The following is a 167,678-nucleotide window of genomic DNA, read 5'->3' as shown; positions in this document are numbered from 1 at the left end:
GAAGCGGCGGGTTTGTGCATTGAAGCGGTTCATTTTTCAGTCCTCTTGGGTTGATGAATTTCCATCGGATCGAATGGCCTGTATGAGGGACCGGAAGGCCCATCCCACAGCCCACACCAGCAGGATGGCGCTGCTGATTTGTGCCGCTTCAGCCGGGCTCAGGTCGAGCACGGGAAGCGTGATTTCGTGCACCACGGTGACCGTGCAGGCCGAGGCGCATTGAATGGTTTGTTCAGGCATGGCCGGAAGCGCGGGCACGTGCCTGGGCGATGCGTTGACGGCGCATGGCGCGGGCGTGCAGGCGTGCGGCCAGGACACCGAGGGAGCCCGTGACGAGGGTCCACAGGGCAGCGCCTACGAAGCCACTGCAGATGCCCAGGATGGCGAGTTGCCGGGCCACGTGAGGGAGGTCGATTTCAGGCATGAAGGGACTTTCCATAGAGGTCGTCAAGGTCCACGACAGCGGGCCGGTGAAACGGCTCGGCGTGGTCTTCGATCAGCTGGACGCAGGTCTCGACGTCATCCAGCGTTGCAGCCTCGGACAGCAACATGACCCATTCGGGCTGTCCGTCCTCAACGTTGGGCGCGAGAAAGCAGCCCGTGGTGCGCGACTGGATGACGAGGCGCATGGTCAGGCTGCGGCTTTGGCCGTGGCTGCGGGGCGGATGCCCAGGAGCGTGAGCTTGGTGGAGTTGTCAGCACCGGCCACAACGTCGAATTCGCAATCGCACATCACGCCGGTGATGGGCCATTTGGCCTTGAGGTGGGCCCACTTCTGGAACTCCGACGAGTCGCCGAACTTGAACGGGCGGGTGACCACGCCGATGCTCTCGCCGCTGGAACTTTGACCCATGTCCACCGAGAGGTGGAACGTGGTGGAGTCGAAAGCGCGGCCTTCGTAGTCGCCCTTGCTGGACTTGATACCGTGCAACACGGCTTGGCTTTGCATACGCATTTGGGTTTCCTTTTTTTGGCCTGGGTTATGCAGCGAACGCAGCGGGGCCAACGCTGGTGCCAGAGACTTTTTTGAACATCGCTTGATAGACGCGCTCGACCTCCTGACGCTTGAACTTCGACAGGCGGCCAGGAAGCTCGGCACAGTTCTCGATAAAGCCCGCCAGGGTTTCTCGGTCCATGTAGAGGAAGGCCAGGGCGGCGGATTTGCCAGCGGTGGAGAAGAACCAACGTGCGTTGCGCGTGCACTCGGCCATCAGCGTTTCGAGCGGTAGGCGCGGCTCTGTTTTGATGGGTTCTGCCTGGGCCACTTCGCCGTGCTCGGCCAGCAGCAGCGCGTGCCATTCGCTGGTGCCTGCAAAGAAGTTGGCGGGCCTGCGCAGCAGATCGACAGGGAGCAAGCGCTTTTGGTTGCCGTAGCGCACTTCGATGCGTTGCCAGCCGGTGGCATCCTGCTCGCCGTACAGCTGCACACCCTTGTCATAGACGTTGGTCTGCTTGCCTGCGGCCTTGCTGCCGAAGTAGAAGGAGCGGCCGACGCCACCAGCGCGCCATGCACCCACGCAGCTGTGTTTAGGCCGGTGGCCGAGGTGATCCATCAAACCCGCGTCATAGTCGGCGCCGATGCGGTCCATGCCGCCTGAGATGCCCTCGAAGAAATCAAGCGCCAGATCGCAGCGCGTGACCACTGCGCGGTGCTCTTCCAGATAGTCGGCCATCTGGTAGTGCCAGCCAGGGCGGGCGAAAGTGCAGGCCGCGCCGTAGAGGTTGCAGTGCAGGGTTTTGGCCTGGGCGGACTGCCGCGGGCTGTCGCCGCTGGACAGGCATCCGACCCAGCCGCATTCGGAACCAGCGCGCATGATCGACCAGCGGTAGCGGTAGAAGTCGTGGCCCTTCTTCAGCTCAGGGTCCACGGTGAAGCCATCGCCCAGCAGTTCGCACACGTTCTCTGCAAGCTCCAGGGCCTGGGTGGTGGCTGCGAAGTCGGGATCATCCAGGCCACGAAGGATGCGGGCCAAGTCGTGGCGTCGGCGGTCTTCTTCGCTGATGGTGTGGGCGGATTTTTCCCAATCGGCGGTGTCGTCACGTGGGGGAAACAGGGTGTCCACCGTGGGGATGGGAGCGAACCGGAGATTCAACGTGAAGCGCAGCCAGTCGATATGGACTGGCGAACCCGTCACGGTGCGCTCTTCGTGCAAACGAAGCAGGACTTCGTTCCCATCGAGGACGAGGGGGGTGGCGATGGTCACGCTCTGCCCCCTTCGAAGTTGTCCCCGTGATTACCATCGGGGACAGCTGTTGCTGACGCTACGCACCCCCCAAAATTGATAGCAGAAGAATCAGCAACAACAGCCGGCGCGGCCGCGCCCGCGCTTCGCTTGCCGGTCGCGGCCGCGTCGTCTTGCTTGGGCAGTGCATCGAGGAAGGCGAGGACGTGCTGCCATTGGTGGGGGGCGCGGCCAATGAACATGGGCACCATACCTGCGCCGGATTGACGGTTGAAGATGCGCCTATCGGTCATGCGAAACTTCCTCCTGCAACGGAGGGAGTACCAATGAAAAATTTATTCGTTTTGCTGGCAGTGCTGGCCCTGCTGCTGGTCGTCGTGGCAGTGATGACAGGGGCGAACAAGAAGCGCGGAGGCAAAGGCGAAAAGCCCAAACAAAAAGCACTGATGACCGACCGTGAGCAAGCCATGTACAACCGGCTTGTGCAGGCTTTACCTGAGCTTGTCGTGCTGGCGCAAGTGAGCTTCAGTGCGCTACTTACAGCACGGTCATATGCGGCGCGCAACACGTTCGATCGCAAGGTTGCGGACTTCGTGGTTTGCGACAAGGCATTCCGCGTTTTGGCTGTGGTGGAGCTGGATGACAGCAGCCATCGAGGGCGGGAGAAGGAAGACGGAGCCCGCGATGTGCTGCTAGTGAATGCGGGGTATCGGGTGCTGCGATATCCGCGAGTGCCGGACATTGACCGCGTCAGAGGCGACTTCGAATCACCAGCGGTTCCAACCATGCCCGCCGAATTGATGGACATGCGCGCCGAGCGATAGTCCTGCGCCAAGATGCGCACCCCCTGCCCGGCATCGGCTGGAGCCGCCAAGCTGCCGCCGGGCCGTTTGGTGGCAGGGGGTGTGCAAACGGAGGGTGTTGAGGTCATGGCGGCTCCAGATTCAGTGCTCAGTATTGAGACCGTCTGAATGTTGAGACCCTGTTAATCTTCTGGCAATCTGAATCTGTTAAAACCCTCTCAATGTTGAGGGGTTATTAATATGAATCAGACCATGGAATTGTTTGAAAAAGCGCTTGAACGTCAGAACGCAGCAGCGTGGGCAAGAACGTTCAACATCACGCCCAGCGCGTTCTCGCAGGCAAAGAAACAGGGCCGCCTAAGTCCCGTCCTTGCGGGAAACTTTGCTATCGAATTGGGAGAAGAGCCCGAACACTGGATGGCCATTGCGGCCATGGAGGCGGAGAAGGAAAGCGAGCTACTTGCACGGCTGAAAAGCCGCGTCAAGGCATGGCGGAGACTGTGAGATTCGAACTCACGGACGGTTGCCCGTCGGCAGTTTTCAAGACTGCTGGTTTAAACCGCTCACCCAAGTCTCCGGGAGGGAAGGCGCGAATTCTAGCCCACGGCGGGCGCGGGTTTTTGCAGCATGCCGCGGGTCTCGATGAACTTCACCACGTCGGCCACGCCTGCCAATGTCTTGAGGTTGGTCATCACGAAGGGCTTGAGGCCCTGGGCGTTGGTGCGCATGCGGGTGGTGTCGGCGTGCATGACGTCCAGGTTGGCGCCCACGTGGGGGGCCAGGTCGGTCTTGTTGATGATGAACAGGTCGCTCTTGGTGATGCCGGGGCCGCCCTTGCGGGGGATTTTTTCGCCGGCGGCGACGTCGATGACGTAGATGGTGAGGTCGCTCAGCTCGGGGCTGAAGGTGGCGGCGAGGTTGTCGCCGCCGCTTTCCACGAACACGATGTCGGCATTGGGGAATTCGCCCAGCATGCGGTCGATGGCTTCGAGGTTGATGGAGCAGTCTTCGCGGATGGCGGTGTGGGGGCAGCCTCCGGTCTCCACGCCCAGGATGCGCTCGGGTGGCAGCGCGCCGCTCACCGTGAGCAGGCGCTGGTCTTCCTTGGTGTAGATGTCGTTGGTGATGGCGATAAGGTCGTAGTCGTCGCGCATGGCCTTGCACAGCATTTCCAGCAGCGTGGTCTTGCCGGAGCCTACCGGGCCGCCGATGCCCACGCGCAGGGGGGGCAGTTGCTTGGTACGGTTCGGGATGTGGTGCAGGGTGCTGCTGGTCATGATCGGAAGAGGCGGGAGTATTGGGTTTCGTGCTGGGAACTCAGGATGGCCAGCATGGGAGAAAAGGCCTGGCGCTCGCTGTCCATCAGGCCGATGGCGTGGTCGGCGGCGGGGGGGATGGCATCGGCCAGGCGCGCCAGGATGCGCTGGCCGGCGCTTTGGCCCAGTTGCATGGACTTGAGTGCGGCCTGGACCATGTTTTCGGCCCAGCCAAAGGCGTAGGCCAGCAGCACGTCGCGCACGGGCGCCTGGGTGGTGGAGGCGGCCAGCGCGAATGCCACGGGGTAGGTCGGGGGCAGTGCGGCCAGGTGGCGGATGCTGGGCAGGGTCTCTTCATCGTCCTGGTGCTGGTTGCGCAGCCAGTCGGCCATCGACCGGCCCATCTGCTCGGTCTGCAGCCTCAGTTCGCTGGTTTCGCGGGTGTGCAGCACCCAGTCGTTGAGTTCACGCACATGCGCCCAGTCGGCGCGGCGCCAGGCGCCCACGGCCTTGGCGATCAGGGCCATGTCGCCGCGTGCCTGGGTGATGTGCAACTGGTCCAGCAGCCACTCGGCCACGGCGGCTTCGCTGGCGATGCCTGCGTTTTCAATCGCGCTTTCCAGCCCCTCGGAATACGAAAAACCGCCCACGGGCAGCGCGGGCGAGGCGAGCCAGATGAGCTGCAGCAGGCTGGCTGCCGGCAGGGAGGCGGGGCGTTCGAGGCGCATGGCGGGGAAGGGATGTACTCAGCCCGTCAGTGGCTGTGTCCGTGGCTTTCATGGTCATGGCCGTGGTTGCAGCCGGGGCCGTGCACATGGCCCTGGGCGACGACCGGGATGGCCACGGGGCGGACGCGGGCCGGGGCGGCGCCTTGTTCGTGTCCGTGCGCATGGCCGTGACCCTGGCCGGCATCGTGGGAATGCCCATGATCGTGCCCGTGGTCATGGTCATGGCCGCCGTGCCCTGCGGCATAGGCGCCGCCCTCGGGTTCAAACGGCAGGTCCTGCGCTTTGACGATCAAGTGCATGGCGCGCAGCATGTCGGCCAGCACGTGGTCAGGTTCGATCTTGAGGTGATCGGGCTGCAGCTCGATGGGCACATGGCGGTTGCCCAGGTGGTAGGCGGCGCGGGTCAGGTCGAACGGGCTGCCATGGTTGGCGCAGTGTGTGATGACCAGCACGGGCTGCGGCGCCGCGATCACGCGGACCATGGAGCCGTCTTCGGCCACGAGCACATCGCCACCGCGCACCAGCGTGCCGCGCGGCAGGAAGATGCCCAGCTCGCGCCCGGCGGAGTCGGTGGCCGCGAAACGGCTTTTCTGGCGCACGTCCCAGTCCAGTTCGATGGTGGTGGCGCGCTTGACCAGAACGGGAGCAAGGCCTTTGCCTTGGGGGATGAGCTTGGAGGCTTGGATCATGGCGTTTCTTTTCTTTGTTCCAGCGGGTAGACCGTGCATTGTCGGCCAGGGGCGCAACCCTGTTGGGCGCCCCCGGTTTACAGCCGACGGGTCATGAAGAAGCTGTAAGGGTCGGGGCCGTAGTCGGCAAAGGGGCCGCACTCGGCAAAGCCGTTCTGGAAATACAGCTGGCGCGCGGGCTCGAAGAAGGGCTGCGGGCCCGTCTCCAGGCTCATGCGGGCAAAGCCGCGCGAGCGGGCCTCGTGGAGCAGGTGGTTCAGCAACTGGCGGGCGATGCCCTGGCCCCGGTGGCGGGCGCTGGTGCGCATGGACTTGAGTTCGGCGTGGGTGGCGTCGAGCTGCTTGAGCGCGCCGGTGCCCACCAGCACGTCGCCCTCCGCGTCAGGCAGCCAGGCGGACCAGAAGGCAATGCCGGGCTGGCGCAGCTGGTCCATCTCCAGGGCATGCACGCTTTCCGGCGGCGACACCGCGTACATGTCCTGCAGGTGTTCCTGCATGAAGGCTTCGATGCGTGGATCGCTCAGGTCGTCCAGGCGGATGTGCAGGTCTTGCAGCACAGCATTCACGGAGCGCGACCTCAGAACAGGAAGTACCGCTGCGCCATGGGCAGCACCGTGGCGGGCTCGCAGGTGAGCAACTGGCCGTCGGCGCGCACGGTGTAGGTCTGGGCGTCCACTTCCATCTTCGGGGTGTAGCTGTTGTGCACCATGTCGCGCTTGCGGATGCCGCGGATGTTGTTCACGGCGGACAGCGTCTTGCGCAGGCCGAAGCGCTCGCCGATGCCAGCATGCAAGCCTGCCTGCGACACGAAGGTGAGCGACGTCTTGGCAATGGCCCCGCCGAACGCGCCGAACATCGGCCGGTAGTGCACGGGCTGCGGCGTGGGGATGGACGCGTTGGGGTCGCCCATCGCAGCCATGGCGATCATGCCGCCCTTCAGGATGAGCGCGGGCTTCACGCCGAAGAAGGCGGGCTTCCAGATCACGATGTCGGCCCACTTGCCCACCTCCAGCGAGCCCACCTCGTGGCTGATGCCGTGGGCGATGGCCGGGTTGATGGTGTACTTGGCCACGTAGCGCTTGATGCGCGTGTTGTCGCTCCGGGCGGTGTCGCCGGCCAGGCTGCCGCGCTGCACCTTCATCTTGTGCGCGGTCTGCCAGGTGCGCAGGATGACTTCGCCCACGCGGCCCATGGCCTGGCTGTCGCTGGACATCATGCTGATGGCGCCCAGGTCGTGCAGGATGTCCTCGGCGGCGATGGTCTCCTTGCGGATGCGGCTTTCGGCAAAGGCCAGGTCCTCGGCAATGCTGGCATCGAGGTGGTGGCACACCATGAGCATGTCCACATGCTCGTCCAGCGTGTTCTGGGTGTAGGGCATGGTGGGGTTGGTGGACGATGGCAGGAAGTTCTCCTCGCCCACCACGCGCAGGATGTCGGGGGCGTGGCCACCGCCAGCGCCTTCGGTGTGGAAGGCGCAGATGCCGCGCCCGCCCACGGCCCCGATGGTGTCCTCCACAAAGCCTGATTCGTTGAGCGTGTCGCTGTGGATGGCCACCTGCGTGTCGGTGGCTTCGGCCACGTCCAGGCAGTTGCTGATGGCCGAGGGGGTGGTGCCCCAGTCCTCGTGCAGCTTGAGGCCGATGGCGCCCGCGTTGATCTGCTCATGCAGCGCCTCGGGCAGGCTGGCGTTGCCCTTGCCCAGAAAGCCCAGGTTCATGGGGAAGGCGTCTGCCGCCTGCAGCATGCGCTCCAGGTTGAAGGGGCCGGAGGTGCAGGTGGTGGCCAGCGTGCCCGTGGCGGGGCCGGTGCCGCCGCCCAGCATGGTGGTCACGCCGCTGGCCAGGGCTTCCTCGATCTGCTGCGGGCAGATGAAGTGGATGTGGCTGTCGATGCCGCCCGCGGTGACGATGTTGCCCTCGCAGCTGATGACCTCGGTGCCGGGGCCGATGATGATGTCCACGCCCGGCTGGGTGTCGGGGTTGCCCGCCTTGCCGATGGCGGCAATGCGGCCTGCCCTGAGTCCGATATCGGCCTTGAAGATGCCGGTGTGGTCCACCACCAGGGCGTTGGTCAGCACCGTGTCCACCGCGCCTTGTGCATTGCTGCGCTGGCTTTGCGCCATGCCGTCGCGGATGGTCTTGCCGCCGCCGAACTTCACCTCTTCGCCGTAGCTGCCGGCGCGCAGCGTGTGGTCGGCCTCGACTTCGAGGATGAGTTCGGTATCGGCCAGGCGCACGCGGTCGCCCACGGTGGGGCCGAACATTTCGGCGTAGGCGCGTCGTCCAATGGTTGCCATGGGGTGTGCTCCGCGAGAACTGATGACTATATTTTTGATAGCTGCCAGCGCTTGTTCAACAGGCGCTGGAGGCCGTTTTGGCTTGGTATTTCTACAGGGCGCCGTGCGTCAGTCCCTGAAAGCCATACACCCGGCGCTGGCCCGCGTAGTCCACCAGTTCCACGGTGCGCTCCTGGCCGGGCTCGAAGCGCACGGCCGTGCCCGATGCGATGTTCAGCCGCATGCCGCGTGCGGCGGCGCGGTCAAAGCCCAGTGCGTTGTTGGTCTCGGCAAAGTGGTAGTGCGAGCCCACCTGGATGGGGCGGTCGCCGGTGTTGCGCACCACCAGCGTGAGGGTGCGGCGGCCCGTGTTGAGCGGGTGTTCGCCGGGTTCGGTGAAGAGTTCGCCTGGGATCATGGGATGCTCCTGTGGGGCGGATTGGCTCAGGCCATCTGCGCCAGCAGCGCACCACCGAACACTGCCACGCCCGCACCCGCAGCGCGCGCCAGCCACACGTGGCGGTGGCGCAGCGCCCAGCCCGCCGCCAGGCCCGCGCCATGCAGCAGCACGGTGGCGGCCAGCATGCCCGCCAGGGTTTGCCAGGCGCTGTCGCTGCCCGCCAGCTCGTGGCCGTGGGCCACGCCATGGAACACGGCAAACACCCCCACGCCCAGCGCGGCCACCAGGCCGGGAACGCGCAGGCGCGACACGACGAGCAGGCCGGTGGCCAGCAGCGAGGCCGCAATCATCGGTTCCACCGCGGGCAGTGCCACACCCTGCAGGCCCAGCACGGCGCCCGCCAGCAGCATGGCGGCAAAGCCCACGGGGCCCCACAGCAGTTCGCGGCCGGCGCCGCGCGCGGCCAGGGCGCTCCACAGGCCCACGGCCACCATGGCGGCCAGGTGGTCCAGGCCAAAAAATGGGTGGGCAAAGCCGCTCAGAAAACTGCTGTGGATGTGGGTTTCAGCGCCGGTATGGGCGACGGCACTGGTACTGATGGCACTGGCAGCCATGAAGAGAAGAGCGGCTGTGTGGCGGTGTGAGAGTGCGATGCGCATGGGGGCTCCACAGAGAGAAAGAGGGAGAAAAGGGGTCAGACGATCGGCTGGTGCACGGTGACGAGCTTGGTGCCGTCGGGGAAGGTGGCCTCGACCTGGATGTCCGGAATCATCTCGGCGATGCCGTCCATCACGTCCGCGCGGGTCAGCACCGTGCGGCCCTCGCTCATCAGCTGCGCCACGGTCTTGCCGTCGCGGGCACCTTCCATCACGGCGGCGCTGATCAGGGCCATGGCCTCGGGGTAGTTGAGCTTGAGGCCCCGGGCCTTGCGGCGCTCGGCCAGCAGGGCGGCGGTAAAGATCAGCAGCTTGTCTTTTTCGCGAGGCGTCAGTTCCATGTCGTTGTACTCAATGCTGGTGTTGTTGGCTCGCGCGTCAGCCGATGCGGGGTGACCACGAGGGGCGTGCTATGGCGCACGGGGGTGATCTGGCGAGAGCTGTTCCATCATAGGCAGCAAGCCCCGTGCCCGCCATACGTCATCTGGCGCACGTCCCCAGGTGCAGTGGCATGGAAACTGCACCTGAAGGGGTGACCGCCGCCATTGCCCATGCCTTCCCACACCGCCTCCATCGCCCCTGCTGACGCCACCCCGCTGCAGCCGACAGAGCCCGGCATGGCTGCACACGAGCCCCAGCAGGCCCCGCAGCAGGTCGTCAAGGTCCGGCGCGACTACAACAGCTGGGTGGCCACCGAGACCATGGAGGACTACGCGCTGCGCTACACGCCCCAGCGCTTTCGCAAGTGGTCCGAATGGCGCGTGGCCAACACGGCTTTCGGTGCGGCGTCGTTCCTGATCCTGGAGGCCGTGGGCGCCACGCTGCTGGTGCAGTACGGCTTCATCAACGCCTTCTGGGCCATCGTGGCCACGGGGCTCATCATCTTCCTGGCGGGGCTGCCCATCAGCGTGTATGCGGCGCGCTATGGGGTGGACATGGACCTGCTCACGCGCGGCGCGGGCTTTGGCTACATCGGCTCCACGCTCACCTCGCTGATCTACGCCAGCTTCACCTTCATCTTCTTCGCGCTCGAAGCCGCCGTGATGGCCTATGCGCTGGAGCTGGCGCTCGACATCCCGCCCACCTGGGGCTACCTCATCTGCGCCATCGTGGTGATTCCGCTCGTCACCCACGGTGTGTCGGCCATCAGCCGCCTGCAGGTGTGGACGCAGCCGCTGTGGCTGGTGATGCTGGTGGTGCCGTTCGCCTATGTGCTGGTGCGCGATCCTGGTGCATTTTCCGGGGTCGTGCACTACGGTGGTGAATCGATGCGCGGTGCCACGTTCCAGTTGCCCTTGTTTGGTGCGGCGCTCACGGTGGGCATTGCGCTCATCACCCAGATGGGGGAGCAGGCCGACTACCTGCGCTTCATGCCCGCCAGCACGCCCGCCACGCGCGGGCGCTGGTGGCTGGGCGTGCTGGTGGGCGGACCGGGCTGGGTGGTGCTGGGGGTGCTCAAGATGCTGGGCGGTGCGCTGCTCGCCTACCTGGCGCTCACCCACATGGTGCCGGCCGACCGGGCGGTGGACCCGAACCAGATGTACCTGGCCGCGTACGAATATGTGTTCCCCCACTACGGCTGGGCGGTGGCGGCCACGGCGTTGTTCGTGGTGGTCTCGCAGCTCAAGATCAATGTGACCAATGCCTACGCGGGCTCGCTGGCGTGGTCCAACTTCTTCTCGCGCCTCACGCACAGCCACCCGGGGCGCGTGGTGTGGGTGGTGTTCAACACGCTGATCGCCTTCATGCTGATGGAGATGAACGTGTTCCGCGCCATGGGCGAGGTGCTGGGGCTGTACTCCAACATCGCCATCGCCTGGATCATGTCCGTGGTGGCCGATCTCGTCATCAACAAGCCGCTGGGGCTGTCGCCCAAGGGCATCGAGTTCAAGCGCGCGCACCTGTACGACATCAACCCGGTGGGCGTGGGCTCGATGGCGCTCGCGTCCATCCTGTCCATCAGCGCGCACCTGGGGTTGTTCGGCCCGCTGCCGCAGGCGTTCTCGGCCGTGATCGCGATGGCTGTCGCGTTTGTCACGGCACCGCTCATTGCCTGGGCCACCGGGGGGCGCTATTACATCGCGCGCCAGTCCGAGCCCGCTGCGCTGGCCGACGTGGTGGCGGTACCCCTGCACGGCCCGGTGGGCCGCAAGGCCGGCGGCGGAATGGATGCGGCCCTGGGCAGCTACGTGCGCTACACCGTGCAGCGCTGCGTGATCTGCGAGCGCGAATACGAAGCGCCCGACATGGCCCAGTGCCCCGCCTACCGGGGCGCGATCTGCTCGCTGTGCTGCACGCTGGACGCGCGCTGCGGCGACCTGTGCAAGCCCGACGCCAGCATGGCGGTGCAATGGTCTGCCGCCCTGCGCTGGGTGCTGCCGCGCGCCATGTGGCGCTACCTGGACACGGGCCTGGGCCACTTCCTGCTGCTGATGCTGGTGATCGCGCCGCTGCTGGCCTCCGTCATGGGGCTGCTGTACCACCAGGAGCTCAACACCATCGCCAATGCGATGACCGACACGGAAGTCCTGGCCGCCCCGGAGGTCGCGTTGCGCTCCGGCCTGCTCAAGGCCTACCTGGCGCTGCTGGTCATCTCGGGCATCGTGGCCTGGTGGCTGGTGCTGGCGCACAAGAGCCGCCAAGTGGCGCAGGAGGAGTCCAACCGCCAGACGGGCCTCTTGGTGCGCGAGATCGAGCTGCACCGCCAGACCGACGAGGCCCTGCAGACCGCGCGCAGCGTGGCCGAGCAGGCGCGCCAGGTGGCCGAGGCCGCCCAGCGCGCGGCCGACCAGGCCAACCAGGCCAAGAGCCGCTACATCAGCGCCATCAGCCACGAGATCCGCACGCCGCTCAACTCCATCCTGGGCTACGCGCAGCTCATGGGCGAGGACGCGGGCGTGCCCCCGCACCGCAAGCAGGCGGTGCACGTGATCCGGCGGGGGGGCGAACACCTGCTCTCGCTCATCGAGGGCACGCTCGACATCGCGCGCATCGAATCCGGCAAGCTCACGCTGGATGTCACGCCCATGCGCTTTGCCGATGGCCTGCACGAAATGGCCAGCCTGTTCGAGCTGCAGGCCGCTGCCAAGGGCCTGGCCTTCCAGTTCGATGTGCTGGGCGTGATTCCCGAGGTGGTTCGTGCCGACGAAAAGCGCCTGCGCCAGATCCTCATCAACCTGCTGGGCAACGCGGTCAAGTTCACGGCGCACGGCACCGTCACGCTGCGCGTGCGCTATGCGCGCGAGATGGCGCGCATCGAGGTGCAGGACACGGGGCCGGGCCTCGCGGCCGAGGAGATCGAGCGCATCTTCGAGCCCTTTGCGCGGGGCGGCTCGGGCGGTGGCAACACCGCGGCCGCGCCGGGCGCGGGCCTGGGCCTGACCATTGCCAAGATGCTCACCGCGCTCATGGGCGGCGAGCTGACGGTGAGCAGCACCCCCGGCGTAGGCTCGGTGTTCCACGTCAAGCTGTTCCTGCCCGAGGTGCATGGGGACGCGCTGGGCAAGACCGCGCCAGCGCCCGCCGCATTGGCCACTCGCACCCAGCGTGCGCGCAGGGGTTACGCGGGGGACCGCCGCCGCATCCTGGTGGTGGACAACGAAGAGCCCGACCGCGAGCTGCTGGTGCAACTGCTCGAACCCCTGGGCTTCGAGCTGCGCCAGGCCGCCAGCGGGCACGACGCGCTGGACCTGCTGGCCACGGGCTACCGGCCGCACGCGATCTTCATGGACCTGGCCATGCCGGGCATCGACGGGTGGGAGACCCTGCGGCGCGTGCGGCAGATGCACCTCGCGAACGTCCACTGCGCCATTGTGTCGGCCAATGCGTTCGACAAGGCGCTGGACAACGACGTGGACATCCGCCCCGAGGACTTCATCGTCAAGCCCGTGCGCCACACCGAGCTGCTGGACTGGCTGGAGCGCCGCCTGGGCCTGCAGTGGCAGCACGGCGAGGCCGACGCCGCCCCCGCCCCCGCCTTGCCCGCGGCAGCGGATGCGCCCCTCACGTACCCCGATGCCACCGCCTTGGCGGCCTTGGCCCAGGTGGTCGCGCTGGGCTACTACCGGGGCATCCTCAACACCCTGGACGACATCGAACGCGGCCAGCCCGCGCACGGCGCTTTTGTCGGCACCATGCGGCAGCTGGCCAGGCAGTTCCAGTTCGATGCCATGGGCCACATCCTGGAGCAGGCGCCACCGTGACGACCACCGCGACCCCACCCTCCCTGCCGGTGCATGCCGCGGCCCTAGATCGCGGCGACAGCGACGTGGTCCTGATCGTGGACGACGTGCCCGACAACCTGGCCGTGCTGCACGACGCGCTCGATGAATCGGGCTACACGGTGCTCGTGGCCACGCACGGCGAGGCCGCGTTGCAGCGCGCCGCGCAGGCATTGCCCGACATCGTGCTGCTCGACGCCATGATGCCCGGCATGGACGGCTTCGAGGTGGCGCGGCGCCTGAAGGCGTCGCCCGCCACCGCGCACATCCCCATCATCTTCATGACGGGCCTCACCGAGACCGAGCACCTGGTGGCCGCGCTGGAGGCGGGTGGCGTGGACTACGTGACCAAGCCCATCAAGCCGCGCGAGGTGATGGCCCGCATGGGCGTGCACCTGGGCGCGGCGCGCAGGGCGCGCCAGGACGCGAGCCAGGCCCGCGAGGCGCGCAATGCGCTCGATGCCTTCGGCTATGCCAGCATCACGGTGCGCGCGGTGGACGGCCGCATCGTGTGGCAGACCCCGCTCGCTCGCGAACTGCTGCAGGGCTACTTTGGCGAAGCCAGCCCCTGGGCGCCCGGGATCGTGCAGGCCTGGCTGCGCCGCCATGTGCTCGCCGAAAACGCGGCGGAGCTGCTGGCCCATGCGCTGGCCGAGCCGCCGCGCCTGGCCATCGAGCAGGGCGCGCGCCGCCTGACCTTCCGCCTGCACCAGCAGGCGGGCGACAGCGAAGGCGGGGGCGACTGGCTGATCGTCATGCGCGAGGTGTCGGACGCCAAGATCATCGAATCCATGAGCCTGTCCTTCAAGCTCACCGCGCGCGAGGCGGAGGTGCTGTACTGGGTGGTCAAGGGCAAGATCAACCGCGACATCGGCGACATCCTGGGCGCCAGCCCCGCCACGGTGAAGAAGCACCTCGAACGCGTGTTCGCCAAGCTGGGGGTGGAAACGCGCACGGCGGCAGCCGCCATGGCGATGAACCGCATCCGGCAGCTGCACCCGCAGTTTGAGGGCTGATTCTTCAGTATCTTGGGCTCCTGGCGCTTGTGGAATAAGCGCGGAAAGCTATCAATTTAATAGCTTTGGTGAGGCCTGGGCCTGCGGTGCGCAAGGCCGGCCGGGTGCCGCTCAGCGGCCCACCGCGCGTTCCAGCTCCTGCTTGTTCATCCTGGAGCGGCCCTCGATCCCCTTGCGCCGGGCCTCTTCGTAGAGCTGGTCGCGCGTTCGGCCCTGCGCGCCCTGGTGGGACCGCTGGCCGCCGCGCACCGGGGCCGGGGTGTCGCGCAAGGTCTTGGGGTTGGCGGTCTTGCTTTCGCCGTGCTGGGCGCGTTCCTTGTTCACGGTGCGCGCCGCAATCTCTTCGGCCGTGTCCGTGCTCTTGCCGCGCTGTTTCAGGCTGGTCTTGATGTGTTCGTACTGGCGTTCGCGCTTGGCGCTCCACTGGGCTTGGGGCATGGCGGGCTCCTTCGATGGGTTGGCGGGCGGGGCAGCCAGGCTGGCCCCGCATCTGAGCCCAATCTATCCGGCGCGCGGCCCGCGTGCGTCAGCAGGCCCGGCATGCAGCTGTAGGACAGCGGACCTCCTCGCTGACAACGGCCGGGGCCGCCATGCCCCATGGTGGCGGTATGAAAAATGGCCGTGGCGCTGGATCGGCAAGCGCCGGGAGCTACATTTTTGATAGCGAATGGCCCGCAGGCCACGGGGCGGCCGCAGGGGCCGCGCTACATCCCCAGCGACTTGAGCAGCGCGTCCGTGTCGTCCTGCCCGGCGGGGGGAGGCGCGGGCACGGGGGGCGCGGCCTGCGACTGGGCCATCAGCGCATCCGGGTCCGGGGCCTCCTGCGCCTCGAAGTCGTAGAGCTTGATGAATTCGGTGCGGTCGATCGCCAGCTCCAGGTAGAAGATGTTGTTGTTGCTGGTGTAGAAGGTCACGCGCCGCGCCTCGGGCTTGTCCAGGTTGGCGTCCACGCTCAGCATCACCTGCTTGTTCAGCACCAGCATCTTGGGCTGGTTCTGGGTGATGTGGGTCTGCAGCTCGCGCCGCACCTTGCCGGTGAAGTCGCCCACCACCTGGTTCATGAGCTCGCCCATCACGTTGCTGACCTCGTCCGAGGTGTAGGAGGTGACCAGGTCGTCCTTGGACATGCCCATGTTCAGCAGGTAGTTGGCGTACAGCTCCATGGCCGCCGTGGCCGAGAAGTTGATGATCACCAGGCCCGAGAAGCCGCCATCGAACAGCACGAAGCAGCCGATGTCCGGCTTCAGGCAGGTCTTGCTGATGCGCTGCACCATGCCGGAGTAGTGGATCTGGCTGTGGGTGGCCACGTTCAGCACGCGGGTGACGGAGTTGCACAGGCTGATCAGCAGGTCTTCGGTGCCGTAGACGGAGTTTTTTTCAGGGTGGCTCATGGTGTGTGTGGATGGCGGACAGTCGAATTTCTGGCGCGGTGCGCTGGGCAGAGCATAGGCGAAGCCGCCGCGCGAAACCAGAGTGCTTTCCGCGCCACGGGCCGCGGCGCGGTCCGCTGCCTACCACGCTTTGGCCTTTGTTCCGCGCGGGATGGCGCGGGTTGACAACCGACCGGGCTGGCGTATCGTGCCAGCCATCCATGAGAGGGGCGAGAGATGGGTGTTTATTCCTACGGGCTGAACGAGTTCCAGTCGGTGGCGGACGGCGCGGCGGTGCTGGCCAGCGGCGGCGGTGGCAGTTACCACGACGCGTGCTCCATCCTGGAGGAGCTGGCCCGCCAGGGCTTCACGGGCACCGTCCAGGTGCAGGACTATGACGGGGCGACCAACGCCTGCGTGCTGGCCATCATGGGCTCGCCCGACGCGGCCGACAGCCTGACGCTGGCCGCCATCCAGAACTCCATCCGCAACACGGTGCAGGTGCTGGCGGACGCCACCGGGGCGTCGCCGGGGGCCTACATCCCGGTGGAGATCGGGCCCATCAACTCGCTGGTGCCGCTGATCGGCGCGGCCATGGGCGGGGGGGCGGTCTGGGTGGTCAACGGCGACGGCGCCGGGCGCGCGGTGCCCGAGCTGCCGCAGACCACGTTCACCGGCAATCCGCCGCTGGCTCCGTGCCCCGCGGCGCTGGCCAGCGACGCGGCCAGCCCCGCCGACATCGAATCCGCCGTGCTGGGCGCGAGCACGGCCGCGCGGGTGGAAACGCTGGCCGGCGGCGTGGTTGGCGGCTTTGGCGGGTATTCCGGCATCGCGATGTGGCCGTCCAACGCGGGCAACGGCTTTGCGCTGTCGGGCAGCTACATCGCGGGCACGCTGGAGCAGGCGCGCGCGCTGGGGCAGTTCCTGCGGGACAGCGGCACGCCGCAGGCCACGGGCGCGGTGGCCGATGCCATCGCCCTCATCACGGGCCGGCCCGCCGCCGCCGTGGCGACCAACTTCTTCATCACCTCGGTCTCGCAGTCCACGTCCAGCGCATCGCTGGATTCGGGCATCATCCGCCTGGACAACACGCAGGATCCGCGCCAGAGCACGCAGACGCACTACCTCTACAACCTCAACGAGAACCTCATCATGTACTCGTCGTCGAGCGCGGTGCCCGACATCATTGCCCCGGACTCGATCTGCTACTACTCCGAAAGCACCGGGCGCGGGTTCTCCAATGCCAGCGACGATCTGGCGCTGTACTTCGACGCCGCCACCGGCCAGAGCACGGGCCGGATGGTGAGCGTGATCGCGGTGCAGGCAGCGCCGCAGCTGTACGGCACGCCGGGCGTGGTGGCCTCGTTTGCGTCGCTGCTGCGCAACATCGGCTACGCGGGCGCCATGCCCCCGGCCTGACCATGCGCAGACAGACAGACAACCAGCCCACCAGCCAGCAACCGGCCCGGACACGGACAGCGCGATGAAGGCAAGCCGCCATGGGTGAAGCAGATCTGAACCGGGAGCGGCTGGAGCTGGCGCTGGAGGCCGCCGGGCTGGACCTGTGGGAGAACGACCTGGTGACCGGCAACGTCACCCGCAAGGCGACCAAGACCTTCCTCGAACTGGGCTTCACCGAGGAGGAGATCGTCTCGGGCGTGCAGGACATCTACGGCCTGTTCCATCCGGAGGACGTGGACAGTGTCCGGCAAGCCGTGGCCGACCACCTCTGCGGCGTCACGCCGCAGTACCGCTGCGAATTCCGCCTGCGCGCCAAGGGCGGCGACTGGGTCTGGTACGCGAACTATGGCCGCATCATGGACGGCCACAGCGACACGCCGGGCAAGCGGCTCATCGGGGTCACCTTCAACATCGACGACCGCAAGCGCAAGGAAGACGAGATCGCCCAGATCAACCGCCAGCTCGTGGAGCAGAACCGCCTGCTGCAGCAGCTCAATGCCGCGCTGGAGCTGCTGGCGGCCAACGATGCGCTCACGGGGCTGTCCAACCGCCGCACGCTGATGGAACTGGGTGCCAACGAATGCCAGCGGACCCAACGGTTTGGCCACCCGCTGTCGCTGCTGGTGGTGGACATCGACCTGTTCAAGCCCGTCAACGACGTGTGGGGGCACCTGGCGGGCGACCGCGTGATCTGCGCCGTGGCCCAGGCCTGTGCGTCACGCAAGCGCAGTGGCGTGGACATCGTGGCGCGTTTCGGGGGCGAGGAATTCGTCATCGTGCTGCCCGAGACCGATGGGGCCAGTGCCCAGCGCATGGCCGAATCGCTGCGCCACGACGTGTCGGCGATGAGCGTGCCCGTGAACGACGAAGGCGCCAGCATCTCGGTCACCGTGAGCATTGGCGTGGCCACGCTGCACCAGGGCTCGGGGCTGGATTTCGAGGAGCTGGTCAACCGCGCCGACAAGGCGCTGTACCGCGCCAAGGAGTCGGGGCGCAACACCGTGCACTGCGCGGATGCGCACCCCGCGCACGCCCGGGTGCATGTGCTGCCCAACCCGGGCGAGGCACCGGGCGGCGTGGTCGCAGCCTGAGGCCCGCGGGCCGCCGCTCACTCCTCGCTGGTCCACTCCACCTGCACGCCCAGGCTGCGCAGGTTCTCCACGAAGCGCGGGTGGGCGCGGCGGATGGGCGTGGCGTTGCGGATCTCGGAGCGCCCGGGCGTGCTCGCCGCCACCATGAACAGCGCGATCGCCACGCGGATGATGTAGGGGCTCTCGACCACGGCCGGGCTCAGGGGGTTGCCCCCGAAGGTGACCAGGCGGTGCGGGTCGGACTGGAACACGTGCGCGCCGAACTTCGACAGCTCGCCCGCCCAGCCCAGGGCCCCGTCGTACACCTTGTTCCAGAACAGCGCGTTGCCCTCGGCGCGCACGCCCAGGGCAATGAAGATGGGCAGCAGGTCCACCGGAAAATACGGCCAGGGCGCGGCCTCCACCTTGGTCAGCACATTGCTCGTGAAGGGCGTCTGCACCTTGAGCGGCCCGTCGCACGCCGCGCGCGACCAGCCGTCCTCGTGCGTGACGGTGACGCCGAACTTGGCGAAGGTGCGGTCGATGAGCGGAAAGTTCCCGGGCGCGCTGTTCTTCACCACCACGTCCCCGCCGGTGATCGCGCCCAGGGCGAGGAAGGTCGTGATCTCGTGGAAATCCTCGTCGAAACGGAACTCCCCGCCGCGCAGGGCCGTGCCGCCGTGCACGGTGATGCGCGAGGTGCCCATGCCCTCGATGCGCACGCCGATCATGGCCATGAAGCGGCAGAACTCCTGCACGTGCGGCTCCGACGCCGCGTTGGTCAGCACCGAGGTGCCCTCGGCCGTGGCGGCGCACAGCACGAAGTTCTCGGTGGTGGTCACCGATGCGTAGTCCAGCCAGTGGTGGTTGGCCTGCAGCCGGCCCGCGCTGCGGATCAGCAGCGAGCCCTCGGCCCGTTCGACGGCGCCCCCGAAGCGGCGGAACACCTCCACGTGCGGGTCGATCTCGCGCACGCCCAGCGTGCAGCCCTTGACGTTGTCCTCCAGCCGCGCCACGCCAAAGCGCGCGAGCAGCGGGGGCACCAGCATGATGGACGAGCGCATCTCCTCGGGCAGCCGGTGCTGCGCGGCATCGAACACCGTGGCGTGGTGGTGCAGGTCGAGCGTGCCGGTGGCGTGGTCCATGCGGACATCGCTGCCCAGGGTGCGGAAGATCTCCAGGATCTTGCGCACATCGGTGATGTCGGGCACGCCCAGGAGCTTGAGCGGCTCGTTGGTGAGCAGCGTGGCGCACAGCACGGGGAGCACCGCGTTCTTGTTGGCGGAAGGCGTGATGCGGCCCCGGAGCGGGGTACCGCCGTGGACGACGAGGTTGGACATGGGTGGGGCAGGGGCTGAAGAAGGGGCCGGGCAGGCCGGGGGGGCTGCGCGAGGTCGATACTCTAACTGGGTCTGGTTTCCCGTGGTGGGGGAGGGGCTGGATGCTATGCAATTAATAGCATTCCGCGCTTGACAGGCGTGCGCGGGGGCCATTCCAGAGGGGTGGCATCCTGGCGCCCGCCTGGCGTCTGGTCCCCGGAGCTTGCCGCCATCCCCCGGGGCACGGGGCGGGCGTCACGCCTTTTCCGTGGCCGCCGCCTGGTGGATCGCCGCGCGAATCCTCTGGTAGGTGCCGCAGCGGCACGCGTTGCCCGACATCGCCGCGTCAATGTCCGCATCGCTGGGCCGTGGCGTCTTCTTCAGGAGCGCGCAGGCCGACATGAGCTGCCCGCTCTGGCAGTAGCCGCACTGCGCCACATCCAGCACCGTCCACGCGGTGCGCAGGGCGGTGGCCTCGGGGCCGTGCAGGCCTTCGATGGTGGTGATGTCGGCATCGCCCACGGCCGACAGGGGCGTGATGCAGGCGCGCACGGGCTCGCCGTTCAGGTGCACGGTGCAGGCGCCGCACAGCGCCATGCCGCAGCCGAACTTGGTGCCGTTCAGATGCAGCTCGCCGCGCAGCACCCACAGCAGCGGGGTGTCGGGTTCGGCGTTGACGGAGATGGCTTTGCCGTTGATGCGCAGGGTGGTGGGCATGGAGGGTTCCTTCAAGCCGGTCAGGCCAGTTTCAGGGGCAGGGCGCGCAGGCGCTGCCCGGTCAGGGCAAACAGCGCATTCGCCACAGCGGGCGCGATCGGCGGCACGCCGGGTTCGCCCACGCCTTCGGGCGGCTCGGCGCTGTCGATGATGTGGGTCTCCACGCGCGGGCAGTCGGCCATGCGCAGCAGCGGGTAGTCATGGAAGTTGCCCTGCTGCACCTGCCCGTCCTTGACCGTGACCTCGCCGTGCAGCGCCGCCGTGAGGCCGAACACCACGGCGCTTTCCATCTGCTGCGCGATCAGGTTGGGATTGATGGCGGCGCCGCAGTCGATCACGCACACCACGCGGTGCACGCGGATGGCCTTGTCGGCGCCCACCGACACCTCGGCCACCTGGGCCACGATGGAGCCGAACGACTGGTGCAGCGCCACGCCCCGCGCGCGCTGCCCGCCCGCCGCGCCTGGCGCCAGCGGCTTGCCCCAGTCCGCCAGCTCGGCCGCCTTGTGCAGCACCTTCAGGTGGCGCGGGTGTTTTTGCAGCAGCGCGGCGCGGAAGGCCACCGGGTCCTGCCTGGCCGCTGCGGCGGCCTCGTCCACAAAACTCTCCTTGAAGAACGCCTGGTGCGAATGCCCCACCGAGCGCCAGAAGCCCACGGGCAGGGGCACGTCGACCACCTCATGCGCGATGCGCGCATGGGGCCATTCGTAGGGCTGGTCGAAGGCACCTTCGGACGTGGTCTTGTCGGGGCCCGCGCCCGCCAGGCCAAAGGTGCGCACCAGCACCTGCGGCACGATGGCCTGGCCCACGGAGATGTTGTGCCACGCCACCAGGTGTCCCTGCGCATCAAACCCTGCCTTGAAGCGGGCCATGCAGGCGGGGCGGTAGAAGTCGTGCTGCGTGTCCTGCTCGCGCGACCACAGCGTCTGCACCGGCGCGCCCCCGGCGGCCTGGGCGATGGCGGCGGCCTGGCCCACGTAGTCCACCTCCAGCCGCCGCCCAAAGCCGCCCCCCAGCAACAGCTGGTGCACGGTCACTTTCTCTTCGTCGATGCCCAGCGCCTTGGCGGCTGCCCTGCGGGCCAGGCCCGGCACCTGGGTGGATGTCCACACGGTGGCGGCCCCGTCCTTGAATTGCACCGTGCAGTTGATGGGCTCCAGCGCCGCGTGGGCCAGGTAGGGCGCGCGGTAGTCCGCGGTGATGGTGCTGGCCGCGCCCTGCAGGGCCGCATCCACGTCGCCCATGCTGTGGTAGCCAAAGCCCTTGGCCTGGTCCAGCGCCTGCGCCATGCGCGCCATCACGGCGTCGCTCGACAGCGTGGCGGCGGGGCCGTGGTCCCATTCCACGGTGACAGCGGCGGCGGCCTTCCTGGCGTGCCAGGGCGTGTCGGCGATCACGGCCACGGCGCCGGTGCCGCCGTGCAGGGGCGCCACGGCCAGCACGTGTTTCACGCCCGGCAGCTTCCGGGCGGCGGCTGCATCAAAGCGCGCCACCTTGCCGCCGCGCGTGGGGCACATCACCACGCTGGCATGCAGCAGGCCGGGCGGGTGGGCGTCGATGCCGTACACGGCCGAGCCATCCAGCTTGGAAGGCGCCTCGATGCGCGTGAGCGGCTTGCCGATGAGCTTGAACTGCGCGGGTTCCTTCAGCGTGACCTTGCCCCGCATGGGCTGCTGCGCGGCCAGGGCGGCCAGTTCGCCAAACGTGGCGCGCTGGCCGGCCACATGTTCCACCACGCCCGCGTTGGCCGTGCACTCCGCCGCCTGCACGTTCCATTGCGCGGCGGCGGCTCGGATCAGCAGGGCGCGCGCGTGGGCGCCGGCCTCGCGCATGGGCAGCCACAGGTCCTTGATGCTGCTCGATCCGCCCGTCATCATCACGCCCACCTCGCGCATGGTCTTGGCCGTGAGCCAGCCCGCCACGGCCTTCATCGAGCCGTCGTTGTCGGGGTGGAAGGGCAGGCCGTCCACCACGGTGGCCAGGTTGTTGTAGATGTCGTCGATAGGCGCCATCTCCAGCCGCACCTGCGCCCAGTCGGCATCCAGCTCTTCCGCCAGGATGGCGGCCAGGCCCGTGTGCGCACCCTGGCCCATTTCGGATTTGGCCATCATCACCGTCACGGTGTTGTCGGCGCCCACCTTGAGCCAGCCGTTCAGCGCCGCCTGCCCGCTGGCGCTGGGCACCGGGTCGGCCGGGTGCAGGCGCTGGCGCGGCGGCATCACGCCCCAGCCAATGACCAGCGCGCCCGCTGTCGCGGCGCCACCGAGGAGCACTGTGCGTCGTTTCACCATGGGGTTGTTTCCTTCGTGGCGTAGGTTGGCTGGATGGGGGCATGCGAGCCCGGCGCATGGGGTGATGGTTCAAATATCGTAAACCTGCGACCGAGATTCCCCCGCCCTTCGGGGACTTGGATTTTGAGTGTTTTTGACCTCCAGCGCTTATCCATCAAGCGCTAAAAGCTATTAAATGCATAGCGTTTCGCCTACCCGACACAAGCTGGGTGGGCAGGCCCCGGCGGCCTGCAGCCGGGCCACCGTGTACGCCACCCGGCGTATTTCCCAAGCCGGCCTCGCTCTCCAGAATCCATTCCATCGCCCGATCCGCCACGGCTCCACCACGGAGCCCGCCGGGCGAAGCGGTTTGATTGATTCACTGATTGAAACCACCACCGGAGAAGCACACATGCAACGTCGTTATTCCCTCAAGGCCCTTGCGGCCGTCGCTGCGCTCGCTGGCCTGTCTGCGCTGCCAGCCCACGCACAGGACACCATCAAGGTCGGCATCCTGCACAGCCTGTCGGGCACCATGGCCATTTCCGAGACCGTGTTGAAAGACACCGTGCTGATGGCCATCGACGAGATCAACGCCAAGGGCGGCGTGCTGGGCAAGAAGCTCGAGCCCGTGGTGGTGGACCCGGCCTCCAACTGGCCCCTGTTCGCCGAAAAGACCAAGCAGCTGCTGGGCCAGGACAAGGTCTCGGTGATCTTCGGCTGCTGGACCTCGGTGTCGCGCAAGTCGGTGTTGCCGGTCGTGGAAGAAATGAACGGCCTGCTGTTCTACCCCGTGCAGTACGAAGGTGAAGAGCTGTCCAAGAACGTGTTCTACACCGGCGCCGCGCCCAACCAGCAGGCCATCCCCGCGGTGGACTACCTGATGAGCAAGGACGGCGGCAGCGCCAAGCGCTGGGTGCTGCTGGGCACCGACTACGTCTACCCCCGCACCACCAACAAGATCCTGCGCGCCTACCTCAAGTCCAAGGGCGTGAAGGACAGCGACATCGACGAGAAGTACACGCCGTTTGGTCACTCTGACTACCAGACCATCGTCGCCGACATCAAGAAGTTCAGCCAGGGCGGCAAGACGGCCGTGGTGTCCACCATCAACGGCGACTCCAACGTGCCCTTCTACAAGGAACTGGGCAACGCGGGCCTGAAGGCCAAGGACGTGCCGGTCGTCGCATTCAGCGTGGGCGAGGAAGAACTGCGCGGCGTGGACACCAAGCCGCTGGTGGGCCACCTGGCCGCCTGGAACTACTTCCAGTCCATCAAGAGCCCGGCCAACACCGAGTTCATCAAGAAGTGGAGCGACTACGCCAAGGCCAAGGGCATTGCCGGCCACAAGGACAAGCCGCTCACCAACGACCCGATGGAAGCCACCTACATCGGCATCAACATGTGGAAGCAGGCTGTCGAGAAGGCCAAGAGCACGGAGGTGGACAAGGTGATCGCCGCCATGGCCGGCCAGACCTTCAAGGCACCGTCGGGCATCGTCAGCAAGATGGACGAGAAGAACCATCACCTGCACAAGAGCGTGTTCATCGGCGAGATCAAGGCCGACGGCCAGTTCAACGTGGTGTGGAAGACGCCGGGCCCCGTGAAGGCCAAGCCATGGAGCCCGTACATCGAAGGCAACGACAAGAAGAAGGACGAGCCGGACGGCAAGTCGAAGCTGTGATCTCCCCCTGAGCGGCTACGCCGCTTCCCCCTCTCTCACGCTGCGCGTGGGAGGGGGACGCCGCCAGCGCGGCGGGGCGGCCCTTGCGCGGCAGCCCTGGTCTGGGCCCTGCGCGCTGCACAGGCCCATCTTGTTCGACGCCACTGGCCCTTCCATGCTTTCTTCATTCTTTTCTCGCTTGATCGCCTGCCTGCTGTTGTGCACAACGGTGCAGGCGCACGCGCTCACGGCCGAGGCGGCGCGGGCCATGGCGGCGGGTGATACCGACGACCGGATCGCCGCGCTGCAGAAAGCCATCGCCACGCCCGACGAGGCCACTTTGGCGTTTATCCGCGCGATGGGTGACGACGCCGTGAAGATCGCGGGCGACAAGGCCATCGTGATCAAGGGCGACAAGGGGCTGGACCCCGTGACCGGCGCCGAGGTGCCGGTGCCTGACGACGCCGAAGACATCGTCAACAACAACCGCATGCGCGGCGAGTTCGACACTGCATTGGCTTCGCTCCAGCTGATGTCCACCGACATTGCACAACGCCGCAGCGCCATCGAAGCGCTGCGCGAAGAGACCGACGAGGCCCGCCTGCCGCTGGTTGAGAAGGCCCTGGCCGCCGAGCAGGACGCAGCTCTCAAGGCACGCCTGGCCAGCATCCGCGCGCGCATCCTGCTAAGCAGCAGCGACGCCGCCAATCGCCTGGAAGCCGCCCAGCACCTGGCCGCCAGTGGCAACCCCGCCACGCGCACGGTGCTGCTGGAGCAGCTGCGCAACGAACAAGATCCCAAGGTCAAGGCCGCCCTGCAGGCGGCACTCAAGACGGTGGAAGACAGCCTGAAATGGGGCGAGCGTCTGGCGGCGATGTTCACGGGCATCAGCCTGGGCTCCATCCTGCTGCTGGTGGCGCTGGGCCTGGCCATCACCTACGGCCTCATGGGCGTGATCAACATGGCCCATGGCGAGCTGATGATGATCGGCGCCTACGCCACCTACGTCATGCAGGGCGTGTTCCAGCGCTACTTTCCGGGCGCGTTCGACTGGTACCTGGTGGCCGCCGTGCCCGCCGCCTTCCTGGCCTCGGCGCTCATGGGCGCGGTGCTCGAGCGCGGCGTGATCCGCTTCCTGTACGGCCGCCCGCTGGAGACCTTGCTGGCCACCTGGGGCATCAGCCTCATGCTGCAGCAACTGGTGCGCACCGTGTTCGGCGCGCAGAACGTGGGCGTGGAAAACCCTTCGTGGATGAGCGGCGGCGTGCAGCTCATGGAGAACCTGCAACTGCCCTGGAACCGCGTGATCATCGTGGCGTTTGCGCTGGCGGTGCTGGGCGGCGTGGCCTTTCTCATCAGCAAGACGCGCCTGGGTTTGTTCGTGCGCGGTGTCACGCAGAACCGCCCTATCGCCTCGTGCATGGGCGTGAACACCGCCCGCGTGGACACCTATGCCTTCGCGCTGGGCTCGGGCATTGCCGGGCTGGCGGGCTGCGCGCTCAGCCAGGTGGGCAACGTGGGCCCGGACCTGGGCCAGGGCTATATCGTCGATTCGTTCATGGTGGTGGTGCTGGGCGGCGTGGGCCAGCTGGCCGGCACCGTGTACGCCGCGCTGGGCCTGGGGGTGCTCAACAAGTTCCTCGAAGGCTGGACGGGCGCCGTGCTGGCCAAGATCGCCGTGCTGGTGTTCATCATCATCTTCATCCAGAAGCGGCCGCAGGGCATCTTCGCGGTGAAGGGCCGTACGGCGGATTGAGACTGTTATGAATACCCCTGCTATCCAACTCCCCGCACCCGCGCCGCTGCTCACGCGCGGCGGCTGGTCGGCCTTCATCGTGGCGCTCATCGTGGTGTGCGCCGTGGCACCCGTGCTCAACCTGTGGGTGCCGGCCGGCAGTGCGCTGCACCTGTCCGACTACGCCGTGGCCCTGCTCGGCAAGATCATGTGCTACGCCATCTGCGCGCTGGCCATGGACCTGATCTGGGGCTACACCGGCATCCTGAGCCTGGGCCATGGCCTGTTCTTCGCGCTCGGCGGCTACGTGATGGGCATGTACCTCATGCGCCAGATCGGCCGCGACGGCAACTACCAGAGCGACCTGCCCGACTTCATGGTGTTCCTCGACTGGAAGGAGCTGCCCTGGCACTGGATGCTGTCGGACAGCTTCGTTGCCACCTTGATCCTCATCGTGGCGGTACCTGGCGTGATCGCGTTCGTGTTCGGCTACTTCGCCTTCCGCTCGCGCATCAAGGGCGTGTATTTCTCGATCATCACGCAGGCCATGACGTATGCGGCCATGCTGCTGTTCTTTCGCAACGAGACGGGCTTTGGCGGCAACAACGGCTTCACGGATTTCAAGCGCATCCTGGGCCAGCCCATCGCCACGCAGAACATGCGCATGCTGCTGTTCGTGATGACGGGCGTCACGCTCTTGGTGTTCTTCCTGCTGGCGCGCTGGCTGGTGCGCAGCAAGTTCGGCCGCGTGCTGCAGGCGGTGCGCGATGCCGAGACGCGCGTCATGTTCTCGGGCTACTCGCCGCTGCCCTACAAGCTCACCATCTGGACCATCAGCGCCATGATGTGCGGCGTGGCGGGCGCGCTGTACGTGCCCCAGGTCGGCATCATCAACCCCGGCGAGATGAGCGCCGCCAACTCCATCGAGATCGCGGTGTGGGCCGCGGTGGGCGGCCGTGCCACGCTGATCGGACCCATCGTGGGCGCCTTCATCGTCAACGGTGCCAAGAGCTGGCTCACCGTGACGGCGCCGGAGTTCTGGCTGTATTTCCTCGGTGCGCTGTTCATCGCCGTGACGCTGTTCCTGCCCGATGGCGTGGTGGGCCTGGTGAAGAAGCTGAAGAAAAACAAGAAGACCGAAGGAGCCGCGCCATGACCCCCGATCTGATGGACGAAGGCGCAAGGCGCCTAGAGGCCAGGCTGGCGCCCGCCGCCCTGGGCCAGACCGAATCCGGTGGCCGGGCTGCAGGCTTCTCGCGCATCGCCACGCCCGGCGAGGTGGACATCACCCACGGCCGCATCCTGTACCTCGAAGACGTGAACGTGAGCTTCGACGGGTTCAAGGCCATCAACAACCTGAGCCTCGATATCGCGCCCGGCGAGCTGCGCTGCATCATCGGGCCCAACGGTGCGGGCAAGACGACGATGATGGACATCATCACCGGCAAGACGCGGCCCGACAGCGGCACGGTGTACTTCGGCTCGACCATCGACCTCTTGCGCCACAACGAGCCGGAGATCGCGAGCCTGGGGATAGGCCGCAAATTCCAGAAGCCCACGGTGTTCGAGCAGCTCAGCGTGTTCGAGAACCTGGAGCTGGCCTTGAAGACGCACAAGGGCGTGACGTCGAGCATGTTCTTCCGGCTGGATTCCGCGCAGTCGGACCGGCTGGCGGAGATCCTGCACACCATCCACCTGGCCGACAGCGTGGCGCGCATGGCAGGGAACCTGAGCCATGGGCAAAAGCAGTGGCTGGAGATCGGGATGCTGCTGATGCAGGACCCCAAGCTGCTGTTGCTCGACGAGCCCGTGGCGGGCATGACGGACGAGGAGACGGCGCGCACGGCAGAGCTGTTCCTCACGCTCAAGGGCAAGCACTCGCTGATGGTGGTGGAGCATGACATGGGGTTCATCCGCACCATTTCGGAGATCGTGACCGTGTTGTGCGACGGGGCGGTGCTGGCGCAGGGCACGCTGGACCAGGTGCAGGCGGATGAGCGGGTGATCGAGGTCTATCTGGGGCGGTGATGGAGGTTGCCTGTTCTCTTTTCCTGGCGGGCGGTGGGCTGTTGCGAAGGCTGGGGCCGGGGCGACTCTCGGAATCTGGACTCGGCACAGGCGCACCGAATGCTTCCAAATTCATAGCTGCTGGCGCTTGATGAACAAGCGCCAGAGGTCCAAAACACTCCAAGTACCATGCTCACCGTCCAGAACATCAACCAGTACTACGGCGGCTCCCACATCCTGCGTGATGTGAGCCTCACGGCGCAGGCCGGCAAGGTCACCGTGCTGCTCGGCCGCAACGGCGTCGGCAAGACCACGCTGCTCAAAAGCCTCATGGGCCTGGTTCCCATCAGGGACGGGGGCATCACGTTCGACGGCAAGCCCATCGACAAGGCCACGCCGTACGACCGTGCCCGCGCAGGCATCGGCTTTGTCCCCCAGGGGCGCGAGATTTTCGGCCGCCTCACGGTGGAAGAAAACCTGCGCATGGGCCTGGCCTACAAGAGCGGCGCCACCCCCGTGCCGCCACACCTGTACGAGCTGTTCCCCGTGCTCAAGCAGATGCTCGGCCGCCGGGGCGGCGACCTTTCGGGCGGGCAGCAGCAGCAGCTGGCCATCGCCCGGGCGCTGGCGCCGGGGCCGCGCCTCTTGATCCTGGACGAGCCCACCGAGGGCATCCAGCCCAGCATCATCAAGGACATCGGCCGCGTGATCCGCATGCTGGCCGACAAGGGCGAGATGGCCATCCTGCTGTGCGAGCAGTACTACGACTTCGCGCAGGAGCTGGCCGACGACTACCTGGTGATGGAGCGTGGTGAGGTCATCGCGCGCGGCCCTGGCAGCGAGATGGAGGCCAAGGGCATCCGCAACCTCGTCGCGATCTGATGGCTCATGGCCGTTGCGCCGCAGCGCCGGGGGCGGGGGCGGGGGCGGGGCCGCGCCAGCGCGACACACTCTCCATGATCAGCACCGTGCACACCATCCAGGTGCCGCCCAGCAGCCAGCCCGCGAGCACATCGCTGGCGTAGTGCACATGCAGCACCACGCGGCTCCAGCCGGTGGTGAAGATGAACGCGCCGGCCAGGAGCGCCGCGGGTGCGTGCCAGGGGCGGGGCAGCAGCCGCGTGGCCAGGTAGGCCAGCATCGCGTACGCCACCATCGACGCGCTGCTGTGGCCGCTGGGAAAGCTGTAGCCCTGGGCCTGGGCCACGCCGTGCACGTGCTCGGGCCGGACACGCTCGAACACCTCCTTGAGGACTTTGGTCAGGGCGCCGTTTCCCGCCATGGCGACGAACCAGCCCGTGGCCAGCAGCCGGTGCCGGCGCAGCCACAGCGCCAGGGCCACCACCAGCGTCAGCCCGGCCAGCACCCCCGAGTCCCCCAGGTGGGTGAGCGCGGCGAACCAGCGCAGCACGGCGGTGTCCGCCTGCGCGCGCAGGCCGTCGGCAAGGGCGTCGTCCAGCACGCCCCAGCGGCCATCGGCGGCGCGCCCGCTGTCGGCCAGCTCCGCCATCGCGGCGCCCGCCAGCACCAGGGTGCAGGCCGACGCGCCCATGGCCGCGATCATCACCCAGCGCGCCCGTGCCGGCAGGAGCCGGCGCAGCGGCGGGGCCGCGCGGCGCAGGCCGCGCAGGCCCGCCAGGCCGCCCAGCCCCAGCAGCGCGAAGGCGAGCGTGCCCGCCCACCACCAGACCATGGGGTGCTGCGCCAGCAGGGCGCCAATGTCGGATGCGGGGAGGGTCATGGATTGCGGGGCGGCGTCAGCTTCTTCTTCGCCAGGCTAGGAGGGAGCCCGCGTTTGTACCGGAGTTCCCAGCGGCCCTGCCGGGCATGGGTGAATCGTCGTGGCGCCGTGGCGCTGCCCCGGCCCTGTCGGCGGGCGCTGACAGGGCAAAGGCGTGGCTACCGGCTGCGCATGGGCTGCCCGCCCGCCATCATCGGACGACCGCACCGCAATCCCCGGCGCGCAGCCAGCACGGTGCCGGCCTGGCGCCCGGGTCCGGTGCCGCAGCCTGTTGCAGACCTTTCTCTTCATGACACCTTCAGAGCGTCCCGTCCCTGCCCGGCCCCACGGCCCCATCCACCTGGTGGTGCCCCGGCGCCCCGGCGCCGACCTGGAGCTGCTGCGCGCCAAGCTCGAGGGCGTCTCGGCCCTGCAGGCGCACAACCTGGTGTGGCACGTGCCGGACCAGCGCGGCGACATCGTGGCGCTGGCGGGCGAGGCGGCGCATGCCGCGCGCGCCGACGGTGGCCTGGTGGTGGCCGCGGGCGGCGACGGCACCATCAACGCGGTGGCCGCCGCGGTCCTGCGCCTGGGGGTGCCCATGGGGGTGGTGCCGATGGGCACCTTCAACTATTTCAGCCGCGAACACGGCCTGGCGCTGGACCCCGAGGTGGCCGTGCAGGATCTGCTGCAGGCCCTGCATGCGGGCGACATGCGCCCCGTGCAGGTGGGCTATGTGAACCGCCAGCTGTTCGTGGTCAACGCCAGTGTCGGCCTGTACCCCAAGCTGCTGGCCGAGCGCGAGAAGGCGTCGCGGCGTTTTGGCCGCTCGCGCCTGGTGGCCGTGGCGTCGGCGGTGTGGAGCATGTTCCGGCCCGCGGCCGGCCGCCGCTGGCGTGTGGTGATGAAGACCCACGAGGGCGCGCGGGACCGCCAGGAGGAGCACCTGGTCACCACGCTGTTCGTGGGCAACAACCCGCTGCAGCTCGACCGCATGGGCCTGCCCCAGGCGCAGATGGTGGCCGATGGCGGCAAGATGGCCGTCGTGCTGCTGCAGCCCCAGGGCCGCTGGGCCGTGGCGCGCACGGTGTGGAACGCGGCCACCGGCCAGCTCGACAGGGACGGCGCGGTGACCAGCGTGGCGTGCACGGAGCTGACGGTGGCCCCGGCCAGCTGGCGCCCGCCGCAGGTCAAGGTGGCTTTCGACGGCGAGCGCGCGTGGATGGCGCCGCCCCTGCATTTCCGGATCAGCGCGCGGCCGCTGTGGCTGGTGGCCTCGTCCACGCTGATCCGTGACGATGCCTCCGCGCCCGCGCCGCCGGCTGCCATGCCCGTGCAGCACGAAGGGGCGCCGGCCGCCCCTCCGGTGGAAGGGATGCTGCCGGCATGACGCAGCAGCCTGGCCGCCCAGCCCCGTTCGGAGAGTGCCCATGGACGTCCTGATGCACCTGTCGGATCTGCATTTCGGGGCGCACGATCCCGATGTGTGCGCCGCGGCCCAGCGGCTGGCGCAGCGGCTGGGGGTGTCGATGGCGGTGGTGTCGGGCGACCTCACGCAGCGCGCCACCGCCAGCCAGTTCGAGCAGGCCGGGCGTTTTGTGCAGGGCCTGCACGCCCGCTCCACCCTGGTGCTCGCGGGCAACCATGACCTGCCGCTGTTTGCCTGGTGGATGCGCTGGGGGCGGTCGTACGAGCGTTTCGCGAGCCAGTTCGGGGTGGACCACGAACCCGTGCGGCAGGCGGGCGCGTTCTATGTGGTGGGCGTCAACACCACGCGTGCCTGGCGGCATGAACGCGGCAGCCTGTCGTCTTCCCAGATCCACCATGTGGCCGACCTCCTGGCCCGCGCCCCCCCCGATGCCTGGCGCATCGTGGCCAGCCACCACCCCCTGGTGGCGCGCGATCCGGCCGACCGCGCGCACCGCCCCCACCGGGCCGACGAGGCCCTGCAGTGCTGGCGCTCCGCCGGTGCGCAGATGCTGCTGTCGGGCCACGCCCACCAGCCTGCGCTGCTCAACCCCCTGCCCGGGCTGTGGGCCAGCCACGCGGGCACCGCCGTGTCGTACCGCCTGCGCCACGGCAGCCCCAACAGCCTGGTGGTGCTGACGGTCGAGGCATCCGGCGCGGCGGAGGGCGGCTGGGCGCGCTATGCCGCCCGCTGGGACTACGACGCGGCGTCGGGTGAATTCCAGCGCGTGCTGCGGCAGACCGTGGGCTAGGGCGGACGGTCCCGGCTCCGTGGCCAGGAAAACTGTTGCTATATTTTTGATAGCTACTGGCGCTTGAAGGGAAAGCGCCAGAGGCTCGAAACATCTGAAGTGGCCGCCGCGCGCAGCGGTGGGCGCGCATGCCCCCGCACGCGGGTGCAGGCGGCGGTGTGGGCGGGCAACGGGGTGTTTTCACCGGTTGACCGGCCGGAGGGCGCCACCTATTCTGGTGGCCTGGCGGGCGGGCCGTGCGGCGGATGCGGGGCCGGGCCGTGCCGCCGTTTTTGCAGCCTCTCGTCACTCATGCACAAAGAATTCAACCACGATGCGGTGCGCCGGCTGCAGGCGCTGATCGAGCGGGAGACCGGTGCGCCGCTGGGCGAAGGGGCGCAGGCCGAGATGGCGGCGATCCTGCGCGGCAGCGAATGCCCCGATGGCGCCGCCGCCGAAGGCCTGGCCGTGGCACCGCGCGAGGTCACCATCCTGCTGGCGGACCTGCGCGGCTTCACCGCGCTGTCGGGATCGCAGCCGGCGGCGGTGGTCATCGCGGCGCTCAACCGCTGTCTGGCGCGGCTGAGCGAGGTGGTGTTCAAGCACCAGGGCAGCATCGACAAGTTCATGGGCGACTCGATCATGGTGCTGTTCGGCGCGCCCATGGGGCGCGACGACGACGTGGACCGCGCGCTGCTGTGCGCGGTGGAGATGCAGATCGCCATGCGTGACCTGAATCTGGAGCACCTGCGCGAACGCCTGCCGCAGGTGTTTCTGGGCATTGGCGTGAACACCGGCAACGTGATGGCGGGGCGCTTCGGGTCGGAGCTGTATTCCGAATACACGGTCATCGGCGAAGAGGTGAACCTTGCCTCGCGCATCGAGGCCTTCAGCCTGCGCGGGCAGGTGCTGATCAGCGAGGCCACCTACCAGCGCTGCTGGGGCCTGGTGTCGGCCACCGCGCCCATGCAGGTGTACGTGAAGGGCCGCGTGCAGCCGGTGAGCCTGCGCGAGCTGGTGGCGATCCCCTCGCACAAGCTCAAGGTGCCGCGCCAGGAGTTCCGCCGCAGCCACCGCGTGGACACGCGCCTGCCCTGCCTGTGCCAGCGCATGCAGGACAAGATCATCGTGCCGCACATCGTGCACGCCGCCATCCGCGACATCGGCTACCACGGCCTGCTGATCGAGGTGGCGGAGCCGGTGGCGCTGCACAGCGAGGTGAAGGTGGAGTTCGACCTCACGCTCGTGGACTACCACGCCACCGACGTGTATGCGCGCGTGGTCACGCTCAAGCCCGAGCGCGAGCAGTGGCTGGCCGGGCTGGAGTTCACCTCGATCAGCCCCGAGTGCAACGCCAAGGTGCAGATGTTCGTGCAGCTGCTGGTGGCGGCGCGGTAGCCGCGGCCTGGGCCGGCAAGGATTCCGCGGGCAGCCTCGCTGGAACCGGCGCGGGGGCGGCGCCTGCGGGGTGGCACGCGCCGCTCTCAGCAGCCCAGCATCCGCGCCAGGTCGTTCAGGTCGGTGGCATGCAGATCGTTGCCGGGCTGGGGCGACCCGTCCTTGGGCCGTGCCTTGCCGAGTTCGTGCGGGCGCTCGATGTAGGCGGTGCGCAGGCCGCAGGCGCGTGCGGCCGCCAGGTCGTCGTGGTGGGTGGCCACCAGCGCCACCTGTCCGGGCCGCAGGTCGAACACGCGCGCCACGCCCAGGTAGGTGTCGGGGCTGGGTTTGTAGGCCTTGAACACTTCCGCGCTCAGCACGCAATCCCACGGCAGCCCCGCGCGCTTGGCCATGTGCGTGAGCAGGCTGATGTTGCCGTTGGACAGCGTCGTGAGGATGAAGCGGGTTTTGAGCCGCGTGAGGCCCGCCACGCTGTCGGGCCACGGGTCCAGCCGCTGCCACACATGGTTCAGGTGCTGGCGCTCGGCCTCGGCCAGGTGGGCGAGGCCGAAGCGCGGCAGGATGCCGTCGAGGATGCCCCGGTGCAGCGCGTCGATGCGCGTCCAGCCCTGCTCGCCGCGCATCACCCGCGCCATGGCCGGCTGGTAGCCGCTGCGCCAGGCGATGGCGAACGCGTCGCCGTCGATGGCCGGGTACAGCGCCTGCATCTCGCGCACGATGCTGCCGTGCCAGTCCACCACGGTGCCGAAGATGTCGAAGGCCAGCACCTTCACGCTGCTGGCGATGGGGTCTGCCGTGCTCTGGGTCGTCGTCATTCGCGGTCCTGGGTGGGGAGGAAGGAAGGGCGGGGTCGGGGCGCCAGCGTAGCAGCCTTGCGTGTTGGGCCGGTGTGCCGGGGTTGCACATGCCCTCGCCCCTGCAGGGCGGCGCGGGGCGTGCTATGGTTACAAAAATCGGGTTTACCCCCGTAACTGCGTTTCTTCTCCATCCCCGTCCATCGCCTGCGCCGCCCGCCGCCTGCCGGTGCAGCGCCCCTTTGTTGCTGTTGTTCCTGCTGCCATGACCGCGCCCCTGACTCCCACGTCGTCCCTCGCCCACGCCCCGACCGACGACCGCACCCTGGTGCGCGCCGTGCTGGCCCTGGGGGTCGGCGGCTTTTCCATCGGCACGGGCGAATTCGTCATCATGGGCCTGCTGCCCGAGGTGGCGCGCGACATCGGCGTCAGCATTCCGCAGGCCGGCCACGTCATCAGCGCCTATGCGCTGGGCGTGGTGGTCGGTGCACCGGTGCTGGCCGTGCTGTGCGCCCACTGGGGGCGGCGCGCGCTGCTCATGGCGCTGATGGTGGTGTATGCGCTGGGCAACTTCGCATCGGCGCTGGCGCCGGGCTACCTGTCGCTCAGCGCCATGCGGTTGTTCACCGGTTTGCCGCACGGCACCTACTTCGGCGTGGCCGCCCTCGTGGCCGCGGCCCTGGCGCCACCGGGGCGCCGCGCGCGCGCCGTGGGCTGGGTCATGCTGGGGCTGACCACGGCCACCCTGGTGGGCGTGCCCATCGCGGCGGCCCTGGGCGAATACTTCGGCTGGCGCGCGGCGTTCGTCTTCGTGGGGCTCATCGCCGTGGCTGCGGTGGTCATGGTGCGCCTGTGGGTGCCCGACATGCCCGCATCGCACGGCGCCAGCCCCCTGCGCGAACTGGGCGCGCTGGCGCGCAAGCAGGTGTGGTTCACCCTTGGCATCGGCGCCATCGGCTTTGGCGGCATGTTCGCGGTGTTCAGCTACATCAAGCCCACGCTGCTGGAGGTGGCCGGCATGCCGCCCGCGCTCATGCCTTTCGTGCTCTCGCTCTTCGGCCTGGGCATGGTGGCGGGCAACATCGTGGGCTCGCGCATGGCCGACAAGGCCCTCATGCCCGCCATCGGCAAGGTGCTGCTGTGGTCCATCGCGGTGCTGGCGCTGTTCGTGCCCGCCGCGCACCACCCCGTCACCGCCGCGCTGGCCACCTTCTTCCTGGGCACGCTGGTCGCCATCGGCCCCGCGCTGCAGATCCGCCTGATGGACGTGGCGGGCGAAGCGCAGACCCTGGCCGCCGCGCTCAACCACTCGGCCTTCAACGCCGCCAACGCGCTCGGTGCCTGGCTCGGCGGCGTGGCGATTTCCGCCGGCATGGGCTGGACATCCACTGGCTGGGTGGGCGTTCTGCTGGGCATCGGCGGCGTGGGCATGTTCGCGTGGTCGATGGGCAGCGAGCGGAACACGCAGCGCGCCACGGCGGGCCTCAAGGCCTGAGCGTAGCGGCGGCGCTACAGCGCCGCCCTCTGCAGACCGGCCACCGCGTTCTGCGTTACAGTGAACCCGGGCCAACCCCATTGTTGGCCACGTCGCTCGGACGGTTTCGGGCGCTTACGTGAAAGTTCACCAGCATGTCTGCTTCTCAGGGCAAGCGCCGCTTTGCGCGCATCGATCGCCTCCCTCCCTACGTCTTCAACATCACGGCCGAGCTGAAACTGGCTGCCCGCCGCCGGGGCGAAGACATCATCGACATGAGCATGGGCAACCCCGATGGCGCGACCCCGCCGCACATCGTGGCCAAGCTCACCGAAGTGGCCCAGCGGCCCGACACGCACGGCTACTCCGCGAGCAAGGGCATCCCCCGCCTGCGCCGCGCCATCAGCCACTGGTACAAGGACCGCTATGCGGTGGACATCAACCCCGACACGGAAGCCATCGTCACCATCGGCTCCAAGGAAGGGCTGGCCCACCTGATGCTGGCCACGCTGGACCGGGGCGACACCGTGCTCGTGCCCGACCCGAGCTATCCCATCCACATCTACGGCGCGGTGATCGCCGGGGCCGACATCCGCAGCGTGCCCGTGGCGCCCGACGTGGACTTCTTCGCCGAGCTGGAGAAAGCCATCCGTGGCAGCTACCCCAAGCCCAAGATGATGATCTTCGGCTTTCCCAGCAACCCCACGGCGCAGTGCGTGGAGCTGTCGTTCTTCGAGCGCGTGATCGCCCTGGCCAAGAAGCACGACATCCTGGTGGTGCACGACCTGGCCTATGCCGACATCGTGTACGACGGCTACCGCGCCCCCAGCATCATGGAAGTGCCCGGCGCCAAGGACGTGGCCGTGGAGTTCTTCACCCTCTCCAAGAGCTACAACATGGCCGGCTGGCGCGTGGGCTTCATGGTCGGCAACCCCGACCTCGTGGCCGCGCTCGCGCGCATCAAGAGCTACCACGACTACGGCACCTTCACCCCCCTGCAGGTGGCCGCCATCGCCGCGCTGGAGGGCGACCAGCAGTGCGTGAAAGACATCGCCGCCCAGTACCAGCGCCGCCGCGACGTGCTCTACAAGGGCCTCACGGAGTCGGGCTGGGCCGTGGACTGCCCCAAGGCCAGCATGTACATCTGGGCCCGCATTCCCGAGCCCTACCGCGCGCTGGGCTCCCTCGAATTCGCGCGCCAGCTGCTCGACAAGGCCAAGGTCTGCGTCTCGCCCGGCATCGGCTTCGGCGACCAGGGCGACGAGTACGTGCGCTTCGCCCTCATCGAGAACGAGGCCCGCATCCGCCAGGCGGTGCGCGGCATCCGCGCGATGTTCAAGGCCGATGGTTTGCTGAAGGTGCCTGCGGCTGCGGCGGCCTGAGGCCTGCCGAAAACGCCCGCCGGGATGGCGGCTGCTTTCGAAGCGGGCCCCGGCGGGACGGGCCGCCGCTGATCGGGCGGGTTCATGGGGGCCCATCGGCGTATAGGTATTGCGGGCGAATGCCTATACGATCCCTCTCCTGTCGTTTCACAAAACGCGGAGGGGGGGTCCATGAAGGAATGTATGAAGAATTGGCTCGCGGCGCTGGTGATGCTGTGCGCCGCAGCCGTGGCCCATGCGCAGCCCACGACCTACGTGGCCACCGCGACCGGCAACTACAACCTGTTCATCGATTTCACCCTGTGTGTGACGGGCCCCTGCCAGAACTTCAATACAAGCATGGGCGCATCAGGCTCGTTCACAACCTCCGCCCCGCTGGCGGCCAATCTCTCTGCCGCGAACGTGGCGCCCCTGGTCACGGCCTTCAGCTTCTCGGATGGCATCAATACCTATTCCAGTGCAGACCCGGCCGTCCGCATCTTCTTTTTCAACGTATCCACCAACGCCTCCGGCGCCATCACCACCACGAACATCCGGATCCAGCGCTGGCTGACCGGAACCTCTCCCCATGTGCCGGGTGACCGGCATTCCTGGGTCTTGTTCCTGGCAACAGGGGAAGTCGACCACAACGCGCAGTGCCTCACCGTCGGCGCCTCGCCCGCGGGTGTGCCGGATTCATGCGTTCTCGTCCTGGGTGCCGACACCAGCCGGTCGCTGGCATTTGGTTCCGCCCGGGCCTGGGCCGTGGCGCCCTCTGCCGTCACCGCTGTTCCCACCCTGGCCGAATGGAGCCTGGCCCTGATGGCCGTGTTCATGGCGATTGCCGCCTTGGTGGCACTGCGCCATCGTTCCCGGGCCAGCGCAGGCTCCGTGCCCTCCTGACGGGGCGTGGCCTGGCCCCGCCGGGCGCAGCACTGCGGCAGGGTTTCGGCCCTGCCGTGTGTGCCGCCCTGGCCAGGCCGGGCCAGCAGGCCTGCTGGCCCTACATGGCCCAGATGCGGGGCGCTTCGCCCTCCAATTCCCACAGCACCTCCCGCCAGGCCATGCGCACGGCCTTGAGCAACTGCATCGCGGGCTCCACCTGTGGCGCCAGCACGCGCAGCACGACCATCTGCGCATTGGGGCTGGTGGCGCCGGCGCTGGCCTGGAGTGCATGGCCGTCCACCACGGCGCGCGCGGCGTCCAGGGCGGCGTCGCGGCGGGGGCGGTCCAGCGGGGTGCCGGCGGCAAAGAACAGGCTGGCCAGGCAGCGGTGCCCCGCCAGGCCCAGGGGACTGTTCAGCAGGCGCTGGTCGGCCGCGTCGATCACGCCGCGCTCCAGCCACAGGCCGGGCACTTCGAGGTGCTGTGCGAAGCGGCCGGTGTCGAACGGCTGGTTGGCGTGGGGCAGGCCCAGGGCCGTGACGTCCCAGCCCATGCATTCGGCGCCGGGGGCGAGGTTCAGCGTGAGGTGGTTCTCGGCATTGCAGGCGCTGTAGCACAGCGCCTCCAGCGGCAGCCATTCGAGCCGCGCACCCTCGGCCAGGGTGAGGTGGCTGCGCTGCAGCGCCAGCGGGCCGGTGGATCGGTAAAAGCGCGTGGCGCCCGGTGTGGTGACGAGGCCGTGCGCGCCCGGGCCCACGGTGGCGGTGATGTCCAGCGTGTCGCCGCCCACCAGTCCGCCGGGCGGATGCACCAGCACGTTGTGGCAAATCGCGTCGCCTTCGGGGTACAGGCTCTGCAGGATGCGCAGCGGTCCGCTGTGCTCATGGCGCGCCACGGTGCGGGCGTTTTCTACCGAGTAGTTCAGCTGCAGGCGCGCGTGCCAGGGCATGGTGCGGGTGTCTTTTGCTATTAAATGAGTAGCTGATTATGCCCCGTGGGCAAGCGGTGGCGGCCCAGGCGCCGGGCCCTGGCGAAGCCTTCTCGCTCAGGACGACCAGAACCCCACGTGTGGCGCGCTGGCTTCGGCCACGAGGGCGGGGCCGATGCATTCGATGAAACGGGGCGACGCCGCCAGCACGTCGCGCCCCGAGAGGGCTGCTGCTGCCGCATAGGCCTGCCGGGAGCGGGGCACCTGCAGGGCGTGCAGGCGCGCCGCGTCGATGCCGAACACCACGCGGCCGATGCCCGACCAGAAGATGGCGCCCGCGCACATCACGCACGGCTCTGCCGAGGTGTAGAGCGTGGCACCCGCCAGCGTGTCGCGGTCTACGCGCGCGCTGATCTGGCGCACGGCATTGGTTTCGGCATGGCCGGTGCAGTCGCCCGTTTCGGCGGTGTTGCAGTACGCCTCGGACAGCAGCTCGCCCTGCGCGCCGATCACCACCGCGCCAAACGGCGGGTTGCCGCGCGCGCGGGCACGGCACGACCACGCGATGGCCTGGCGCAGGTACACGCCGTCGTTGGCGGCAAGGGCGGCTGCTTCGCCGGGCTGGGGGGGCGCTGCGGACATGAGGGCAGGCATGGGCTGTCTCCGGGCATGGTGTGTTGCGCCCAGCGGCATGCATGGGGCATGCCAAGAACATTGTGTGACATGTGTGCATGGCTTTCGCCGTGCTGCCCGAGGCGCGGGGCGGTCCCCGGTGGCGCGGTGGGGGTGTGGTGGGCACGCCGCAGCAAGGAGCCGTTCCCGTGACGTGGGCGATACCGTACCGGGCGCGCATGTCGCGCAGCGGGGCCGGGCCCTCGGGGGCCTGCCGGGCCGGCGGGCTACCTGCCGGGCGCGGGGCAGGGGTCGTCCAGCCCCGCCATGCCCGCCAGCCTTTGCAGGCGCGAGCGGTTGTCCAGGCAGGACTTGTACTCGGCCTCCAGGACCTTTTGCTGGGCTTGCTGCGCCGCGCGGGCGCGCTCGGCCTGCAGCTGCGCGATGCGTTCGCGGATCTGCGGCATGGCGGCCAGGGCGGCCTTCTCGCCTTCCAGGATTGCGCCGGCGCGCTGGCTGAAATCCGCCGGGCCGATGTCCAGCACCTTGGGGCTGATGATGACGTCGGCGCGTGCCAGTTCGGCCTGGCCCAGCTTCTGGCCCATGATGGCGATCGACTGGTTCAGCGCGCCCAGCATGTTGCCTGGCGACTGGCCCCGGGCCTTGTTGGAGATGTCCACGGCGACCACGATGTCCGCGCCCAGCTGGCGCGCCGCATCCACCGGCACGGGGCTCACGATGCCGCCGTCCACGAAGTGGTACTTGCCGATGGTGACCGGCTGGAACACGCCCGGCACGCTGCTTGAGGCGCGCACGGCCTGGCCCGTGTTGCCGCGCGAAAACACGGTGCGCTCGCCGTCCTCGAGCCGGGTGGCCACCACCACGAAAGGCTTGGCCATTTGCTCCAGGGGCTTGCGGCGCACCTGCTCGTTGACGTAGTCCTCGAGCTTCTGGCCCAGCACCAGCCCGCCGGACGACAGCTGCAGGTCGCGGATCTTGGCTTCGTCGAGCGCCACGGCTTTTTCCTGCATCTCGAACGCATTCATGCCGCTGGCGTACAGCGCGCCCACCACGCTGCCCGCGCTGGTGCCGGAGACGACGGCGGGGGCGAAGCCATTGGCTTCCAGCATCTTGATCACGCCGATGTGCGCGAAGCCCTTGGCGGCGCCCCCGCCCAGGGCGATGCCCACCTTGATGGGCGCGCCTGGGGATGGGGTGCCGGTGGCGGCCGCGCCCTGTGCGGGCGTGGCGGGCTGTTGCGGGGGCGTGCCGCCGCACGCCGCGAGGCCCAGGCAACCCACAAGCGCCAGGGGGCGCAAAAAGACTTCCAACCGCATGCCAAGGAATCCTGTTGTCGACGGGGCGGCGAGTATAGCGGCAGGCTGTAAAGAAGAGAGGCGCTGCCGTGGCGCCGGGGCCTTGCACGCCGCTACCGGCGCGGCCGGGCCTTCACTCTCCCTGCGAGCCCCGGTGGGCCCAGCCGGTGGTGCGCTTTTCAACCCAGCTGAACAGTTCGTACATCACCATCGCCATCGCGCCCACCACCATCAGGCCGGCGAACGCCAGGCCCATCTGCATGGAGGAGCCCGCGCTGATCAGCAGGTAGCCGATGCCTTCGTTGGCGGCGGTCATCTCGCTCACCGTGGTGCCCACGAAGGCCAGCGTGATCGCCACCTTGAGAGAGCCGAAGAAGTAGGGCATGGAGCGCGGCAGGCCGACCTTGGTGAGCACGTCCCAGCGCCTGGCGCCCAGCACGCGCAGCACGTCTTCGAGCTCGGGCTCCAGCGTGGCCAGGCCGGTGGCGATGTTCACCATGATCGGGAAGAAGCTGATGAGGAACGCCGTGAGGATGGCCGGCCCCACGCCGATGCCGAACCACACCACCAGGATGGGCACGAACGCCGCCTTGGGCAGCGCGTTGAAGGCGGTCATCAGTGGATAGACCGCCGCGTAGGCGATGCGCGAACTGCCGATCACGAAGCCCAGCAGCACCCCCACCACGATGGCGATGCCAAAGCCGGCCATGGTCACCCAGAAGGTGCGCCATGCGTGGCCCGCGATGACGCCGCCGAACTCGACCAGCTGGGTGGCGATGGCCCAGGGGCTGGGGAAGATGAACTCGGACACGTTGAAGGCCGAGCAGATGATCTGCCAGAGCAGGATGATCGCGACCAGCAGGATCCAGGGAGACCAGCGTTCTACGGTTTTCTTGTGCATGGAAACAGGCTCGGATCAATCTATTGCTGGAGGGGCGCGCCGGCCTTGCGCAGGGCGCCGATGTGGCCGCGCAGCTCGTGCACGATGTCGGTGAATTCCTTGGTGTAGGTGATCTCCAGCTCGCGCGGGCGCGGCAGCTCGATCTCCTTCCTGACGACGAAGCGGCCCGGGCTCTTGCTCATCACGTACACCGTGTCGGCCAGGAAGACCGACTCGCGCAGGTCGTGGGTGACCAGGATCACGTTGAACCGCTGTTCGGTCCACAGGTCGCGCAGGATGCACCAGAGCTCCTCGCGCGTGAACGCGTCGAGCGCGCCGAAGGGCTCGTCGAGCAGCAGCATCTTGGGCTCGTGGATGAGCGCGCGGCAGATGCTGGCGCGCTGCTGCATGCCGCCCGACAGCTGCCAGGGGAACTTGTCCTCGTAGCCGGCCAGGCCCACTTTCTGCAGCAGGCGGCGCGCGCGCTCTTCGTACTCCTTGCGCTTTTGCTTGAAGCTGCTGCGGTACGGCTCCACGATCTCCAGCGGCAGCAGCACGTTGTCCACCGTGGTGCGCCAGGGCAGCAGCGAAGGGGCCTGGAAGGCCATGCCCGAGATCTTGAGCGGGCCGGTCACGGGCTGGCCGTCGATGAGGATCTTGCCCATCGACGGCATCTTCAGGCCCGTGGCCAGCTTCATGAAGGTGGACTTGCCGCAGCCCGAAGGACCGACGATGGCGATGAACTCGCCGCGCCGCACCTGCAGGTCGATGGCCTCGACGGCGAAATGGTTCTGCGCGCGCAGCTCGTCGTTGTAGGCGAGCCAGACGTCACGAAAATCCACGAAATAGGAATCGGCAGCCTGCATCAGGTGTCCGTAAATAAAGGTTGCGCACCGGGCCGGGCGAGCGGCCCATGCATTTCAGTTTTCAATAGCGCCGAGCGCCACCCACCCCGCACGAAACTGGCGAGGCTCAAGCCAGCGCCCCCGTGCAAGGACCGCCCCGCCGCATGGGGGCGGCCCCCTCCGGGATTGCGAAGCCATGTGAGAGAGGGGAAAGGCGCGAAGCGACTCAGGGGGTGTTTCACTTCTTGGGCAGGATGTTCAGCTCGGCCGCGCCGGGCAGGAAGCTGGCGTTCCACACATCGTCGGCGTTCACGCGCGTCTTGGTGTTGAACGCATCCGACACCTGCGAGGCCATCAGCGACAGGCGGCCGGGCTTGGCCTGGCCAAAGCCCTCGGCGCGCGCGTCGGGGCTGTTGATCACGGTGTCGATGGCCAGTTGCAGGCGGCGCGTTTCCAGCGGCACGTTCACGATGCCGTCGCGCGCCTTCACGTGCTCGATGGCCGCCCCGGGGTTGGCGATCACTTCCTTGGCGCCCTTGGCGAAGGCCGAGAGGAAGGCCTTGATGGCCGCGGGGTTCTCCTTGATGAGCTTCGGCGACGCGATGATCACGTTGCCGTAGAGCTTCACACCGAAGTCGGCATAGGGCAGCACCACCACGTCGGCCGCCTTGGCGCCACGCGCCTCCAGGTTCAGGAGCGAGGTGAAGGTGAAGCCGGTGATCGCGTCCACGTCGCCGCGCACCAGCATGGTCTCGCGCAGGGGTGGGTCCATGGCGGTCCATTGCACGCTGCCGATGGCGTTGGCCTTCTGGAAGATGGGGAACGCGCGGCGGCCCGCGTCGAACACGGGTGCGCCCAGCTTCTTGCCCGCCAGGTCGGCCGGCTTGGCGATGCCGCTCTTCTTGAGCGCCATCACGGAGGCGGGCGTGTTGTTGTAGACCATCATCACCGCCACGGGCTTGTTCTGCGCGTCGGGGTTGTTGGCGTGGAACTCCATCACGGCGGCCAGGTCGGCAAAGCCCATGTCGTAGGTGCCCGAGGCCACGCGCTGCACGGCGCCGCCCGAGCCGTTGCCGGCATCCACCGTCACATCCAGGCCCGCCGCCTTGAAGTAGCCCTTGGCCACGGGCTGCAGGAACAGCGCGGCGGGGCCTTCAAAGCGCCAGTCGAGCTGGAACTTGATCGGCGTGGGCGTTTGCGCCTGGGCCAGCGAGAACAGGCCGGTGGCGGCCATCATCAGCACGGTGGTTTGCAAGAACGAGCGTTTTTTCATGGGGGCTCCTGTCAGAAGACGGCAAGGGACGCGGCGAGCGAAGAACAAGGACGAAGAAAGAAGAACAAGAAGGGCAGGCGAGAGGGACGGGCAACACGGCGACCGACCGGTGGGGCCGGGCGCGCGGGGCCCATGCCGTCAGGGTCAGCAAAAACGATGCCCGCTTTGGTGGTTGTAATGTCAGGCAGCGGACCATTGTTCACCGAAGCGGTGCAGGCGCGCATGCAGGGTTTCCCGAAATGGTGCGCCGCAGGCACACCCGCCGGCCGCTCCGGCGCTGAAGGCCCCGCCACGGTGCATGCCAGGGGGGCTGGCAGGCGCCGCGGGCATTGCACCCGCGGCGCGGCGCCCTTACTTGGGGCGTGCCGCCGCGCTGGCCACGGCCAGCGCCGTCATGTTGAACACGCGGCGCACGGTGGCGGCGGGGGTGAGGATGTAGGCCGTGGCCGCACCGCCCATGAGGATGGGGCCCACGGTCACGCCGCCGCTGGTCGTGGTCTTGAGCACGTTGTAGAGGATGTTGGCCGCGTCCAGGTTGGGGCAGATCAGCAGGTTGGCCGAATCGGTGAGCGTGGAGTCCGCCATGTAGGCGTTGCGGATGTTGGGCTCCAGCGCGGCATCGCCATGCAGTTCGCCGTCGCATTCGATCCCGGGGTGGGCGGCCACGAACAGGTCGCGCGCCTCGCGCATCTTGCGGGCCGAGGCGCGCTTGGACGAGCCATAGCTGGAGTGCGACAGGAAGGCGACCTTGGCCGGCAGGCCAAAGCGTTGCACCTCCTGCACCGACATCCAGGCGATGTCCGCCAGCTGCTGGGCCGTGGGGTTCTCGTTCACATAGGTGTCGGCGATGAAGAGCGTGCCCCGGTTGGTCATCAGCGCGTTGAGCGCGGCGTAGTCGTTCACGCCCTCCTCGCGGCCCAGGATGCTGTGGATGCGTTCCAGGTGCGTTTCATAGGTGCCCACCAGGCCGCAGATCATGGCGTCGGCATCGCCCAGCGCGACCATCAGCGAGGCGATGATGGTGTTGGAGCGGCGCACGGCGGCCTTGGCCACCTCGGGCGTGGCGCCGTTGCGCTTCATGAGCTGGTGGTAGTGCTCCCAGTACTGGCGAAACCGGGGGTCGTCCTCGGGGTTGCACACTTCCACGTCCTGTCCCAGGCGCATGCGCAGGCCGGCCTTCTCGATGCGGGCGGCGATGACGGCGGGGCGGCCGATCAGGATGGGCACGGCGATCTTGTCGTCGATGGCCATCTGCGCGGCACGCAGCGCGCGCTCGTCCTCGCCGTCGGCATAGGCCACGCGCTTTTGCGCGTCCGGCAGGGCCTTGGCCGCGTTGATCACGGGGCGCATCAGCATGCCGGTCTGGTAGACGAAGCGCGACAGGGCCTCCTTGTAGGCCTCCATGTCGGTGATGGGGCGCGTGGCCACGCCCGATTCGGCCGCGGCCTTCGCCACCGCGGGCGCGATCTTGAGGATCAGGCGCGAGTCGAACGGCGTGGGGATCAGGTAGTCCGGGCCGAAGGTGAGCTCCTTGCCCGCATAGGCGCTGGCCACCTCTTCGCTGATGTCGGCCTTGGCCAGGTCGGCGATCTGGCGCACGCAGGCAAGCTTCATCGCCTCGGTGATCTTCGTGGCGCCGCAGTCGAGCGCGCCCCGGAAGATGTAGGGGAAGCACAGGACGTTGTTGACCTGGTTGGGATAGTCCGAGCGGCCCGTGGCGATGATGCAGTCGGGGCGGATGGCCTTGGCGAGTTCGGGGCGGATCTCGGGCTCGGGGTTGGCCAGGGCCAGGATGATGGGTCTGTCGGCCATCGTCTTGACCATCTCGGCCGTGAGCACGCCGGGGGCCGAGCAGCCCAGGAAGACATCCGCGCCGTGGACGGCGTCGGCCAGCGTGCGCGCGTCGGTCTTCTGGGCGTAGCGCGCCTTGGATTCGTCGTAGCCGCCGGGGCGGCCTTCATAGATCACGCCCTTGGAGTCGCACATGAAGATGTTTTCCACCTTCACGCCCAGGCCCACCATCACGCCCACGCAGGCAATCGCGGCCGCGCCCGCGCCCGAGACGGCGATCTTCACCGCGCCGATGTCCTTGCCCACCAGCTCCAGGCCGTTGAGCAGCGCGGCGCTGGAGATGATGGCCGTGCCGTGCTGGTCGTCGTGGAAGACGGGAATGTTCAGCCGGTCGGACAGCTGCTTTTCGATGTAGAAGCACTCGGGAGCCTTGATGTCCTCGAGGTTGATGCCGCCCAGCGTGGGTTCCAGCGCGGCGATGATCTCCACCAGCTTGTCCGGGTCGCGCTCGGCCAGTTCGATGTCGAACACGTCGACGCCCGCGAACTTCTTGAACAGGCAGCCCTTGCCCTCCATCACCGGCTTGCCGGCCAGCGGGCCGATGTCGCCCAGGCCCAGCACGGCGGTGCCGTTGGTGATCACGCCCACGAGGTTGCCGCGCGAGGTGTAGTCGAACGCCTTGGACGGGTCGGCCTGGATGTCCAGGCAGGGGTAGGCCACGCCGGGCGAGTACGCCAGCGACAGGTCGCGCTGGTTGGACAGGGGCTTGGTGGGAGTGACCGAAATCTTGCCCCGGCTGGGGTTGCGGTGGTACTCGCGCGCGGCGTCGCGCAGGGCCTCTTCGGCGGCGGAAAGTGTCTGGGTCATACGGAAATCCTGGAGATGCTCAGCAAAATGCCAAATGAGCTTACCCCATGGCAGGAGGCGCCGGAATGGGGGTTAATGCCTTCATTGCATGGAATCCGCCCCTCGCCGGATACCGGCCGCCCGGGCGCGCGCCGGGCCCGTGGAGGGCCCGCGCAGCGGCAGGGGCAGCGCGGGCCGGGCGTGGGCGGGGCTTGCGCGGGCTGCGGGCTTCCACGTCGCCACCGTGCGCGCCGTTGCGGAGGCACTCTGCGTGGCGCGTTCGGCCGCCCATTCCACCGGCCTTGGTCACAGGTGTTTTGCTGCGGCGGGTGCCGGCTGCCCGATGCCGCCGGCCCGCCCCCGCGCCGGGGTGGCGCGCGGCCGCGGGCCCCTCCATCAATGTGCGTCGGCCTGGCGGGCCGCATTCACGGCGGCCGAGGTGTCGCGGCTGGCGCCATTGAAGAACACATTCAGCGCCACGGCCGTGATCGAGGCCAGCAGGATGCCGGATTCGATGAGGGGGTGGATGGCGTGTGGCATCCACTGGCGGAAGTTGGGAGCGATCAGCGGGATCATGCCCACGCCGATCGACACCGCCACGATCATGGCGTTGAAGCGGTTGTTCTTGAAGTCCACGCCGCCCAGGATGCGGATGCCCGTGGCGGCCACCATGCCGAACATCACCAGGCCCGCACCCCCCAGCACCATGGTGGGCAGGGACTCCACCAGCGCCGCCATCTTGGGCAGCACGCCCAGCACGATGAGGATCACGCCGCCCGCCACGCAGACAAAGCGGCTCTTGACGCCCGTGACCGCCACGAGCCCCACGTTCTGCGAGAAGCTGGTGTACGGAAAGGTGTTGAAGATCCCGCCCAGCAGCGTGCCCAGGCCGTCGGTGCGCAGTCCGCGCGTGAGCGCGTTCTGGTCGATCTTGCGGTCGGTCATCTCGCCCAGCGCCAGGAACATGCCCGTGGATTCGATCATCACGACGATCATCACGAGGGTCATCGTCAGGATCAGGATGGGGTCGAACACCGGGCTGGCGATCTCGAACGGCAGGACCAGGTCGAACCACTGGGCCTTGGCCACCTTCTCGAACGACATCAGCCCCATGGCCACGGCCACCACGGCGCCGATGACGATGCCCAGCAGCACCGAGATGTTGGCGACGAACCCCTTGGCGAACTTGGCGATCAGCAGGATGGAGACCAGCACCAGGGCCGAAATGCCGACGCCCGTGAGGTCCGCGTAGCGCGGGTTGGGTACCGTGGGCACCACGGCGAATCCCTTGGGGACGGGGGGCAGCGACGAGCCCGGAGCGCCCGCCGCGGACTGCATCTCGGTGAGCCACTTGAGGTGCTCGGGGTTCACCATGCTGGGGGCCGTGGGGCCCACCGGGTTGCCAAAGATCCAGTTGATCCCCACGCGCATGAGGCTGATGCCGATGGTGGCAATGATGGTGCCGGTGACCACGGGGGGGAAGAACCGCAGCATGCGGCTGACCAGGGGCGCGATCAGGATCGAGATGACCCCCGCGCCGATCACCGAGCCGAAGATCAGCCCGGCGCCGGCCGTGCCGCCCGTGCTCTGCGCCATCGACACCATGGGCGCGACGGAGGCGAAGGTCACGCCCATCATCACCGGCAGCTGGATGCCGAACCAGCGCGACGCGCCCAGGGCCTGGATCAGGGTGACGAGCCCGCAGACGAACAGGTCCGCCGAGATGAGCTTGGCCACCTGGTCGGGAGTGAGGTTGAGGGCCCGGCCCACGATGAGGGGCACGGCCACGGCGCCGGCATACATCACCAGCACGTGTTGCAGGCCCAGGGCCGTGAGCCGGCCCACCGGCAAATGTTCGTCCACGGGATGTACGGGCGGGTGCATGGGAGGTTCCTTTGGGTTGACGGGGGTGTGGGGATTCAGGGGTGGAGACGGCGCATCAGATGGTGCACAGTTGTCCATACAAAAATCGTATACACATTAGCCCGGCCGTTGATCAAGGTAAACCCTAGGGCGTGCCAGGGCCTCGCGCGCCGCACGAAAAAAAAGGAGCGGTCGGCCGGGGCCGCCGCAAGGGAGGGGGCGGGGCGGCCCGGCCGCTAGGGACCGGCCGGCGCGCGCTTGCCCAGCGGTGTGAGCGAGTCGCGCAGGCGGTCCCGCACCAGGGGCTCGGTGGGGTTCAGCGCGCCTTCCACATGGCCGATGTGCGTGAGCATGCGTTCGCGCGCCAGGGCGGTGTCGCCGGCCTCCAGCGCCTGCACGATGGCCGCGTGTTCGGCGCAGGACTGGCTCGCCTCGTGCCGCGACTGGTAGAGCGACGCCGCCAGCGTGGTGCGCGCCGTGAGGTCGCGCAGGATGTCGCTGAGGCTGCGGTGGCCCATCGCCTCGGCCAGGCAGACATGGAAGTCCGCCAGCAGGAAGGCGCGCGTCGCGGCGTCGGCGCCCTCGATGGCCTGCTGTTCCTGCGCGATGTGGGCACGCAGGCGGCGCGTCACGGCCTGCAGCGGCCGGCCCGCGTCCGCCAGGATGCCCGACTCGATGATGCGCCGTGCCGAGAAGGCATCGCGCGCGTCCTCCACCGAGGGCTCCACCACATACCAGCCCCGGCGCGGGCGCACCTCGACGAAGCCGCGCGCCTGCAGCTGCATGAGGGCTTCGCGCACCAGGGTGCGGCTCACGCCGAAGAGATCGGCCAGTTCCTGCTCGCCCAGGCGCTCGCCCGGGGCGAGCTTCTGGGCGAGGATGGATTCCACCACCTGCTGGGTGATCTGGGTCTGGTTGATGCTCATGGCCGGATTGTCGCGTGGTGGGCGGGGGCGGAGCCCTGTCAGGCGCGCGGCAGCGGCGGCTCGCGGCCGTCCAGCACGGCGTGGGCCCGTTCGCGGTCGATGTCGCCTTCCCAGGCCGCCACGGCCACGGTGGCCACGCAGTTGCCGATCAGGTTGCCCAGGGCGCGGGCGATGCCCATGAACCAGTCCACCGACAGCACCAGCACGAGGCCGATGGCCGGGATGGCGGGAATCGCCTGCAGCGTGGCGGCCAGCACCACGATGGCCGAGCCCGGCACGCCGTGCGCGCCCTTGGACGTGACCAGCGAGATCGCCAGGATGGTGAGCAGGTCGGCCATCGAGATCGGCGTGTTCGTGGCCTGGGCGATGAACACGGCGGCCAGCGTGATGTAGATCGAGAAAGCGTCCAGGTTGAACGAATAGCCCGTGGGGATGACCAGGCCCACGGTCGAATCGCGGATGCCCAGGTGCTTGAGCTTTGCCATGATCTGCGGCAGCACGCTGTCCGACGAGGTGGTGGCGAACACCACGGCCAGCTCCTCGCGCAGGTAGCGCAGCAGCTTGAACAGGCTGAAGCCCGAGAAACGCATGATGAGGCCCAGCACCACCACCACGAACAGGAACACCGCCGCATAGAACAGCACCACCAGCATGCCCAGCTGCTTGAGCGAGCCGATGCCGTACTTGCCCACCGTGAAGGCGATGGCGCCCAGCACGCCCAGCGGCGCCAGCTTGATGATCAGGCCCATGGTCTTGAAGAACACGTGCGACAGGTCTTCGATGAGGGTGGTGACCCGCGCGCCACGCTCGCCCATCAGCGCCAGCGCGCAGCCGAAGACGATGGAGAACAGCAGCACCTGCAGCACGTCGCCATTGGCGAAGGCGCTCACGGCCGTGGTGGGGATGAGCTTGAGCAAGAAGTCGCTGAAGCCGCCGCCGGTGAGCTTGCTCGCGTTTTCCGCATAGGCGCCCATGGCCTTGGGGTCGAGCGCCTTGGGGTCGATGTTCATGCCCACGCCGGGTTCGAACCAGAACGCGAGCGCCAGGCCGAGCACCAGCGCGATGGACGTGACGACCTCGAAGTAGATCAGCGACTTGACGCCCACGCGGCCCACGCGCCTGAGGTCGCCTGTGCCGGCGATGCCGTGCACCACCACGCAAAAGACGATGAGCGGAATCAGCATCTTGATGAGCTTGATGAAGCCGTCGCCCAGGGGCTTGAGCTGCACGGCGGTATCGGGCCAGAACAGCCCGACGGCCACGCCGGCAATCAGGGCCAGGATCACCCGGCCAAACAGGGAGTTGAGGAAGCGGAGCATGGGAAACCCTTTGAAAAGGAAGGAACTTGCATGGCGATCAATCTTGCATACAAGAACTGTAGACAAGTGCGGCCGCCCGGAACATGGGGTTATCCCGGGCTGGGGCCTGCCCGGGAAGGGGCCTCAGTGCGCCCGCACGGGTGCGTGGAGCCCTGCCGCCGGCGTGGGCGGTTGAAGTTCTTTTGACTTGCGCGCGGGGTATCGCCGGGCGTGGTGCGCCACAATCGCCCGCGGAGACCACCCATGACCCGCAACGACCCCGTGCCCGATCCCGTCCGCCAGGGCGGAGACTTCCTTGAATACCTGTACCGCGTGGCCGTGCGCCGCGCGCTGCCGCTGCACAACACCGCAGCTTTCCTGCCCGCGCCGCCCAGCCGCGAGAGCGGCGGCCGCACCCTGGTGCTGGGCGCGGGCAAGGCCGGTGGCGCCATGGCGCAGGCCGTGGAGGCGCTGTGGCCCGCCGACGCGCCGCTGTCGGGCCTCGTGGTCACGCGCTACCACCACACGCCGCCGCGCCCCGAGGGGCTGGCGCAGCGCATCGAAGTGGTGGAGGCCGCCCACCCCGTGCCCGACGCGGCGGGCCTGGCCGCCGCGCAGCGCATGCTCGAATGCACCCGGGGGCTGACCGGGAACGACCTCGTGCTGTGCCTGATCTCGGGCGGCGGCTCGGCCCTGCTCACGCTGCCGGCCGAGGGCCTGACGCTCGAGGACAAGCAGTGCATCAACAAGGCGCTGCTGGAGAGCGGCGCCGCCATCGACGAGATGAACTGCGTGCGCAAGCACCTCTCGCGCATCAAGGGTGGGCGCCTTGCGGCGGCCTGCGCGCCAGCGCGCGTGGTCACGCTCACCATCAGCGACGTGCCGGGGGACGACCCCTCGGTCATCGCCAGCGGCCCCACCGTGCCCGACGCCACGACCTGCGCGGACGCGCTGGCCATCCTGGCGCGTTATCGCATCGACATCCCCGACAGCGTGCGTGCCGCGCTGGAGGCGGGTGATCTGGAAACCCCCAAGCCCGGCGACGCCGTGTTCGCAGGCCACGCCGTGCACATGACGGCCACGCCGCAGCAGTCGCTGGAGGCCGCGGCCGAGGCCGCGCGCGCGGCGGGCGTGCCGGCCTACATCCTCTCGGACGAGATCGAGGGCGAATCGCGCGAGGTGGGCAAGGTGCACGCCGCGCTGGCCCGTGCCGTGGCGCGCCACGGCCAGCCGTTCGCGCGGCCCTGCGTGATCCTCTCGGGCGGCGAGACCACCGTCACCGTGCGGCAGCGGCCACCTGGCGCCCCCAGGGGCCGGGGCGGCCGGGCGGGCGAGTTCTGCATGGGGCTGGCGCAGGCGCTGCAAGGGCAGGCGGGCGTGTGGGCGCTGGCGGCGGACACGGACGGCATCGACGGCGTGGAAGACAACGCCGGTGCCCGCGTCGCGCCCGACACCCTGGCGCGCGCTGCCGCGCAGGGCCTCTCCGTCACGGACCACCTGGACCGCAACGACGCCTATGGCTACTTCGAGGCGCTGGGCGACCTCGTCATCACGGGGCCCACGCACACCAATGTCAACGACTTCCGGGCGATCCTGATTTTGTAGCGGCTCGCGCTTGTCTTGCCAGGGTTTCAAGCAATAAATGCCTGAAACCGTTGACTGGCAAGCGCGGGCAGCTCACTTTTTTGACAAGCCTTCGCGCGGCAAGGACGCCACCCAGTCCTTGCCGAAGCGCCCCTGCAAAAACGCGACGAAGGCCTGCACCTTCTGCGGCACCAGGCGCGGCGACGGGTACACCGCATGGATCTCCTGCTCGGGCAGGCGGCAGGTCTTGAGCACCTCCACCACGCGCCCGGCGGCCAGCGATTCGACCGCCACGTAGTGCGGCAGCGCCGCGATGCCCATGTGCGCGCGCGCCGCCGCCAGCAGGGCCGAGAGGTTGTTGGAGCGCAGCCGCCCCGTGACGGGCACCGACACCGCCTCGCCGCTCGCATTGCGCAGCCGCCACAGGTCGTTGCCCTGCACGCTGCTGTAGATCAGCGTGGCGTGGTCCTTCAGGTCCGACGGCCGGCGCGGCGTGCCGTGGCGGCGCAGGTAGGTGGGCGAGGCCACCAGCACCCAGGGGTTCATGCCCAGCGTGCGCGCACCCAGGGCCGAGTCGGCGAGCTTGCCCAGGCGGATCGCCACGTCGATGCCCTGGGCCACCAGGTCGGTATAACGGTCCTCGAAGCTCAGGTCCAGCTGCACCTGCGGGTTCTGCGCCATGAACTCCAGCGCCAGCGGCACCACCACGCGCCGCCCGAACGCGACCGAGCTGCCCACGCGCAGCTGGCCGTGCACCTGTGTCTGGCGCACGCGCACCACGCTCTCGGCCTCGGCCACATCGGTCACGATGGCCTTGCACTTTTCGTAGTACAGCGCGCCGGGCTCGGTCAGGCTCACGCCGCGCGTGTTGCGGTTGAGCAGCCGCACCTTCAGGTGCGCCTCCATGGCGGCGACCTGCTTGGTCACCGTGGGCTGCGTGGTGGCGAACTCCCGCGCCACCTTGGTGAAGCTGCCGGTCTCCACCACGCGCACGAACATCTGCATGGCATCGAGGCGGTCCATGGTCTGTCTCCTGTTGCTGTCCAGATTTATTCCTGGCTGGAATAAATTTTATGGTCCATCGCCACCTTCCGCCCAACGAGGGGCTTGCCTAAAGTTTGACCATCCACAAGGAGGTCAAGCAATGGCAAGAATGAAGGCAATCGAAGCGGCCGTGAAGGTGCTCGAGAAGGAAGGCGTGAGCGTCGCGTTCGGCGTGCCCGGCGCCGCCATCAACCCGCTGTACGCGGCGCTGAAGGCGCATGGCGGCATAGGCCACATCCTGGCGCGCCATGTCGAAGGCGCCAGCCACATGGCCGAGGGCTACACCCGCGCCGTGGCCGGCAACATCGGCGTGTGCATCGGCACCAGCGGCCCGGCCGGCACCGACATGGTCACCGGCCTGTACTCGGCCAGCGCGGATTCCATCCCCATCCTGTGCATCACCGGCCAGGCGCCGCGCGCCCGCCTGCACAAGGAAGACTTCCAGGCCGTGGACATCGCCACCATCGCCAAGAGCGTGACCAAGTGGGCCACCACGGTGCTGGAGCCCGCGCAGGTGCCGCAGGCGTTCCAGCAGGCGTTCCACCTCATGCGCTCCGGCCGGCCCGGGCCGGTGCTCATCGACCTGCCCATCGACGTGCAACTGGCCGAGATCGAGTTCGACCCCGACACCTACGAACCCCTGGTGCCCTACAAGCCCGCCGCCACGCGTGCCCAGATCGAGAAGGCGCTGGCCATGCTGAACGACGCCGAGCGCCCGCTGATCGTCGCGGGCGGCGGCATCATCAACGCCGATGCATCCGGCCTGCTCGTGGAGTTTGCCGAAGTGCTGGGCGTGCCGGTGATTCCCACCCTCATGGGCTGGGGCAGCATCCCCGACGACCACCCGCTCATGGCCGGCATGTGCGGCCTGCAGACCAGCCAGCGCTACGGCAATGCCAGCATGCTCGCCAGCGACTTCGTGCTGGGCATCGGCAACCGCTGGGCCAACCGGCACACGGGCTCGGTCGATGTCTACACCCGGGGCCGGAAGTTCGTGCATGTGGACATCGAGCCCACGCAGATCGGCCGCGTGTTCGCGCCGGACTTCGGCATCGTCTCGGACGCGGGCGCCGCGCTCAGGCTCTTCGTGGACGTGGCGCGCGAATGGCAGGCCGCGGGGCGCCTGAAGGACCGCAGCGGCTGGGCCGCAGAATGCCTGGGCCGCAAGCACAGCGTGGACTACCTGCGCAAGACCCACTTCGACAGCGTGCCCATGAAGCCGCAGCGTGTGTACCAGTGCATGAACCGCGCGCTGGGCAAGGACGTGTGCTACGTCTCCACCATCGGCCTGTCGCAGATCGCGGGCGCGCAGTTCCTGCATGTGTACCAGCCGCGCCACTGGATCAACTGCGGCCAGGCCGGGCCGCTGGGCTGGACGGTGCCCGCCGCCCTGGGCGTGCGCGTGGCCGACCCGGCACGCAAGATCGTGGCGCTGTCGGGCGACTACGACTTCCAGTTCATGATCGAGGAGCTGGCCGTGGGCGCGCAGTTCAAGCTGCCCTACCTCCACGTGCTGGTCAACAACAGCTACCTGGGCCTGATCCGCCAGGCGCAGCGAACCTTCAGCATCGACTACTGCGTGCAGCTCGCGTTCGACAACGTGAACATGCCCCAGGGCGAGGTGGCGCGCGGCTACGGCGTGGACCACGTGAAGGTGGTCGAGGGCCTGGGCTGCAAGGCCATCCGCGTGCACCGCCCCGAGGAGTTCGCGCCCGCCCTCGCCCAGGCCGAGGCCTGGATGACCGAGCACGCAACGCCCGTGGTCATCGAGGTGATCCTGGAGCGCGTGACCAACATCGCCATGGGCACCGAGATCGACAACATCGTCGAGTTCGAGGAACTGGCGACGCAACCGGCCGACGCGCCCAGTGCGCTGGCCATGCTGGATTGATGCAGCGCCCGTCGGGGCAGATCTATCCCGCCAACCGTCCGCCCGGAGTCTGTCGAAGGCCGCCCCTGCGCCCTGGCTCCGACAGGCTTGGCCCGAAAGGTTGCTGGCCAGGAGCCCGCCCCAGCCTCCATTCTCTTTTCACCGATACCGGAGACTTTTTCATGCCCCGTTTTGCTGCCAACCTCAGCATGCTGTTCACCGAGGTGCCTTTTCTCGATCGCTTCGAGCGCGCTGCGCGCACGGGCTTTGAGGCCGTGGAGTTCCTCTTTCCCTACGAGTTTGCGGCGGAGGACATCCGCGCGCGCATCGACACACACCAGCTGCAGATCGTGCTGCACAACCTGCCCGCCGGCGACTGGGCCGCAGGAGAGCGCGGCATCGCCTGCCACCCCGATCGCATCGCCGAGTTCCGAGCGGGTGTGGCCCAGGCCGTCACCTACGCCAAGGCCCTGGGTGTGCCCCAGCTCAACTGCCTGGCGGGCAAGGCGCCTGCCGGTGTGGCGGCCGACGTGCTGCGCCGCACCCTGGTCGAGAACCTGCGCTTTGCGGCCACCGAGCTGAAGGCCGCTGGCCTGCGCCTGCTGATCGAGCCCATCAACCCGTTCGACATCCCGGGTTTCTACCTGACCCGCACGGACCAGGCACTGGACATCTTGGGCGAAGTGGACGCCAGCAACGCCTTCGTGCAGTACGACATCTACCACGCGCAGCGCACCGAAGGCGAAATCGCCGCCACGCTGCAAAAGCACCTGCCGCGCATCGGCCACGTGCAGCTGGCCGACAACCCCGGCCGCAACGAGCCGGGCACGGGCGAGATCAACTACCGCTACCTGTTCGCGCACCTGGACCGCATCGGCTACGACGGCTGGGTGGGCTGCGAATACCGCCCTGCACGCACCACGGAAATCGGCCTGGGTTGGCGTACGGCGCTGACCGCATGAGCCACGACGACGGATTGACGAATTACCACCAAACAAGGAGAACAAGAACGTGACTGACGCCCCCCTCAAACTCGGTTTCATCGGCCTGGGCATCATGGGCGCGCCCATGTGTGGTCACCTCATCGCTGCGGGCCACCAGTTGTACGTGCACACCCGTGGCCGCGTGGCGCCGCAGATCGCGGAGAGCAGCGCCACACAGTGCACCACCGCGCGCGGCGTGGCCGAGCGGGCCGACATCGTCTTTCTGATGCTGCCCGACACGCCGGATGTGGAGAAGGTCCTGTTCGGCGCCGACGGCGTGGCCCAGGGCCTCAAGGGCAATGCCGGCAGCAAGGCCAAGGTGGTGGTGGACATGAGCTCCATCTCGCCCGTGGCCACCAAGGACTTCGCGGCGCGCATCGAGGCCGTGGGCGCGCAGTACCTGGATGCCCCCGTCTCGGGCGGCGAGCTGGGCGCGAAGAACGCCACCCTGTCCATCATGGTCGGCGGCCCCGAAGCGGTGTTCGACCGCATCCGGCCGCTGTTCGAGCGCCTGGGCAAGAACATCACCCTGGTGGGCGGCAACGGCGACGGCCAGACCGCCAAGGTGGCCAATCAGATCATCGTCGCCCTGAACATCGAGGCCGTGGCCGAAGCGCTGCTCTTCGCCGCCCGCGCGGGCGCCGACCCGGCCCGCGTGCGCCAGGCGCTGCTGGGCGGCTTCGCATCGTCAAAGGTCCTGGAGGTGCATGCCGAGCGCATGATCCAGCGCAGGTTTGAGCCCGGCTTTCGCATCGGGCTGCACCAGAAGGATCTGAACCTTGCGCTGTCGAGCGCTCGGGCGCTCGGCGTGCCTCTGCCCAACACGGCTATGGCGCAGGAGCTGTTCAATGCCTGCGTGGCGCATGGCGGCCAGGGGTGGGACCACTCGGCGATGGTGCGGGCGCTGGAGAAGATGGCGAATTTCGAGATCGGGCAGGCAGTGCCGGCCTGACGTGGGCCGCCATGAAAAATCCCGCTGGCCTTTCGGTGAGCGGGATCTTTGAAAAAATGGCTGCCAGCGCTTGTTCATCAAGCGCGGTTAGCTATTGATTCAGGAGCAATCAATACCCCAGCGTCTTCCCATCCGGGTTGCGCGGGTCCGAGTAGCCATACAGCGCGCCGCCCCGGATCTGGATGGTCTGCGTGCGGCCCATCGACGGCTTGACTGCGATGTTGTGGCCGCGCTGCTTGAGCAGGGCCAGGGTGTCGGGCGAGAGGCCCTTTTCCACGCGCAGTTCATCGGGCGTCCACTGGTGGTGTACGCGGGGTGCGGCAGCGGCTTCGGCGGGGTTCATGCCGAAGTCGATGGTGTTGACCACCGTCTGCAGCACCGTGGTGATGATGCGCGCGCCGCCGGGGCTGCCGGTGACCAGCGTGGGCTTGCCGTCCTTCAGCACCAGGGTGGGTGTCATCGACGACAGGGGGCGCTTCTTGGCTGCAACTGCGTTGGCGTCGCCGCCGACCAGGCCGTAGGCGTTGGCCACGCCGGGCTTGGCCGAGAAGTCGTCCATCTCGTTGTTGAGCAGGATGCCCGTACCCTTGGCGACGATGCCGCTGCCGAAGTTGGTGTTCAGCGTGTACGTCACGGCCACGGCGTTGCCGGCCTTGTCCACCACCGAGTAGTGGGTGGTCTGGTCGCTCTCATACGGCTGGGGCTGGCCGGGCTTGATGCTCTTGCCGCTGCGTGCGGTGTTGGCGTCGATGCCCTTGGCCAGGGATTCGGCGTAGCGCTTGGAGGTCAGGCCCTTCAGGGGAATCTTCACGAAATCCGGGTCGCCAAGGTACTCGGCGCGGTCGGCGTAGGCGAGCTTCATGCTCTCGGCCATGTAGTGGATGGTCTGCGCGCTGTTGGGGCCCCACTGGGCCAGGGGCAGGGGCTCCAGCATGTTCAGGATCTGCACCAGGTGCGGGCCGCCGGAGGAGGGTGGCGGCATGGTCACGATTTCGTAGCCCCGGTAGGTGCCGCGCGTGGGCACGCGCTCGGCCACCTTGTATTCGCGCAGGTCCTGCAGGCTGATGGCGCCTGCGTGCGGGGCCATCTCGGCCGCGATCTTCTGGGCGATCTCGCCTTCGTAGAACGCCTTGGCGCCCTGCTGACCGATCAGGCGCATGGACTGGGCCAGGTCTTTTTGCACCAGCGGGTCGCCCACCTTCAGGGGCTCGCCGTTCTTCCAGAAGATGGCCTGGGTGGCGGGCCACTTGCCCATGTTCTTCTTTTCCTGCTGCAGGATCTTGGCCAGGGTTTCGCTCACCGGGAAGCCCTTGTCGGCCAGCTCGATGGCGGGAGCGATCACACGCGACAGGGGCAGGGTGCCCCAGCTTTTGAGCGCATGTTCCATGCCGGCCACGGTGCCGGGCACGCCCACGGCGTAGTGGGTATACAGCGACTTGCCGTCCACCACATTGCCCTTGGCATCCAGGTACATGTCGCGCGTGGCCTTGATGGGCGCCACTTCGCGGAAGTCGAGCGCCACGCTCTTGTCGGTCTTGGCGTCGTGCACCACCATGAACCCGCCGCCGCCCAGGTTGCCCGCATTGGGCAGGGCCACGGCCAGCGCGAAGCCGATGCCCACGGCCGCGTCCACCGCATTGCCGCCAGCTTTCAGGATATCCAGGCCGATCTGCGAGGCCAGCTCCTGCTCGGTGGCGACCATGCCGTTGCGCGCCACCACCGGGTGGAACACGTCCATGTCGAAGTCGTACGCGGCGCTGGCGGCCTGGGCCGAGGCCGTTTGCTGTACGGCGGGCGCGGGCGCCGCTGCCGTGGTGGGTGTGCTGCCGCAGGCCGTGAGGCTGGCCAGCGCCAGCGCCAGGCTGGAGGCCAGCAGCGTGTGTCGGATGTTCATGGGTGATGCTCCTGAGATGGTTTTTTGCTCTGTAGGAAGGGGAGGGCGGGTGGACCCTGCGAAGGACGCCCGCGGCAAGTGTAGGGTGGGCCCGCGCTGCGTGCGGGCGGCGGGTTATGCCGATTGAGTATGCAGCCTGTGCATGCCCGTCATTCCCGCTTTCTGTGCAGAAGAATGCGGCACGGGGCCGCGCTCCTCGATGCCTCAGCGCGGTGGTTGCGAAGCCCCTGGGCCCAGTGATTCGCGCACCTGGGTCAGCGAGCGCCGCTGGCGCCGCTGCGCATCCTGGTTGTCTTCCGACCGCCAGGCCTCGAACGCCTGCCGCAAACCAGGCCATTCGGTGTCGATGATGGAAAACCAGGCGGTGTCGCGGTTGCGGCCCTTGTAGACCAGGGCCTGGCGGAAGATGCCCTCGAACTGGAATCCCAGGCGCGCGGCGGTGCGCCGCGAAGGGGCGTTGAGGCTGTCGCACTTCCACTCGTAGCGGCGGTACCCCAGCGTGTCGAACACGTAGGCCATGAGCAGGAACTGCGCCTCCGTGGAGGCGGGTGTCTGCTGGAGCAGGGGCGAAAACATCACGTTGCCGACCTCGATGGCGCCATGGGTGGGATCGATGCGCATCAGCGCCAGGGTGCCCACGGCCTTGCCCGTGGCCTTGTCCACCACCGCGAAGTGGCGCGGGTCGGTGCTGAGCGCGGCGGTGTGTGCGTAGCGGCCGTAGTCCTCGGGGGTGTCGAACGGGCCGGTGAACATGTAGGTCCAGGCGCGTGGGTCCGGCGCGAGCCGGTAGGCCGCATCCAGGTCGGCCGCGTGGCGCTCGGCCTGCAGCGGCTCCAGCTGGCAGTGGCGGCCCACCAGGGTGACGGCGCCGGGCTGGGGGCGGGGTGTCCAGCCGGGCACGGGGGTACCAATGGGCTGGGCGAGATCATTCATGGAGGTGGACATGGAATTGCGCGGTCGAAGGGTCAAAAAAAGAGAGGTTGAACCGGTGACTCTAGGATTCTTGTGGACCATTCAAAAGATCCACTCATGCACAATCTGATGGTGCCACCGAGGCTGTGAACTGGTGGTTTTTCACCGGCCACCATGACCCAGCGCCTCCCCGCCATCGACCCCGTCCGCCATGTCCTGCTGGAGGCCCCGCTGGTGCGTGACCGGCAGGGCGACTCGCTGCAGCGCCAGCTCCTGACCCGCATCCGCGATGCCATCCTGGATGGGCGCTTCCCTTCGGGCTGCCGCCTGCCGGGGTCGCGGGATCTGGCGGTGGACCTGGGCGTTTCGCGCAATAGCGTGACAGCGGTCTATGAGCAGCTGGGGGCCGAGGGCTACATCGCGCTGAGCCGCCGGGGCACCAAGGTGTCCGCGCTGGACCGCAGCCGGGCCCGGGGCCATGCGGACCCCGCACACGCAGCGCCGCCCCGCCTGTCCGAGCGCGGCACGCGGGTGGTCAGCCGCTTTGCCGATGCGGCCGAGACCCTGGCTTTCAGGCCGGGCGTGCCCGCGCTGGCGCGGTTCCCCCTGAGCGCATGGAAGAGCTGTTTTGACCGCGCCTTCAAGGCATCTGGCGTGTCGGCCCTGGGCTATGGCAATCCGGCGGGCGAGCCCGCCTTGCAGGGCGCCATCATGCGGCACCTGGCGGTGGCACGCGGCGTGCGCTGCGAGGTGGGCCAGGTGGTCATCACCGAAGGCGCGCAGGAGGCGCTGAACCTGTGCGTGCGGCTGGTCACCAACCCGGGCGACACCGCCTGGGTGGAGGACCCGGGCTACCGGGGGGCGCAGACCGCCTTCCAGTGCGGAGACCTGAAGGTCGAAGCCCTGCGGGTCGATGGCGCGGGCCTGGTGGTGCCTGCCGATGCCTGGTCGGCGGCGCCGCCCCGGCTCATCTACACCACGCCGTCGCACCAGTACCCCACGGGCGGGGTGCTGCCCGTGGCCCGCCGGCTCGCGCTGATCCGGCAGGCGCAGGCCTGTGGCGCCTGGATCATCGAGGACGACTACGACAGCGAGTTCCGCCACGCGGGCGAACTCATTGGTGCCATGCAGGGCCTGGTGCCACAGGCGCCGGTGATGTACGTGGGCACATTCAGCAAGACGCTGTTCCCTTCCTTGCGGCTGGGTTTTGTGGTGCTGCCGCAAGCCCTGGCCGCAGCGGCCGCGCCGCTGCTCAAGGAGACCCTGCGCGGCGGGCATCGCCATGAGCAGCTGGCGCTGGCGGAGTTCATCGACAGCGGGCAGTTCAGCCGGCACCTGGGGCGCATGCGGCGCCTGTACCGGGGCCGGCAGGCGCTGTTGCGCGATGCGCTGGCGCAGCACCTGGCCGTGCCCCATGCGGTGCTGGGGGGCGACAGCGGCATGCACCTCACGGTGCGCCTGCCGCCCGAATACCCCGACCAGGCGATTGCCGAGGCGGCCCGCGCCTACGACATGGCGCCGGCACCACTGTCGCGGTTTGCCCTGCGCGCTCGGCCCGAGGACAACGGCCTGGTGCTGGGCTACGGCAATACGTCCGAATCGCAGTACCCGGCCCTGGTGCAGCGGCTTTCGCGGCTGGCCCAGGCGCGGCGGGCACGGCGCAGCGCCTGAGAGCGAGACCGGATCAGGCCAGCAGGTCGCTCAGCGTGCGCGCGATCACCTTGGTGGCGCGGCGCAGGTCTTCGAGCTGCAGGCGTTCGTCGGCGCGCTTTGCGTGCGATTCGAGCACGGTGCGCGGGCCGGAGCCGTAGATCACGCCCGGGATGCCGCGCTCCACATACAGGCGCACATCGGTGTACAGCGGTGTGCCCACCGCGGGCACGGGCTCGCCGATCACGGCCTGCGCATGCTTCTGGATGGCGTCCACCAGCGGCTGGTTGCCGGCCAGCGGGGTCATGGCGTTGGCCAGCAGCAGGCGCTTGATGTCCACGCTGATGCCCGCGCGCTCGCCCGCGGCCTGCTCGATCACGCGGCGGATGGCGGCTTCGACCTCCACCGGGTTCTCTTCGGGGATCATGCGGCGGTCGAGCTTGAACATCACCTTGCCGGGCACGACGTTGGTGTTGGTGCCGCCCTCGATGCGGCCCACGTTCAGGTACGGGTGCTTGATGCCCGCCACCTTGGACGTGACCTTCTTGTACTCGTCGTTCTGCGCATACAGTGCGTTCAGGATGTGCACCGCACCCTGCAGCGCGTCCACGCCGGTGTGGGGCACGGCCGCGTGGGCCATCTTGCCGTGCACGGTCACTTCCATCTGCAGGCAGCCGTTGTGGGCGGTGACCACTTCGTAGCTGAAGCCGGCGGCGATCATCAGGTCGGGCTTGGTGAGCCCCTTTTGCAGCAGCCAGCCGGGGCCGAGTTCGCCACCGAATTCCTCGTCGTAGGTGAAGTGCAGTTCCACCGCGCCCCGCGAGGGCTTGGCGGCGGCTTCCAGCGCGCGCACCGCGAAGGTGAAGCTGGCGAAGTCGCTCTTGCTCACGGCGGTGGCGCGGCCGTACATGGCGCCGTCCACAATTTCGGCGCCGTAGGGGTCGTGCGTCCAGCCTTCGCCGGGGGGCACCACGTCGCCGTGGGCGTTCAGGGCAATGGTCTTGCCGCCGCTGCCGTACGGTCTGCGCACGATGAGGTTGGTGATGGATTCCATGCCGTAGGCCAACACGTCGGCGGCCGGCACGGCGTGCTTCTCGGCGGTGTAGCCAAACTCGGTCAGCAACTCGGCGGTGCGCTCTGCGTGGGGAGCGTTGTTGCCGGGCGGGGTGTCGGTGGGCACGCGCACCAGGGCCTGCAGAAAGCGCACTTCCTCATCGAAGTGCTGGTCGATCCAGGCGTCGAGAGCGGCGTAGGCGGTGGGGGTGTTTGTCGTCATGGTTGTTGTTCCTCGGCAAGTTGGCGCAGGACCTGGGTGAAGGCGTCCACGGCCAGCTGCATGTCGTTGTTGGTGGTGGATTCGAGCGGGTTGTGGCTGATGCCCGAGTTCAGTCCGCGCACGAAGAGCATGGCCTGGGGCATGATTTCGTGCAGCTTCATCGCATCGTGTCCCGCCCCGCTGGGCATGCGGAACACGGGCACGCCCAGCGTGTCCACGGCGCGCTCCCAGTGGTGCTGCCAGGCGGGCGCGCTGGGCGCGGCGGCGGCGCGCATGGATTCTTCCAGCGTGTAGCGCAGGCCGCGCCGGGCGGCGATCCTGGCGAGCTGCTCCCTCACGTCGTTCACCAGCGCGTCGCGCTGGGCGTCGGTGGGCGCGCGCAGGTCCAGGCTGAATTGGCAGCGGCCGGGCACCACGTTGATGGAGCCTGCGGGCACCTGCAGCTGGCCGATGGTGCCCACCGAGTCGCCGTCCTGCGCGGCGCGCTGCTCCACGTACAGCGCGAGTTCCGCCACGGCCACGGCGGCGTCGCGGCGGCGGTCCATGGGGGTGGTGCCGGCGTGGCTGGCGGTGCCGATCATTTCGCACAGAAAACGCACGCTGCCGTTGATGGAGGTGACCACGCCCAGGGGCAGGTCCAGCTCGTTGAGCACGGGGCCCTGTTCGATGTGTACCTCGATGAAACCCAGGTACTGCGCGGGGTCGCGCTGGAGCTTGGGGATGTCGTCGATGCACAAGCCCGCGTGCTGCATGGCCGCGCGCATGGTCACGCCGTCCACGTCCTTCTGGTCGAGCCAGGCGGGGTTGAAGTCGCCGATGAGCGCGCCCGAGCCGAGGAACGTGGCCTTGTAGCGCTGGCCTTCCTCTTCGGCAAAGCCCACCACCTCGATGCCGAAGGGCAGCCGCCGGCCGGCGCGGTGCAGCTCGCGCACGCAGGCCATGGGCACGAAGATGCCCAGGCGGCCGTCGTACTTGCCGCCGTTGCGCACCGTGTCGTAGTGCGACCCGGTGATGAGGTAGCGGGCCCCTTCCGTGGCCGGGTGGTAGCGCCCCACCACGTTGCCCACGGCGTCAATCTCCACTTCGTCGAAGCCGCAGTCGCGCATCCAGTGGCTGATGCGCTGGGCGCAGGCGCGGTGCGCGTCGGTCAGATACGTGACGGTGAGCTGGCCCTTTTCAGCGAAGTCGGGGTCGGAGTGTTCGGCCAGCTTTTCCTGCCAGTCCCACACGTCGTTGCCCAGCACGGGCTCGGCGGCGAACTTGTCGTTCAGGCGGATCTCGGCGATGCGGTGGATGTTGCGCAGGGCCTCGGCCAGTTCGAACTCGGGGTGGTTGTCCAGGCGCCGCGCAAAGGTGTCGATGATCTCCTGCTTGGGCAGGCCCGTGCCGCGCGGCCCGCGCACCGCCAGGATGAACGGGAAGCCGAAGCGCTCGTTGTAGGCGGCGTTGAGCGCCTGGATGCGCGCGAACTCCTCGGGTGTGCACTGGGTGAGGCCCGCCTTGCTCTGCTCGTTGGTGGACTCGGCCGTGAGGTTCTTGGCCACCATCGCTTTGCCCGCCAGTTCCGGGTGGGCGCGGATCAGTGCCAGCTGCGCGTCCTGGCCCGCCGTGCGCACCACCTGGGCCAGCGCGTGCTGCAGGTGGGCCTGCGAGCGGAAGGGCCGCTGCGCCAGCGCCTGCTCGGCGATCCAGGGCGAGTGCTCGTACAGGCCATCGAGCAGCTGCAGGGCCTCGGCGCTGCTGGCGGCGTTGAGTTGTTCCAGTGTCAGGGCCATGGTCAGCCTGCTTTCTGTGAAGGGTAGGGGTGCGCCTGTTTCCAGTGGCGCGCGATGTCGATACGGCGGCACACCCACACGTCGCCGTGCCGCTCGATGTGGTCCAGGAAACGCTGCAGCGCGGTGATGCGGCCGGGCCGGCCCAGCAGGCGGCAGTGCATGCCGATGCTCATCATCTTGGGCGCGTTGTCGCCGGCCGGGTCGCCTTCGGCGTACAGCGCGTCGAACGTGTCCTTCATGTACTGGAAGAACGGGTCGGCGTGCGAGTAGCCCTGCGGCAGCGCGAAGCGCATGTCGTTGCAGTCGAGCGTGTAGGGCACGATGAGCTGGGGCGCGGTGGTGCCATCGCTCTTTTTCACGTCCATCCAGAACGGCAGGTCGTCGCCGTAGTAGTCGCTGTCGTATTCGAAGCCGCCGAAGTCGGCCACGAGGCGGCGGGTATTGGGGCTGTCGCGGCCGGTGTACCAGCCCAGGCCATGCACATGGCCTTCCGAGCTTCCTCGGGGGCCCGTCATGCGCTCAATGATCTCCATGGCCTTGGCCATGTGGGCGCGCTCGACCTCTTCGGGCACATGCTGGTAGTGGATCCACTTGAGGCCGTGGCAGGCGATCTCGTGGCCTAGCTGCACGAACGCCTGGGTCAGCTCGGGGTGGCGCTGCAGTGCGCTCGACACGCCGAACACGGTGAGCGGCAGCTTGCGCTTTTCGAACTCGCGCAGGATGCGCCACACGCCGGCGCGCGAACCGTATTCGTAGATGCCTTCCATGCTCATGTGCCGCTCGGGGTAGCTCGCGGGGTTGAACATTTCGGACAGGAACTGCTCGCTGCCCGCGTCGCCGTGCAGCACGGCGTTCTCGCCGCCTTCTTCGTAGTTGAGCACGAACTGCACGGCGATGCGCGCACCGCCCGGCCATTGCGCATGGGGTGGGGTCTTGCCGTAGCCGATGAGGTCGCGGGGGTAGGGCTGGGTGGAGTCGTAGATCATGGGCATGAGGGATTCAAGGGGTCTGTCACGCGCTGGGATGTCACGTGCTGAGCGCGGCGGCCAGGTCGCTGGCCGGGCGCTTGCGGTCGAAGGTCAGGCTGGCTTCCACGTGCTCCAGGTGGGCCTGCATGAGGGAGACGGCCAGGGCCTCGTCGCGCGCGGCGAGCGCGGCCACGATGTCGCCATGCTCCTCGTGGGAGTGTTCTGCGGCGCTGGCCGACTGGTACATCAGCGTGATGAGGGCGCAGCGAGAGATCAGGTCGCCCAGCATCTGCGCCAGCACCTCGTTGCCCATGAGCTCGGCCATGCGCACATGGAAGTCGCCCAGCAGCTCGGTGCGGCTGCTGGCATCGGCCGTGCCCATGGCGGCCTTCTCGCTGGCGACGTGGGCGCGCAGGGCCTTGATCTTGGCGGGGGTCACGGTCTGCACGAAGGCCCGCGTCATCTCGGTCTCGAGCATGCGGCGCACGGCGAACACCTGGCGGGCCTCTTCGACCGAGGGGGTGGACACGAACGCGCCGCGCGCGGGCTCCAGCGTGACGAGGCGGTTCTGCGCGAGCTGGAACAGCGCCTGGCGCACCAGCGTGCGCGACACGCCGAAATGGTCGGCCAGTTTCTGCTCGGCCAGCTTGGTGCCCGGCTGCAGGCGGTGCTCGACGATGGCGCGGGTCAACGCGTCGACAATGGCACTGGTGGATGAAGATTCCATGGTTGCATGATACGTTGGATGGCGAAAAGTGTATACACTTTTGGTCTACACGCTGCGATCTGGCAATCCTCGCCGATCGGCCGTGGTCCCCACTTCAGGAGATTCCCTATGGGATTGAGCACCCACGTTCTGGACACCATGAATGGCTGCCCCGCGGCCGGCATGGAGATCGCCCTGTATTCCACCGACGGCGACAACGCCACCCTCATCAAGCGCCTGGTGTTGAACCATGACGGCCGCACCGATGCGCCGCTGTTCGACAATGCGACCCTGCGCGCTGGCACCTACCGGCTCAGCTTCAATGTGGCGGGCTACTTCAAGGCGCGCGGCGTGCAGCTGCCCGAACCCAATTTCCTGAACCTGGTGAGCCTGGATTTCGGCATCGCGCACGCCGACCAGCACTACCACGTGCCGCTGCTGGTGAGCCCGTGGAGCTATTCGACCTATCGCGGGTCGTGAGGGGCGGGGCCCAGCCAGGGCCCGCGCGCACGGGGATGTGCCTACAGCTGCCCTTCGGTCAAGGTATCGAGCTGGAAATGCCCGCTCTTGTCCCACAGCCAGGTGTCGGTGTAGGTGACCTTGCCCAGGCGCGCGGGCACCGGGAAGGGCGCCGCTGCGCGCACGGTGCGCTCGATTTCCGCGACCACCTCGGGGGCATGGCGCGGGGCACGCATCCACCGCAGGCGCGTCACCTTGCCAGCGCGGTCGATATCCACCTCCAGCACGCCGATCGCATACAGCATGGGGGGCAGCTTGCCCTTGAACACGCGCTGCGCGTTCAGGCCGTAGAGGTGGGTGGCGGCGTCCTGCCGGTACGCCCGGGGGGTGGTCGCCGCCGAGGCGCGGGCCGAACCGGCGCTTGCGGGCACGGGGCCCTTGACGCCGCTGGAGGCGTCGGTGCTGGGCGCACGGCTGTCCTGCGCGGGCGGCGCAGGTTCGGGAGCCGACTTGCATGCCGCCACCAGCGCTGCGATGGCGGCCATGAGCCCGGCGAGCAGCCAGTGGCTGCGGGTACTGGGGGTGCGCTCGGGGGCTGGGGACGGCATGATGGCTGGTGTGGGCTGGAACGGAACGGGGACCCTGGGACCCCGATGGCGCGAAGGATCTGGATTGACTGATGTGCTTTTACTGCTGGACGGCCTTGCGGCCGCGCCCGCCTGTCTGGTAAGGGTGGAGTCTACCGAAGGCTCGGTGCCGCGTGAAGCCGGGGCCTGGATGGCCGTGTTCGCCGAGCGGATAGTGGGCACCATCGGCGGCGGCCACCTGGAGCACCAGGCCATTGCCGAGGCCCGCCGGCGCCTGGGGGGCGTGCCCGGCCCGGCCCGCATGCGCTATGCGCTGGGCCCGGCGCTGGGGCAGTGCTGCGGGGGCGTGGTGCACCTCGAATTCGAGACGCTGTCCGTACCCGCCGACCAGGCCCTGGCCGACCGCCTGCGCGCGCGCCTGTCGCCGCGCCGGCACCCGGTGGCGCTGTTCGGCGGCGGGCATGTGGGCCACGCGCTGGCCCGGGTGCTGGCGCCGCTGCCGTTCGCGCTGACCTGGATCGACAGCCGCGACGGGATCTTTCCGCAGCCGGCGCCGGACGGCGTGGCCTGCGAACACTCCGACCCGGTGCAGCTGGCGGTGCCGGACCTGGCCTCTGGCACCCGCGTGCTGATCATGAGCTTCAGCCATGCCGAGGACCTGGACGTGGTGGCCGCCTGCCTGCGCCGCCAGCGCGAGCGGCGCGACCTGCCGTTCATCGGGCTCATCGGCAGCAAGACCAAGTGGGCGACGTTCGCAAACCGCCTGCATGGGCGCGGGTTCGCGCAGGAGGAGCTGGCGCAGGTCACCTGCCCCATCGGCATCCGGGGCATCGACGGCAAGGAGCCGGAGGTCATCGCCGTGGCCGTGGCCGCGCAGCTCCTGCAGACCCTGGGCGGTGGGGGCGCGAACGGGTTCTGAGGGTAACTCCGCTCCCGCGTGCCTTCGAGGGGGCTGGAATCGAGAACAATTTCTGCATACACTTTTCACTGTCCTGATTCGGTATTTCATGGGTCGCAGCGGTGCCCCGGCAGAATCTCTGCCAAGGTGCGCGACCCCCTTCTTCTGCTCAGAGCGCCCGCAGTGGTGAGCAGGTTGCACAAAGGCGGCGCCTTCGCGCCGCCAAAGTTGAGAGACTTCCATGGAAAGCTACTTTCTCGACTGGGCCAACCTGCTGCTGCGCTGGGTCCACGTCATCACCGCCATCGCCTGGATCGGCTCCTCGTTCTATTTTGTCTTCCTGGACAGCAGCCTCACGCCGCCCGAGGACGAGGACCTGAAGAGGCAGGGCGTGAGCGGCGAGCTCTGGGCCGTGCACGGCGGCGGGTTCTACCACCCGGTCAAGTTCGCCGTGTCGCCCCCGAAGCTGCCCGGCCACCTGCACTGGTTCTTCTGGGAGAGCTACAGCACCTGGATCAGCGGGTTCGCGCTGTTCACGGTGTCGTATCTCTACAGCGCCAGCACCTACCTCATCGACAAGTCGCGCATGGACTGGGCCCCCGCCACGGCCATCGTGGTGGCGCTGGCGTTCTTCGTGGTGTTCTGGCTGTTGTACGACGCGATCTGCCGCCTCTTCGGGCAAAAGAAGAACGGCGACGCCATCGTGGGGGCGCTGGTGCTCGTGCTGGTGTGCATCGCCTCCTGGCTGGCCTGCCACTGGTTCGCGGGCCGCGCGGCCTTCCTGCTGGTGGGCGCGATGATCGCCACGGCCATGAGCGCCAACGTGTTCTTCTGGATCATCCCCGGCCAGCGCACGGTGATCGCGCAGATCAAGGCCGGCGAGCCCGTGGACCCCATCCACGGCAAGCGCGGCAAGCAGCGCAGCGTGCACAACACGTACTTCACGCTGCCCGTGCTGTTCGCCATGCTGAGCAACCACTACAGCTTCACCTGGAGCCACCCGCAGAACTGGCTGGTGCTCATCCTCATGATGTTCGCGGGCGCCGCCATCCGCCAGTTCTTCGTGATGCGCCACGGCTACAAGCTGGGCCGCAACGGCAACCCGCTGCCGTATGCGCTGGTGGGGGTGGTGGTCATCGTGGGCGTGATCGCCTGGATGCGCCCCGCGCCGGTGGCGGCCCCTGCCGCGCCGGTGGCGGGATATGCTCCTGTTTCAGGAGCTGCTGGCGCAGGTGGGCAAAGCGCTGGAGGTCAAAATGACTATGTATCCCTGCAGCCCGTGCTGGCCCAGCGCTGCTACATGTGCCATGGCGAGCAGGTGCAGATGAAGAACCTGCGGCTGGATGCGCCCGACAGCGTCAAGCAGCATGCGCAGGCCGTCTACCAGCAGGTGGTGGTGCAAAAACTCATGCCCATGAACAACGCCACGGGCATGACCGATGCCGAGCGGGCGCTGGTCAAGCGCTGGTTCGAGGCCGGAGCGGCGGTGGGCACTCCCTGAGCCCCTGCGCGCTTCACCCCGGGGGGCGGCCACCCGGGGTCCGGTCGGACCCGTTCCATGCAGGCACCCGCCGGGGCGCGTGATTTTTGGGCGCCCTACGCCGCCAGCGCGTCTTGCAGCGCGCGGGTGGCGGCCAGTGCGCCCAGGCTCGATTCGGTGAAGCCGCCATGCAGCACCACCCCCGTGGCCGCCTGCTTGGCCTCGTGCTTGGCCACCGCGGCCAGATTGGCCACTTCCTCGGCATGGCGGAAGCGCCCGGGCGTGATGCGCACCGCGCCGATGGCCAGCGTGGTGCACGGAAAGAACCGCTGCACGCCGTGGCGGTCCTCGGCGTCGATGCCGCCGGCCTGCCGCGCAGCGTCGTCGAACAGCGTGAGCGCCTCGCGCGCGAATTCGTCCACGATGTTCTTGCAGCGCTGCAGCCAGTTGCTGCTCTGGAACACGAGCATGAAGTCGTCCCCGCCCACATGGCCCACGAAGTCGCGCCGCGCGTCGCAGTGCGCGGTGGCCAGGCGCGCCACCAGGCGGATCATCTGGTCGCCGCGCCAGTAGCCGTAGTGGTCGTTGAAGGGCTTGAAGTTGTTCAGGTCCGCATAGCAGGCCACGAACTCGGTGTGGTGGTCCAGCAGGCGCTGCATGTGCAGGCTGATGGGGATGTTGCCGGGCAGGAAGGTCAGCGGGTTGGCGTGCCGCGCCGCCTCGATGCGCGTCTCGGTCACGGCGCGCACCAGCTGGTCGCCCGTGCCCAGGCCCAGGTAGCGGCCGTTGTCGGTCACGATGTAGCCGTCGCTCAGGTAGCGCTGGTCCTGCGAGGTGAGGATGCCCACGAGCTGGTCCACGTCGCAGTCCAGTTCCACCACGCGCGGGGCCTGGTTGGCGAAGGCCAGGCATGGCTTGCGGCCATGCACTTCGCGGAAGTACAGCGTGGCGTAGTGGTTCATGAACTGCTGGCGGTTGATGAGCGCCACGGGGCGCGTGCCGTCCACCACGGCCAGCGCATGCAGGTCGGTGCGTTCGTGGAACATCGCCGCCACCGCGTCATTGCTGGTGGCGGGCGCGGCGGTGGGTGCCTGCACCACCAGCACGCTGCGCAGGATGCCCGGGCGCGCCGTCTGCCCCAGGTGGGGCAGCACGGCCACGCGGCGGTCCTGCATCACTTCCAGCGCGGGGCCGTCCACCGTCTCGCGGGGTGTGCGGGCCGGGCGGCCCAGCAGCCAGCCCTGGCCGTAGGGGATGTCCAGGTCGCGCAGCGCGCGCAGGTCGTCGCGTGTCTCGATGCCCTCGGCGATCAGCGTGGTGCCGAACACGTCGGCGATGCCCTTGATGGCCTGCAGCATCTGCAGGTTCTCGGGGTGGTCGCTGATCTCGCGGATGAAATACTTGTCGATCTTCACGAAGTCGGGCTTCACCTCGGACCACAGCCGCAGGCTGGAGCGGCCGTCGCCGAAGTCGTCCAGCGCCATGCGCGCGCCGCAGGCGTGCACGGCCTTGATGGCCTGGCGCAGCAGGGGCATGTCGGACACGCGCTCATGCTCGGTGATCTCCAGCACCAGCATGCGCGCGCTCGCGCCGAAGCTGCGCACCGTCTCGCCCAGTTTCTGGGCGCCGACCAGTGCCACGCCGTGCACCAGCGCGTCGGCGCTGATGTTCACGAACAGGCGGCCGGGGGCCTCCTGCGCACCCCATTGCTGGAGGGCGGTGAACACGCACAGCAGCTCGAAGTCCTGCAGGATGCGCTCGCGCCGGGCCATCTCCAGCAGTGCGTCGGGGGTGTGCCAGGGCGTGCCGCGAGGTCCACGGATCAGGGCCTCATGGGCATAGATGCTGCCTTCGCGCAGGTCGGCCAGCGGCTGGAAAACGCAGTGCAGGCCCCCCTCGCGCATGAGCCCCGCCAGAGGGCCCGTGCCATGGCGCGCGGCCGGCGACAGCAGCGCCAGCATCGCCTCCAGCCGGCTCCAGGGAGTGTTCTGCATTGCGTGGGATGGGTGGTCTCTGGGCAAGGTGCCCACGATAGCGGCGGGCTGTGACAATGTGGTTACAAGCTGTCACGTTTCTGCCGGCCGCCGGCGCCGCGCCCCCGGGGCCGGGTAGTGCGCCGCCGCCCGTGTGCTGGCGCAAGGCCCCTGCGCGGCGGGGCCGGCGGCGAGGTTCCGGTTTGATCTTGCTCAATGCCCGGCGGGCGCCGGCACGGCACAGTCCGTCCCATGCTGCCCTCTATCTATTTCTCCCTGCCCGCCGAAATCGAGGTCATTGCCGCCGGTGAAGTGCTGCGCAAGCGCAACGAGGTGCTGACGTCCGTGCTGCACCTGGAAAGCGGCCGCGTGCTGCGCGGCGTGCTGGACGATGGCTACCTGCGCCACCAGCTGGGAGCCGTGGACGGGCCGTTCTGGCTGGACGCCGCGTCGGCGCTGATGGGCCTGCCGTTGCCGGTGGACATGGTGGCCGACACGCGCCTGCAGGTGCGCCGCCTGCCCATCGATGAATTTCATCGCAGCCTGGCCGAAATGCCCGCGGGCGCGCGCGGCCTGCTGCTGGACATGGCGCAGGGTTACCGGCAGCAGTCCGAGCTGGCCGTGAGCCGCCTGGCGCAGGATGCCGAATCGCGCTGCGCGCAATGGCTGCTCAAGCATGCCGAGCAGGACCACAGCGGTGCGATGCAGGTCACGCTGCACCAGCGCAAGCGCCTGATCGCCGCGCAGCTGGGCATTGCGCCCGAGACCTTCTCGCGCGTGCTGCGCCACCTGCGCGAGCTGGGCCTGATCCACGGCACCGGCAACGTGCTGAACCTTCCCCACCCCCGCGCGCTGCAGTCCATGGCGGGTTGCTAGAAAACACGCCCTGAGTCGCTGCGCGCCTTGACCCTGCTCTCGCTGCGCGGGAGGAGGGCGCACCCGGTGGCCTGGCAAAGCCAGTTCCACGGGGGCACTCGCCCCGTCCGCGCCAGTTTCAGAGGCTGGCGCGCGGCGGAAGGGGCGCCGGTGCGGATGGTCCTTTGACCGCAGTGTGGCTCAGGGTTTGTCCTTGGGTTTCACTGAGGGTTCTACCCAAGCCCCGGGCTGCAGGGGCTGCGTATATTTGTTGGGACCTGTCCGGTTTGACCCGTTCCGATGCCCAACGCCACTTCCCGTGCTTGCCGGGGTGCTCCCAGAGCGGAGTGTCCATGAAGCCTCCCGCCCACCCCGCGCCGCCGCACGACGCGCCGGGCTGGTTTGTGCCTGGGACCCTGGTGCTTCGGCTCATGCTGGCGGCGGTGCTGGCGGTGGCCCTGTCGGGCACGGTGTCGGCATGGCTCGTCACGCGGGCGTCCGGGCAGGAGGCCGTGCGGCGCGTGGTGAGCCAGCAGACCGACGAGGTCGAGGTCGTGGCCCGCCTGCTGGCCAGCAAGATCGAACAAAGCCAGAAGGTGCTGCGCACCGTGGCCGCCGGCATCACGCCGGGCATGCTGGAATCCCCGTCCACCCTCGAATGGCTGCTGCAGCAGGGCCTGCCGGCCGTGCAGTTCTTCGATGCCATGCAGGTGGCCCGCGACAACGGCGAACTGCGGCTGAACCTGCGGGCGGGGCGCCTGGAAAAGGCGGCCGACCTGGACCCGGCCGAGCGCGACGCCCTGCGCCGCACGCTCATCGATGGCAAGCCGCTGGTGTCGGAGCTCATCGCGGGCCGCACCGGCGATGCGCGTGTGATGTTCACCATGCCGCTGCACCGCGAGGATGGCGCCGTGCTGGGCGTGGTGGCGGGTGCGCTGCGGCTGCAGTCCCAGGGGCTGCTGCCGCCGTCCATGGCGCTGCCCGCGCGCGATGACTCGCGGCTCATCGTCTTCACGCGCGACGGCACCATCCTGTCGCACTCGGACCCCGCCCGCATCCTGGGCAAGGTGCGCGACGAGGCGGGCCTCGCCCCCGTGTACGCCCGCTGGCTCGACCAGTCCCAGCCTGTGGTGGGGCGGGGCACGACCCATCTGGAGGCCCAGCACATCGTCAGCATGGCGGGCATGCCGCTGCCGCAGTGGATCGTGGCGCGCGTCAGCCCCTCGCAGGCGCTGCTGGCGCCGCTGGAGGGCGCGCAGCGCGAGGCCTGGTGGCTGGCCGCCGCCAGCATGGCGCTGTGCATGCTGCTCGTGGCCGTGCTCATGGCCTGGATGGCCCAGCCCCTGGCGCAGCTCACGCACAGCGCGCGCCAGATGCTGCGCCGGGGCACGCGGGCCGGGGCCGTGCAGGACATTGCCTGGCCGCGCGCGGACGGCGAGGTGGGCGAACTCGTGCGCGTGTTCCAGGGCATGGTGCAGCAGGGCAGCCTGCAGCAGCAGCACAAGGCCACGCTGGACGGGCAATTCCAGGCCGTTCTGGACAGCGCATCCGTGGGCATCGTCATCTCGCGCCACGGCATCCTGGAGGTGGTGGGCCGCCAGGCCTGCGTGATGCTGGGCTACGCAGAAGGGGAGCTGCAGGGCCGACCCGCCCGCACCCTGTACGCCAATGATTCCGACTATGTGCGCATTGGCGAACGGGTGCAGGCCGAGTTTGCCGCGCACGGTGTCTTCGACGGCGATGTCTGCTTCATGCGCAAGGACGGCTCGCCCGTGTGGGCCCGTGTGCAGGGCCGCGGCGTGCGGCCCGACGAGATGGGTGGCGGCACGGTCTGGATCCTGGAGGACATCACCGCCGCGCGCGAGGCGCAGATGCAGCATGCCTGGGAGCGCACGCACGATGCGCTCACCCAGCTCTACAACCGCAGCGCGTTCGACGAGCGCCTGGGCCTGCTGCTGGCCGAGCGCTCGGCGCGGCCGCGCGCGCCGGAGGGGGACGGCGGCGACACCGCCGGGGACGGCGTGGTGCTGTTCCTGGACCTGGACCACTTCACCGTGGTGAATGACATCGCCGGCCACGATGCGGGCGACGATGTGCTGCGCCATGTGGCCCGCCTGCTCGAATCCCAGGTGCGCCAGGTCGGCTGGGCCGCGCGGCTGGGCGGCGACGAGTTCGCGGTGGTGCTGCCCGGCTGCGCGCTGGCGCGCGGCCAGGCCGTGGCCGAGCAGCTGCGTGCCTCCGTGCAGGACTGGGAGCCTTCGTACCAGGGGCGCAGCTTCACGCTGGGGGTGAGCATCGGCCTCGTGGTGCTCGATGCCAGCCTGCAGGACGTGCCCTCGGTGCTGTATGCGGCGGACATGGCCTGCTACGACGCCAAGCGGGCGGGGCGCAACCGGGTGGAGACACGGCACGCGAACCAGGCGACCGCATCGGGGAGGATGGCGCTGGGGCCTGCATGAAAGGCCCCCTGAGCCGCCTGGCGTCTTCCCCCTGGGGACGCCGCCAGCGGCCTGGCAAAGCCCGTTCCGCGGCGTCTGCCGGCCTGGGCCGCTCAGTGCCCGGGGGCTCACTCAGTCCGTCAGGCGTCCCAACGCCCGCAGCACATTCTCCGCGGTCGCCGGTGCCGTCAGCACCACGGGCCCCGTGGCTTCATCCCCGCGCCCCGCCGCCACCGCATTGCGCAGCGCCTCGTACACGCTGATCGCCAGCATGAACGGCGGCTCGCCCACCGCCTTGCTGCCGCCCACGTTGTCCTCGCGGTTCGCCTCGGGCCACAGGTTCACGCGGAAGTGCGCGGGGATGTCCCCCGTCGCCGGGATCTTGTAGGTGCTCGGTGCGTGCGTGGCCAGGGTGCCCTTGTCGTTCCACACCAGCTGCTCGGTGGTGAGCCAGCCCATGCCCTGCACGAAGCCGCCCTCGATCTGGCCGATGTCGATGGCCGGGTTGATGCTGTGGCCCACGTCGTGCAGGATGTCCACCTTGAGCACGCGGCTTTCGCCGGTGAGCGTGTCGATGACCACCTCGGAGCACGCGGCCCCGTAGGCAAAGTAGTAGAACGGCCGGCCCGTGAGCGTGGCCTTGTCGTAGTGGATCTTGGGCGTGCGGTAGAAGCCGTCGCTCCACAGCTGGATGCGGTTGGCGTACGCCTCCTTCACCACGTCGTCGAACAGGCGTACCTTCTTGGGCGAGATCACCTGCCCGCCCTCGAAGCGGATGGCGCCGGCGCCGCAGCTGTCGAGCCCGCACACGAAGGAGGCGAGGTTGTCGCGCACGTTGCGCGCCGCGAACTGCGCCGCGCGGCCGTTCAGGTCGGTGCCGCTGGACGCTGCCGTGGCGCTGGCGTTGGGCACCTTGCTGGTGTCGCTGGCGGTGACGAGCACCCGGGACAGCGGCACGCCCAGTTCGTCCGCCACGATCTGCGCCACCTTGGTGTGCAGGCCCTGGCCCATCTCGGTGCCGCCGTGGTTCACCTGCACGCTGCCGTCGGTGTACACATGCACCAGCGCGCCGGCCTGGTTGAACAGCGTGGCCGTGAAGCTGATGCCGAACTTGACCGGCGTGATCGCCAGGCCCCGCTTGAGCACGGGGCTGGTGGCGTTCCAGGCCGCGATGGCGTGCTGCCGCTCGCGGTAGCCGGCGTCGCGCTCCAGCTGCGGCATCAGTTCGTGCAGGATGTTGTCCTCCACGGTCATCTGGTAGTGGGTGACGTTGCGACCCTCCCCGGCGTCCTTGCCGTACAGGTTGGCCAGGCGCACGTCCTGGGCATCCCGGCCCAGGGCGCGCGCGATGTCGCCCAGGATGGCCTCGATCACGATCACGCCCTGCGGCCCGCCAAAGCCGCGGAACGCGGTGTGGCTCTGGGTGTTGGTCTTGCAGCGGTAGGAGGCGATCTCCACGTCGCTCAGGAAATAGGCGTTGTCGCTGTGGAACACGGCGCGGTCCGCCACCGGCCCCGACAGGTCGGCGCTGAAACCGCAGTTGGCCGCCATGTGCAGCGCGAGGCCGGTGATGCGGCCCGCGCCGTCAAAGCCCACGTCGTACTGGTACGCGAACGGGTGGCGCTTGCCGGTGACCATGAAGTCTTCATCGCGGTCGAGCCGCAGCTTGACGGGGCGCCCGAACTTGCTGGCCGCCACCGCCGCCCACACGGCCAGGTGGCCTGCCTGGGTCTCCTTGCCGCCGAAGCCGCCGCCCATGCGCCGGCACTCCACGCGCACCGCGTGGTTGTCCAGCCCCAGGGCGTGGGCCACCCAGTGCTGCACTTCGCCCGGGTGCTGGGTGCTGGAATAGATCCACCACTGCCTTTGCTCCAGCGGCAGCGCGTAGGCAATCTGGCCTTCGAGGTAGAAGTGTTCCTGCCCGCCCACCTCGAAGGCGCCCTGCAGCCGGTGCGCCGACCGCGCGAGGCCGGCCTGCGCATCGCCCCGGCGCACGAACACGGGCGGCAGCACATAGCTTTCGGCCCGCAGCGCTTCCTTCACGGTGAGGATGGCGGGCAGCGGCGTGATGTCCAGCTTCACGGCGCGCACGGCGCGGCGCGCCTGCATCACCGAGTCGGCCACCACCAGGCCGATCACCTGGCCGACGTGCTGCACGGTGTCGATGGCAAACACGGGCTCGTCGTGCGCGAAGGCGGCCAGCAACTTGTCGCCGGGCACGTCGGACGACAGCACCACGCCGCGCACGCCGGGCAGGGCCAGGGCGGCGCTGGCATCCACGCTGTTCAAGGTGCCGTGCGCCACGGTGGAGAGGATGGGCGCCGCATAGAGCGTGCCCTTCACCTCGGGCAGGTCGTCGATGTAGTGGGCCGCGCCCGCCACCTGGGCGCGCGCGCTTTCGTGGATGTGCGACTGGCCCATGGCGCGGGTGCTGGCGGGCGTGCTGGCCTGCGGCGGGGCCAGGGGTTCGGCGGCGTGGGCGTCGGCGCTGGCGACCACGGGGTCGTCCACAGCATCGCGGCTCACGGGCAGGCCGCCGGGCAAGGTTTCGCGCTGGTTCATACGGCTTCCTCCAGGCGGAAGTTCTCCACGCTCACGGCCTCTTCGCCCTGGCTCTCCAGCCAGAAGCGCTGCAGCAGGCTGGCCAGCACCGTGCGGCGGTAGGCACCGCTGGCGCGCATGTCCGAGATGGGATTGAACTCGCCCTGCAGCGCTTGCGCGGCGCGGGCGATGGTGTCGGCGTTCCACGGCTGGCCGGCCAGCGCCGCCTCGGTCTGGCGCGCGCGGGCCGGGGTGGCGGCCACGCCGCCCGCGCCGATGCTGGCGCGGCGCACCACGTCGGCTTCGATGTCCAGGTTGATGACCAGGCACACGGCGGAAATGTCATCGTCAAACCGCTTGGAAATCTTGTAGGCCCTGAGCACTTCCGTGACCCCCGGCCTGGGCACCACGATGCGCACCAGCAGCTCGTCGGGCGCCATCACGTTCTGCCGGTAGCCGGTGTACAGGTCTTCCAGCGCCAGGGTGCGTTCTCCCCGCACGCTGGCCAGTACCACCTGGGCGCGCAGCGCGATCAGGAGCGGCATGGAGTCGCCAATGGGCGAGCCGTTGGCCACGTTGCCCCCCAGCGTGCCCGAATTGCGCACGGGCAGGCCCGCGAAGCGCGTGGCAAAGGTGTGCAGCTGCGGCCACTGCGCGGTCAGTGCGGCAAACGCGTCGGTCAGGGTGACGGCGGCCCCGAGCGTGATGTGGTGCGCGTCCTGCTGAACCTGCCGCAGTTCGGCCACGCGGGTCACGTCCAGGATGCTTTCGTATTGCTTGTGCTGCTTGGTCACCCACAGGCCCACGTCGGTGCAGCCTGCCACCACCTGCGCCGCGGGGTGTGCCGCCCGCGCGGCCAGCAGATCAGGCAGTGTGGTGGGTGAAATATAAGAAGAATTGGCCTCTGGCGCTGGATGGGTAAGCGCGAGTAGCTCCAGCTTTTGTAGCAAAAGAGGTTCATTTACCACCATTGCGGGCAGGGCGGCCATGTGCTGCGCGGCGTCCAGGATGGGGCGGTAGCCCGTGCAGCGGCACAGGTTGCCGGAGAGTTCTTCCTGCGCCAGTTCGCGGGTGATGGGTTGGCCGTGGTGGACGTGGTCGAGCGCCGACGGGCCGCCCCTAGGCGCGAGGGCCCCGGGCGCGCGGGAATCCGGGGGCCCTTCCCCGGATGGGGGCCGCGAACCACACGCAGTGGGGAGCGTGGGGGCGATGTGTTTCTGGTACATCCCAAAGAGACTCATCACAAAACCGGGGGTGCAAAACCCGCATTGAGAACCGTGGCACTGAACCATCGCCTCTTGTGCGGGATGCAGTGTGATGGGTGGACGAGGAGCCGGGGCGGCATCGCCCACGGGCTGGATCAACGGGTCTTCCGCCAGGTCCTCCACCGTCCACAGCGCCATGCCGTGGACCGAATGCGCCAGCCGGATGCAGCTGTTCACCGCGCTGTAGTGCACCTTGCCGTCCCGTGCCTCGCCCAGCACCACGGTGCAGGCGCCGCAGTCGCCTTCGCCGCAGCCCTCCTTGGTGCCGGTGTTGCCCAGGTCTTCGCGCAGCACCTCCAGCAGCGTGCGATCGGGTGGTACATTGCCCAGCGCCACGGGCTGGCCGCGGCGCAGGAATTGCAAGGGTTGGGTGGTCATGACGGATGCCGCTTCTTCGATTGCTGTCAATTCATGAGGACCTGCGCACATCGGGATGCGACGTCCGCATTGCCTTGGAGCGATGCGGTTTGCCTGAGCCCTGTTTTGCGCAAGTCGTGTTCATCAGAGGGTAGGGCGCCCAATGGCCGCCAGCATAAGTACAAGCTTATGACATCAATGCACGCACTGCTATGAGAGACCACGCCCTTTTCGACAAGATAGACCTCCATCTCATAAGGGTCTTGCACACCGTGCTCACAGAACGCAGCGTATCGAGGGCCGCCGTCCGCCTGGGCATGCACCAGCCGGCGGTGTCGGCCGCGCTCAAGCGCCTGCGCGACCTGGCGGGGGACCCGCTGCTGGTGCGCTCGGGCGCCAGCATGATGCCCACCGACGCCGCGCTGCGCATGGTGGAGCCCGCGGGCGCCATCCTGCGCTCGGCCGAGGCGCTGTTCTCGGATGCGCGCGGCTTCGATCCGCGCACCGCCACCCGCACCTTCCGCGTGGCCGCCAGCGACTACCTCGATCCGCTCTTCCTGCCCCAGCTGGTGTCCCGCATCAAGGTGGAGGCCCCGCTGTGTCCCATCGAGATCCTGCCCCTCTCGGCCGACGCGCACTACCATGCGCACCTGGCGCAGGGCGAGGTGGACGTGGTGATCGGCAACTGGCCGCAGCCGCCGGACGACCTGCACATGGGCCGCCTGTTCGGCGACGAGGTCGTCTGCCTGGTGGGCAAGGACCACCCCGCCGTGCGGCGCGGCTGGGACGTGGAAAGCTGGCTGGCGGCCGAACACATCGCGCCCACGCCCACCCACCCCGGCGCGCGCGGCGTGATCGACGCCCACCTGGACAACCTGGGCATGCAGCGCCACATCACGGCGCGCTGCGCGCATTTCAGCCTCATCCCCAGCATCGTGGCCTCGAGCCTGCTGGTGCTGACCACGGGCCGCCAGTATTGCGAGCGTTATGTGGAGCAGCTGCCGCTGGCCATCCTGCCGTGCCCGGTGCCTTTTCCGCGCCTCATGTACTACCAGCTGTGGCATGCGCGCACGCACCACTCCGCCGCTGCCGCGTGGTTGCGCGAATGTGTGAAAACCGTGGCCTCTTCGCTACGAAAAGAATAGCTGCTTGGGCATGCTGAACAAGCGCAAGAAGGTGTTTCCATTCTTATAACAAGTTGTAAAACTGAGAGACAATCCACCGCATGAGTTCACCTCCTATTCCTCCCGCCCCGGGCGCGCCGCCGCCGCCCCGGCTGCAGCTCATGGGCATCACCAAGCGCTATCCGGCCGTGGTGGCCAACAGCGGCGTGTCGCTCACGGTGCTGCCCGGCGAGATCCATGCGGTGCTGGGCGAAAACGGCGCGGGCAAGTCCACGCTGATGAAGATCATCTACGGATCGGTCAAGCCCGACGAAGGCAGCGTGTTCTTCAACGGCCAGGCCGTGCAGGTGCGCAACCCGCAGGAGGCGCGGGCGCTGGGCATCGCCATGGTGTTCCAGCACTTCAGCCTGTTCGACACCCTCACGGTGGCCGAGAACGTGTGGCTGGGCCTGGACAAGAGCCTGCAGCTGGCCGAGGTGACGCAGCGCATCACCGCCAAGGCGGCCGAATATGGCCTCGACATCGACCCGCTGCGCCCCGTGCACACGCTGAGCGTGGGCGAGATGCAGCGCGTGGAAATCATCCGCGCGCTGCTCACCAACCCCAAGGTGCTGATCCTGGACGAGCCCACCTCGGTGCTCACGCCCCAGGCGGTGGAAAAACTCTTCGTGGTGCTGCGCAAGCTGGCCAGCGAGGGCTGCAGCATCCTCTACATCAGCCACAAGCTGCACGAGATCCGCGCGCTGTGCACCGCGTGCACCGTGCTGCGCGGCGGCAAGGTGACGGGTGTGTGCAACCCGGCGGAAGAATCGAATGCGTCTTTGTCGCGCCTCATGATCGGCGCCGAGCCGCCCGCGCTGGAACACCGCGCGCTGCAGACCGGCGCCACGGTGCTGCGTGTGCAGGGCCTGTCGCTGCCGCGTGCCGACCAGTTCGGGGTGGATTTGATCGACCTGCAGTTCGAGGTGAAGGCGGGCGAGGTGGTGGGCATTGCCGGTGTGTCGGGCAACGGGCAAAAGGAACTGCTCTACGCGCTGTCGGGCGAAGACCAGCGGGCTGATGCAGTCAGCATCCAGGTCTCCGGCCAGAACGCGGGCCGAATGGGCCCCGGCCAGCGCCGCGCGCTGGGCTTGCACTTCGTGCCCGAAGAGCGCCTGGGCCGGGGCGCCGTGCCCACCATGGGCCTGGCGCACAACCTGCTGCTCACGCGCACCAACTCGGTCGGGGGCAGCGGCTGGATCAAGGTGGGGGCCTTGCAAAAACACGCCGAGGCCATCATCCAGCGCTTCAACGTGAAGGCGGGCGGCCCCCATGCGGCGGCCAGGTCGCTGTCGGGGGGCAACCTGCAGAAGTTCATCGTGGGGCGCGAGATCGATGCCAACCCGAAGCTGCTCATCGTTTCGCAGCCCACCTGGGGCGTGGACGTGGGCGCGGCCGCGCAGATCCGGGGCTCCATCCTGGCGCTGCGCGATGCGGGCTGCGCCGTGCTGGTGGTGAGCGAGGAGCTGGACGAATTGTTTGAAATCTGCGACCGGCTGCACGTGGTCGCCAAGGGGCACCTGTCGCCTTCGGTGCCGCGTGCCGAGGCCACGGTGGGCCTCATCGGCGAATGGATGAGCGGCCTGTGGCATGCCGACGTGCAGGCGCACCTGGCGCAGCAGCACCAGCAGCAGGCGCGGGCCGGGGAGGTGCAGCATGCTTAAGCTGGAACCGCGTCCCCAGGCGTCGAAGCTCTGGACCTATGGCTCGCCGCTGCTGGCGCTGGCCATCACGGTGCTGATCGGCGTCGCGCTGTTCGTGGCGCTGGGCAAGGACCCCGTGCGCGGGCTGCAGGTTTTCTTCTGGGAACCCGTCAAGTCGCAGTACGCCATCGGCGAACTCATGGTCAAGGCCACGCCGCTGCTGCTCATCGCGCTCGGCCTGGCCGTGTGTTTCCGCTCCAACGTGTGGAACATCGGTGCCGAAGGGCAGTTCGTCATCGGCGCCGTGGTGGCGGGTGGCGTGGCGCTGCTGGCCGACAAGACCACGGGCCCGTGGATCGTGCCCGCCATCCTGCTCGCCGGGGTGCTGGGTGGCATGGTCTGGGCGGGGCTCACGGCGCTCTTGCGCGACAAGTTCAACGCCAATGAAATCCTGGTCAGCCTGATGCTGGTCTATGTGGCCACGCTGGTGCTGGGCTATCTGGTCTACGGCCCGTGGAAGGACCCCATGGGCTACAACTTTCCGCAGACCAAGACCTTCGAGAAAGTGACGCAGATCCCGCGCCTGATGCAGGGTTCGCGGGTGTCCATCGGCCTCTTGCTGGCGCTGGCCGGGGCGGCGGCGCTGTGGGTGTTCCTGTTCCGCACGCGGGCCGGTTTCGCGCAGCAGGTCGGCGGACTGGCCCCGGCGGCGGCGCGGTACGCCGGGTTCTCCTCGCGCAAGGCGCTGTGGACGGCGTTGCTGATCTCGGGCGGCGCGGCAGGCCTGGCGGGAGCGCTGGAAGTGGCGGGGCCGATTGGCCAGCTCACGCCCTACGTGCCGGCGGGCTACGGCTTCGCGGCCATCATCGTCGCCTTCGTGGGGCGCCTGCACCCCGTGGGCATGATCCTCTCGGCCATCCTCATGAGCATGTTCTATATCGGTGGCGAGCTGGCGCAGTCGCGCATGGGGCTGCCCAAGTCGCTCACGGGCGTGTTCCAGGGCCTGCTGCTGTTCACGCTGCTGGCGTGCGACACGTTGATTGCCTACCGCGTGCGCTGGGTCGGCACCAGGAAAGGAGGTGTCTGATGGAGTCCTATGCACTGCTCATCGGCGCCACGCTCAGCGCGGGCACCGTTCTGGCCATTGCGGCCCTGGGCCTGCTCATCAACGAAAAGGCCGGCATCGTCAATCTTGGGGCGGAAGGCATGATGCTGTGCGCCGCCATCGCGGGCTTCGCCACCGTGGTGCACACGGGCAACACCTGGCTCGGGTTTGCGGCGGGCATGGCCGCCGGCGCCGTGCTGGCCGCCATCTTCGGCGTGCTGGTGATCTGGCTCAACACCAACCAGTACGCCACCGGGCTGGCGCTCAGCCTGTTCGGCGTGGGGTTCTCGGCGTTCGCCGGCATCAGCTACGTGCAGGCCAAGCTGCCCGAGCTGCCCAAGTACGCGGTTCCGGTGCTGGGCGACGTGCCGCTGCTCGGGCCCGCGCTGTTCCAGCAGCATCCGCTGGTGTACCTCACCATGCTGCTGGTCGCGGGGCTGATCTGGTTCCTGTACCGCTCGCGCGCCGGGCTCGTGCTGCGCTCGGTCGGCGAGTCGCCCGAGTCGGCCCACGCGCTGGGCTATCCGGTGCGGCGCATTCGCCTCGCGGCGGTGGTGGCGGGCGGGGCGCTGTGCGGGCTGGCGGGCGCCTACATCTCGACGGTGTATACACCCCTGTGGGTAGAGGGCATGGTCGCCGGCCGGGGCTGGATCGCCCTGGCCCTCACCACGTTCGCGACCTGGCGCCCGGCACGGGTGTTGCTTGGTGCCTATTTGTTCGGCGGCGTGACCATGTTGCAGTTCCACCTGCAGGCCACGGGGGTGCAGGTGGCCAGCCAGTTGCTGAGCATGCTGCCGTATGTGGCCACCATCGTCGTGCTGGCGCTGATTTCGCGCAATCCGGCGTGGATCCGCATCAACATGCCGGCGTCGCTGGGCAAGCCGTTCTATCCGGGCTCCTGAAATGGGCGGGCCGGTGCGTCAAAAACTGGTTACCCCACAGTAGATCGCCCCATAATTGCTGCTTTCGTCCCCAACCTTTGCAAGTCTCACTCTTCATTCAACAAGGAAACCGACATGACTGATCTGCAGAAACGCTCCATGCTCAAGGTGGCAGCGCTCTCCGCCGTTGCCGCCGCCGCGCTCGTGGGCTGTGGCAAGAAGGAAGAACCGGCACCGGCCCCCGCGCCCGCACCGGCCCCTGCGGCAGAAGCGCCGGCACCCAAGCCCGAGCCTCTGAAGATCGCGTTCGCCTATGTCGGCCCGGTGGGTGACGGCGGCTGGTCGTTCGCGCACGACAACGGCCGCAAGGCCATCGAGAAGGAATTCGGCGACAAGGTGGTCACGAGCTTCGTGGAAAGCGTGCCCGAGTCGGCCGACGCCGAACGCGTGCTGCGCGACCTGGCCGGCCAGGGCAACAAGCTGATCTTTGGCACCACCTTCGGCTACATGGAGTCGATGCTCAAGGTGGCCGAGGACAACAAGGGCATCAAGTTCGAGCATGCCACCGGCTACAAGACGGCCGAGAACATGCGCACCTACGACAGCCGCACCTACGAAGGCGCGTACATGGCGGGCGTGATCGCCGGCGCCATGACCAAGACCAACACGCTGGGCGTGGTGGGCTCGGTGCCGATTCCTGAAGTGATCCGCAACATCAACAGCTTCACGCTGGGTGCGCAGTCGGTCAACCCCAAGATCAAGACCAAGGTGGTCTGGGTGAATGAATGGTTCAGCCCGCCCAAGGAAACCGAAGCCGCCACGTCGCTCATCAACGGCGGCGCCGACGTGCTGTTCCAGAACACCGATTCGCCCGCCGTGCTCAAGACGGCGCAAGAAAAGGGCAAGCGCGCCTTCGGCTGGGATTCCGACATGACCGCCTACGGCCCCAAGGCCCACCTGGCATCGGCCGTGATCAACTGGGGCCCGTACTACATCAAGGCCACCAAGGACGCGCTGGAAGGCCAGTGGGCCACGGGCCAGAGCTGGTGGGGCGTGAAGGAAGGCGCGATCGACATCGTCTCCATCGCCGAAGACGTGCCTGCCGACACCAAGGCCAAGGTCGAAGCCGTGAAGAAGGGCCTGGCCGATGGTTCGTTCCAGATCTGGAAGGGCCCGATCGTGGGCCAGGACGGCAAGGAAGTGCTCGCCAAGGATGCGGTGGCCGACGACAAGTTCCTCGGCGGTGTCAACTTCTATGTCAAGGGCGTGGAAGGCAAGATCCCCGGCGGCGACAAGAAGTAAGAAGCCGCACGGGCTTCCCGGCGCTGGCGCCGGGAGCGCTCCCCTGAAAAAGGCCGCCCCCGGGCGGCCTTTTTGCTGGGCGGGCCGTTTACCTCCCCACGCGGTCCAGCAGGCTGTACCAGGCCACGCCGGCCGCGATGTAGAAGCGCTGCAACCCGTGCAGTGGAAGGGGCTGAAGGGGCGTGACCGGGAATGGGCAGGCCGCCGCGCCGCCGCCCGCCACCAGGGCCGCCACGTGCTGGCCCAGGCTGGTGGCCATGGCGATGCCGCGCCCGTTGTAGCCCAGCGCCATGGTGATGCCCGGCGCGGGCTGGTGCAGGTGCGGCATGAAGTCGCGCGTGACGGCGATGCGCCCGGCCCAGCGGTACTCGTACTGCACGGGGCCGAGTTGCGGAAACATCAGCGCCAGCGCGCGCTCGAGGTGTGCGAAGTCCTGCGGCCCCTGCGGGTCGGCGAAATGGCCACGCCCGCCCATCAGCAGTCGGCCCTGCGCGTCCTTGCGGAAGTACAGCAGCAGCCGCTGCGAGGTCGATCCCGTCTCGCCACCGGGCAGGATGCTGGCGCCCGCCGGGCCCAGCGGCCGCGTGGCCACGATGAAGCTGTTGGCCGCGAGCACCGTGCGCGCCAGCCCTGGCCACAGGCCGTCGGTATAGCCGTTGGTGCCCAGCACCACCTGCTGCGCCTGCACGCGGTGGCTCCCGGTTGGTGTGGCCGTGGTGGCGATCCAGTGCGCGCCCTGGCGCTCCAGCGCCACCACGGGCGAGCCGCCGTGCACCTTCACGCCCAGGTCCTGGGCCGCGCGCACGAGGCCGCGCACGTAGGCCAGCGGCTGGATGCCACCCGCGCGCCCGTCGAGCCAGCCACCCGCGAAGGCCGGCGTGCCGATGCGCGCGGCCGTGGCGGCGCGGTCGAGCATGTCCACGCGCACGCCGCGCCGCTCCCACTGCCGGGCGCGCGCGTGCATGCCATCCACGGCCTGCTGGGTGTAGCCCACCTGCAGCCAGCCCGCGCGCACCGGGGCGCAGTCGATGGCATGGCGCGCGATGAGGTCGTACACGAGGTCGGCCGAGCAAGAAACGGCATCGATCAGCGGCTCGGCGCGCTCGGCGCCGTACAGGCGCACGAGGTCGTCAGGGTCGTGCTTGAGCGTGGGGTTGACCTGCCCGCCGTTGCGCCCCGAGGCGCCCCAGCCGGGCTCGTGCGCGTCGAGCACGCACACGCGCGCGCCGCGCTCGGCCAGGTGCAGCGCGGCGGACAAGCCCGTGTAGCCCGCACCGACCACGAGCACGTCGGTGGAGAGCGAGGCGTCGAGCGCGGGCGTGGCGGGGGCCGCGGGCGCCGTGGCGGCCCACAGCGAGGGGGCGTCGGGGTGCGATGCGATGGCGCGGGCGCTCATGCCGCGCCTCCATCCGGCGCGCGCAGCACGCGGCGCAGGAAGTCCTGCGTGCGCGCATGGCGCGGCGCGCCGAGCACCTGCGCGGCAGGACCTTCCTCGACGATGCTGCCGCTGTGCAGGAAGCACACGCGGTCGGCCACCTCGCGCGCGAAGCCCATCTCGTGCGTCACCACGATCATCGTCATGCCCTCGTCGGCGAGCTGGCGCATCACGCCCAGCACGTCGCCCACGAGTTCGGGGTCGAGCGCCGAGGTGGGTTCGTCGAACAGCATGGCCTCGGGCTTCATGGCCAGCGCGCGCGCAATGGCCACGCGCTGCTGCTGGCCGCCCGAGAGCTGCGCGGGCCAGGCCTGGGCCTTGTCGGCCAGGCCTACCTTGCGCAGCAGCTCCAGCGCTTCGGCTCGGGCTTTCGCGGGCGATTCGCCCTTCACGTGCACGGGGCCTTCCATCACGTTCTCGATCACCGTGCGGTGCGGGAACAGGTTGAAGCGCTGGAACACCATGCCCATGCGGCTGCGCAGCGCATGAATGGAGGCCGCGCGGTTGTCCACGCGCTCGCCGAAGACGCGCACCTCGCCGCCCTGGTACGACTCCAGGCCGTTGATGCAGCGCAGCACCGTGGACTTGCCCGAGCCCGAGGGGCCGATCAGGCACACGACTTCGCCGCGCTCCACGCGCAGGCTCACGCCCTGCAGCACGCGGTGCTCACCGTAGGCCTTCTCCAGGCGGTCGATCTCGATCATGGCGCTTTCCTCCCCGCGCCGAAGCGGCGCTCCAGCCGCCGCAGGCCCCAGACCAGCGGCAGGCTCATGGCCAGGTAGAGCAGGGCGACGAGCGTGTACACGGTCATGTTCTGGAAGGTGGACGAGGCGATGAGCTGGCCCGCGCGCGTCATCTCTGCCACGGTGATGGTGGAGACCAGCGACGAGTCCTTGAGCATCATCACCAGCGTGTTGCCATAGGGCGGCAGCGCGATGCGGAAGGCCTGGGGCAGGACCACTCGGCGCATCAGCAGCGCGGGCCGCATGCCCATGGCCAGCGCTGCCTCGCGCTGGCCGGGGTCCACGGCCTCGATGCCGGCGCGAAAGTTCTCGGCCTGGTAGGCCGAGTAGGCGATGCCCAGGCCGATCACGCCAGCCTGGAAGGCGGAGAGCTGGATGCCGATGTCGGGCAGCACGAAGTAGATGTAGAAGAGCTGCACGATGATGGGCAGCCCGCGGATCACGTTGATCACGGTGGAGGCGCATACCGAGACGGCGCGCACGGGCGAGAGCTTGCCGAGCGCGAGCACCAGCCCGATCACGCTGGACAGCAGGAACGACAGCACGGTGACCTGCACCGTGACCACCGCCCCCTGCAGCAGGATGGGCAGGAACTCGCGCGCATGCTGCAGGAAGGCTTGCATGGCGTACTACTGGATTCAGGCGAAGACGGCGCGGGCGGGGCTCAGATGCCCCATTTCTTGACGATGTTGGCCAAAGTGCCGTCGGCCTTGACCGCGGCGATGGCCTTGTTCAGGCGTTCGAGCGTGGCCGTGTCGCCTTTGCGCACCACGAGGCACACATCACCCACATTGGTGGACTTGTAGCCTTCGGCCAGCTTCACGCCCTGGAAGGTGTTCTGGCGGATCTGGTAGGCGATGATGGGCTGATCGCCCAGGCCCGCCTTGATGCGGCCGAGCGCGAGGTCGCGCGTCATGTCGGCCACCGAGTCGTAGCTGCGCACCTCCTTGAAGATGCCCTTCTTCTGCAGCATGTCGATGAACACCGTGCCCACCTGGGCGCCGACGATCTCGCCCTTGAGGTCGTCGAGCGAGGCGTAGGCCTTGGCGTCGTCGGCCTTCACGATCAGGCCCTCGCCGTAGGAGTAGACGGGGTCGCTGAAATCCACCACCTGCTGGCGCGCGGGGGTCTTGAGCATGGCCGCCGAGACGATGTCGATCTTGTTGGCGGTGAGCGAGGGGATCAGCGCCGAGAACACGGTCTGCTGCACGTTGACCTGGAAGCCGCCCGCCTTGGCCACGGCCTGCACGGTGTCCACCATCATGCCCTGGATGCTGTTGGTCTTCACGTCGAGGAAGGTGAACGGAATGCCCGTGGCCGTGGCACCCACGTTGTAGGTGGCGGGCGCGCTGCCCTGCGCGGCGGCCAGCGTGACGGCGCCTGCGGCGCACAGGCCTAGTGCAATGCGGTGGAAGTGGCGGACGAAGCGGTGCATGGTGTGACTCCTGTGGCGAACGAGAGGGATGAGGACCGTCGTGGGCAGTCGCGGACACCGAACCGGCATCCGCCCCACGCCTGCAACATCGCAAGAACGGTGCCAATTATCGATTTCAATAAATCTTAGATAAATAGGTGCAAACCACTAAAAGATTCATATGAATCGATATGCGATATTTTATGGTGAGAGAGCTATACTCCGTTGCATGAATACGCCGCAGCCGCCCGACGAAGACGCGAACCCTCTGTTCAACCAGTCGCTGGAGAAGGGGCTGGCCGTGCTCTGCGCCTTCAGCGCGCAGCGGCGCAGCATGACGCTGGCCGACGTGGCGGCGGCGGCGGGCATCAGCAAGAGCTCGGCGCAGCGCATGGTCTTCACGCTCGAGCAACTGGGCTTCGTGCGCAAGCACCCGCAGACGCGCCGCTACCAGCTCACGCCGCGCGTGATGCGCATCGGCTACAACTACCTCGCGGCCAACCCGCTGATCGACCTGGCCAACCCCTACCTCTCGGAACTCACCAACGTGACGACCGAGACCACTTGCCTTACCGAAGCCGACGGGTTGGAGATGGTGTACGTGGCGCGCTTCATCAGCGCGCAGTTCGTGCCGGTGCACATGCCCATCGGCAGCCGCATCCCCATGTACTGCACGGCCTCCGGGCGTGCCTGGCTCAGCGCGCTGCCCAACGAGGAGGCGCTGGCGCTGCTGCGCGCGAGCGAGCGCGCGGCCCACACCCGCCACACCATCACGGACGAGGTCGCGCTGCTGGCCGAACTGGACCAGGCGCGCCAGCGCGGCTATGCCATCAACCGCGAGGAGCTGTTCCTGGGCGACATGACGCTGGGCGCCCCCGTGATCGGCAGCCATGGCCGCCCCGTGGCGGCCGTGCACATCGTGGCTCCCACGAGCCGCTGGACGCCCGAGGAGGCCGAGAGCCGCCTGGGGCCGTCGCTGCTGGCCTGCGCGCGCTCGCTGAGCAACTCGGTGCGCGCCCTGGGCTGACGGCGTTCTTCGTTTCTCCATTCATTCCCCTTTCAAGGAGTCGCCCCATGGGCATCCAGGCCATTGCGCAGAGCGCCACCACGCAGGATTTGCAGGAGCAGGGCCCCGTTGCGGTGCCCCTGAGCACGCCGGCCTGCACCATCCGGGGGCTGGACGTGCGCATGCCGGGTCGGCCCGACTGCGACACGGGGCTGTGGGAGTGCTCTCCGGGGCGCTTCCGGCGCCAAGTGGCGTCGGGCGAGGTCATGCACATCCTTGCGGGCGCGGGCCGTTTCACGCCTGAGGCGGAGGGCGCGGCACCGTTGGAGTTCCGTGCGGGTGACACGCTTTTCTTCCCGCCCGACACGCGCGGTGTGTGGGAGATCCGCGAGACGGTGCGCAAGCTCTATGTGATGGTCTGACCAAGGGGCGCTCTCACACTCTCGCCTTCGTCGCCCCGAAACGAAGGGGAGCGGGCCTCCAGGGCGGCGGGGGAGGCGTGGAACGGCGCTTGCGGATATGCTCGCCCGCAGCCCCGCGCGATCGGGGCGCGATCATCACCATAGCACCACGAGATTCCCTGCCCACCATGATCGAAGCCACCCTCTGGCATCCTGTCGCGCCCTCGGAGGATGTCGTGCAGGCCCCGCTGGCCGCGCGCCTGCTGGAGCGCGACATCGTGCTCTGGCGCGATGGCGAGGGCCATGCGCGGGCCTTCGCGGACCAGTGCCCGCACCGGGGTGCGCGCCTGTCGCTCGGCCGTGTGCACGAGGGCCGGCTTGAATGTCCCTACCACGGCTGGCAGTTCGCCGCGAACGGCCAGTGTGTGCACGTGCCCGCGCTGCCGCATTTCACCCCGCCCGCCACGCACTGCGCCCACCGCCATGCCGTGCACGAGGCCCACGGCCTGGTGTGGGTGCGGCTCGAGGCCGGCGATGCCGCGCCGCCCGCCTTTGCCGCCGAGGACGATGCGCGCCTGCGCAAGCTCAACTGCGGCCCCTATGACGTGGCGGCGAGCGCGCCGCGCATCATCGAGAACTTCCTGGACATGTCGCACTTCGGCTTCGTGCACGAAGGCTGGCTGGGCACGCGCGAGGCCACGGCCATCGACGACTACCGCGTGGAGTCCCTGCCCACGGGCCTGCGCGCCACGGGCTGCAAGGCCTGGCAGCCCCAGTCCAACCTGCATTCGACCGCCCCGGCCCAGGTGGAGTACACCTATGAAGTCACGGCCCCCTATGCCGCGGTGCTGACCAAGGTGCCCGAGGCCGGCACCACCGCGGTACGGGATTGGCGCGAGGCGATCGCGCTGTTCATCTGCCCCGTGACGCCCGTGCGCAGCCGCGTCTGGTTCCGCCTGGCGGTGGCGGATTTCGAGTCGCCGGCGGAAAAGCTGCAGGCGTTCCAGCACACCATCTTCATGCAGGACCAGCCCGTGCTGGAGTCGCAGGTGCCCCGGTGCCTGCCGCTGGACCTGCGGGCGGAGTTGCATACCGCCGCCGACAAGGCATCATCCTTCTACCGCCGCTTTCTGCGCCACAGCGGCATCACCTTTGGAGTCTGCTGATGTTTAAAGTGCCTCCCATTTCCACCGAACGCCTGCCCGAACTGCTGCGCGCCATGCCCAAGGCCGAGCTGCACATCCACATCGAGGGTTCGCTGGAGCCCGAACTCATCTTCGCGCTGGCGCAGCGCAACGAGCTGGCATTGCCCTATGACAGCGTGGACGCGCTGCGCAGCGCCTACGCGTTCACCAACCTGCAGAGCTTTCTGGACATCTACTACGCGGGCGCCAGCGTGCTGCTGCATGAGCAGGACTTCTACGACATGGCGCGCGCCTACCTGGGGCGCGCGGCGCGCGACAACGTGCTGCACGCCGAGATCTTCTTCGATCCCCAGACCCACACCGCGCGCGGCGTGGCCATGGAGACGGTCATCAACGGCCTGCACCGCGCCTGCCAGGACGCGCGCACCGAACTGGGCATCAGCGCGACCCTGATCCTGTGTTTCCTGCGCCACCTGAGCGAGGAGTCCGCGTTTGAAACGCTGGAACAGGCCATGCCGCTCATCGACAAGATCGTGGGCGTGGGGCTGGATTCCAGCGAGGTGGGCCACCCGCCCGAGAAGTTCGCGCGCGTGTTCGCACGCTGCCGTGAACTGGGCCTGCACTTGGTGGCGCATGCGGGCGAGGAGGGGCCTCCCGCCTACATCTGGAGCGCGCTGGATGTGCTCAAGGTCGAGCGCATCGACCACGGCGTGCAGGCCGTGCACGATGCCGCGCTGATGCGGCGCCTGGCGCAGGACCGCATCGCCCTCACGGTGTGCCCGCTGTCCAACCAGAAGCTGTGCGTGTTCCCCAACCTCGCCGACCACAACCTGGGCCAGCTGCTGGACGCCGGCCTTGCGGCCACGGTCAATTCGGACGACCCGGCTTACTTTGGCGGCTACATCAATGAGAACTTCACGCAGGTGTTCGCGGCCGCGGGCCTGACCGCCCGCCATGCCTACCAGCTGGCGTTCAACAGCTTCGAAGCGAGTTTTGCCGGCAACGCCGACAAGCGCGTGTGGGAACACAAGCTCAAGGAAGCCTTCGAGCGGTGCGTGGAGCACGACTACTGAACGCAGGTGCACGCTCCCCGAGCGGCAGGTGGAGGCTGGCCATGCCGGCCCTTCGCGGGAGCCGCCGTTTTTGAGGGGATTTCGCTGCGCGGGGGTGCCGCGTGCGCCGGACCGTCGCACACGTTGCGGGTGAAATCCGGGTAAACCCTAGAATCATGGTTTTCTGTAAGCATTTGTTGGCATCCACCGGGTGCCCGCGTGCCCTGAAACGGCCCTGCGGGGCCCTAATTTTTTGTGCAGGCGTCTGCGCTGTTTCCTACCGGAGTGTTTTCCATGTTTCTCAATCAGTTGTCCATCGGCAAGCGCCTTACCCTGGTGCTCGGTGTGATCCTCGCGCTGTTCCTGGCGAGCAGCATCGTGGCGGTGGTCCGGCTGGGCCAGCTTGGCGCCGAGATCGACACCATGGTCAACGACAACGTCAAGACCGAACGGGCGGGCTCGGACTGGCTGCGCCACACCACGTCCGGGGTGCAGCGTGCCGCGGCCATCGCCAAGAGCAGCGATGCCAGTCTGATCCCGTACTTCGCGCCCGCCACGGCGGCTTCCATCCGCGACACCAATGAACTGCAGAAATTCATCGAGTCGAAAATGGACACGCCCGATGAAAAGCAGCTGTTCACCAAGGTGGGCGAACTGCGCAAGAGCTATCTGGCCGCGCGGGAAGAGGTGAGCAAGTTCAAGCAGGCGGGTGACGCCGAGAACGCGAACAAGGTGTTCACCGAGCGCTTCGAGCCCACCTCGCGCAGCTACCTGGCCGGCGTGCAGGAAATGGTGGATGCCCAGCGCGCCCAGCTGGACGCCGCCGGCAAGCGCAGCGAAGAGCTGCGCGCGCAGACCACCTTGCTGCTGCAGCTGTGCACGGCCATCTCGCTGGTGCTCGGGGGGCTGCTGGCCTGGCTGCTGGCCACCAGCATCACGCGTCCTTTGCGCCACGCCGAGGCCATTGCCGAATCCATCGCCGACATGGACCTGACCGGTGCGCCGCAGGCCAGCTACGCCAACGACGAAACCGGCCGCCTGCTGCGGGCGCTGGACCTCATGCGCAGTGCGCTGCACGGCTCGCTGCAGCAGGTGCGTGGCGTGGTGGACAGCATCTCCACCGCCAGCACGCAGATCGCCATCGGCAACCAGGACCTGAGCGCGCGCACCGAGCAGACGGCCGCGAACCTCGAGGAAACGGCGAGCTCCATGGAAGAGCTCACCAGCACCGTGCGCCAGAGCGCCGACTCCGCCGTGCAGGCCAACCAGATGGCCGCATCGGCCGCCCAGGTGGCGCAGCGCGGCGGCGAGGTCGTGGCCCAGGTGGTGAGCACCATGGACGCGATCAACGCCAGCAGCAAGAAGATCAGCGACATCATCGGCACGATCGACGGCATCGCCTTCCAGACCAACATCCTGGCGCTGAACGCGGCGGTGGAAGCCGCCCGTGCGGGCGAACAGGGCCGCGGCTTTGCCGTGGTGGCCAGCGAAGTGCGCAGCCTGGCGCAGCGCAGCGCCGAAGCGGCCAAGGAGATCAAGAACCTGATCGGCCAGTCGGTCGAGAAGGTGGAATCGGGCGCCGCGCTCGTGCAGAACGCGGGCAGCACCATGGACGAGATCGTGAGCTCCGTGCGCCGCGTGACCGACATCATCGGCGAGATCAGCGCCGCCGCGTCGGAGCAGAGCCAGGGCATCAGCCAGGTGAACGTGGCGGTGAACCAGCTGGACCAGATGACGCAGCAGAACGCCGCCCTGGTGGAGGAGTCCACCGCCGCCGCCGAGAGCCTCAAGGACCAGGCCGCACGCCTGGCGGACGTGGTGGGCGCGTTCCGCCTCGGCGCGCCGTCGAACACGCCGCGGCTGCGCTGAGGAAGCGCTGCGCCAGTGCGGACGCCCCCCGCTGGCTACAATACCGCCCTTGCAAAGGCTGCTGTCCCGGCAGCCTTTTGCTTTTTCTGTCATCGGGACCATGTAGAGGAACACCATGTACAAAAACCTCGCCACCGCACTGCGTGCGGCTTGTGTGAGTGCGCTCGCGGGCGCCGTTTTCATCTCCCCCGTTTTTTCCCAGACTGGCGCGGCCGCTCCCAGGGCGGCGCCCGCCGAACCCGTCAAGGCTGGTTTCGTCTACGTCTCGCCCATCACCGAGGCGGGCTGGACGCGCCAGCACGAAGAAGGGCGCAAGGCGGTGGAGGCCGCGCTGGGCAGCCAGGTCAGGACGACCTTCGTCGAGAACGTGGCCGAGGGGGCCGATGCCGAGCGCGTGATCCGCGACCTGGCCGCCACGGGCCACCAGATCATCTTCACGCCCAGCTTCGGCTACATGGAGCCCACGCTCAAGGTCGCGCAGGACTACCCGAACGTGAAGTTCGAATCCATCACCGGCTACAAGACGGCCGCCAACGTGGCCGTGGCCAATGCGCGCTACTACGAAGGGCGCTACCTGGCGGGCATCGCGGCGGGCCGCATGAGCAAGACCGGCGTGGCGGGCTACGTGGCGGGATTCCCGATCCCCGAGGTGCTGCAGGGCATCAACGCGTTCACGCTGGGCATGCGTTCGGTGAACCCCCAGGCCACCGTGAAGGTGGTGTGGATCAACGTGTGGTTCGACCCGCCCAGGGAGCGCGATGCGGCCATGGTGCTCTTCAACCAGGACGTGGATGTGATCGCCTTTCACACCGGATCCACGGCCGTGATGGTCGCCGCGCAGGAGCGCGGCAAGATGGCCGTGGCCTACCACTCGGACATGCGCCGCACCGGGCCCGATGCCCAGATCGTGGCCGTGACCCACCAGTGGGGCCCGTACTACACCGAGCGCGTGCACGCCGTGCAGAGCGGCACCTGGAAAAGCGCCGCCCTCTGGGGCGGGGTGCGCGAGGGCATGATCCGCGTGGGCGACTTTGGCTCCCGGGTGCCGGCGGCCGTGCAGCAGGAGGTGCTGGCCGCGCAGAAGGCCATTGGCGCGGGCAGGCTGCAGCCGTTTCGCGCGGGCAAGGCCCCGGTGCGGGACAACGAAGGGCACGAAGTGATCGCTGCGGGCCAGGCACTCTCCGATGCGCAGATCCTGCAGATGAACTGGCTGGTGGAAGGGGTGCAGGGCAAACTGGCGCGGTGATCCTGCCGTCTCGCCGGCGCGCGCTATAGCCACTATGGGGCGCGCCATATGCAAGCCGCCGTCCCTGCCGCTAAGCTTGCGCCATGCCTGTCTACCGATCCGCCCTCCTGCGCTTTGCCGATGACGGCACGGCCCTCTACGATGAAGACGGCCTGCTGGCCGTGGGCCCCGACGCCGGCGGCCGCCAGCGGGTGCTGGCGGCGGGCGGGTGGCAGGCCTTGTCGCACCGGTACGCCGGCGAGCCTGTCGTCCACCTGCCGGGGCGCATTCTGGCGCCGGGCTTCGTGGACATGCACATCCACTTTCCGCAGACCGATGTGATTGGTTCCCCCGCCGAAGGCCTGCTGCCCTGGCTGGAGAACTACACCTTTCCGCACGAGTCGCGTTTTGTCGATCCGGCCTACGGCGCCGAGGTGGCGGGCTTCTTCGTCGACGAGCTGCTGCGCAACGGCGTGACCACGGCGCTGGCGTTCGCCACCTCGCACCCCGCATCCGTGGATGCGCTGTTTGGGGAGGCGCAGCGCCGGCAGATGCGCCTGATCACCGGCAAGGTGCTGCAGGACCGCCACTCGCCCGACGGCGTGCGCGACGAGACAGAGCAGAGCCTGCTCGACACCGAGGCTCTGATCCAACGCTGGCACGGCGTGGACCGCCTGGGCTACGCGATCACGCCGCGGTTTGCGCCCACCAGCACGCATGAACAGCTGCGCGGCGCGGGCGAGCTGGCCGCGCGCTACCCGGATGTATGGATCCAGTCGCATGTGGCCGAGAACCGCGACGAGATCCGCTGGGCGCGCGAGCTGTTTCCGGATGCGCGCAGCTACCTGGCGGTGTATGACGGCTTTGGCCTGATGCGCGAGCGCGCGGTGTACGCCCATTGCATCCACTTCGACGACGACGACCGGGCGCTGATGCGCGACACCGGCACCGTGGCGGCCGTCAGCCCCACCAGCAACCTCTTTCTGGGCAGCGGCTTCTTCGACTACGCGGGCGCGGACCGCGTGGGCTTTGGCTACGGCCTGGCCAGCGATGTGGGCGGGGGCACCAGCTTCAGCCCGTTCCACACCATGCTGGCGGCCTACTATGTGGGCCGCGAAGGGCAGAGCAAGCAGGGCCTGAGTTTGTCGCCCCGGCAGCTGTGGTGGCGGCACACGGCGGGGGCCGCGAAGGCGCTGGGCCTGGCGGGCGTGGTGGGCAATCTGCAGCCGGGCTGCGAGGCCGATTTTGTGGTGCTGAACCCTGAGGCCACCCCCCTTTTGGCGCGCAAGACCCGCCAGGCGCGCAACCTGGATGAGCTTTTGTTTGCGCTGATCGTGCTCGGCGACGACCGGGTGGTGCAGGAAACAGTGATTTCTCAAGCAAAATACGGCTCTAGCGCTTGATATTCATGCGCTACCAGCTACGTATTTAATAGCGCCCGGCAGTCCACCACTGTGCGGGCCACAGCGCAGGGAGTTCTGCTATGAGCATCAAGAGCGACAAATGGATCCGCCGCATGGCGGCCGAGCACGGCATGATCGAGCCCTTCGAGCCCGGCCAGGTGCGCGAGGCCGAGGGCCGCAAGATCATCAGCTACGGCACCAGCAGCTATGGCTACGACATCCGCTGCGCGCCCGAATTCAAGGTGTTCACCAACATCCACAGCACCGTGGTGGACCCGAAGAACTTCGACGAGAAGAGCTTCGTGGACTTCCATGGCGACAGCTGCATCATCCCGCCCAACAGCTTCGCGCTGGCCCGCACGATGGAGTACTTCCGCATCCCGCGCAACGTGCTCACCATCTGCCTGGGCAAGAGCACCTATGCGCGCTGCGGCATCATCGTCAACGTGACCCCGTTCGAGCCCGAGTGGGAAGGCTACGTGACGCTGGAGTTCTCCAACACCACGCCGCTGCCCGCGCGCATCTACGCGGGCGAGGGCTGCGCGCAGGTGCTGTTCTTCGAGAGCGACAAGGACGACGTGTGCGAGGTGAGCTACCGCGACCGCGGGGGCAAGTACCAGGGCCAGGTGGGCGTGACCCTGCCCAAGGCCTGACATCGGCCGCACGCGCGGCCGGCGGGCCGCCAGGGGCCGCGTCCTACAGCGCGTCAGCCCGTTGGCTGAAGTGCAAGCGCAGGTAAGGTTCTTAGCATCGTGTCATGCCACCCCGATGTCGCGGTGGGCAAGAAGGAGTCCTCCCATGCTGACCTTTGCTGCGCCGTTCACACCCGCCAAGGCCCGGGGTACGGGCCTTTCCCTGCACGCCGCCTGTGGCGCGGGCGACCTCGGGTTCGCGCCCTCGCAGCCGCACGGCGGGCCGCAGGCGCATTATTGGCCGTGCGAATCGCTCAATGCCTTCGTCCTCAAGATGGCGGCGGCGGGCCATTGCGTGAACACCGCGATGATGCTGGGACACCGGCCCTACGCGCTGGAACAGCTTGCCATGGCGCGCGCCGCGAACGACGGCGGCCTGAATGCACTGGCCGAGCGGCTCCAGGCCTATTTCGACGCGACGGCCCCGCAAGGCTGCGCCGTCGTGGCGGACATCGACGGGGCCTAGGTGGCACCGGGCCACGCGCCAGCGCGGCACCATCCATCTACCCACCCATCCACTCACACTCCGTTTCTCAGGCCTCCACGCAGACCCGGTTGCGTCCCTGTCCCTTGGCTTCGTAGAGCGCGGCGTCGCCCCGGCGCAGGAGGTCCGTGCCGTTGTCCTGCAGGCTGCGCATGCTGGCCACGCCGGCGCTCACGGTGATGAGCCCGACCACCGGGTCCTGCTGCGCGGCCATGGCCGCGACCAGGGACTGGGCAATGGCCTGGGCGCCCGCCAGGTCGGTATCGGGCAGCAGCGCCACGAACTCTTCCCCGCCCAGCCGCGCCACCACGTCCGAGTTGCGCAGCCGCACCTCCAGCGTGCGTGCCAGCCGGCGCAGGACTTCGTCGCCCGCCTCGTGGCCGTAGGTGTCGTTCACGCGCTTGAAATGGTCCACGTCGATCGTGATCAGGCTCAAGGGGCGGCCGCTGCGCCGGGCCAGCGCCAGCGCAAACGCCATCTGCGTTTCGAAGCCCCGGCGGTTGAGCAGGCCGGTCAGCGCATCGGTGCGGGCCTGCAGGTCCAGCGCGCGGTTGGCCGCCTCCAGCTCCAGCGTGCGCACGCGCACCTTCTCTTCCATGGCCTCGCGGGATGCCAGAAGCCGGTGCGTCATGCGCCCGAGGGCACTTGACAGCTGGCGCACTTCGCGGCTGCTGTGCGCCTGCGGAATGCGGGCCCCGGCCTTTTCGGCTTCCACGGCGCTGGCGGCATCGGCCAGCGCGTACAGATCGTCGCTCAGCCGGCGTGCCGCCAGCCAGGCCAGCACCGAGGCCAGAAGCGCGGCAGCCAGCCCGATGGCCAGGGCCATGCGCACGGTGCGGCTCGCCTCGGCGAAGGCCAGCTCCACGGGCTCACGGGCGACGACCCGCCATCCGAGGTCGCTGGCGCTGCTGCGCGCCCGCAGCGGCACCATCGCCGTGAGGTAGCTGCGGCCGTCCCTCCACGGCACCACGGCCGCCGGGCTGGCGGCCCGGTCTCCGGGCGCCGCGGCCCCGGCCGGCAGGTGCTGCCCGGCCTCCCGCAGGGCCTGGGTCTGGCCGCCGGGGGCATAGATGAGCTGGCCCTCGCGGTCAAAGACAAAGAGTTCCACCGCGCTGTCTTCGGTGTGCGCGGGCGTGAGGCTGACCATGACCTCGCGGGTCCATTCCCAGCTGCCATGGATGCCCACCACGCCCACGGTGGTGGGGCCGATGCGGATGGGGGCCGCGAAGTCGACGAGCCGGTAGGGTTCGCCCGAGGGGTTGGGAGGCAGCAGCTTTTCCAGCAGCTTGGCCGCGTGCACGTCCCCCACGTGCAGCTTCTGCAGACCTTCCTGGAACCAGGGCCGCTGCGCCACGCTCTGGCCCACGAGCAGGCCGCCCGTGGCCGTGCGCACCACCCCCTGGGCGTCGGCCACGCCGATCCACACGCTGTGGGGCTGGGTGGCCTGGCTGCGGGCCAGCATGTGGTGGCCTTCGGGGGTGTCCAGCCCCTTGACCCAGACCACTTCGGCGGCGGCCAGCACCTCGGCTTCCCGGCTGCGTTCCAGCAAGCCGTTGGCCAGCAGCTTGCCGGCGTTCTCGGCGATCACCTGCAGGGCGGTGCCGGCATCGCGCTCGATGCGCCGCTTGAGCAGCTCTCCGAAGGCGAGGGACAGCAGCACCGCCAGGCCCACCACCAGCGCGCCGAACACCAGCGCGATCTGGGCGCGCAGGCTGTGGTCCGAGAAGCGGAGGGGGGTCATGGCGTGGCCCGCGGGGCGTGCCCTGTCGACACCGGCGGGTGCACCGCGAGGCGTGCCGCCGCCAGATCCCAGCCTGCCCAGCCGCAGCTCTTGAACAGCACGGGGCCTTCCGGGGGGATGGGCCGGCCGTGCAGCACGTCCCGCAAGGTAGGCAGCACGCCCACATCCATTCCTGCCTGCAGCAGATCGCCGGCCTCGTGGCGCGCATCGTCGCTGTCCAGCACGATGTGTCCCCGCAGCGCCACGTGGCGGCACAGGGCCGGCGCCAGCTCGGCCATCGCGGGGGTGTAGGCGCCCACCGCCGCCACGAAGGCATCGGGTCGTGGCGGCGCGGCCAGCACGACGGCGTGCGCGGGCGTGCAGGTGGCGATCAGCGGGCAGTGCGGCACCGCGTCGTCCGCGTTCGCCACCACGCGCGCCCGGGCGCCCAGCGCATGGGCGCGCCGGACCAGCGCCTCGGCGCTGGCCGCGCTGCGCGAGGCCACCCACACCTCGCGCACCGCCATGCCCAGAACAAACGCCTCCAGGTGGGCCAGGCCCTGCACGCCGGCACCCACGATGAGCAGTGGCCCCTCGGGCGCGCGCGTGAGGTGCCGTGCGGCCAGCAGCGACACCGCCGCGGTGCGCCGCGCGGTGATCGTGGGGCCGTCGAGGACCAGGCGGCGCTCGCCGGTCGCGACATCAAACACCACCACATCCCCCTGGATCGCGGGGCGGCGGGTTCCCGCGTTGCCTGGTGTCAGTGTGATGAGCTTGGCCATGGCCACGCGGCTGTCGGCCGCGGGCATGACGAACAGGTTGGCGCCCCCGGCCAGCGCCACCACCGTGCGCGCAGGAACCGCCACCGAACCGTCCCGCAGCAGGGCCGCGATCTCGTCGGCGAGCGCATCCCAGGGAAGGCATGCCGCGGTGGCCGCGGCGTCCAGCGCGCGGGGGGATCCGGAAAGAAGGTGGGAAGGCATCGCGAGACTTTATACAGGGCCATGGTGCCGGGGAAGCGGGCAAGCCCGTGGTGCGGAGACCGGCATTCAGTCAGTGCGTGGCGCCGGCGCCCAGCGCGATGTCCTGGCGGACCAGCATGGCGGCCCACAGGGCGGCATGGATGCCGCGCACCATCTCCCGCAGCGCCAGGTGGGGCGTGCCCTGGCCTGGCAGCCAGGGCACGTGCACGAAGCCGCCGCGGGTGCCCGGAAGGTCCGCGTCCTGCGCCTGCAGCATGTGCATCAGCCCGTACAGCACATGGTTGCAGACAAAGGTGCCCGCCGTCTGCGACACCTCGCAGGGCACCCCCGCGCGCTGCACGGCGCGCAGCATGGCCTTGACGGGCAGGCTCGCGAAGTAGGCGGCGGGGCCGCCGGGCACCACGGGCGTGTCGACGGGCTGGCGGCCGGCGTTGTCGGGAATGCGGGCATCGTTGATGTTGATGCCCACCCGTTCCAGCGACAGCGCGCCGCGCCCGCCCGCCTGGCCCAGGCAGACGATCAGCGCGGGCCGGTGGGCCTCGGCCAAGGCCCGCAGCTGCTGCAGCGATTCCCCGAACACGGTCGGCAGTTGCGCGGCCACCACGCGGTGGCCGGCGATGTGCTGCCCGTGCAGGGCCTCGGCGATGAGCCAGCTGGGGTTCAGGGCGTCGCCCCCGAAAGGGTCGAACCCGGTGAGCAGGATGACCCCGCCCGCGAGGGGGGCGTAGTGCGATGCGTCGTGGAGCATGGAGGGAGTGCGGGCGGGTTGTGGCCAGGTCGATGGTGGAGCATGCCCGCGGGGCGCGGACAGGCAGGCCATCGTAATCTGCGCTTGGAGTTCCTGCCGGGCGCGTAATATGGCGGCAATGCCTTCCGCAGGGCGAGGGCGCTGGAGATACGGTATGAAATGGGAAGGCAATCGCGAATCGGACAACGTGGAGGACCGCCGCGGCGAAGGCGGCGGCGGATCGCCGGTTTTTGGCGGACGCAGCATCGGCATCGGCACCATCGTCATCGCCCTCGTGGGCGGCTGGGTGCTGGGCATCAACCCGCTGACCATCCTGGGGCTGCTCAGCGGTGGCGGCCCCCCGGCGCAGGTGCAGTCGCAGGGGCCCGCCCAGCGCCCGCCGGCGGACGACACCATGGCCCGTTTTGTCTCGACCGTGCTGGCCGATACCGAGGACGTGTGGAAGGCCGTGTTCCGCCAGGGCGGCGGCAGCTACCAGGAACCGCGCCTGGTGCTGTTTCGCGGAGCCACGCCCACGGCCTGCGGCACGGGCCAGGCGGCCATGGGGCCGTTCTACTGCCCGGCCGACCAGAAGGTCTACATCGATCTCGGTTTCTACGAGACCCTCAAGAGCCGCCTGGGCGCCCCGGGCGATTTCGCGCAGGCCTACGTGATCGCGCATGAGGTGGGCCACCACGTGCAGAACCAGCTGGGCATCAGCGGCAAGGTGGACCAGATGCGCGGGCGCGTGAGCAAGACGGAATACAACGCGCTGTCGGTGCGCCTGGAACTGCAGGCCGACTGCTTCGCGGGCGTGTGGGCCCACCATGCGCAGAACGCGCGCCAGATCCTGGAGCAGGGCGATGTGGAGGAGGCCATGAACGCGGCCGCCAAGATTGGCGACGATGCGCTGCAGCGCTCGAGCGGCGGCGCGGTGGTCCCCGAGAGCTTTACCCATGGCACCAGCGCCCAGCGCCAGCGCTGGTTCAACAACGGGCTGCAAAACGGCAGCGTCAAGGCCTGCGACACCTTCTCGGCCCGCAGCCTGTAGCGCGCTGGCCGCCGCGGCGGGTTGCACCCGGTGTCCGGCGGCCCGCAAGCCCTGAGAAAAAACACGGTTGCCATGTCCGCCACCGCCTTGTCTTCGACGGCTTCGGCCCACGGTCCCTCCGGCGGCGCCAGCAGCGGGGTGGCCGGGCCCCTGCCGCAGCCGCCCTCCTCGGGGGTCGCGGCGGCATGGTCGGCCGCGGCGGTCACGGTGCCCCATGCGGTGGGGCTGGGCCTGCTGGCGTTCGCACCGCTGGCGGGCGACTACCCGCTGGCGGCACTGGCGCTGTGGTCCGCCGCGCTGCCGGGGCTGCTGCTCACGCTGGCCGCGCCGCGCGCCGGCGTGGTGTATGCGCCCACCACCGTGGTCGCGCTGCTGTTCGCGGCGGTGCTGGCCACCGCCCACGGCGCGGCCCCCGCGCTGGGCCTGAGCGCGCGCCAGGTGCTGGCCGTGAGCGGGGCGACGGTGGGGCTGGCCTTCGTGTTCCAGTGGCTGCTGGGTGTATTGCGGCTCGCTTCCGTGGCGCGGTTCCTGCCGATCTCGGTGACCCACGGCTTCGCCGCGGGGGTGGGCTTGTCCATGGTGGTGGGCCAGGTGCGCAATGGGTTTGGCGCGGGGCCCGACGCGCTGTGGGACGCGCGCACCGGCTGGCATGCGCTGGCGGCCGCGGCCGTGGTGGCCATCGCCTGGGCGCTGCGCCACCGCTGGCCCCGTTCGCCGGGCCTGCTGTCCGCGGTGGTCCTGGTCACGCTGGGGGTGGCGCTGGCCGGGCTGTGGGGCGGCGGCCTGGGGGCCGTGTTCGCACCCGCCGTGCAGCCCAGCAGCTTCGCCGGGCCGCTGTGGCCCGACTGGACGGGCATCCCCTGGATGGCGCTGGCCCAGCAGGAGGGCTCGGCGCTGGTCGTGCTGGCCTTGCTGATGGCCCTGGTCAACAGCCTGGAGATCCTGGTGTTCAACCAGGAGCTGGAACTGGAGCACGGGCTGCGCGGCAATCCCAACCTGGCCCTGCGCCGCGAGAGCCTGCTCGGAGCGCTGTGCGGCCTGGCCGGAATGATCCCCGCATCGACCAGCGCATCGCGTTCGCGCATCGTGCTGGCGCAGGCCGGGGCCTCGCGCGACGCGCCGCGGTGGCATGCGGCGATCATGCTGGGCGTGGCCGCCACGGGCGCATGGTGGCTGCACTGGGTGCCCATGGCCTGCCTGGCGGGAGGCCTGGTGCTGGCGGGGCTGCTGCAGGTGCCGGGCCTCATGTGGTCGCTGCGCTATGCGCGCAGCTCGCGCGTGACCTGGGCGCAGAGCTGGCTGGTGGCGCTGGTGTTCGCCGTCATGGGCGGCGTGGGCGCGCTGGTGGCGGGCCTGGTCGTGGCCACGTTCGTGCTGCTGCACGACTCGGCCGCCAAGGTGCTGCGGCATGTGCGGCTCGATGGCGAACTGCGCTCGCGCCGCCTGCGCCGGGCCGTGTCCGACACCTGGCTCGTTCCGCGCATGAACCAGATCGCCGTCTTTGAGCTGCAGGGGGTGATGTCGTTTGGCGTGGCCGCCCACCTGGCCGAGCAGGTGCGTTTGCTGCTGCAGCCGCGCCACCGGTGGGTGATCCTCGATGCGGGGCGCGTGCCCGCGTGGGACAGCACCGCGCTCGCGCAGCTGCGCGCCCTGGTGCGCGACCTGGGCCACCAGGGCATCGCGGCGGCCGTGGCGGCGCTGGACCCCCTGGCCGCCGAACAGGCCAGGGACCATGTGCGCTCCTTTTCCGATGTGGACCGGGCCCTGGAATGGGCGGAGGCCGGCATCCTGTCGCAGCGGCCCATCGAGCAGCGCCCGGCCCATCCCGCCCGGGACCTGCTGGGCGAGATCGGGGAAGGCGTGCCGCGCGCGGCGAGCGATGCCCTGCTGGCCTTGCTCGAGCGCGAGACGGTGCCGGCACGCGGCGTGGTCTTCAATGCGGGCGACACCGACCACGACCTGCTCGTGGTGCAGTCGGGCCACATCACCCTGGTCACGCAGTGGCCCCCGGAAAAGGGGCTGCGCCTGGCCACCGTCGGTCCGGGCATGGCATTTGGCGAGATGGCGTTCCTCAATGGGGCGGCCCGCAGCGCCAGCGCCGGGGCCGAGCGGGGCAGCGCACACCTGGTGCGCCTGTCCCGCGCGCATTTCGACGCGTGGGCCCGCCAGTACCCGGAGGCGGCGCTCACGGTGATGAATAACCTCGCCCAGATCGGGGCGAGGCGCCTGGCGGCCACCACCCGCCAGCTGCGGGCGGTGCTGGAGTAGTTTTCCGTCCAGATGGCATGCAGCGCTTGTCCCCTATGCGCTGGAAGCTATCAAAAACATAGTGAATGGCCGCCGTGCATGCCCTGCACCACGGCTGCCGACGTGCCGCCAAAACGCTAAAAATGGCATTTTGGGCCACCGGTGCGACAATAGAGGGCTAAATGACAAGTTCCTTTTCCAATCTATCGCTGGCCGAGCCGCTGGCGCGCGCCGTGGCCGAAATGGGCTACGAGTCCATGACGCCCATCCAGGCGCAGGCCATTCCGGTGGTGCTCACCGGCCAGGACGTGATGGGCGCGGCCCAGACCGGCACCGGCAAGACGGCGGCGTTCTCGCTGCCCCTGCTGCAACGCCTGCTCAAGCACGAGAGCAGTTCCACCTCTCCCGCCCGCCACCCCGTGCGTGCGCTGGTGCTGCTGCCCACGCGGGAGCTGGCCGACCAGGTCGCCCAGCAGATCGCGCTGTACGCCAAGTACACCAAGCTGCGCAGCACCGTGGTGTTCGGCGGCATGGACATGAAGCCGCAGACCATCGAGCTCAAGAAGGGCGTCGAAGTGCTGGTGGCCACGCCGGGCCGACTGCTCGACCACATCGAGGCCAAGAACGCGGTGCTCAACCAGGTCGAGTACGTGGTGCTCGACGAGGCCGACCGCATGCTGGACATCGGCTTCCTGCCCGACCTGCAGCGCATCCTGTCCTACCTGCCCAAGCAGCGCACCACGCTCTTGTTCAGCGCCACGTTCTCGCCCGAGATCAAGCGCCTGGCCGGCAGCTACCTGCAGAACCCCGTCACCATCGAGGTGGCCCGCCCGAACGAGACGGCCTCCACGGTGGAGCAGCGCTTCTACAGCGCCAACGACGACGACAAGCGCCGCGCCATCCACCAGGTCCTCAAGACCCGGGGCTTGAAGCAGGCCTTCATCTTCGTGAACAGCAAGCTCGGCTGTGCCCGCCTGGCGCGCAGCCTGGAGCGCGAAGGCCTCAAGACGGCCGCGCTGCACGGCGACAAGAGCCAGGACGAGCGCCTGAAGGCCCTGGAAGCGTTCAAGAAGGGTGAAGTGGACCTGCTGGTGTGCACCGACGTGGCCGCCCGCGGCCTCGACATCAAGGACGTGCCGGCGGTGTTCAACTTCGACGTGCCGTTCAACGCCGAAGACTACGTGCACCGCATTGGCCGCACGGGCCGTGCGGGCGCCTCGGGCCTGGCGGTCACGCTGGTGTCGGGCAGCGATGCCCGCCTGGTGGCCGACATCGAGAAGCTGATCAAGAAAAAGATCGAACTCGAAGCCATCGAATACGAGGAAGACCAGCCGCGTGGCCGCATCAACGACGGCCGCCGCGCCTGGCGCGAAGCGGGCGAGACGGGCGACGGGCGCGATGCGATCTCGGCGGGCCCCCGCCGCGAGCGTGAACGTGAGCGCGACCACCGTGGCGGCCGCGAATCCCGCGAGACACGCGAGCAGCACCGGGGCTTCCGTCCTGCGGTCGCTTCGCGCGATCCCTTCTTCGAGAAACCGTACGAGGCCAGCACCGCCGCCGATGCGGCCCCTGCCTGGGAAGCCGCCAAGTCGGCGCCGCGCAGCAGCGTGTCGGCCAACATCAAGCCCAAGCGCAAGGTGGCCGCGCTGTTCAAGGCAGTTCAGCCGCAGACCGAGACGTCGGCACAATAATTGGGTGAAATTGGCCGCTGGCGCTTGATGAGCAAGCGCTGGATGCTCTATTTTTGATAGTGCATTGAGATCGTGGCTACGGCTGCGGTGGGCCTGCATGGACGGCGTGGTCCTGCCGCCTGCCCGGGGCCAATGACCGCAGCAGCGCCGCGTCGATGGCGCTGAACCCTAAGACCCGCCCACCACGCCGCTGCGCAAAGTGCTGCGCCGCGGCAGCGTCGGCAAAGGCCGGCAGGTTGCCCGCGCGCATGGGCCCTCGCGCGGAAGATCCATGGACATACAGCGCCTGCCGGGCATCCAGCCACGCGCCGGTGTCCGCATCGGTGACGTAGCGGGCCACGATGGCCTGCGCCGTGCGCCCACGCGCATAGTGGCCCACGTTGCCCAGGTACATCATCAGGCTCAGGGGCGAATCCAGGAACTGGGCGTCCCCGTCCGCAAAAATGACCTGCGCCGCCCAGTCGCGCGCGCGGGCCGGGAACATGCCGCACACGGGGCAGCGTGCCTCGGGGGGCACTTCGCGGGCGGCCTGCGGCGGCTGGCCCAGCGCGGGGTCGTACGGCGTCGTCGGGGCCACCACGCACACATCGTCGCCCACCATCGCGGCATCGGCGGCTGCCGCCGGGGCGCGGCGCCACCTCGGGGGCCATTGCCAGGCCCCCAGGCTGGCGGTGCCCAGCAGCACCGCCGCCAGCGCCATGCGCCGCGTGGGCGCGCGGGACGGGGCGCGGGCCGAGGGGGCCGGCCGTGGGGGCATGGGGGGCTGCATCGCCTACATCCGCGTGTCGTGCAGTGCCCCGCCGCTCAGGTCCACCATGGCGGGCGTGATCTCGGCAAAGCGCAGCACCTTGCCGCCGTATTCGGCGGCGAACTTCTTCGCGTCGGCCTCTTGCGCGAAGCTGCCGATGGTGGGGCCCATGGAGCCGTGGCGCTTGCCGCCCACCACGTAGAGGGCGGTCTTGCCGTCGATCCAGTGGCCCTGCGGGGCATTCCAGTCGGCCTGGCCCATGTCCTGCACATACACGGCCTGCACGGCGCGCACCTGCTCGCCGGCCAGCAGGGTGCTGAAAAGCTCCACCGTGTCGCAAAAGAACGAGGGCCTGTCCTGCCCCGCGAAACGCACCTGCGCCTTGGGGCCGGGGTAGTCGGCCAGCAGCATGCCGTCGAGTTCGCAACTGGTGGTGCGGTCGATCTCCACGGGTTTCAGGGACTGCGCGCTGTTGTCCGCCTGGCTGCAGCCGGTCAGGCCCGCGAGGCCGGTGAGCGTGCCCAGCGATGCGAGGGCCGCCCAGCCCAGCAGTTGGCGCCGCGTGGCGCAGGCGCATTGATATTGGTTGTGGGTTTTTTTCGTCATGGCTTGAATCTCCAGCTCGCCAGGCCCAGCGGCACCACGATCCAGCCCGCCATCACCGCGCCCATCAGCCATGGCTTGGCCAGGGCGGGGGGCACGATGCTGGTCAGGCCGTACAGGGTGCGCACGTCGTCGAGCGAGAACACGTTGAGGATGCGGAAAACGTCGGCCGGGTTGAGCAGCAGCAGGTAGGCCATGGCCTCGCCGCCGACGCTGCCGCCCGTGGCCACCAGGGCGCCCAGCAGCAGCAGGTCGAACACCAGCACAAAAAAGAACCAGGCGGCAATCGCCAGGCCCGAGGCGCGTGTGCGCTCGTGCGTGAGCACCGAGAGCAGCACCGCCATGCTCAGGAACGCCAGCCCCAGCAGCACCGAGCTGATCATGAAGCCGCCGTAGTGGAACAGCGCAGCCCCGCTGAACTGCCGCACCAGCAGCACCGCCACCAGACCGAACCCCGCCAGCGTCGAGAGCGTGAGCGCCGCCGCCAGCCCCAGGTACTTGCCCAGCAGCAGCTCCAGCCGCGTGATGGGCAATGACAGCAGCAGGTCGAGCGAGCCGCGCTCGCGCTCGCCCACGATGGCGTCGAAGCCCAGCAGCAGCGCGATCAGCGGGATGAGGTAGATGACCAGGCTGACCAGGCTGGCGATGGTGAATTCGATGGAACGAAAGCCCACCGTGCCCTGCTGCGCGCCGCCAAAGTAGGCGATGGCCAGCGAGAACACGGTGAACACCAGTGCCACGGCCAGCACCCAGCGGTTGCGCATGCGGTCGCGGAACTCTTTGCCCGCGATGGTGAAGATTTGTTGGAATTCCATGGCTAGCCCTTGCGCAGGTCGAAGTACACATCCTCCAGCGAGGGCTCCTGGATCTGCAGGTCCTGCAGCGCGGCGCCCAGCGGGGCCAGCGCACCCAGCACGGCCATCTTGCTGCCGCGCGGGCAGTCCACGTGCAGGCCTTCCGGCGTTTCCGTCCCGGTGACGCCGGGCACGGCAGCGAGCAGTCCCAGCGCGGCAGGCCGGTCGGCCGCGGCCAGCGTGAGGTGGATGGTCAGCGGCATGTGCGCCTGCTCGCGCAGCGCCTGCACGCTGCCCAGGGCCTGCAGCTTGCCGGAGGCCAGGATGGCCAGGCGGTCCACGCGCTCCTGCAGTTCGGCCAGGATGTGCGAGGTGATGACGATGGTCACGCCACCCGCCTGCAGCCCGCGCAGCGTGGCGTAGAAGTCGCGGATGGCCTGCGGGTCCAGGCCGTTGGTGGGCTCGTCGAGCAGCAGCACCCGGGGCTCGCCCAGCAGGGCCTGTGCAAACCCCAGGCGCTGGCGCATGCCCTTGGAGTATTCGCGCACGGCGCGGTTGCCCGCGTGGGCCAGGCCCACGCGTTCCAGCAGCGCGGGGCATTGCGTGAGGGGCGCACCCTTGAGGCGGGCGAAGAAACGCAGCGTTTCCAGCCCGTTCAGGTTGTCGTAGAGCACCACGTTCTCGGGCAGGTAGCCCAGGTGGCGGCGGGCGGCGCGAAAGTCGCGGCCCTGCACCGTGGCGCCGCCCACCCGGATCTCGCCCGAGGTGGCGGGCGTGAGGCCCAGGATCATCTTGAACAGCGTGCTCTTGCCCGCGCCGTTGTGGCCGATGAGGCCAAAGATCTCGCCGCGCGCGATGCGCAGGTCGATGCCGTCCACGGCGTGCAGTGCGCCGTAATGCTTGTGCGCGCCCCGCACCTCGATGGCGGGGGGCTCGCTCAGGTCAATGGGGGGAGGGTTGCGTGTCACGCTGAAAATTCCGTTGGGGTTGGTTCGGTTGCATGCGGGGTTTTGGGTCCACCACGGTGGGCACGCGCAGCACCGGAAACTGCTGGCCCACCAGGCGCAGCGCCTGCACGGCAGGGCTGGCCAGCAGCAGCTTGATGGCGGGGTGGCGCCAGGTCAGGCGGTCCACCATGTCGTTGGCCTCGTAGGGCACGTCGCCCACGCCGTTGCCGTCGCGGTCCCAGCCCAGGTAGTTGCTCCAGTGGTTGCCGCCCTCGGTGCCCCAGCGCTCGTCGCGGGCGCCCACATAGCGCACCTGCTCGCGGTTGCCGATGAAGTCGTTGCCTTCGACCTTGTTGTTTTTGGAGCCGGCCGACAGGTGCACGCCCACCGTGTTGCGGGTCACCAGGTTGCCGCGCAGGGTGATGTACTCCACGTCGTAGATGAAGAAGCCTCGGGCGTTTTCGGCCACCACGTTGTTCTCGATCACCGAGTCCTGCAGGGTGCGCAGCATGATGCCGTGGTCGCTGTTGCCCCAGGCGCGGTTGTTGCGCACCACCTGGTCGCGCACCTCCATCAGCGCCAGGCCGCCACGGTTGAGGTAGGTATCGTTGTCCTCCCACAGGTTGTAGTAGGAGTTCATGTAGTGCGTGCCGTAGCGGCTGTGGTGCAGCCGGTTGCCGCGAAACACCGCGTGGTGCGACACGTCCACATACAGCGCGTCGCGCACAAAGCTGATGTGATTGCCCTCGATGCGTGCGCCCGTGGTGTTGTACAGCTGTACGCCGTTGCCGCGCTGCGACGAGTTCACATCGCGCAGGCCGGTGATGGTGTTGTGCAGCACCTGTACATCGTTGGCCTTCTCGATCCACAGGCCGAACAGGTTGTAGGTGAGGTCGTTGTGGCGCACCACGGCGCGGTGTGCACCGGGGTAGATGTAGATGCCCGCGTTCTGGTCCTTGAGGCTGGTGCCCGAGTCGCGCACGATCAGGCCTTCGATCACCACGTCAGGTGCGGTGACGCGGATGGTGTCGCCCGCCTGCCCGCCGGTGAGCGTGGGGCGGTCGATGCCGCGCAGGGTCAGGGCCTTGTCGATGCGCAGGTTCACGTGGTAGAAGCCCCGCTGCACCTCCACCGTGTCGCCTGGCGCCGCAGCCATGATGGCGGCCTGCAGGTCCTGGCCGGGGCGCACCAACACGGTGGCAGCGTGGGCGGGCAGGGCCAGCAGACACGCAGCCAGCGCCACGCATGCGGTGAATGCGGTTGCGGCAAGGGAGGGCTTCATCACGCCAATCCCACCACGGCCTTGATGGCCAGGAAAAGCGCCGCGCCGATCAGCAGGTTCTTGAAGCCCACGTAGCTCAACATGTCCATCACGCCCGCCCGGCGGTACTGGCCCTGCCACCAGGGGCCGTCCTTCACATAGCGCTTGCCCGACAGGCGGATCAGCACCTCGTACACGCTCCAGCCAAACCACCAGCCGATGATGGCGCCCGACGACAACGTGCCCAGGGCGGTCATCACCCAGGCCACGCTGGCGGCCACGGCCAGCGAGAAGCCTGCCATTTGCAGGCCACGGCCTGATGCCCAGCCTTCGCGGCTCCAGGGCCACAGGTGGTCCACCAGCTCCAGCCAGAGCCAGCGCAGGCCTTGGCTTCCAGCCTTGTGGGCGGGGTGTGCAGGCGTTGTGGGCATGCGCGGGTCGGGCCCCTGGGCGGCCTTGGCCGAGATCTGGTCCTGCACCGTGGCGGGGTGGATCGGGATGAAATAGCCGTTCTTGCCGATGGGCGTGATTTCCAGGCCGTCCTTTTCGCGGCGTTTGCGCTCCTTGGCCAGGGGCGGGCAGCCCTTGGTGTCGGTGTAGAGAATCATGCAGTCCAGGCAGTGCAGGCACTCGCGGTGGTCGATGCGGCCATCGGCGTCGATGGCCTGGGCGCCGCAGCCCACGGCGCAGGCCTTGCAGCTGTTGCAGTCCTGCTTGCGCTTGAGGCCAAACCAGCGGAACGTGCTGGGCATGGCCAGCGAGGCGCCCAGCGGGCAGATGTATTTGCAGTAGGGCCGCTCGATGAAGATCGACACGCCCAGGATGGCCGCCACGAACAGGCTGTAGGGCCAGGCGCGGTTCATCACACCGACCAGGAAGGTTGTCTTGAACGGCTCTACCTCGGCCAGCTTTTCGGCCAGTCCCATGGAGAACATCGACACCACCAGCAGCCCGAAGAACACCGCGTACTTGACCCACTTGAGCCGGTCGTGCCACTTTGGCGGCAGCTGGGTCTGAAAGCGCTTGAGGCCCAGGGCGCGTGCGACCTTGTAGATGCCCTCCTGCAGCGAGCCGAACGGACACATCCAGCCGCAGAACAACCCGCGCCCGAACAGGAAGACGGTGACGATGATGAAGATCCAGAACAGGAAGATGAATGGGTCGGACAGGAACAGCGACCAGGTCCACTGGAACAGCAGCGAATGGAACCAGGTCAGCACCTGCGTGATGGAGGGCTGCGCCATGGCGCCAAAACCGATCCAGCCAATGCTGAGTGCCCAGAAGCTGTACTTGAAGCCGTTGACGGGCCATTTGTTCTTGTGGGTGGACAGGCGCGTGAGCTTCTCGCGCAGGGCGTACACCACGGTCACGGCGATCAGCAGCACGGCGAACAGCGCGATCTCCACCGCGCGCGACTTCCACACGCGCACCCAGGGGGCGTCGGGCTCGTCGAGGGTGGGGCGCCCGTCTTGCAGCATGGCGGCGGGCAGCCAGTAGGGCGTGTCGAAGCTGGTGAAGCTGCGCGCGCCCGTGGCGCGGTCCACGCGGTTGCCCAGAAAGCTCAGCTTCCACGGGTAGGGGGCCGAGAACGCGGGTGAGCGGATGATGAAGATGACCGACTCGTTGTAGCTGGGCGCGCCTGCGGCCTCGATGCCGTACAGGTTGAGCGCGTCCAGGTCGCGGAATGTGAACGAATCCGCCCCCTGGCGCACCTGCACGCGGTCGTAGATGCCGCCGCGCACGAAGCCCGAGCCCTTGAACGATTCCTTGCCGCCGGTGCGGATGATGAAGAAGGCGTGTTCGCCCTCCTTGAGCTGCAGGCGCAGGTTGTTCCAGCCGTTCTCGCCCAGCAGGCTCTTGCCAATGTCGGGGTGGTTCAGGTCGCCAAACCACAGCTCGATGAAGGGCTCGGGGCCCTTGTCCAGGCCCACTTGTTCGGGCGCCACCCGCAGGCGCTGTACGGTGCCTTGCTGCACCAGCTCGGCCCAGCTCAGGCGTTTGCCGGTTTCCGCATAGCGGGCCGGCTCGCGCACCGTGGGCGCGAGGATGCCCACCTGCCGCGCCACGGCCGAGCCCGAGGCCATCATGACCTGGTTCTGCGCGATCACGGTGACGGTGGCGCCGGAGATGGCGTCGAGGCCCAGCACGTTTTCATCGGGGCGCGACTGGCCCACCTCGATCTTGTCGGCCACCGACTTGCCCAGGTACTGGGCGTTGAACTTGAGCAGCGCAGATTCAGGGATGCCCAGCAGCAGGATGGGCTCGGAATGCTTGAGCACCTTCACGCCCACGAAGCGGCCCTCCTTGTCCATGCCGATCAGCGTGACCACGGGCTTGCCCGAGTAGGCGGGGGTGTCCGTGATGTCGGTGGACAGCATCACATAGCCCAGCAGCTTTTTCTGGGCACTGTTGTTGTCGTAGGCCTCCACATAGGGCGGCTGGCCCTTGCGTTCAGAAAAATGACTGGCGCCGGGAAACACGTCCTTGCACGGCACCAGCGCGCACATGTCGCGCGCGGTAGCGAGTTCCGCAGGCAGCTCGGCCTCGTAGGCGCCTGCCGCAGCATGCGCGCGCGGCGCCAGCCAAAGTGCTGCCAACAAGACCAGAAGAAGCGTGGCGAACTGCCGACGAAGGGAAATCATGGGACTATCTTTTTGATAGCTGCTAGCGCTTATTGATAAAGCGATAGAGCAACATTTGGCATAAAAATGGGGCGCCATCGACGCAACTGGCGCGCCCCCAGACCAGGGATGCAGAGCAAGGGCCGCCCCGCAGCGAGTGCATCGTCCCCCTTCCCGGAGCGCGAAGCGCGCAGAGAGAAGGGGGAAGGCGCGCAGCGCCTCAGGGGGATGCTCCGAATCAAGCTTCCACAATCATCCGCGTGCGCATCTCCAGGTGGAGTGCATGGCAGAAGTGCGTGCAGTAGCACCAGAACACACCGGGCTTGTCGGCCACGAAGGACACGGACGCGGTCTCCAGCGGGTTCACGATGAAGTTCACGTTGTAGTTCGGGATCGCGAAGCCGTGCGTCAGGTCTTCGATCTTGTCCAGGTTGGTCAGGATCAGCGTGACCTCGTCACCCTTCTTGAGCTTGAACTCGCGCAGGCTGAAGGCCGGGGCTTGCGAAGTCATCTTCACGGTGACCTTCTTGCCGTTGCGGAACACGCCGGACTCCTTGGGGTCCTTGACGGCCAGCGGGAACTCGTCGAGCGTGTAGACCTGCTTGGGGCGTACCAGGTCGCGCTTGAAGATGATGAAGTCATGGGGCTCGCCGCGCACGGGGTGGTCGGCCATCAGCACCATCTTCTCGCCCGAGATGTCGATGAGCTGCTCGTTCTCGGGGTGCAGCGGGCCCACGGGCAGGAAGCGGTCCTTGGAGAACTTGCAGCCCACGGCCAGGAACTTGCCGTCGGCGGCCTTGGTCTCGGACTGAGAGGCGTTCAAGTGGCCCGGCTGGTACTGCACATCGAGGCGGTCCACCACGTACTTGGCGGTCTTGTCGCCCGCGTGGAACTTGATGGCGGCCTCCACGTTCCACTTCACGACCTGGCTGTCCAGGAAGAGCGTGGTGTAGGCATTGCCACGGCCGTCGAAGGCGGTGTGCAGCGGACCCAGGCCCAGCTCCACCTCGGCCACGATGGCGGAGTCCAGCTTTTCGAGCTTGCCGTCGAAGTAGTCGAGCACCTTGGCCAGCTCGATCACGGTGCCGGTGGGCGAGAGCTTGCCGGCGCAGATGAAGTACTTGCCATCGGGGCTGGCGTTCACGCCGTGGGGGTTCTTGGGCACCGACACGTACGCGGTAAGCGCCGTCTTGGGGTCCTTGTTCGCCTCGTGGGTGCCGTCCACCACGGGCACCTTGCTGGTGCCGATGGTCTTGAACTTGCCAGCCTTCACGGCGGCCTCGATGCGGCCCACGTTGAAGAACAGGCAGGCGTCGCGTTCGGCGGCCATCATGTCCTCGTACTTCGCGCCCATTTCCACGTTGTACTGGTTGGTGGCCGCGAGCTTGCCGTCGTACGACGTGGCGACCAGGTCGCAGTTGCCGTCGATCAGCACTTGCCAGCGCACTTCCATCGTTTCTGCATCGACGCAGCTGAACATGGAGCGGTACTTGCTCGAATCTTCCGTGCCGGTGTTGGGCATGGGAATGGCGAACTCACCGCCGCAGAACACGCGCGTGGTGTAGTTGATGGCCGGGTCCACCGGGTCGGCCTTGTCCGGGAAGATGCCGTGGAAGCCCTGCACATTGGGCAGCTCGGTGATCTTGTCGCAGATGAAATAGTCAAGGCGGATGCGCGCGATGCGGCTGTTGATCTTGTCGTTGATCCAGGCGTAGCGGCCGTCGTAGTTGCCGTCCTTGTACGAGGCATGTGTGTGGTGGGTGTCGGCCACCGTGTACTTCAGGCTGCCATCGGGCTTGGTGCCCATGATCTTCTTGCTCTCGTTGGTCACGCCCCAGCCCACGAGCGCGTCGGGCACGAAACAGGGGATGCGTGTGATCTCGCGGCCCGAGGGCAGGCCCAGCACGCGCATGTCGCCTGTGTGGCCACCGCTCCACAGGCCGTAGTACGTGTCCAGCTCGCCCGGCTTCAGGTGCGGGTTCGCGCCGGTGCCGGCATGGCCTGCCGCGGACGCGGCCGGAGCGGGTGCCGCGGGGGTGGCCGCATTGGGCTTTTCGGTGCAGGCGGCGACGCCGGCGGTCAATCCGACCAGGGCCGCCGTGTTGATGAAGCTGCGTCGGCCCATGCCGGCGGCGGGTTGCGGACTGTCTTTTCTCTCGTTCATGGTTTTTCCTCTTTTGGGATGGCTCAGTTGAAAAAGGGGGGCGCCCGGGCGGGCGGGTGGGTCCGTGCGCTGGCGGCCATGCAGCGGCGCAGGGGCGCGCGGGGCGTGCCATCGGGCGGGGCCGTGAAGGCCTGTGCGGCGGCGGGTGCCACGGGCGGCGCGTCGGCGGCCAGGCACAGCGGGCATTGCATGCCGGCGGAGTCGGTGGAGACCAGCCCGTCGGCGGTCCGCAGGAAAAGCTGGGCGCCGCCACTGCCCGCGCAGATGAGTTCGACGGCCTGTGGCTGCAGCATGGGCGAGGCCACCGCGGCACCGAGCGCCATGACGAACCACGCCAGCACCCACAGGCGCAGTGATCGGAGGGCGTGGTGATCTTGCATGGCCTGAATAATAGATTCACATAATATGAATCAATTTGATCTGGATCATGCTTCGGCGGGGCCCGCACCTGCCCAAAACTGCCTCTTGCACCTACAGTCAATACGCCAGCCTGAAGAGGGCGCGGGCATGGCCCGCAGGGCTGCTTTCAGGTTGCACCGTGGACGCGTTTCGCGCGGGGCCACGGGCTCTTTGGACTGGTTGTTTCAATGACGAAGAACAGGATGTATGCGATGCAAAAGAAAACCGTGATGGTCGCCGTGGCGATCCTGGCTGCACTGCTGGCCGGCTGTGGCGACAAGAAGCCGGAGCCCGCCCCGGCCGCGGCCCCCGCTGCCACGGCGGCACCGGCCCCCGCGCCCGCGGCGGCCCCTGCCGCCCCGGCCGCCGCAGAGAACGAACTGGGCAAGAGCGTGTTTGGCAAGACCTGCGCCATGTGCCATGCCGCTGGCGTGGCCGGTGCCCCCAAGCCGGGCGACAAGGCCGACTGGGGCCCGCGCATCGCCCAGGGCAAGGACACGCTGTACAAGCATGCGATCGAGGGCTTTACCGGGTCCAAGGGCATGATGCCCGCCAAGGGGGGCTCCGCCAACCTGACCGATGCCGAGGTCAAGGCCGCCGTGGACTTCATGGCCGACAAGTCGCTCTGACCGGAGGCGCCATGCAGCAAGCATCTGTGCGCCCCCACGGCCTGTCGCGCCGCCGCCTGGTGATGGCGCTGCCCTTGCTGGGCGGCGCGGTCTGGAGTGCGGGAGCGGCCGCAGGTGGACGGGGGGTGTCTGAACGCAGCTCGCGGCCCCTGATGGGCACGCAGGTGGACATGGCGGTGGAGGGCGTTGACCGCGCGCTGCTGCGCCAGGCCATGGACCGGGCCTATGCGGAGATGCAGAGGCTGGAGGCGCTCATGAGCCGCTACCAGCCCCGCAGCGTGGTCAGCCGCATCAACCTCGCGGCGGGCATCATGCCCGTGGCGGTGCCACCCGAAGTCATGGCGGTGCTGCAGGGCGCGCAGCGCGTGTCGGCGATGAGCCGTGGGGCCTTTGATGTGACCGTGGGGGCTTTCAAATCCTGGAACTTTGGTCCCGGCGACAAGGTGGTGCCCGGCGCCAGCGAGATCGCGCGGCAGCTGCCGCTGGTGGATGCGCGCGGCCTGGTGCTGGATGGGGCCGCAGGCACGGCCTTCCTGGCCCGCCAGGGCATGGCGCTGGACCTGGGCGGCATCGCCAAGCTCCCGATCCTGGAAGCCGGCATGAACATGCTGCGCTCCGAGGGGGTCGAGAACGCCATGATCAACGGTGGCGGCGATGTGCTGACCCAGGGGTTGTGGCAGGGCCGGCCCTGGCGCGTGGGGCTGCGCGACCCGCGTTCCCCGGAGCATTTGCTGGGCGTGGTGGCCGTGGCGGGCACCGGTGTGGTGGCCTCGTCGGGCGACTATGAACGTTTCTTCTTCCACGAAGGCCGGCGCCAGCACCATGTGCTCAACCCGCGCACCGGCCGCCCGTCATCGGGCGTGCATGGCGTGAGCCTGGTGGCGCGGGATGTGGCGGCCGTCAACGGCCTGGGCGCCGCGCTGATGGTGCGGGGCCCGCAGGCGGGCAGGGCACTGGCGCAGCGCATGCCGGGGCTGGCCGTGCTGATCGCCGGGCAGGACGGCGGGGTCTGGCAGTCGGCGGCCATGTCGGCCCTGCTGGAGCCCGTGCCGTCCTGAGGGTGCATTCAGCCCGGGGCCTGGGCCTGCTCGCAGTGCACCTGCAGCAGTTCGCGTTCTGCCAGCGTCGCGCCAAAGCGCACGGCGCTCAGGCAGCCGCCCCACACGCAGCCCGTGTCCAGCCCCAGCAGATCGTTGCGGTGGAGCCAGCCCAGCGTGGACCAGTGGCCGAAGGCCACCAGCGTGCCCGCGGTGCGCCGGCCCGGCACGTCGAACCAGGGCATCAGGCCGGGCGGTGCGGCATCCGCGCTTTCGGTGCTTTCGAAATCCATCACGCCGTCGGCCGAGCAAAAGCGCAGCCGGGTGAGCGCGTTCACGATCACGCGCAGGCGGTCAGCGCCTGTCAGGTCGTCCCGCCACTGGTCGGGGGTGTTGCCGTACATCGCGTGCAAAAAACCGGGCAGATCGGGGCCGCGCAATACCGCGTGCACTTCATCCGCGTATCCCAGGGTATCTGCGGCAGACCAGGCGGGCAGCACGCCCGCATGCACTATCAGCAGCGCCTGCCCGGCATGCGTGTGGGCACGGGCCAGTGGCTGCTGGCGCACCCAGTCAAGCAACGCAGCGCGGTCGGGGGCGTCCAGCACGGTGCCCAGCGTGTCGCGCCGCGAGGGCTTGCGCGCGCCGTGTGCGGCGGCCAGCAGGTGCAGGTCGTGGTTGCCCAGCAGGCAGCGCAGGGCGTCGCCCTGGGCCATGCAGCGGCGCAGGACCGCGGCGGAGTCCGGCCCCCGGTTGACGAGGTCGCCCAGCAGGTAGACGGTGTCGCGGCTGGGCGAAAAGCCGATCACGTCGAGCAGGTGCCCGAGGGCGCTGTCGCAGCCCTGAATGTCCCCGATACAGTAAAGTGCCATGGTGTGTTTCTTATCCGGTGAAGCATGGATTTTCTGCTGATCGCGCTGCTGACCTTGCTCAATGGCGTGTTCGCGATGTCTGAACTCGCCCTGGCGTCCAGCCGCAAGTCGCGCCTGGCCACCATGGCCGAGGCCGGTGACAAGGGCGCGCAGGCGGCCCTGGCGCTGCTGGACAACCCCACGCAGTTCCTCTCGTCCGTCCAGGTGGGCATCACGTCCATCGGCATGCTCAACGGCATCATTGGCGAGGCGGCCTTCAGCGACGGCCTGGGTATCTGGCTGCAGGAGGCCGGAATGCCCGCCCGCCCCGCCGGCATCGCGGCCACCGCGCTGGTGGTGACGGTCATCACCTTCATCACCATCGTGTTTGGCGAGCTGGTGCCCAAGCGCATCGGCCAGCTTTATCCGGAAACTGTGTCCCGGGTGGTCGCGCGCCCCATGGCCTGGGTGGCGAAGGTGGCCAAGCCATTCGTGCGGCTGCTCTCGCTCTCGACGCAGGGCGTGCTGGCGCTGATGCGCGTGGACAACGCGGCGGGGCGCGCCGTCACCGAGGAGGAGATCGTGGCCAGCCTGGAAGAGGGCCGCGATGCCGGGGTGATCGAGCACCATGAGCACCAGATGGTGCGCAACGTGTTCCGGCTCGATGACCGGCCGCTCACCTCGCTCATGGTGCCCCGCAGCGACGTGGCCTGGCTGGATGCCGGACTGACGGTGGCCGAGGGGTTGCGCATGGCCGGCAGCGGCGGGGAGCAGGGCGCGCATTCCTGGTATCCGGTGTGCCGGGGCTCGCTGGATGAGGTGGTGGGGCTCCTGAGCGTGGCGCGCCTTCTCGAACTCGGCCCGCAGGCGCAGGGGCTGCTCGAGCGCCATGCGCAGCCCGCGGCTTTCCTTCCGGAAACGCTGAGCGGCATGGAGCTGCTGGAGCAGTTTCGCGCGCGCTCGGGGCGCATGGTGTTTGTGGTCGATGAATATGGCGTGGTGCAGGGCATCATGACCCCGCGCGATTTACTCGAAGCCATTACCGGCGAATTGCAGCCGGGCGCGGCCACGGACGCATGGGCCACCGCGCGGGGCGATGGCACCTGGCTGCTCGACGGCCTGGTGCCGGTGGCCGAGCTCAAGGCGCGGCTGGATATTCGGGATTTACCCGGTGAAGGGCGGGGGCGCTATAACACCTTGGCCGGCCTTTTGATGGCGGAAACCGGACATTTGCCTGCCATTGGCGAGAGAATTGGCTGCGCCGGATGGATATTTGAAGTGCTCGAGCTCGACGGCAAGCGCATCGACAAGGTATTGGCGCAGCCGGAGCCACCGGCCGCCTCCAGTCTCTGAAAGGCCCGGCACCAATACCCCGCCGCCGGGTGCCATTCATTATGGGCATGGCGGGTAATATGGAAATTCCATGAATTTGAAGGGATGGATGGCAAAGGCGGCAGATTATTCATATAATTCATCCGTCACACATCCTCCACCCTGAACCCTGACACCATGACCACCAGCTATAAAGAACTGTTGAAGCAGCGCGAAGCCCTTGAGCAACAAATCAGCGAGGCCCGCCGACGTGAATTGTCGGACGCGGTGTCCCAGGTTCGTTCCCTGGTGGCCGAATATGGCTTGACCGCCCAGGACGTGTTTCCCGCGGGCAAGGCCGCTGGCAAGGCCACGGGGCGCAGCTCCACCGCTGGCACCAAGGTGGCTCCCAAGTACCGCAATCCCGCCACGGGCGAAACCTGGACGGGCCGTGGCAAGGCGCCCAAGTGGATTCAAAACGAGAGCCGCGAGAAGTTTGCCATTTAAAAAGGCGGCAAACCGCTGCCGCCAGGAATTCTTCAGGCATATCGGATGGCCTGATTCGCCTGAAGGCCCGGTACGGCATGGCTGCACAGCCATCGCACAGAAAATAAAGCCCGCACCCGCGGGCTTTTTTTATGCGCCATTTACTTCGTGCATTCAGCGAATGAGCCCGGGTACCCCGGGGCCTCTTGGGGCTGCGGCGGCGGGGTAGGGATTTTTATGGGCTCGCGGCCGCTGAAGGCCCTTCGAGCCCATTGGTATCACGCGGGTTCCTGCGGATGTGGTTGCGAGGCCACCTTGCGCAAAACCTCCGCCGTGAAATCGTCGGCCGGAAAGAATGATTCCACGGCCAGTTCCTGCAGGGTCACGTCCACCGGGGTGCCAAATATCGTGGTCGTGCTGATGAGCGAGAGCATTCCGTGCACGCTTTCAAAGCAGAACGGCATTACCACGCCCAGCATTTCACCCGCCAGAACCGGCGCGCCCGGTGCCTGCGGCGCGGGATATTCCTGCAATTCGGCCTGCAGGGCGATCAGCGCCGGGTCGGCGGTGGCCTGTATTTGCTGGCGCAGGCGTTCAAACAGGTGGGCCCGCCATTGCGGCAGATTGGCGATGCGGGGGGCCAGGCCCTGGGGATGCAGGCTCAGGCGAAACACGTTGATCGGGGGCGCGAGCAGTTCCGGGCTCACGTGCGAGGCCAGCAGGGCCTGGGCGGCCTGGTTCGCCGCCACCACGTTCCAGCAGCGGTCGAGCGCGATGGCGGGGCAGGGTTCGTGCCCCTTGAGCACCAGCTCGACGGCCTGGCGCGCCGCCGCGAGGGCGGGGTCGTCCAGTGCGCGCTCACGGTACATCGGCGCGTAGCCGGCCGCCACGAGCAGGGCATTGCGCTCGCGCAGCGGGATGGCCAGCCGTTCGCACAGGCGCAGCACCATGTCGCGACTCGGGTTGGTGCGTCCGGTTTCCATGAAGCTCACATGCCGCGTGGAGATGTCGGCCTCGTCGGCCAGTTCCAGCTGGCTCAGGTGCCGCTGCTGGCGCCAGGTGCGCAGATGGTCGCCAAACGATGCGGGCCCCGGCGGCGCCGCGCGGTGCGGCAGGCTGGGGCGCACAGGGCGGTGCGAAGGGGGGGATGTGGAGGTCATGGGCCACATCCTAGGGGGAAAGAGCGTGCAGGCCATTACCTGCCAGGTCATCGACGCGGTGCACCGGGACGGGAACGATGCAGGCCTGTTCTTCATTTTTTTACCCACCAAGGAGTCTTCCATGTTCAACCTGATGTCTTCCCCCCGATTCCTGCGCGCCGTGGTCTGGTTCGATGCCTCCACCGGTGTGCTGCTCGGTGCCATGCACCTGCTGCTGACGGCGCCGCTGGCCGGGTGGCTGGGCCTCGCGCCGGGGCTGCTGCAGGCCTCGGGCGTGCTGCTGCTGGGCTACGCCGCCCTGGCCACCGCCATCGCGCGGTCCGAGCCCATGCCCCGTGGCTGGCTGTGGGTGCTGATCGTTGGCAACTTCGCCTGGGCGCTGGCCAGTCTGGCGCTGCTGCTGGGCTCCGCGGCCGCGCCCACCTTGCTGGGCCAGGCCTATCTGCTGGTGCACGTGGTGTCCGTCGCCCTGCTGGCCGAACTGCAGTGGATGGGCGTGCGCCGCCTGCCCGCATGGGCCGCCGCTTGACGGGTATTCATCTTTTGCTCTTGAATTGATAGCAATTGGCGCTTGTCGCACAAGCGCCAGGGGCATTCTTGATTCATCTTCCATGCGGCGGCGGCGTGGGCCGGAGCACCGGCCTGCGCCGCACCGGCACCGGGGCCCGGCGGCCCGCATAGCCCCACGATTGCACCGTCACGCAGGACTGCCAGAATAGGCCTTGTTGCCTTTCACAGGAGTTCGCCATGGCCTCATCGCCCAAGCCCGCCCGTCACGCGTTTGCCAACACCCTCAAGAGTTTCAGGACAGCGTCCGGCAAGGAGGGCCAGTTCTACTCCCTGCCCGCGCTGGCCCGGCAGTTTCCCCAGATCCACCGCCTGCCCGTGTCGATTCGCATCGTGCTCGAATCGGTGCTGCGCAACTGCGATGGCCGCAAGGTGACCGCCGAGCATGTCAAGGAGTTGGCCCACTGGGTGCCCAAGGCAGACCGCAAGGACGAAATTCCCTTTGTGGTCTCGCGCGTGGTGCTGCAGGACTTCACCGGCGTGCCGCTGCTGGCCGACCTAGCCGCCATGCGCAGCGTGGCCGTGAAGCTGGGCAAGAACCCCAAGAAGATCGAGCCGCTGGTGCCCGTGGACCTGGTGGTGGACCACTCGATCATGATCGACCACTACGGCAAGAAGAATTCGCTCGACCTGAACATGAAGCTCGAGTTCCAGCGCAACCGCGAGCGCTACGAGTTCATGAAATGGGGCATGCAGGCGTTCGACACCTTCGGCGTGGTGCCTCCGGGCTTTGGCATCGTGCACCAGGTGAACCTCGAATACCTGGCGCGCGGCGTGCACAAGCGCAAGGACGGCGTCTACTACCCCGACACCCTGGTGGGCACCGACAGCCACACCACCATGATCAACGGCATCGGCGTGGTGGGCTGGGGCGTGGGCGGCATCGAGGCCGAGGCCGCCATGCTGGGCCAGCCGGTGTACTTCCTCACGCCCGACGTGGTGGGCTTCGAGCTCACGGGCCAGCTGCGCGAGGGCGTGACGGCCACCGACCTCGTGCTCACGGTGACCGAGATCCTGCGCCAGCACAAGGTGGTGGGCAAGTTCGTGGAGTTCTTTGGCGAGGGCACGCGCACGCTGTCGCTGCCCGACCGCGCCACCATCGGGAACATGGCGCCCGAGTACGGCGCCACCATGGGCTTCTTCCCGGTGGATGAAAAGACCATCGACTACTTCCAGGGCACGGGCCGCACCAAGGGCGAGATCGAGGCCTTCGAGGCGTACTTCAAGGCCCAGGGCCTGTTCGGCGTGCCGCTGGCGGGCGAGATCGACTACTCGCAGGTCGTGCGGCTGAACCTGGGCGACGTCACGCCCAGCCTGGCGGGCCCCAAGCGCCCGCAGGACCGCATCGAGCTGGGCAAGGTCTGCAGCCAGTTCGCCGACCTGTTCAGCAAGCCCATCGCGCAAAACGGCTTCAACCGCCCGGCCGAGCTGCTGCACACCCGCCACCATGTGCGCCCGTCCGATGCGCCGGCCGAGGTGAGCGCACCCGCCGAGAAGCCCCTGCCCTCGGGCGCGCCGCGCTTCGTGGTGGAGATGGAGCACAACAAGCCCACCCTGGCCGCCGCGCACGCCGAGGTGCCCGCCCAGCAGGCCAGCCGCGCTGGCGACGTGACCCTGGGCAACGGCGACGTGCTGATCGCCGCCATCACCAGCTGCACCAACACCAGCAACCCCAGCGTGCTGCTGGCCGCGGGCCTGCTGGCCAAGAAGGCGGTGGAGGCGGGGCTCAAGGTCAAGCCGCACATCAAGACATCGCTGGCGCCCGGCTCGCGCATTGTCACTGAATACCTCACGCAGACCGGCCTGCTGCCCTACCTGGAAAAGCTGGGCTTCGCGCTCGCCGGCTACGGCTGCACGACCTGCATCGGCAATGCGGGCGACCTCACGCCCGAGCTGAATGAGGCCATCACCAGCAACGACCTCGTGTGCGCGGCCGTGCTCTCGGGCAACCGCAACTTCGAGGCGCGCATCCACCCCAACCTCAAGGCCAACTTCCTGGCCAGCCCGCCGCTGGTGGTGGCCTACGCCATCGCGGGCACGGTGCTCAAGGACCTGATGACGGAGCCCGTCGGCAAGGGCAAGGGCGGGCGCGACGTCTACCTGGGCGACATCTGGCCGACCAGCGACGAGATCCACCAGCTGATGAAGTTCGCGATGAACGGCAAGGCCTTCCGCGAGAACTACGCCAAGGTGGGCTCCGACCCCGGCAAGCTCTGGGAAAAGATCAAGGGCGTGGGCGGCAATGCCTACACCTGGCCCGCCAGCACCTACATCGCCGAGCCGCCGTTTTTTGCCCAGTTTGCTCTTGAAAAAGGAGCTGCCAGCGCAGATGCATCAAGCGCTGGCGGCCAAAATGACGCAAAGCTTCCGTCCGTGCTGGGTGCGCGCATCATGGCGCTGTTCGGCGACTCCATCACCACCGACCACATCTCGCCCGCCGGTTCCATCAAGGAAAGCTCGCCCGCGGGCCAGTGGTTGCTGCAGCACGGCGTGATGAAGCAGGACTTCAACAGCTATGGCGCGCGGCGCGGCAACCATGACGTGATGATGCGCGGCACCTTCGCCAACGTACGCATCAAGAACCTCATGATTGCCCCCACGGCCGACGGCTCCCGCGAGGAGGGCGGCGTCACGGTGTTCCAGAACGAGGGCGCGCTGCAGGGCGAGAAGATGTTCATCTTCGACGCCGCCATGCAGTACATCGCCCAGCGCACCCCCACGGTCATCTTCGCCGGCGAGGAATACGGCACGGGCTCCAGCCGCGACTGGGCGGCCAAGGGCACGCAGCTGCTGGGCATCAAGGCCGTGGTGGCGCGCAGCTTCGAGCGCATCCACCGCTCCAACCTGGTGGGCATGGGTGTGCTGCCCCTGCAGTTCCGGGCGGGCGAGTCGTGGGAGACGCTGGGGCTCACCGGCAGCGAGGTGATCGATGTGGTGCCGGACCCCGCGCTCACCCCGCAAAGCGATGCGCAGCTCGTCATCCGCCGCGCGGACGGCTCGCGCCAGGAGGTCACGGTCACGCTGCGCATCGACACGCCGATCGAGGTGGACTACTACCAGGCGGGGGGCATCCTGCCCTTTGTGCTGCGCCAGCTGCTGGCCGGCTGAAGATGATGCGGGGGTGGCCGGCGCTGCGGCGCCGCGCCCCGGGGGCCGCGCGCCCAGTCAGCCGTGTGCCAGGGAGACCGTAAAGAATGTGAATGCCTGCTTACTCGCCGATACACTTGTGACGTTGTGTCGAAATAGAGTCCCGCACTGCCTCACGCCCGTATGCCCCCTTCCACCCGCTTCAGGCCCTATCGCGCGCTGCTGACGGACACACCAGCCGTCACGGTGGTGCTGGTGGTGGCCGCGCTGGCGGCCGTGATGGTGCCGCTGGCGCAGATGATGGGCGATGGCGCGGGTTCCCAGCACGGCCTGGAGCCTTTCATGGAACTGGTGGCCGTGCTGCTCGGGCTGCTGGTGGTGTCGGTATCGCTGCACACTCTCGAAGCCCCCGAGCAAACCCGTGCCAACGTGCTGGTGGCGGGTTTCGGCGTGGCGGCGGCATGCAATTTTCTCCACGGCGTGCTGGCGCATTCGACCTCGGTCCACATGCCCACGGGCACGGCCGGCATCTCGCTGTGGCTCAGCAGCTGGGCCCGGGTGGCGGAGACGCTCACCCTGCTGCTCACGGCGGTGCACCTCACCGCCGCGGGCCCTGCCAAGGCGTGGCTGGCCGCCTCCGCCGGCATGGCGCTGCTGCTGCTGGGAACGGCGCTGGGGCCGCTGCCCGCATCGTTTGCGCAGGCCGCGGGCGGAGCCTTGCGGCAGTACCTGGCGTTCGGGCTCGTGCTGGTGCTGGCGGCGGTGGCCCTGCTGCTGCACCGCGATGCGGTGCGCCGGGGGCAGGCGCGCGAGCGCGTTTTCGCCTGGGCGGCGGCGGCCTTCGCCTGCGGTGAACTTTCGGTGGGCCTGCTGGGCGGCCATTCTCCCGTGGGCGGCCCGCTCGCCCACGGCTGGCGCATCGTGGCCTATGCGCTCCTGTACCAGGCGGTGTTCAACGCGGGCATCCGCCAGCCGTTTGCGCGTGTGCAGGAGGCCGAGCGGCTGCTGCGCGAAAGCCAGGGCCGCCTGTCGCTGCTTGGGCGCAACCTGCCCCACAGCGTGCTGTACCAGGTGGTGCGCGAGCACGACGGGCGCACGCACTTCGTGCACATGGGCGAGGCCATTGCCCGCCTCAACGGGGTCAGCGTCGAGGACGTGGTGCGCAACCCCAGCGTCCTGTACGGGCAGATCCTCGAGGAAGACCGCGCGCGCCTGCTGCGGGCCCAGGAGAACTCCTTCGTGAACATGGCCGCGGTGGAAGAGGTCTTCCGGATGCGCCGCCCGGACGGCCAGCTGCGCTGGATGCACCTGAGCGCCTCGCCGCGCCGGCTCGACGATGGCCGGGTGATGTGGGACGGTGTGCAGACCGATATCACCGCGCACCACCTGGCCGAGGAAGCCTCCCACGCCCATGAGGCCCTGATGGCCAACATGCTGCGGCAGGTGCCTGGCGGGGTGGCACGGCTGGACCGCGATTTGCGCGTGCTCTACGTCAACGAACAGCAGGCCCGCTGGCTGCACCGCGAGCCCGCGCAGCTGCAGGGGCAATTGCTGAGGGATGTGCTGGAGCCCGAAGTGATGCAGCGCATGCAGCCTCATTTCGACAAGGCGTTCGCGGGCGAGGCGGCGGTGTTCGAGAACCGCATCGACGGACCCGGCGGCACCCAGTGCCACCACACCACCATCGCCCCCGAAAGCGTGACGGACCAGGGCGTGCCCGCCGTGGTGCTGTTCGCCTACGACCTCACCGAGCTCAAGCGCATCGAGGAAGAGCTTGCGCACCAGAAGGCACACCTTGCGCGCGTGGTCAACGCCATGCCGGACATGGTGTTCCTCAAGGACGCGCAGGGTGTCTACCTGTCGGTCAACCCCGTGTTCGAGCGCTTTGCCGGGCGGCCGGAGCGCCAGATCGTGGGTTGCAGCGATTTCGATCTGGTGGCGCAGCCCGAGGCCGAGCGGTTCCGCAACTACGACCTGCGCGCCATGCAGGCCTGGCAGCCGCTGGTGTACGAGGAAACGCTCACTTTCGCCGAGGATGGCTACCAGGGCCAGTTCGAGACCATCAAGACCCCCATCCGCGACCTGCACGGCCGCGTGACCGGCGTGCTGGGCGTGTGCCGCGACATCACGGACCGCAAGCGAGCGGAGCAGGAGATCGAGCGCCTGGCGTTCTTCGACGCGCTGACGGGCCTGCCCAACCGGCGGCTGCTGCTCGATCGCCTGCAGCGCTCCATCGCCGCGTGCCAGCGCACCAGGAACCTGGGCGCGCTGCTGTTCATCGACCTGGACAACTTCAAGGACCTCAACGACACCCTGGGCCACGACATGGGCGACCAGCTCCTGGCGCAGGTGGCCACGCGCCTGGTGGGCAGCGTGCGCGAGGCCGACACCGTCGCGCGCTTTGGCGGCGACGAATTCGTCGTCATGCTCGAAGCCCTGGCGCCCCAGCTGCCGCAGGCGGCCGCGCAGGCGGAAACCGTGGCCGAGAAACTCCTGGCCAGCCTGAACCAGCCCTTCGAACTGGACGGCGCCCAGCACTACAGCACCCCCAGCATCGGCATCACCCTCTTTGGGGACGAACGCCTGAGCGTGGACGAACTGCTCAAACGCGCCGACCTGGCCATGTACCAGGCCAAGGCGGCGGGGCGCAACACCCAGCGCTTCTTCGACCCGGACATGCAGGCGGCCGTCAACGCGCGCTCCAACCTGGAGGCCGACCTGCGCCAGGGGCTGGCGCGGGGAGAACTGCTGGTGCACTACCAGCCCGTCGTGGACCACCAGTCCCAGCTCATGGGCGCCGAGGCCCTGGTGCGCTGGCGCCACCCCCAGCGCGGGATGATCAGCCCCGGCGACTTCATCCCCCTGGCAGAGCAGACAGGCCTGATCCTGCCGCTGGGGCAATACGTGCTGCAGACCGCGTGCCGGCAACTGCAGCGCTGGGCAGAGCACCCGGACACGGCGCACCTGTCCATCTCCGTGAACGTGAGCGCGCGGCAGTTTCGCCAGGCCGGCTTCGTGGCCGAAGTGCTGCAGACCCTGCACAGCCACCAGGCGGACCCGCGCAGGCTCAAGCTGGAGCTGACAGAAAGCCTGCTGCTGGGAGACATCGAGGACACCATCGCGCGGATGGTGCAGCTCAAGAGCGAAGGGGTGGGATTTGCGCTGGACGACTTCGGGACAGGGTACTCGTCCCTGTCGTACCTCAAGAGACTGCCGCTGGATCAGGTGAAGATAGACCAGAGCTTCGTGCGGGACGTGCTGGCGGACCCCAACGACGCGGCGATCGTGCGCACGATCCTGGCGCTGGCCAAGAGCCTGGACCTGCAGGTGGTGGCCGAGGGGGTGGAGACGACGGGGCAGCTGTCGTTCCTGCGGCTGCATGGCTGCGAGGGGTTCCAGGGGTTTCTTTTCGGGCGGCCGGTGCCCATCGACGTATTTGTGCGCGAGCACCAGCTGGGCCTGTTCGCGCAGCCCGTGGTGGCCGTGGCCGAGGGGCGCAAGCCATGACCGCCGGGCCGGGCATCCTCTGGGTGGACAGCGACACGCAGCATGCCGCGGTGGCGCGGCGCCTGATCGCCGCGCACCACCCGGGCTGGCGCGTGGTCAACAGCCCCACGCCGGACACCGCGCGGGCGCCGCTGGCCTCGCAGGCCTGGGATGCCGTGGTGCTGTGCCTCAAGCCCTCGGTGCAGGATCTGCCCGGCGTGCTGGAGCTGTGCGCCGGGCGCCCCGTGCTCATGTGCATCGACGCCCACCAGGAGGCCCTGGCCGCGCGCGCGTTCCGCTGCGGACTGGGCGACTACATGGTGCGCGACGCCGATGGCGTGGCCCACTTGGGCGAGCTGCTGCACCGGCTGGCCGCGCTGCTGCACAGGACCCAGGGGCAGAGCCAGCCCGTGCGCATGGTGGACGCCCGCATCTGGCAGGATGCGCTGACCCTGCTGCAGGAGCAGCGCGCCACGCTGCAGGTCACGCTTGCCAGCATGAGCCAGGGCATCTTCAAGACCGCGCCGGATGGGAGCATCACCGTCTACAACCAGCGCGTGCTCGAGCTGCTGGACCTGCCCGAATCCCTGATGGCCACGCGGCCCACCCTGGCCGACCTGACCCGCATCCAGGCCGAGCGGGGCGACTTTGGCGAAGGCCATCGCCTCGTGGACCGGCGCGGGCATGCCTACGTGGCGGGGGGCGCGGTCGCCGCCGCCCCATCGGTCTACTGGCGCACCACGCGCGATGGCCGTACCTTCGAGGTGCGCACCACCGAGCTGCCCGACGGCGGCCTGGTGCGCACCTTCGCCGATGTGAGCGACTACGTGCGCGTGGAGAACGAGCTGCGCGAGAGCGAGGCACGCTTTCGCTCGCTGAGCGACCTGTCGTCCGACTGGTACTGGGAGCACGACGCCGAAGGCCGCTTCGTGCAGCTGGCGGGCGATCTGAGCGTCAATGGCATCCCCCTGTCCAACGTGATGGGCCGCACCCGCTGGGAGATCGGCGCGCTCAACATGACCGAGGCCGACTGGGCGGCGCACCGCGCGGTGCTGCAGGCCCGGCAGCCGTTTCGCGACCTGGAGCTGCAGCGCCACCGGCCCGATGGCAGCATGCACTGGATCTCGGTCAGCGGGGTGCCCGTGTTCGATGCCCAGGGCGCGCTGTGGGGCTACCGGGGCGTGGGCCGCGACATCACCGAGCGCAAGGAGGTCGAAAGCCAGATCGAGCGCCTGGCGTTCTACGACATGCTCACCGGCCTGCCCAACCGCCGCATGCTGGTGGACCGCCTGCAGCGCGCGATGGCGGTGGTCGCCCGGTCGGGTGCGCAGGGCGCGCTGCTGTTCATCGACCTGGACAACTTCAAGGACCTCAACGACACCCTGGGCCATGACACGGGCGACCAGCTGCTGCTGCAGGTGGCCCAGCGCCTGAAGGGCTGCGTGCGCGAGGCCGACACCGTGTCGCGCTTTGGCGGCGATGAGTTCGTGGTGCTGGTGGAAGGCCTGAGCGCCGACGGCCCCCATGCCAGCGCCGAGGCCGCCCTGGTGGCCAGCCACATCGCCACCACGCTGGGCAAGCCCTACGCGCTGGGCGAGACCAGCCACCACAGCACGCCCAGCATCGGCATCGCGCTGTTTGGCCAGCAGACCTGCAGCGTGGACGAACTGCTCAAGCACGCAGACCTGGCCATGTACCAGGCCAAGGCCGCGGGGCGCAACACCCAGCGCTTCTTCGACCCCGACATGCAGGCCGCCGTCAGCAACCGCTCGGCGCTGGAAGCCGACCTGCGCCGGGGCCTGCAGGAAAAAGAACTGGTGCTGTATTTCCAGCCCGTGGTGGACGGCAAGGGCCGCCTGCAGGGCGCGGAGGCCCTGGTGCGCTGGAAGCACCCGCGGCGCGGTCTCGTATCACCGGCCGAGTTCATTCCGCTGGCCGAACAGACGGGGCTGATCCTGCCGCTCGGGCACTGGGTGCTCGAAGCCGCCTGCGCGCAGCTCGTGGCCTGGTCGCGCAGCTCGCTCACGCGCCAGTTCTTTCTGTCGGTGAACGTGAGCGTGCGGCAGTTCCGCCAGCCCGATTTCGTCGAGCAGATGCTGGGGATCCTGCACAAGAGCGGCGCCAACCCCGAGCGCCTGAAGCTGGAACTGACCGAAAGCCTGCTGCTGGCGGATGTGGAGGACGTGATCTCGCGCATGGAATACCTGCGGCGCTACGGCGTGGGGTTCTCGCTCGATGACTTCGGCACGGGTTACTCGTCGCTGAGCTACCTCAAGCGCCTGCCGCTGGACCAGCTCAAGATCGACCAGGGCTTCGTGCGCGACCTGCAGACCGACCCCAACGACGCGGCCATCGTGCGCACCATCCTGGCCCTGGCGCACAGCCTGGACCTGGCCGTGGTGGCCGAGGGCGTGGAGACCACGGGGCAGCTGGAGTTCCTGCAGCGCCACGGCTGCCAGGCTTTCCAGGGCTATCTGTTTGGCCGCCCCATGCCGGCGGAGGTGCTGGAGCGCGCCCTGCGGCCCGCGCTGTGACGGCGCGCTGCCTTCCTCGTGCGGGCCCTGCGCCATGACAAGCCGCGGCGGGCGTCCGCACGGCACAATCGGTGCATGAAGAAGCAGGTACTGGTCGCCGGTGGCGGCATTGGGGGGCTGGCAGCGGCGCTGGGCGCATCGCGGGCGGGCTGGGACGTGCGGCTGTACGAGCGCGCCGCAGCCTTCAGCGAGGTGGGCGCGGGGGTGCAGATCGGGCCCAACGTGGTGCGCCGCCTGCAGGCCTGGGGACTGCAGCAGCCGCTGCAGGCCGTGGCGGCGTTTCCGAGCCGGCTGCAGGTGCGCAATGCCGTCAGCGGCCGCGAACTGGCCGTGCTGCCGCTGGGCCCGACAGCGGTGCAGCGCTACGGCGCCGCCTACGCCACCATCCACCGCGCCGACCTGCATGGCCTGCTGCTGGCGGCGCTGACCAAATACACCGACACGCAGCTGCACCTCGCGCACGCGATCGAGGGCTTTGCCGACGGCGATGGCGTCGTCACCGTGCGCACGAGCCGGGGCAAGGAGGTGGAAGGCGATGCGCTCATCGGCGCCGACGGGCTGTGGAGCCGCACCCGCACGCAGCTGCTGGGCGCGGTGGCGCCGCGCGTGACGGGGCACCTGGCCTACCGCGCCCTGGTGCCGCAGCACGCACTGCCCGGCGCGCTGCGCACCGCGCAGGTCACGGCCTGGCTGGGCCCGCGCCTGCATGCGGTGCAGTACCCCGTGCGCCGGGGCGAACTGCAGAACATCGTCGTCATCGTGCAGGGCCCCGCGCCGCAAGACCTGGAGAACTGGGACCATGCCGCCAACGCCACGGGGCTGGAACACGCCCTGCAGGGCACCTGCACCGCGCTGCAGGACGTGGTGCGCAGCGTGAGCGACCAGGGCGGCGCGGGCGGCTGGCGCCTGTGGCCGCTGTGCGACCGGCCGCCGGTGCGTGGCGCAGGCGACATGGCGCAGGGCCTGGTCGCCCTGCTGGGCGATGCCGCCCACCCCATGCGCCCTTACCTGGCCCAGGGCGCGGGCATGGCCATCGAGGACGCGGCGGAACTGCAGCGCGCGCTGGCCATGCACGACCTGGAGGTGCCGCTGCGCCTGACCCGGTATGCCCTCAACCGCTGGCAGCGCAATGCGCGCGTGCAGGCCCGCTCCACGCGCAACGGGCGCATCTTCCACGCCATGGGCCCCGTGCGCTGGGGGCGGGATCTCTCATTGCGCCTGCTGGGCGAACGGCTGCTGGATGTGCCCTGGCTGTACCGGGGCGATGGCTCCATTGCCAGTTCGCTGTGATGCCTTTGCGCGATAGCTGGCCGCGCTGGATGGCGGGGCCCTCGCACCAATGAACTTTGCGCGGCATGCCTGCTCTATCCATGGGCGGGCATGGATGTAAAAAGCACCGCATGCGCACACAAACACCCTGTTCAAGGGCGGACCATGGTGCTACAAAGAGATGAGCCAGTAGCGATTCCCACTGCAACACCGTGGCACTTCCCGGGCCCGCCAGGGGTGCCGCCACAGGAGGTCGTATGGATGCCATCAGCAGTTTCGCCGCGCGCTACGCCCGCAGCCGCGAAGAGGAAATGTCGATCGACGAGTACCTCGCCGAGTGCAAGCGCGATCCCATGGCCTATGCCACGGCGGCCCAGCGCATGCTGGCCGCCATCGGCGATCCCGAGATGGTGGACACGCGCAACGACCCGCGCCTGTCGCGCATCTTCGCCAACAAGGTGATCAAGCGCTACCCCACGTTCGCCGAGTTCTACGGCATGGAGGATGCCATCGAGCAGGTGGTGAGCTTCTTTCGCCATGCCGCGCAGGGGCTGGAGGAGCGCAAGCAGATCCTCTACCTGCTGGGGCCGGTGGGCGGGGGCAAGAGTTCCATCGCCGAGCGGCTCAAGTACCTGATGCAGAAGGTGCCGTTCTATGCGATCAAGGGCTCGCCGGTGAACGAGTCTCCGCTCGGGCTGTTCGACGCGATGGAGGACGGCCCGGTGCTGGAGGAACAGTTCGGCATTCACCGGCGCTACCTGCAGCGCGTGCTGTCGCCCTGGGCGGTCAAGCGGCTCGACGAGTTCGGCGGCGACATCCGCCAGTTCCGCGTGGTCAAGCGCTACCCCAGCATCTTGAAGCAGGTGGGCATTGCCAAGACCGAGCCGGGCGACGAGAACAACCAGGACATCTCCAGCCTGGTGGGCAAGGTGGACATCCGCAAGCTCGAGACCTTTGCCCAGGACGACACCGACGCCTACAGCTACAGCGGCGGCCTGTGCCTGGCCAACCAGGGGCTGCTGGAATTCGTGGAGATGTTCAAGGCGCCCATCAAGGTGCTGCACCCGCTGCTCACCGCCACGCAGGAGGGCAACTACAAGGGCACCGAGGGCTTCGGCGCGATCCCGTTCGACGGCGTGGTGCTGGCCCACAGCAACGAGAGCGAGTGGAAGGCCTTTCGCAACAACAAGAACAACGAGGCCTTCCTGGACCGCATCTACATCGTCAAGGTGCCGTACTGCCTGCGCGTGAGCGAGGAGATACGGATCTACGAGAAGCTGATCCGCGAATCGTCGCTGGGCAACGCCGTGTGCGCGCCGGGCACGCTCAAGATGATGTCGCAGTTCGCCATCTTGACGCGCCTGAAGGAGCCCGAGAACTCCAGCATCTTCAGCAAGATGCAGGTGTATGACGGCGAGAGCCTGAAGGACACCGACCCGCGAGCCAAGAGCTACCAGGAGTACCGCGACTACGCCGGCGTGGACGAGGGCATGACCGGCATCTCCACGCGCTTCGCGTTCAAGATCCTGTCCAAGGTGTTCAACTTCGACAGCGCCGAGCTGGCGGCCAACCCGGTGCACCTCATGTATGTGCTGGAGCAGCAGATCGAGCGCGAGCAGTTCCCCTCCGAGCTGGAAACCAAGTACACCAGCTACATCAAGGAGTTCCTGTCACCGCGCTATGCCGAGTTCATCGGCAAGGAGATACAGACGGCCTACCTGGAGAGCTACAGCGAGTACGGGCAGAACATCTTCGACCGCTACGTCACCTACGCCGACTACTGGATCCAGGACAACGAGTACCGCGACACCGACACCGGCGAGGTGTTCGACCGCAGTGCGCTCAACGCCGAACTCGAGAAGATCGAGAAGCCCGCGGGCATTGCCAACCCCAAGGATTTCCGCAACGAGATCGTCAACTTCGTGCTGCGCGCGCGCGCCAACAACCAGGGCAACAACCCGAGCTGGACCAGCTACGAGAAACTGCGCCTGGTGATCGAGAAGAAGATGTTCTCCAACACCGAGGAGCTGCTGCCCGTCATCAGCTTCAACGCGAAGGCCAGTGCCGAGGAGGCGCGCAAGCACGAGGATTTTGTCACCCGCATGGTGGACAAGGGCTACACCCCCAAGCAGGTGCGTTTGTTGTGCGAGTGGTACCTGCGCGTTCGAAAAAGCAGTTGATCGGGGTTGCCAGCGCGTCCCGCCGGGGCGCCTGTCCATGCATGGGAGCTAAGCAGATGGCATTGCAAATCATCGACCGCAGGCTCGCAGGCAAGAACAAATCGGTCGGGAACCGCGAGCGCTTTGTCCGCCGCTTCAAGGAGCAGATCGCGGACAGCGTGCGCCGCGCTGTGTCCAGGCGCAGCATCCGCGACATCGAGCAGGCCGAGAGCGTCACCATCCCGCGCAAGGACATTGGCGAGCCCGTGTTCCACCATGGCCAGGGTGGCATCCACGACGTGGTGCACCCCGGCAATGCGGAGCATGTGCGCGGCGACCGCATCGCGCGGCCCAAGGGGGGCACCGGCAGCGGCTCGCAGGCCAGCGACAGCGGGGAGGGAGAGGACGACTTCACCTTCACGCTGACCAAGGAAGAGTTCATGCAGCTCTTCTTCGAAGACCTCGCGCTGCCGCGCCTGCTGCGCACGCACATCGGCGAGAACCCGAAATGGAAGTCGCGCCGCGCCGGCTACAGCCAGGACGGCATTCCCAACAACCTGGCGGTGCTGCGCACCATGCGCGGGGCGCTGGGGCGGCGCATCGCGCTGGGCAAGGCGCCACACCGCGAGCTTGTGGCGCTGCAGGCGCAGCTCGACGCGCTGCTGGCGCAGGATGACGGCACCAGCGAGGCGGTGGCCGAGCTGCAGCGCCGCATCGACACGCTCCGGCAGCGCATCGACCGGATTCCGTACCTCGACCCCATCGACCTGCGTTTTCGGGCCAGGGTGCAGGTGCCGGTGCCCAACAGCCAGGCGGTGATGTTCTGCCTGATGGACGTCTCGGGCTCCATGGACGAGGCCCGCAAGGACCTGGCCAAGCGCTTCTTCATCCTGCTGTACCTGTTCCTCACGCGGCACTACGAGACGATCGACATCGTCTTCATCCGCCACCACACCCAGGCCACCGAGGTGAGCGAGGAGCAGTTCTTCCACTCCACCGAGAGTGGTGGCACGGTGGTCAGCAGCGCGCTGGTGCTGCTCGACCAGATCATCCACGCGCGCTACCCCGCTGGGGACTGGAACATCTACGCCGCCCAGGTCAGCGATGGTGACAACTTCACCAACGACAGCGGCAATTGCCGCAGCCTGCTGGTGGAGCGGATCCTCCCGCTGGTGCGCTACTTTGCCTATGTGCAGGTGGCCCAGGAAGAGCAGAACCTGTGGGACGAATACAGCCAGTTGCTGGCGCTCCATCCCCACTTCGCCATGCGCAAGGTCTCCGAGCCGGGCGACATCTATCCCGTGTTCCGCGACCTCTTCAAGAGCGAGGGGGTGCAGGTATGAACATGACCCAATACCCGGTGCTGGAGCGCCGCATCCGCGACAACCCCTGGAAGACGGCCCTCGTTGGCGAGCGCCGCCACCGCACCGTGCCCGAGCAGCTCCTGCCCGCCGGGGCGCGGCCCGCCCAGCCGCTGCCCGACCCGGGCGACTGGACGTTCGAGCTGATCGAGCGCTACCACGGCGCGATCGCCGCCACCGCCGAGCGCTTCGGCCTGGACACCTATCCCAACCAGCTGGAGGTCATCACCGCCGAGCAGATGATGGACGCCTACTCCAGCGTGGGCATGCCGGTGAACTACCGCCACTGGAGCTACGGCAAGGAGTTCCTGGCCACCGAACGGCGCTACCGGCGCGGCCACATGGGGCTGGCCTACGAGATCGTCATCAACGCCAACCCCTGCATCAGCTACCTGATGGAGGAGAACACCACCGCCATGCAGGCGCTGGTGATCGCGCATGCGGCCTATGGGCACAACAGCTTCTTCAAGGGCAACTACCTGTTTCGCATGTGGACGGACGCCTCCTCCATCATCGACTACCTGGTGTATGCCAAGGACTACGTGGCCCAGTGCGAGGAGCGCTACGGCTTCGACGAGGTGGAGCGGCTTCTGGATTCGTGCCACGCGCTGGCCAACTTTGGCGTGGACCGCTACCGCCGTCCCTCCAAGAAGAACCTGGCACGCGAGCGCCTGGAGCGCGAGCAGCGCGAGGCCTACGCGCAGCAGCAGGTCAACGAGCTGTGGCGCACCCTGCCCACGCGGCCCGGCAAGGACGGCGCGGCGCAGGAGCACAACCGCTTTCCGAAGGAGCCGCAGGAGAACATCCTGTACTTCATCGAGAAGAACGCGCCGCTGCTGGAGCCCTGGCAGCGCGAGATCGTGCGCATCGTGCGCAAGATCGCGCAGTATTTCTACCCCCAGCGGCAGAGCCAGGTCATGAACGAGGGCTGGGCCACTTTCTGGCACTACACCCTGCTCACCACCCTGTACGACGAGGGCTACCTGAGCGACGGGGTGATGATCGAATGGCTGGGCTCGCACACCAACGTCATCTTCCAGCCCCCCGTGGGGCACCGCGCCTACAGCGGCATCAACCCCTACGCGCTGGGTTTTTCCATGTACCGCGACATCCAGCGCATCTGCCAGAACCCCACGGCCGAAGACCGGCGCTGGTTCCCCGACATCGCGGGCTCCCCGTGGCTGCCCACGCTCGACCATGCCATGCGCAACTTCAAGGACGAGAGCTTCATCGGCCAGTACCTGAGCCCGCACCTGATGCGCGAGATGCGGCTGTTCGCCCTGCACGACGATGCCAACGAGCGCGAGCTGGTGGTCAGCGAGATCCATGACGAGAACGGCTACCGCGGCCTGCGCCAGATGCTCTCGCAGCAATACGACCTGGGCACGCGCGAGCCCAACATCCAGGTGTGGAACGTGAACCTGCGCGGTGACCGCAGCCTGACCCTGCGCCACACCCAGTACCAGGGCCGCCCGCTGGGCGACGACACGCAGGAGGTGCTCAGGCACGTGGCGCGCCTGTGGGGTTTTGGCGTGCAGATCGAGAGCGTGGACGCCTACGGCAACCACCCGGTGCTGCTGCACACGGTGCCGGGGTCCATCGCGTGAGCGCGTTCCAGCCGCCGCTGCGGTGGCTGGAACGGCCCTGCCGTGCCGGTGGCGCCACTGCAATCACTGCCTTGATGCTATCAAATCAATAGCTTGCAGCGCTTTATAGATAAGCGCAAGAGCCTCTTTTTGCTGAAAGAGCTGAAGCGGAGCGGGCCTCAGCCAGCCTGCGCCGCGCGCAGCGGACAGTCGGTGGCCACGCGTTCGGCCAGCGTCTGGCGCAACGCCTGCAGCGCGGCGATGCGCGTGTCGATCTCCTGCAGTTTGGTGGCCAGCACCTGCGCCAGCGCGGGCGCGGGGTCGGGCGCGTCCCAGATGCCGGGCAGCCGGTCGCCAATCTCCGCCAGCGTGAAGCCCAGCTGCTGCGCCATGCGGATGTACTGCACCAGCATCACCGCTTCGGGTGGGTAGTCGCGGTAGCCGTTGGCCAGCCTGCGCGAGCGGATCAGCCCTTGCTGCTCATAAAAGCGCAGCGCCTCGCGGCTCAGTCCCGAGGCGGCGGCGAGCTCACCGATCCGCATGGGCGTCCCCGGTGCCGGCCTTTTTTTCCGATGCCAGCACCCAGCGCAGGATGGCAGCCTGTACCGGCAGCAGCAGCTCCTTTTGTGCGTAGCCCACGAAGCCGGGGTAGGCCAGCGGGTCCACCGCCAGCTCGCGGCCCAGGGTGAAAGGCGGCGTGGGCAGCAGGGCGGGGTGGCCCATCGCGGCCAGATGCTCTTCGGTCAACGGCGCCAGGTCGGCCTGCGTGGTGGCGCCGGCCTCGGCGCTGGCGGGCCAGCTGTCGGTGACCACCACATCCACCGCGTCCGGCAGCGCGGACGGCTCCACGAATTGCACGTTCGGCAGCGCCTCGTGAAAGCGCCGGTCGCACACCTGCACCAGCCCGAACCCCATCACCCGTGCCAGTTCGTGCCATGAGCGGAACACGTTGGTGCTGGGCCCCCACAGGCACACGCGTGCTTCCCGCAGCGGCTTGATCCGGCTGTCGACGTAGTACGCGTCGGTCAGCACCTCGCAGGGGTGGCCCTGGGCCGACATCGCATTGATCACGGGCCGGCGCGACGCCGCCGCGAAGGCCGAGAGCCGGGGGTGGTCGGACTCGCGCACCACGTACAGCGCGTAGAACGGGTCCAGGTAGCCGGCCAGGTCCTCGGGCCGCTCCCCGGTCTTGAGCAGATGGGGAAGCTCGGTGAACGTCAGGCCCAGCTGCCGGAACGCCTGGATGAACGTGGTGCGCGTGCGGATGCCGTTGCCCTCGAACGACCACGCCACGGTGCCCGCCAACGCGGGGCCCGGCGCGCCGCCCGCGAGCGCCCAGATCTGGCGTATGTCGGCAGGCTGCAGGTCGGCCAGCTGAAGAAGGTCCATGCGGATGCCCCAAAAAAGTGCTTGACCCTGAAGCGTACTTCAGGCCTGAAGCTCGGGGCCTCTTTCACTTCGATGACCGCACCGCCATGGCCACTTTCGCTGCCACGTTCCCAGCCTTTTCCGAATCCCGCTACCTGCGCGTCGTGCGTGCCAGCGGCTGGTACGACCTGCTCGTGACCTGGCCGTTCGCGCTGCCCTGGACCTTTGCCTGGCTCTACGCGCAGCTGGGGCTTGTCGCCCAGGCGCTGGCCTTGCCAGGCACGCTGCACCCGCTTGATACCACCCACATGCTGCTGGCCAACCTCCTGGGGTCGGTGGTGGTCGTGTGGTCGGCTGCGCGCATCGCGGCGCCTTCGCTGCTGCTGGGGCGGCTCGATGGCGTGGCCCGTTTCCTGTTCGCGGCATGGCAGATCTATGCCGTGGCCCATGGGGCCAGCGCCATCGTGCTGGGCTTCACCGCGTTCGAGCTGCTGTTCGGCGTGCTGCAGTGGTGGCGCGTGGCGGGCGCGGGCCTGGCGGCCTGCCCGCCCAGCCGCGGCCGCGTCAATGCGCGGGGGCCGGTGCGGGCAGCAACCTGAAGGCGAGCACGCCCGCGGCCAGCATGCCGGCGATGGTGAGCATCACGGCCACGTACGGGTCCGCGCCCCGCGCGGCCGCCTGCGAGGCGGCCAGGCCCGTCACCCACTGCATCAGCGCCACGCCCAGGAACAGCGCCATGGTGAACACCGCCATGGCACGCCCCGTCATGGCCGCCGGGTAGGACGAGCGCACGTCTGCGTACTGCAGCACCATGTAGCCCGACAGCAGGCCCACGGCGATGGAGCCGCCCACGTCCAGCCACTCGGCGTGCAGGAAGCCGATGGCGGCGAACAGCCCGGCGAGCAGCACGGTAAAGCCCGCCAGCCAGCGCCTGCGCCGCGCGGGGCCCGGGTCCAGCCGGCCGAAATAGGCCGGGGTGAACAGCGACACCAGCGACGACAGCATGGCCACGTTGCCGCTGGCCACCAGCGAATAGCCGTGCCGCTCGATCAACAGCGGCCCCAGCCACAGCCCGCGCAGCGTGAGGAACGACGCATACGTCATCAGCGCCAGCAGCATGATCCCGGCCGTGTGCGGCAGCAGGAACAGGGCGCCGAAGCCGCGCACCGCATCACCCACCGACTCGCGCGGCTGCGGGGCCTGCGCGGAGTGAACGGGGTGGGTGGGTTCATGCACTCTCCAGAAGATCAGCAGCCAGGCGAGCGCGGCCAGGCCCGCCAGCACGGCGAAGCCCATGCGCCAGGACGACTGCTGCACCAGCCAGGCCAGCGGCGTGCCCGTGAACAGCATGCCCAGCCCGCCCACGCCCATGGCCACGCCCGACACCATCGCGAAGCGGCTGGCGGGGAAGTAGCGCGCGATGAACACCGTGCAGACCAGAAACGCGGGCGCGCAGCCCACGCCGATGAGCACCTGGCCCAGCAACACGCCGCCGTAGCTCGGGGCCAGCGCCGAGAGCAGCGAGCCCGCGATGGCGAGCGGAAACGCCACCAGCAGCGTGCGCCGCACGCCGTACAGGTCGATGCCGATGCCCATGAAGAGCTGCATGGTGCCGAAGGCGAAGGCAAATGCCCCCGCGAAGACCCCCAGTGCCTCGGCCGAAAGGCCGAACTCCGCGCGCAGCCCGGTGGCCATGATGGCGGTGATGGTGCGAAACGCCTGACTCAGCGCGAAGCCGGAGACCAGCGCGAGCAGCATGGCCCAGGCGGCGCGGGGCGCCAGAAGCGGGGAGGGCGTGGGGGAAGGGGGCGCCTGCACGGTGATGGATCTCCTGTAGTGCGCGGCGCCCCGGACTGCGGTTCAACCAGGCAAAGGGCGCGCTGCCCACCGAGGGTAACTGCACGGCGGCGCCCTGGCTGTCGCTGGCGGACAAGCCGGGCGGCTGCGAGGGCGCCGCGCGAAGGGGCGCCTAGGGTATGTCCCGATCCCCTGCCGGCGGCCAGCGCGGCGTGTCGGCCACCCCGCATCTTTGGCGAAATGTGCTCTCAATCGGGCGCAGCGCAGCGCATTGCGCCGCTGCATGGCTTCAATGGCACCCCGCGAAGGGGCTTTGGGGTCCGTCACGAGGGCGCCACAGGGGCGGGGCAGACTTTAGAGGAGGCCCTCGATGTGGGGATCACCCCAATGACGGGCCAGGGGGCCTGAGGCACTCTTGTGGGCATGCCTTGCGCCGGTGTGGGTCATGGTTCTGAAGTCGCTGGTTTCGGTCTCTCGCAAGCAGGATGGCGCAGGCAGTGGGTGGTAGTGGCAAGGTTCGTGCTTATGGGGCCAGGGGGCCTCGAGCCGTTGGACGTTGGAAGTTGTCGGGTGGGCTGCAAGGTGCACCGCGACGTCAGGAGTGACCGATGAAGAAGATGGTTTTGCTGAGTTCAGGCGCGCTGGCGACCCTGATGCTGACGGGCTGTGCCAGCCAGCCGCCCGCCCTGCAGGCTTTCAGTGAGCCGGTGGACCGCAGCAGCATGCAGTTCGCGTGCGGCAACGGCGAAAAGGTGGAAATGCAGTTCTATCCCGAACAGGGCATGGGTGTGCTGCTGCGCAGTGGCTGGACGGTCGATCTGCCCAAGCAGGTGGCCGAGACGGGATACGCCTACAGCAATGGCCCGACGACCGTGCTGGGCAAGGGCAACGAGCTGACCATCCAGATCGGCCACCTGGCACCGATCTGGTGCCGCAGCAGCCGCCCCATGATGGTGGCCGGCAGCCCCCGGTAGCCTTCCTTTCCGCCCCGCTTTTTTCCTCGCCTTCTCCTTCAGGCGGGGTCGGTGGCATGGCGCACGCCGGCCATCGCTGCGCTGTGCTGCGTGGCGCCCGCTCCATGTTCGTGCCCAGGGCCTGTGCGACGCCGCGGGCAGGTGCCCCGCGCGCCAGGCTCCGTGCGGCCCGGGCAATCCCCTTCCCTTGAACCCCGTACTTCGCGTGGCTGCGGCCGAAGTCCAACTATCCGGCGCGCGTGCGTGCGGGCGGATGTGATGACGGAAGGCGGGCTGCGCCGGCCGTTCGCCCGGCCTGTGCCGCCATCCGCACCGCCCGCCGCCCGCCCGGCCCCTAGCTGCCGGCGGTGCACGCCTCGGGCGAGGCGGCGGCCGGGCGCTGTTCCAGCGTCAGCGGCTCCACCAGGTGGTTGCCATGGGCGTCGCGCACCGTGGCGGCCACCTCCCGGCTGTTGTCAGCCCGCGTTTCGCTGAACTGCAGCCGCAGGACCGCGGGCACGGTGCCCGTCAGCGCCAGGCCATTGTCGAAACCCGTGGTCTCCAGGGTGCCTTCCAGCACGGCCAGGCCCTGGGCGTCGATCTCCCAGGGGCCGGTGTGGATGAAGCGCCGGCAGGTGACGGTCAGCTCGACCAGCTCATCCTCCAGCCGCAGATTGACCTGGCCGCAGGTGGGGCAGGGCACGCCCGCCGAGAAACCCGAGCCCGAGAAGTTGAGCACCCCGCTGATGGGCCCCGTGCCGGTTCCGCCCGTGCCGGGGCCGCAGGCGGCCAGGGCCAGCAAGGTGGCCAGTGTGAGCAGTCTGGCCCCGCAGGCCAGGCGTTCAGGAAGGACGTTCATCTTTGTCTGCGGCATAGAAGTAGCTGCCAAAGCGGGCGCGCCGGTTGCGCTCGCCAGGCGGGGTGTTGTGCTGGTCGTGGTCGTAGCGGGCCTGGGCCTCGGTCATCACCGTCTTGAACGCCTGGCGCCATGCCCTGGCCGCCACCGCATGCAGGCGCTGGGCGGACTCCTCGCTGAGCTGGTCCACGAAGACGGCCTGCTCCAGGTAGTTGTGCCCGCCTTGCAGGTTCAGGCTGGCGGCGGCCAGGTGGTCGTGCAGGTTGTCCTGCATCAGCCGCGCCATTTCCGCGAAGCCCTGGCGCGGCACGAAGCCCGCCGCCAGCAGCCGGACCTGCCCGTCCCCGCTTTCCTCGGCCATGCCCAGCCGCACCAGCTCGTCGAGCACGGCACGGGGCCGTACGTCGCTGCTGATGCCGGCCACCAGCGCATCGAAGTGGGGCGCATCGCCATTGCTGCTGCTGCGGGGCAGCGCGCGGGGCTGGCCTTCGTCGTCCAGGCAATCGGCCTGGCTCAGCCAGCGTGCCGCGACCTGGCTGGCCATGCTGAGGGGGGTCTCGGCGGGCCCGTCCTCGGCGGCGGGCTCGGCCAGGCGGCCCAGGTTGCGCACGTCGCGCCGGTGCACGCCGGACATCAGGCTCAGGGCGCTGTCGGTGGCCTTCTTGCCCGTGCCCTGCAGTTCGTCCTGGGCGGCCTCCAGGAACACCTTCTTCATGGCCGCCGCGAAGGCCGGGTAGGCCACGCCATTGCGCAGCAGCAACCGTGCCAGAGGGCGCAGCACATGCAGGGCGGAAGCCAGGACGATGGCGGAGCGGGAAGGCATGCGGGTGTGGGCGAGGGGCGTGTCAGGGGCGGGTGGCCATTGTCATACGGTTGACCGGTGGAAATTTTGTGGGATATTATCCCACTTATCCAAATCGAGGCCGGTGGCGAAGGCGCCCGGGGCCCAGATCCATCCACAGGGAGAAAAATCGAATGGCATACCGAGGGTTGATGAAGAAGGTCGCGGGCGTGCCGCCCGCCTGGCTGGCCGTGGCAACGGCCGCATTCGTGTCCGGGTGCGGCGGGGGCAGCGGGGATGGCGGCGGGCCGCTCACGCCCAACGAGGCGCGGCTGCAGGTCACGCGCTCTGGCGATCTGGTGGCGTACTTCAAGGCCAAGATCGCCCAGCGGGCCGCGCTGGGCTACAGCGGCACGGCCATCACCGTGCCCACCGTGGGAGCGCTGAGCGCCGCGGGCAGCGTGGTCGCCAACACGGGCGTGCCGCTGGCCGGGCCTGCGGTGGAGGAAGACGGCCTCATCAAGGCCGAGGGCGGCATGCTCTACGGCCTGCACCGGGCCTACGCCACGGACGCGGGCCGCGAACCTCCGCGTTTCTCGGCCCTGGCCCGCGCGGCCGATGGCAGCCTGAGCAACGTGGGCCGCGTCACGCTGGACGCGAAGTTCATCCCCCATGGCCTGTACGTGGCGGGCGGCGGCACGCGTGCCGCCGTGTTGTCCCAGCAGGACCCGTATGCCGACCGGCAGCCCATCGTGGCGGCGGACGCGGGCATCACCGTGATGCCCGAATACAGCCGCATGCTGTCGCTGGACCTGTTCTCGGTCGGCAAGGACGCGGCCCCGATGCAGCTCAAGCAGATGCGCATCGACGGGCTGCTGGTGGGCAGCCGCCTGATTGGCAACACGCTGTACCTGGTCACCACCTGGTCGCCCGACCTTCTGCGCTTCAACGTGCCTGCCGGGGCTTCGGCATCGGCCGTGGAGGCCGCGCTCAAGGACCTGAACACCGCCGCGCTGATTCCGACCCTGCGCGTGGACGGCGGCCAGCCCCAGCCGCTGGTGAACGAAGCCGACTGCCTGGTGCAGACGGGCAATGCCTCGCTGTCGCTGCAGCTCACTTCCATCACGGCCATCGACCTGGCGTCATCGAACCTGGCGCGCACGAGCCGGTGCTTCGCGGGGGGCAGCGAGGCGGTGCACCTGGGCGCGCGCAGCGTGTACGTGGCCAGCTCGCGCCAGTACCGCTATGGCGGCGACGTGATCAACACCGTGTTCCCGGCGGGCAGCCGCACCGACATCCACAAGTTCACCTTCCGGGGCGCGCAGGTGGACTATGACGCATCGGGCAGCGTGGACGGCCACCTGGGCTGGGACCTGCGCCGCATGCCGTCGCGCCTGAACGAGCACCAGAACGACCTGCGCGTGCTGACCTTCACGGGCGCGGCGGGCCAAAGCGGCATGCCGCCGGTGACCATCCAGGCGCAGCAGGCCTCGCCCGCGCTGCTGACGGTGCTGCGCGACAGCGGCAGCGACAGCCGCCTGAGCGTGCAGGCCAAGCTGGCCCTCAAGCCGCGCACGGCACGCGGCGACCAGCAGGTGGACACCGTGTTCTTCGCGGGCCCACGGGCCTATGCCACCACCTTCGCCGCGGCCGAGCCCGTGTGGGTGCTCGACCTGGCCAGCCCGGCGAACCCCACGGTGGCGGGCGAGCTGGCGGCTGGCGGCCATGCGGACCACCTGGTCCCGCTGCCCGGCGGGCTGCTGCTGGGCGTGGGCAAGGACAGCACGCTCGGCGGCACGGCCGAGGGCATCCAGCTTGCGCTGTTTGACGTGCGCAACCCGGCGCAGGGCCGGCGGCTGGCGGCCGGGAAGCTGGGTGGCCGTGGCAGCATCACCACGCTCGACAGCACGCGCCCCGTGCTCGACGTGCAGGCCCTGGACACCCGGGTGCGCCTGGCGTTTCCCGCCCGGGTCTACCAGGCCCCGACGGCCGCCGGCACATCGCCTGCGCTGCGGGGCTACCAGGGGGCCGCACGGCTGGAAGTGAACACCAGCGCCGGCACGCTGGCGCTGCGCTCCATGGCCGTCTCCACGCCCATCCTGAACGGCGACACGCCCGAGCTCCACCAGCGTTTCGACATCACCAGCGAGCGCAGCCTGCAGGTGGACAACGCCGCCTACCAGCTCTCGGGCGGGCAGGTGTTCACCAAGGTGGGGGACTGAAGGCGGCGCCAGGATGAACGTCCCGGCGCGGCCAGTGGCGGGCTGGACGGGGACGCGTGCTCAAGGGAGAAAAAACTACAAAAATAATAGCTGCCAGCGCTTGTGTGGAAAGCGCTGCCGGCATCTCGAAGGCCTGTCCGCCAGGGGGCGGCAGGCTTCTTTTTTGCGTGCTGGCAGGCCCGTGCCCCGCTGCTCAGAGGTCCGTGCGCAGCTTCCAGATCTCGGGGAACAGCACCACGTCCAGCATCTTGCGCAGGTAGCTCACGCCGCCGGTGCCGCCCGTGCCGCGCTTGAAGCCGATCACGCGCTCCACGGTGGTCACGTGCCGGAAGCGCCACAGGCGGAATGCGTCTTCCAGGTCGGTGAGTTCCTCGCCCAGCTGGTACAGGTCCCAGTGCTCCTTGGGGTTGCGGTACACCACCAGCCAGGCCTGCTCCACGCCGTCGCTTTCCGCGTAGGGCTGGGTCCAGTCGCGCTCCAGGTGGCTGGCGGGCACGGGGATGCCGCGGCGCGCCAGCAGGCGCAGGGCTTCGTCGTACAGCGAGGGCGCCTCGTACGCGGCCTGCACCTGGGCCAGCAGGTCGGCACGGTGCTCGTGGGGCTTGAGCATGGCGCGGTTCTTGTTGCCCAGGGCGAACTCGATGCTGCGGTACTGGTAGCTCTGAAAGCCGCTGGACTGGCCCAGGTACGGGCGCATGGCGGTGTATTCGGGCGGTGTCATGGTGGCCAGCACGTCCCAGGCGTGCACCAGCTGCTCCATGATCTTGGAGACGCGCGCCAGCATCTTGAAGGCCATCTGCAACTCGTCGTTGGCGATGTGCGTTATGGCCGCGCGCAGCTCGTGCAGCATAAGCTTCATCCACAGCTCGCTGGTCTGGTGCTGCACGATGAACAGCATCTCGTCGTGTGCGGGCGAGAGCGGCTTTTGCGCGGTGAGGATGGCGTCGAGCTGCAGGTAGTCGCCGTAGCTCATCGACTGGCTGAAGTCGAGCTGGGCGCGTTCCTCGTGCACGATGGACTCGGGCAGGGGCGTGGCGGACGCTGCGCCGGCAGCGCCTTGCGACGGGGTTTGCGAGAAGGGGCACATGGTCAATCTCCTTCCCGGTCAGGTCACGGCGTGCGTCTGGTTGAACTCGGGCTTTTGCCAGTCGCCGCTCTCCAGCACCTGGCGCAGGTGCTCCACGGCATTCCATACGTCTTCAAAGCCCAGGTACAGCGGCGTGAAGCCAAAGCGCAGGATGTCCTTGTGCGGGCCCTGGCCGCCGTCCCCCTTGCGGAAGTCGCCGATCACGCCGCGCGCGATCAGCGCCTGCACGATGGCATAGGCGCCGCTGCCCTGGCCGTTGACGCCCGCGCCCTCGTCGCGCGTCAGGCACACCTGCGAGCCGCGCCGGGCATGGTCGCGCGGCGTGGCCAGGCCCAGGCCGTGGCCCGCGCAGCGTTCTTCCACGAGCTGTATGAACAGGTCGGTGAGTGCCAGCGACTTGGTGCGCAGCGCGGCCATGCCGCCCAGCGCCTGCGCGGCCGTGAACACGTCCAGCCCGCACTGCAGCGCCGACAGGCTGATGATGGGCTGCGTGCCGCACAGGTAGCGCGTGATGCCTGTTGCGGGTTTGTAGTCGGGGGTGAAGGCAAACGGAGCCGCGTGGCCCCACCAGCCCGACAGCGGCTGCCAGAAGCGGTCGGCGTGGCGCGGGTGCACCCACACAAACGCCGGTGCGCCGGGGCCGCCATTCAGGTACTTGTAGCCGCAGCCGATGGAGAAGTCGGCGCCCGCGCCATGCAGGTCGACCGGCACCGCGCCCGCGCTGTGCGCCAGGTCCCACACGCACAGGATGCCCTGGGCATGCGCTGCGGCCGTGATGGCGGCCATGTCGTGCATGGCGCCGGTGCGGTAGTTCACGTGGGTGAGCATCAGCACGGCCACGTCGGGGGCCAGCGCGGCGGCGATCTCCTCGGGCTCCACCAGCACCAGCTCCAGCCCGCGCTCCTTGCACAGGCCCTCGGCGATGTACAGGTCGGTGGGGAAGTTGCTGCGCTCGCTCACGACGCGCTTGCGCGCCGGGCCGTCCTCGCGGGCGATGTTCAGCGCCGCGCTCAGCACCTTGTACAGGTTGATCGAGGTGCTGTCGGTGCACACCACCTCGTTCGGGCCCGCGCCGATCAGCGGGGCCAGCTGGTTGCCCAGGCGCTGGGGCAGATCGAACCAGCTCGCGGTGTTCCAGGATTTGATGAGGTCCGTGCCCCACTCGCGCGTCACCACATCGGCCACGCGCGCTGCGGCAGCCTTGGGGGCCACGCCCAGCGAGTTGCCGTCCAGGTAGATCACGCCCGGGGGCAGTGTGAAGTGCCCGCGCAGGGGGGCGAGGGGGTCTTGCGCATCGAGGGCGCGGCAGTCTTGTGCGGTGAGGGTCATGGTGGCAGGTGGATGGTTTGCTTCTGTTTTAATAGCTATTGGCGCTTGTCCATCAAGCGGTGGTGGCCAAAAAGGCTTGAAAATGCGATGGTTCAGGCCAGCCGCCGCAGCACGGCGCGCACCGGCGATGCGTCGGCGGTGGCGAGCCTGAGCGGCAGGGCGATGAGCTCGTAGTCGCCTTCGGGCACCTCGTCGAGCACCAGGTTTTCGAGCACGCGCAGGCCGCGGCGGCGAATGACCTGGTGGCTGTCGAGGGTCTTGCTGTCCGCCGGGTCGATGCTGGCGGTGTCGATGCCCACCAGCAGCACGCCCATGTCGGCCAGCCGCTCGATGGTGCCGGGGGCGTAGGCCGCCAGCGCGCCATCCCAGCGGTCCACTGGCATGTGTTCGTAGGTGCGCACCAGCACGCGCTGGGGCAGGGTGGCGTCCACCGCGTGCGCGATGTGGTCCCAGGTGATGAGCGGCCCGCGCGCGATGGCGTGGATCACGCGGCAGGGGCCCAGGAAGGCGTCGAGCGGCACGTCGCCGATGCTGGCGCCATGCTCGTCGTAGTGCAGGGGCGCATCGGCATGCGCGCCCACGTGGGGCGACAGCGTGATGGCGCTCACGTTCACCGGGCAGCCGGGCCCGATGGTGGCGCACCACTGCTGGCTGTAGGCCGTATCGCCCGGGAACACGGGGCTGCCCGCGTGCACGGGCGGCGAAATGTCCCAGAGCCTGCGGGCTGTGGAAGAAGAGGGGCTGGTTGGCATGGGACAAAGTTTGCATGTCCCGCAAAAACCATGGTGTCGGTTATTTCCAACACCTTTCGCATTTTGTTGAAGCCTAAACGATCTGCGTGGCAGGCCTGGAAGATCGGCCCTGCCCCCAGCGGCGGCAGCCCGTGCCGCGTGCGCGCCCGGTGGCTGGCGCGGTCTCTGGCCTGGAACCCCCCGGCAGGGGGACGGGCGCCCTGCGCAGATGCCGCAGGCGGCCGGATGCGCCTGGCGGGGCGGCCCAGGAAGGGCCTGTCAGGCAGCGCGCGGGAGGGGAATGCCGACGAAAAAGCCCACGCCCCGGCCATTCAGGCCGTCCCCCAGCCGCACCTGCCCGCCCATGCGCAGCACGGCCTGCCGCACGATGGCCAGGCCCAGCCCCGAGCCGTTGGCGGCATGCCCCAGGCCCCGGTAGAAACGCTCGAACACCCGGCTGCGCTCGGCGGCGGGAATGCCCGGCCCGTCGTCCTGCACCGCCAGGTGGAGCTCGCCGGCTTCCTCGCGCAGGGTGAGCGACACGCTGCCGCCCGACTCGGCATAGCGCACGGCGTTGTCGATGAGGTTGTGCGCGATGGATTCGAAGGCGGGCAGGTCGAGCCGCGCGGGTAGGCTGTCGGGAGCGTCCAGCGACAGCTCGATCTGCCGCGCCATCGCCTGCGGCGCGGCCTGTGCGAGCGCGGCGCGCAGCCACTGCGCCACGTCCAGGTCGCGCGGTGCGGGGCGCTGCGCCTCGTCGAGCGCGGCCAGGTCCAGCAGCTGCTGCGCCAGGTGCGAGGTGCGGGCAATGGCCTGCTCCAGGTGCGCCTGGGCCTGCGTGCGTTCGTCCTCGCTCTGCGAGCGCGCCATCACATGGGCCTGCGCCGTGATCACGGCCAGCGGCGTGCGGATCTCGTGCGCGGCATCCTGCACGAAGGCCCGCTCGCGCTCGACCTTCTGGCGCAGCTGGGCGAAGAGGTGGTCCAGCGACTGTTCCAGCGGCTTGAGCTCGCGGTGCCGCGCGTTGAAGCCCACGGGCTTCAGGTCGTCGGTGTTGCGCTGTGCGATGCGCCGGGCGAGTTGCTGCAGGGGGCGCAGGCCATTGCGCACCGACAGCCAGACGGGCAGCAGCACGAAGGGCGAGGCCAGCAGCAGATAGGGCACCAGCGCACGGCCGTTGTACTGCAGGAAGTTGGAGTCCGTGCGTTTGGGCTCGATCACCCGCAAGGCCCAGCGCGCATTGTGGCCCGTGTAGATGCGGTAGACGGTGCCGCCCAGACGGGCCTCCGTGATCACGCCCACCGCTTCTGGCGTGGCGGGCGGCGGCGTCAACGGTTGCAGCCCGGGCGATGCGAATACCGGCTGGCCGGTGGCGGCGTCTTTCAGTTCATGCAGCAATGTGCCGGGCAGCAGGCCGATCTGGCGACGGCGGATGTTGGTCCAGTGGTCGGTCGAGGCCAGAGCGGCGGAGGCTTGCGAACGGTCCGTGAGGTGGGTCAGTGAGTCCAGCACCGCGTCGCCATACTTCTGCAGGCCCGGGTCATAGGTGATGGCCTGCTTGTAGTTGACGTAGTTGTAGCCGAGCAGGACAACCCACACCAGGACGAAGGCCACCATGACCGAGATCACGCTGCGGCGCACCAGCGTGGGCTCCGCCAGCCTGGTCCAGGCGGTGTGCAGCTTGCGGGGAAGGGAGATGGGGCGGGTCATGCCTGCAGCAGATAGCCCACCCCGCGCACGGTGCGGATCAGCTCCGGCCCGATCTTGCGGCGCAGGTTGGACACGTGCACTTCGATGGCGCCGAAATCCACCGGCTCGCCCAGCGGGTCCAGCCGCTGGGCGAGCACGCCCTTGGGCACCACGGCGCCGGGCTCGCGCGCCAGCTCCAGCAGCAGCTGGAACTCGCGCGGCGACAGATCCAGCGGCTCGCCGCCGCGCCGCGCCTGGTGGCGCCGGGGCTCGACCACCAGCTCGCCCAGCACCCAGCGCTCGCTGGCCTGCCGCGCGCTGCGGCGCAGCACCGCACGGATGCGCGACATCAGCTCGGCCGTGGCGAAGGGCTTGATCACGAAGTCGTCCGCGCCGCCGTCCAGCCCCGCCAGCCGGTCCTCGACCGCCGAGCGCGCGGTGATCACGATGATGGGCACCTGCTGGCCCTGCGCGCGCCAGCGGGCGAGCAGGTCGAACCCGCTGCCGTCGGGCAGGGTCAGGTCCAGCAGCACGCAGTCGATGGTGTTTGCGTCCACCGTGGCCGGCGCATCCACGGCGCGGCGCAGCCATTCGCTGGTCAGGCCCTCCACCTTCAGCGCGGACTGCAGCGCGCGGCCCAGGTCGAGGTCGTCTTCGATGAGCAGGATGTGCATGGGAGGCATTGTGGGGGCTGGCAATGCGCGGCGGCCTGTGGCGTGCGCGATTGGCGGGCCTTCTTTGGCGTGCCTTAAGCTGGGCTCTTTCACAATCCCAAGCACATCAACAAGCAATATCGGGAGCGGGTGGCATGCAAATGAAACGGTTCTGCACATGGGCAGGTCTGGCGGTGTGTGCACTGTGGCTGGCGGGTTGCGCCAGTGGCCCTGCGCACCCTGCGCTGGTGGGCGGTCAGTTGCCCGATCTGGTGCCGGTGCGCGACTTCGTGGCCAGCCGGCAGTCCACCGGTGGTTACCGGGTGTCGCCGGACGGCCAGCGCATCGCCTGGTTCGGCGTGGATGGTGTGGTGCCCGCGATCTGGGTGCAGCCTATCGACGGTGGCAGTGCCAAGGCCTTCCGCATCCGGGCCCGATCTATCCGCTTCAGCGCAGACAGCCGCTGGCTGGGCATCACGGCCGACCTCACGGGCGATGAGAACACGCGCATCTTTGCGGGCGAAGTGGAGGGCCCCGGCACGGACTTGCGCGAGCTGATGCCGGCGCCCCGTTCGGTGGCGCATTTTGTGGACGCCGTGGAGGGCACTGCCGACTTCACCGTCACCTCCAACCAGCGCGACAAGAAAGTCTTCGACCTGTACCGGGTCAGCGCTGCAGGCGGCGCGCCGGTGCTGCTGGCCACCAACCCTGGCAACGTCAACTGGTGGGGCGTGGACCCGGGTGGCCAGCTGCGGGCGCGCGCGCAGTTGCGCGGCGACGAGGCCCTGCTGGAGCGTCCAGGCACGGAGCCCGGCAGCTGGGTCACCGTGGCGCAGCGCAGCCGCTGGGACACCCTGAGCATCTTTGGCCTGCACGACGAGGGGCGCAAGGCGTGGGCTCTGTCCAACCGTGGCCGCGACAAGCTGGCGCTGGTGCGGCTCGACATGATCACCGGCGCCGAGGATGAGTTGTTCGCATCGCCCGATGTGGACCTGGACAGCGTAACGCTGAGCCGCCGAACGCGCGAGCCTTTGGTGGCCAACTTCATGCCAGGCTACCCGGCGCGCCAGGTGTTCGACCCCGCGTTGGCCGCGCGGCTGTCCGCACTGGCGGGCGAACAGTCGGCAGAGGTGTTCGTGACCAGCATGGACCGCACCGACACTGTGTTGACGGTAGCTGTCTCCACGGACCGCGGCACGCGCAGCTATCTGCTGCGCGAAGGGCACGAGCCACGGTTCCTCGGGGAAAACCGCCTGAGCCTGATTGCCAAGGACCTGGCACCGACCAGGCCCATCACCTACACCGCCCGCGACGGCCTGACGGTGCACGGATACCTCACGCTGCCGCAGGGCGTGGCGCAGCAAAGCTTGCCGATGGTGCTGCTGGTGCATGGCGGTCCCTGGGCGCGCGACCGCTGGGGCGATGGGGCCACAAGCCGTGCGATGCAGCAGTTCCTTGCCAACCGTGGCTATGCCGTCCTGCAGGTCAACTACCGTGGCTCCAGCGGCTATGGCCGCGCCCACATGGAAAAGGCCAGGGGCGAATTCGCGGGACGCATGCACGATGACCTGGTGGACGGCGTGCGCTGGGCCGTGGAGCAGGGCGTGGCCGACCCGACGCGCGTGGCGATCTACGGCGCGAGCTACGGCGGCTACTCGGCGCTGGTCGGCGCGACCTTTACCCCTGAGGTCTTTGCCTGCGCCGTGGACGTGGTGGGCGTGACGGACATCGCCCGGCTGCTGGAGGCCGCGCCGCCCTATTGGGAGCTGGGCCTGCCCTGGTGGCATCGCTATGTGGGCAATCCGGCCGTGCCTGAGGACCGCGCCCGCATGGATGCCAAGTCGCCCCTGTACCGCGCCGAGCATGCGCAAAAGCCCATCCTCGTCATGCATGGCGTGAACGACCCTCGGGTGAAGCTGGATCAGTCCGAACGGATGGTGGCCGCACTGCGCAAGGCGGGCAAGGAGGTGGACTACGTCACCTTCACCGGCGACGGCCATGGCAACCAGAAGTGGAGCAACAACCTCACCATGTACCGCAAGACCGAAGACTTCCTGGCCCAATGCCTGGGCGGGCGCACAGGTGGGTTCGACTACTACCAGCTGGGCGCGTGGGCGTTTTGACCATGCCGCGCGGTGCCTGGGTTCTGACGGTGTGGGCGATGATCGGTGCTGGCGCTGCCGCCGCCGCCGCGCAGGCGGCTGATCAAGGTTCCACGGAAGCGGTCTACACGCGGGCGCGTGTGGTGTCCGTGGACCGCGAAAGCGGGAGCGGCGGCAAGAAGCTGTATGTGCGCCTGAAGTTGCTGCCCCGCGCGAAGATTCCGTTCGCGACGCAGACCTTTCGGGTCGTCGACGCAAGCCTTCTGGCCGGCATCTCCGAGGGCGCATGGGTCAGGTTTCAGGCCCGGCGCGTGGACGGTGAAAACACGCTGACCGCCATCCACATTGCTGACGAGTGCAAGCGATTCGAACCCTGCGACTGATGGGGGCTCAGGCGTAGAGCGTTCCCGCTCGCAGGGCTGCCAAGGCGTTGCTTAGGTTGATGCGCGCCTGCGCTTCATGGCGTTCATGGAACCATTCCGTGCCATAGATTCGCGGCCGCTCCAGAAACCCCTGCAGCACCGCGCTGCGCCCCACTGCATACCGTGGCCAGCGCACGAAGAAGTACTCACGCCGCACGTTGCGCTCGAACTGGCGGTAGACCGCGTCGATCTGGCCGAGGATGGCCAGATCGATGTCGACAACCCATTGCGCATCACCGGCCAGCGCGCCGGGGTTGTGGCGGGTGTCGAGGATGTGCTGGTGCACGCGCAGGACCATGGGCTCGGGCAGGTTCTGGCTGCGCAGGAAGCGCATGGCCCCGTCGGCACTGCGCTCCTCGTTGTGTTTGCTCCACGGCCAATAGATCGCGTCATGGAACCACAGGGCGAGGGCGGTGGCATGGGGGTCTTGCAGGGCACCGGGCTGCTGGTCCTGCACGGCCTGCAGGTGCCGCAGGCAGGCCCACAGGTGCGTGGTGTCGTGGTACGCGCGGGGCCAGTGGGCCCAGCCCAGGATGAGGCGCCGGCCCTCGGCGCGCCAGGCGGGGGTGTCGCGGCCCAGCGACTGGCCCAGCGCGTTCCAGTGCGCCTGCAGTTCGGCGCCATGGACGGGCTGGCGGCGCCAGGGCATGGTGGAGAAGTGGATCAGGCCACGCGGCCGAGCAAAAGGTACTCCATGAGTGCCTTTTGCACGTGCATCCTGTTGTGGCTTCGGCGCGCGGCCTGCGGCCGCTTCACGTCCGCTGTGCGGACATGAGCCTGCGCCGAAACAGGCTGCCGGCGCGGGCGCGCCAACGGATCGCATGTCATGCAATCCGGCCGAGCAAAAGGTACTCCATGAGTGCCTTTTGCACGTGCATCCTGTTTTCTGCCTCGTCCCACACCACGGACTGCGGCCCGTCGATCACGTCCGCTTCGACTTCTTCGCCCCGGTGGGCGGGCAGGCAGTGCATGAACAGGGCGTCCGGCTTGGCGGCGGCCATCATTTCGGCGTCCACGCACCAGTCGGCGAAGGCTTTCTTGCGCTCTTCGTTCTCGGCCTCGTAGCCCATGCTGGTCCACACGTCGGTGGTCACCAGGTCGGCGCCTTGGCAGGCTTCCAGCGGGTTGCTAAAGAATTGATAGCTGCCAGCGCTGATTCCGCCTGCGCCAGCGGCCAGTTTCTCATCCACTTCGTAGCCGCGCGGCGTGCTCACGTGCACCTTGAAGCCCAGCAGCGATGCCGCCTGCAGCCAGGTGTTGGCCATGTTGTTGCCATCACCCACCCAGGCCACGGTCTTGCCCTTGATGGCGCCGCGGTGCTCGATGAAGGTGAAGATGTCGGCCAGGATCTGGCAGGGGTGGTATTCGTTGGTCAGGCCGTTGATGACCGGCACGCGCGAATTGGCGGCAAAGCGCTCGATCTTGGCCTGCTCGTAGGTGCGGATCATCACCAGGTCGACCATGCGGCTGATGACCTTGGCACTGTCCTCGATGGGCTCGGCGCGGCCCAGCTGGCTGTCGCCCGTGGTCAGGTGCACCACGGAGCCGCCCAACTGGTACATGCCGGCTTCAAAACTCACGCGCGTGCGCGTGCTGGCCTTCTCGAAGATCATGGCCAGCGTGCGGTCCACCAGCGGGTGGTGCTTTTCGTAGGCCTTGAATTTCTTCTTGATGAGCGCGGCGCGCTCGAACAGGTAGGCGTATTCGTCGGCGGTGAGGTCGTTGAACTGCAGGTAATGTTTCATGGATGCAATGTATCGCGGCGGGCCTATTCGGCCAGGATGGCCTTGACCAGCGGGGTCAGCTTGGCGACGATCTCGTCGGCCTCGGCGGTGGTGAGGATCAGCGGCGGCACCAGGCGGATCACGCTGTCGGCCGTGACCGACAGCAGCAGGCCCGCCTCGGCCGCGCGGCCAATCAGCGCGCCGCAGGGCTTGGCAAGCTCGATGCCCAGCATCAGGCCCTGGCCGCGAATCTCCTTCACGCCGGGCAGGCTGCCCAGCTCGCGCTGCAGCGCCGCGCGCAGGTGGTCGCCCACGGTGACGGCGTTGTGCAGCAGGCCGTCCTCTTCCATGATGCGGATGGTCTCGACCCCGGCGCGCATCGCCAGCGGGTTGCCGCCGAAGGTGGTGCCGTGGTTGCCGGGCTGCAGCACGTTGGCGGCCTTGGGGCCGGCCACCACCGCGCCGATCGGCACGCCCGAGCCCAGGCCCTTGGCCAGGGGCATCACGTCGGGCACGATGCCCGCCCATTGGTGGGCGAACCACTTGCCGGTGCGGCCCATGCCGCACTGCACTTCGTCGATCATCATGAGCCAGCCACGCTCGTCGCACAGCTTGCGCAGCTGCTGCAGGTATTCGATGCGCATCGGGTTGATGCCGCCTTCGCCCTGGATGGTCTCGAAGAACACGGCCACCACGTTGGGGTTGCCTTCGGTGGCCTTCCTGATGGCTTCGATGTCGTTCAGCGGCACGCGGATGAAGCCTTCCACCAGCGGGCCGAAGCCGCTGTAGATCTTGGGGTTGCCCGTGGCCGACATGGTGGCGATGGAGCGGCCGTGGAAGGCCTTCTCGTACACCACGATCTCGGGCTTGGCGATGCCCTTGTCCACGCCGAACTTGCGGGCGATCTTCAGGGCCGCCTCATTGGCTTCCAGGCCCGAGTTGCAGAAGAACACGTTCTGCATGCCCGACAGCTCCACCAGCTTGGCCGCGAGCTGTTCCTGCAGCGGCACGTGGTAGTAGTTGGAGGTGTGGATCAGCTTGGTGATCTGGTCCTGCAGCGCGGGCACGAGCTTGGCGTGGTTGTGGCCCAGGGTGTTCACGGCGATGCCGCCCAGGCCGTCCAGGTATTCCTTGCCGTTCACGTCCCAGACTCGGCTGCCCTGGCCACGGGCCAGCGCGATGGGTACGCGGCCATAGGTGTTCATCACGTGGGGCGAAGCTGCCGGGGTGGTGGCGGTCATGCAGAAATCTCCTGACGGTACGGTGATGGGCTGCCCTTGAGGGATCGAAGCCCGAGAAAGCGAAGCACGATTCTAGGGGGAGCACGATGAACGGCTGTTGACGATTGCGCATTACTGCAATGCGGCGCGGCCCACGCTGTTTCGGAGCCTGATCCGGAGTCCAGCATGTGGATTAGGGTCCCAGCTCTTATATAAGAGTTAGAATGCGCGTTGCGGTGCAGCATGCAGTGATCCTGCCTTGGCCGCGCCCCACTACCACTCCAATCCCGATGGTTTCCCCCACCTCCAAAGAAGTCTTCATCCAGGGCATTACCCATGACGGGAAGACCTTTCGCCCCAGTGATTGGGCCGAGCGGCTGGCCGGGGTGATGAGCAGTTTTCGCCCGGGCGGAGCGCGGCCCGGCAGCCATCTGAGTTACTCGCCCTGGTGCATTCCGACCACGCTCAACGGGGTGAAGTGCGTGGTGGTGCACCGCGACCTGCGCGACCACGAACCCATGGCCTGGGACTTCGTCATCAACTTCGCACGGGACAACAATCTGCAGGTGGCCGAAGCCTGCCTGTTGCCAGACCCGCCCCCGGCGCCTTCCGCCAGGCCTTGACCTTTCCCCCGATGCGCCTGCGCCGGCAGGTGCGGAGCGTCTTTCGTGGCGTGGCCGGCCACTTCCGGGGCCGCGGTTCCACCGCCGTTCAGTGTTTTGCGATCACGCTGCGCCGTGGTCAGGATCCGGTGCGGGGCTGGCGCGCAGGAGCTGGTCCGACCGCAGTCTGGCCATCCAGGCCTTCTCCACGAACGGGTCCGTCACCCCGTAGTGCCCGTGCCGGACGCGCATGAGCAGGTTGGCCGAGGTCATCATCCCGATCACGCCCTGCACCTCCTGGGCCGTGGCCTCGCGGCCAATCTGCGCTGCGTAGGCCTTGAGGGCGTCGGCGGTGAACACGCCCTTGACGTCGCCACCGATGCTGCAGATGCGCGAGAACACGGCCTCGGCCAGGGGACCCATGGCTTCCACCTTCTGCAGTTCGACGTCGGCCGCGGCCGCGCCCAGCGATTGGGCGATGGTCGGCAGATGTTCGTCGGGCCGCGCGTCCGGCGGCAGGCTGCGCAGGATGTTCAGGGCCTTCATCAGCTCCTCGGGCCGGCTCCCCATGCTTTTGAAGGCCGCCTCCGCGACATCCGGGGCCGGGAGCATGGGCCCGAGCTGGGGGCGGACCTGCTCCAGCACGTAGTCGATGAAGTCCCGGCCCAGCACCGGAAACTCGTTGGTCACCGCGCCGTTGAACGCCTGGTTGCCCTTGAGCGTGAGCTCCTGCACCCGCGCGCGGTGGGAGCCCGTGCCCAGGAACAGGAAATAGCCGGGCGTGCCGGGGCGGGTGTTGATGGCGTCGCGCGCGGCCTTGAGCGCGTGCAGCATGTTGTCGCCGTCGGCGCTGCCCAGGGCGTGCTGGACCTCGTCGATGATGAGCACCACGTCCGTGCGGGCCTGGTCGATCAGTTCCTTGAACGCCTGGGCCAGGCTCACACCTTTTTCCTTGCCCACATCGGAGAGCTTGAACCCGAACTTGAACCCCGCCGCGCCGGCATCGACGCTGGAGACATCCTTGAGCCGCCTGAGGATGGCCGAGCCCGGCGTCTGGAGCTCCTTCAAGGCCTTGCGGATCGCCTCGTGCACCAGGTCGGCCGGGTTGGCCTGGGGCTGGCTCCACAGGTCCACATAGACCACGATGGCGCCCAGGGCCTCCAGCGCGGGGATCAGGTCGGTGGCCAGGAAGGTGGTCTTGCCCACGCGCCGCTGCCCCGCCAGGAACAGGCCCGAGCGCAGCGACGTGTCGAGAAACGAGGGCCGCAGCAATTGCGTGGCCATCTCCTGCGCGAGGGCGGTTCGCCGGAAGGTCATGGTTTATTGGTTTTTATGAAATTCCAATAATTATGGTTCTTCAATAATTTATCGTAAAGAGACGGGGCGCGCCATTTGCATCCAGAAACGAAAAAACCGCCCGAAGGCGGTTTGTTCGTTTTGCTGGCAGCGCACCCGTTACAAACGGCGAACGGCGGATGCCGTTCGGGCTGTTTGCCTGAAGTGGGTCAGGCGGCCAGGGCCAGGGCTTTCACCTTGGCGGACAGACGGCTCTTGTCGCGAGCAGCCTTGTTCTTGTGGAAGATGCCCTTGTCAGCCACGGTGTCGACCACGGCCTGCATCTTGGCGAACAGTTCGGTCGCCTTGGTCTTGTCGCCAGCCAGAACAGCCTTTTCGACGTTCTTGACAGCGGTACGGTATTTGGAGCGCAGCGAGGTGTTCGCAGCGTTGATCTTGACGTCCTGACGGACGCGCTTGCGGCCCGACGCCAGGCGCGGGTTCTTCTTCTTGGGTTTAGCGGATGCCATGGTTTTGATTCCTTGAGTCTGAGGATGATGCCAGCAAAGCCCGCGATTATAGCCCAGAGCCACTTACCGTGGTCACGGCGGCTGCTGCCGGCGCGTTGCCATCGCCTGCGCACCCGTGGAACCGGCTCTGCCAGGCCACCGGGTGCGGCCTCCCTGGGAGACGCTCCTGGGGGACGGCGCGCAGCGGCACAGGGGGGCTACACTTCTTGCGGTGTCACTGTTCAAAGCCGCCTCCACCGTCTCCCTCCTGACCCTCGTCTCCCGCATCACCGGGCTGGTGCGGGAGCTGCTCATGGCCTCGGTCTTCGGGGTCAGCGCCATGACGGACGCCTTCAATGTGGCGTTCCGCATTCCCAACCTGTTTCGCCGGGTCCTCGGCGAAGGGGCCTTCAGCCAGGCGTTCGTGCCGGTGCTGTCCGCCACCCGTGCCCAGGAGGGCGACGAAGGGGCCCGGGCGCTGATCAACCATGTGGGCACCTTGCTCGCATGGACGCTGGTGCTGCTGTGTATTGCCGGTGTGCTGGGCGCCCCCTGGATGGTGTGGGGCATGGCCAGCGGGCTCCAGCAGTCGCCCCAGGGTTTTGACGCCGCCGTCACCATGACGCGCTGGATGTTCCCCTACATCGGCTTCATGTCGCTGGTGGCCCTGGCGGGGGGCATTCTCAATACCTGGAAGAAGTTCGCGGTGCCCGCGGCGTCGCCGGTGCTGCTCAACATCGCGCTCATTCTCTCCATCGTCCTGGGGGCGCCCTGGTTCGCCCGTCATGGCATCGAGCCCATCTACGCGCAGGCCGCCGGGGTCATGGTGGGGGGGCTGCTGCAGCTGGCCATCCAGGTGCCCGCGCTGGCGCGCCTGGGGCTGCTGCCGCGCATCGGGGTGCGCTGGGCGGCGATCCGGGCCGCCTGGTCGGACCCCACCACGCGCAAGGTGATCCGCCTGATGCTGCCCGCGCTGCTGGGGGTGAGCGTGGCGCAGGTCTCGCTGCTCATCAACACGCAGATCGCCTCACACCTGGCCACCGGCAGCGTGAGCTGGATCACCTACGCCGACCGGCTGATGGAGCTGCCGACCGCGCTGCTGGGCGTGGCGCTGGGGGTGGTGCTGATGCCGCAGCTGGCCAGCGCCCGCGCCAAGCAGGACGACGAAAGGTATTCGGCCATGCTTGACTGGGGGCTGCGCCTGGTGGTGTTGCTGTCGGTGCCCTGCATGGTGGCCTTGCTGGTCTTTTCAGAGCCGCTGGTGGCGGTGCTGTACCACTATGGGGCCTTTGGTGACCAGGACGTGCGCCAAACCACCCTGGCACTCACGGGTTATGGCGTGGGCCTGGTGGGCATTGTGGCCATCAAGGTGCTGGCGCCCGGTTTCTATGCCAAGCACGACATGCGCACCCCCATGCTCATTGCGGTGGCGGTGCTGGTGCTGACGCAGCTGATGAACCTGGTGCTGGTGCGCTACCTGCAGCACGCCGCCCTGACGCTGACCATCGGCATCGGGGCCCTCGTCAATGCCGCCTGGCTGCTGATCGGCCTGCTGCGGCGCGGCAGCTACCGGCCCTTGCCTGGCTGGGGCAAGTTCGCCCTGCAGGTGATCGCCGCGAGCGCCTTGCTGGCCCTGCTGCTGGCGTGGGGCGCGCAGCACTTCGACTGGGTGGCGATGAAGGGGCAGACCCTTCGGCGCATAGGGCTGCTGGCCGGGCTCATGGCTGCGGCGGCCGTGCTGTACTTCGGCGCGCTGTGGGCGGCCGGCCTCAAGCTGCGCCAGCTGCTGCGGCGCTGACGGCGGCAAAGGCCGCAAATGTGCTGCCAAGCGGTGCCTTCTGTCGCTTGACGCAGGCCGGCGCGGCACTTACAACCCTGCCATATGTCCCTGAGCTATTCCGTGCCCACCTCGCTGGAGTACTTTGCATCGCTGGTGCAGAGCGACGACCACTTTCCGCTGCTGGAGGCCGCGGCCAGCCTGGCCCACGACGAGTACCCGGAACTGGATGTGCAGCAGTTGCTGGGCGACATGGACCAGCTGCTCGCCCGCATCAAGCGCCGCCTGCCCGCCGATGCGCCCGCGCTGCAGCGCCTGCGCACCCTCAACCAGTTCTTCTTCGCCGACCTGGGTTTTGGCGGCAACGTCAACAACTACTACGACCCCGAGAACAGCTACCTCAACGCCGTGCTGCGCACGCGCCGGGGCATCCCGATTTCGCTGGCCGTGCTGTGGATGGAGCTGGCCCAGGGCCTGGGCCTGCATGCGCGGGGCATCGCGTTCCCCGGGCACTTCATGGTCAAGGTGCTGCTGCCCAAAGGACAGGTGGTGCTCGACCCGATCTCGGGCCAGTCGCTCAGCCGCGAGGAACTGGCCGAGCGGCTGGAGCCCTACAAGCGACGCAATGGCCTGGTGGACGACTACGATGTGCCGCTGGGCCTGTACCTCCAGGCGGCCACGCCGCGCGACATCATCGCGCGCATGCTGCGCAACCTCAAGGAGGTGCACCGCACCCAGCAGGACTGGCAGCGCCTGATCACCGTGCTCGACCGGCTCATCGTGCTGCTGCCCGAGGCCTGGGGCGAGCGGCGCGACCGGGGGCTGGCCCATGCCGAGCGGGGCAATACCGCCGAGGCCGTGGCCGACCTGCAGGCCTATCTGGCCCATGCCGAAGACGGTCTGGACATCGACCTGATTGCCGACCGCCTCAACGCACTGCGCGGCTAGAACGGCGCGCTGTGCGCGGGCTGGTCGGCCCGTAGCTGTGCCAGCTGCCGGCGCAGCTCGGTGTTCTCGGCGGTGAGTTCCGCCACGCGGTGGCGCAGGGCCTGCAGCTCGTCGGCACTTCCCTCGGCGCCCGTGCCCGGCTGTGGCGCGGCCTTTTCTTCCTTTTCTTCTTCCTCTGAACGCGCTTCGTCGCGCGGCTTGCGCTTGTTGAGTTCGCGCACGCGCTTGGCGGCCTGCTTGAGCTCATCCTTGCCCGCGGCGACGGCCGCCACCTGCTCCTCGGCGGGCAGCGTGGACACGGCGGCGGCGGCGTTGATGGAAATGGTGCCGGACTTCACGGCGGCCACCAGCTCGGGGGCGGCCTGCTTCTGGATCTTCTCGATCATCACCACCTGGCTGCTGCTCAGCCGCGCGGCCCGGGCGATGGCCTCGCGGCTGGCCAGCGGATCGGGGGCGGGCAGGGCGGCAGTGGCCTCGGGCGCCGCCGGGGCGTCCGCGGCCAGGGTGTCGGGTGACTCCGAAGGCTCCGGGGCGCGCGCCTTGCGCTCGGCCATGATCTCGCGCTTGCGCAGGGCCAGCACACCGCGCTGGAAGTCCGACACGCTGCGGCGCCCCAGGTGCTGGTCGATCATCCACAGGTGCACGTCCTCCATCGACTGGAAACGCGGGTTCTGCACCGTCTGGAAGGGCAGGCCGTGCTTCTGGCAGATGCCGTAGCGGTTGTGGCCGTCCACCAGCACGTCGCCCCACAGCACCAGCGCGTCGCGGCAGCCCTCGGCCAGGATGCTGCGCTCCAGGGCCTCGTGCTCGTCGGGGGTCAGGGGTTCGATATAGGCTTTGAGTTCTTCGTTGACGACGATGTTCATGGTGGAAAGCGGTCCGGGAGCAGGGCAAGGGGCGCGATTGTAGACATGCCCGGGCCCGCACCTACCGATCGCGGGTGTCCCGCAGCGCCAGCCAGCCCGCCACCGCCGTGAAGGCGGCCACCACGGCCACGATGATCCAGAAACCGTGCCCGTTGTCCGCCAGCGGCACGCCGCCCACGTTCATGCCGAACAGCCCCGCCAGGATGTTGATGGGCAGGGCCAGCACGGTCACCACCGTCAGCACGAAGAGGCTGCGGCTGTTGGCTTCCTGCACGTTGGCGGCGATCTCTTCCTGCAGCAGCTTGATGCGCTCCTGCAGGCCCTGCATGTCGCGCAGCACCACCGAGAATTCCTCCGTGGAGTCGCGCAGCTCCTGGGCATCGTCCGCGCCCATCCATGCGGGCGGGTGCTGCAGCAGGCGAAACAGCGCGGCGGGCTCGGGGGCCAGCAGCCGCTGCAGGCGCACGAGCAGGCGCCGCAGCACCCCGAGCCGCGCGCGCTTGTGGTCCAGGCGGCCGGCCAGCAGCTCGTCCTCCACGTCGTCGATGCGCTGGGTCACCCCGCGCACGATGTCCACCAGGCCCGAGGCCTGGGTGCGCATCAGTTCGGCCAGCAGGGCCACGCTGGATCGCGGCGCCTGCCCGCTGCGCACCGCCGTGCGCAGCGCATCCACCGAGCGCAGCGGCCGCGTGCGCCCGGTCACCATCAGGCGCGGCGCCACGCTGGTCCAGAGCGTGGCGATGTCCGAGGGCTCGAACGCGAAGTCGAAGTGCGCGTCGTTGAGGACGGCGATCAGCGTGTCGTCGTCGCGCTCGATGCGCGTCGATACCGAGCGGTCCTTGAGCGCATCGAAGAAGGCCTCGGGCAGGCCGGCGTGCCGCTCCATCCAGCGCACGGCCTGCGCGTGGCTCAGGTTGAAATGCAGCCACAGGAAGGTGGTGGCGTGCTCCGCTTGCGGCGCTGCGGTGCCCGTGGCTGGCGGATGCCGCAGCGCGCTCAGCCACTGCGCGGCCTGCGCCGAATCGACTTCGCGCGGGGGTGCGTCGGCATCCAGCAGATAGCCGCAGATCAGCCCGGCGGCATCGCCGCCGTAGTTCAGGTGGGCATTCACGGCAAAGAGGGCGCGCGGCGGAAAGGAGGGAGACAGGCTGGCACCGCCGCATGTTGGCGCGCGGGCGTGACAGCGCCGTGACAGATCACGCCGATGTCACAACACTGTCACCTGCCGGCGCCACGATGGCGCATCTCTCTGTCTATTTGCCTGCACGGATCGGTTGCCCATGTTTCACCAGAACACCCTTGACACCCAGGACTTGATGCAGCGCATCGCCAACGACCTGATCGACAGCTACGACGAAGAGCTGGAGCTGGAGATCGAGGACCGCAACGTGGACGATCTCGGCGCCCCCCAGCCCACGGACAAGCTGGCGCGCCAGCTTTACTTCAAGGAGCTGTTCCGCCTGCAGGGCGAGCTCGTCAAGCTGCAGGACTGGGTGCAGCACAGCCGCCAGAAGGTGGTGATCCTGTTCGAGGGGCGCGACGCGGCGGGCAAGGGCGGCGTGATCAAGCGCATCACCCAGCGCCTGAACCCGCGCGTGGCCCGCGTGGCCGCGCTGCCCGCGCCCAACGACCGCGAGCGCACGCAGTGGTACTTCCAGCGCTATGTGGCGCACCTGCCCGCCGCCGGCGAAATGGTGCTGTTCGACCGCAGCTGGTACAACCGCGCGGGTGTCGAGCGGGTCATGGGCTTTTGCACCGACGACGAATACGAGGAATTCTTCCGCACGGTGCCCGAGTTCGAGAAGATGCTGGTGCGCTCGGGCATCACGCTCGTCAAGTACTGGTTCTCGATCACCGACGAGGAGCAGCACCTGCGCTTCCTCGGGCGCATCCACGACCCGCTCAAGCAGTGGAAGCTCAGCCCCATGGACCTGGAAAGCCGCGTGCGCTGGGAGGCCTATACCAAGGCCAAGGAAACCATGCTGGAGCGCACCCACATCCCCGAGGCGCCCTGGTGGGTGGTGCAGGCGGTGGACAAGAAAAAGGCGCGCCTGAACTGCATCGCCCACCTGCTGTCGCAGCTGCCCTACCAGGAGGTGCCGCATCCGGCGGTGGTGCTGCCCGACCGCGTGCGCAACCCCGAGTACCTGCGCCAGCCGGTGCCCGCGTCGATGTACGTGCCCGAGGCGTACTGAAGCCCTCGGGGTAAGATGATTGCTATTATTTATATAGCTGTCAGCGCTTTCCCATCAAGCGCTGGAGGCCAGAAAAGCCTCAAGTACAGGACTGCGGCGCCGCACCCCTGAGCCTCTGGACCGTCGGGACCACATCCCGCTCCTGCAGCGCCTTCGCGAGGGGACTCTGGCACGGCGGTGTCCGTGTGGCCGGGGCAGGGCCCTTGTTGATTGGCCATGCCACGCCGCACAGTGTTCTCCCGTGTGTTCCTTCTCAGTGGGGCCGCCGCGCCGTGCCCTGGGACGGCGTGCCGCCCCGGCCGAACTGGTGCCAGGCGCGGCGCAGCTGCGTGTCGGAGCTGAAGCCCGCCATCTGCGCGGCCTGGGTGACGTTGCGCCCGGACTGCAGGGCCGCTTCGGCCGTGGCCAGTCGGATGCGGCGCAGGTACGCCAGCGGCGCGATGCCCGCATGCTCCAGGAACAGCCTTGTGAGGTGCCGGGGCGAGGTGTGTGCCACCTCCGCCATGGCGGGCACGCTCCAGTCGGCCTGGGGTTGCTGGCCCACGGCGTCCTGCACGCGGTGCAGCGCGGCGTGCAGGTGGTTGCGGTGGTGCAGGAAGGGCGAGAACTGCGGGTCGTCCGGGCCCCGGCGAAGCCCGATCACCATCGCCTGCGCCACCTGCACGGCCACGGTGGGGCCGCACAGGTCCGAGATGCGGTGCAGCAGCAGGTCGATGCCGGTGGTGACGCCCGCGCTGGTGTAGATGGGCCCGTCGGTCACGAACACGCGGTTGGCGGCCACGTCGCAGCGCGGGTCCACCTCGGCCAGTTCGTCGAGGTGCAGGTGGTGCGTGGTGGCGCGCCGGCCGGTGAGCAGGCCGGCATGCGCGGCGAGCACCGCCCCGGCGCACACGGTGACCAGCTCGAGCTGCCCGGCCACCGGGCGCAGGCCGCGCAGCCAGTGCAGCAGCGCCTGGGCCTCGCCGTGGCCCACGTCGATGCGCCGGCCCGGCAGGCCCACCAGCACCACCCAGGCGGGGCTGGGCAGCACCTCGGGCAACGGCGCCAGGCCCGTGAGCGCGACGCCCACGGAGGTCATGGACTCGGGCGTGGGGCTCACGAAGTGCTGCACGAAGCGCTCGGGCAGGCCCCGTGCGCGCAGCGTCTGGTTGGCGATGCGCAGCGCCTCCGCGGGGCCTGCCCAGTCCAGCACCAGGCTGCCGGGCAGCAGCGCGAAATAGACGTGGATGGGGGCGGGTGGCATGTCCTGCATCAGTGTTTCCTTGCTTCGTCCGCGGCCTTGAGAACCGGCACGGCCGGGGCCCGTGCCCCCGGAGCCGGCCTTGCCAGGCCCCGGCGGGAGAGGGGGCGGGGCGGCACGGGCGGCCTTCAGGGCGCGGGATTCCAGGGCGTGTCCATCTGGCGGGCGGTGCGCTGGGAGAGCGCCGAGCCCGCCAGGCGCGTGACCAGATGCAGGCTCATGTCGATGCCCGCGCTGATGCCCGCAGACGTGACGAGCGCGCCCCGGTCCACCCAGCGCACATTCTCCTGCACGTTGAGCGCGGGAAACTGCGCGCGCAGGTCCGCGATGTCCTCCCAGTGCGTGGTGACGGGCCCTTCGATGACCACGCCGGCCGCCGCCAGGATGAACGCGCCGGTGCATACCGAGGCCGTGACCCGCGCGCCGCGCGCGGCCCGGGCCACCCAGGCGCGCGTCTGGGCGCAGGCGGCGGCTGCATCGACCACGCCCCCGGGCACGATGAGCACGTCCGGCGCCACGGCGGTGGCGAAGTCGGCATCGGGCAGCACCCGCAGGCCGGCGCGCGCCTGCACCGGCTGCATGCCGCGCGCCACGCACTGCACGGCAAAGGGCACGGGTGCGCCGGGCCGCAGGCGCTGCTGCATGCGGGTGGCGGTGGTGAACACCTCGTAGGGGCCCGCGAGGTCGAGGGCCTCCACGTCGTCGAAGACGAGGATGGCGATCTTCAGCGGATGGGGGGCAAGGGTGGCTTCGGTCATGGTGCGGTGGCGGGCTGGGGTGGCGTGGGGGTGGAGAAGACGTAGCGCGGGTAGGTGTCCTGCGCGGCGGCGACCGCCTGCAAGTCCAGGTCCACTGTGCAAAAGGCCTGTGCGGGCGTGGTGCGCGCAAGCAGGGCGCCGTCGGGGCTGATGGCCCAGCCCGCGCCGCCATAGGTACCGGCGGCGGCATCCACGCGGTTGGACGACAGGCTGTAGGCCCCCGTGCGCACGGCGGCCACGGTGCCCACCGCCAGCCATTTGGCGGTGGTGGCCGCCGCCGTGGCACGCGGCGACAGGATGGCCTGCACGCCGCCGAGCGCGGCATAGGCGCCGTAGGTGTCCAGTGCCCAGAGTTCGGAGCAGATATTGAGCCCGAAGCCGAGCGCACCGGCCTGCAGGCGGGGGAAGGCGGCGTCGCCGCGCTCGAACCAGTGCGCCTCCCAGCCGCCGGGTTCGTCGGGCAGGTGGAACTTGCGCCGCAGCGGCAGGTAGCCGCCCTGGCGCGACCAGGCAAAGCCCTCGTTGAAGCGCTGTCCGCCCACCGTGACCGGGCGGGCGCCCACCACCCAGTCGGTGTCCAGCGCGTGCAGGCGGGCTTGCCAGGCGTCGCTCAGCGCCACGGCGGCATCCCAACGGGCGGGTTCGGGGGGCAGGGTCTCCCACAGGGGTTCGACAAACGCGAACTCGGGCAGCAGCACCAGCCCGGACCGCTCGGCGCGGGTGTGCGCGCACAGGGCGGCCCAGGCGGCCTCCAGCAGCGCGGGTTGGCAGGGAAGTTCACAGACGGTGGCGCGCATGGCGGTGGATCCTCGTGGCATGGGCAGGGTGGAAGCGGGCGGGCAAGGGTGCGGTGCCGATCACTATCGGACAAATCTCAAGAGGCCTGCTTCTGCGGCGGGTATCTTGCAGCGCTCATGGTGCCTGCGGGTACTGGATGTGTCCGAACTCGATGGGACAGGTTTCGATCAATTTGCGCCATATATCGGGCGACACCTGCCGCGTGGATGCCGGCAAGGTGCCCAAGGGCTCTGGAAAGTCCGAGGAAATGGCCTGCCACGCTGGAAGGACAAGGGGTTCCAGCTATCAAATTGAGAGTTTCGTGCGCGGGAGGCCAGATGCTGTTATGGTGGTTAGGGTTTTCCCTTGTTTTGTGGGGCGCCCCACCGCCTGCACTGGCCACGCCCCACCGCCGTTTGTTTGCCGTCCTTCATTTTTTTTCTATTCCCCCACACCAGCACACCATGGCCCCACGCTCCCGCCTGTTCTCCCTGTCAGCGCTGACGCGGGCGTACCAGCGCAACCTGAAGGCCCTGGTGCGCGCGACACGGCCCGCGCGCCCGGTGCGGCGCAAGGCGGCGGTGCCGCTGGCGGCGCCAGTCGCCGCGCGGGCTGGGGCCTGTCTCTTATCCAAATCTGACG

143 protein-coding genes, 1 tRNA gene and 1 pseudogene are annotated in these 167,678 nt (G+C 68.5%); 65 read left to right on the top strand and 80 right to left on the bottom strand.

Going from position 1 to position 167,678, the window contains the following annotated elements; translation table 11 throughout:
- Positions 1-36: 36 nt before the first annotated feature.
- Genes AC07OD_RS25475 through AC07OD_RS25450 form a run of 6 tightly spaced genes read right to left on the bottom strand, consistent with a single transcriptional unit; the run spans position 37 to position 2,476 of the window.
- Positions 37-240 (bottom strand): hypothetical protein, encoded by a 204-nt coding sequence (locus AC07OD_RS25475; protein ID WP_494598328.1) that lies wholly within the window; start codon positions 238-240, stop codon positions 37-39.
- The gene (locus AC07OD_RS25470) at positions 233-424 is read right to left on the bottom strand and encodes a hypothetical protein (protein ID WP_218293560.1); all 192 of its coding nucleotides are present in this window, start codon (positions 422-424) and stop codon (positions 233-235) included. The genes AC07OD_RS25475 and AC07OD_RS25470 overlap by 8 nt, the downstream gene beginning before the upstream one ends.
- A complete protein-coding gene (locus AC07OD_RS25465) occupies positions 417-629 on the bottom strand; it encodes a hypothetical protein (RefSeq protein ID WP_218293561.1) in 213 nt (70 codons plus the stop codon). Before AC07OD_RS25465 ends, AC07OD_RS25470 begins: the two co-directional genes overlap by 8 nt.
- A gap of 2 nt (positions 630-631) precedes the next feature.
- Entirely contained in the window at positions 632-955 is a 324-nt protein-coding gene (locus AC07OD_RS25460; protein ID WP_218293562.1) for a hypothetical protein, read from the bottom strand.
- Positions 956-980: 25 nt separating this feature from the next.
- Entirely contained in the window at positions 981-2,204 is a 1,224-nt protein-coding gene (locus tag AC07OD_RS25455; protein ID WP_218293563.1) for a replication initiation factor domain-containing protein, read from the bottom strand.
- Complete coding sequence (locus tag AC07OD_RS25450) at positions 2,201-2,476, bottom strand: hypothetical protein (protein ID WP_494598327.1); 276 nt, start codon at positions 2,474-2,476, stop codon at positions 2,201-2,203. The genes AC07OD_RS25455 and AC07OD_RS25450 overlap by 4 nt, the downstream gene beginning before the upstream one ends.
- 33 nt (positions 2,477-2,509) lie before the next feature.
- Between AC07OD_RS25450 and AC07OD_RS25445 the strand changes: the two genes are divergently transcribed.
- Together AC07OD_RS25445 and AC07OD_RS25440 are read left to right on the top strand one after the other, a co-directional pair.
- Positions 2,510-3,007: a DUF2726 domain-containing protein gene (locus tag AC07OD_RS25445; protein ID WP_494598326.1), complete on the top strand. Its 498-nt coding sequence runs from the start codon at positions 2,510-2,512 to the stop codon at positions 3,005-3,007.
- 231 nt (positions 3,008-3,238) lie between these two features.
- Entirely contained in the window at positions 3,239-3,490 is a 252-nt protein-coding gene (locus AC07OD_RS25440) for a hypothetical protein (protein ID WP_369641711.1), read from the top strand.
- Here the strand turns inward: AC07OD_RS25440 and AC07OD_RS25435 are convergent.
- The 9 genes from AC07OD_RS25435 to AC07OD_RS25395 all read right to left on the bottom strand — a co-directional run bounded on the left by AC07OD_RS25435 (position 3,476) and on the right by AC07OD_RS25395 (position 9,331).
- Positions 3,476-3,563, bottom strand: a tRNA-Ser gene (locus AC07OD_RS25435). The genes AC07OD_RS25440 and AC07OD_RS25435 overlap by 15 nt on opposite strands.
- A gap of 19 nt (positions 3,564-3,582) precedes the next feature.
- Positions 3,583-4,263: an urease accessory protein UreG gene (ureG, locus tag AC07OD_RS25430; RefSeq protein WP_494598325.1), complete on the bottom strand. Its 681-nt coding sequence runs from the start codon at positions 4,261-4,263 to the stop codon at positions 3,583-3,585.
- Positions 4,260-4,970, bottom strand: a complete 711-nt coding sequence (locus AC07OD_RS25425) for an urease accessory protein UreF (RefSeq protein WP_494598324.1) — start codon at positions 4,968-4,970, stop codon at positions 4,260-4,262. The genes ureG and AC07OD_RS25425 overlap by 4 nt, the downstream gene beginning before the upstream one ends.
- A 26-nt stretch (positions 4,971-4,996) precedes the next feature.
- Positions 4,997-5,659 carry an urease accessory protein UreE gene (gene ureE / locus AC07OD_RS25420; protein WP_494598323.1) on the bottom strand — a complete coding sequence of 221 codons (663 nt, stop codon included), beginning with the start codon at positions 5,657-5,659 and terminating at the stop codon, positions 4,997-4,999.
- Positions 5,660-5,736: 77 nt separating this feature from the next.
- Positions 5,737-6,225, bottom strand: a complete 489-nt coding sequence (locus tag AC07OD_RS25415) for a GNAT family N-acetyltransferase (RefSeq protein WP_494598322.1) — start codon at positions 6,223-6,225, stop codon at positions 5,737-5,739.
- 11 nt (positions 6,226-6,236) lie between these two features.
- The gene (ureC, locus tag AC07OD_RS25410) at positions 6,237-7,955 is read right to left on the bottom strand and encodes an urease subunit alpha (protein WP_494598321.1); all 1,719 of its coding nucleotides are present in this window, start codon (positions 7,953-7,955) and stop codon (positions 6,237-6,239) included.
- Between the two features lie 91 nt (positions 7,956-8,046).
- On the bottom strand, positions 8,047-8,352 hold the full coding sequence (locus AC07OD_RS25405) for an urease subunit beta (RefSeq protein WP_218341495.1): 306 nt from the start codon (positions 8,350-8,352) through the stop codon (positions 8,047-8,049).
- Positions 8,353-8,378: 26 nt separating this feature from the next.
- Entirely contained in the window at positions 8,379-8,993 is a 615-nt protein-coding gene (locus AC07OD_RS25400; RefSeq protein ID WP_218341494.1) for a HupE/UreJ family protein, read from the bottom strand.
- Between the two features lie 35 nt (positions 8,994-9,028).
- A complete protein-coding gene (locus AC07OD_RS25395; protein ID WP_055399013.1) occupies positions 9,029-9,331 on the bottom strand; it encodes an urease subunit gamma in 303 nt (100 codons plus the stop codon).
- A gap of 210 nt (positions 9,332-9,541) precedes the next feature.
- Between AC07OD_RS25395 and AC07OD_RS25390 the strand changes: the two genes are divergently transcribed.
- Positions 9,542-13,192, top strand: a complete 3,651-nt coding sequence (locus AC07OD_RS25390) for a hybrid sensor histidine kinase/response regulator (RefSeq protein ID WP_494598320.1) — start codon at positions 9,542-9,544, stop codon at positions 13,190-13,192.
- The gene (locus AC07OD_RS25385; protein WP_218341492.1) at positions 13,189-14,226 is read left to right on the top strand and encodes a response regulator; all 1,038 of its coding nucleotides are present in this window, start codon (positions 13,189-13,191) and stop codon (positions 14,224-14,226) included. Before AC07OD_RS25390 ends, AC07OD_RS25385 begins: the two co-directional genes overlap by 4 nt.
- Before the next feature lie 111 nt (positions 14,227-14,337).
- On the opposite strand, the gene AC07OD_RS25380 is transcribed toward AC07OD_RS25385, so the two are convergent.
- Together AC07OD_RS25380 and AC07OD_RS25375 are read right to left on the bottom strand one after the other, a co-directional pair.
- On the bottom strand, positions 14,338-14,664 hold the full coding sequence (locus tag AC07OD_RS25380) for a plasmid stabilization protein (RefSeq protein ID WP_218293574.1): 327 nt from the start codon (positions 14,662-14,664) through the stop codon (positions 14,338-14,340).
- A gap of 266 nt (positions 14,665-14,930) precedes the next feature.
- Positions 14,931-15,617, bottom strand: a complete 687-nt coding sequence (locus AC07OD_RS25375) for a DUF3334 family protein (protein WP_218293575.1) — start codon at positions 15,615-15,617, stop codon at positions 14,931-14,933.
- A gap of 216 nt (positions 15,618-15,833) precedes the next feature.
- Here AC07OD_RS25375 and AC07OD_RS25370 point away from each other — a divergent pair, with 216 nt between their 5' ends.
- Positions 15,834-17,015 (top strand): S-methyl thiohydantoin desulfurase domain-containing protein, encoded by a 1,182-nt coding sequence (locus AC07OD_RS25370; protein ID WP_494598319.1) that lies wholly within the window; start codon positions 15,834-15,836, stop codon positions 17,013-17,015.
- An 80-nt stretch (positions 17,016-17,095) separates the two neighbouring features.
- Positions 17,096-18,148 carry a GGDEF domain-containing protein gene (locus AC07OD_RS25365; RefSeq protein WP_218293577.1) on the top strand — a complete coding sequence of 351 codons (1,053 nt, stop codon included), beginning with the start codon at positions 17,096-17,098 and terminating at the stop codon, positions 18,146-18,148.
- 17 nt (positions 18,149-18,165) lie between these two features.
- Here AC07OD_RS25365 and AC07OD_RS25360 read toward each other — a convergent pair whose 3' ends face one another.
- From AC07OD_RS25360 to AC07OD_RS25350, 3 genes are all read right to left on the bottom strand, one after another.
- Positions 18,166-19,467, bottom strand: a complete 1,302-nt coding sequence (locus AC07OD_RS25360) for a UDP-N-acetylglucosamine 1-carboxyvinyltransferase (RefSeq protein ID WP_218341491.1) — start codon at positions 19,465-19,467, stop codon at positions 18,166-18,168.
- Between the two features lie 234 nt (positions 19,468-19,701).
- On the bottom strand, positions 19,702-20,163 hold the full coding sequence (locus tag AC07OD_RS25355; RefSeq protein WP_494598318.1) for a (2Fe-2S)-binding protein: 462 nt from the start codon (positions 20,161-20,163) through the stop codon (positions 19,702-19,704).
- A 20-nt stretch (positions 20,164-20,183) separates the two neighbouring features.
- Positions 20,184-22,454 carry a xanthine dehydrogenase family protein molybdopterin-binding subunit gene (locus tag AC07OD_RS25350; protein ID WP_494598317.1) on the bottom strand — a complete coding sequence of 757 codons (2,271 nt, stop codon included), beginning with the start codon at positions 22,452-22,454 and terminating at the stop codon, positions 20,184-20,186.
- Between the two features lie 391 nt (positions 22,455-22,845).
- On the opposite strand from AC07OD_RS25350, the gene urtA reads away from it, so the two are divergent.
- The 5 genes from urtA (at position 22,846) to urtE (ending at position 28,720) form a co-directional block, all read left to right on the top strand.
- Positions 22,846-24,117, top strand: coding sequence for an urea ABC transporter substrate-binding protein (gene urtA, locus AC07OD_RS25345; RefSeq protein ID WP_492244221.1), 1,272 nt, complete (start codon positions 22,846-22,848; stop codon positions 24,115-24,117).
- A gap of 154 nt (positions 24,118-24,271) precedes the next feature.
- Positions 24,272-25,852 carry an urea ABC transporter permease subunit UrtB gene (gene urtB, locus AC07OD_RS25340; protein WP_494598316.1) on the top strand — a complete coding sequence of 527 codons (1,581 nt, stop codon included), beginning with the start codon at positions 24,272-24,274 and terminating at the stop codon, positions 25,850-25,852.
- A gap of 7 nt (positions 25,853-25,859) precedes the next feature.
- Positions 25,860-26,987, top strand: a complete 1,128-nt coding sequence (gene urtC, locus AC07OD_RS25335) for an urea ABC transporter permease subunit UrtC (protein ID WP_369641722.1) — start codon at positions 25,860-25,862, stop codon at positions 26,985-26,987.
- Positions 26,984-27,859 (top strand): urea ABC transporter ATP-binding protein UrtD, encoded by an 876-nt coding sequence (gene urtD, locus AC07OD_RS25330; protein ID WP_218293584.1) that lies wholly within the window; start codon positions 26,984-26,986, stop codon positions 27,857-27,859. Before urtC ends, urtD begins: the two co-directional genes overlap by 4 nt.
- Before the next feature lie 168 nt (positions 27,860-28,027).
- On the top strand, positions 28,028-28,720 hold the full coding sequence (gene urtE, locus AC07OD_RS25325) for an urea ABC transporter ATP-binding subunit UrtE (protein WP_494598315.1): 693 nt from the start codon (positions 28,028-28,030) through the stop codon (positions 28,718-28,720).
- Between the two features lie 4 nt (positions 28,721-28,724).
- Here the strand turns inward: urtE and AC07OD_RS25320 are convergent, their stop codons facing one another.
- Positions 28,725-29,579: a phosphatase PAP2 family protein gene (locus tag AC07OD_RS25320; protein ID WP_494598314.1), complete on the bottom strand. Its 855-nt coding sequence runs from the start codon at positions 29,577-29,579 to the stop codon at positions 28,725-28,727.
- Between the two features lie 289 nt (positions 29,580-29,868).
- On the opposite strand from AC07OD_RS25320, the gene AC07OD_RS25315 reads away from it, so the two are divergent.
- The 3 genes from AC07OD_RS25315 (at position 29,869) to AC07OD_RS25305 (ending at position 33,154) form a co-directional block, all read left to right on the top strand.
- Complete coding sequence (locus tag AC07OD_RS25315) at positions 29,869-30,948, top strand: diacylglycerol/lipid kinase family protein (RefSeq protein WP_494598313.1); 1,080 nt, start codon at positions 29,869-29,871, stop codon at positions 30,946-30,948.
- Positions 30,949-30,988: 40 nt separating this feature from the next.
- Complete coding sequence (locus AC07OD_RS25310) at positions 30,989-31,777, top strand: metallophosphoesterase family protein (protein WP_494598312.1); 789 nt, start codon at positions 30,989-30,991, stop codon at positions 31,775-31,777.
- A gap of 291 nt (positions 31,778-32,068) precedes the next feature.
- Complete coding sequence (locus tag AC07OD_RS25305) at positions 32,069-33,154, top strand: adenylate/guanylate cyclase domain-containing protein (protein WP_218293589.1); 1,086 nt, start codon at positions 32,069-32,071, stop codon at positions 33,152-33,154.
- 86 nt (positions 33,155-33,240) lie between these two features.
- Here AC07OD_RS25305 and AC07OD_RS25300 read toward each other — a convergent pair whose 3' ends face one another.
- Positions 33,241-33,969 (bottom strand): haloacid dehalogenase type II, encoded by a 729-nt coding sequence (locus AC07OD_RS25300; RefSeq protein ID WP_218293590.1) that lies wholly within the window; start codon positions 33,967-33,969, stop codon positions 33,241-33,243.
- A 244-nt stretch (positions 33,970-34,213) separates the two neighbouring features.
- Here AC07OD_RS25300 and AC07OD_RS25295 point away from each other — a divergent pair, with 244 nt between their 5' ends.
- The 3 genes from AC07OD_RS25295 (at position 34,214) to AC07OD_RS25285 (ending at position 37,686) form a co-directional block, all read left to right on the top strand.
- Positions 34,214-35,443, top strand: a complete 1,230-nt coding sequence (locus AC07OD_RS25295) for an MFS transporter (RefSeq protein ID WP_494598311.1) — start codon at positions 34,214-34,216, stop codon at positions 35,441-35,443.
- Positions 35,444-35,577: 134 nt separating this feature from the next.
- Positions 35,578-36,804: an alanine transaminase gene (gene alaC, locus AC07OD_RS25290; RefSeq protein WP_218293592.1), complete on the top strand. Its 1,227-nt coding sequence runs from the start codon at positions 35,578-35,580 to the stop codon at positions 36,802-36,804.
- A 183-nt stretch (positions 36,805-36,987) separates the two neighbouring features.
- Positions 36,988-37,686, top strand: a complete 699-nt coding sequence (locus AC07OD_RS25285) for an IPTL-CTERM sorting domain-containing protein (RefSeq protein ID WP_494598310.1) — start codon at positions 36,988-36,990, stop codon at positions 37,684-37,686.
- A gap of 100 nt (positions 37,687-37,786) precedes the next feature.
- On the opposite strand, the gene AC07OD_RS25280 is transcribed toward AC07OD_RS25285, so the two are convergent.
- From AC07OD_RS25280 to AC07OD_RS25235, 10 genes are all read right to left on the bottom strand, one after another.
- The gene (locus AC07OD_RS25280) at positions 37,787-38,617 is read right to left on the bottom strand and encodes an urease accessory protein UreD (protein ID WP_492808714.1); all 831 of its coding nucleotides are present in this window, start codon (positions 38,615-38,617) and stop codon (positions 37,787-37,789) included.
- Positions 38,618-38,713: 96 nt separating this feature from the next.
- On the bottom strand, positions 38,714-39,250 hold the full coding sequence (locus AC07OD_RS25275) for a nucleoside deaminase (protein ID WP_492254744.1): 537 nt from the start codon (positions 39,248-39,250) through the stop codon (positions 38,714-38,716).
- Positions 39,251-39,495: 245 nt separating this feature from the next.
- Complete coding sequence (locus tag AC07OD_RS25270; protein WP_218341478.1) at positions 39,496-40,545, bottom strand: patatin-like phospholipase family protein; 1,050 nt, start codon at positions 40,543-40,545, stop codon at positions 39,496-39,498.
- Positions 40,546-40,657: 112 nt separating this feature from the next.
- Complete coding sequence (locus AC07OD_RS25265; RefSeq protein WP_218293597.1) at positions 40,658-41,425, bottom strand: ABC transporter permease; 768 nt, start codon at positions 41,423-41,425, stop codon at positions 40,658-40,660.
- 20 nt (positions 41,426-41,445) lie between these two features.
- Positions 41,446-42,270, bottom strand: a complete 825-nt coding sequence (locus AC07OD_RS25260; protein ID WP_218293598.1) for an ABC transporter ATP-binding protein — start codon at positions 42,268-42,270, stop codon at positions 41,446-41,448.
- 217 nt (positions 42,271-42,487) lie between these two features.
- Positions 42,488-43,522, bottom strand: a complete 1,035-nt coding sequence (locus AC07OD_RS25255; RefSeq protein ID WP_218293599.1) for an ABC transporter substrate-binding protein — start codon at positions 43,520-43,522, stop codon at positions 42,488-42,490.
- Positions 43,523-43,873: 351 nt separating this feature from the next.
- Complete coding sequence (locus tag AC07OD_RS25250; RefSeq protein ID WP_218293600.1) at positions 43,874-46,180, bottom strand: NADP-dependent malic enzyme; 2,307 nt, start codon at positions 46,178-46,180, stop codon at positions 43,874-43,876.
- Between the two features lie 375 nt (positions 46,181-46,555).
- On the bottom strand, positions 46,556-48,043 hold the full coding sequence (locus AC07OD_RS25245) for a nucleobase:cation symporter-2 family protein (RefSeq protein ID WP_494598309.1): 1,488 nt from the start codon (positions 48,041-48,043) through the stop codon (positions 46,556-46,558).
- 215 nt (positions 48,044-48,258) lie between these two features.
- On the bottom strand, positions 48,259-48,948 hold the full coding sequence (locus AC07OD_RS25240) for a GntR family transcriptional regulator (protein WP_492244209.1): 690 nt from the start codon (positions 48,946-48,948) through the stop codon (positions 48,259-48,261).
- 38 nt (positions 48,949-48,986) lie between these two features.
- Positions 48,987-50,267 (bottom strand): C4-dicarboxylate transporter DctA, encoded by a 1,281-nt coding sequence (locus AC07OD_RS25235; RefSeq protein WP_494598308.1) that lies wholly within the window; start codon positions 50,265-50,267, stop codon positions 48,987-48,989.
- A 243-nt stretch (positions 50,268-50,510) separates the two neighbouring features.
- On the opposite strand from AC07OD_RS25235, the gene AC07OD_RS25230 reads away from it, so the two are divergent.
- Positions 50,511-51,851, top strand: coding sequence for a glycerate kinase type-2 family protein (locus tag AC07OD_RS25230; RefSeq protein WP_494598307.1), 1,341 nt, complete (start codon positions 50,511-50,513; stop codon positions 51,849-51,851).
- A gap of 72 nt (positions 51,852-51,923) precedes the next feature.
- On the opposite strand, the gene AC07OD_RS25225 is transcribed toward AC07OD_RS25230, so the two are convergent.
- Positions 51,924-52,853: a LysR family transcriptional regulator gene (locus AC07OD_RS25225; RefSeq protein WP_218293605.1), complete on the bottom strand. Its 930-nt coding sequence runs from the start codon at positions 52,851-52,853 to the stop codon at positions 51,924-51,926.
- 121 nt (positions 52,854-52,974) lie between these two features.
- Here AC07OD_RS25225 and gcl point away from each other — a divergent pair, with 121 nt between their 5' ends.
- The 3 genes from gcl (at position 52,975) to glxR (ending at position 56,679) form a co-directional block, all read left to right on the top strand.
- Positions 52,975-54,765, top strand: coding sequence for a glyoxylate carboligase (gene gcl / locus AC07OD_RS25220; protein ID WP_494598306.1), 1,791 nt, complete (start codon positions 52,975-52,977; stop codon positions 54,763-54,765).
- A 161-nt stretch (positions 54,766-54,926) separates the two neighbouring features.
- Positions 54,927-55,706 (top strand): hydroxypyruvate isomerase, encoded by a 780-nt coding sequence (hyi, locus tag AC07OD_RS25215; RefSeq protein WP_494598305.1) that lies wholly within the window; start codon positions 54,927-54,929, stop codon positions 55,704-55,706.
- A gap of 49 nt (positions 55,707-55,755) precedes the next feature.
- Complete coding sequence (glxR, locus tag AC07OD_RS25210; RefSeq protein ID WP_494598304.1) at positions 55,756-56,679, top strand: 2-hydroxy-3-oxopropionate reductase; 924 nt, start codon at positions 55,756-55,758, stop codon at positions 56,677-56,679.
- A 109-nt stretch (positions 56,680-56,788) separates the two neighbouring features.
- On the opposite strand, the gene ggt is transcribed toward glxR, so the two are convergent.
- Entirely contained in the window at positions 56,789-58,573 is a 1,785-nt protein-coding gene (gene ggt, locus AC07OD_RS25205) for a gamma-glutamyltransferase (protein WP_494598303.1), read from the bottom strand.
- A 237-nt stretch (positions 58,574-58,810) separates the two neighbouring features.
- Positions 58,811-59,518 (bottom strand): annotated as a pseudogene (locus tag AC07OD_RS25200) (GNAT family N-acetyltransferase); the annotation flags it as partial.
- A gap of 141 nt (positions 59,519-59,659) precedes the next feature.
- Here AC07OD_RS25200 and pdxR point away from each other — a divergent pair.
- Positions 59,660-61,156, top strand: a complete 1,497-nt coding sequence (gene pdxR / locus AC07OD_RS25195) for a MocR-like pyridoxine biosynthesis transcription factor PdxR (protein WP_494598302.1) — start codon at positions 59,660-59,662, stop codon at positions 61,154-61,156.
- Positions 61,157-61,169: 13 nt separating this feature from the next.
- On the opposite strand, the gene AC07OD_RS25190 is transcribed toward pdxR, so the two are convergent.
- From AC07OD_RS25190 to AC07OD_RS25175, 4 genes are read right to left on the bottom strand one after another with little or no spacing between them, the layout of a single operon-like run.
- Entirely contained in the window at positions 61,170-62,411 is a 1,242-nt protein-coding gene (locus AC07OD_RS25190) for a M20 family metallopeptidase (RefSeq protein WP_494598301.1), read from the bottom strand.
- Positions 62,408-64,186 (bottom strand): 2-oxo-4-hydroxy-4-carboxy-5-ureidoimidazoline decarboxylase, encoded by a 1,779-nt coding sequence (gene uraD / locus AC07OD_RS25185; protein WP_494598300.1) that lies wholly within the window; start codon positions 64,184-64,186, stop codon positions 62,408-62,410. The genes AC07OD_RS25190 and uraD overlap by 4 nt, the downstream gene beginning before the upstream one ends.
- Positions 64,187-64,188: 2 nt before the next feature.
- On the bottom strand, positions 64,189-65,172 hold the full coding sequence (puuE, locus tag AC07OD_RS25180; protein WP_494598299.1) for an allantoinase PuuE: 984 nt from the start codon (positions 65,170-65,172) through the stop codon (positions 64,189-64,191).
- A gap of 40 nt (positions 65,173-65,212) precedes the next feature.
- On the bottom strand, positions 65,213-65,881 hold the full coding sequence (locus AC07OD_RS25175) for a GntR family transcriptional regulator (protein WP_218293614.1): 669 nt from the start codon (positions 65,879-65,881) through the stop codon (positions 65,213-65,215).
- Positions 65,882-65,989: 108 nt separating this feature from the next.
- Between AC07OD_RS25175 and uraH the strand changes: the two genes are divergently transcribed.
- Entirely contained in the window at positions 65,990-66,340 is a 351-nt protein-coding gene (gene uraH, locus AC07OD_RS25170; protein ID WP_218293615.1) for a hydroxyisourate hydrolase, read from the top strand.
- A gap of 41 nt (positions 66,341-66,381) precedes the next feature.
- On the opposite strand, the gene AC07OD_RS25165 is transcribed toward uraH, so the two are convergent.
- The gene (locus tag AC07OD_RS25165; RefSeq protein ID WP_218294410.1) at positions 66,382-66,864 is read right to left on the bottom strand and encodes a hypothetical protein; all 483 of its coding nucleotides are present in this window, start codon (positions 66,862-66,864) and stop codon (positions 66,382-66,384) included.
- Between the two features lie 127 nt (positions 66,865-66,991).
- On the opposite strand from AC07OD_RS25165, the gene xdhC reads away from it, so the two are divergent.
- Both xdhC and AC07OD_RS25155 read left to right on the top strand, forming a co-directional pair.
- The gene (gene xdhC, locus AC07OD_RS25160; RefSeq protein ID WP_255591733.1) at positions 66,992-67,825 is read left to right on the top strand and encodes a xanthine dehydrogenase accessory protein XdhC; all 834 of its coding nucleotides are present in this window, start codon (positions 66,992-66,994) and stop codon (positions 67,823-67,825) included.
- Positions 67,826-68,045: 220 nt separating this feature from the next.
- Positions 68,046-69,305: a urate hydroxylase PuuD gene (locus tag AC07OD_RS25155; protein ID WP_494598298.1), complete on the top strand. Its 1,260-nt coding sequence runs from the start codon at positions 68,046-68,048 to the stop codon at positions 69,303-69,305.
- A gap of 95 nt (positions 69,306-69,400) precedes the next feature.
- Here AC07OD_RS25155 and AC07OD_RS25150 read toward each other — a convergent pair whose 3' ends face one another.
- Positions 69,401-71,278, bottom strand: a complete 1,878-nt coding sequence (locus tag AC07OD_RS25150; protein ID WP_369641743.1) for an EAL domain-containing protein — start codon at positions 71,276-71,278, stop codon at positions 69,401-69,403.
- A gap of 231 nt (positions 71,279-71,509) precedes the next feature.
- Between AC07OD_RS25150 and AC07OD_RS25145 the strand changes: the two genes are divergently transcribed.
- Both AC07OD_RS25145 and AC07OD_RS25140 read left to right on the top strand, forming a co-directional pair.
- Complete coding sequence (locus tag AC07OD_RS25145; protein ID WP_369641744.1) at positions 71,510-72,133, top strand: Crp/Fnr family transcriptional regulator; 624 nt, start codon at positions 71,510-71,512, stop codon at positions 72,131-72,133.
- A 332-nt stretch (positions 72,134-72,465) separates the two neighbouring features.
- A complete protein-coding gene (locus AC07OD_RS25140) occupies positions 72,466-74,571 on the top strand; it encodes a diguanylate cyclase domain-containing protein (RefSeq protein WP_494598297.1) in 2,106 nt (701 codons plus the stop codon).
- Between the two features lie 111 nt (positions 74,572-74,682).
- Here the strand turns inward: AC07OD_RS25140 and xdhB are convergent, their stop codons facing one another.
- Complete coding sequence (xdhB, locus tag AC07OD_RS25135) at positions 74,683-77,112, bottom strand: xanthine dehydrogenase molybdopterin binding subunit (RefSeq protein WP_218293619.1); 2,430 nt, start codon at positions 77,110-77,112, stop codon at positions 74,683-74,685.
- Positions 77,109-78,734, bottom strand: coding sequence for a xanthine dehydrogenase small subunit (xdhA, locus tag AC07OD_RS25130; protein WP_494598296.1), 1,626 nt, complete (start codon positions 78,732-78,734; stop codon positions 77,109-77,111). The genes xdhB and xdhA overlap by 4 nt, the downstream gene beginning before the upstream one ends.
- A gap of 191 nt (positions 78,735-78,925) precedes the next feature.
- Between xdhA and AC07OD_RS25125 the strand changes: the two genes are divergently transcribed.
- The 5 genes from AC07OD_RS25125 (at position 78,926) to AC07OD_RS25105 (ending at position 84,807) form a co-directional block, all read left to right on the top strand.
- On the top strand, positions 78,926-79,858 hold the full coding sequence (locus AC07OD_RS25125; protein WP_218293621.1) for a LysR family transcriptional regulator: 933 nt from the start codon (positions 78,926-78,928) through the stop codon (positions 79,856-79,858).
- Positions 79,859-79,938: 80 nt separating this feature from the next.
- Positions 79,939-81,540 carry an ABC transporter ATP-binding protein gene (locus AC07OD_RS25120; protein WP_494598295.1) on the top strand — a complete coding sequence of 534 codons (1,602 nt, stop codon included), beginning with the start codon at positions 79,939-79,941 and terminating at the stop codon, positions 81,538-81,540.
- Positions 81,533-82,606 carry an ABC transporter permease gene (locus AC07OD_RS25115; protein ID WP_494598294.1) on the top strand — a complete coding sequence of 358 codons (1,074 nt, stop codon included), beginning with the start codon at positions 81,533-81,535 and terminating at the stop codon, positions 82,604-82,606. Before AC07OD_RS25120 ends, AC07OD_RS25115 begins: the two co-directional genes overlap by 8 nt.
- Positions 82,606-83,526 carry an ABC transporter permease gene (locus AC07OD_RS25110; RefSeq protein ID WP_218293624.1) on the top strand — a complete coding sequence of 307 codons (921 nt, stop codon included), beginning with the start codon at positions 82,606-82,608 and terminating at the stop codon, positions 83,524-83,526. The genes AC07OD_RS25115 and AC07OD_RS25110 overlap by 1 nt, the downstream gene beginning before the upstream one ends.
- 114 nt (positions 83,527-83,640) lie before the next feature.
- The gene (locus tag AC07OD_RS25105; RefSeq protein WP_218293625.1) at positions 83,641-84,807 is read left to right on the top strand and encodes a BMP family ABC transporter substrate-binding protein; all 1,167 of its coding nucleotides are present in this window, start codon (positions 83,641-83,643) and stop codon (positions 84,805-84,807) included.
- A gap of 88 nt (positions 84,808-84,895) precedes the next feature.
- Here AC07OD_RS25105 and AC07OD_RS25100 read toward each other — a convergent pair whose 3' ends face one another.
- The 4 genes from AC07OD_RS25100 to AC07OD_RS25085 are packed head-to-tail and all read right to left on the bottom strand — an operon-like array spanning position 84,896 to position 88,420.
- Complete coding sequence (locus AC07OD_RS25100; protein WP_369641748.1) at positions 84,896-86,203, bottom strand: NAD(P)/FAD-dependent oxidoreductase; 1,308 nt, start codon at positions 86,201-86,203, stop codon at positions 84,896-84,898.
- On the bottom strand, positions 86,200-86,946 hold the full coding sequence (locus AC07OD_RS25095; RefSeq protein WP_369641749.1) for an amino acid ABC transporter ATP-binding protein: 747 nt from the start codon (positions 86,944-86,946) through the stop codon (positions 86,200-86,202). The genes AC07OD_RS25100 and AC07OD_RS25095 overlap by 4 nt, the downstream gene beginning before the upstream one ends.
- The gene (gene ehuD, locus AC07OD_RS25090; RefSeq protein WP_218341457.1) at positions 86,943-87,608 is read right to left on the bottom strand and encodes an ectoine/hydroxyectoine ABC transporter permease subunit EhuD; all 666 of its coding nucleotides are present in this window, start codon (positions 87,606-87,608) and stop codon (positions 86,943-86,945) included. Before ehuD ends, AC07OD_RS25095 begins: the two co-directional genes overlap by 4 nt.
- A gap of 41 nt (positions 87,609-87,649) precedes the next feature.
- Positions 87,650-88,420 carry an ABC transporter substrate-binding protein gene (locus tag AC07OD_RS25085; RefSeq protein WP_218341456.1) on the bottom strand — a complete coding sequence of 257 codons (771 nt, stop codon included), beginning with the start codon at positions 88,418-88,420 and terminating at the stop codon, positions 87,650-87,652.
- 208 nt (positions 88,421-88,628) lie between these two features.
- Here AC07OD_RS25085 and AC07OD_RS25080 point away from each other — a divergent pair, with 208 nt between their 5' ends.
- The 9 genes from AC07OD_RS25080 to AC07OD_RS25040 all read left to right on the top strand — a co-directional run bounded on the left by AC07OD_RS25080 (position 88,629) and on the right by AC07OD_RS25040 (position 97,658).
- Positions 88,629-89,426 carry an IclR family transcriptional regulator gene (locus AC07OD_RS25080; protein ID WP_218341455.1) on the top strand — a complete coding sequence of 266 codons (798 nt, stop codon included), beginning with the start codon at positions 88,629-88,631 and terminating at the stop codon, positions 89,424-89,426.
- Positions 89,427-89,473: 47 nt separating this feature from the next.
- Positions 89,474-89,827 carry a cupin domain-containing protein gene (locus tag AC07OD_RS25075; RefSeq protein ID WP_218341454.1) on the top strand — a complete coding sequence of 118 codons (354 nt, stop codon included), beginning with the start codon at positions 89,474-89,476 and terminating at the stop codon, positions 89,825-89,827.
- A 167-nt stretch (positions 89,828-89,994) separates the two neighbouring features.
- Positions 89,995-90,972, top strand: coding sequence for an aromatic ring-hydroxylating dioxygenase subunit alpha (locus AC07OD_RS25070; protein ID WP_494598293.1), 978 nt, complete (start codon positions 89,995-89,997; stop codon positions 90,970-90,972).
- Entirely contained in the window at positions 90,972-92,024 is a 1,053-nt protein-coding gene (locus tag AC07OD_RS25065; RefSeq protein WP_218341452.1) for an adenosine deaminase, read from the top strand. Before AC07OD_RS25070 ends, AC07OD_RS25065 begins: the two co-directional genes overlap by 1 nt.
- 273 nt (positions 92,025-92,297) lie before the next feature.
- Positions 92,298-93,872 carry a methyl-accepting chemotaxis protein gene (locus AC07OD_RS25060; RefSeq protein ID WP_494598292.1) on the top strand — a complete coding sequence of 525 codons (1,575 nt, stop codon included), beginning with the start codon at positions 92,298-92,300 and terminating at the stop codon, positions 93,870-93,872.
- Positions 93,873-93,987: 115 nt separating this feature from the next.
- Complete coding sequence (locus tag AC07OD_RS25055; protein ID WP_218341450.1) at positions 93,988-95,118, top strand: BMP family ABC transporter substrate-binding protein; 1,131 nt, start codon at positions 93,988-93,990, stop codon at positions 95,116-95,118.
- Positions 95,119-95,201: 83 nt separating this feature from the next.
- Positions 95,202-96,500, top strand: a complete 1,299-nt coding sequence (gene guaD / locus AC07OD_RS25050; protein ID WP_218293630.1) for a guanine deaminase — start codon at positions 95,202-95,204, stop codon at positions 96,498-96,500.
- 80 nt (positions 96,501-96,580) lie between these two features.
- Positions 96,581-97,153, top strand: coding sequence for a dCTP deaminase (dcd, locus tag AC07OD_RS25045; RefSeq protein WP_056167817.1), 573 nt, complete (start codon positions 96,581-96,583; stop codon positions 97,151-97,153).
- Positions 97,154-97,298: 145 nt separating this feature from the next.
- A complete protein-coding gene (locus AC07OD_RS25040) occupies positions 97,299-97,658 on the top strand; it encodes a hypothetical protein (RefSeq protein WP_218293631.1) in 360 nt (119 codons plus the stop codon).
- A 67-nt stretch (positions 97,659-97,725) separates the two neighbouring features.
- Here the strand turns inward: AC07OD_RS25040 and AC07OD_RS25035 are convergent, their stop codons facing one another.
- The 3 genes from AC07OD_RS25035 to pcp form a co-directional block, all read right to left on the bottom strand.
- A complete protein-coding gene (locus tag AC07OD_RS25035) occupies positions 97,726-99,417 on the bottom strand; it encodes a sensor domain-containing diguanylate cyclase (protein ID WP_492245846.1) in 1,692 nt (563 codons plus the stop codon).
- Positions 99,414-100,379, bottom strand: a complete 966-nt coding sequence (locus tag AC07OD_RS25030) for a delta(1)-pyrroline-2-carboxylate reductase family protein (RefSeq protein ID WP_494598291.1) — start codon at positions 100,377-100,379, stop codon at positions 99,414-99,416. Before AC07OD_RS25030 ends, AC07OD_RS25035 begins: the two co-directional genes overlap by 4 nt.
- 70 nt (positions 100,380-100,449) lie before the next feature.
- Positions 100,450-101,127: a pyroglutamyl-peptidase I gene (gene pcp, locus AC07OD_RS25025; RefSeq protein ID WP_369641768.1), complete on the bottom strand. Its 678-nt coding sequence runs from the start codon at positions 101,125-101,127 to the stop codon at positions 100,450-100,452.
- A 154-nt stretch (positions 101,128-101,281) separates the two neighbouring features.
- On the opposite strand from pcp, the gene ypfJ reads away from it, so the two are divergent.
- The 3 genes from ypfJ to AC07OD_RS25010 all read left to right on the top strand — a co-directional run bounded on the left by ypfJ (position 101,282) and on the right by AC07OD_RS25010 (position 106,095).
- Positions 101,282-102,157, top strand: coding sequence for a KPN_02809 family neutral zinc metallopeptidase (gene ypfJ / locus AC07OD_RS25020; RefSeq protein WP_218293637.1), 876 nt, complete (start codon positions 101,282-101,284; stop codon positions 102,155-102,157).
- 72 nt (positions 102,158-102,229) lie between these two features.
- Complete coding sequence (locus AC07OD_RS25015) at positions 102,230-104,425, top strand: SulP family inorganic anion transporter (RefSeq protein WP_494598290.1); 2,196 nt, start codon at positions 102,230-102,232, stop codon at positions 104,423-104,425.
- A 161-nt stretch (positions 104,426-104,586) separates the two neighbouring features.
- Complete coding sequence (locus tag AC07OD_RS25010; protein WP_218293638.1) at positions 104,587-106,095, top strand: DEAD/DEAH box helicase; 1,509 nt, start codon at positions 104,587-104,589, stop codon at positions 106,093-106,095.
- A 76-nt stretch (positions 106,096-106,171) separates the two neighbouring features.
- Here AC07OD_RS25010 and AC07OD_RS25005 read toward each other — a convergent pair whose 3' ends face one another.
- The 8 genes from AC07OD_RS25005 to AC07OD_RS24970 form a co-directional block, all read right to left on the bottom strand.
- Entirely contained in the window at positions 106,172-106,795 is a 624-nt protein-coding gene (locus tag AC07OD_RS25005) for a nitrous oxide reductase accessory protein NosL (protein WP_492255361.1), read from the bottom strand.
- 72 nt (positions 106,796-106,867) lie between these two features.
- Positions 106,868-107,449, bottom strand: a complete 582-nt coding sequence (locus tag AC07OD_RS25000; protein WP_494598289.1) for a nitrous oxide reductase accessory protein NosL — start codon at positions 107,447-107,449, stop codon at positions 106,868-106,870.
- Positions 107,446-108,261, bottom strand: coding sequence for an ABC transporter permease (locus tag AC07OD_RS24995; protein ID WP_010461614.1), 816 nt, complete (start codon positions 108,259-108,261; stop codon positions 107,446-107,448). The genes AC07OD_RS25000 and AC07OD_RS24995 overlap by 4 nt, the downstream gene beginning before the upstream one ends.
- A gap of 2 nt (positions 108,262-108,263) precedes the next feature.
- A complete protein-coding gene (locus AC07OD_RS24990; RefSeq protein ID WP_492254764.1) occupies positions 108,264-109,208 on the bottom strand; it encodes an ABC transporter ATP-binding protein in 945 nt (314 codons plus the stop codon).
- A complete protein-coding gene (locus AC07OD_RS24985; protein ID WP_492254765.1) occupies positions 109,183-110,469 on the bottom strand; it encodes a nitrous oxide reductase family maturation protein NosD in 1,287 nt (428 codons plus the stop codon). The genes AC07OD_RS24990 and AC07OD_RS24985 overlap by 26 nt, the downstream gene beginning before the upstream one ends.
- Entirely contained in the window at positions 110,469-113,090 is a 2,622-nt protein-coding gene (locus AC07OD_RS24980; RefSeq protein ID WP_494598288.1) for a 4Fe-4S binding protein, read from the bottom strand. Before AC07OD_RS24980 ends, AC07OD_RS24985 begins: the two co-directional genes overlap by 1 nt.
- Positions 113,091-113,307: 217 nt before the next feature.
- Positions 113,308-115,233: a TAT-dependent nitrous-oxide reductase gene (nosZ, locus tag AC07OD_RS24975; RefSeq protein ID WP_218341441.1), complete on the bottom strand. Its 1,926-nt coding sequence runs from the start codon at positions 115,231-115,233 to the stop codon at positions 113,308-113,310.
- A gap of 23 nt (positions 115,234-115,256) precedes the next feature.
- Positions 115,257-115,613 (bottom strand): hypothetical protein, encoded by a 357-nt coding sequence (locus tag AC07OD_RS24970; RefSeq protein ID WP_218293644.1) that lies wholly within the window; start codon positions 115,611-115,613, stop codon positions 115,257-115,259.
- Between the two features lie 231 nt (positions 115,614-115,844).
- On the opposite strand from AC07OD_RS24970, the gene AC07OD_RS24965 reads away from it, so the two are divergent.
- Together AC07OD_RS24965 and AC07OD_RS24960 are read left to right on the top strand one after the other, a co-directional pair.
- Positions 115,845-116,261, top strand: coding sequence for a c-type cytochrome (locus AC07OD_RS24965; protein ID WP_494598287.1), 417 nt, complete (start codon positions 115,845-115,847; stop codon positions 116,259-116,261).
- Between the two features lie 11 nt (positions 116,262-116,272).
- Positions 116,273-117,319 (top strand): FAD:protein FMN transferase, encoded by a 1,047-nt coding sequence (locus AC07OD_RS24960; protein WP_255594511.1) that lies wholly within the window; start codon positions 116,273-116,275, stop codon positions 117,317-117,319.
- A gap of 8 nt (positions 117,320-117,327) precedes the next feature.
- Here AC07OD_RS24960 and AC07OD_RS24955 read toward each other — a convergent pair whose 3' ends face one another.
- Entirely contained in the window at positions 117,328-118,170 is an 843-nt protein-coding gene (locus AC07OD_RS24955) for a symmetrical bis(5'-nucleosyl)-tetraphosphatase (RefSeq protein WP_218341440.1), read from the bottom strand.
- A 24-nt stretch (positions 118,171-118,194) separates the two neighbouring features.
- Here AC07OD_RS24955 and AC07OD_RS24950 point away from each other — a divergent pair, with 24 nt between their 5' ends.
- Both AC07OD_RS24950 and AC07OD_RS24945 read left to right on the top strand, forming a co-directional pair.
- Positions 118,195-119,502: a hemolysin family protein gene (locus AC07OD_RS24950; protein ID WP_218293647.1), complete on the top strand. Its 1,308-nt coding sequence runs from the start codon at positions 118,195-118,197 to the stop codon at positions 119,500-119,502.
- A gap of 156 nt (positions 119,503-119,658) precedes the next feature.
- The gene (locus AC07OD_RS24945) at positions 119,659-119,967 is read left to right on the top strand and encodes an H-NS histone family protein (protein ID WP_218294417.1); all 309 of its coding nucleotides are present in this window, start codon (positions 119,659-119,661) and stop codon (positions 119,965-119,967) included.
- A 257-nt stretch (positions 119,968-120,224) separates the two neighbouring features.
- Here the strand turns inward: AC07OD_RS24945 and AC07OD_RS24940 are convergent, their stop codons facing one another.
- On the bottom strand, positions 120,225-121,106 hold the full coding sequence (locus AC07OD_RS24940) for a helix-turn-helix domain-containing protein (RefSeq protein ID WP_218293648.1): 882 nt from the start codon (positions 121,104-121,106) through the stop codon (positions 120,225-120,227).
- On the opposite strand from AC07OD_RS24940, the gene AC07OD_RS24935 reads away from it, so the two are divergent.
- The 8 genes from AC07OD_RS24935 to AC07OD_RS24900 all read left to right on the top strand — a co-directional run bounded on the left by AC07OD_RS24935 (position 121,105) and on the right by AC07OD_RS24900 (position 137,176).
- Positions 121,105-121,635, top strand: a complete 531-nt coding sequence (locus tag AC07OD_RS24935; RefSeq protein ID WP_494598286.1) for a hypothetical protein — start codon at positions 121,105-121,107, stop codon at positions 121,633-121,635. The genes AC07OD_RS24940 and AC07OD_RS24935 overlap by 2 nt on opposite strands.
- A 218-nt stretch (positions 121,636-121,853) precedes the next feature.
- Entirely contained in the window at positions 121,854-124,781 is a 2,928-nt protein-coding gene (locus AC07OD_RS24930; protein ID WP_369641780.1) for an aconitate hydratase, read from the top strand.
- A 162-nt stretch (positions 124,782-124,943) separates the two neighbouring features.
- Complete coding sequence (locus tag AC07OD_RS24925; RefSeq protein WP_494598285.1) at positions 124,944-128,267, top strand: sensor domain-containing protein; 3,324 nt, start codon at positions 124,944-124,946, stop codon at positions 128,265-128,267.
- A complete protein-coding gene (locus tag AC07OD_RS24920) occupies positions 128,264-130,780 on the top strand; it encodes a putative bifunctional diguanylate cyclase/phosphodiesterase (protein WP_218293652.1) in 2,517 nt (838 codons plus the stop codon). Before AC07OD_RS24925 ends, AC07OD_RS24920 begins: the two co-directional genes overlap by 4 nt.
- A 75-nt stretch (positions 130,781-130,855) precedes the next feature.
- The gene (locus AC07OD_RS24915; RefSeq protein ID WP_218293653.1) at positions 130,856-132,070 is read left to right on the top strand and encodes an FAD-dependent monooxygenase; all 1,215 of its coding nucleotides are present in this window, start codon (positions 130,856-130,858) and stop codon (positions 132,068-132,070) included.
- Between the two features lie 236 nt (positions 132,071-132,306).
- The gene (locus tag AC07OD_RS24910; RefSeq protein WP_218341875.1) at positions 132,307-134,229 is read left to right on the top strand and encodes a PrkA family serine protein kinase; all 1,923 of its coding nucleotides are present in this window, start codon (positions 132,307-132,309) and stop codon (positions 134,227-134,229) included.
- A 56-nt stretch (positions 134,230-134,285) separates the two neighbouring features.
- Entirely contained in the window at positions 134,286-135,551 is a 1,266-nt protein-coding gene (locus AC07OD_RS24905) for a YeaH/YhbH family protein (RefSeq protein ID WP_494598284.1), read from the top strand.
- A complete protein-coding gene (locus AC07OD_RS24900) occupies positions 135,548-137,176 on the top strand; it encodes a SpoVR family protein (RefSeq protein ID WP_218293656.1) in 1,629 nt (542 codons plus the stop codon). The genes AC07OD_RS24905 and AC07OD_RS24900 overlap by 4 nt, the downstream gene beginning before the upstream one ends.
- Before the next feature lie 158 nt (positions 137,177-137,334).
- Here the strand turns inward: AC07OD_RS24900 and AC07OD_RS24895 are convergent, their stop codons facing one another.
- Together AC07OD_RS24895 and AC07OD_RS24890 are read right to left on the bottom strand one after the other, a co-directional pair.
- Positions 137,335-137,697, bottom strand: a complete 363-nt coding sequence (locus AC07OD_RS24895) for a MerR family transcriptional regulator (RefSeq protein ID WP_218293657.1) — start codon at positions 137,695-137,697, stop codon at positions 137,335-137,337.
- Positions 137,684-138,544 (bottom strand): ornithine carbamoyltransferase, encoded by an 861-nt coding sequence (locus AC07OD_RS24890; protein ID WP_494598283.1) that lies wholly within the window; start codon positions 138,542-138,544, stop codon positions 137,684-137,686. Before AC07OD_RS24890 ends, AC07OD_RS24895 begins: the two co-directional genes overlap by 14 nt.
- Positions 138,545-138,630: 86 nt before the next feature.
- Here AC07OD_RS24890 and AC07OD_RS24885 point away from each other — a divergent pair, with 86 nt between their 5' ends.
- Positions 138,631-139,122, top strand: coding sequence for a hypothetical protein (locus tag AC07OD_RS24885; protein WP_494598282.1), 492 nt, complete (start codon positions 138,631-138,633; stop codon positions 139,120-139,122).
- Here the strand turns inward: AC07OD_RS24885 and AC07OD_RS24880 are convergent.
- Entirely contained in the window at positions 139,088-140,281 is a 1,194-nt protein-coding gene (locus AC07OD_RS24880) for an MFS transporter (RefSeq protein ID WP_494598329.1), read from the bottom strand. The two genes, AC07OD_RS24885 and AC07OD_RS24880, sit on opposite strands and share 35 nt — an antisense overlap.
- A gap of 647 nt (positions 140,282-140,928) precedes the next feature.
- Between AC07OD_RS24880 and AC07OD_RS24875 the strand changes: the two genes are divergently transcribed.
- The gene (locus AC07OD_RS24875) at positions 140,929-141,294 is read left to right on the top strand and encodes an MliC family protein (protein ID WP_494598281.1); all 366 of its coding nucleotides are present in this window, start codon (positions 140,929-140,931) and stop codon (positions 141,292-141,294) included.
- Between the two features lie 334 nt (positions 141,295-141,628).
- Here the strand turns inward: AC07OD_RS24875 and AC07OD_RS24870 are convergent, their stop codons facing one another.
- Entirely contained in the window at positions 141,629-142,132 is a 504-nt protein-coding gene (locus tag AC07OD_RS24870; protein ID WP_494598280.1) for a hypothetical protein, read from the bottom strand.
- Positions 142,116-142,952, bottom strand: coding sequence for a DUF6502 family protein (locus AC07OD_RS24865; protein ID WP_218293662.1), 837 nt, complete (start codon positions 142,950-142,952; stop codon positions 142,116-142,118). Before AC07OD_RS24865 ends, AC07OD_RS24870 begins: the two co-directional genes overlap by 17 nt.
- A gap of 152 nt (positions 142,953-143,104) precedes the next feature.
- Here AC07OD_RS24865 and AC07OD_RS24860 point away from each other — a divergent pair, with 152 nt between their 5' ends.
- Positions 143,105-145,132, top strand: coding sequence for a beta-propeller domain-containing protein (locus AC07OD_RS24860; RefSeq protein WP_218341869.1), 2,028 nt, complete (start codon positions 143,105-143,107; stop codon positions 145,130-145,132).
- Between the two features lie 193 nt (positions 145,133-145,325).
- Here AC07OD_RS24860 and kynA read toward each other — a convergent pair whose 3' ends face one another.
- The 5 genes from kynA to AC07OD_RS24835 form a co-directional block, all read right to left on the bottom strand.
- Entirely contained in the window at positions 145,326-146,219 is an 894-nt protein-coding gene (gene kynA / locus AC07OD_RS24855; RefSeq protein WP_218341868.1) for a tryptophan 2,3-dioxygenase, read from the bottom strand.
- 18 nt (positions 146,220-146,237) lie between these two features.
- Entirely contained in the window at positions 146,238-147,548 is a 1,311-nt protein-coding gene (gene kynU / locus AC07OD_RS24850) for a kynureninase (RefSeq protein WP_494598279.1), read from the bottom strand.
- A gap of 92 nt (positions 147,549-147,640) precedes the next feature.
- Positions 147,641-148,300, bottom strand: coding sequence for an arylformamidase (gene kynB, locus AC07OD_RS24845; protein WP_218341866.1), 660 nt, complete (start codon positions 148,298-148,300; stop codon positions 147,641-147,643).
- A gap of 258 nt (positions 148,301-148,558) precedes the next feature.
- A complete protein-coding gene (locus tag AC07OD_RS24840) occupies positions 148,559-149,989 on the bottom strand; it encodes a sensor histidine kinase (protein WP_494598278.1) in 1,431 nt (476 codons plus the stop codon).
- Positions 149,986-150,642 (bottom strand): response regulator, encoded by a 657-nt coding sequence (locus AC07OD_RS24835; RefSeq protein ID WP_218293668.1) that lies wholly within the window; start codon positions 150,640-150,642, stop codon positions 149,986-149,988. The genes AC07OD_RS24840 and AC07OD_RS24835 overlap by 4 nt, the downstream gene beginning before the upstream one ends.
- A 134-nt stretch (positions 150,643-150,776) precedes the next feature.
- Between AC07OD_RS24835 and AC07OD_RS24830 the strand changes: the two genes are divergently transcribed.
- The gene (locus AC07OD_RS24830) at positions 150,777-152,744 is read left to right on the top strand and encodes a S9 family peptidase (RefSeq protein ID WP_494598277.1); all 1,968 of its coding nucleotides are present in this window, start codon (positions 150,777-150,779) and stop codon (positions 152,742-152,744) included.
- Positions 152,732-153,106: a copper-binding protein gene (locus AC07OD_RS24825; protein WP_369641790.1), complete on the top strand. Its 375-nt coding sequence runs from the start codon at positions 152,732-152,734 to the stop codon at positions 153,104-153,106. The genes AC07OD_RS24830 and AC07OD_RS24825 overlap by 13 nt, the downstream gene beginning before the upstream one ends.
- 7 nt (positions 153,107-153,113) lie before the next feature.
- On the opposite strand, the gene AC07OD_RS24820 is transcribed toward AC07OD_RS24825, so the two are convergent.
- The 3 genes from AC07OD_RS24820 to AC07OD_RS24810 form a co-directional block, all read right to left on the bottom strand.
- On the bottom strand, positions 153,114-153,794 hold the full coding sequence (locus AC07OD_RS24820) for an HD domain-containing protein (RefSeq protein ID WP_494598276.1): 681 nt from the start codon (positions 153,792-153,794) through the stop codon (positions 153,114-153,116).
- Between the two features lie 175 nt (positions 153,795-153,969).
- Positions 153,970-154,890 (bottom strand): ornithine carbamoyltransferase, encoded by a 921-nt coding sequence (gene argF / locus AC07OD_RS24815; protein ID WP_369641792.1) that lies wholly within the window; start codon positions 154,888-154,890, stop codon positions 153,970-153,972.
- Positions 154,891-154,913: 23 nt separating this feature from the next.
- Positions 154,914-156,110 (bottom strand): aspartate aminotransferase family protein, encoded by a 1,197-nt coding sequence (locus tag AC07OD_RS24810; RefSeq protein ID WP_218293674.1) that lies wholly within the window; start codon positions 156,108-156,110, stop codon positions 154,914-154,916.
- A 269-nt stretch (positions 156,111-156,379) separates the two neighbouring features.
- Between AC07OD_RS24810 and AC07OD_RS24805 the strand changes: the two genes are divergently transcribed.
- Complete coding sequence (locus AC07OD_RS24805) at positions 156,380-156,712, top strand: DUF3579 domain-containing protein (RefSeq protein ID WP_218293675.1); 333 nt, start codon at positions 156,380-156,382, stop codon at positions 156,710-156,712.
- 102 nt (positions 156,713-156,814) lie between these two features.
- Here AC07OD_RS24805 and AC07OD_RS24800 read toward each other — a convergent pair whose 3' ends face one another.
- The gene (locus AC07OD_RS24800; RefSeq protein WP_218341860.1) at positions 156,815-158,008 is read right to left on the bottom strand and encodes an AAA family ATPase; all 1,194 of its coding nucleotides are present in this window, start codon (positions 158,006-158,008) and stop codon (positions 156,815-156,817) included.
- Between the two features lie 188 nt (positions 158,009-158,196).
- Positions 158,197-158,496, bottom strand: coding sequence for a 30S ribosomal protein S20 (rpsT, locus tag AC07OD_RS24795; protein ID WP_218293677.1), 300 nt, complete (start codon positions 158,494-158,496; stop codon positions 158,197-158,199).
- 211 nt (positions 158,497-158,707) lie between these two features.
- Between rpsT and murJ the strand changes: the two genes are divergently transcribed.
- Complete coding sequence (gene murJ / locus AC07OD_RS24790; RefSeq protein WP_218293678.1) at positions 158,708-160,273, top strand: murein biosynthesis integral membrane protein MurJ; 1,566 nt, start codon at positions 158,708-158,710, stop codon at positions 160,271-160,273.
- An 84-nt stretch (positions 160,274-160,357) separates the two neighbouring features.
- A complete protein-coding gene (locus AC07OD_RS24785) occupies positions 160,358-161,200 on the top strand; it encodes a SirB1 family protein (protein ID WP_218293679.1) in 843 nt (280 codons plus the stop codon).
- Here AC07OD_RS24785 and AC07OD_RS24780 read toward each other — a convergent pair.
- Together AC07OD_RS24780 and AC07OD_RS24775 are read right to left on the bottom strand one after the other, a co-directional pair.
- A complete protein-coding gene (locus AC07OD_RS24780; protein WP_218341858.1) occupies positions 161,197-162,066 on the bottom strand; it encodes a plasmid replication/partition related protein in 870 nt (289 codons plus the stop codon). The genes AC07OD_RS24785 and AC07OD_RS24780 overlap by 4 nt on opposite strands.
- A 61-nt stretch (positions 162,067-162,127) precedes the next feature.
- Positions 162,128-163,177: a transporter gene (locus tag AC07OD_RS24775; RefSeq protein ID WP_218293681.1), complete on the bottom strand. Its 1,050-nt coding sequence runs from the start codon at positions 163,175-163,177 to the stop codon at positions 162,128-162,130.
- Positions 163,178-163,346: 169 nt separating this feature from the next.
- On the opposite strand from AC07OD_RS24775, the gene ppk2 reads away from it, so the two are divergent.
- Positions 163,347-164,261, top strand: coding sequence for a polyphosphate kinase 2 (gene ppk2 / locus AC07OD_RS24770; protein ID WP_218341856.1), 915 nt, complete (start codon positions 163,347-163,349; stop codon positions 164,259-164,261).
- A gap of 253 nt (positions 164,262-164,514) precedes the next feature.
- On the opposite strand, the gene AC07OD_RS24765 is transcribed toward ppk2, so the two are convergent.
- The 3 genes from AC07OD_RS24765 to AC07OD_RS24755 all read right to left on the bottom strand — a co-directional run bounded on the left by AC07OD_RS24765 (position 164,515) and on the right by AC07OD_RS24755 (position 167,056).
- Positions 164,515-165,513, bottom strand: a complete 999-nt coding sequence (locus AC07OD_RS24765) for a GlxA family transcriptional regulator (RefSeq protein WP_218293683.1) — start codon at positions 165,511-165,513, stop codon at positions 164,515-164,517.
- A gap of 116 nt (positions 165,514-165,629) precedes the next feature.
- A complete protein-coding gene (locus AC07OD_RS24760; RefSeq protein ID WP_494598275.1) occupies positions 165,630-166,259 on the bottom strand; it encodes a DJ-1/PfpI family protein in 630 nt (209 codons plus the stop codon).
- On the bottom strand, positions 166,256-167,056 hold the full coding sequence (locus AC07OD_RS24755; RefSeq protein ID WP_494598274.1) for a carbon-nitrogen hydrolase family protein: 801 nt from the start codon (positions 167,054-167,056) through the stop codon (positions 166,256-166,258). The genes AC07OD_RS24760 and AC07OD_RS24755 overlap by 4 nt, the downstream gene beginning before the upstream one ends.
- Positions 167,057-167,678: the final 622 nt, after the last annotated feature.

The sequence above is a fragment of the Acidovorax sp. GW821-FHT10E03 genome (genome assembly GCF_059415205.1).
This window is presented reverse-complemented; position numbering and strand designations above follow the sequence as displayed.

Excerpts from the sequence above, each read along its gene's own strand:
- AC07OD_RS25260 (WP_218293598.1), bottom strand. The coding sequence starts at position 42,270 with ATGCAGGCTGCCGATTCCTATTTCGTGGATTTTCGTGACGTCTGGCTC.
- ureC (WP_494598321.1), bottom strand. The coding sequence starts at position 7,955 with ATGGCAACCATTGGACGACGCGCCTACGCCGAAATGTTCGGCCCCACC.
- ureE (WP_494598323.1), bottom strand. The coding sequence starts at position 5,659 with ATGATCCAAGCCTCCAAGCTCATCCCCCAAGGCAAAGGCCTTGCTCCC.
- xdhA (WP_494598296.1), bottom strand. The coding sequence starts at position 78,734 with ATGACCACCCAACCCTTGCAATTCCTGCGCCGCGGCCAGCCCGTGGCG.
- AC07OD_RS25175 (WP_218293614.1), bottom strand. The coding sequence starts at position 65,881 with ATGGAATCTTCATCCACCAGTGCCATTGTCGACGCGTTGACCCGCGCC.
- AC07OD_RS25190 (WP_494598301.1), bottom strand. The coding sequence starts at position 62,411 with ATGACGACAAACACCCCCACCGCCTACGCCGCTCTCGACGCCTGGATC.
- AC07OD_RS25445 (WP_494598326.1), top strand. The coding sequence starts at position 2,510 with ATGAAAAATTTATTCGTTTTGCTGGCAGTGCTGGCCCTGCTGCTGGTC.
- urtC (WP_369641722.1), top strand. The coding sequence starts at position 25,860 with ATGAATACCCCTGCTATCCAACTCCCCGCACCCGCGCCGCTGCTCACG.
- AC07OD_RS24895 (WP_218293657.1), bottom strand. The coding sequence starts at position 137,697 with ATGCGGATCGGTGAGCTCGCCGCCGCCTCGGGACTGAGCCGCGAGGCG.
- AC07OD_RS25145 (WP_369641744.1), top strand. The coding sequence starts at position 71,510 with ATGCTGCCCTCTATCTATTTCTCCCTGCCCGCCGAAATCGAGGTCATT.
- AC07OD_RS25460 (WP_218293562.1), bottom strand. The coding sequence starts at position 955 with ATGCGTATGCAAAGCCAAGCCGTGTTGCACGGTATCAAGTCCAGCAAG.
- AC07OD_RS25250 (WP_218293600.1), bottom strand. The coding sequence starts at position 46,180 with ATGACCCAGACACTTTCCGCCGCCGAAGAGGCCCTGCGCGACGCCGCG.
- AC07OD_RS25115 (WP_494598294.1), top strand. The coding sequence starts at position 81,533 with ATGCTTAAGCTGGAACCGCGTCCCCAGGCGTCGAAGCTCTGGACCTAT.
- ureG (WP_494598325.1), bottom strand. The coding sequence starts at position 4,263 with ATGACCAGCAGCACCCTGCACCACATCCCGAACCGTACCAAGCAACTG.
- kynB (WP_218341866.1), bottom strand. The coding sequence starts at position 148,300 with ATGCCAACCAGCCCCTCTTCTTCCACAGCCCGCAGGCTCTGGGACATT.
- uraH (WP_218293615.1), top strand. The coding sequence starts at position 65,990 with ATGGGATTGAGCACCCACGTTCTGGACACCATGAATGGCTGCCCCGCG.
- ggt (WP_494598303.1), bottom strand. The coding sequence starts at position 58,573 with ATGAACATCCGACACACGCTGCTGGCCTCCAGCCTGGCGCTGGCGCTG.
- AC07OD_RS25055 (WP_218341450.1), top strand. The coding sequence starts at position 93,988 with ATGTACAAAAACCTCGCCACCGCACTGCGTGCGGCTTGTGTGAGTGCG.
- AC07OD_RS24950 (WP_218293647.1), top strand. The coding sequence starts at position 118,195 with ATGGATTTTCTGCTGATCGCGCTGCTGACCTTGCTCAATGGCGTGTTC.
- AC07OD_RS25040 (WP_218293631.1), top strand. The coding sequence starts at position 97,299 with ATGCTGACCTTTGCTGCGCCGTTCACACCCGCCAAGGCCCGGGGTACG.
- AC07OD_RS25400 (WP_218341494.1), bottom strand. The coding sequence starts at position 8,993 with ATGCGCATCGCACTCTCACACCGCCACACAGCCGCTCTTCTCTTCATG.
- AC07OD_RS24820 (WP_494598276.1), bottom strand. The coding sequence starts at position 153,794 with ATGCCCTGGCGCCGCCAGCCCGTCCATGGCGCCGAACTGCAGGCGCAC.
- nosZ (WP_218341441.1), bottom strand. The coding sequence starts at position 115,233 with ATGAACGAGAGAAAAGACAGTCCGCAACCCGCCGCCGGCATGGGCCGA.
- AC07OD_RS24800 (WP_218341860.1), bottom strand. The coding sequence starts at position 158,008 with ATGACCTTCCGGCGAACCGCCCTCGCGCAGGAGATGGCCACGCAATTG.
- AC07OD_RS25270 (WP_218341478.1), bottom strand. The coding sequence starts at position 40,545 with ATGCGGTTGGAAGTCTTTTTGCGCCCCCTGGCGCTTGTGGGTTGCCTG.
- AC07OD_RS24965 (WP_494598287.1), top strand. The coding sequence starts at position 115,845 with ATGCAAAAGAAAACCGTGATGGTCGCCGTGGCGATCCTGGCTGCACTG.
- AC07OD_RS25110 (WP_218293624.1), top strand. The coding sequence starts at position 82,606 with ATGGAGTCCTATGCACTGCTCATCGGCGCCACGCTCAGCGCGGGCACC.
- AC07OD_RS24930 (WP_369641780.1), top strand. The coding sequence starts at position 121,854 with ATGGCCTCATCGCCCAAGCCCGCCCGTCACGCGTTTGCCAACACCCTC.
- AC07OD_RS24880 (WP_494598329.1), bottom strand. The coding sequence starts at position 140,281 with ATGCTGCTCGCGCTGGTCTCCGGCTTCGCGCTGAGTCAGGCGTTTCGC.
- AC07OD_RS24935 (WP_494598286.1), top strand. The coding sequence starts at position 121,105 with ATGGGCCACATCCTAGGGGGAAAGAGCGTGCAGGCCATTACCTGCCAG.
- AC07OD_RS25350 (WP_494598317.1), bottom strand. The coding sequence starts at position 22,454 with ATGGTGAAACGACGCACAGTGCTCCTCGGTGGCGCCGCGACAGCGGGC.
- AC07OD_RS25005 (WP_492255361.1), bottom strand. The coding sequence starts at position 106,795 with ATGGCGCTGGCGGCGGTGCTGCTGGGCACCGCCAGCCTGGGGGCCTGG.
- AC07OD_RS24980 (WP_494598288.1), bottom strand. The coding sequence starts at position 113,090 with ATGATTTCCCTTCGTCGGCAGTTCGCCACGCTTCTTCTGGTCTTGTTG.
- AC07OD_RS25285 (WP_494598310.1), top strand. The coding sequence starts at position 36,988 with ATGAAGAATTGGCTCGCGGCGCTGGTGATGCTGTGCGCCGCAGCCGTG.
- urtE (WP_494598315.1), top strand. The coding sequence starts at position 28,028 with ATGCTCACCGTCCAGAACATCAACCAGTACTACGGCGGCTCCCACATC.
- AC07OD_RS25095 (WP_369641749.1), bottom strand. The coding sequence starts at position 86,946 with ATGATCGAGATCGACCGCCTGGAGAAGGCCTACGGTGAGCACCGCGTG.
- AC07OD_RS25265 (WP_218293597.1), bottom strand. The coding sequence starts at position 41,425 with ATGCACAAGAAAACCGTAGAACGCTGGTCTCCCTGGATCCTGCTGGTC.
- AC07OD_RS24970 (WP_218293644.1), bottom strand. The coding sequence starts at position 115,613 with ATGCAAGATCACCACGCCCTCCGATCACTGCGCCTGTGGGTGCTGGCG.
- AC07OD_RS25475 (WP_494598328.1), bottom strand. The coding sequence starts at position 240 with ATGCCTGAACAAACCATTCAATGCGCCTCGGCCTGCACGGTCACCGTG.
- dcd (WP_056167817.1), top strand. The coding sequence starts at position 96,581 with ATGAGCATCAAGAGCGACAAATGGATCCGCCGCATGGCGGCCGAGCAC.
- AC07OD_RS25320 (WP_494598314.1), bottom strand. The coding sequence starts at position 29,579 with ATGACCCTCCCCGCATCCGACATTGGCGCCCTGCTGGCGCAGCACCCC.
- AC07OD_RS24955 (WP_218341440.1), bottom strand. The coding sequence starts at position 118,170 with ATGGCACTTTACTGTATCGGGGACATTCAGGGCTGCGACAGCGCCCTC.
- AC07OD_RS25470 (WP_218293560.1), bottom strand. The coding sequence starts at position 424 with ATGCCTGAAATCGACCTCCCTCACGTGGCCCGGCAACTCGCCATCCTG.
- AC07OD_RS24920 (WP_218293652.1), top strand. The coding sequence starts at position 128,264 with ATGACCGCCGGGCCGGGCATCCTCTGGGTGGACAGCGACACGCAGCAT.
- alaC (WP_218293592.1), top strand. The coding sequence starts at position 35,578 with ATGTCTGCTTCTCAGGGCAAGCGCCGCTTTGCGCGCATCGATCGCCTC.
- AC07OD_RS24910 (WP_218341875.1), top strand. The coding sequence starts at position 132,307 with ATGGATGCCATCAGCAGTTTCGCCGCGCGCTACGCCCGCAGCCGCGAA.
- ehuD (WP_218341457.1), bottom strand. The coding sequence starts at position 87,608 with ATGCAAGCCTTCCTGCAGCATGCGCGCGAGTTCCTGCCCATCCTGCTG.
- AC07OD_RS24885 (WP_494598282.1), top strand. The coding sequence starts at position 138,631 with ATGGCCACTTTCGCTGCCACGTTCCCAGCCTTTTCCGAATCCCGCTAC.
- AC07OD_RS24830 (WP_494598277.1), top strand. The coding sequence starts at position 150,777 with ATGCAAATGAAACGGTTCTGCACATGGGCAGGTCTGGCGGTGTGTGCA.
- AC07OD_RS24805 (WP_218293675.1), top strand. The coding sequence starts at position 156,380 with ATGGTTTCCCCCACCTCCAAAGAAGTCTTCATCCAGGGCATTACCCAT.
- AC07OD_RS25360 (WP_218341491.1), bottom strand. The coding sequence starts at position 19,467 with ATGTCCAACCTCGTCGTCCACGGCGGTACCCCGCTCCGGGGCCGCATC.
- AC07OD_RS25165 (WP_218294410.1), bottom strand. The coding sequence starts at position 66,864 with ATGGCCGCCATCGCAGCGCTGGTGGCGGCATGCAAGTCGGCTCCCGAA.
- AC07OD_RS24905 (WP_494598284.1), top strand. The coding sequence starts at position 134,286 with ATGGCATTGCAAATCATCGACCGCAGGCTCGCAGGCAAGAACAAATCG.
- kynA (WP_218341868.1), bottom strand. The coding sequence starts at position 146,219 with ATGTGCCCCTTCTCGCAAACCCCGTCGCAAGGCGCTGCCGGCGCAGCG.
- urtB (WP_494598316.1), top strand. The coding sequence starts at position 24,272 with ATGCTTTCTTCATTCTTTTCTCGCTTGATCGCCTGCCTGCTGTTGTGC.
- ypfJ (WP_218293637.1), top strand. The coding sequence starts at position 101,282 with ATGAAATGGGAAGGCAATCGCGAATCGGACAACGTGGAGGACCGCCGC.
- AC07OD_RS25465 (WP_218293561.1), bottom strand. The coding sequence starts at position 629 with ATGCGCCTCGTCATCCAGTCGCGCACCACGGGCTGCTTTCTCGCGCCC.
- AC07OD_RS24890 (WP_494598283.1), bottom strand. The coding sequence starts at position 138,544 with ATGGACCTTCTTCAGCTGGCCGACCTGCAGCCTGCCGACATACGCCAG.
- AC07OD_RS25380 (WP_218293574.1), bottom strand. The coding sequence starts at position 14,664 with ATGCCCCAAGCCCAGTGGAGCGCCAAGCGCGAACGCCAGTACGAACAC.
- AC07OD_RS24755 (WP_494598274.1), bottom strand. The coding sequence starts at position 167,056 with ATGCGCGCCACCGTCTGTGAACTTCCCTGCCAACCCGCGCTGCTGGAG.
- AC07OD_RS25425 (WP_494598324.1), bottom strand. The coding sequence starts at position 4,970 with ATGCGCCTCGAACGCCCCGCCTCCCTGCCGGCAGCCAGCCTGCTGCAG.
- AC07OD_RS24865 (WP_218293662.1), bottom strand. The coding sequence starts at position 142,952 with ATGCCTTCCCGCTCCGCCATCGTCCTGGCTTCCGCCCTGCATGTGCTG.
- argF (WP_369641792.1), bottom strand. The coding sequence starts at position 154,890 with ATGAAACATTACCTGCAGTTCAACGACCTCACCGCCGACGAATACGCC.
- AC07OD_RS25375 (WP_218293575.1), bottom strand. The coding sequence starts at position 15,617 with ATGAGCCACCCTGAAAAAAACTCCGTCTACGGCACCGAAGACCTGCTG.
- AC07OD_RS25225 (WP_218293605.1), bottom strand. The coding sequence starts at position 52,853 with ATGGACCGCCTCGATGCCATGCAGATGTTCGTGCGCGTGGTGGAGACC.
- ppk2 (WP_218341856.1), top strand. The coding sequence starts at position 163,347 with ATGTTTCACCAGAACACCCTTGACACCCAGGACTTGATGCAGCGCATC.
- AC07OD_RS25230 (WP_494598307.1), top strand. The coding sequence starts at position 50,511 with ATGACCCGCAACGACCCCGTGCCCGATCCCGTCCGCCAGGGCGGAGAC.
- AC07OD_RS24995 (WP_010461614.1), bottom strand. The coding sequence starts at position 108,261 with ATGGAATTCCAACAAATCTTCACCATCGCGGGCAAAGAGTTCCGCGAC.
- AC07OD_RS25245 (WP_494598309.1), bottom strand. The coding sequence starts at position 48,043 with ATGCACCCGCCCGTACATCCCGTGGACGAACATTTGCCGGTGGGCCGG.
- AC07OD_RS25155 (WP_494598298.1), top strand. The coding sequence starts at position 68,046 with ATGGAAAGCTACTTTCTCGACTGGGCCAACCTGCTGCTGCGCTGGGTC.
- AC07OD_RS24765 (WP_218293683.1), bottom strand. The coding sequence starts at position 165,513 with ATGCAGGACATGCCACCCGCCCCCATCCACGTCTATTTCGCGCTGCTG.
- AC07OD_RS24840 (WP_494598278.1), bottom strand. The coding sequence starts at position 149,989 with ATGACCCGCCCCATCTCCCTTCCCCGCAAGCTGCACACCGCCTGGACC.
- AC07OD_RS25065 (WP_218341452.1), top strand. The coding sequence starts at position 90,972 with ATGTTTAAAGTGCCTCCCATTTCCACCGAACGCCTGCCCGAACTGCTG.
- AC07OD_RS25315 (WP_494598313.1), top strand. The coding sequence starts at position 29,869 with ATGACACCTTCAGAGCGTCCCGTCCCTGCCCGGCCCCACGGCCCCATC.
- AC07OD_RS25075 (WP_218341454.1), top strand. The coding sequence starts at position 89,474 with ATGGGCATCCAGGCCATTGCGCAGAGCGCCACCACGCAGGATTTGCAG.
- AC07OD_RS24860 (WP_218341869.1), top strand. The coding sequence starts at position 143,105 with ATGGCATACCGAGGGTTGATGAAGAAGGTCGCGGGCGTGCCGCCCGCC.
- AC07OD_RS25105 (WP_218293625.1), top strand. The coding sequence starts at position 83,641 with ATGACTGATCTGCAGAAACGCTCCATGCTCAAGGTGGCAGCGCTCTCC.
- xdhB (WP_218293619.1), bottom strand. The coding sequence starts at position 77,112 with ATGAACCAGCGCGAAACCTTGCCCGGCGGCCTGCCCGTGAGCCGCGAT.
- AC07OD_RS25240 (WP_492244209.1), bottom strand. The coding sequence starts at position 48,948 with ATGAGCATCAACCAGACCCAGATCACCCAGCAGGTGGTGGAATCCATC.
- AC07OD_RS24870 (WP_494598280.1), bottom strand. The coding sequence starts at position 142,132 with ATGAACGTCCTTCCTGAACGCCTGGCCTGCGGGGCCAGACTGCTCACA.
- AC07OD_RS25275 (WP_492254744.1), bottom strand. The coding sequence starts at position 39,250 with ATGCCTGCCCTCATGTCCGCAGCGCCCCCCCAGCCCGGCGAAGCAGCC.
- gcl (WP_494598306.1), top strand. The coding sequence starts at position 52,975 with ATGGCAAGAATGAAGGCAATCGAAGCGGCCGTGAAGGTGCTCGAGAAG.
- rpsT (WP_218293677.1), bottom strand. The coding sequence starts at position 158,496 with ATGGCATCCGCTAAACCCAAGAAGAAGAACCCGCGCCTGGCGTCGGGC.
- puuE (WP_494598299.1), bottom strand. The coding sequence starts at position 65,172 with ATGATCTACGACTCCACCCAGCCCTACCCCCGCGACCTCATCGGCTAC.
- AC07OD_RS24810 (WP_218293674.1), bottom strand. The coding sequence starts at position 156,110 with ATGACCGCCACCACCCCGGCAGCTTCGCCCCACGTGATGAACACCTAT.
- pdxR (WP_494598302.1), top strand. The coding sequence starts at position 59,660 with ATGACCCAGCGCCTCCCCGCCATCGACCCCGTCCGCCATGTCCTGCTG.
- AC07OD_RS25255 (WP_218293599.1), bottom strand. The coding sequence starts at position 43,522 with ATGAAAAAACGCTCGTTCTTGCAAACCACCGTGCTGATGATGGCCGCC.
- AC07OD_RS25120 (WP_494598295.1), top strand. The coding sequence starts at position 79,939 with ATGAGTTCACCTCCTATTCCTCCCGCCCCGGGCGCGCCGCCGCCGCCC.
- AC07OD_RS25070 (WP_494598293.1), top strand. The coding sequence starts at position 89,995 with ATGATCGAAGCCACCCTCTGGCATCCTGTCGCGCCCTCGGAGGATGTC.
- AC07OD_RS24940 (WP_218293648.1), bottom strand. The coding sequence starts at position 121,106 with ATGACCTCCACATCCCCCCCTTCGCACCGCCCTGTGCGCCCCAGCCTG.
- AC07OD_RS25295 (WP_494598311.1), top strand. The coding sequence starts at position 34,214 with ATGACCGCGCCCCTGACTCCCACGTCGTCCCTCGCCCACGCCCCGACC.
- AC07OD_RS25280 (WP_492808714.1), bottom strand. The coding sequence starts at position 38,617 with ATGCCCTGGCACGCGCGCCTGCAGCTGAACTACTCGGTAGAAAACGCC.
- uraD (WP_494598300.1), bottom strand. The coding sequence starts at position 64,186 with ATGGCCCTGACACTGGAACAACTCAACGCCGCCAGCAGCGCCGAGGCC.
- AC07OD_RS25030 (WP_494598291.1), bottom strand. The coding sequence starts at position 100,379 with ATGCCTTCCCACCTTCTTTCCGGATCCCCCCGCGCGCTGGACGCCGCG.
- AC07OD_RS24925 (WP_494598285.1), top strand. The coding sequence starts at position 124,944 with ATGCCCCCTTCCACCCGCTTCAGGCCCTATCGCGCGCTGCTGACGGAC.
- AC07OD_RS24760 (WP_494598275.1), bottom strand. The coding sequence starts at position 166,259 with ATGACCGAAGCCACCCTTGCCCCCCATCCGCTGAAGATCGCCATCCTC.
- AC07OD_RS24780 (WP_218341858.1), bottom strand. The coding sequence starts at position 162,066 with ATGAACATCGTCGTCAACGAAGAACTCAAAGCCTATATCGAACCCCTG.
- AC07OD_RS25150 (WP_369641743.1), bottom strand. The coding sequence starts at position 71,278 with ATGCAGAACACTCCCTGGAGCCGGCTGGAGGCGATGCTGGCGCTGCTG.
- AC07OD_RS25405 (WP_218341495.1), bottom strand. The coding sequence starts at position 8,352 with ATGATCCCAGGCGAACTCTTCACCGAACCCGGCGAACACCCGCTCAAC.
- urtA (WP_492244221.1), top strand. The coding sequence starts at position 22,846 with ATGCAACGTCGTTATTCCCTCAAGGCCCTTGCGGCCGTCGCTGCGCTC.
- AC07OD_RS25440 (WP_369641711.1), top strand. The coding sequence starts at position 3,239 with ATGGAATTGTTTGAAAAAGCGCTTGAACGTCAGAACGCAGCAGCGTGG.
- AC07OD_RS25035 (WP_492245846.1), bottom strand. The coding sequence starts at position 99,417 with ATGACCCCCCTCCGCTTCTCGGACCACAGCCTGCGCGCCCAGATCGCG.
- AC07OD_RS25085 (WP_218341456.1), bottom strand. The coding sequence starts at position 88,420 with ATGCACCGCTTCGTCCGCCACTTCCACCGCATTGCACTAGGCCTGTGC.
- AC07OD_RS25395 (WP_055399013.1), bottom strand. The coding sequence starts at position 9,331 with ATGGAACTGACGCCTCGCGAAAAAGACAAGCTGCTGATCTTTACCGCC.
- AC07OD_RS24960 (WP_255594511.1), top strand. The coding sequence starts at position 116,273 with ATGCAGCAAGCATCTGTGCGCCCCCACGGCCTGTCGCGCCGCCGCCTG.
- AC07OD_RS25060 (WP_494598292.1), top strand. The coding sequence starts at position 92,298 with ATGTTTCTCAATCAGTTGTCCATCGGCAAGCGCCTTACCCTGGTGCTC.
- kynU (WP_494598279.1), bottom strand. The coding sequence starts at position 147,548 with ATGACCCTCACCGCACAAGACTGCCGCGCCCTCGATGCGCAAGACCCC.
- AC07OD_RS24985 (WP_492254765.1), bottom strand. The coding sequence starts at position 110,469 with ATGAAGCCCTCCCTTGCCGCAACCGCATTCACCGCATGCGTGGCGCTG.
- AC07OD_RS25000 (WP_494598289.1), bottom strand. The coding sequence starts at position 107,449 with ATGACGAAAAAAACCCACAACCAATATCAATGCGCCTGCGCCACGCGG.
- AC07OD_RS24900 (WP_218293656.1), top strand. The coding sequence starts at position 135,548 with ATGAACATGACCCAATACCCGGTGCTGGAGCGCCGCATCCGCGACAAC.
- AC07OD_RS25015 (WP_494598290.1), top strand. The coding sequence starts at position 102,230 with ATGTCCGCCACCGCCTTGTCTTCGACGGCTTCGGCCCACGGTCCCTCC.
- AC07OD_RS25365 (WP_218293577.1), top strand. The coding sequence starts at position 17,096 with ATGGGTGAAGCAGATCTGAACCGGGAGCGGCTGGAGCTGGCGCTGGAG.
- AC07OD_RS25235 (WP_494598308.1), bottom strand. The coding sequence starts at position 50,267 with ATGCTCCGCTTCCTCAACTCCCTGTTTGGCCGGGTGATCCTGGCCCTG.
- AC07OD_RS25010 (WP_218293638.1), top strand. The coding sequence starts at position 104,587 with ATGACAAGTTCCTTTTCCAATCTATCGCTGGCCGAGCCGCTGGCGCGC.
- AC07OD_RS25100 (WP_369641748.1), bottom strand. The coding sequence starts at position 86,203 with ATGAGCGCCCGCGCCATCGCATCGCACCCCGACGCCCCCTCGCTGTGG.
- AC07OD_RS24915 (WP_218293653.1), top strand. The coding sequence starts at position 130,856 with ATGAAGAAGCAGGTACTGGTCGCCGGTGGCGGCATTGGGGGGCTGGCA.
- AC07OD_RS25125 (WP_218293621.1), top strand. The coding sequence starts at position 78,926 with ATGAGAGACCACGCCCTTTTCGACAAGATAGACCTCCATCTCATAAGG.
- AC07OD_RS24875 (WP_494598281.1), top strand. The coding sequence starts at position 140,929 with ATGAAGAAGATGGTTTTGCTGAGTTCAGGCGCGCTGGCGACCCTGATG.
- AC07OD_RS24945 (WP_218294417.1), top strand. The coding sequence starts at position 119,659 with ATGACCACCAGCTATAAAGAACTGTTGAAGCAGCGCGAAGCCCTTGAG.
- AC07OD_RS25355 (WP_494598318.1), bottom strand. The coding sequence starts at position 20,163 with ATGCCCACCACCCTGCGCATCAACGGCAAAGCCATCTCCGTCAACGCC.
- urtD (WP_218293584.1), top strand. The coding sequence starts at position 26,984 with ATGACCCCCGATCTGATGGACGAAGGCGCAAGGCGCCTAGAGGCCAGG.
- AC07OD_RS25390 (WP_494598320.1), top strand. The coding sequence starts at position 9,542 with ATGCCTTCCCACACCGCCTCCATCGCCCCTGCTGACGCCACCCCGCTG.
- AC07OD_RS25310 (WP_494598312.1), top strand. The coding sequence starts at position 30,989 with ATGGACGTCCTGATGCACCTGTCGGATCTGCATTTCGGGGCGCACGAT.
- pcp (WP_369641768.1), bottom strand. The coding sequence starts at position 101,127 with ATGCTCCACGACGCATCGCACTACGCCCCCCTCGCGGGCGGGGTCATC.
- AC07OD_RS25080 (WP_218341455.1), top strand. The coding sequence starts at position 88,629 with ATGAATACGCCGCAGCCGCCCGACGAAGACGCGAACCCTCTGTTCAAC.
- AC07OD_RS25450 (WP_494598327.1), bottom strand. The coding sequence starts at position 2,476 with ATGACCGATAGGCGCATCTTCAACCGTCAATCCGGCGCAGGTATGGTG.
- hyi (WP_494598305.1), top strand. The coding sequence starts at position 54,927 with ATGCCCCGTTTTGCTGCCAACCTCAGCATGCTGTTCACCGAGGTGCCT.
- guaD (WP_218293630.1), top strand. The coding sequence starts at position 95,202 with ATGCCTGTCTACCGATCCGCCCTCCTGCGCTTTGCCGATGACGGCACG.
- AC07OD_RS25140 (WP_494598297.1), top strand. The coding sequence starts at position 72,466 with ATGAAGCCTCCCGCCCACCCCGCGCCGCCGCACGACGCGCCGGGCTGG.
- AC07OD_RS25370 (WP_494598319.1), top strand. The coding sequence starts at position 15,834 with ATGGGTGTTTATTCCTACGGGCTGAACGAGTTCCAGTCGGTGGCGGAC.
- AC07OD_RS25300 (WP_218293590.1), bottom strand. The coding sequence starts at position 33,969 with ATGACGACGACCCAGAGCACGGCAGACCCCATCGCCAGCAGCGTGAAG.
- AC07OD_RS24835 (WP_218293668.1), bottom strand. The coding sequence starts at position 150,642 with ATGCACATCCTGCTCATCGAAGACGACCTCGACCTGGGCCGCGCGCTG.
- AC07OD_RS25305 (WP_218293589.1), top strand. The coding sequence starts at position 32,069 with ATGCACAAAGAATTCAACCACGATGCGGTGCGCCGGCTGCAGGCGCTG.
- AC07OD_RS24785 (WP_218293679.1), top strand. The coding sequence starts at position 160,358 with ATGTCCCTGAGCTATTCCGTGCCCACCTCGCTGGAGTACTTTGCATCG.